Consider the following 185,734-nt stretch of genomic DNA (forward strand, 5'->3'; position numbering starts at 1 on the left):
GAAAACAACTGATTGCCTCTGAAAACTATATGAAAATAGAAAAAACCGGCCAGAAATTGGCCGGTTTCTTATTGTTGCGCTTCGAGGCAGCGCCGCTGCACCATGCGCAGACGCACAGACAGGAAGATGGCGCCGAAGGCAATGCCGATGATCAGGCCGCACCAGTAACCATACGGGCCGAGCGCGGTGAAGTTGGCGATGGCCCAGCCGGCGGGCAGGCCGATGACCCAGTACGAGATGACCGCGAGCAAGAATGTCACGTGGACATCCTTGTAGCCGCGCAGCGCTCCCTGCAGAGGAGAATCGACACTGTCGGTCAGCTGCAGGAAGACGGCGAAGACGAGGAAGACGACCAAGAGCTCCTGCACCTCCGGGCTCGATGTGTAGAGCGCTGCAATCGTCTCGCGAAACTGGACGAGCAGGATGGCCAGACTGCCCTCGAACAAGAAGGTCAAAAGCCGTCCGAGGCGGATGTAGGCGGCCGCTTCCCCGCTGCGCCCTGCACCGATCTCAAAGCCCACGAGGATGGTCAGCGTCATGCTGGCCGAGAGCGGGATCATGTAGACGAGCGTCGTGAAGTTCATGGCAGCCTGATGGGCTGCGACGACCGTCGTGCCGTAAACCGTCATGAAGAGGCCGACAGCACTGAAGATGCTCATCTCACAGAACATCGTGCTGCCGATTGGGATGCCGAGTGCGAGCGCGCGCTTCCACTCCGCAAGGTCAGGCCGCGGCAGGCTGCGGAAGACATGGTAGCTGCGGAACGGCTCAATGGTCAGGACCACGAGCACATTGATCAGGAAGTTCAGCGAGAAAGCAATGGCCGAGCCGATGCCCGCACCGATGCCGCCGAAGGCGGGGATTCCCCAGGCACCGTAGATGAAGATATAGTTGGCCAGGACGTTTATGGGTACCGTCACAAGCGTGATGATCATCGTCAGGCGCGTGCAGCCATGTGCATCGATGAGGTTGCGCAGGACACCTGCGAGGAAGATCGGCACGATGCCGACGGCAATGGCAAGGAGATAACCCGCGGCGACCTGCCTGACCTTCGGCTCCAGTGCGAGAACGTCCAGGATGGCGGGCACAAAGAAGATGCCGAGCAACAGGAAAACACCCGCCAGGCCCAACGACCAGTAAAAGCCCTGGCGCACGACAAAGTCGATGCGCTCGCGCTTGCCCGCCCCGTGGAGCTGTGCGACAATGGGCGTCAGGACCGAGATGATGCCGAGAAATGAGCCGAAGAACGGCATGAAGAGATTCGAGCCGACTGCAACGCCCGCGAGGTCCTGCTCACTGACATGGCCCGACATGACCGTGTCGAAGAAGCCCGTTGCCGTCAGGGCGATCTGCGTGACGAAGATCGGCAGCAGGACCGAGAAGAAGCGCTTTGCCTTCGTCCGATAGGACGGATAGGCCCGGTTTGTCAGACTGTCCCTCATTGCTCATCCTTGCGCAGGCAGCAGTTCTTGTATTTCTTGCCGCTGCCGCACGGGCACGGGCCATTGCGGCCGACCTTGGCCTTGTGCACCTGATTGAACGGGATGACGCGCCCCTCGCCCGTCATGGCCATGAGTTCTTCCGGCGTGTGGCCCTTGAGCTGCCAGAGGCGCGTCGCATTGTTGAGTGCGGCCAGAGGCGCGAGGATGGCCTCTGCCTTGTCCTCGTCCTGCATGAGACGAAGGTCCTCCAGGTATTCGACAGCCTCCTGCATCGTGCCGCCGTTCTGGAGCAGGATGATGATCTCACCAGTGATGTCGGCCGCTTTCATGACATCGCAGCCGTGTTCCTGCATGAAGAACTGGATAAGAGCCCGGCAGGCAGGCGTGTCCGGCGTGTAGGAATCCGCACCGGCAGCCCATGCCTCTGCGCGCGTGAGTGCGGCAAAATCGAGATCCGAGCGGCGCAGCTGCTCATCCTCGAGCGCGTCCTCATCGATCAGCGTGTAGTACTTGACGCCCTGCGGCAGCGCCACGACCGTGTTCTTCCAGCAGGAAGCGTTGAGCATGATGCCGACAAAGTCCATGAAGGAGAGCGCCTGTGCCCGCTCCGCCTCGAGGTACGAGACGACGCGCTCGAAGAGCTGCTCGTAATTGAGATAGCCGCAGGCGTAGAGGATGCCGGCCGCAAAGCGCGCCACCTCCGTGTTCAGCAGCACTCTGTCATGGAAGCCCTGCGTGTCCATCTGCCCAAAGACCGCAAGCACCTCTTCCGGCATATACCAGACGAGCTTCTCGCCCGACTTGCCGCAGGAGAGGAAGCCGAGGCCGCGCAGGTAGTCGAGGCGGTCGTCTTCATCGCTGAGCGACTCGGACTGGCCGCCATTTGCAGCAAAGTCGCGGAAGAGATCGTACTCCTCCTCCAGGAGCGACATCATCCAGCGCTCGGCAAAAGACGTGATGGCCGGGCAAAGGCGCTCAGCGAGCTCCGCCTTCTTCAGCGAGCTCACCCCCGTCACATTGAGGTTGAAGCGAATGTCGTCGAGCTCCGCCTTCGTCATCGCCGTCAGCATGGCCGTCAGCGTCCTCTCTTCTGGGAGCTTGTGGCGGTACAGCTGCTTCCTGCGCGCCTCCGCGCCCTCTTGCATCATCTGCTCCAGGCTCTCCTCCGGCTCCACAGCCGTCTGTCTCATATCGTGTTCCAAAAAAGATCCTCCTCTGTTCTCTCGATTCTCTCTGTTTTCTCTGTTCTTTCAAGCCAAAAGGACAGGGATGCCTTGAATCCCTGTCCAAAATCGTTATCCGGCCGCTGCTTTGGCAGCTGCCAGTCATCAGCCAAAGTAGTCGGCAATGCCGTCGGCGATGCCCTGCGCGGCCTTCTGGATGCCCTCTTCGCTGTTGAGCAGCTGCTCTTCCTGCGGATTCGAGATGAAGGCCACCTCGACGAGCGTCGCCGGCATGTCTGTGTGCTTGACGACGTAGAAGTTACTGCTCTGCGTGCCGCGGCTCTGCGTGCCAATCTGGTCGATGACACCCTGGCGCACCTTGTCCGCGAGGTCGCGCGAGCGCTGAGAGCCAAGCGAGTAGTAATAGCCCGTCGTGCCCTTGGCCGCGCTGCTCGAGAACGAATCCATGTGGATGGAGACGAAGATGTCGGACTTCGTGTTGTTCGCGACATCACAGCGCGCCTGCAGTTCCTCGATATCCGAGGCATTCGCGCCCTTCGGCGAGACTTCCGTATCTGTCGTGCGCGTCATGTAGACCGTCGCCCCCTCTGCCACGAGCAGGCGCCTCAGCTCATTGGCGATGCGCAGCGTCACGCTCTTCTCCATGACACCCGTCGGGCCGATAGCGCCGGAATCATTGCCGCCATGGCCAGGATCGATCGTGATCTTGCGGCCCTTGAGCCCCGTCAGGGCGGCGATGTCGGCATCCGTGTCATCTGTGATGACTGGCTGCGCATTGCTTTGATTGCTGCTGCCTGTGTCCTTGCCCGCATCCGCCGTCGGGGTGCCCGTGCCAGCAGCATCCTTGGCCGGGCCGTCGATATCTTCGCCAGCCGAAGGCTTTGCGGCCGGCTTCGACTCAGGCTTTGTTGCCGGTTTTGCTGCCGGAGCACTTGTTGTGTTCGAGCTGCTCGGAGAGTCGGACGGCTTCACCGAAGGCTGCGTCACAGGAGATGTCGTTCCCTGCGTGCTGGGCGTCGGCTTCTTCTGCACATCCGGCACAGCGATCACAGCCTTCGAGCTGTCACTCAGGTTGCCGAAATCGAGCACGACGCGGCCCGGCACCGTGCCGCCCTTCAGTGGAAATATCTTGTAGTTGCTGCTGCCGACCTTATTCTCGACGACGAGGCGCACCGTGTTCTTGTTGAACTGGCCGATGCGGATATCGTTGACAAAGCGGCTGCTCACCGAAATCTCCCGCTTGACCTTTGCAGAGAGCCAAGCTCCCTGTATGTCGACGATGACGCGGTCGGGGTTCTTCAGCGTCATCGTCGTGTAGCGGACCGGCTTGCTCGCATCGACGACGATGCGTATCTTATCCGAGCCGCTGTTGACGCGTACCGCCGTAATCTCAGCCATACCGCTCACGCGCTCGCTGAAATCAGACGCAGCCGCCGAAACGCCTGCCATCGGCAGCACCATGACAGCGATGACAGACAACAAGAACAGTATGCGCTTCATAAGATTCCTCCCCATTCCATGCACGTGCCGCGGTCCATGCGAACCGAGCGCCATGCAGACATTCTACGTTTTATTATCGCCGCTAATCCTGAAAAAATCAAGAAAATGTCTGCAGCCCCACGCAAAAAAGGAGCGATTGCTCGCTCCCCATGGATTTTGCTGCTCAAAGCATGTTCTGCAGGAATGCCTTCGTGCGCTCCTCCTTCGGATGCGCAAAGAACGATTCCGGCTCGCCCTGCTCGACGATCGTGCCGTCGGCCATGAAGATGACCTGGCTGGCTGCCTCGCGGGCAAACGCCATCTCGTGCGTGACGACGACCATCGTCATGCGCTCCTCTGCGAGCTCCCGCATCGTCTTCAAGACCTCGCCCGTGAGCTCCGGATCGAGCGCCGAGGTCGGCTCGTCGAAGAGCATGATGTCGGGCTTCATGCAGAGGGCGCGCGCAATGGCCACGCGCTGCTGCTGGCCACCCGAGAGCTGCGACGGATAGTAATCCGCGCGGTCCGCGAGGCCGACCTTCTCCAGAAGTTCCTTGGCATACGGCAAAATCTCCGCCTTCTTCATGCCCTTGACCTGGATGGGCGCCTCGATGAGATTCTCGAGCACCGTCATGTGCGGGAAGAGGTTGAACTGCTGGAAGACCATGCCCGTGTGCGAGAGGATCTCCCGCGTCTTGGCGGCATCGGCGTACTCTGCCGCGCCGTGCTCATCCGTATCGGCCAGGAACTCGCCCTCGATCTCGATGGAGCCCGAGTCAATCGTCTCGAGCTTGTTGATGCAGCGCAGGAGCGTGCTCTTGCCCGAGCCGGACGGCCCGATGATCGCGAGGACCTCGCCGCAGCGGACCTCCACATCGATGCCCTTGAGCACAGCGAGGTCGCCGAACGACTTGTGGATATCGTGCATGCGCAGCATGACCTGCGCTTCATTACTTATCGTATTTGCCATAGTAGGCCTCCAATCTCTTGAACATCCAGGTCAGGACAAACGTCATCGCGAGATAGAAGATACCGGCGATGAGGAACGGCGTCATGTCAAATTCGCGCTGCACGATCGTGCGGGCAACGCGCAGCAAGTCGTTCATCGCGAGGATGTAGATGAGCGACGTATCCTTGACGAGGTTGATCGTCTCATTCGAGACAGGCGGCAGGACGATGCGGATGACCTGCGGCAGGATGATGCGACGCATCGTCTGCGTGTAGTTCATGCCGAGCGTCTTCGCGGCCTCGTACTGCCCCTTCGGCACCGACTGGATACCCGCGCGGAAGATCTCCGCGAAGTACGCCGCGTAGTTCAGCGTGAAAGCCAAGAGGGCCGCCGCGATGTCCGGCAGGCGGATGCCGATCATAGGCAGCGCAAAGTAGACGAAGAGCAGTTGCAGCATCAGCGGCGTGCCACGCATGAGCCAGATGTAGAACTCCATGAAGGCGCTGAGCGGCCGCAGCTTCGAGAGCCTCCCCAGTGCGGCCAGCATGCCGAGCGGCAATGCGATGACCAATGTGATGAAGAAGATCTCGAGCGTGATCTCGGAGCCCTCCAACATCTGTAATATCGTATTGAGCAGATTATCCATCGTTTAATTCTCCCTTGCGGATGTTCCTTTAGTCTGGCAAAGTATTAACATATTCTCCATTGTACAAAAAAAGGCTTGACGAATCAAGCCTTTTTAGAGAGAGAGCTGTATTATTTCGTGATGTCCTTGCCGAACCACTTCTCGGAAATCTTCGCGATCGTGCCGTCGGCCTTCATCTCGTTGAGGACCTTCTGGACATCGTCGCGCAGCGCCGTGTTGTCCTTGGCGAAGGCGATGCCGAACTCGCTGACCGGGCCGACTGCGACATCGACGGCATCGATGGTGTCCGGATGCTTGCTCATGTAGTAGCGGCCGACAATCTCATCGCCGACGACGGCATCCACACGGCCATTCTCGAGGTCCATGAAGGCCGTTACGAAATCCGAGTACTTCTTGACTTCCTTGACATCCTTCTTGAAGAATTCCGTCTTGTCCATGTACTCCTCAGCCGTCGAAGCGCTCTGCGTACCGACGACCTTGCCGGCCAGGCTCTTCTCATCTGTGATGTCCGTGCGGCCCTTCTTCACGAAGATGATCTGGCGGTTGTCCATGTACGGGTCGGAGAACAGCATGTTCTCTTTGCGCTTCTCGGTGATGTCGAGGCCATTCCAGAGGACGTTGACGCGGCCGCTCTTGAGCTCTGCTTCCTTGCTCGACCAGTCGATGGCCTTAAACTCGACCTCGCGGCCCAGGCGCTTCGACGCTTCCTTTGCAAGATCGACATCGAAGCCCGTGATCTCGTTGTTCTCGTCCTTGAAGCCCATCGGCGGGAAATTGTCGTCAAGGCCGACGATGATCTTACCCTTGTCGCCGGAGCCCGAACCGCTGTCCGCTGCCTTCTGGCCGCCGCAGCCCGTCACAAAAGCAGCCGTCATGACTGCCGCCATTCCCAATGCCAGTAACTTCTTCCACTTCATATGTCATCTCTCCTCATTCAGTTCTTTATCTTGCTAAAGTGTTAACATGATGTTATTATACGGAATCCCCCTCTGCTTGTCAAGCATTTCCTGATTTTTATCGTCAATAACAGCGATTTTGAATACATGATACGTTATATTTATCTTAAAATACATGAAAACTATTGCTTATTTTCTCAACTTGACGTATGATAGGGGCAAGCAAAGGAGCTGACCGGACTCGTTCCGGTTTTGCTTTTATTCACATTTGTGAAAAAAATAACGTTGATAGTCAAATGAGCGCTCAGTTGACGATAGGTTGTCAACTTTCCCGCTCGACAACAGGAAAACCACGCGCTTCATTTGCATGATATGACTTTATGACGTCTGAGGAGGATCTATATGAAGAACATTCGCAAGATCTTGGTGCCGAACCGCGGCGAGATTGCCATCCGCATTTTCCGCGCCTGCCACGAGATGGGCATCCGCACGGTCGCGGTCTACTCGAAAGAAGATGTCCTGTCGCTGCATCGCAGCCGCGCCGATGAAGCGTATCTCGTCGGCAAGGGCAAGAAGCCAGTCGATGCCTACCTCGACATCGAGGACATCATCCGTATCTGCAAGGAGCACGATGTCGATGCCATCCATCCGGGCTACGGCTTCCTCTCCGAGAACGCACAGCTGGCCAAGCGCTGCGAGGATGAGGGCATCATCTTCATCGGCCCGAAAGTTGAGCACCTGCAGATGTTCGGCGACAAGGTCAACGCGCGCATCCAGGCAGAGCGCGCCGACATCCCGATGATCCCGGGCACGAACGGTGCCGTCAAGGATTTCGCTGAGGTCAAGGCCTTCGCTGAGCGCGTCGGCCTGCCGGTCATGATCAAGGCCATCAACGGCGGCGGCGGGCGCGGCATGCGCCGCGTCGATCGCATGGAAGACCTCAAAGAGGCGTACGATGAGGCGCGCTCGGAGGCCAAGCGTGCCTTCGGCGATGAGGATGTCTACGTCGAGAAGTGCATCCTAAACCCGAAGCACATCGAAGTGCAGATCATGGGCGATGAACACGGCAATGTCATCCACCTCAATGAGCGCGACTGCTCCATCCAGCGCCGCCACCAGAAAGTCATCGAGATGGCACCGGCATGGTCGCTGCCGAAGAAGCTGCGCCAGAATATCTGCGCTGCTGCGCTGAAGATCATGAAGAATGTCCACTACGTCAACGCCGGCACGGTCGAATTCCTCGCCGACCAGGATGAGGAGCACTTCTACTTCATCGAAGTCAACCCGCGCGTCCAGGTCGAGCACACGGTCACCGAGGCCATCACGGACATCGACATCGTCAAGACGCAGATCCTCGTCGCCGAGGGCCATGCGCTCTCCGACCCAGAGATCGGCATCAAGAGCCAAGAAGACATCCCCTGCAACGGCGTGGCCATCCAGTGCCGCATCACGACGGAGGACCCGCAGAACAACTTCATGCCGGACACCGGCAAGATCAACGACTACCGCAGCGGCGGCGGCCCTGGCATCCGCCTCGATGCCGGCACGGCCTACACGGGCGCCGTCATCACGCCGTACTACGACTCCCTGCTCGTCAAGGTCACGGCGCATGCCAACAACGCCCCGGAGACAATCTACCGCATGCTGCGCTGCCTCGATGAATTCCGCATCGGCGGCGTCAAGACGAACATCTACTTCCTCAAGAACATGCTGCTCGACAAGAACTTCCAGGCTGGCAGCTGCAACGTCAACTACATCGACCACCATCCGGACCTGCTCAACGCCCCGCAGGTCATCGATGAGCCGGCAGCCGGCCTGCTCGCCTACATCGGCGAGGTCACGGTCAACGGCTTCCACGGCAACGGCTCAAACCCGAAGCCGCGCTTCGATACGCCGGTGAAGCTCAATGCCGCTGACGAAGCCTGCCCGTCCGGCACGCGCCAGCTCCTAGAGGAGCTCGGCCCCGAGAAGTTCTCCAAGTGGATCCAGGACCAGAAGCAGGTCCTGCTGATGGACACGACGTACCGCGATGCCCATCAGTCCCTGCTCGCCACGCGCATCCGCACGCGCGACATCATGCAGGCCATCCACTACACGGCCTGCAAGGTCCCGCAGATCTACGCCTTTGAGGACTGGGGCGGCGCGACGTTCGATGTCGCCTACCGTTTCCTCGACGAGGACCCGTGGGAGCGCCTGCGCAAGATGCGCGAGGCTGCGCCGAACATCCTGTTCCAGATGTTGACGCGCGGCGCCAACACCGTCGGCTACACGAACTATCCGCCTGAAGTCGTGCGCCAGTTCCTCGCCCTCGCGGCCAAGAACGGCGTCGATGTCTTCCGCATCTTCGACTGCCTGAACCAGCTCGACCACATGACGCTGTCGATTGACGAAGTCCGCAAGCAGGGCAAACTCGCGGAGACGGCCTTCTGCTACACGGGCGATATCCTTGACGACGGCCGCCAGAAGTACACGCTGAAGTACTACACGAATCTCGCCAAGGAGATGGAAAAGGCCGGTGCCAACATCATCGCCATCAAGGATATGGCCGGCCTCCTGAAGCCAGAAGCGGCCTACACCCTGATCTCGGCCCTCAAGGATGCCGTCGACCTGCCGATTCACCTGCACAGCCACGAGGGTGGCGGCTGCACGCTCTACACCTACGCCAAGGCGGCAGAGGCCGGCGTCGACATCGTCGATGTCGCCACGAGCGCCCTCTCCAACGGCACGAGCCAGCCGTCCATGACGGCCTTCATCCAGGCGCTCTCCAACAACCCGCGCCAACCACAGATGGACATCGAGGAACTCGAGACGATTGACCGCTACTGGCAGGTCGTCCGCGCCTACTACGCGGGTGTCGACGGCAAGATGACGAGCCCGAACACGACGGTCTTCCAGCACGAGATGCCTGGCGGCCAGTACACGAACCTGCGCCAGCAGGCGAAGGGCGTCGGCCTCGGCGACAGATGGCCGGAAGTCTGCCGCATGTACGCCAAGGTCAACGAGATGTTCGGCGATGTCATCAAGGTCACGCCGTCCTCGAAAGTCGTCGGCGACATGACGCTCTTCATGGTCCAGAACAACCTGACCGAGAAAGATATCTACGAACGCGGCGAGACGATGGACTTCCCGAAATCCGTCGTCGACTTCTTCGACGGCAAGCTCGGCGTCCCCTACGGCGGCTTCCCCGAGAAGCTCCAGAAGATCATCCTCAGGGGCGAGCAGCCACACCTCGAGACGCCGCCCGCCCCGATCGACCAGGAGAAGGTCACGCAGGACATGAAGGCCCTGCGCATGCCGGAGACGGAAGAGGCGCGCTCGAGCTACTGCATCTACCCGAAGGTCTACAAGGACTACATCCAGCGCTACCATCAGTACGGCGACCTTTCCATCCTCGACACGCCGACGTACTTCTTCGGCATGAAGCCGGGCGAGGAGAGCTGGCTGCGCATCGGCGGCAAGATGGTCCTCATCCGCATGAACTACATCACGCCGCCGTCGGATGATGGCTTCCGCGAGATCCAGTTCGAGGTCAACGGCATGCCGCGCGAGATCCGCATGCGCGATAAGGCCGCTTCGGAAGGCGCGGCGATCATCCGCCAGGCCGACCCGACTGTCCCGGGCGAAGTAGCCGCTACGCTCTCTGGCTCTGTCCTGCGCCTCATCGCAGCCAAGGGCGATGTCGTCAAGAAAGGCGACCCGCTGATGGTCACGGAGGCCATGAAGATGGAGACGACGATCACCGCGCCGATTGCCGGCATCGTCAAGGAGGTCTGTGTCGCGGCAGGCAGCCGCATCACCTCCGGCGACCTCCTCGCTGTCATCGAATAAGGCAAATCGCTCTTTCATACAGGCATATCAAAAGCCCCGCACAGAAACGTGCGGGGCTTTTCGCGCACCCATTTATTCTTATATTCGTAGCAAAGATGCATCACTCGTAGCGCAGTGCCTCGATCGGGTCGAGACGCGCGGCTTTGCGCGCGGGGTAGATACCGAAAAAGAGGCCGATGCCGACGGCAAACGAGAATGACAGCAGGATCGGCGCCAGCGTGATTGTCGTCTGGACTGCCCCCGTGCTCGCGATGGCGTACGAGGCAGCGCAGCCCACGACGATGCCGATGAGGCCGCCGACGATGCCGAGCACCATCGACTCGATCATGAACTGCATCATGATGTTCTGGAACGTCGCGCCGAGCGCCTTGCGGATGCCGATCTCGCGCGTGCGCTCTGTCACCGACACCATCATGATGTTCATGATACCGATGCCGCCGACGAGCAGCGAGATGCTGGCGATGGCGCCCAAGAGAACCGTCATCATGCCCGTCGACTGATTGACCGACTCGATGATGCTGGCCGTGCTCTGCACATGGAAGTCGTCTTCCTTGTCGCCCGTCAGGCGATGGCGCTGGCGCAGGAGTGTCGTGATCTCTTCCTGCACCTGGTCGATCTTCTGCGTGTCCGCCGCCTGCAGGCTGATGGACTGCACGTAGGTGATGCCCATCATGCGCTCCTGGGCCGTCGTCAGCGGGATGTAGATGACATCGTCCTGGTCCTGGCCGAAGCCGGAACTTCCCTTCGATGCCAGGATGCCGATGACCTTGAACGGCTGGTTCTTGATGCGAATGTTCTTGCCGACCGGGTTCTCCGTGCCGAACAGGTTCTCCGCGACCGTCGCGCCGATGACAGCCACGCGCGTGCGCTTCGTCATGTCGTCCTTGCTGATGAACGAGCCGTTGCTGACAGTCAGCGAGCGGATCTGCATGAGTTCCGGCGTCACGCCCGTGACGGACGTATTCCAGTTCTGGTTGCCGTTGACGACCTGGTACGAGGAGCTGACTGTCGGCGACACGTAGCGGACATCCTTGATCTTCGACGCAATGGCCTTGGCGTCATCGTACTTGAGCGTCTGCATCGAGCCGGCCGCACCGCGCGGGCCGCCGCGGTTCGAGGAGCCCGGCATGATCGTGATGGTGTTGGCGCCGAGGCTCTCGAAGTTCGCGGTGATGCCCGTGCGCACGCCCATGCCAACGGAGACGAGCGCGATGACGGCGGCGACGCCGATGATGACGCCGAGCATCGTCAGGAGCGAGCGCATCTTGTTCGCAAGGAGCGCATGGATGGCCATGACAAAGCATTCCTTAAACAACATCCATGACCACTCCCTTCCCTTCATCGCGCGTGATCTGGCCGTCGCGCACGAGCAGCTGGCGGCTCGCGCAGGCGGCAATCTCCGGCTCGTGCGTGACGAGGATGATCGTGCGCCCCTTCTCGTGCATCGACTCGAAGATCTCCATGATCTCCTTCGTCGACTTCGTGTCGAGGTTGCCCGTCGGCTCGTCGGCCATGATGATGTGCGGGTCGTTGACGAGCGCCCGCGCGATGGCGACGCGCTGGCGCTGGCCGCCCGAGAGCTCATTTGGCAGGTGGTCGGCGCGGTCCTTGAGGCCGACGGCCTCGAGGAAGTGCATGGCGCGCTCCGTGCGCTCTCTGTGGCCGACGCCTGCGTAGATGAGCGGCAGGGCGACGTTCTCGAGCGCCGAGATGCGCGAGAGCAGGTTGAAGTTCTGGAAGACGAACCCGATTTTCTTGTTGCGCGTCCTCGCGAGGGCATCGTCATCGAGGCCGGCGACCTCCTCCCCGTCAAGCTTGTAGGAGCCCTCCGTCGGGCGGTCGAGGCAGCCGAGGATGTTCATGAGCGTCGACTTGCCCGAGCCGGACGGCCCCATCAGAGCGGCGAACTCGCCCTGGTAGATATTCGTCGTGATGCCGTTGAGCGCGGCGAGCTCCTCGCCGCCGATGTGATAGATTTTCTTGATGCCGTTGAGCTGTATTGTCGCATACCGCTCTTCTGTCTTTTTCTCTCCTGTCATCGAACCACCTCAGAACATGGGGCCGCCGCGCCTGCTGCCGGAAGAAGAGCTCGAGCTCTTCTTCTTCGCAGTGTACGTGCTGACGATGTCCTCGCCCTCCTCGAGCCCCGAGAGGATCTCGACGTACTCATCGCTGTAGATGCCCGTCGTCACATAGCGGTTCTCCTGTGAGCCGTCCGCGTTGCGCACGACGACGTACGAGCCGTTGGCATCCGTCTTGAGGACTGAGATCGGCACGGCCAGCGCATCCGGCGTGTCGGCCGTGTTGATCTCCACGCGGGCCGTCATGGCCGGCAGCAGCAGATCTTCGGGGTCATCGACATCGAGCGTGACGTAGTAGTAGATGACGCTTGCCGAAGAAGAAGAGGACGAGCTCGAACTCGAGCTGCTCGTATCCCAGGAATTGCTCGTGTCCGTCTGCGAGATCTTCGTGACGCGAGCTGTGAACGTCTTGTCGGTGTACGTGTCGACGGTGAACGTAGCCTGCTGTCCGACTTTGACATTGCCGATATCCGTCTCATCGACCTTCGCCTTGATCTGCTTGCGCGAAAGGTCGGCGATGCGCATGATGACCGTCGGGTTGTCCGACGTCGCGACAGCCATCGTGCCGACTGTCTTGGGCTCGCCGACGACGGTGCCGTCAATCGGCGCGATGATGCTCGTCTCCGATGCGTCCGACTCCGCCTGTGCGAGGGCCGAGACAGCCGTGTCGTAATTCATCTGCGCGTCCTCGAGCTGCTTCTGCGTGTCGGCGCCAATACTGTAGAGATAGCTGATGCGATCGTACTCAGCCTGCGTATTCGTGACTTTATACTGGGCCTGGTCGCGCTTGGCCTCATAATCCTTGGCGTCGAGCGTCGCGACGGTCTGGCCGGCCGTGACCTTGTCGTTCTCCTTGACGAGCACGCTCTTGAGGCGCGCCGTGATCTTGGAGCTGACCTCGACCGAGTCGACCGGCTGGATTGTGCCTGTCGCCGAGACGGTCGACTTCATGTCCATGCGGACGGCCTTCGTCGTCTCAACCGCTGCCGTCTGCTTCGCCGCCTGCTGTCCCTCGTAGTAGTGGTAGCCGCCGAAGGCGCAGCCCGCGAGGACGAGCGCTGCGATGGCGAGCTTGACTTTCCCGTTTATCTTCACTTCGTAATCTCTCCTTCTGCCAGGTCATGGATGACCTCGGCGGACGCATCGCTGGCCGCGGCTGCAGCTGCTTTCCTCTTGTCTGCCTTCTTGGCAAGCCCCTTCGTCTCTTTATCTACCCTGGCCTTGGCGTTCTCCGGCACGACGGGCTCCTGCAGCACGGCGCGCTCCGCCTGCTCAGCCGGCACCGCCGTCGCCGTCATCTTGGCCGCAGCCTCTTTCTCCCCATCCGTCAGGCCGATGCCCATGGCATTCTCGACCGTCGCCTTGTAGCGCGCGTAGTCGTACTCCGCGCTGATGTAGTTGAGGCGTGCCGTCGAGAGGGCTTCCTGTGCGTCGATGATGTCGAGCATCAGGCCCTCGCCGGCGCGGTACTTCTCGCGCGCGATGAAGTAGTCCTCCTCGGCCTGCTTGACGGCATCGCCCGTGGAGTTCAGCCGCTTCTCCGCCTCGCGCATGTTGTAGTAGGCCTGGCGCAGCGAGAGGTCGATGTCCTCCTGATCCTTCGTCAAAGTGAGCTTCGCCTTGTCGCGACTCGCTTCCGCCTGCTGGACCTTGGCGCGCGTCAGCCCGTTGTCCCAGAAGTTCCACGAGAGCGTCGCGCCCGCCGTGATGTCCGAATCAGAGCTCGTCGACGGCTTGAACGTATGCGACCAGCTCGGGCCGGCGCTCAGCGTCACGCTCGGGCCGAAGTCCGCCTTGGCCGCCTTGATGTCGTTCTCCGCCTGCTGGTACTTGTAGAGATCAATGAGGAGGTCCTTGCGATTCCGGTAGGCGTAGTCGATGCAGGCGTCCATGTCGATGTTGAACTGGTCGTAGGAGAAGTCCGACGTCAGGTTCAACGGCTCGCTGCGGTCGACGTTGAGGTAATTGCGCAGTGTGGCGAGGTTGACCTCGTAGCTGTTCTGCGCCTTGATGAGGTTCTGCGCCGCATTGCTGAGCTCGACGGACGAGCGGATGACATCGATGCGCGCCTTGGAGCCCGCCGCGTAGAGCTGGCTGACATTCGTGTAGTGGTCCTGGTACTTGTCGACCGTCTCCTGGCGCACATCGACCGTGCGGCGCGCCTCGAGCGCATCGTAATACGCCTTGATGACGTCGAGCTTGAGATTCTCGCGGCTGCGCTCCGTCGAGAGCTCCGCTGCCTTGAGGCCGAGCTCGCTGCTGTCGATTGCAGCCTCTGCCTTGCCGCTCGTGTAGATCGGGTACGATGCCGTGACGCCGATGCCATTCTCCGATTTCGTGTGGGACGAGCGGTGCAGCGTCGTATCGAGCGATTCATTTCCTGTGATCTTCAGGCCATTGTCGATCTTGGCCTGCTTGAGCGCCGCCTTTGCCACATCCTCATCCTTCTGCGTGATGCGCAGCCCCGTGTTCTGTGCAAGGGCCAGGTCGATGGCATCCTGCAGCGAGAGATCCGCGCAGGATGCCGTCGGCAGCCCGATGAGCATGGCAAAGGCGAGCAATGCGGCTCCCCTGCCGCACGATGTTCTCTTCATGTCTGTCCTCCCGTACTTCCCGATCTTATCTTTTATATCGATATCAAACAAATATAACAAATATATGGTAGAATAGAATTGCTATCATTATCCTATATATCGATTAAATGTCAATTAAGAAAGGAACTTGCCATCATGAACCCGTATCTTGACCAGGCACGCGAACTCCTCAGCCGCTTCTACGGCTACCGCGATTTCCGGCCTGCTCAGGTCCCCGTGATCGAGAGCCTGCTCGCCGGGCACGATGCGCTCGCCATCATGCCGACAGGCGCAGGCAAATCCATCTGCTTCCAGATCCCCGCGCTGATCTTCCCGGGACTCACGCTCGTCATCTCGCCACTGATCTCCCTGATGAAGGACCAGGTCGACGCGCTCGCCGAGCAGGGCATCCCCGCGACCTACATCAACAGCTCGCTCTCCCTCGCCGAATCCGACGCGCGTCTCTCTGCCATCGCCCAGGGACGCTACAAGCTCGTCTACGTCGCACCGGAGCGCCTCAGCACGAGCTACTTCCAGTACATCATCGACAAGCAGACCATCTCGATGGTCGCCGTCGACGAGGCCCACTGCCTCTCGCAGTGGGGTCACGACTTCCGGCCGAGCTACCAGGAGATCGCGCCGTTCATCGAGGCGCTGCCGTGCCGCCCGCTCGTCGCGGCCTTCACGGCGACGGCGACGCCAGAGGTGCGCGCGGACATCGTGCGCCTGCTCGGCCTGCAAGAACCGCGCGTCCACGTCACGGGCTTCGACCGGCCCAACCTCTACTTCGAGGTGCGCCGCGGCGAGAACAAGAAGGCCTTCATCGAGCGCTACCTAAAGGGTCACCCAGGTGACGCCGGCATCATCTACGCCGCGACGCGCAAGGATGTCGATGCGCTCTACAGCCTGCTCTTACGCAAGCACTTCGCCGTGGGCCGCTACCACGCGGGACTCAGTGACGAGGAGCGCGCGCGGGTGCAGGACGACTTCCTCTACGACAACTTGCAGGTCATCGTCGCGACGAACGCCTTCGGCATGGGCATCGACAAGAGCAATGTGCGCTTCGTCATCCACTACAGCATGCCCAAGAACATCGAGGCCTACTACCAGGAAGCGGGGCGCGCCGGGCGCGACGGCGAGCCAGGCGAGTGCATCCTGCTGTTCTCGCCGCAGGACACGCAGACGCAGAAGTACCTCATCGACATCTCGACCGAAGACGAGGCGCGCAAGCGCCACAACCTCGGGCGCCTGCAGAAGATGGTCGACTACTGCCACACGCCTGAGTGCCTGCGCCACTTCATCATCCAGTACTTCGGCGAGGAAGGTGCGCCATCATCGTGCGGAAATTGCAGCAACTGCAAGGCGGACCTGCAGGAGATCGACGTGACGGTCGACGCCCAGAAGGTCTTCTCCTGCGTCTACCGCATGCGCGAACGCTTCGGCCTGACACTCGTCGCCCAGGTCCTCAAAGGCTCGACCGACAAGCGCATCCTCTCGCTCCACCTCGACTCACTCTCCACCTACGGCCTCATGAAAGAGCGCAGTCTCGCTGACATCAAGCTGCTCATCCAGCGCTTCGTCGCGACGGACTACCTCGCCCTGACCGAGAGCAAGTACCCCGTCCTGACGCTGCAGCCTGCCGCCTACCCCGTCCTGCGCGGCCAGGCCAAGGTGATGCAGGCCGTGCCGAAGGAGGTCACGCGGCAGGCCGCGGCACCGGAACTCTTCGACCATCTGCGTGCGCTGCGCAAGGAGATTGCGCTGCGCGACCGCATCCCGCCCTACGTCGTCTTCTCAGACGCGACGCTCAAGGACATGTGCGCCGTCCTGCCGAAGACGCGCGAGGAGATGCTCACCGTCAAGGGCGTCGGCGAGCACAAGATGAAGAAGTACGGCGAATCATTCCTTCGCTGCATCGAAGAGCATCGTTCGAAAGACTGACCGGAAAGCGACAAGAGAAATAAAAAGCGCAATGCCACGATTGGCATTGCGCTTTTTTGATGCGATATATGAGGTGCGATGACATCACTGGAGTTTTTCCTTCAGGACTTCCTTGGCCTTCTCGAGCTGTACGTCCGTCGTCGCGCCCTCGGGCAGCTCCACTTCGACATCCGGCTCGATACCTGTGCCGTCGATGCAGCGGCCGCTCGGCGTGTAGTACTTCGCGATGGTCAGCTTGAGGCCGTCGTCATGAAGCATCGGCACGACGACCTGCACCGAGCCCTTGCCGTACGACTTCGTGCCGACGAGCGTCGCCGCGCCCGTGTCCTGCAGGGCGCCCGCGAGGATTTCCGAAGCGCTCGCGCTGTTGCCGTCAATCAAGACGACGATCGGGTACTTGCTCTCCTCGAGCTTCGACTCATGGACTTCCTTCGAGCCGTCGCGCTCGACAACCGAGACGATGGGTCCCTTCGGCACGACAAGGTTCGCAACCTCGACGCAGCTCGTGACGAGGCCGCCCGGGTTCTCGCGCAGATCGATGATGAGTCCCTTCATGCCCTGTTCAGCAAGCGATTCGTAGGCGGCCTTGAACTCCTTGCCCGTGTTCTCCGAGAACGAAGCGATGCGGATGTAGCCCATGCCGTCCTCGAGCATCGTGCCCTTGGCTGTATCGATCTTGATGGTCGCGCGCTCTATCGTGTAGTCCTTCGTCTCGTCGCCGCGCTTTATCGTCAGGACGACATCCGTGCCGACTTCGCCGCGGATATGCATCGCAACTTCCTCCGGCTGCATCTCCGAGACAGGCGTGCCGTCGACGGCCATGATCTCGTCGCCGGCCTCGAGGCCGGCGTTCTGCCCCGGCGTATCGTCGAGGACGGAGATGATCGTGACCTTGCTGTCCTTGAAGCCCATCGTCACGCCGATGCCGCCGAACTCGCCCTCCGTGTGCTCCTTGAGCTGCTCAAACTTGTCGGCATTCATGTAGATCGAGTGCGGGTCTCCGAGGGACTGCACCATGCCGGAGATGGCGCCGTCCATGAGCTTCGTCTCGTCGACATCCGACACGTAGCGCGTCTCGATGAAGCGTTTGACGCCGAGGAAGCGGACGATGTCCGCGACCTCACTGCTGTGGATGCCGAAGGCGAAGCTGAGGCCGGCAATCGTCAGGAAGGACGAGAGGACGGCCGTCACGATGACGCCGATGATGATTTTTTTCTTGCTCATGTTTACATCCTCTTAGAGATAGGAATACGGGCTGACGGGCTCGCCGTTCTGCCGCACTTCGAAATGACAGTGCGGCCCCGTGGAGTTGCCCGTCGAACCGCAGTAGGAAATGACCTGGCCCTGGCTCACGCTCTGCCCGGCACTGACCGCTAGGGACTGATTGTGCCCGTAGAGCGTCGTGATGCCGCCGCCGTGATTGATGATGACAGTGTTGCCATAGCCGGAAACCCAGCCCGCGTACTCAACCGTGCCACTCTGCGCCGCATGGATGGGCACGCCGTAATCGGCCCCGATGTCGACGCCGCTGTGGAACTTCTGCGTGCCCGTGATCGGGTGGACGCGCCAGCCGAATTCACTCGTCACGCTGCCGGACACCGGCCAGATCATCGCGCCGCTGCCCGAGGGTGCCGCACTGCCCATGCCGCGCTCCCGTATCATCTCGCCGACCTGCCGCGAGGCGCGCATGAGCTCCTCGTACTGCTGGTCGATGAGATCCTTATCGGTGCGCAGCCGCTCGATGAGCGCCTCGCGCCGCTTGACTTTCTCCTCCATGTCGGCGCGCGCGCGATGCGCCCGCTCCTCCTGCTCGGCCTGCGTCATCCGCTCCTTTGAGAGTTCGGCCTGCCGGAGCTCGATGCTGTCTTTCACCTCCTGCACGCCGTGCACGAGCGCGTAGTCCTGGCGGATGATGCGCTTCAGGAGGTCCATGCGCGTGAGGAAGTCCTGGAAGTCATGCGCGCCGAACAGCACGTCGAGATACGAGACCTGCCCGTTGATGTAGATGTCGCGCACGCGCCGACCTAGCTGCACCTGCTTCGCCTCGTAGTCCTGCTGCAGTGAGGCGAGCTCCGCCTCATTCTGCTTGAGGCGCGCGTCCGTCTCGTCGAGCTCCGCTTTGCGCGCCTCGTGCTCCTTGATGGCGGCATCGGCTGCCTCGTCGAGCACGCGCTTCTCGTCCGAGATGCTGTCGATCTTGCTCTGCAGCTCGTTGCTCTGCTTCAGCTTGGCCGCCGCCTGGCTCTCATAGCCGCCCTTGTCATCGGAAAGGGCCGCCGCCAGACTGACCGGCTCGAGCAGCAGAGAGAATGCGAGCATCAGGGATGCGGCTCTGCTGTATCGTTCCTTCATGCCATACACTCCTTCCTCATACCCGCAGGAAGCGTTTGAGCGAGATGACGGAGCCGATCGCGCCGATGACAATGCCCGCCAAGAGAATGGCCAGCGTCACATAGTTCATGAACGGGTACTGCGGCATCAGCGGGAAGAAGGCCAGTGTGCTGTAGATCTTGGCCGCCATCGCCGCGTAGAAGCTGCGCAGGGCGACGGCCGCGATACAGCCGCCGATGCAGCCGAGAACGACGCCCTCCAAGAGGAACGGCCAGCGGATGAACCAGTCCGTCGCGCCGACGTACTTCATGATGGCGATCTCCCTGCGCCGTGCAAAGACGGTCAGGCGGATCGTATTCGAGATGATGAAGAGCGTCGCGCCGCCCAGGAGTCCCATGAGGACGAAACCGAAGATACGCATGAGCCGCGTGATGTCGAAGAGGTGCTCGACGACATCCTGGCCGTACTTCGCTTCCTCCACGCCCTGCAGCGAGTCGATGGCCTCCGCCGCCGACTCGACGACAGATGGCGTCGTGACCGTCACCTCAAAGGCGTCGGGCAGCGGGTTGTCCTCTGAAAGCGCGTCGAGCAGGTACTTCTGGTCGCCGAGACGCTCCGCCAGGCGCGCCTTGGCCTCTTCGCGGTCGACATAAGTCACTGTGTCGATGCCCTGCAGCGACTCGATGTCGTAGCCGATTTGGCGCTTCTCGCGGTCCGTCAGATGGTCCTCGAGGTAGACGCTGATCTGCACCTGCGACTCGAGCATGCCGGCCAGGCGATTCATGTTGAGCACGAGGATCAGGAAGACACCGAGGACGAAGAGCGAGACGGCGACCGTGCCGATGGAGGCAAACGTCATCCAGTTGTTGCGCCGCAGCGAGTGGAATACCTCCTGGATGAAGTACTCTCCCGTCTTAAGCCTCATAGCCGTAGCCTCCTTTCGCCTCATCGCGCACGATGTGGCCGTCCTCGATGGCGATGACGCGGCGCTGCATCGTGTCGACGATGGTCTTGTCGTGCGTGGCCATCACGATGGTCGTCCCGGCGAGATTGATGCGGTTGAAGATGTCCATGATGTCCCAGCTCGTCTCCGGGTCGAGATTTCCCGTCGGCTCGTCGGCGATGACAATGGCCGGATCGTTGACGATGGCGCGGGCGATCGCGACGCGCTGCTGCTCGCCGCCTGAGAGCTGCGAGGGGAAGCAGCGGAACTTGTCGCGCAGGCCGACGACATCGAGCACGGCATTGACATTGCGCTGCATGAGGCGACGCGGCGCCTCGATGACCTGCATCGCAAAGGCGACGTTCTCGAAGACTGTCTTGTCGGGCAGCAGCCGGTAGTCCTGGAAGATGACGCCGAGGCCGCGGCGCAGGTACGGCACCTCGCTGCGCTTCATGTGGACGACGTCGCGCCCATTGACGAAGAGGCTGCCACTCGTCGGCAGCTCCTCGCGAAACAGCATCTTGATGAACGTCGACTTGCCGGCGCCGCTGGCACCGACGATGAATACGAAATCCCCCGCCTCGATATCGACGTTCACATGGTCGAGAGCCACCGCTCCATTTTCGTAGATTTTCGAGACGTCGCGCATATGGATCATGAGCTTCTCCTTCTTGTCGTGTATATCGTGGTGTGAAAAAGAGGACTCAGCGAGGAGTCCCCTTCTCTCAATGTCCTATGAGCTGCAGAGCGAGCTCTGCATTGCGTGCCGCCAGATCGCGGAGTTTGCCCAGAAGCTCTGCATTGCGCTTGCGGAACACCGCCTTGTCGTTCCACTTGCGGCGGATCTCGGCCATGAGCTCGTCAGCCGTGACGGTGTCGAGGCTGCCGACCGGCTTCTCCCCGATTGAGGAGAGGAAGCGGTCAATCTTCGGGTCATATGAGACGCCGATCATCGGCACGCCCATGACGCCGGCGAATATCAATGCGTGCAGGCGGATGGCCAGCATGAGGTCCATGTTGCCGACGAGCGAGAGGAACTCGCTCGTCGTGTACTCATCCTTGAGCACTGTGCAGGGCTCATGTGTGCGCTCCGCGATGGATTCCGCCGCATGAACATCCTCGGGGAACTGCATGGGAAGGAAGACGACGCGGGCCGAGAGCTCGCGCACGATGCGGTCCGCGACCTCCGCCATGACATCCTTGAAGCGCGTCTCGTGCTGCCAGTTGCGCACGGAGATGCCGACGACAGGTTCCGCGCCATCGGCGTGGTAGCGCCGGAAGATGGCGCGTCCTGCCTCCTTGTCGACCGGATGGATGGCAAGGACCGGGTCCGCCGTGCACTCGATCTTCGGCTTCGTGATGCCGAGCCGCGCGAGCTCTGCAAGAGAGCCCTGGTCGCGCACCGTGATGAGATCGACGCGGTTGCCGATCACGCGCATCGCAAACTCCGCGAGGCCGCCGATGATCGGGCCGATGCCCTGTGCGTAGAGCATGACCTTCTTGCGCATGATGACGGCCAGGAAGATGATGGCGAGATAGTAGTATAGGCTCCGGCGGCTCGTGACATTCTGCAGCAGGCTGCCGCCGCCGCTGATGAGCAGGTCGGCGCGCCAGAGCGCTTTGACGATAGAAGGAAGGCTGAGCCATGAGACGGATTCGACGCCATGGCGCGCACTCGTATCAGCAGGGCTTGCCGAGATCACCGTGATATGAAGTTTTGGGTCGAGATCACCGAGGACCTCCAGCATCGCGGCCAGCATCGCTTCATCGCCAGCATTCTTGGAGCCGTAGTAGCCCGATACGACAATCCTTCTCTCCATCAGTCTGCCTTACTCTCCTTTTTACCGGCCCTGGCCATGATAGCCTGCCAGAGCTCCACCAAAATCATCGCGACAGCGCCGATGCCGGCGCCGAGGACAATGCCCCCGATGCCGCGCATGAACGACATGTAGACCGGCGTGCGCATGTGCGCGAACGTCTCGACCATCGAGCCCTGCCCGATGGTCGCCACGAGTACGAGTGCGAAGAACACCATCGTCGGCCATTTGCGCAGCGCCGCCATCGCGGCGAGCATGAAGGCCGGATGGCCGATCATGAGCTCCTTCGTGCGCGGGCGCGCGTAGAAGGCCTGCTCAAGGAAAGCGCGGAAGCGCAGCTCCGTCTGCGAGACAGGCATGCCCGACGTATGGCCGCTGCGCGCGACGAAGACGACGCCGGCCACGAGCACGACGAGCATGACGAGCAACGTCTTGACCTTGACCGGCATGTCGAGGATGCGTCTGAGCTGCTCGACGACACCCTCCGTGTCATCCATGCGCCCATCGAAGATGTCGAAGCGCTGCAGGAAGGCAATGCCGACGAGGATGAGCGGCAGGACAAACGTCAGCTTGATGCCGCGGAAGATGTTGAATTCCAGGAAGTACTGGGTATCGGCGAGCGATGCCGAGAGGTACGCCGCGCCGATGTACGAGAGCGCACCCGTCACAAAGAGCGCGATGACCGCCGTCACGATGAGGCGCGGCAGCACGATGCGCTCCTTCTCTTTGTAGGCGCGCACGCGGTCGAGCTGGAAGATGACCGCGATGGCCGGGAAGACATTCGCGCTGGCGAGCGCCGCGACGACGCGGATCTTCGAGCCGTTGCCCATGAGGACCGGCACAGCCGCGAGGAGACCGAAGACGACGAAGAGGATGTACTGATAGCGCGTGCGCGCGTTGAGGCGCGGGATCACGAGCGAGAGATAGAGCACGACGGCTGCCGCGACGCCGAGCATGACGAGCGCGCGCAGGACCTTCGAGGCATCGTAGACCGCAAAGGTGCCGGCCTTGCCGATCGTATAGCCATGTGCCACGAGCTTGTCATGCGTCTCCTGGAAGTACTTCATGTTCGTTTCCATGAGGCTCATGTTCGGCGACGGCTTGTCGTAGATGCGCAACAGGTCGATGCGGATGTTGCGCTCCTCGTCCGTATTGGACCAGCGCTCGACAGCCGTGTCGATCTTGAGCTTCGGCTGCTCATCCTTCGGGATGGAGTAGAGGCGGGCGACGTGGTCGTAGCCGAGCCCCTTCGCGAGCTCCTCCATGCCATCCTGCTTGTAGAACTGCAGCTGGGTGACGGCCTCGATGAGGCCGAGGTTGATGCCGCGCGCCTTCATCTCGTCGATCGTCGTCTGCAGGGCCTTCGGCGCACCGAGCGTCTGCTGGCCGGAGAAGACGATCTCCGACACATCGAAGCCATCGAGGCGCGCGAAGACAGCCTTGACGTCGTCCGGTGTGCAGTCCTCGTAGTTGCTCGGGCGCGCGAGGACGTGGAAGCCCGCATCGTTGACGGCCTTCATCTCGTCAGTCGGCATGCCGAGGTTCATCTTGAGGAAGGAATCGTAGTGCGCCTTTACGGCGAGGACTTCCTCCCCGCCGACCTGCAGGGCCGTCACGCGGTCGCTGCCGAGGCGGCGCAAGAGATCTTCCTTGACTTCTCGATAGGTCTGTGGATCGTGACCGACGACGTAGACTTCCTTGCCGTCAATCTTGCCAGAGGCCACGAGCTGGCGCCAGGCAGGGTCCTCGAGCGTCCCAGCATGGTAACTCTCGAGGATCTTGCTGCCGTCGATTGCCGCAGCCTTGCCGTTGTCGTTGAGCTTCTTGAAGGTTGTCTCGTAGACAGCCAGCGAAGTGATGCCCGCCTCTTTCGCCTTCTCGAGCACGACGCGCTCCGGCAGTCCCTCGCGCTGCGCAAGCTCCTGCAGTCCCTCGTAATCGATGGCGAGGTCGACCTGGCGGTTCGCGCGCTCCACAGCATGGCGCTGGAAGCCGATGGCCAGTGCCGCCAGGAGGCCGATCACGATGACCAGCACGAGCCAGCGATTGTACTTGAATCCCTTCATCTAATCCACCTTATCTCAAAAACCATTATTCTTCACCAGCACGGACGATGACACTGCCCTCCTGCTGGTCCACCGAGACGACGCGCATCTTGAGCGGCAGCTGCTCCGGCTTCACGAGCGCGATGCGCCCGAGACTATCACCGAGGCGCGCCGTGCCGAAAGGCGAGTTCTGTATGTCGAACTGGTCCGTGTCGAAGTACAGCGTCCCGTCATCCGCCACGATGTGGCCGACGAGCGAGAGCTGCGCCTTGTGCCCCAAGAGGTTCGTATCAGCCGTCACGAGGACGTTGTCATCCGTGATGTGCACCTCGACATTGTCCGCTTTGTTGATCTTGCGGGCCAGCGCTTCGCGCAGGCCGTTCTCGTCAAACATGGCCGTCAGGTCGAGTGCCTCGGCCTGCTCGAGCGCGAGCCGTCCCGCCGTGAAGGAGCTCATGTCGAGCACGGCCTTGCGGCCGGAAAGCGCCATCTCGTGGACGCGCAGCTGGCCGACCTGGCCATCCTTGACCGTGACCGAGAGGCTGTCCGTCCGCCCGAGCAGCAGCATGAGCCGCGGCGAGGCGGAGAGCTCCACATCGACATGCGGCGTCGAGAACTTCTGGGAGAGCCTGCTCTCTAGGGCGCTCTCGACGACCGTCGGCAGCAAGAGCTCTCCGAGCACGATTAATATTATGAAGAACAAGCCCGTAATAGTCAAGGCTTTTCGCAATTTCATCACCTGCCAATGGAACAAGGAGTCAGAAGCACTGCTCCTGACTCCTCTGCAAACAAGACTCAGATTTCATGATTCGCTTTCGCTGCGAGGAAGGCGCGGATGAACATATCGATATCGCCATCCATGACGGCCTGGACATTGCCCGTCTCGACGTTCGTGCGGTGGTCCTTGACCATCGTGTACGGCTGGAAGACGTAGGAGCGAATCTGGCTGCCCCACTCGATCTTCTGCTGGTCGCCCTCGAGCTTCGCGAGCTCAGCTTCCTTCTTCTCCATCTCGAGCTCAAAGAGCTTCGCGCGCAGCATCTTGAGGCACTGCTCGCGGTTCTGGAGCTGGGAGCGCTCATTCTGGCACTGCACGACGATGCCCGTCGGCTCGTGCGTCATGCGGACGGCCGACGACGTTTTGTTGATGTGCTGGCCGCCAGCGCCCGACGCGCGGTACGTGTCGACGCGGACATCCGACATGTTGATGTTGACCTCGACATTGTCATCGATCTCCGGCATGATGTCGCAGGCCGCGAACGACGTGTGGCGGCGCGCCTGCGCGTCAAACGGAGAGATGCGCACGAGGCGATGGATGCCCTTCTCCGACTTGAGGAAGCCGTAGGCATTATGGCCCTTGATGAAGAGCGTTGCGCTCTTGACGCCGGCCTCATCGCCCGGCAGCAGGTCAGCCGTCTCGACCGTGAAGCCGTGGCGCTCCGCCCAGCGGCCGTACATGCGCAGGAGCATCTGCGTCCAGTCCTGTGCTTCCGTTCCGCCCGCACCAGCGTGCAGCGTCAGAATGGCATTGTTGGCATCGTACGGGCCGGAGAGCAGGACCTCAAGCTGCAGAGCCTCGAGGCCTTCAGCAACAGATGCGAGCTCCGCCTTGACGTCATCTTCCATGCTCTCATCCTGCTCTTCCATGCCCATCTCCCAGAGTGTCTGGGCATCCTCGAACTTGCTGACGAGGTTCTTGTACTTGTCGACGCTGATCTTGACGTCATTGAGTTCCTGGTTGATCTTCTGGGCCTTCTCTGCATCGTCCCAGAACGTCGGTTCACCCATCTTGTATTCGAGCTCGGCAATCTTCTCTTCCTTCGCCGGGACCTCGAGCGATTCGCCCATCTGGTCCAGCTTCGTCTTGAGTTCGCCAAGCTGCGGTTTGATATCTTCGAGCATAATATCCTTTCCTCTTCGTGATCTATATCCATCGCGATGCGCTGCATTCGCTGCATTGCATCATTCCCCTATCATTTATCGTCATTCATCTTTGCCGCAGCAGTTCTTGTACTTCTTGCCGCTGCCGCACGGGCACGGGTCGTTGCGTCCGACCTTCTTGCCGTCCTTCGTCACAGGCTTCTTCTTGACTTCAGCCGCGCTGACCTCATCACCATGCGAAGCCTGTGCGTTCTGCAGGTGATCCTGCAGCTGCGACTTCTGCTTCTTGATGATCGCTTCCATCTTGGCCTTGTCCTGCTCCGAAGCGGGAGCTTCCTGTGCAGCAGGCTGCTGTGCTGCGGCCTGCTTTGCGGTGGCTTCCTGCTGCTGCTCCGGCGTGATGATGCTCACATGGTACATCAGCGAAGCGATCTGGTCCTGGATGTCGGCTTCCATCTCCTCGAACATGTCGAGCGCCTCGATCTTGTACTCGACGAGCGGGTTGCGCTGACCGTAAGCGCGTAGGTTGATGCCGTCGCGCAGCATATCCATGTGGTCGAGGTGCTCCATCCACTTCTTGTCGACGACGCGCAGCATGACGACCTTCTCGAGCTCGCGCATGTTCTCCTCGCCAAAGAGCAGCTCGCGGTTGTGGTAGCCCTCCTCGGCGAGCTTCTCGAGGCATTCCTGGAGCTCGTCGCGGCTCATCGCCGCAAGCTCTTCCTTCTTGAGGCGGCCCTGCGGCGCGTAGATCTTCTCCGCGTCCTCGATGAGCCCATCGAGCTGCCACTCCTCCGGGTAGAGCTGCGCGTTCGCGTACTGGTCCATCTCCGCGCGGATGATGTGCTTGACCATGCCCATGATGTTCTCGCGCAGGTTCTCGCCGAAGAGGATCTTGCGGCGCTCGCCGTACATGACCTCGCGCTGCTGGTTCATGACGTCATCGTACTCGAGGACGTGCTTGCGGATGTCGAAGTTGCGCGCCTCGACCTTCTTCTGCGCGTGCTCGATAGAGTTCGTGATGAGCTTGTGCTCGATCGGTTCGTCCTCGTCCATGCCGAGCTTGTCCATGATGCCCGAGATGCGGTCCGAGGCGAAGAGCCGCAGCAGGTCATCCTCGAGCGACAGGTAGAAGCGCGAAGCGCCCGGGTCGCCCTGACGGCCGGCGCGGCCGCGCAGCTGGTTGTCGATGCGGCGTGACTCATGGCGCTCTGTGCCGATGATGAAGAGGCCGCCGAGTTCCGGCACGCCCTCGCCGAGCTTGATATCCGTACCGCGGCCTGCCATGTTCGTCGCAATCGTCACGGCGCCCTTCTGGCCGGCGCCTGCAATGATCTCGGCTTCCTTCTCGTGGAATTTCGCGTTGAGCACGTTGTGCGGGATGCCGTTCTTCTTGAGGATGGCGCTGAGCTCTTCCGACTGCGTGATCGACGTCGTGCCGATGAGTACCGGCTGCCCCTTCGCGTGCAGCGAGGTGACGGCGCGTCCTACAGCTTTGTACTTCGCGCGCTTCGTCTTGAAGATGAGGTCCGGGTAGTCCTTGCGGATGACCGGCTTGTTCGTCGGCACGACGATGACCGGCAGATTGTAGATCTTGAGGAACTCGTCTTCCTCCGTCTTGGCCGTGCCCGTCATGCCGCCGAGCTTGTCGTACATGCGGAAGTAGTTCTGGAATGTGATCGTCGCGAGCGTCTGGCTCTCGCGCTGGATCTTCACACCTTCCTTCGCCTCAATGGCCTGGTGCAGGCCGTCCGAGTAGCGGCGGCCCTCCATGAGGCGGCCCGTGAATTCATCGACGATGATGATCTCGCCGTTGCGCACGACGTAGTCGCGGTCGCGCTTCATCAGGGCCTTGGCGCGCAGCGCTGCCGTGAAGCAATGCGAGAGCTCGATGTTCTCCGGAGCGTAGAGGTTGTTGATGCCGAGGATCTTCTCGACCTTCGGGATCGTGTTGTCGGCCGGCGCGACCGTCTTCTGCTTCTCGTCGACCGTGTAGTCGATGCCTTCCTTGAGGCCGGCGACAGCCTTGGCCATGACGGCATACATGTCCGTCGACTTGGCGCCAGGGCCCGAGATAATGAGAGGCGTGCGCGCCTCGTCGATGAGGATCGAGTCGACCTCATCGACGATGGCGTAGTGGAGCTTGCGCTGGACCATCTGCTCCGGGTAGATGACCATGTTGTCGCGCAGGTAGTCGAAGCCGAACTCGTTGTTCGTGCCGAAGGTGACATCGCGGCTATACGCGAACTTGCGCTCCGGGAAGTCCATGTCGTGCACGACGAGGCCGACCGTCAGTCCGAGGTAGCGGTAGAGGCGGCCCATGTCCTCACTGTCGCGGCGGGCCAGGTAGTCGTTGACCGTGACCATGTGGACACCCTCGCCCGTCAGGGCGTTGAGGTAGACCGGCAGCGTCGCGACGAGCGTCTTGCCTTCGCCCGTGCGCATCTCAGCGATCTTGCCCTCGTGCAGGCACATGCCGCCGATGAGCTGAACGTCGAAGTGGCGCATGCCGAGCACGCGGCGCGAACCCTCGCGGACGACAGCAAAAGCTTCGGGCAGGATATCGTCAAGCGTCTCACCATTCGCGAGGCGCTCACGGAACTTGTTGGTGTATCCCGTCAGCTTGTCATCCGTGAGAGCCTGCATCTGCGGCTCCAGTGCATTAATCTTCTCGACCACCTTGCGATAGCGGGCAATCTCTTTATCGTTATTGTCACCTAAGAATCTCTTGATGAATCCCAGCAACCAAATCACTCCTTACTGCGTATAGGAACGCCTCTTGCGCGCCCAGTCCCCGATAGTTAACCTACCTTACAATATTATCAGACTGACCTTTAGAAGTCAATTTCCCCTTTGCGCCGCCGCGCCTTTGAGATGACGGAAGTTGACTGGCTCGATCTCTTCTTCCCGCAAGGCCGCCATGACGCGCGGCGAGGTGATGGCGCGCAGCTCTTCTTCAAAGTCATGCTGCCATCCGCTGTCTTCCTGCAGCACTTCATTGCAGGTGCCCGGATGCATCATGACCTCCGTCGTGCCCTGCGGCAGATGCGCGATGAGCTTGAGTAGCTCCGCCTCACTGACGGCCTCGCCCGCCACGATGCCCGCAAAGTGCTCCGTCACCGCGAGCCCCCGGCGATGCGCCTTAACGGCGGCGAGCTGTGCCAGCGTGCTGAGCCCGAGCCGTCCGACAAGCTGCCCGAGGCCGCCGAACGCACCGGCAAAGAGCGGCGTGCGCGGCGCGCGCACCGCCCCGATGCGCGCGCTTACCGCGAGGTCCAGCACGATGTCGATGATGCCGGGCAGCGTGTGCATATGCTGATGGCTGTCCACATGCGAGATGGGCACGCCCGTCGCCTCGACCTTCCGAAGCTGTGCAGCGAGTTCCCGGCGCACCTCTTCGAGGTTGACGCCGCCCTTCAGGTAGCGCCTCAAAAGCGCTGTGTGGTCGGGCAGGAAGCGGCCATCCTCTGCCACGAGCGAAGGGATCTCTGACGGCGGCAGGATGGGATTGCCGTCTACGAGCGTGAAGTGCACACCGAGCCCGAGCGCTTCGTGGCGGCGCGCGATGTCGATGGCCCCCGCAAAGGCGGCGCCGCCCGGCATGACGGTCGCCGAGCGCAGGCAGCCATGCACAAGCCCCTGCTCCACCGCCCGGTTGATCTCCGCATGGCGGCCAAAGTCGTCGGCATTGATGATGATGTATCGCAAGACAGGCACCTCTTTCTTGTACATTCGTCCTTATCTCTCTGTGAATGGCATGGAAAAAGGAGCCTGTGAACAGGCTCCTCTCGTTTCAGTCTCGCTGCATGCAATCAGTTATTCGACTCAATGAGGCCGTAATTGCCATCATTGCGGCGGTAGACAACATTGACAGCCTCTGTCTCCGAATCGCGGAAAACGAAGAAATTGTGGTTCAGGAGGTTCATCTCCATGATGGCTTCCTGGACATCCATCGGCTTGACGATGAAGTGTTTCGTCTTAACGACCTTATAGGTATCGCTCTCATCGTGTACATCCGGCAGCGGGCTCGACTTGAGCTCCTCCGTCTTAAACTGACCGGAACGCAGGCGGCGCGAGAGTTTCGTCTTCTGTTTATGGATCTGACGCTCGAGTTTCTCGACGACAAGGTCGATGGACGTGTACATATCCATCGTCGACTCCTCGCCGCGCAGCAGGATGCCACCGGGGATCGGGACAGTGACTTCTACGATGTGACGCCCCTTCGAAACGGTCAGCAGAACCTTGATGTCGCCGACGGACTCAAAGTATTTCGTGACTTTGCCAACGCGTTTCTCCACGTACTCACGCAGGGAAGGAGTGATCTCGATGTTCTTGCCTCTTACAGTGAATGTTGCCATACGACACATCCCCTTTCTTATTTCTATGCCGACGAACGGCACAAGTGATCGAGTAAAGCAGAGCGCTGGATGTTACACTTTCTTCAGATAATCCATTCATCCTGACGTCTTCTGTTTATATTGATAGTATTCGCCAAAGCCGCAGGAAACCCTTCTTCCAAATCAGGAAAATCGAATTATTTTATTGAGGATCTGGCCGCAAGGGAAGGCGAACATGCCAGGATACAAGAAAAGCCAGGTCCTTTACCGGGACCTGGCTCCTTTTCATCCGTTCTTATGCCGTCTTGATGACGTTGGCAGCCTGCGGGCCACGCGCACCTTCGACAATCTCGAACTCGACATCCTGACCCTCATTGAGCGTCTTGAACCCTTCGTCCTGGATTGCAGAGAAGTGAACGAAAACATCATCCCCGCCTTCGCGAGCGATGAAGCCGTAGCCTTTCTCAGGACTGAACCATTTTACCTTGCCAACCATAATGATTCCTCCTAGCGTAACGAAAACCTATCAGGTTGCTAAAACATCCTGACTCACTCTCGATTATACTGAGTCGCTACGAGGTTGTCAATGAGATTGTTCCCTGTTAACACAACTGTACTGGGAGAAGACTATCATCCCTCCAACTTGATGGGACGGGGTTGCCAAAGGCCATCGCACACCATAGGAATCCGAGATCAGAGGACTTTCGAGAGGAAGAGGCGCGTGCGTTCCTCCTGCGGATGCTCGAAGACTTCCTTCGGATCGCCCTGCTCGATGATGCGTCCATCATCGACGAAGAGCAGGCGGTCGCCGACTTCGCGGGCAAAGCCCATCTCGTGCGTGACGATGACCATCGTCATGCCCTCTTCGGCGAGCTTGCGCATGACGTCGAGTACCTCGCCGACCATCTCCGGGTCGAGAGCCGACGTCGGCTCATCGAACAGCATGACCTTCGGCTTCATCGCCAGAGCGCGTGCGATGGCGACGCGCTGCTGCTGGCCGCCTGAGAGCTGGCTCGGGTATGCATCCGCCTTGTCGGCCAGGCCGACGCGCGCGAGCAGCTTGCGCGCCGTGTCCTCGGCCTCCGCCTTCGTGATGTGGCGCACCTTGATTGGCGCCAGCATGATGTTGTCGAGGACCGTCATGTGCGGGAAGAGGTTGAAGCGCTGGAAGACCATGCCAACTTCCTCGCGCACCTTGTTGATGTTGGCCTCGCCGTCAAGCACGATGCCATCGACGCTGACCTTGCCGGACGTCGGCTCCTCGAGGTAGTTCATGCAGCGCAGCAGCGTGCTCTTGCCCGAACCGGACGGGCCGATGATGACGACGACTTCCTTCTCCTTGATCGTGAGGTCGATGCCCTTGAGCACCTCGACGTCGCCAAATGATTTTCTCAGATTCTCAATGTCGATCATCCGTCTTGTATCTCCTCTCCAGATATGCTACGAAGCGGGAAATCGTCAGCGTCATGGCCAGGTAGATGACCGCAACGCTGATCCAGATCTCCAGCGAACCATACGTCTTAGCGATGATCAGCTGGCCGCGGCGCGTGAGTTCCTCGAAGCCGATGACGGAGACGAGGGACGAGTCCTTCAACAGGGCGATGAACTCATTGCCGAGCGGCGGGATGACGCGCTTGAAAGCCTGCGGCACGATGATGTAGCGCATCGTCTGCACCCAGGTCATGCCGAGGGAGCGGCCGGCCTCCATCTGGCCCTTGTCAATCGACTGAATGCCAGCGCGGAAGATCTCCGCCACGTAAGCACCCGAGTTGATGCCGCAGGAGCCGATGGCCGCGACGAACGGGTCGACACGCTGGCCCGTGATGACCGGCAGCGCGAAGTAGACCAGGAAGATCTGCACGAGGAGCGGCGTGCCGCGGAAGAAATCGACGTAGATTGCCGCGAGGACGCGCAGGATCTTGATGCGCGAGATGCGCGCGATGCCGACAAAGAGGCCGATGACCACACCGAGGGCTACCGAGAGGGCTGTGATCTTGATCGTGACGCCCGCGCCCACGAGCAGGAGCGGGAAGGAATTCACGACCAAATCGAAGTTAAACTGCATTTGCTTTCACCTTACCATTGGGATTCATAATTATTCATCATCATCAATTGGAAAAACCTGTCTACTATTATATTTCCTGCCCCTGTTCCTGTCAACGGATTGTCGGTGCATTGTCAGCAGGAAAGCAAAACACCACGCCGAAAGCGTGGTGTTTCTTTATGCAGGTTCCGTGATTATTTCTGACCACCGAACCATTTTGCGTAGATCTTGTCGTACTCGCCGTTCTCTTTGAGCTTCTTGAGTGCTTCGTTGATCTTGGACTGCAGTTCCGTGTTGTCCTTCGCCATGGCGATGCCGTAATCCTCAGCCGTCAGCTTCTCTTCGAGTGCCTTGACACCCGTCTCGCCGCTCTTCGTGATGTAGTAGTCATTGACCGGGCGGTCGTTGACGACGGCATCGACACCGTTGCCCTTGAGCTCCATGAAGCAGTCAGCCGGCGTGTTGAGTTCCTTAACCTCTACGCCGCCGAGCTTCTTGACAGCCTCAGCGCTCGTCGTGCCAATCTGGACAGCGACCTTGTGGCCCTTGAGGTCCTGGAAGCTCTTGATGGCCTGCTCATCCGAGCGGACGACCATCGTCAGGCCGGACTGGTAGTACGGGTCAGAGAAGAGCACATTTTCCTTGCGCTCGTCGTTGATCGTCATGCCCGAGATGATGACATCGATGTTCTTGGCCTGCATAGCCGGGATCAGGCCATCAAAGCCGATGTTCTGGATCTCGACCTCATAGCCCATCTCCTTGCCGATGGCACGGATCAGGTCCATATCGAAGCCCTGGTATTCCTTCTGGCCTTCATCCTGGAACTCGAACGGCGCAAAGTCGATGGACGAACCGACCTTGAGCACCTTGGCACTCGAGCCGCTGCCCGACGATGCCGAGTTGCTGCCGCCGCAGCCAGCCAGTGCAAACGTCGCAAAGACGCAGGCTGCCAGAAGGACGAATAACTTCTTGAATTTCATAAAGATTCCTCTCCCTCCATAGCTTTTCAAGCTTTTCATAACTCTTCATGGATTCTTTCAGAGAATGAGGCCCGGAAATGGATCCGGGCCTCGTCGCTCTCACGCGATTCATTATACCATAATCGCGTATATCATGCCAGTCTCACGAAAAAATTTCGACCGACTGCCTCTCAGTGCTGTGCCTTTCTCTTGCTGAAGCAATCGCGGCAGTACACCGGGCGGTCGTTCTTCGGTTCGAACGGAACTTCCGTCTCTTTACCGCACTCTGCACAGACGACCTTGTACATCTGGCGCTGCTCGCCGCCCTCGCGGCTGCGGCGGCGCTTGTCGCGACAATCACGGCAGCGAGCCGGTTCGTTCTCGAAGCCCTTCTCAGCGTAGAATTCCTGTTCACCGGCGGTGAAGATGAACTCCTTGCCACATTCTTTGCACGTGAGTGTCTTGTCCTGGAAAGCCATAAGATAATCCCCTTACTGAAAAATAGAATAACGCATCAGATGTCCGGTTCCCTCAATGCAGTCAATGCAGATATACGAAGAAAATAGAACGTCTATAAGATAGTATATAGGCAAAGTCCGTAAAGTGCAAGTAATTTTTATTTCAAGAGTTTTCTGCCAGTATCGCGCAACAAAAAAGCTGGGGAATCCCAGCTTTTTGTCAGGCAGCCCTGCGGCGCAGCCGGCTCTTTCTCTGCGGACGCAGGATCCGGCAGCTGTTGAGCACAACGGCCAGGGTTGCCGTGTTGTGGATGACAGCCGCCCAGAGCGGATTGATCTTGCCAAGCGCACCGAGCAGCATGGCGCCGCTGTTGACGAGGATCGTCGCCATGAAGTTCTGCTGGACGAGATCCATCGTGCGGCGGCCGAGCTGCAGCGCCTCCATGAGGCGCGACGGATCTTCCGAGTGGATCGTGACGGCCGACGATTCCGCCGCGATATCCGTCTGGCGCCCGCCCAGCGACACGCCGACATCCGCAAAGGCCAGCGCCGGCGCATCGTTGATGCCGTCGCCGACCATCATGACCGTGCCGCGCTGCTTGAGCTTATTGACGTAGCTCGACTTGTCCTCCGGCAGGATCTCCGCATGGTACGAGTCGATATCCATGCTGCGCGCGACTTCCTGTGCCACGGCCTTGCTATCGCCCGTCAGCATGACGATCTCGTCGATGCCATAACGGCGCATCTGGTTGAGTGTCTTCTTCATCTTCGGGCGGATTGGGTCCTCAATGCCGATGACGCCGATGAGCTTCTCGTCGCGGGCGACGTAGAGGAGGTTCTTGCCGAGCAGTCCCGCATCGAGCTGCGCATCATCCGCGATGCCGTTCTCCCGCAGGAATTTCTTGCTGCCGACGCGGATGACGCCTCCCGGGAAGCCGTCAAAATCAGGGACTTCCGCCTGCATGCCGCGCGCCACGATGGTCTTGGAGCTTTTGTGGTGCGGCGTCTGCCAATCGTGCTCCTTGACGTACTTCTGGATGGCGACAGCCAGCGGGTGGACCGAGTGCAGTTCCGCCGAAGCGGCGAGCAACACCGTTTCCTTCTCCGTCACGCCGCCCGCCGTCTTGACGAAAGCGATCTGCGGCACGCCGACCGTCAGTGTGCCCGTCTTGTCGAGCACGACCGTATCCGTCTCGGCCAGGGCTTCAATGTAATTGCCGCCCTTGACCAGGATGCCGCGCTTGGCCGCAGCGCCGATGGCCGCCGAGATGGCCGTCGCCGTCGAGAGCTTGAGGCCGCAGGAGAAGTCGATGAACAGGAGGTTCAGCACACGCTGCCAGTCTCTCGTCGCGCCGTAGACGATGGCCGCACCTAGGAATGAGATTGGCACGAGAAAGTTCGCCATCTGGTCGGCGAAGTTCTGCACGGGTGCCTTGCGCGTCTGTGCCTCCTCGACGAGGTGGACGATATGCGCGAGGCTTGTATCCTTGCCCACCTTCTCGACCGCGATGACGAGCTCGCCCGCCTCAACGACGGAGCCCGCATAGACGGGCATCCCCTTGTGCTTCATGGCCGGATTCGATTCACCCGTGATCGATGACTGGTTGATGGCGGCATCGCCGCGGATAATGCGGCCGTCGATAACGATCTTCTCGCCCGTATGCGCGGCGATGATGTCGCCGGCCTTGACCTGCTCGACCGGCACCTTGCGCTCCACCTCGCCATCGACGAGCCAGACATAGCGCTGGTCGAGGGACAACAAGCCAGAGATCTGCGTGCGGGCGCGCTCGGCCGCATAGCTCGTGAGCATCTCCGCACCATTCGAGATGGCGAGCAGCGTCAGGCTCGATTCCGGCTTGCCGGCGAGCACCGAGGCGATGACGGCCGTAGCCGTCAGTGTGTCGGCATTCGGGCGGTGTTCCTTGACCATGCCCTGCACGCCGTTCTGGATGAACTTGCGCGCGATGGCGAGCACCAGCAGGCTGCGCACGACCTTCATGCTCCAGAAGAGCTGCGGCGACGTGCGCTTCAAGACCTCCATGCCGGCAAAGCTGGCTAGTGAGAAGATCGCATCACGGCGGTATCCCGCCAGGCGTTCCGAAGGCGTCACAGCGGCTTCCTGCACGCGCCGCACTGTCGCGATGGCCAGCTTCTGGATCTCGCGGATGGGCAGTGCCTCCCGATACCATATCTGGACGCGCTTATCCGCAACTGTCACCGCCCGGACCGCGCGGAACCGGCGGATCTTTGCAGCCAGCATCGCGCTCTCTTCGCGCGGCAATGCGGTCTGCAGATGAAGATAACAGCTCCCATACATCATACTGTACGCCATCCTCTCATCAACGACAGAGCCCACCAGAGCATCTGCGCTCCCGATGGGGAAGAATACGTCATGAGCACCTTGCGCAGGCCGCGCAGCGCAAAGAGCAGCGAGACGAGCGAGCTCATGTCGAACCAGCCAGCCGTGTGGCGGTTGATCCAGGCCGAGAACGCGCGGCCGGTATTGCGCACGCTGCGCGTGACCCTGCCGGCATGCGACTCATCCGGCGACGAAGCGGCCTCATCCTCCTCCAAGGCGGAAGAAGCGAAAAGGTGTTCTTTCATCCAGGCAGCCAGGCCATCGACGCGCAAATTGTCTTTCTCATCGAACTCGATGAGGATGCTGCCACTCACCGCATTGACTTTGACGCACTTGACAAAATCCATCGCCGCGAGGCGCTCTTCCAGTAGAGACGCAATCGACGGCGCGATGCGGGCCGCACGGTAGCGGCGGCGCCCCGGCAGCGTCGACACGAGCGCAAAGGACGGCGCGCCTCCAACGGCCGCCGCCTGTCGCGGCAGATTAGCTGCCCTGCCGCGACGTCCCACAGCAGGATTGTCGGATGGAGCTGCAGCGGAAGAGCCGCCGAACATCTGCCGGATGCTCTTGCCGATTGCCGCCCCCATCATGAAACCAGATACGTATGACATTAAGTTACCTCCTTGCATGCGCCATGATATATTCTTCGACCTTGCGCAGGTCGGGATTCCGCCTGAGCGTCTCCGGCTCATAGTGGATGAGGATCGAGCCTGTGACGATGCTCGTCTCCACGCGCGTGAGCTCTGGGAACGCACAAAGCTCACGCTGCACCTGGCGCTCGAGCTCCAGGTTGCCCCGGAGCTTCTGGCTGCGCAGGCGGATGCGCCCAGGCAGATATGAAGCGATCTCGACAGAACGGATGAATAGGTCCAGTTTATTCGTAGGGATCTGCAGACTTCCCATGAGATTCAAGATAGTTCCTCCCTTGACGTATGACAGAATATCATTTACAGAAAGAGACTGCCAAAAGTCTTGGCAGTCTCCCCCCTCATTCTGCAAGAAATCAGTTCTTCTTTGCCTGCTGGGCTGCGATGAGGTCCTCGAGTTCTTCTTTCTGGCGCTGGAGCTCAGCAAGAGGAATCTCGCCTGCCGGTGCAGCCGGCTGCATAGCTGCCATCTGCTGCTCGCGCTCCTGCATGAAGCGGTAGCCAAAGATGCCAGCCACAGCACCTACTGCGAGGCCAATCCAAAAGTCGGTTTTCTGGAACATCGTATCCATCCTCCTTTTCGTTTCTGATAGGCTGTGCTGCCCATCGCTGGAACAAGACAGATGTCTTGCTTTTTTATCTTATCACTAATGGGAATCATTGTCAAAGAATATAAAAATCACGCATGCCTCAGATGAAGCATGCGTGATCTTTATCCTGAATGGCTTTCTCAGCCAATCACATCTTCTTGACAGGGATTGGGCCGCGGGAGAGCGCAATGGCTCCCGTGCGGGCAATCTCGATGATGCCGTACTCCTGCAGGACCTCGCAGAGCGCGTCGATCTTGCTCTGTGCGCCTGTGAGCTCGATGACGATGTCTTCCGGCGTGACATCGACGATGTTCGCGCGGAAGATGTTGACAACGTTGATGATATCGCTGCGCGTCTCGCGCGTTGCCGCGACCTTGATGAGCACGAGCTCGCGCTCGATCGCATCCTCCTCACTGAGGTTGACGATCTTGATGACGTCGATGAGCTTGCTGAGCTGCTGGATGACCTGGTCCAGCTCGCCCTCCGACTCAACAGAGACGACGATGTTGATGCGCGTGACATCCGGCTCTTCCGTATAGCCGGCCGAGATGCTCTCGATATTGAAGGCACGCCGGCTGATGAGGCCCGACACATGCGTCAGGACGCCCGGTTTGTTGTCGACCAGCACGGCAAGCAGGTATTTCTTCATCTTTTTTCCTCCTACACCCAACTACGCGAAATCTCAGAGATAGCCGAGAACCATCTGGTCCAGGCGCTTGCCGCCCGGCACCATCGGCAGGACGTCTTCCTCCTCGGGGATGACGACATCGATGAGCACGGCGCCCTTTTCCGCCAGGATCTCCGGCAGGCGCGTCTCGAGTTCCTCTTTCTTCGTCAGGCGGTAGCCCTTGACGCCCATGGCCTCCGCGAGCTTGACGAGATCCGTCTTGCCCTTGAGCTCCGACTGCGAGTAGTGGTGGTTGTAGAAGAGGCGCTGCCACTGGCCGACCATGCCGAGGATCTCGTTGCGGATGACGACGACCTTGACGTCGATGTCGTTGTCAGCAAGCGTCGCGAATTCCTGGCAGTTCATCATGATGCTGCCGTCGCCCGTGAAGAGGACGACAGGGGAATCCGGACAGCCGATCTTGGCACCCATCGCGGCCGGCAGGCCGTAGCCCATCGTGCCCTGGCCGCCGGACGTCAGGAAGTGGCGCGGCTTGTAGACCTTGAAGAACTGTGCCGCCCACATCTGGTGCTGGCCGACATCCGTCACGCCGATTGCATCGCGGCCCATGAGGCTGCTGACCTTGCTGATGAGTGCGCCCGGCTTGATGGCATCGCCTTCCTCGCGATAGCCGAACGGATGCTTTGCCTCGAGCTCGAGCGCATGCTCGAGCCACGGAGCGAACTTAGAGGCAAAGTCATCCTCGCACGCATTGAGCTTGTCGCGCAGGAGGGGCAGCGACCAGCTGAGGTCGCCGAGCACGCTGTAGTCGGCCTTGACGTTCTTGTTGATCTCAGCGCGGTCAATCTCGAAGTGGACGACCTTCGCGTGCGGCGCGAACTCATCGACCTTGCCCGTCACACGGTCGCTGAAGCGCATGCCGATGCAGAGTAGAAGGTCGCATTCCTGAATGGCCATGTTGGCACCGTACGAGCCGTGCATGCCCGCAAAGCTCAGATAGCCCTTCTCGTCGGCCGGGATGGCGCCAAGGCCGAGCAGCGTTGTCGTGCTCGGCACACCGAGGCGGCGCACGATGTCGCGCATTGGCTCTGAGGTATCCGAGAGGATGATGCCGCCGCCCGCAAAGACGAGCGGCTTCTTGGCCGCGCGGATGGCCTCGACGACAGCGTCAATCTCGCTCTCGTCGCCGATGTTCTCACCGCTGTAGCCGCGCAGGTGCACCGCCTCCGGATACGAGTAGTCGAATTTCGTGTCAAAGACATCCTTGGCCACGTCGACGACGACCGGGCCAGGACGGCCTGTGCGGGCGATGTAGAACGCCTCCTTGAGCACGCGCGGCAGGTCCTCGACCTTCTTGACGAGATAATTGTGCTTCGTGATTGGCGTCGTGATGCCGCAAACATCGGCCTCCTGGAACGAGTCCTTGCCGATATAGGGATTCGCCACCTGTCCCGTGATGCAGACGAGCGGGACCGAATCCGTGTAAGCCGTCGAGATGCCCGTGGCGAGGTTTGTCGCACCAGGGCCGGACGTCGCAAAGACGACACCGACCTTGCCCGTCGCGCGCGCATAGCCGTCCGCCGCATGGACAGCGCCCTGCTCATGGCGCGTCAGGATGTGCGGGAATTTCATTTTATAGACAGCATCGTAGAGCGTGAGCACCGCGCCGCCGGGGTAACCGAATACGACGTCCACGCCTTCATTCTTCAGGCTCGTGAGCACAGCCTCTGCACCATTCATCAACAAGTGAAAGCCCCCTTATATCTTGAATTCAACAAATGACCAATTGAAAATGGGATTCTTTAATTATACAACAGGAGTATACAATATTACAACCGAAATAGCCAAGTTTTCTCAGAATGGAATCCCATGCCACTCAGCGATGGTCGCTGGCAAAGACGAGCGCATCGACGCGCGCAGCCCCGGCTTGGCACAGGACAGCAGCACAGCCAGAGAGCGTCGCGCCCGTCGTCAGGATGTCGTCGAGCAGCAGGATGTGCTTCCCCCGGACGTCTGCGCCTGAGGCCAGAGAGAACGCGCCCTGAAGACTCTTCCTCCGCTCCTGCCGCGCCATCTTGTAGAGTGGCTCCGTCTTGCGCGTGCGCACGAGGGCCTGCTCCATGGTGATGCCGTGTGCGCTGAGCCATTCCCCGAAAATCAGCTCGACCTGATTGAAGCCGCGCTGGCGATAGCGCGCTTCATGCAGCGGCACCGGCACAGCGACGTCGACGCCCTCAGGCAGCACGAAGCTGCTCGCCTGCAGGAACGAAGCAATGCACGGCAGGGCGCTGCGCTTCTTCCTGTACTTGAGCGCATGGATCAGGCTGCGCAGGCCGCCGCGGTAAATGCCGAGCGCCCATACCGCCCCGATGAACCGCTGCGATAGAGCGGGCAGCAGGATGGCATGAGGCTGCTGCGCCTCCTTCATGCAGGCGGGGCACCAGTCGCCGAGCTGCTCGACGTAAGCGCGGCAGACCGGGCAGCGCGGCGGGAAGAGAAAGTCCAGGACAGACTGGATAACACCCTTTCCCATCGCATCATCTCCTCATCTGCTAACCGGCAGGAATCAGTGGCCAAAGAAGCGATGCTTCGGCTTCTCGCTCTCCCAGGCCATGACGGCCTCAAGGACAGAGCCGCCGATGCAGCGCGCCTTGTCCGAGATCGTGTAGCACTCTTCCTGCCCCATCGTCGGGTGGATGTCAGCGATCTTCTGACCGGCCTCGACCTTGCTGCCATCGTAGATGGCGCCGCGCAGGACGCCGTCGATCGTCGCCTTGATCTCGACGGCCTCGCCGTCCTTGACGTGGAGCTGTCCGATGACCTCGCCCTGCTTGACCATCAGTGAGATCGTGCGCAGCATCTCGACGCGTCCGTCGGCCGGGGCAAAGACGAGATGCTCGATGTTCGGGTTCTCTCCGACCGTGCCATTGCCGTGGTCGAGGTCCTTCGAAGAATAGCCTTCGTAGATCAGGCGGCCGAGATTGTGACCGCGTCCCGTCTCCACGACGGTATCGACATCGCGGCCCGCGCAGAAGCCCGGCCCGAGCGCTATCGTGTGCTCAGCCAGGCCCTTCTCCTTGCCGTGGTTCTTGTGGGCGACGATGGCGTCGATGAGCACATCCGGCTTGAGGGCAGCCACGCACTTGGCCTCCGGATCGGCGATCATCATGATCTCCCCCTTCTTCAGTCGCTTCTGCGCATCCTCGATGCTCTTGGCCCGATAGCATTTGACGCGCTCAACCTCCGACTCACCGCGGTACATGGCATCCGAGAACGTGACCTTGCGCCGCGTCGCCGTCGGCTTCTTCTGTTCGAGGATCAGAACGCGGAATCCCGCGCGATGAAGGCAGTGCGCAATGCCGCTGCCCAGTTCGCCGCCGCCGCGGACAATGATCAGGTGTTTCATAGATGGAACCTTCTTTCCCTAAAGTCTTTCCTCTATTATACTATAAATTGACACAATCTACCTGAAATAATTTATTTTTGTCAGCCTTGTGTAAAGCATTGCAATTGTCTGACACACGTGTTATAATATAACTGTAAAGAGGAGATGGACAAGCAAACCACCGCCGAGTAGTCCTGGAGGTCGAAAGATAGAAGGTGCATGTCCTGCCGAAAAAGGCGCTCTTCAAAACCTTACACGAAAGGATGTGGATGGTTATTGAAGATTATGATGAGCAGAACTTCTCTCCATCCTGACTAGCAAGCGCACTGGTGAAGTACAAGAATATCCATAGCGCGGGGAATGCACGTAATGATGGCCAGGGGCCGCCAGTCGTGCTCGATGCCAATGGAAGTCTGGAGCGCAACGTCAGTAACTGGATTGAAGGAACGCAACCCTGGGTAACGGTAAATCATCGAGAATCCATCGAGAAGTAGTCGGTATCTCCTATGTTATCGGTAACGGACCAAGATGAACCAGATGTGCACAACGTGATTTTGAGATCACAACTGTTTCAGCTGAGCATGATGAGATATTTGCAAAGTTCCTGTTCGCGAGGGAAATTTGCTAGATGACAACAGAATATTGAAGAAGGATTACATTATTTATGGTTAACTACGTATAAAGCGGCTTACATTTACGAGAGAAATGTAAGCCGCTTTTGTTGTGCCGATTCGGTTGTATTGCCAGGATATCTGCTCAGGCACTCAAGATCGTAACGACGCCTCAAGAATCTTCATACGGGCGCACGCGCAGCGTCAGGCCGCGTTCCTCGCAGATTTTTCGGCACTTCTCGATCTCCTCCGGCCCCTCGACGTGGTCGACGATCGTCAGGACGACATTCGGCACGTAGGGCTTGCAGTGCTGCGCAAAGGTCAGCATCGCGTCGTACGACTGGACGCCGAACTTCGCGCGCGTGAGCTCGAAGTAGCGCTCAGCGTTCGACGCGTTGAGGCTGATGGAGACTGTGTCGAGGATGCCTTGGAATTCCGAAGCAAACTCGCGGCCGTTCTCCAATTCGCCGAGGCCGTTCGTGTTGAGACGCGTCGGCAGTTCCGGATGATGCTGCTTGACGTAGCGCAGGAGCTCTAAGAGCACATCAAGGCGCATCGTCGGCTCGCCGAAGCCGCAGAAGACGACCTCCTTGATGTAATCCCAGGGAACTGTATCGAGTGCGGCCTTGACCTCCTCGACCGTCGGCTCCTTGCCCTTGAACCACAGCGAGGACTGCTCGGCCATGTGCTTCATCGTGCGCAGGCAGAACGTGCAGGCGCAGTTGCAGTGGTTCGTGATGTTGATGTAAAGGTTGCGCTTGCCTTTCGGCTGCACGCGCAAGGATTCATCGAGCGGCAGGTACTTGCCGCCGGCATGCGTTGCATAGACAATCATGGAAATCCCTCCCAAAAACAAAAGAAAACGCCTCAGCGAAGCTCGGTCAGGTACTCCTCAAACGGCAGGCCGTAATTCCATGGCAAGTCGAGCTCCAGCGCATAGGCGAGACAGCGGCTGATGAAGGAAGCGGCCTTCTGGACGGCTGCCTCCAGCTCCTCGCCGCGGATCAGGCTCGCCGCAACGATGGCGGCGAAGGCATCGCCGCTGCCGCTGCGGTCGCCGCCAATCTTCGGCGCGCGCACGATGGCGATTTTGCCCTCCTCGTAGAGAAAGTTCTTGATGGTGTCACCCTCGTGGAGCCCCGTGATGACGACCTGCTTCGGTCCGCGCGCCGCTAGGGCCTCTGCCATCTCGCAAAGCTCATCGTCCGTGACAATCCCGTCCGTGGGATACGGGATGTCGAGCAGCTGGCAGGCCTCTGTGAGGTTCGGCGTGACGAGGTCCGCTACGCCGAGCAGGCTGCGCATCTTGTCGCACATCTCCTGCGTGTACGACGGGTAGAGCTTGCCGTAGTCGCCCATGACAGGGTCGACCATGACGCGCGTCCCCGCCCCCTTGAAGCGCCGGATGAAGTCGAGCACGATGGCTATCTGCTCGGCCGACCCCAGAAAGCCCGTGCAGATGCCGTCGAATGCGAGCCCATTCTTCTCCCAGCTCGCGATGTACGGCGCCATGCGCTCCGTGTAATCGTCGAGGTAATGGTCGGGAAAGCCCGTGTGGACCGAGAGGATGGCTGTCGGCAAGGGACAGGCCTGTATCTTCATGGCCGATATGAGCGGCAGTTCCACCGTGACAGAACAGCGCCCGAAGCCAGTGATGTCGTTGACGAGCGCAATTCGCTTTTGTCGTTTCATTTCTCTATCTGCGTCCTCCCCTGCCTGTTTCAGCGGTTGTCGACCTTATCCATGGCGACGAGGTCGTGCTCCATGAAGCGGTGCTCCGCCAGCCGCTCGTACTTCGTATCCGGACGGCCATAGTTGGCGTACGGGTCAATCGAGATGCCGCCGCGCGGCAGGAACTTGCCCCAGACCTCGATGTACTTCGGATCCATGAGGCGGATGAGGTCCTTCATGATGACATTGACGACGTCCTCGTGGAAATCGCCGTGGTTGCGGAAACTCACGAGGTAGAGCTTCAGCGACTTGCTCTCGACCATCCGGCGGCCCGGGATGTACGAGATATAGATGGTCGCATAGTCCGGCTGACCCGTGATGGGGCAGAGCGCCGTGAACTCCGGGCAGTTGAACTTGACCCAGTAATCATTGTCCGGATGACGGTTCTCGAACGTCTCGAGGATCTCCGGACAGTAATCGTAGTGGTATTTGACATTTTTCTTGCCGAGGAGCGTGATGTCCTCCTGGGATTTATCGCGTGACAATGAGCGTCCCTCCATATATCCATTGAATCGTAATCAGTAACGTCTGAATCTATAACTCCTATCATAGCGAATCCTAAAAAAATAATCAAGCATGCTCGTCACACCGAGCATACGCCGAGCGTACACCGAGCATACACCGAGCATACAAAGAGCCCCGCACCCAATCCGAGGATCGTGATGCGGGGCTCTCGTTGCTCAGTCTTATCAGGCTCAGTGATTGAAGATATTCTTCAGGGCCTGCTTGTTGACATCGCGGTTGAGCTGTGCGAGATACGTCGTCAGCTTGATGTTCTTCGGGCAAGCTTCGACACAGTTCTGGCTGTTGCCGCAGCTCGTGATGCCGCCCTTCTCCATCAGTGCGTTCAGGCGCTTCGGAGCGTCGAACTTTCCGAGCGGATGGAGGTTGAAAAGGTAAGCCTGTACCGTCGGAGCCGGTCCGATGAAGTCGGACTGCGGGCCGACGTTCGGGCAGGCCTCGAGGCAGCAGCCGCAGGTCATGCAGTGCGAGATCTCGTAGGCCGTCTGTGCCGTGTACGGGTTCTGGATCGGAGCATCCTTGACCTCCCACGTGCCGTCGACTTCGACCCAGCCGTGGATGCGCTTGAGGCTCTCGAACATGACGGAGCGGTCGATGAGCAGGTCGCGGATGACCGGGAACGTGCGGGCCGGCTGCAGGTGGATTGGCTGCTTGAGCGTATCAACGAGCGTGCAGCAAGCCTGGCGAGCCTTGCCGTTGATGACCATCATGCAGGCGCCGCAGACTTTCTCGAGGCAGTTGCATTCCCACGTCACTGGCGGGACTTTCTTGCCGTCGACCGTTACCGGGTTCTTCTGGATTTCCATCAGGGCAGCAACGATGTTGAGGCCCGGACGATAGTCGATCTCGAACTCCTGGTTGTACGGCTTCTCTTTCGGGCCGTCCTGGCGCTCGACGATGATTCTGACTTTTTTCTGTTCTGCCATTTCTATTTGTCCTCCCTCTTACTCTTTCTTAGCTACGGCATAGTTGCGCAGACGCGGCTTGATGAGAGAGTGCTCGAATTCACGGTAGGAAACGACCGGCTCTTCCTTCTCCTGGTCGAAGGTAACGATGGTCGTGCGCATGAACTTCTTATCGTTGCGCTCGAAGAATACGAGGTCGTCGTTGCCGTCATCCGTCGTGCCACGGCCCGTCTCAGCGTCGAAGTGGAACTTGCCGTACTTCTTCGTGAGGGCTTCCTTGAGCTGGTCGTCCATCTTATCGTAATCGGACTTCAGGACGATCTTCGCATGAGCACCGCGGCTCTCGTCACGCTGCAGAGCGGACTGCGTGATGGCCATCGCATAGATGATCATGTTGCGCAGCTGGCGGACGAACATCGCTTCCTGGTTTGCCCAAGTGCCGTGGTCCGTAACGCCGATGTTGTCCCAGCGCTTGAGGATTTCCTTGAGTTCCTTGACGCATTCTTTGAGGCCGTTGTTGTCGCGCTCGATGGAGACGTACTTGTACATGATGTCGCCGAGCTCATGATGGAGCTTATGCGCATTCTCCGTGCCGTTCATGTTGCGGATCTTGTCGAACTCTGCGACGCACTCCTGGCGGGCAGCCTCGAGCTCTTCTGCCGTCAGGGCAGAGCCGAGCTTGCCGCTGCGTGCGAGGCGCAGGGACTCTGGGCCAGAAATCGTGCCCGAGTACGTTGCCGACAGCAGCGAGTTTGCACCGAGGCGGTTTGCGCCGTGGTACTGGTAATCGCACTCGCCGGAAGCGAGGAGGCCCGGGATGTTCGTGTGATGCTCGCGATCGACCCAGATGCCGCCCATCGAGTAGTGGATCGACGGGAAGATCTCCATCGGGACCTTGCGCGGATCCTGGCCCATGAAGTCGCTGTACATCTCAAGGATGCCGCCGAGCTTGCGCTCGAGGTAATCAGCCGGGATGTGCGAGAGGTCGAGGTAGACGCGGTTCGGGTTGTGCATGCCGAGGCCCATGTGGACGACGACCTTGTAGATGGCACGCGATGCAACGTCACGCGGTACGAGGTTGCCGTATGCCGGGTACATATCCTCGAGGAAGTACCAGCGCTCTTTTTCGCCCGTCTGCGGGTTCTTGCGGTAAACCCAGACGCGGCCGCCCTCACCGCGGCAAGCCTCGGACATCAGGCGGTTCTTGTCGGAACCCGGGATAGCCGTCGGATGGATCTGGAGGAACTCCGGGTTGCCGAGCTCAGCGCCCTGCTGGTAAACAGCGGAAACAGCCGAACCGTTGCAGATCGTCGAAGCCGTGCAGCGGCCGTATACCTGGCCAGGGCCGCCCGTTGCGAGGATGACAACGTCAGCCGGGAACGAGACGATCTCATTGGAGTTCATGTTCTGCGCGACGATACCGCGGCAGATGCCCTCTTTGTTCTTGATGATCTTGATGAATTCCCAGAACTCATACTTCTTGACGCCGCCCTTTACTTCCCAACGGCGAACCTGCTCGTCGAGAGCGTAGAGGAGCTGCTGGCCCGTCGTGGAGCCAGCGAAGACCGTGCGCTTGTTCTTCTGGCCGCCGAAGTTACGGAGGTCGAGAACACCTTCAGCCGTGCGCGTGAACGGCACGCCCATGCGGTCGAACATCTTGATGAGCTTCGGTGCAGCTTCGACCATGCCCTTGACAGCGAGCTGGTCAGCGAGGAAGTCGCCGCCGTAGACCGTATCATCGAAATGCTCGTAGATCGAGTCATGCTCACCCTTCGTGTCCATGCAGGCGTTGATGCCGCCCTGTGCACAGAGGGAGTGGGAACGCTTGACCGGGCAGTAAGAGAAGAGGTCAACCTTGCCGCCGCCTTCGCAGATCTTCAGCGTAGCCATGAGGCCCGAGAGGCCGCCGCCTACGACAATAATCTTATTTTCTGGTTTCTTAGCCATTTATATTCTCCTTTTCTTACACAGCGTATCGGGGCTTACATGACAAAGTAGCTTGCCATGAACGCAATCGTGACAAGGCAGAGGAATGCGCAGAGGCACATCGAGAGAACGTTGATGACGTTCTGGATGCGCGGGCCCTTGGCGATGCCCCAGGTCATGCAGAAAGTCGTGATACCATTGCAGAAATGGAAGATAGCTGCGAACATGCCGATCGTGTAGAGCAGCGTCGTGATCGGGCTGCTCGTGAAGAGCGTATGCAGCAGCTCATACGAGATCGGCGTGCCGTTGATGGCCTTCGTGAAGATGCGCAGGTAGAACACATGCCAGATGAGGAAGATGACGAGGAACCATGCCGTCCAGCGCTGCAGAGCGAACTGCCAGTTGCGGACGTAGCCGTAGCGGCCCGGGTTGTTCTTCGCCTGAAGGGCGATGTAGATGCCGTAGATGGCATGGAAGAGGATCGGCAGTGCGACACCGAAGATCTCCAGGCCGAGGAAGATCGGATGCGGGATGAGCTCCATCATGGCCAGAGCACCGTTGAGGGACTCAGCACCGCCGAGTGCACGAGCATTCGTAATGATATGCTCGAAGAGGAAAATGCCGATTGCCAGCAGGCCGACTAACGAGTGCAGACGGCGCAGATAAAAAGTTGTATGGAACATTCTATACCTCCTGTTGATTCTTGAAAAAGAAAGGAAGCCTTCAAGCGAGCCTCCCAAAAGCTTCCCATCTTCTCTCGTTATCAGTAACCCTTCAGGGTACGATACTTCTCCTGGTTGACATCGTAAAGGTTATTGCCTTCGCAGTCGATGACAACAATAGCTGGGAAATCCTCAACGGTCAGGCGGGCAAGTGCCTCCGGGCCGAGTTCTGGGTAAGCGAGAACTTCGTACTTCTTGACGGACTTCGCGATGAGCGCTGCGGCACCGCCGACAGCAGCGAAATACGTAACGCCGTTCTTCTTCATGGAATCGACGACTTCCTTCGAACGGGAGCCCTTGCCGATCATGCCCTTGATGCCCTGCTCGAGCATCGTCGGCGTGTAGGCATCCATGCGGCCAGAAGTCGTCGGGCCGCAGGAGCCGATCGGATCACCCGGTTTTGCCGGAGTCGGTCCGAGGTAATAGACCATCTTGTTGTGCCAGTCGATCGGCAGCTTCTCGCCTTTAGCGAGTGCCTCGCACATCTTCTTGTGCGCAGCATCGCGTGCAGCGTAGATCTCGCCCGTGATGAGAACGCTGTCGCCGATCTTGAGCTTGTGGGAATCTTCTTCCGTGAACGGGGTATGGATGCGAATAGGTTCTGCCATGATTATCTCTCCTCCTGATAGTTTTGCTCAGTCTTTCGACAGATCAAAGAACGCGCTTTGCATGACGGCATGCATGGCAGCAGATCGTCACAGCGACCGGCAGGCCGGCGATGTGCGTCGGGCCCCACTCGATGTTGACACCGAGGCAGGACGTCGTGCCGCCGAGCTGCGGTCCAATACCCGTTTCATTGATGAGCTCGAGGAGATCGTCTTCGAGTTTCGCATATTCTGGCATCGGGTTATGCGAGTCGATCGAACGCGTCAGGGCAATCTTGCTCATGACAGCGGCGCGGTCCATCGTGCCGCCGATACCGATGCCGACGACCATCGGCGGGCACGGGTTCATGCTGGCATGCAGGATGATCTCCATGACAGCCTTCTTGACGCCCTCAAGGCCGTCAGCCGGTACGAGCATCTTGATGCCGCCCTTGTTCTCGGAACCGAAGCCCTTCGGCTCAACCGTGATCTTGAGCTTGTCGCCCGGAACGATCTTCGTGTAGATGACGCCCGGCGTGTTGTTCTGGGTGTTGACGCGGTTGAAGATTGGCTCTGCAACGACCGATTTTCTCAGGTAGCCTTCCGTGTAGCCCTTGGCGATACCGTCGTTGACTGCCTCTTCGAGGTCGCCGCCGACGATGTGGAGGTCCTGGCCTACCTCGAGGAAGACGATCGTCATGCCGGTATCCTGGCAGTACGGGCGATCCTCATCGCGTGCGATTTCCGCATTCTTGATAATCTGGTCGAGTACAGCCTGGCCAACCGGGGACTTCTCCGTCTCGCGGCCCTTCTTGAGGCCCTCATAGACATCTTTCGGCAGGTAATAAGCCGCCTCCTTGCACAGCTGTGCAACGGTTTCCGTGATTTGTTTTGCGTCGAGTTCTCGCAAAGTGATCCCTCCCATAAATACAACTTATCACACATCTGTGGTTCATCATAACACATTTTATAGCGGCTTTCAAGCATTTCTGAAAGCCCGCGAACCCTTGAAAAAAGCGAATCGAGTTCACTTTTTTGCCTCTCTGCGATCAGCCACAATGTGATGCTTGTCACTCAGATTTTATATTAGTGATTCGCCTTTAAAATCCTTCTTTCGCGCAAGAAAAATTTTATTTCGGGAACGATTATCGATAGGATTATGGAATTATTTACTCCATGCATGATGATGTTGCAAAAAAATCATGCAAAGCGGATCAGATGGCAGGCTGGGGCTTTGCCCTGCTCGAGCTCCATGACGAGGAAGGAACCCTGCATCGCATCGCGCGGGCGCGCGACACTGCCCGGATTGAGCACAGTGATGTGCCCCGTCGAGATCTCTGCGACATGCGTGTGGCCGTAGACGGCGATATCACAGCCCGATTCGCCGGCTGCATCGCAGAGCATCTTCGTCGTGAAGCGCACGCCGTACATGTGGCCATGCGTCAGGAAGATGCGGTGGCCGGCCGCCTCCACGACGTCGTCGTAGCGGGCACCGGGCTCCGGCCAGTCGCTGTTGCCCGCAACATAGCGGACCTTGGCCTTCCCTTCCGTCACCATGGCCAGGTACTCTGCATCCGGCGTGATGTCGCCCGCATGGAGCCAGAGCGCCACGCCCTCTGCCGCCGGATGGGAAAGCATCCGGTCGATGGCACGCGTCGAGCCATGACTGTCACTTACGATACCGATCTTCATCTCAAGCGCTCCTCCAACTCCTCGACCATCGCGCGCAGCGCCTTGCCGCGGTGACTGATCGCGTCCTTCTCCTCAAAGCTGATCTCAGCCATCGTGCGGCCCGGGTAGTCTTCGGTGTAGAAGTACGGGTCGTAACCGAATCCGTTCTCCCCCTTTGCCACCATGCGGACTGTGCCGTCGCAGCGACCCTCCGTCACGAGGCTCGTGCCATCCACATCGACGAAAGCGAGCGCGCAGCGGTAGTCAGCAGGCGACGACTCGACACCGGCTTTCCTTAGCTCTGCGAGCAATTTCTCGTTGTTCGTCGCATCGTCGGCATGGAAGCCGGCGAAGCGCGCCGAGAAGATGCCAGGCTTTCCGCCGAGCACCTCGACCTCCAGGCCGGAATCGTCGGCGAGGCAAGCGCAGCCCGTCTGCTGCTGGTAGAACGCCGCCTTGATGCGCGCGTTCTCGGCAAACGTCTTGCCGTCCTCCACGGCATCGGGCAGTGCGCCGAATTCCGCCAGGGATACGACCTCAACGGGCAGATGCGAGAGCGCCTCGCGCATCTCGCGGACCTTGCCCTTGTTCTTCGTTGCAATCACGATCTTCTTCATCTTCTCACCCTCTTTGAATCAGCCTTCCCGGCCGACGAGCCAGACGAGCTCGCCGCCGAGCACATCCTTCTGATACGAGATGAGCTCCCGGCAGCCCTTCTCACCGAGCGCCAAGAGTGCGCCGAGCTCCTCGTGCGTGAACGGACGGCCCTCGCCCGTGCCCTGTACCTCGACAAAGCGCCCTGCGCCCGTCATGACGACATTCATATCGACGATGGCCCGCGAGTCCTCCTCGTAGCAGAGGTCGAGTATCGGCTCGCCCTCGTGGCTGACGCCGACGCTGATGGCCGAGAGGAAGTCCTTGACGGGGAAGATCTTGCCCTTCTCGTAGAACGAAGCGCACGCCTCGACGAGCGCAACAAAAGCGCCCGTGATGGAGGCCGTGCGCGTGCCGCCGTCCGCCTGGATGACATCGCAGTCAATCATGATCGTGCGCTCGCCGAGTGCCTTCGTGTCGACGACGGAGCGCAGGCTTCTGCCAATCAGGCGTTCGATTTCCTGCGTGCGTCCCGACTGCTTGCCGCGCACGGCCTCGCGCTGCGTGCGCGTCTCCGTGGCACTCGGCAAGAGCGAGTACTCCGCCGCGATCCAGCCCTCGCCCGTACCGCGAAGGAAAAACGGCACGCGGTCCTCGATGGAGGCCGCGCAGATGACCTTCGTGTTGCCCATCTCGATGAGCACCGAGCCTGCCGGGTACTTCTGGAAATGACGATGTATCTCATACGGGCGCAGGGCGTCTGCCATGCGCCGATCCGTTCTTGTCATGATGAACCTTCCTCTCTTTCACATCTTGCACTGGAACAAAAAAGAGGTGCCTACCTCGAGTTTTCGCGGTACAACACCTCTCCCGCTGCCGGGCAGCGGTCTTTATTTCTGCGACTCCTGATACTGTCTGTAGTTCTTGATGATGCAGATCGGCGTCTTCTGGCTCGCATTGCCGAACGGGTTGTCGATGAGCAGCTTCGCTGCCATCTGGCCATCAACCTTGTCCGTCACGCCGACGACGCGGGAGCGCTTGAGGTCGTTGACATCCGCGATCATCGCACCGAAGCAGCCGAGACGCTGCTGGATCTTCTTGACGACCTCATTCGGGTCCTTCGGGCCGTAGACGATGCACTTGTCGAACGGCGGCATCGTGCCCGTTACATCATCGATGAGTGCCGTCTGCTCACCGCCCCACTTGTAGAAGAGGCCGCTCTGGCCGACGAGCTTGCCGAGGAAGCCAGCAAACAGCGCAAAGGCCACACGCCACTTGCCCTCGACGTCCATCAAGGACTGCATGCCGTGCGGCGATGCCAGGCTGCCGTAGTCCGGAATGAAGCGGCAGCAGAACTGCGCCACACGCGTGATCTTGAGGTCTTCCGGGCGCACGAAGCGGCCCTGCGTGATGGCGACGACACTCTCTGCCGTGCAGAGCAGGTCATCCGGGCCGATCTTGCCCTTCGTATAGCGTTCAATGCTGTCGACAATATCGTCTTTCTCGGTCAGGATGCGCGTCGGGACCGGGATCAAATCGAGTTTTGCTTCTGCCATGATAATTCCTCCCTCAGTCCTTCACGAGTTCCACACCGGCGAGCTTGGCGATCTCCTCAGCGGAGAGCGTCAGACGGACCTTCGTGTAATGCCACGGCGTGCGGCCCGTCTCCATCCAGATGACATCGAGCGGCAGGTCGACCATGTGCGAGAGCGCTTCCTTGAGCGTCATGCCCTTGCGCGGCGTCAGCTTGACCTTCGCGAAGATGTTGAGCTTGTCCTCGTGGTTCGGGTCGCCGAGCTTCTGGATCAGCACGGCCTCGAAGTAATCGTCCTCGCGCGGTTCACCCTCGCGCTCCGCCTTGCCACGTGCCTCGATGCCATCGTACTGCTCATACGGCAGCTGCGGGCGCACGAGTGCGTCCATGATGGTGGCGCACTGCTTGCCTTCATTGACAAACGTCAGTTTTTTCGAGATCACGATTGCGTCGTCCGTCTGCGATTCCACCACGAAAGGCGCATCCGTCTTGACGACAATCTTCTCCTTGCCTGCGATGCAGAGATACAACTTCGCCACGATGACCGCAGCGACGATCAGGGCAATGATTGCATATAATACCGTCACGTTGATTCCTCCTGATTCTTTCTATCCAAAAATAAAACAAAGTGATGACCGGCTCATTTCCGGCGCGATGCAGTTCCTTGTGCCTCTTTTGCCTGCATTTCCTGCCAGTCGGCCTCGTCAGCCATGGCCTGCTGGAGCTTTGCGTAGTACTTCTCCGGCAGGCGCGTGATCTTGCCGCTCTCGCGATGCGTGAAGACGTTCTGCGTGAAGCCCGTGACCATGAGCTCGCCTGTCGCCTTGTTGAAGACGCGGTACTGGAAGGCCATCTTCGCTTTGGTCAGTGCCTTCGGGCGCGTCTCGATGCAGATGTCGTCGTCAAAGCGGCCCGGCGACACATACTTGGCCCGCACTTCCGTAATCGGGAAGACATAGCCGTCCTCCATCATCTCCCCCAGCGTGATGCCGTACTTGCGCAGATATGCCACGCGTCCCGTCTCGAACCAGCGGATATAATTGGAATGATGCACGACAGCCATCGCATCCGTATCGTAAAAATTCACATGATGCTCGGTAATGATGGGCAAGAGAACCCCTCCTCCAAATCGACTTTGTGATTTCCTTTACAAACACATTCTATAGCCTAGAACAAAAGAGTGGGAAAGTCAAGATTTTCAGAGGAATATTGCCCATTCCGCTAAATCCAGTGAATTCAGTGAATCTCGTAGACGAGGTCGAGCCGCTCCATGTAGCGCGCGATGCGCGCAAGCTCTGCCGCATCCTCGACACGACGGCCGGAGTAATAGTAGTCGACCGTCTGGGGCAGATTCTCGAGCCCATGACGCGCATCGAGCTGGCGCATGAGCTCGCGCACCGTTCCCTCATTGCCGTCGACGAAGTGCATGTTCTCCGGCATGATCTCGCGCATCGTGTCCTTGAAGTAGTTGAAATGCGTGCAGCCGAGCACGAGCGCCGAGTAATCCGCAAGCGGGAAGCGGCCGAGCTCCTGCTCAAGGTACGCACGGACCGCCTCCGAGCGGAACTCCTCGCGCTCCGCGAACTCCACGAGGCGCGGCAGTGGCAGCAGGTCGACGAGATGGTCCTTATCGAAGCGATCGATGAGGATCTGCATCTTCTTGCCGTGCACCGTGATTGGCGTCGCCGCCACGAGCACGCGGTGCTCGCCGTCGAGGTCCAGCGCCTTCTTGGCCGCCGGCTCCATGCCGATGATCGGGATATCATAGCGGTGACGCATCTCGCGGACCGCCACCGACGTCGCCGTATTGCAGGCGACGACAATTGCCTTGACATCGCAGCCGACGAGAAAGTCGAACGCCTGCTGAACAAAACCCATGACCTCTTCCCTCGTCTTGACGCCATACGGCACGTTGTCCTCATCCGCGTAGAAGACGAACTGCTCATTTGGCAGCACGCGCATCGCATGGTGCAGCACCGAAAGCCCGCCAATGCCCGAATCAAAAAACGCAATTTTCATTGCCAACAGCCCCCGAATCGATTATAATAAAGATAAATAAGGTGGCACCGCCTAGCGGCAGCCCTCTATAGTAGGTTTATCTAAAAAACCGCCTACAGCGTCCAACTAGAAGGCGGGTCTTTTTATGCCTCAGTTCATTATAGCAGGTCTAGTTTCGTACTGCAATGGCGGACAGCCCGCTTCGAGTTGACAGACTTGTGCTGTTTTTGCTATAATAGGATTACTGTATATGGAGAGGTGTCCGAGTGGTTTAAGGAGCCGGTCTTGAAAACCGGTGATGCAGCAATGCACCGTGGGTTCGAATCCCACCCTCTCCGCCATATGGAGTGGTACTCAAGAGGCTGAAGAGGACGGTTTGCTAAATCGTTAGACTGGGTAACCGGTGCGGAGGTTCGAATCCTCTCCACTCCGCCACGAAGAAAAATAAGGACTGCCAGATGGCAGTCCTTTTTCTATGCCGGATAGGCCCGGGGCATCCTGCGTGTATGCATCAGATGCCAAAGTACTTCTTGGTGTTCTCGTAGCAGACATCACGGATCAGGCGGCCCAGCGCGTCCTTGTCGGACGGATAGAGCCCCTCCTCGACGAGCGAGGCGAGCACATCGCAGAGAATGCGGCGGTAGTACTCGTGGCGCGGCCAGAACAGGGCGCTGCGCGCATCCGTCGAGAAGCCGATGGCCGTGCCGATGATGCCGAGGCTCGCCATGTAGCCGAGCTGCGCGCGGATGCCGAGCGGCGTCTGGTTGATCCACCACGACGGGCCGAGCTGCAGATGGCCCTCATCCTCCGTCTGGAAGGCACCGAGGATCGAGCCGATGACGACCTGGTCCGACGGGTTCATCGAGCTCACGACGGTCTTCGGCAATGCCTCTTCGCGCGAGAGCAGGTCAAGGAGCAAGGCGAGGCCCTCGCCGTCGCTGCTCGCGCTGATGCAGTCAAAGCCTGCACCGCTGCCGAGCCCTGCCGCCATCTTGCTGTTCATATCGCGCAGGATGCCGTAGTGAAGCTGCATGACCCAACCGCGCTCCGCGTACTTCTTGCCGAGGAAGCGCAGGACAGCCGTCTGGTACTTCTCGACTTCTTCCTGCGTCGGCGCCCCCTTGCTGTTGATGACGCGGCCGACGATGTCATCGAGCTCGTACTCCTCCGCCTCGCGGTAGACAATGCGCGGGAAGGCGTGGTCAGCCGTGCGGCAGCCCATGCTGTCAAAGTAGGCGATGCGCTTCGCGAGCGCCTCGCGCACCTCCGTCATCGTCGAGATCTCGACGCCCGCCGTCTGGCCGAGGTCGTAGAGCATGTAATTGCCCCACTCCGGATTGGCGATGTCGAGCGCCGCATCGGGATGGAATACCGGCAGCACCTTCACGGGGAATCCCTGTTCCCTGATCTGGCGGTGCCACTTGAGGTTGTCTTCCGGATGGTCAGCCGTGAAGACCGCCTCGACATTGCCCTGCTCCAGGAGCGAGCGCACTGTCATCGTGCCATCTGCGAACTTCTCCGAGCAGACCGACCAGACATCGTCTGCCGTCTCTCCGCTGAGCACGTAGTGGCAGTCAAAGACGCGCTTGAGCACGAGATGGACCCACGTGTAGAGCGGATTGCCCGCCGCCCGTGCGAGCGACTCCGCGAAGTACTGGAAGCGCTCGCGCGCCGGTGCCTCGCCGCCCGTGATGAAGCGCTCCTTGACGCCATTGGCGCGCATGAGCCGCCGCGCGACGGGATTGTCGACGAGCACCTCCGTCAGATTGTGGTAGACGCGGTTCTCCGCAATGTCCCGCACGGGGATGTGCGTGTGGTAGTCGAGGATCGGCAGCTTCTCGGCATATTCGTGATACAGGTCTTCCGCAAATTCCGAGTGCAAGAGAAAATCTTCATCCATAAAACGTTTCATGATAGCCAGCCTCGCTTTCCTATATCGTTATCTTGCTAGAATAATTCGCGCTTTGCCCGAAGAATCCCTGCTGAGTGGACAGAAAAGTCGAACAAAAATTTGCATACTGCACAGCTATGACTACCATACCGTTTTCGTCCGACCTCCCATCCCATTCTATGGTATAATGGCATCAGCATCACTTCACCACAAAGAAAGAAGGTCTTTTTCCCACATGGATATCCTCTTGTTCCTGCTGCTCGGCATCGGTGTCGGCACCTTCGGCACGCTCGTCGGCATCGGCGGCGGCCTCATCTGCGTGCCGATCTTCATCCTGTTCCTGTCGGACGGCGGCGTCTACCCCTACTTCCACACGGCGGCCCAGATTGCGGGCACCTCGCTCGTCGTCGTCATGGCCAACGCCATGAGCGGCACGCTTGCCTACATCCGCCAGAAGCGTGTGCTCTTCAGCGCCGCCATCCCGTTCGCCATCGCCACGCTCCCCGGCGCCGTGCTCGGCTCGTGGATCGTCAACAAGTTCAGCACGACGATGCTTGACCTCTACTTCGGCATCTTCCTGCTGCTGATGTCCATCATCATGTACTGGAACTCCACCCATAAGCCAGTCTCCAACGCCATGGATGTGTCGGAAGACTTCCAGTACAACCGCACGCTCGGCATCATCGCCAGCCTCGGCGTCGGCTTCATCTCGAGCATCTTCGGCATCGGCGGTGGCGTCATCCACGTACCGCTGATGATCTACTTGCTCGGTTTCCCCGTCCACGTCGCGACGGCCACGAGCCACTTCGTGCTGGCCTGCTCCTCCGCCTTCGGCGTCGTCAGCCACTTCATGCTCGACCACATCATCTGGATTCCCGCCATCTGCATCTCCATCGGCGCCGCCATCGGCGCCCAGATCGGCGCCAAACTCTCCAAGAAGACAAAGTCGAAAGTCATCCTCATGCTGCTCTCGCTCGCCATGTTCGCGCTCGGCATCCGCCTGATCCTCCTCGGCAGCGCCCACTGAGTTCCACAATCTTACACCCATATACACAAAAAAGGAAGTGCTCATCAGCCCTTCCTTTTTGTTTACCATTTCTCCATAGCTTTGACCAAACCGCGCGCCTTCTCGAGGTCCATGTCCTTGAGCGTCGACGATACGACCGGCGCGCCGAAGATGGAGCAGGCGTACTCGAAGGCGTCCTGCCCGATGTGCAGCGGGAAGTCACGGCTGCTGCCGATGCTCGTGCCGGTGATGCCGGTAAGCTCGCCGATGAGGCGGTAGCCCTCCGGCGCCTTATGCGACTGGCCCAGATGGTACATGTCGAGGTAGAGGCGGTCGTAGCGCGTGCCGTCGACGCTGACAAGCTCGAAGATGTCCACCATCGCGTCGAGCACCTGGGACGTTGTCGAGCCGAGGCGGTGGAACGCCATGCGGCTCTCCGTGTCCGCCGTCAGCAGCCGTGACAGATACGTGACCTGCCCCGTCGGCCCGTTGACCGGGATAGGATTGTCCGCGCAGCGGCCAAACTCGCCCACCGCGCCCGGTAGCTCATCCGGCGTCTGCGCGCCATCGTCGAACTCCGCGAACATCATCGGCGGGTAGTCCGCATTCTGCAGCTCCACATCATTCAGGATATGGTACGAGCGCGAGAACAGCTTCATCACTGCTTTCGGCGACGGATCCGGCCCCAGAGCCTCAAACTCCTCGACTGTCGGCTTGATGCTCTTCTTCTGCTTCTTCGAGCCAGTGCCCTTCTTGCCTTTAAAAAAGAAATCCTTGATTGTCATATTATCCTCTCCTCTCTGCGCATCTCCATCATAGCAGAGAGTGATGCCCGGATCGTGTCAAAAAACATGTGAAGTTTGCGCCGTCATAGATGCTCGCCGATCCTATACCGTGGCAGGCCAAAATCCGCCGCCATCAGCTCCACCTTGCCATGCCCGATGATCTTCTGTATCAGACTGTCCTCAGTCTAACACAGGAGGGACGCTCAGAGGTCGTTTGGCAGGCGACAATCGCTCTTGCCATCTGCAGGCAGATACTGTATCATAATTCATATAAGAATCATATTTTTTAGATAATAATTTTCAAGACAAGAAAGGATGATTGACATGGAACCATGGCTTTTCTACGCACTGCTCTCCGCCGTCAGCGCGGCATTCGTCTCCATCTTCGGCAAGGTCGGCCTGCAGGGCATCGACAGCAACGTCGCGACAGCCGTGCGCGCCGTCATCATGGCGGTGTTCCTGATTGGTGTCGTCTTCGTGCAGGGTAACTTCTCGCACATGGCAGAGGTGCTGCAGGACAAGAAGGGACTGCTCTTCGTCGCCCTGAGCGGCATCGCCGGTGCAACCTCGTGGCTCTTCTACTTCCTCGCACTCAAGTACGGGCCCGTCTCCAAGGTCGCACCGATCGACAAGCTCAGCGTCGTCTTTGCCGTCATCCTGGCCGTCATCCTGTTCGGCGAGAAAGTCAGCCTTGTCCACGCCTGTGCCATCGCGATGATCGCGGCAGGCGGACTCATCCTGGCCATCTGGTGAGCAACAGCCCTTGAGATGCATCCTGAATCAACAAGGATGCCACCTCAAGGGCTTTAGTATATCACCAACGGCCAGGATAGATGCTCATCCCTGTCCCATCTGCCGAAGGACCTACATGGCCTGTGGTTTTAAAATAGGTCTTCCCATTTCCCTGGGGATCATAATTTCCTTCATCCACATAGATTGTGTGCGGATACTTAGAGTTTTTTTCTCCGTCCTTATTATAGTAGTACCCCGAATTTCTATTATAGGCAGCTTTCAGCTGATCGAAAGTCGTACCTTTATTATCCACAGCTGAATAATAAGTCACCACATAGTGACCATTGGGGTGAATCTTGACATACCAGCCATCCCCATCCTTTGTCTGGATATTGAGCTTCCTGGCTATTTCCCGTCCCTTCTCGCTGTCAGATGAGATTTCTATCTCCTGTCCCTTTTGCTGTGGATCTCCAAGTAAATCGGTCAATTTACCAAATCGTCCATCATGCAGCCTTTCTATAATCTCACTAGAAGACTGCGCAACGGACAGGCTTTCCTTCCCCAGAAGTTCTGCGGTCTGATTGAAAACAGAACGGATGGATTCCGCCAGCCCGCCTTGCCCATTGGAAGAATACAAACAAAGGCCTATGCCTGCCACCATGGCCAGTATCAGCGCATATTCAACGATTCCCTGTCCACTCTGCTTTTTCATCTGTATCACTTCCTTTGTAAAAGGTATAGCAAAAAAACAGGCAATCTGTCACGCTTGTTGGCGTCCCAGGTACTATCGCCCATCTCTGCGCCCGCCAGCTGCTCGTCACCAGGTCAGTGGACCACAACCTGGCACATCTTCATCGCCTGCAACGCATTCTCGTGGCTCTGCGGCATCACGCCAGCACAGCACGACGCGTCGACAGAGACAGGCACCTCCGGGAACGCCGCCTTGAGGATCATCGCATTCGCAACCACACAGATGTCCGTGCAGAGCCCCACAAGCTCAATCGCATCCGGCTCCAGCCCCGCGATGACCTTCGGCAGCTCCAGCGAGCCAAAGGTCGGCTTCTCCACGACAGCCGCCGCCTTCTCCACAAAAGGCTTCAGCGACGGCGCAATCTCCCAACCCTTCTCCGGCTTGATGCAGTGCGGCACCGGCAGGTTCTTCCCCTCCTGCGTCTCAAGGTAGTCCGCGCCGTGCGTGTCCTGCGTAAACACCAGCAGCGCCTCCTCCCGCTCCAACTTCTCCACCAGCCGCGGCAGCATCACCTGCGCCTCCTTCGTCCCCAGCGCTCCATCGATGAAGTCATTCTGCATATCAATCACGACAAGTACCTTGCGCATAACGACCGATCCTTTCAAAAAATCAACTTTTTCTTCATTATCGCACAAGGCAACTGTCTTGACAACGCCAAGTTGCAGATTGAATGCCGTTTATATCGCATAGGCCTATCTTATGATATAATGGAGAAATAGACAACGAACGAACCAAAAGGAGTAACTATGCTGACTTGTGTCGAGATTTGTGCAGGTGCCGGCGGGCAGGCCCTCGGGCTGGCGATGGCGGGATTTGTACATGTAGCATTAGTAGAATACGAAAAAGAATACTGCGATATCTTAAAAGAGAATCGACCAGAGTGGCCTATAATCTGCGCAGATGTCCATGATTTTGACGGCAAGCCATATCACGGCGTCGACCTGTTCGCTGGCGGCGTCCCTTGTCCGCCTTTTTCTGTTGCAGGCAAGCAACTCGGCGCTGATGATGAGCGCGACCTCTTCCCAGAGGCGCTGCGTCTCGTCCGCGAGATTGAGCCCCGAGCCATCATGCTGGAGAACGTACGTGGATTCCTTGACCCGTCATTCCGCGAATACCGCGAATACATACTGCGTTCCATCGCCCACATGGGATACGACGTGCAGATCAAGCTCCTGCAAGCGTCCGACTACGGCGTCTCACAATTGCGGCCGCGGGTTGTCATTGTCGGCATCCGCAATGACGAGCCAGGCCGTTTCACATTTTCATATCCAGCGCCTCATCCTGAACAGACACCGACAGTCGGCGCGCTCCTGCAAGACCTCATGGCAGAAGCTGGCTGGAAAGGTGCCAGGAAATGGGCAAAACAGGCAGACAAGATTGCACCTACCATCGTCGGAGGTTCCAAGAAGCATGGCGGTCCGGACCTGGGGCCTACACGTGCCCGTCGTGCCTGGGCAGAGATGCAGGTCGAAGGCAAGAGCATCGCGGACAAGGCACCTGATCCTGAATTTACCGGCATGCCACGGCTGACTCCGCGCATGATTGCCCGTATCCAGGGTTTTCCCGATACATGGGTATTCGGCAAGACCAAAACACGTGCTTGTCGCATGATTGGCAATGCATTCCCACCCCCTGTCGCAAAGGCAGTAGGAGAAAAGATAAAGGAGGCCCTCTATGCCAGTAAGCAAGGTTTTACTCTCACACGAGAGGAGTATATTTCATAAGCAACTCTTGGACACAATTCTTTCTGTCGATGCAGGTGGCATACCGTCCAACGCAGACCGGAGCAACAAGCTATCCGTACAACTCGCACAAGGAATCCACCAGAGAATCTTGCAGGAAGTTACCCTGCACGCGGACATTGCCCAGGAACAACCTACAACCTATATGAAACGCCAGAAGGCCCAGGGGCAGACAAGCGGCAGCATCTTTGAAGAGAAGACTATGGAATTCTTGCGTTCAACCTTTCCAAAACTGCAACATATCCGTCCAGGCAACTGGCATATCCTGAAACTCGGCAATAAGAACGCCATCAAGACCTCAGACTTTGCACAGTACGAGCACCTGGCCTATCTCAACGCACTAGTCAAGAGAGATTCTCATTTATCTGCCGCTCTCGGCAACGATTACATGGTAGCACCGGACATCATTGTCTATCGTGATCTCTATACAGACGAAGAGCTCAATACACCAGAAGCTATTGTCGATGACCATACAGCAAAGTCTGCCGCCATCCGTAAAATAAATGGAGGCAAGCCAATCTTGCATGCCTCCGTATCCGCAAAATGGACGATGCGAAGCGACCGTGCCCAAAACAGTCGTACCGAAGCCTTGAATCTTATCCGCAATCGCAAGGGCAGCCTTCCTCATATCGTCGTCGTCACGGGCGAGCCAACACCATCCCGCCTTGCCTCCTTAGCGCTCGGTACTGGTGACATCGACTGTCTCTACCACTTCGCACTCTACGAGCTCGTCGATACCGTCAATGAATTAGCCGCCGAGACACCAGCTGCAGAAGATACCCAACAACTCCTTCAAACCCTGATTGAAGGAAAGCGCCTCAAAGACATTTCCGATTTGCCGCTTGACCTAGGCGTTTAATGGTAAACATATAGGTACAGCCCAATAAAAGCGAGCATCCCCACTCACAGGATGCTCGCTTTCTTGTACTTTCTTATGCATTTGTCAAGGTAAAGTACGCAATCTCCGGCGGGCAGCCGAGGCGGAAGGGGAACCAGCTGCCGTTGCCGCTGTGGACGTAGCCGTAGGAATCGCCGAGTTTGACGAGGCCGCGGGTGTATTTGAATACGGGGAAGAGCGGCTGACCGAGGATGCCGAACTGGCTGCCGTGGGTGTGGCCAGTCAGGGTCAGGGCGATGCTATGGGCGGCTCCGTCGTCGATGTATTCGGGGTGATGGGCGAGCAGGATAGAGGGGACGTTTTCGGGCAGATTCTCGATGGCCTGTTGCATGTAATTCTTGCGCTGTGCCTCGAAATGGGGACGGTCCATCGGGTAGTCGACGCCGAGCATGTAGAGGTTCTTGCCGGGCACTTTGCGGCTCTCATTGATGAGGACGTTGATGCGCGTTTTGGCTAGATACTTGCGGATGGTATCGATGCCGCGGAAGTGCTCGTGATTGCCGAACGCAAACCAGATGCCGTCGGGAAATGCATCGGCGTAGCGATCGAGAATCCTGGCAGCTTCTTCGTTCTGCGTCACGTCGTCAAAGAGGTCGCCGGTGACGGTGAGCATATCGGGCTTTTGGGCGGCAATGCGGCGCAGCAGGGAATCGAGTTCGGCGACGGAAAAGAAACTGCCGAGATGGACGTCGCTGATCTGCGCGAGGCGGTACCCCTCCCCCGCTCCGAGCCCTTTGACTGGAATCGTGAAGTTGCGCTCGACAGTCGCCTCACGTTCCCAGAAGCCGCCGTAAATGCTGAGACCAGCGGCCACGGCGGGATAGACGGCTGCATGACGGAGAAGGCGCCTGCGGCTCTCGTCGACGGGCACGGCCATCATGCGGCGCCAGAAGAAGCGGACGATGACTGCTACAAGAACAAAGGCCGTGCAGATGAGCTGCGTCATGAAGCCGACGATGACCGTCTCGATGATGAGGCTCGGCCCTGATATGAGATGGTAGATGATGGCGCGGCCAATGAACCAGCCCATGCCGATGGCGTCGAACAGCAGCATGACGATGCGCACCCGACGCAATGATCTGCCGGAGAAGAGGTAGCGCGTCGTGAAGAGAAGGCAGGCGATGACGGAGACGACCATGACGATCATGATGAGTGTGAACCAGGTCAAAAGATTCCCTCCTAAATGTAACAACAAAAAGCAAATCTTGCAGAAAAAAATAGACCGGATGACCGGTCTTTGCCTCAATTGGCCTGAGGTGGGCGTGCCTCCTGGCACGGGCCTGGCTCAAGCCAAGCCACGAAGGTGAGCGGATTCGGCCTGCCGTTCCCGGTAGTACCAGCGGATGGATTTGCCGATTGCACAGCGCACGGCATCGAGCTCTCCGCGTTTCGCTAGTTTCTTGAGCTGATTGACGTCAAAGCCACTGACGGACAAGTAACTTGCAGAAAGGAAACCTCCTCGTTTCAACATCTTGCGATAGCTCGCACTGTCACGACGGTCCATTTCAATGTTCTTGATTGCCATATTCAATCCCCCCACAATGTTGGTCTTATTTACAAAGACACCTTCGGGCAAGTACATTATACCACAAAATTGTAAGCCGGGCTACACTTCCAAGATACCTTTCCATTTATTTTTGCATAAAAATACGCTATAATGAGGATGTTATCTCTGTGTATTGGTATGTTACCTTTTTGCCTTTTAGGAGGGTTACTATGCTTACTGCCTTGACGAAGGAATATCCTCTGCCGAGTGAGCTGCAGGAGCGCATCGATCTGGTGCTTGAATCCCACGACTGCGACCCGACGCAGATTGTCGGCATCCTGCTCGATGTGCAGGCACTAAACGAGCGCCACTATGTGCCGGAGACGACGGCTTACTACATCGCGGACCGCCTCAAGATGCGCGTGACGAATATCTTTGACTGCCTGAAGTTCTACAGCGAGCTCTCGCCGGTGCCGCGCGCGAAGTATCCGATCCAGGTCTGCTGTTCGCCGGCCTGCCGCGTCAATCGCGTCGATTCGCACCGCCTGATCTCGACACTCGAGCAGCTGCTCGACATCAAACTCGGCGAGACGACGTATGACGGGCGCTTCACGCTCGAGCAGGTCACCTGCATCGGCGCCTGCGACCGCGCACCGGCCGTGCGCATCAACGGGCACGTCTACGACCATCTCGACACGCAGGAAAAGATTGAAGCGCTGTTGCGCTCCCTGCCCTGAGCTGGAGGAGGTTAACACATGCAAGTACATTTTCTGACCAAGAACTTCGGCAAGTACGACACTTCGTCGATCGGTTCCTACATGAATGTCGGCGGCTTCGAGGCGCTGCGCAAGGCGGTGACGATGGACCCGGAGAAAATCACAGACCTCTTGACGAAGGTCAAGATCAAGGGGCGCGGCGGCGCGGAGTACCCGCTCGGCCGCAAGTGGTCGCAGGCGCGCGCCGTCCGCGGCGAACGCAAGGTCGTCATCTGCAATGCCGACGAGGGCGAGACGACGACGTTCAAGGACCGCGAGCTCATCTGCCACGACCCGTTCAATCTCATCGAGGCCATGATCATCGCGGCCTACGTCGTAGGCGCCTCGGACGGCTTCATCTACATGCGCGCGGAGTACGCCTGCTACCGCCCGCTGCTCCTGAACGCAATTCGCCAGGCGAAGAACTACGGCTTCCTCGGCACGAACATCCTCGGCCGCGGCTTTGACTTCGACATCCACCTCTACTCAGGCGCCGGCGCCTACGTCTGCGGCGAGGGCACCGCCCTGATCCGCTCGATTGAGGGCAAGGCGGGCCGCCCGCGCATGAAGCCGCCGTTCATCAAGGTCAGCGGCGTCTTCGCCCGCCCGACCTGCCTCAACAATGTCGAGACGCTGTCGCTCGTGCCGCACCTCTTGCTCGACGATGCGGGCGTCTACGCCTCCTGCGGCAGCGGAGAGTCGATCGGCACGAAGCTCATTAGCGTGGCGGGCAATGTCAACCGCCCGGGCGTCTTTGAGATCCCGTTCGGCACGACGGTGCGCGAGATCCTCTACGACCTCGCCGGCGGCATCCAGCACGACCGCAAGATCCAGCTGATCCAGTTTGGCGGCGCCTCGGGCAAGATTGCGGACGCTTCCATCCTCGACACGCCGTACACCTACGAGGACCTGCGCGCAGCCGGCGTCATGGTCGGCTCAGGAGGCATGCTCGTCATTGACGAGCGCACAAGCGTGCTCGATTTCCTGCGCATGAATCAGGAATTCTTCTGGGAGGAAAGCTGCGGCCAGTGCACGCCGTGCCGTGAGGGCAATCTCCACATCAAGATCATCCTCGACAAGATGGCCGCGGGGACGGCCACGCGCGAGGACATCGCCATCATGATCAAGATTGCCCGCGTCATGAGCATGTCCTCGCTCTGCGGCCTCGGCGAGACGGCACAGAACACGCTGATGTCGGCCATGAAGGTTTTCCCGGATCTCTTTGATATTGGAGGAGCGCGCGCATGAGTACGGAGACTGCAAAAATGACGAATCAAGAACAAGAGATGGTCCACCTGACCATCAACAACATCCCGCTCGCTGTGCCCAAGGGCACGAAGATCATGCAGGCGGCGCAGGAGCTCGGCATCGATATCCCGCATCTCTGCTACCACGAGGACCAGCGCATCAAGGCGCGCTGCCGCCTCTGCTCCGTCGAGGTAGTCGGCAAGCGCCGCTTGCTCGCGGCCTGCTCGACAGAGGTCTGGGAGGGCATGGAAGTCCACACGGACACGCAGATTGTACGCGACACGCAGGTCGCCATCCTGCAGCTCATGCTCGCCAATCACCACAAGGACTGCCTCTCCTGCCCGCGCAACCAGAACTGCGATCTGCAGCGCCTCTGCAGCCGCTTCAACATCCAGCACTCCTCACTGCCGTCCGTCTGCAAGGAGGAGCCGCGCATCGTGACGAATCCCGCCATCGTGCGTGACCCGTCGAAGTGCATCCGCTGCGGCCGCTGCATCCGCGCCTGCAAGGATGTGCAGGGCATCGCGGCGCTGACGTATGCGGGGCGCAGCAGCGACATCATCGTCACGACGGCCTACAACAAGCCGATGGAGACGACGGACTGCATCCTCTGCGGTCAGTGCAGCCTCGTCTGCCCGACGGGCGCGCTCGTCGAGAAAGACGATACGGAAAAAGTGCTCGACGCGCTGCAGGATCCGAAGAAGCACGTCATCGTGCAGGTCGCGCCGTCGGTACGCGTCTCCCTCGGCGATGCCTTCGGCATGGAGCCAGGCGCCATCGTGACAGGCCAGATGGTCACGGCGCTGCACCTCCTCGGCTTTGACAAGGTCTTCGACACGAACTTCGGCGCCGACCTCACGATCATGGAGGAAGGCACGGAATTCCTCGACCGCCTGCAGCATGGCGGGGTGCTGCCGATGATGACCTCGTGCTGCCCGGGCTGGGTCAGCTACGTCGAGAAGCACTACAGCGACTGCCTGCCCCATCTCTCCTCGACGAAATCGCCGATGAGCATCTTCGGCGCCGTCGCCAAGACGTACTACCCGAAAGCGGCCGGCATCGACCCCAAGGACATCGTGACGGTGTCCGTCATGCCGTGCACGGCGAAGAAGTTCGAGGCTGCGCGCCCGGAGATGGGCCGCGAGGGCCGGCAGGATGTCGACATCGTGCTGACGACGCGCGAGCTCATCAAGCTCATCAAATACGTCGGCCTCTCCTTCGGCCAGCTGCCTGAGACGGACTTCGACAGCCCGCTCGGCACGGCCTCGGGCGCCGGCGCGATTTTCGGCACGACGGGCGGCGTCATGGAGGCCGCCCTGCGCACGGTCTGCGACAAGCTGACGGGCAAGACGCTCGAGCGGCTCGACTTCCAGGAGGCGCGCGGCTTCCAGGGCATCAAGGAGTGCACGCTCGAGATTGGCGGCCATACGCTGCACATCGCAATCGCGCACACGCTCAAGAACGCGGAGATTCTCATGGAGCAGGTCCGCAAGGGCATCTCGCCCTATGACTTCATCGAGGTCATGGCCTGCCCCGGCGGCTGCATCGGCGGCGGCGGCCAGCCCGTCGGCACGACGAACGCCGTCAAGAAGAAGCGCATGCAGGCACTCTACGAGATTGACCGGAATCTGCCTGTCCGCAAGTCGCACGAGAATCCCGTTCTGCAGGTGCTCTACCGCGACTTCCTCGGCGAACCGGGCCAGGGCAAGGCACACGAACTCCTGCACACGAGCTATAATGCCGTGCCAAAAGAGTACCGATTCTGATGCGCTTCCATCCGCTTGACAGACAGGGGCCGCAGTGGTATGGTAGAGACAATATGAAACCGTTGAAGCGAGGATAACGTCAGATGAGCGCCTGCAGAGAGTCCGGGGAGCTGCGATCCGGATGGCATGCAGTCTGGCAAATGGGTCGCTGAGGGCGCACTGAACCTCTCGGGAATAGTCCGGGAGCAGTAGGCTGCGACGTCAGGCACGCGTCAGTTGCCGGGAGCATGCCTGTGCTCCGCTAAGTGCATGGCTCGTCCATGAAACAGGGTGGCACCGCGAGAATTTCGTCCCTGGCAGTATAAGAGATACTGTCAGGGATTTTTGTTTTCCTGACAGCTGAGCCGATGAACAGAAAGGAAGCTTCACCATGGAAAACGAAACCAAGAAAATCATCCTCTCCGGCATCCAGCCGACGGGCGTCTTCACGCTCGGCAACTACCTCGGCGCAGTCCGCAGCTGGAAGAAGATGCAGGAGGACTACAACTGCTACTACTTCATCGCCGACCTGCATTCCATGACCATCCACATTGACCCGCAGAAACGCCGCCAGCAGACGCGCGAGGCCTTCGCCCTGCTGCTCGCCTGCGGCATCGACACCGAGAAGAGCCTTGTCTTTGTACAGAGCCACAACAAGTGCCACGCCGAGATGGGCTGGATCATGGACTGCTGCTCGCAGTTCGGCGAGCTCTCGCGCATGACGCAGTTCAAGGACAAGTCGGCCAAGCATCCGGACAACATCAATGCCGGCCTCTTCACGTATCCGGCCCTGATGGCAGGCGACATCCTGCTCTATCAGGCGGATTACGTGCCGGTCGGCGCTGACCAGACACAGCACCTCGAGTTCACGCGCGATGTCGCCACGCGCTTCAACCACACGTACGGCGAGGTCTTCAAGCTGCCGGAGGGTTACTTCCCGAAGGCCGGCGCGCGTGTCATGAGCCTGCAGGATCCGACGAGCAAGATGAGCAAGTCGGACACGAACCCGAAGGCCACGATCTCAATCCTCGATGATGAGAAGACCATCCTCAAGAAATTCAAGAGCGCCGTCACGGACAGCGAGGCCTGCGTGCGCTTTGACCCGGATAAAAAGCCGGGCGTCAGCAACCTCATGACGATCTACTCGGCCATCACGGGCAAGACCATGGAGGAAATCGAATCCGAATTTGCCGGCAAGGGCTACGGTGATTTCAAGGCTGCCGTCGGGCAGGCCGTCGCCGATGAGCTGCGCCCAATCCGCGAGAACTTCGCGCGTCTCATTCAGGACCGCAGCTACCTCGAAGAAGAGATGAAGAAAGGTGCTGAGCGCGCGACCTACATCGCCAACAAGACGCTGACGAAGGTCAAGAAGCGCGTCGGCCTGCTGCTCGCAAAATAATCGTAATATCACACAAAAAGGCATGCCCCGGAATCCGGGGCATGCCTTTTTGTGTGTGATGTTGTTTTATAGGTGTGAGTATAGGTGCGGGATCAGCCGATCTTGAGTTTCTCCTGCGCCGAGACATGGCGGTCGAAGCCGATGTCTTTCTTACTCATGCCGAGCGCCAGGCCGATGAGCTGCTGCAGGTGAAGGATTGGGATCTCGACGGACGACTGGACAGCCTGGCGGCCTTCCGGCTCGTACATGTCGAGCTGCATCTGGCAGAGCGGGCACGGTGTGACGATGAGGTCGGCATGGGCGCGGCCGGCGCTATCGACGATCTGGCCCGTGACCGTCAGCACATCGTGCTCGGCAGCGAGCTGGGCGTGGAAACCGCAGCACTTGCGGTGCGCGTCGAACCAGACCGGCGTGCCGCCGAGACGGCGGACAAGGCGCTCCAGCGACTCTGGGTACTTGCCGTCCTCATGGCTCATGATGTCCTGCGGGCGCAGGATGTGGCAGCCGTAGTAGGCGGCGATCTTCGTGCCCTGCAGGGCGTCCGTGACCTTGCCCTCGAAGAGCTCCGGATGGTCATCGAGTACCCAGAGGAAGTGCGTGATTTCGCTCGTGCCCTTGTACTCGTACGGATGGCCGGCCTCCTTGAGGATGGCATTGACCTTGTCCTTGAGCGCCGCATCGTGGTCGAGGCGGTACTTGGCCGTGCGCAGCTGCAGCGTGCAAGTGTTGCAGACCGTCAGGATGGGCAGGCCCATGTTCTCGGCAATCGAGATATTGCGCGCATTGACAGCGAGCGCCGCGAGGTCATTGACGCCCTGCGCGTGCGAGGCGCCGCAGCACGTCCAGTTCGGGATCTCCTCCAGCTCGATGCCGAGCGCTTCGCATACCTTCTGCATGGAGGTATAGGCTTCGGCTGCAGCCCCCTTGAGGACACAGCCCGGGAAAAATGCAAATTTCATCGCTTACTCCTCCTCTTTCTCTGCCGCCTTGACGATGGCTGCGATGGTCTTGACCTCCGGATTGACCGGATGCGACTCCAGCGGGTTCATCTTGCCGACATGCATGAGGCGCAGAGCCATCGGAGCACGCAGGCCAGCCATGAAGAAGCCCTCCGACTTGATGTTGAGCTTCGACTCGTCGAGCGTGCCCGACTCCTGGATGTCGTCGTAGATTGCCTTGGCGTGGCGCGCGCCGACATTGTCGTCGAGGTGGTACTTGAACGTCGCGGCCTTGAGCTTCTCGATGGCACCGGCCGGGTCGAGATGCTTCGGGCACTTCGCCGTGCATTCCTGGCAGTTGAAGCAGCGCCAGAGGCCGGCGTCGAGGACAGCCTTGAGGTGTTCCTTCGGGTCCTTGTCGCGCGAGTCAGCCGTGATGCGCTCTGCCTTGACGAAGGCAAACGGATCGAGGAAGTCCTTCTGGTTCAGCGTGTTCTTGTTGCACTCCGAGACGCACGAGCCGCAGAGGATGCAGCCGGCGTACTTCTTGTACTTGTCGAAGTCGGCCGGCGACTGGCGGCAGCCATCTTCGGCGCTGAACTCGTCCTTCGGATGGACGACGGGCTTGACTTTCTTAATGCGCGCGTACTTCGGATCCCAGTCGACGATGAGGTCGCGGATGACGCGGAAGTTGCCGAGCGGCTCTACTGTCAGCGTCTCGGTCTGGTAGCGCGCGATGAGGTCAGCGACGAGCTTCTCGCAAGAGAGCTCGGCATTGCCGTTGACGCGCACGGCGCAAGCGCCGCAGATGCTCGAGCGGCAGGAGCATGTGAAGGAAAGGGTCGGATCCTGATGCTCCTTGATGCTGATCAAGGCCTCGAGGACCGTCATGCCCTTCGTGACCTCGACCGTGTAGTCCTGCACCCACTTGCGCCCTTCTACGAAGCGATGGATTCTCAGTGTAGCCATGATCAATACTTCCTTTCCTTCGGCTCATATTTCGTGACGACGACATCCTTGTATTCAAAGCGGTACTTGCCGTCCTCCTTGAATACGAGCGTGTGCTTGAGGAAGTTCTTGTCGTCGCGCTTCGGGAAGTCGCGGCGCGTGTGCGCTCCGCGGCTCTCCTTGCGGGCAATGGCGCCCTGGACGATGGCCTGCGAGATCTGCAGGAGGTTGCCGAGCTCGATGTACTGCTCATAGGCCGTATTGTAGATGTGCGACTGGTCGCCGACGTAGCAGTTCTTGTACTGGTCTTCGAGGACGGAGAGCTCTTTGGCGGCTGCCTCGAGGTCCGGGCCGTTGCGGAAAACGCCGGCCTTGAACCACATCGTCTTGACCATGTCGTCGCGGATTTCCGGCACCGTGCGATTGCCGTCATGCGGGCGCGAGGTGACCTCTTCGAAGGAGTCGAGCCACTTCTTGCTGTCCTTCGTCAGCTGGTCCTGGCTGCCCTCGTACTTGTGCTCCTTGGCGTAGGCTGCGGCGCCGTCGCCGGCCGTGTGGCCGAAAACGAGGACCTCCGAGAGGGAGTTGGCGCCGAGGCGGTTGGCACCGTGGACCGAGACACAGCTGCACTCGCCGGCCGTGTAGATGCCCGGCACGCGCGTCTCGCCCGTGTGGAAGTCGGCCATCTCGAGGCCACCCATCGAGTAGTGGCAGGTCGGGCTGATGAGGACCGGCTCCTTCGTGATGTCAACGCCGGCAAAGCGCTTCGCGAGGTCTGCGACCTGGCCGAGGCGCTGGTGGATGCGCTCGGGTGGGATCTTCGTGAAGTCGAGATAAACGCCGGCCGTGATACCCTCGCCGATGCCGCGGCCCTGCTCGATCTCCGTCGCGATGCCGCGGGCGACGATGTCGCGCGTCGCAAGTTCCATCTTCTCTGGCGCATACTTCTTCATGAAGCGCTCGCCGTCCTTGTTGACGAGCAGCGCGCCCTCAGCACGGCTCGACTCAGAGAGCAGGACGCCGTTGACAGAAAGGCCCGTCGGGTGGAACTGCACCATCTCAGGGTCCTTGAACGGGATGCCGACGTTCATGCCGGCGACGATGCCGTCGCCCGTCGAGCTGTACGGGTTCGACGTGCGGACCCAGTAGGCGCGGCCGTAGCCGCCCGTCGCGATGACGATGGTCTTGGCGGGGATGCCGATGATGTTGCCGCTGCGCATGTCCATGGCGACGACGCCAGCGAGCTTGTCCTTCTTCTCGCCCGCCATCGAGATCTCGAGCATCTGGCACTCGGAGATGAAGTCGATGTCGTGCGCAAGGCACTGCTCAAAGAGCGTGTGGACCATCGCGTGGCCGGCGCGGTCCTCGAAGTAAGCGGCGCGTGCATGGGCGTGGCCGCCCATCTTGCGCTGATGGAAATGGCCGTCATCCTGGCGGTTGTAGGGATAGCCCATGTAGTCCATCTCATAGATGTTCTTGCCGGCGCGCTCGACGAAGTACTCGACGGCATCCTGGTCGCAGAGGTAGTCGCCGCCCTTTATGGTATCGAAGGCATGCGACTCGAAGCTGTCGTTCGGGTCCGTGACGCCCGTGACGCCGTTCATGCCACCCTGTGCCATCGTCGAGGCCGAACGCGTCGGCACGAGCTTCGTCAGCACGGCAACCTTGAGGTCCTTGTTCTCCGCTGCAGCGAGCGCGGCGCGCATGCCGGCACCACCGCTGCCGATGATCAGAACATCGTATGTGACATCACCCTTCTGGACTTTTTCCGGTATGTTCCGGCCATTCCAGGTGAAGTACGATCCCGCTGCCAGGACGACACCGGCTGCCGCTGCGCCCTTGATGAAGGTGCGGCGCGAAATTTCCCTTGACATTGCTGTCCCCTCCCGATTGTTGACGAGTAGTGAATAGGAAGCAGGATTCCTGTTTGCTCCAGTTCCCGATAGATGATTCCATGTATGTATTGGATGTTCCTATTCTACCATTAAATACAGCTATCAAGAAAATACATTCTGCTTATAGTGTCTATTCGAGAAACCTATAGGCTGCTGTCAGTCGGCGCGCAGGAAGTCGATAAAGCGCTGTGCGGCAAGGGAGAGCTGGCGCTGCTTGCTGCAGACGGCGAGCAGCTGGCGGTCCTCCACCTCTTCCTCGAGCTCAAAGAAGAAGGCCTGCTCCTTCCAACGCCAGCTCTGCACGAGCATGTCGGTCACGAGTGTCGCGCCGAGCCCCGCCGCGCAGAGCTCTGACGCCTCGATGATGCTGTTCGCCTCAAAGATCACCTGCGGCTTTGCGCCCGAAGACTCGCAGAGCTTCTCGTAGACCTCCGCCATCTGACGCGTCGGCTGCAGGCGGATGAAGGGCTCGCCCGACATGGCGGCAAACGAGATGCGCGGGAAGCCCGGAGCCTTGTCCTCCGCATGAGCTCTCGCGAGCGGATGCGCCTTCGGCACGGCCAGCATCGTATGCTCGCGGCAGAGCGCGACAGACGTAAAGTCCGGACGAAGGGAGCTGCCGTAGAGCAGAGCGAAGTCGACGGTACCCGAGGCGACGTAGTCCTCGAGCGTACGCACGGGCGCTTCCTTGATGGCCAGCTGGATGCCCGGGTACTGGCGGTGAAAGGCGACGAGCGGATCGATGAGGAAGCAGGCTGTCCGCGTGCGCGAGCTGCCGATCGTCAAGCTGCCCGTGCGCAGCTCCGAGAGGTCTGCGACTTCCTGCACGAGCGACTGCTGGATGCGCAGGATCTCCTTCGCCTGGCGCACGTAGATGGTGCCGGCCGGCGTCAGCGCAAGCGGTGTCTGGCTGCGGTCAAAGAGACGCACGCCGAGCTCCGTCTCGACTTTCTTGATGCACTGCGAGAGCGATGGCTGCGAGATGTAGAGATGCTTAGCAGCAGCCGAGAAAGTCCCGTCTTTGGCGACCTGCAGGACGCTGCGCCATTCGTGTTCATCAATCATGATATCATCCTTCCCTATCGACCCAATCAATTCAATAAATAGAGAACATCGTGCGGATGGAGGCCGTGTCACTCGTCTTCAGCAGAGCGAGCTGCAGCAGGACGCGCGCCTTCGCGGGATTCAGCGTGTCGCTCGCGATGAAGCCATTTGCCTCGTACGATGCCTCGGCCCTCGTCACGCGGCCGGCCGCGCTGCGCGTGCTGCGCACGACGGCGATGCCCTCTGCGGCGGCCTCGGCAAGTGCCGTCTCCACGCGCTCGGGGATGCTGCCGTTGCCCATGCCCGCGTAGACGATGCCCTGACAGCCTGCCTTTTGGGCCGCCGCAACGAGGAAGCCGTCGTCGTCGGCATGCGCGTAGAGTATGGCCACGCGCGGCAGAGCGGTGACGCCTTTGACGGAAAACGCGCTATGGACCGTATGGCGGCGCAGCGGACTCCGGTAAAAGACAGGCTCGCCGTCCTGCACGCTGCCAAGCGCTCCCATCTCCGGCGAGCGGAATGTATCCAGTGACGTCGTATGCGTCTTGACGGCATCGCGAGCACTCTCAATGGTGCCATTAAGCACGATCAGGACGCCCTTGCCCGCCGCTTCATCGTCGGCGGCGACGCGCACGGCCTGCAAGAGGTTCATCGGGCCATCGGCACTCATGGCCGTCGCGGGGCGCATGGCCCCCGTCAGCACGATTGGCTTCTCGCTGTGGACCGTCAGGTGCAAGAAATATGCTGTCTCCTCCATCGTGTCTGTGCCGTGCGTGATGACGATGCCATCGACATCCTCACGCGAGAGCAGCGCATTGCAACGCGCGGCGAGGCGCAGCCAGATCACTTCCCGCATGTCCTTGCTGTCAATGGCGGCAATCTGCTCGCCTTCCACCTCTGCATAGCGGCGGATCTCCGGCACAGCCGCCAAGAGATCTGCAACGCCGATGGCACCGGCCTCATACCCTGTCGTCGCCTCTTCTGACGCTGCTCTGCCGGCAATCGTCCCGCCCGTCGCGAGGATGTAGATGTGTTTCTTGATCATGGTCTCCTGTCCTTTCTCTCTGACGCTTTCTTTATTCTGTCTTAATTATAGCGTACCTGTTACAAAAGAAAAGCTCCCACGTGCGCGCAGCACCATGGGAGCTTTTCCTGACTTCGGTGAATTTATGGGATTATTTACGTTGACTGTGGGGAACAGCAGGTCATTCCTGCGTTGCCGGCTCTTTCTCTTGCTCTTTCGTCATGCGGCTGGCGAGGTAGTTCGCGGCAAGCGAACCAGAGATGTTGTGCCAGACACTGAAGATTGCACCCGGGATTGCTGCTGCTGCGCCGAAGTGCATCATGGCGAGGGAAGTAGCGAGGCCGGAGTTCTGCATGCCGACTTCGATGGAGATGGCCTTGGCCTTGGCCATGTTCATGTGCAGGGCCTTAGCGATGCCGAAGCCGAGTGCATAGCCGAGCAGGTTGTGGAGCATGACGACGAGCATGATGAGAGCGCCCGTCTCCATGATGCGCTGCGAGCTGACCGCGACGACGCCGCCGACGATCAGGACAATAGCGACAACGGAGATCAGCGGCAGGAGCTTGACGTACTTCTGGATGAAGTTGCCGAACAGCGAGTTGACGATGATGCCGCCGACAATCGGTACGATGACGACCTTGACGATCGACATCATCATGGCCGAGAGGGAAATCTCAACCCAGGCACCGGCGAGCCACCAGGTTAAAAGCGGCGTGACGACCGGGGCGAGGATTGTCGTCGTCATCGTCATCGAGACGGACAGCGCGACGTCGCCGCGTGCCAGATACGTCATGACATTCGAAGACGTGCCGCCTGGGCAGGTACCGACGAGGATGACGCCAGCGGCGAGCTCCGGCGGAAGGTTAAAGCCCTTGGCGAGCAGCCAGGCAAGGCCCGGCATGATCGTAAACTGTGCCAGAGCACCGACGAATACGTCGCGCGGACGCTGGAATACCAGGCGGAAATCGCGCAGGCGCAACGTCGTGCCCATGCCGAACATGACGATGCCCAAGAGCATCGCGATATTCGGCGCGGCCCACTTGAACGTCCACGGCTGGAACAGGGCAATGACAGCGACAATGATGACGAAAGCCGCCATGTACTTCGATATGAAATCACTGAGTTTACCTAAGAACTTCATAAGTTCGTCCTCCTTTGAGTATTTTGTATACCGTATGATTCCTTGGTAGATTGTTTACAATCATACAACCATCACTGTCCATTGTCAATGGTTTTTATAAAAAATATCAGTCGTTTGTCCTTTGCAAATGGATTCCTATCGTTTGTTATCTTTTGAGGGATGACGTATAATAGAAGCAGATTAATCGGGAGGAAGGAATCATGGAAGATATACAGACCTGCAATACACCCTTCGATGAGACAGGCGACCTCTGCCTGACGACATTCGGCCATTCTGTGACACATCCCGGCCATACGTACGGCCCGGCCGTGCGTTCCTATTACCTGATCCACTTCATCCTTGCGGGGAAGGGGACGTTCTATGTCAACCAGCACACGTATCACCTGTGTGCCGGACAGGGCTTCCTCATTGAGCCGGATTATCAGACCATCTACAAGAGCGACCAAACGGAGCCGTGGACGTACAGCTGGGTCGCGTTCAGCGGCAGGCGCGCTGCTGAGATGGTCGCATCACTCGGCCTGAGCCAGGATGAGCCCATCTTCTCCTGCACCAAAGAGCAGGGATGGAAGCTCGCCGCCTATGTCCAGGATATGCTGCAGCACAACAGCTTTACGCAATCCGGCCGCTACTACCGCCTGGGTCTGCTGCTGCAGTTCCTGTCCATCCTCTCAGAGGCGCAGCGCGAGCTGCTCCCGCAGACAGACGGCAATGCCTACATTGCACACATGACGAAATTCATCCGCCTGCACATCGAAGAGCCCTTCACCATCCAGGACCTCGCCGATTACATGAACCTTAACCGCAGTTACATGACGACACTCTTCAAGAAACATCTCGGGATCTCCCCGCACGTCTACATCGAGAACTGCCGCATCACCAAGGCAAAGCATCTGCTCGAGACCACCACGTTTTCCATCGAATCCATCGCCTGCTCGTGCGGCTATGCCAAAAGCGACTCCTTCACGCGCGCCTTCTTGCGCAGGGTCGGCATGAGGCCAAAGGAATACCGGCAGCGCCAGCGCCGCTATCTTCCCAAAACGTAAAAGATTCCCCGACAGGATTGTCGGGGAATCTTTTCTCTGTTCATTCTCTCTCTTTTATCAATGAAGGAATCACTTCGCCTCGACGACAAACAAGCGCGACCAGAAGTCCGTGCAGTGCCTGCCCTCCTCACGGCTCTGCTCGCCAGCAGAAAAGTCCGTCGTATCGAGTCCGGCGCGCATGAGCTCGGCACCCGTAAACTGTCCCATCTCCTCGCGGTCGTCAATGCGGACCGTGTAGTCAGCCGCTTCATCGAGGCCGGCAAGCTTCATCCAAGTGTACGGCGTGCACGGGTGTGCGAGCATCTTGTAGTAGCCGACAATTGCCTGACGACGGTCATCCGAGACAACCATCCAGGCTGCGGCATTGCCCGTGAACGGGTCTTTGAGGCGGTAGAACGTGCCCTGCTGGATCAGCTTGCGGTACTTCTTCATGAAGCGGATCTGCTCGCGGACCTCATCGAGCTCCTTTGCTGAGAGCTTGCCGAGGTCGAGCTCATAGCCGAACGTGCCGAAGTAGGCCACGTCGCCGCGCAGTTTGAGGCTCGTATTGCGGAAGATCTGGTGGTTCGGCGCAATCGAGACGTGCGAGCCCATGAAGGACACCGGGTAGGCGTAACTCGTGCCGTACTGGATGCGCAGGCGCTCGCCGCCGTCGGAATCATCGCTCGTCCAGCACTGCGGCGCGTAGTAGAACATGCCCGGGTCAAAACGGCCGCCGCCCGAGGCGCAGGACTCGAACAGGATGTTCGGGAATTCGCTCGTCAGCCGCTCGTAGAGGCTGTAGACGCCGAGGATGTAACGGTGGAAAATCTCGCCCTGATGCTCAGGACCCCAGCCCGAAGAGCCGCACTCCGTGATACTGCGGTTCATGTCCCACTTGATGTAGTCGACCTTAGCCGTGCTCAGGACCTTGTAGATGGAGTCGTGAATGTAGTCGACGACTTCCGGACGCGAGAAGTCGAGCACGTACTGCTTGCGGCCATGCGAAGCGTGGCGGCCTTCCGTGTGCAGGATCCAGTCGGGATGCGCGCGGTAGAGCTCGCTGTCCTTGTTGACCATTTCGAGCTCGACCCAGAGGCCGAACTTCATGCCGAGGCCATTGATGCGCTCCGCGAGGCCCGTGATGCCGTTCGGCAGGCGATCTGTGTTCGGCCACCAGTCGCCAAGGCCGCTCGTCTCGCCGCAGCGCGTGGAGAACCAGCCGTCATCGAGGACGAAGAGTTCCACGCCGACATCGTGCGCCGTCTTGGCGATGCGCACGAGCTTCTCCTCATCGAAATCGAAGTACGTGGCCTCCCAGTTGTTGATGAGGATGGGGCGCACCTTGTCGCGCCAGACACCGCGCGCCAGGCGCGTGCGGTAGAGCTTGTGATAGTTCTGGCTCATGCCGTTGAGGCCATGATCCGACCAGACCATGACAGCCTCCGGCGTCTGGAACGAATCCTCAGGCGCAAGCTGCCAGCAAAATTCCTGCGGATGGATGCCCATCGTCACGCGCGTGACATCGAACGTATCGACCTCTGCCTGCGCGAGGAAATTGCCGCTGTAGACGAGCGAGAAGCCGATGGCCTCGCCCTGCTGCTCATCCGCCTGCGGGCGCTTGAGGATGAAGAACGGGTTGTGGACATGGCCCGACTGGCCGCGCAGGCTGCCGATGGACTGGATGCCAGGGCGCAGATGCGTCGCATTCTTCTGGCGCTCACGGCCCCACCAGCCGGAGAACTGGACGAAGTCGTAGTCCGCATCGGGAAGGTCAATGGCAAGGCTCATCGCGCGCGTGAGCGCCACGGTCTCATTGCCCCTGTTGACGAAACGGGCATTGCGGGCAATCGCATCGAAGTCGCGGAAGATCGTGTACGAGAGCACGAGCTCGACGCCCGTCTTCTCGTCGCGCAGCGTCACCAGCAGCGTATCTGCCTCCTCATCTTCCTCCACATACGTGGCAGGCAGGCCCTGCAGCTTCGGCTTGCCTGCGACAATCTCATGCGAGACGTAGCAAAAATCCGTGATATGGCTGCCGTCCGGCTGCGCAATCTCCACCGCGCCCTCGCGGAAATCCGTCGTACCGTACGACGGGTACTCCTGGCGCAGGTGCTCGCGCGAGAATCCGTACTCGTTGTCAAAGACATAGGCGCTGGTCGGACGGTAGTAATCCGTGTGGACGAAATGCCCGTAGTCGCGGTCTTCCGGCAGGCGCGCGCCGAAGTAGAGCTGGCCGAGATGGCCGTCGCGCAGGACCTTCATGATATAGCTGATCCGATCGTTATAGAGGTGGAATTGCTGATTCGTTGCGTCAAAAGAGATTCCCATCAAAAAACCCTCCTATAATTGTTTCTTAGCGTTTCTACTTGTTACGCTTTAATTATAGGAGGGTTATTCGTTTTGTACCATCCACATCTGTTAGGAATTAGCGGATTTTTGTTGTCACTTAGCCGTCAAACACTCAAAACGCTCGAGCAGCCAGACGATCAGGTCGTCTTCGGCGCGGCAGCCGGTGAAGTCGGCAAGTGCCTTGAGCTCATCGTGCGCGTTGCCCGAGGCGATGCCGATGTCGGCGGCCTCCAATAGTTCCCTGTCGTTGAGGTAGTCGCCGAGCGCGATGATCTTTGTCTGCGAAAATTCGGGCATCTGGCGGATTGCCTCGAACATCGAGCCTTTGGAGACGCCCTTGGCGACGAACTCGTGGTAATTGGCCTCTGAGTAGAAGTGATGCGAGCAGGCGGCCGTGCCGAATGCTTCTGCCTCACGCTCGAGCTCGCAAAGATCCGCGGGATCAGCGCAGACAAAGAACTTGAGCCATGGCGTCTTCCCGACGTCGGCCACCGCCGCGAGATCGCTGTGACAGTAGCGGTAGTGCTCGTGCGGCAGGCGCGGGTCATCGTTTGCAGGATTGCTGATGATGTGGCAATCATCCTGCGTGTAGACCTCGATGCAGGCTTTTGGGAAGCGCTCGAGGCAAAGCGCGGCAAAGCGCGGCCAGAGGTCAGGTTCCCCCTGTGCTGTCAAAGGCTTCGTCACAAGGACGCGCTCGTGCTGCCAGTCGTAGAGCATCGAACCGTTGAAGAAGACACTCGGTGCCGTGATGGCCACGCCGCCGAGATAGCCCGCCGCCGCTTCCGGCGTGCGGCCCGTCGCGATGCCGAAGTGGCCGCCTCCCGCGAGGAACGATTCAATCGCCTGCTTGTTCGCCTCCGACACGCAGCCGCCGTGCGGGATGATTGTGCCGTCGAGGTCGCTGATGATCATGTAGGATTCGTATGGTTTCATGAAGTTTTTTCTCTCTTTCCGGTTCATAATATTACTTGCAACGAAACCATTATACCATACATCTTTCCACGACTCACTTCGCCTTCACACTGCGGTTCGACTGGCGCCAGTGGCGAAAAAAAGCCACGCGCCCCAGGCGCGTCTGCCAGCCCAGCATCATGTGGCGCAAGGTCATCAGCGGGTGATGGAGCAGCATGCGCGGGCCGCCGTAGCGCATGACGGCCTGGATCTCCTGGCGCCGCGCCGGTGCGTAGCAGTGCACGGGGCAGACGCTGCAGAAGCTCTTGACCGCCATGCGCGGGCAGGCGGCGATGCGCGCTTCTGCATAGCGGGCCAGGGATTCGCACTGCGGGCAGAGCCCTTCTCTCCTGCCATGATGAGCCCGGCAGTAGATCGCGATGATCTCCGCCACGGTCTCTTGCTCCTGCTGCCGCTTCTTCTCAACATCCATCTTCAATGTCCATCCCCCGCTTTGCCAGTCGTCGCCTATCGTACTATCATCATATTCTGATGCAATCGTAACAAAAAAAGAGGAGCTACGCGGTGACTTTTGTTACGCGCAGCTCCCTGTGGATAAGTTGCCGATTTCCGCACAACTTATCCACAGCTCACACAGCAATTATCCACGGAATTTGTGGATAACTGCGAACCTGTCAAGGTCAGCCGTCCACTTTTCCAAGAAAAGCCTCACTCGGCCGGTCTTCTCTGGAAAAACGAGAGCACGAGGCCGATGGACGTGCCGCAAAGCGCCGGCACGACCCAGCCCATCGTCAGGCTGTAGAATGGCAGGTATGCCGTCAACAGCTGGTTGAGCAGATGGAAGTGGATGCCCGCGGCGTTGAGGCCGTCAATCAGGGCGAAAATCAGCGTGAGGTTCAGCGCCCAGCGGTAGACGCCCTTGCGCCAGCCAATCATGCGGTCGAACAGCGAGAGGATGACGAAGACGATGACGAGCGGGTAGATCGTCACGAGGAACGGCACAGCCAGCGCGATGATCTGCGTCAGGCCGACGTTCGAGACGGCGAAGCTGAAGAACGTGAAGAAGAGCAGCAGGCGCTCGTACGAGATGCGCTTCTTGAAGAGCTGGTTGAAGAACCAGGCGCCGCCTGAGAGCATGCCGCAGCTCGTCGTCAGGCAGGCCAGGATGATGATGGCCGCCAAGAGGCCGTTGCCCGCCGTGCTGAAGAAGATGCTGACGGCGCTCGCCAGCAGTTGGCCGCCGTTTGGCGAGTGGCCGAGCACCATCGTGCTCGTCGCGCCGAGATACGCGAGCGAGCCGTAGACGCAGGCCATCAGCGAAACCGTGATAAGGCCCGCAATCAGGCAGATGCGCCCGATGGCCCGGTTATCCGTCACGCCGCGCATGCGCACGGCATTGACGACGAGCGTGCCGATGGCCACTGAGGCCAAGAGGTCCATCGTCTGGTAGCCGTCCTGGAAGCCCTGCGTGAACGGCGCGTCGATGTAATTGCCCGTGGGCGGCAGGATCGTGCCCAGCGGCGAGAGGAACGCCTTTGCAAACAGCACGGCCAGCACGACGAGCAGGACAGGCGTCAGCATCTTGCCGACGCGGTCGATGAGCTTGTTGGGATTCAGCGAGAGGTAGTACGAAGCGCCGAAGAACAGAGCCGTGTAGACAGCCTGCCCAATCTTCAGCGAATCCTCCTGCAGGAATGGGCGAATGCCAATCTCAAAAGAGACGGCACCCGTGCGCGGCACGGCGAAGACCGGGCCGATGCAGAGATAGAGCACAACGAGCAGCGCCGTCGCGAACCACGGGTACATCCTGCTGTTGATGAGTTCGAGGTAGCGGCCGCCCTGCAGCGCGATGGCGGTGATGCCCAGAAGCGGCAGGCCGACGCCCGTCGTCAGGAAGCCCAGCATCGCCAGTGGCGTGCTCGTGCCTGCTGCCTGCCCGAGTGCAGGCGGGAAGATCAGGTTGCCTGCACCGAAGAAGATGGAGAACATCATGAAGCCGATGGTGAGCAGTTCGCTCTTCTTGAATGAATTCATGGATTGATTCCTTTTCCTTTTTCTTGATTTCGCTTAGCTTCTAGCCAGCGATACTTATTTTATCACAGGATGTACATCAGTGCAAGACCACGTGTCTCTTTGTAAAGGATAAAGACAAGAACTTCCACCCTGTTCATATGGTATAATAGAGGAAATACAGAGAAAAGGAAGTGTCTCCCATGGCAGAAGAAGCAGAGAACAACGACAAGAATGCCCCCGTGAGCATCAAGAGAGCCCACGGCCAGGAACAGCAGATCAAGATGGATGTCCTCGACATGGTCAACCGCGCGGAGGACCCCTTTGCCATCATCTACCACCTCGTCAAATGGCTCGGCGAGTTCTCCGGCGAGCCAAGCTATGCCAAGTACGTCGAAGACCAGATTCGCGCAGTCTACGGCCTGGCCCTGCAGCACGTCAAGCCCATGCAAGACGAGCTAGATGAGGTCGAGGCGCGCCTCAAGCGCATCGAAGACGCCTACGAGAAGCCTGAGTTCACCGAGGAAGAGCGCATCCGCATCGGCTTCGCGATCCAGCACCACAAGGAGAACATCGAGCGCCTCAAGGTCCTCATCAAGCAGGCCAAGGCCGACCACACGAAGATGGTCATCAAAAAAGACTGACCCCGTGCAGCAGAAATAAAGAGGAGACGGCTCATGAGGAATTCTCATGCGTCGTCTCCTCTTTATTTACGAGATGCGCGATGTATCAATGTGCTGTATGCGCTTTCAGTCGAGGACGTAGACCGTCACATAGCGGCGGCCGAAGTCCATGGCCTGGCCGTAGTCCTCCATGCAGAGGTCGATGCGGTCGCCGACGATGGCGCCGCCCGTGTCCGCGGCGATGGCCTCACCGTAGCCGGGGATGTAGAGCCGCGTCCCGAGCGGGATCACATCCGTATCGACGGCTGCGATGCCGTACTGGGCCGGGAGGCCCGAGGCCGTGATGCCCTCTCCACCGCCGTCCCACGGCAGATAAGCTGTCGCTTCCATCGTGTAGACTGCGCTGTAAGGTGCCATGCCATATGAAGTCTCAACTTGTTCTCTTGCTGGTTCCGGTTCGGCAATCTCCAGCGCTGCTGCGTTGTCCACCACCGATATGTCCATATTGCTGTGAATTTTCGTGTCCATGCCCGGCGATGCTGTCACATCGTCCGGATTGTAGCCCTGTTCAACGAGGGCGTCTTTTACGGTCTGAGTGCTGGTCAGGACCTCTTTTTTCTGTCCCTGATAGTCAATCGTGACAGGGACCGCTCGATAAATCGTGATGTCTGTGCTTCTGTCGTCTAATTTCTGTAACTGGTAGGAATCTTTGGCGCTGAGTTTCACGCCAGCTCGTTCGAGTATTGCTTCTGGATTTCTGTGTATCGTGCTGAGTTCAATCGTGTGTCCATCGACGTGGATCTGTACCTGATGCGCATTGTCGGGTGCGCCTGCGCGCGTGAAGCCCGAAGTCATCATGAGCATGATGACCAGCGTCATGCATACCAGGACCTTCTTTTCTGCTTTGTTGTGTAAGGAAATGAGTCGTCTTATACTCATTCAATCCCCCCTTTTTCTTTGATGGGAACCCTTTGAGAACAAGTTCAGTATAGCATAGCAAAAAGAGCAGTGTCAAACTGCATGGTTTTATTGTCCCACTTAAAGCTGAAATCAACCTGAAAAATGGGAACGAAAAAGTGGTGAGCGGCTCTTTCATCGAGCTGCTCACCACTTTTCTGTTTCATGTATTTTTCACGCTTATAGGCCGTATAACTGGACCGCATTCTCGGTCGTCTTCTCTGCCACTTCGTCGAGCGTCATGCCGCGGAGCTCTGCGACCTTCTCGGCGACGAACCGCACATACGCAGGTTCGTTCCGCTTGCCGCGCATCGGTACGGGGGCCATGTAGGGGGCGTCTGTCTCAACGAGCAGGCGTTCCATCGGCATGGCCTTGACGATCTCCGGCAGCTTGGCTGCGTTCTTAAACGTCAGCGGGCCGTCGACACCGATGTACCACCCCATCTTGATGAGCTCTCTGGCCATCTCATAGCTGCCCGAGTAGCAGTGCAGGACCCCACGGATGCCCTTGCCCTCTTTCTTGAGGATGGCGAGCGTATCGCCGTGGGCATCGCGGTCGTGGATGCAGACAGGCATGTGCAGCTCGCGCGCGAGGTCGAGCTGCCGGATGAAGATGCGGCGCTGCAAGGCGCGACGATCCTCATCCTTCTCCCAGTAATAGTCGAGGCCGATCTCGCCGATGGCAACGACCTTCGGCATGTCCGTCCAGCCCGCAAGGATATCGTCCTCGCGCGAGGTCATCTCAAAGGCCTCCTCCGGGTGGATGCCGACACCGGCGTAGAGGCCCTCATAGGACTCGGCCAGGTTGACAGCCCGCTCCGAGGACTCGAGCGTGTCGCCCATGTTGATCATGCGCGTGACGCCAACGGCTCTGGCTCTCTGCACCGTCTCCTTGACATCCGCCTGGAACTTCGCGTCATTGAGATGCGTGTGCGTGTCGACGAGTTCGATGCTCATCAGCGCACCTCGGTGCCGGCTGGCATGTTGACCTCGAGCACCTTGAGGCCCTTGCCGTCGCTGGCGGCGAGGATCATTCCCTCGGAGACGACGCCGCGGAGTTTGGCCGGCTTGAGGTTGACAACGAGCACGACGTGCTTGCCGACGAGCTCATCCGGCTGGTAGAACTTAGCGATGCCCGAGACGACCTGACGCTGCGGCTGGCCTTCGCCGAGGCTCAGCTGGAGCTTCAGGAGCTTGTCGGCCTTTGGCACCGGCTCTGCCGCCACGACTTCTGCTACGCGCAGTGCGACCTTGCCGAAGTCCTCGATACCGATCACGCCCGGCACTTCTTCTTTCTTCTCTGTTTTCTTCTGCTTGGCAGCTTTCTCCTGCTTTGCCTTCTTGGCAGGCTTCTCCGCCTCTTCCTTCTCTACCTCGATGCGCGGGAAGAGCTGCTCCGGCTCACCGACCTTGAGGCCGGCCGGCACGCCACCCCACGACTCGATATCCTCGATCTGGACGTCCTTGAAGGCCTGCGGCAGGTTGAGCTGCTTCCAGATGCGCTCCGCCGTGACTGGCATGAACGGGGAAATCAGCACGCTGATGACGCGCAGGGATTCTGCCAGGTTGTACATGACATTGGCAAGTTCCTGCTTCTTCTCCGAATCTTTGGCCAGCGCCCACGGCGTCGTCTCGTCGATGTACTTGTTGGCGCGGCTGATGAAGGCCCAGACCTTCTTGATGGTGGCCGAGAGCTGCATATCCTGCATGTTCTTCTTGAAGAAATCCACCGTCTCCTTGGCGTCAGCCTTGAGCGACTTGTCGACTTCACTCTCGCCTTCCGGTGCGAGCAGGACGCCGTCCTGGAACTTGATCGTCATGTTGAGCGTGCGGTGCAGCAGGTTGCCGAGGTCGTTCGCGAGGTCGCTGTTGATGCGCTGGATCAGGGCATCACGCGAGAAGTTGCCGTCCTGGCCGAGGTTGATCTCGCGCAGCAGGAAGTAGCGGATGGCATCGGCGCCGAACTCGTCGATCAGGCCGTTCGGATCGACGACATTGCCCTTGGACTTCGACATCTTGTCGCCGTCGACGATGAGCCAGCCGTGGCCGTAGACCTTCTTCGGCAGCGGCAGGTCGAGCGCCATGAGGATGCACGGCCAGATGATCGTATGGAAGCGCACGATCTCCTTGCCGACGAGATGCAGGTCAGCCGGCCAGTACTTCTGGAACTTCTCCGGATCGTCGAGGAAGCCGATCGGCGTCAGGTAGTTCGTCAGCGCATCAAACCAGACGTAGATGACGTGCTTCGGGTCGATGGGGACCGGGATGCCCCAGTCGAACGACGTGCGCGAGATGCAGAGGTCATCGAGACCCTGCTTGATGAAGTTGATCATCTCGTTGCGGCGCGAGACTGGCTGGATGAAGTCGGGATGATCCTCGATGTACTGCAGCACGCGGTCAGCGTACTTGCTCATCTTGAAGAAGTACGCCTCTTCCGATACTTCCTGTACCGGACGGTGGCAGTCCGGGCAGCAGCCGTTCTCGTCGAGCTGATGCTCCGTCCAGTAACTCTCGCACGGCGTGCAGTAGAGTCCCTTGTAGGAGCCCTTGTAGATATCGCCCTTCGCGTAGATGCGGTTGAAGATCTCCTGCACGACGCGCTCGTGACGCTTCTGTGTCGTGCGGATGAAGTCATCGTTGCTGATATTGAGGCGTTTCCAGAGATTCTGGAAGCCTGCGACGATCTTGTCGACGTACTCGATTGGCGTGACGCCTGCCTCTTCTGCCTTCTGCTGGATCTTCTGGCCGTGCTCGTCGGAGCCCGTCAGGAAGAAGACATCCTCGCCGATGAGGCGATGGAAACGAGCGATCGAGTCCGCGATCGTCGTGCAGTATGCATGACCGATGTGGAGCTTGGCACTCGGATAGTAGATTGGTGTCGTGATGTAGAATGGTTTCTTTTCCGTCATGAGATTTCCTCCCCGTCAGGCGCTAATGGAACGCCTGCGTAAAATTCAGTATCCTTGCGAATCTGTTGTGTCTATTATAGAACAATTTCCCGCAAATGGAAATAAGCGTGAGAATCAGCGCGGCTCACTTGAGGCATGCTTCGAAGATGAACTGGTTGGCCAGCACGTTCATGTTCGCCGAATTGATATCGGCTGCCTCGCCGAGTGCCTGCCATGCCTTGGCGTAGTCCTTCTGCCGGATGTAGGCGACGGCCTGCGCGTTCTTGGCATCGGCCGTCTGCGGCGTCAGGCGCAGCGCCTCCTGGAAGTCGGCGAGCGCTTCTTTCTCTTTCTTCTGGTCCAGGGCGATGAGGCCGCGGTTATACCAGGCCTGCATGAACTCCGGGCTGAGCTTCAGCAATGCATCGTAGCTCTTGAGCGCTGCCTTGTGGTCGCCCTCGCGCTGCTGGGTGATGGCGAGGTTGTAGTGCGCCGCCATCGAGTCCGGCTTTAGGCCTGCTGCCTGCTTGAAATCTGCCTGAGCCTCCTTGTAGGCGGCGCGGTTGAAGTAGACGATGCCGCGGTAGATGTAGGAGCCCGCCTCGTCCGGCATCTGGCGCACCTTCTTCTCGGCGGCGGCCAGCGAGGCATCAGAGCCATCCGGAGCCTGTGCCTGCTGCCAGAGGTAGAGTATCTCCTGGCCGTAGCGCGTGCCCGGCACAGCCCAGACGCCGTTGAGCCCCGTCCACTTCGTGATGTGGCCGTGGATGTCGGGGCGGTTGACGACGACATGCTTGTAGCGCGGGTCGACGATTGCACCGTGCGGCCGCTCCTGCGTGGCATAGGCCATAAGGTGCTGGATGTGGGCGCGCACGCCGAGCTGCGGCGTCGCAAAGCTCGCGCCCGGCTCGCGGTTGCCCGTCGCGCCAAGGCCGCAGAAGTTGTTCTGCTTCGGCGAGACGTCCCCGCCGTAGGCAAAGAAGCCCGTCTCCTTCAAGGCCTGGCACAGGGCGACGTCCGGCCGGATGCCCTCGCGGCCGGCCTCTTCGTAGTAGTAGCGGACAATGTCCTCGACCGAGCAGTTGAGCTTGGGCTGCGGGTTGCGCTTCTCGATGTAGTGGACCATCTGCTCCTCAGACGCCTCTGCCGCGCCCATGATCGTGATGGTATCGGCCGCGGCCTCCGCCTCGAGCATCGGTTCCTCGTAAGCCGGCGCCAAACGCCACTTGACGCTGTCCATCGCGCGGCGGTTGACCTTGCCCGCCATCTTCTCGGGGAACTGGGGGCGCCCCGGTATCGTGCGCACCGCAGCATCGGCCGCCTTCGACGAGGCAGCCGGGGCGGCCTGGGCCATCACCGGCGCGATCAGGGCCGGGATGGGATAGAGCGAGGCCCCGCAGAGCGCGGCCGCCAGCATCACACGCGAAATCTTCATAAAAACCTCCAGGATGTCAATCGAAATGTCAATGTCAATCGTGTCGAATGCTCAAGAGCATCCACCCCATTATACCATATCAAGGCAGTGCCCTCATCCCCGTCGCTTCCCTCGATATTTGCGGATAAAAAAGCTCCCCGCCGCTTATGCAGTGGAGAGCTTCTGTCATGCTTCTGTTTTGCAGGGGCCTGTCGACTCGCGCGTGATCAGGATGTTCTCGAGCGTGATGCGCTTGCTCTGGCCGCCGTGGATCATCTCGACGAGCACGGCGGCGGCGTTGCTGCCGAGCTGGAACATGTTCTGGTCCATCGTCGTGATCTGCGGGTCTACGAGCTTCGAGAGCGTGATGTTGTCGAAGCCGACGACCGAAACGTCCTGCGGCACGCGGAGGCCGAGGCGCTTGCAGGCGCGGATGGCCCCCGTCGCCATGAGGTCATTGCAGCAGAATACTGCTGTCGGAGCGAGCTCCGGCATCACCTTCATGAGCTTGATGCGCGCAGACGTCACCGTATCGATGTTGTTGCCCTCACCGATGTCGACGATGTCTTTCTCATTGAAGAGGCCCTGCTCCGCCATGAAGGCGCGGTACGCCCGCTCCTTGACCGTGTAGGAATCGGAATTCTCACCGCGGACAAAGAGGATGTGCTTGTGGCCGAGCCCTGTCAAGTACTCGAGCGCCTGCCTCGTGCCGAGTGCCTCGTCGTTGGCGACGTACGAGACGTTCGGGATGCGGTGATAGCCATTGATGAAGACGAGCGGCACACGCTTGACGATGCGGCGGTAGAACTCCTCGCGCAGCCCCTCTGTGTTCGGGCTGATGACGATGATGCCGGAGACACTGCGCGAGACGAGCGCATTGATGCACTCCATCTCGAGCTCCGGATCGTTCTGCGCGCAGTTCAGGAGCAAGGAATACCCCTGGCGCCGCATGGACTTCTCGATGCCGTCGATGACCTCTGCGAAGAACATGTTGTAGAGGCCGGGCACCACGACGCCGATCGTCGAGGAATGGCGCGTGTTGAGCTCGCGAGCCTGCACATTCGGCACGTACTGCAGTGCGTTGATGGCAGACTGGACGCGCTCACGCGTCTCCGGCTTGACCGGATAATTCCCGTTGACGACGCGCGACACTGTCGCGACCGAGACGCCAGCCTCTTTGGCGACGTCCACGATGGTGGCTTTCTTCTTCATTTCCATGGTCGTTCCCTGCTTTCTTTGGATGATGAGAGTCCTCAATCCTTAGCAGCAGTTGCAACGAAGCGGTCAAATGCCTCCATGCCCTTCGCGTCGCGCTTGTAGACGCCGGCATGCGTGAGAACTGTCTCGAATACTTTGCCTATTTCCTCCTCGAGGATGCCCGTGACATCCTGCTCCGATACCGTCGGGTACTTCTCGCGGAGCATCTTGTACCAGTCAGCATGGCTGGCAATCTCCGTCATGCCCGAGATATCCGGCGTCCCCTTGACGAGCTCCTCGCCGACGCGAGCCATCTCCTTCTTGAGGCGGGCCGGCAGCACAGCGAGACCCATGACCTCGATGAGACCGATGTTCTCTTTCTTGATGTGATGCACTTCGGCATGCGGATGGAAGAGGCCGAGCGGATGCTCTTTCGTCGTGCGGTTGTTGCGCAGCACGAGGTCGAGCTCGTAGAGATTGCCGCGGCGGCGCGCGATCGGCGTGATCGTGTTGTGCGGCGTGCCATCCGTCTCAGCGAGGATCTCGACGCTCGGGTCGCTGTACTTGCGCCATGCATCGAGAATCTTCTCGGCGAGGTCCGCGAGCTCCTCGCGGTCTTCGCCCTGCAGGCGGATCGTCGACATCGGCCATTTGACGCGGCCTACCTTGATGTCCTCAAAGCCCGGGAAGGTATAGAACTTCTCGATTGGGGCCTTGGCCATCGCGAAGGTGTAGCGGCCACCCTGATAGTGGTCGTGCGAGAGGATGGAGCCGCCGACAATCGGCAGATCTGCATTGGAACCAAGGAAGTAGTGCGGGAAGATCGTCACGAAGTCCAGGAGATTCTCGAAGCTCTTGCGCGAGACTTTCATCGGCACGTGCTTGCGGTTCAGGACAATGCAATGCTCATTATAATACGTATACGGGGAATATTGCAAGAACCAGCGGTGAGCCGAGAGGCGCAGCGGGATCAGGCGGTGCGTCTCGCGAGCCGGATGGCCCGGATGGCCGGCATAGCCTTCGTTCTCGCGGCAGAGCAGGCACTTCGGATAGCCCGAGGACGGTGCGAGCTTCGCCTTGGCGATGTCGCGCGGGTCCTTCTCCGGCTTCGAGAGGTTGATCGTGATGTCGAGATCACCGTACTCTGTCGCCGTCTTCCAGACGATGTTCTTGTCGATGCGGTCCTTGCGGATGTAGTTCGACGCGATGCTCATCTTGTAGAACTCGTCCGTCGCGGCCTTCGGACTGCGCGCGTAGTCATTCGTGAAGCGGCGCACGACTTCCGACGGGCGCGGCATGACACAGTCCATGATGCGCGTGTCGAAGAGGTCGCGATTCTCGGTCGTATTCTCGATCAGGCCCTTCTCGGCAGCGTAATCGAGCATGTTCTCGAGGATCGGCATGGCCGTCGGCAGCTTCTCGTCGACGAACTCCGGCTCAAAGGCATCGACTTTCAGGACGTCGAGCAGGCGGTTGGCCGCATAATAGTAGTCATCCTCGTTGATCAGCATGTTCTGCTTTGCAAAATTCAACAAGCGATTGATTTCCGTATTGATGGACATGATTTTCCTTCCTTTCACCTTTCGGCTCTTGCAAGACTGCCTATCTTATTTCTCGTAGCCGTTCGGGTGTTTCTGGTGCCAGGTCCAGGCCGTGCCGATGACCTGCTCGACGTTCGTATAGCGCGGCTTCCAGCCGAGGATCTTCTTGGCCTTGTCCGAGGAAGCGATGAGCTGGGCCGGGTCGCCGGCGCGGCGTGCGCCCATCTCGACCTTGATGTCCTTGCCCGTCGCCTTCTTTGCTGCCTCGATCATCTCCTTGACCGAGAAGCCCTTGCCGTTGCCGAGGTTGAAGATATTGCTCTCGCCGCCCTTGCGCAGGTACTCGAGGGCCAGCACATGAGCGTCAGCGAGATCGATGACGTGGATGTAGTCGCGCAGGCACGTGCCGTCCGGCGTCGGATAGTCATCGCCGAAGACCGTGATGTGATCGCGCTTGCCGAGCGGGACCTGCAGGATCAGTGGGATGAGGTGCGTCTCCGGGTTGTGGTCCTCGCCGATGGAGCCATCGTCGAGTGCACCGGCTGCGTTGAAGTAGCGCAGCGAGACGTAGCGGATGCCGTTCGCGCGGCTGACCCACTTCATCATCTTCTCCATCGTGCGCTTCGACTCGCCGTACGGGTTCGTCGGCTCCGTCGGATCGTCTTCCATGATCGGCACGCGCTTCGGCTCGCCGTAGACAGCAGCCGTCGACGAGAAGACGATCTTATCGACGTTGTTGCGTACCATCGCCTCGAGCAGCACCTGCATGCCGTAGACGTTGTTGTTGAAGTACTTCAAGGGTTTCTGGACGCTCTCACCGACGAGGGAGTTCGCTGCGAAGTGGATGACCGCCTCGATGTTGTTCTCCGTGAAAATCTTGTCGAGAATGGCTGCGTCGCGGATGTCGCCCTCGTAGAACTTCGCCTTCGGATTCAGGGCATCGCGATGACCCGTCTGCAGATTGTCGACGATGACAACGTCTTCGCCCTTCGCCACGAGCTGATGGACTGCATGAGAACCGATATAACCAGCGCCGCCACAAACCAGAATAGACATATGTGATCTTCTCCTTTTTTCTTTCATGATACAACAGATTGTATCCGGAAACCTTACCGACTTGTTAAGATTCTGTTATGTCAGCCCTCGATGCGGTGCGTGCCGTCCGAGATGCTGGCGACGACGAAGCTCGGCGCGTAGCCAATCTTCTCCGTGTATGCTTCGCCGACATTCTTCTTGAATGCCTCGATGGCATCGTTCTTGACGAGGCTGACCGTGGAGCCGCCGAAGCCTGCACCCGTCATGCGCGAGCCGATGACACCTTCCTGCTGCCATGCGATCTCTGCGAGCGTGTCAAGCTCCTTGCCCGTCACTTCGTAGTCGTCGCGCAGCGAGAAGTGTGACTCGTTCATCAGGCGGCCGAACTCCGTGACATCATTGTTCTCGAGTGCCTTGACGGCGTCGAGCGTGCGGTTGTTCTCGTAGACGGCATGGCGTGCGCGATGACGCTCGAGGACTTCCTCGATGTGGCCGGCAATCTGATTGAATTCGTCATTGCCGAGCTCGCCGAGTGCCTTGAGCTCCGGCTTGACTTCCTTGAGCTCGTTGAGCGCATGCTCGCACTGTGCGCGGCGGACATTGTAGGCCGAGGAAGCGAGGCTGTGCGGCTTGTTGGTGTTCGTGATGACGATGCTCGCGTCCTCAAGCGCGATCTTGCTGTAGCGATACGAGAGCGTGTTGCAGTCGAGCAGGATAGCGCAGTCCTTCTTGCCCATGCCGACAGCGAACTGGTCCATGATGCCGCAGTTGACGCCGACGAACTGGTTCTCTGCCTTCTGCGAGAGCTTGACCATCTCGATCATGTCGAGTCCGAAGCCGAATGCCTCATTGAGGATGACCGACGTCAGCACCTCGAGCGAAGCCGAAGAAGAAAGGCCAGCGCCTGCCGGCAGTGTGCCGTAGATCAGGATGTCGAAGCCGTGCGTGGCCTTGTGGCCAGCCTTCTCGAATACATCGACGACGCCCATCGGGTAGTTTGCCCAATCCTTGGCAGTGTCATAAGAGAGGCCCGTCATCGGGAACTCGATGATGCCCTTGTCTGCAAGGTTCATCGAGTAGATGCGCGTCGTCATGTCCTTGCGGTCTGCGACGACAGCGTACGTGCCGAGCGAGATGGCGCACGGGAAGACATGACCGCCATTGTAGTCCGTATGCTCGCCAATCAGATTGACGCGGCCTGGGGAGAAGTAGCTGCGCTCCGCTTCCCCGCCGAACTGCTTTGCAAATTCCTGTTTCATCGTCGCTAAGATTTCCATTTTTGTAACCCTCCATCGCCTTAGTTTGACTCTTCGTCTGCTTTGGCTCTGTGCGTCTCCGATCGATATGATTCGGTAAACGTTTTCTTATAGCCCCTAAAAGATGGCGCAAACCTGATTACCCGCCGATTTGCACCTTCTTTTTTCTTGTTGTCTCTAGTTTACCGCGTCTAAGCTGTATTGTCAAGTATTATTGTAAACGTTTTCTGGAATTGTTTCTATCAAAAAGAAAAGACCAGGTCGCAGCCTGGTCTTCCGTACAGATCCAATCGCTCTCACGAATCCGCCTGCAGCAAGGCGTTGTAGACATCGCGGCGCGCAATGCCAAGCGTCTTTGCCGCCTCGCGCATGGCGTCTTTCTTGCCGAGCCCTGCCGCCATGAGCTCGCGGCAGAGCGCGACGGGGTCCTTCTGCTGCGCCTCAGGTTCAGTCTCCTCGCCGGAGAAGCCCTCGACGATCAGGACGTACTCGCCGCGCGGCTCCTGCGCGTCGTAATAGTCTGCGAGTTCCTGCAGCGTGCCGCGGTGGAATTCCTCGAAGCGCTTCGTGAGCTCACGACCGAATGCAGCGCGGCGTGCGCCCCCGAGGACAGCTATGAGCTGGCGCAGTGTCGCGCGCAGGTGGTGTGGCGCCTCGTAGAAGATCAGCGTCTCACGGTGATCTTTGACCTCTGCTAGAACTTCCTTCTGCTTCTTAGCCGTCTTGGGCAGGAAGCCGACGAAAGTGAAACGCGTCGTGTCAAGCCCCGAGCAGATCAGGGCTGAAAGCCCCGCATTGCAGCCCGGAAGTGGCGAGACGCGGATGCCCGCCTCGATGGCGAGCATGGCGAGATGGCTCCCCGGGTCGCAGATGCCTGGCAGGCCCGCGTCGCTGACGCAGATCAGGTCGTGGCCCTGCAGTAGCCATTCCACGAGCTCCGGCCCCTTCGTGAACTTATTGTGCTCGTGATAGCTCGTGAGCTTCGTGTGGATGTCGAAATGCGTGAGAAGCTGGCGCGTGTGACGCGTGTCCTCCGCCGCAATGAGCTCGACCTCGCCGAGCATGCGCACAGCGCGGTACGTCATGTCCTCGAGATTGCCGATCGGCGTCGCGCAGAGGTAGAGGGTGCCTGCGGCAGCGCCCCGCTTCTCTTCCTGTTGTTCCTTCATTTGTTTTCTCCTGCATCCTGCATGCCGTAGATGGCAAGGATCTCCTCCGTATAGCTGCCGTCTTCCCGATGCACGATGAGCGGCGGCATGACCTTGAGCCCTCCAGGGGCCGCGCCGACAACGGCTTCGATGAGCATCATGTTCGGCGCCCGGCCCTCCTTCGGCTGCACCATGCGCAGCCGCTTGGGCTCCATCTGATTCTCGTGCATGGCCACGATGATCTCGCCGAGGCGCTCTGGCAAATGGACCATCGCGAAGCGGCCGCCGAACTTCAGCGCGTAGCGCGCAGCCCGCACGACGTCCACAAGCCGCGCCGTGAACTCATGGCGTGCGCGCGCGACGCCGCTCATCTTGTTGACCTGCCCGTGCGCCACGGGGCGGTACGGCGGATTGGCCAGCACGGTGTCGAAGGATTCGGCGGGATAGAGCGTGCGGATCTCGCGGTAGTCGCCCTGCCGGACCGAGATGCGCGCCTCGAGCTCATTCATGTAGACATTGCGCGCCGCGAGCTCCGCCATGACGGGGCTGATCTCCACGGCTTCGACGTGTGCAACCTCATCGGCGATGAGGAGCGGGATGACGCCCGTGCCCGTGCCGAGCTCCAGCACGCGCTGGCGTGAGCGGTAGTGCGGGAAATGCGCAAGGAGGACCGCGTCGAGCGAGAAACAGAATTCCCGCGTGTCCTGGATGATCTTGCGGCCACTCCTCATGAGGTCATCGAGCCGCTCGTGCTCGCGAAGCACTGCCTCTCTCATGACTTCGCATCCTGACGGGCCTGCTCCTTCGGCTGCCCGCTCTCCTGCTTCTCGCGCGGCGCTCTCGGACGGCGCGCATTGTGCGGCCGACTCTGGCGCTCAGCGCTACGGTTCTCGCGCGGGCGACGGCTGCGGCGGCTGCGCGAGCTGTGCTCTCTTGCCTGCTCGCTGCTTCCGTTGCTGCCATTACCATTGCTGCCGTTACCATTGCTGCCGTTGCGGCCGCTGCGGCTGCCGTGCTCGCGTCCCTCGCGGGGGCGGCGGCTGCCCGTGCGCTCGCGTTTCGATGGGCGGCGTTCTTCGCGCGGCTCCCGCTTGACCTCAGGCGTCTTTTGCTCCGCGCTCTCGACTTCGACTTCCTGCTCGATGACATCTTCCCACGCGGCGACAACCGTGCGGCTATTGTCGAGCAGGATGGTCGCCGTGCGCCGCTGCTGGTTGAGGGAGATGACCTTGCCTTCCCCATCCACCGTGACGACGCGGCCGCCCTGCTGCGGCGGTTGGATTTTCTTCACCTGCTTCGGGCACTGGCCGCAGTAGCAGTCGCTTTCGTATTTGAGGCAGCACATGAGGCGGCCGCAGATGCCCGAGATCTTCGTCGGGTTCAGTGAGAGATTCTGCTCCTTAGCCATGCGGATGGACACAGGCTCGAAATCCCCTAGGAAAGTCGCGCAGCAGAGCGGCCGCCCGCAGCAGCCGATGCCGCCCATCATCTTGGCCTCATCGCGCACGCCGATCTGGCGCAGCTCGATGCGCGTGCGGAAGACAGAGGCAAGGTCCTTGACGAGGTCGCGGAAGTCAATGCGACCGTCCGCCGTGAAGTAAAAGATAATCTTGTTGAGGTCGAACGTGTACTCAACCGAGACGAGTTTCATGGGAAGGCCGTGCTCGCGGATCTTCTTCTTGCAGATGACGCGCGCCTCTTTCTCATGCTTGCGGTTGTCCTCGACGCGCTGCAGGTCGTGCGCATTCGCGATGCGCTGGATGACCTTGAGCGGCGGGGCATCCGGTGCCGGCTCGATTTCCTCGGGACCCGTAACGACGCGCCCGCACTCCATGCCCCTCGCCGTCTCGACGATGACATGCTGTCCCTTGGCAATCGTGAGCTGCCCGGGGCTGAAATGATAGATCTTGCCCGCTGTCCTGAAGCGGACTCCGATGATTGTCTCCAATATGTTCCTCCTAAATATATCAAAGCGTGCGCAACGCGATATCGCGCGCACGGATCAAGAAGCCTTCCATCAGAAGGCGCAGATTGACATTGGCCTGCAGGCGCTTCTGCACCTCGCGCAGCTCTCCGAGCAGCGCGAAGACAATGTCCTCCGGATAGCGCGGCAGGAGCTCCAGGAGCTTCGCGCGGATATCCGCATGGTACAAGAGCGCGCTGCCTCCGTCCTCAGCCAGGACGAGAAGATCGCGCAGCATCATGTTGAGATACAGGAACCATTCCCGCAGCGCCTCGCGGTCGCGCGCGCCCATATCGCTGGCGAGCGACCAGACGCGCTCCATGTCGAAGGACGGCAGCTGCGTCAAGAATTCCAGCACCTCGCCGCGCAGGTGCAGGCCTTCGTGCTCGTGAAGCATCAGGGCTCGCCCGGGGCTGCCATCCGACAGAGCGGCGAGTTCCGCGGCCTCCTGCTCTGGCACGCCGCGGTCCAGCAGCACCGGCTTCATCTCCTGCGGCGTGAGCATGCCGAAGGCCATGGGCATGCAGCGCGAGAGGATTGTGTCGAGCAGGGCACTGCGCGCACTCGTGACCAAGATGAAAGTCACGGGGCCTTCCGGCTCCTCGATCGTCTTCAGCAGACTATTCTGCGCCGCTTCATTCATGCGGTCCGCCTCATCGATGAGGACGACGCGCTGCTTGGCGAGCACGGGATAGCGTGAAACCTGCGTCTGCATGGAGCGGATGGCCTCGATGCGGATCTGGGCCGCCGATTTGCCATTCTGCTCTGGCACGACTTCGAGGTAGTCGGGATGCGAGCCGAGCTGCATCGCCCGGCAGGACTCACAGTGGCCGCAGGGGCCTTCCTGCGAGTCGCAGAGTATGGCCGCAGCGAGCACATGGCCGAGCATGCGCTTGCCGATGCCGTCAGGGCCCGCAAAGAGCAGGGCATGCGGCAGGCGCCCCTCGCGCAGCATCGTGCGCAGAGATGCCTTCTGCCCCGCATGACCCGAAATCGCATCCCATCGCAGTCCCATCTCGATTGCCTCCTTCACACGCTTCTCGGCCTTCTGGTCAAGGTAGAGTCATTCTTCTCATTATATCGTCGCCACGTTTTTTTCGCAATGGCGGAGTTCAAAAGCACATGGCTTTACGCGGCTTCAATGACCGGTGGCAGCCTCACTGCTGTGCAGCTTCTCGTGCACCCTGCCGACGTAGCCGCCTGGCAGGATGTGCATGTCGACGAGGATCTCCTGTACGCGCAAGGCCGCATAGAGATTGAAGCGCACATCGGGGTCACGGAGGTCGAGCATGAGCAGCTGCTCGATCTTCTCGCAGCGGTAGCGCACCGTGTTGGCGTGGATGAAGAGGTCGGCTGCCGTTGCTGAGTAGTTGAAGTTCGTCTCCAAGAGCAGTTTGAGCGTCACTAAGAGATCCGCGTCATTCTCGCCGTCGTAGTCGAGCAGACGCCCGAGCGCCGAGCGGCAGAAGGCAAAAGCTGACTCCACGCCGCCCGAGAAGATATTGCTGATGATGCCGCAGTCCTCGTAGCAGCGGAAAAAGCCGTGCTCATGCTTCGTCCGGCCGTAGGACAGCGCCAGGCGCGCCTCCTGATAGCTCTTCTGGATCTCCGGCAGCACGTGCGGATCGCCGAGCCCGCAGTCGAGCCGGACCTGATGGCGCTTCGAGAAATCCTGCTGCCAGTCATGCAGGAGATCCTGCATGACCTTCGCATGCTCGCAGAGCGCCTGGTCGGCGATGCGGTCGACGTCCGGCATGATGACGAGGCCCCTGCCGTTCCAGGTCAAGGGGCAGAGGATGACATCTGTGTAGCGGTGCGCGAGCTGCGCGAGGCTCCCCTTGAAGTCCACCTCCATCTCCGAGACGGAGCGGTCCTCGAACTCGACGAGCATCACGCGGTACGCCTGGCTCTCATCGAGATGGATGCCGTTCCGACGCAGCAGATTCTCGAGGCGGTACTGTATGCCAGAGAACGCATCCGTCAGTATCCCCTCAATGGCACGCTGTATCTCGTTCCCGAGGTCAATCTGGCTGCGCAGGAAATACGCCAGCGCCAGGCGTGCCGGCCTGACCTTCTGAACGAGCTCATCGATGTCCTCTGCCGCCGTGCGGCTGATGAAGAGGAAGAGGCGCAACTCCTCCTGCGGCAGGCTTTCCTGCAACACGAGCAGGCGCCTGTCATGTATGTAATAATACTGTTCGTCTTGAAAAGATGGCATATGGCAGAGGATCTTGCGGATGGATTCCGCCACGGGAATCCGCTCCGGATAGAACTCCCTGCCATTCCCCGTGACCAGCAGGATTGGCTTGCTCAGAATCTTCTTTAAATATTGGCCGAGTCCGTCCGCGCCCTGAACGATACTCGTCTGCAACAGCTCATATGACTTTTGATCCAAAGTATGTTCACCCTTTTCCAAAACCTTTCCTTTCATTATAGCACAGGATTTCCTCTGAGCAGAATAGGTATCCAGCAAAAAAGCAGTGCAGCCTCGTGGACTGCACTGCTGAAAACAAGATTCATTTTTTCGTTTTGGCCTTGTCCTGATGCGGCAGATAGCGGTCAAACAGCGCAATGATGCGGTCCGATGCCGGTGTCAGGAGCATCCAGCTCAGGACGATGCTGCAGATGGAGCCGGAGCCGACGACGACATCCGTCAGCCAGTGTGCCCCCGACATGATGCGCGGCATCGAGAAGACGATGACGACGAACAGGCTCGCCGCGAAGGCCTTCTTGCCGAAATAGCGCAGCATGTAAAAGGTGAAGATCAAGAGCATCATGCCGTGGTCGCCTGGAAAGCTCGTGCTCGACCAGTCCTTGGCCGGCCAGCCCGTGAGCTCGGAGACACGCAGCACGGGCACCCCCTGCAGGGTGAAGAACTTCGTCGCGCTCGGCCGCTCAAAGCCGAGCATCATGTCGAACTGCTTCGCGATCACAGCCGTCACGAGCATCGTCAGGCCGATGCAGAGCATCCAGCGCCTGCCCTTGGCATCCTGCTGGCGGTAGTAGTGGTAGAAGATTCCCAGCATGAAGAGGAAGGCCACTGCATCGAACGGGCGCAGATTCGTGAAGGCCACCAGATAGAGCAGGGCCTGGCTCTGCCCGATCAAATGATTGAAGAAGAAAAAGACCGAGCTGTCGAGTCCATACCAGAAGCCCGTCTGCCCCGGAAGCAGCCAGCTCGCGAAGAGCAGGATACCGAAAATCGTGAAGCCCAGGACACCGAGCCATCGTTTTGTCGTCAAGAAATCATCCTTCTTTCTCGTAAAACCATCGTATCATCATGTGCCATCACTTGGCATTGCGCTTGCTGCGCACATAGCGCAGCGCGGAGAGACCGGCCTCGGCCCCCTCATGAACGGCCTTGGCCACCTGCAGCAGACCGCCCGTGCAGTCACCTGCCGCAAAGAGGCCCGGCACATTCGTCGCCTGATGCACGTCCACCTTGACATCGGCACCGTCGAGCATGGCACCGATCTTGCGCGCCAGCTCCGAGCTGCCCGCCGTGCCGATGGCGAGGAAGAGCCCGTCGAGCGGCAGCACTTCGCCGTCTGCAAAGCGCACGCGCTCGACGCGCCCCGCGCCTTCCGCGGCTGCGATCTTGCCATCGCATACTGCCACATCATCGGGCACCTCCGCCGTCAGCGGCTCGCCGTTCGTCAGCAGCGTAACCATCTCGGCATGCGGCAGCAAGACCTGTGCTTCATGCACGGCATACTCGCCCGAACCGATGACGGCGACTTTCTTGCCGCGGTAAAAAAAGGCATCGCAGATGGCGCAGTAGCTCACACCCTTGCCCTCGAATTCTGCTATCCCCGGTATCGGCAGCGTGCGGCGCGAAGCACCGGCAGCGAGAACGACGGCCGATGCCTCCCACTCGTGCTGACGGGAGGCAGCCTTGAAGCCGTCGAACGTATCGTTGAAGGAGAGCGCCAAGAGCTCCTCCTCGACGATCTCCACGCCGAGGCGTCTGGCACCTGCCGCGCCGCGGCGCAGGAGCTCCTTGCCGGAGATAGGCTCAGCAAAGCCGTAGTAATTCTCGATTTTCTCCGCCTTAGAGAGGCCGCCCGTCTCAATGCCCTTTGTCACGACCGTCACAGAGAGGCCGCCGCGCCTCGCATAGAGCGCTGCTGAGATGCCCGCAGGGCCTGCGCCAATCACCAAAAGATCTGTCTTCTCCATCGTCATCCAGGAACTTCCTTTCTTGCTTTCTTTCTTGCTTTTCTCAATCTCATTTTTCGGTTCCATCATAGTCCATCGTCCGCCATGCGGACGTTTATCCGTCCAGTATAGCAAGTGTCAGGCGCGAAGTCCGTGAGCCAGTCACAAGCGCGGCTCACTCGGCGCGGATGGCCCAGCGCAACTTCGTCGAGTGCGCGCGGCTGTTGTTGTAGCACTCCTCGCGGCTTGGCCGGATGACATCGCGCGCGATGTCCTGGTAGATGCCCTGCTGGTGGAACGCCTTGAACGCCTTCTTGACGATGCGGTCCTCGCCCGAGTGGAACGTCAGGATGGCGGCGCGCCCGCCCGGTGCCAGCGCGAACGGCAGCTTCTCCATGAACTCGTAGAGGACTTCGTACTCGTGGTTGACATCGATGCGCAGGGCCTGGAAGACGCGGGCACTGCTCTTGCGGATGACGTCGCGTCGATCAGGCTGCCTGCCGTCCGCGCCGCGCTGCAGGCGCACCTTCTCGAGAGCCGCCTCGATCACCGCGTAGAGCTCCCGCGTCGTGCGGATGGGCCGACGCTTCTCTGCGCGGACAATCTGGCGCGCGATCTCCTCGGCATACGGCTCATCGGCGTTCTCCTGCATCATGCCGACGAGCTCAGCCTGCGTCATCTCGCGCAGGCGGTCCGCTGCCGAGATGCCCGCCTGCTGGTTGAGGCGCAGGTCGAGCGGGCCGTCCGACTTGTAGGTGAAGCCGCGCTCCGGATTGTCGATCTGCATGGAGGAGACGCCGAGGTCGGCTAGCACGAAGTCAAAAGGGCCGGCCTCCTCTACTAGCTTGTCGATCTCGCAGAAGTTCATCAGGCGGCGTTCCCAGATCTCAGGTCCATAGCCCTTCGCGCGGATGCGCGCCTCCGTCTTGGCCGACTCGATCGGATCGACATCGCCGCCGTAGAGGTGCCCTCTGCCCTCGAGCTTCTCGAGCATCGCCATCGTGTGGCCGCCGTAGCCGAGCGTCGCGTCAAAGCCGCGCTCACCCGGCTTTATCGCGAGAATCGCGAGGATCTCCTCGACCATGATGGGGATGTGCGTGCCAGCCGGCGTATTCCCCTTGGCGCGCACGTGAGCGATCTCCTCCCCGTACTTCTCCGGGTTGAGCTCCTTGTATTTCTCCGCGAAGTGGCGCGGATAGCGCCCGCTGTAGTGGATGCGCCGCTTGTGCACTTTCTCCTGCTGCTTGTTTTCGTCCTGTCCTTCCATATCATCCGCCTCTCTTTCTATCTTTCTCTTTTCTCTGTCATGTGATACTATGGTCCAGTATAGCAATGACATTTCCACTCTGTCAAAGGCACGATTGCCAAAATGGTGATTTTCACTCTTGACAGGCCGCCGCAATCCATCTATAATGTATCACATATTAATCATATATGCTTTACAAGCACTTAGCCATCATCCACGATTGAATCAACGAAAGAAGGTATATCATGGCAAATCCCAATAAAGATTCCGTCGACCTCGCAAAGGACGAGGCCCTGCGCCAGCGCAAGGGTGGGCAGGCCAAGCAGATGGTCCTCTGGTTCGCCGCTCTGATCGTCGGCGCCATCCTCGGTTGGCTGCAGGTACCTGCGCTCAACGAGCTCTTCAACTTCGTAGCCACGGTCTTCACGCGCCTGTTCCAGTTCATCGCCGTGCCGACCATCGCGCTTGCCGTCATCACGACGCTCTCGGCGCTCGGCGCCAAGAAGGACACGGGCCGCATCTTCGCGCACGCCGTCACCTACACGCTGCTGACGACGATTGCCGCCGCTTCCATCGGCCTCATCCTCTACCTCTGGATTGCACCGGGTAATCTGCCGGCTGACCTCATCGGCGCCGGTACCTCGGACGTCCCGATGCAGAAGCTCGGCTCCCTCTCCTACTACGACCACTTCCTCTCGGTCATCCCGAACAACATGCTGCAGCCGTTCCTCGCCGGCAATGTCCTGTCCGTCATGCTGATTGCCGCGGCCGTCGGCCTCGCGCTCGCCTTCATGCCGAAGACGGAGAACCGCGCCGTGCTCCTCAAAGGCATCCACGGCCTGCAGGAACTCCTCTTCACGCTGATCCGCGCCCTGCTCTGGGCTCTTCCGGCTGGCATCCTCGCCTTTGCCGCACAGCTCTCCTCGCAGATTGAAGCAGGCGTCATCGTCGGTGCACTCGGCAAGTACACGCTCGTCGTACTCGGCGGCAACTTCATCCAGTTCTTCCTCGTCATCCCGCTCTTCCTGCTGGCGCGCGGCCTCAACCCGCTCTACGTCTTCCGCAAGATGGCACCCGCTATCGCGGTCGCCCTCTTCACGAAGAGCTCGGCTGGCACGCTGCCGGTCACGCTCGCTTCCGCAGAAGCGCACCTCAAAGTCAATCCGCGCGTCTCGCGCTTCGTCCTGCCGATCTGCACGACGATCAACATGAACGGCTGCGCAGCCTTCATCCTCGTCACGTCGCTGTTCGTCATGCAGAACGCCGGCTTTGACCTCTCGATCGGCACCATGATCACGTGGCTCTTCGTCGCCGTCCTCGCCGCCATCGGCAACGCCGGCGTCCCGATGGGCTGCTACTTCCTGACGCTCTCGCTCATGAGCTCCCTCGGCGCACCGCTCGGCCTCATGGGTGTCATCTTGCCGATCTACACGATCATCGACATGATCGAGACGGCCGAGAACGTCTGGTCCGACTCCGCCGTCTGCGCGATGACCGACCACGACCTCCAGGGCAAGATCGAAGATTCCCGCGGCGAAGCCGTCGAGGCCTGAGCCCGTAAAAAAAGTCCCATCCATCAGATACTGCTATCTGATGGATGGGATTTTTTCATTTTTCATGCACGCATATCAGCGCGCCTTGAAGAGCCCCGGATTTCCCTCGGGCATCAGCGTCAGGATGAAGTCGCCGGCAGCGTACGGTGCGAGCTCGTAGGCGCTGTAGTAGACGCGGATACCGCCTCCGGGCAACATGATCCAGACCGTGGACTGATCCCAGTCGAGGTACGGGTAGATGGACTCAAGTTGCGCGTCGATCGTGCGCCGGAATGTCTCATCTTCGCGCCCCGGATACTGCGCGCGAAACGCCGCCGCCACAGCCGTCAGGAAGGCCCTTCGGCTCGTGACGATATCGCGAAGCGCGATGGGCTCGCCCGTCCGGAGATCCAAATTCCAGCTCTGATAGGCGTGATTCGGATGCGCGCCGCCCGTATAGGACTCCGTGCGCGTGCAGAAACTCAGCACCGCATCGTCGACGCGTCCCCAGCCCGCGATGGCATGGCCCATGTAATACGGCGCATACATCTGGATGCCGTTCTCCTCGGTGAAGTGCACGGCATTCCTGAGCATCTTCTCGTCGCCTGCCCAGCGCGTGCGCTCCGCATCATTCCAGCGCGCTAGCGACCGGCGCAGCGCATGGCTTGCCCCAGGCTTTGCGGCCAGTTCAAGGTATTTGCCTGTGTGGAGCTCCCTGCCCTGATAGTCCCTGAGTGCCACATTGTGCTGGCGCACTGTCACGAGAGCATTCCCAGCAACCTCTTGGATATGCTCCTGCCTCTCGGCCGCTGCCGATGCTGCCTCAGCGGCCTGCAAGCAATCTGGCACAGCGCTGACCGCCGAGATCACGCTGCCCGCACCGACAAGCAAGGCGATGGCCAGCGTGCGACCAAGTTTTTCCCCCATATCTTTCATGATAATCACCTCTTCTCAACATACATACTTCCTTACTGAGTAATTCGCGCTACTGACAAAAAACTCCTGCCGGCCCCGCAAATGCGGAGCGGCAGGAGTTTTTTGTCAGTAGCGCTGGCGATCCTTGAGCGCGCGCTCGATCTCGCGCTTGGCGGCCTTCTCGTGGAGGTCCTGGCGCTTGTCGTAGTTGTGCTTACCGGAGGCCAGTGCAATCTCCATCTTGGCCCGGCCGTGCTTGAAGTAAATCTTGAGCGGCACGAGCGTGAAGCCCTTCTCGCGGGTCTTAGCGAAGAGCTTCACGATCTCGGCCTTGTGCATCAGGAGCTTCCTGCGGCGCAGGGGATCGTGGTTGAAGATATTGCCCTGGTCGTACGGGCTGATGTGGAGATTCTCGACGAAGAGCTCGCCATCCTGGATGCTCGCATAGCTGTCCTTGAGGTTGGCGCGGCCTGCGCGCAGGGACTTCACTTCTGTTCCCTGCAGCGCGATGCCGGCTTCGTATGTCTCGTGTATGAAGTAATCATGGCGTGCCTTGCGGTTCTCGCAGACCGTCTTGATACCTGCATTCTTTCTTCCCATTTATCTCACCTGAGTGGTTTCATTGGTCTTATTTATTGGACGTCGTGCCGCCCTCTGTCTTGCGGTGCGGGCGCGGGCGGTGCTTCGGGGCGGCCTTCGCCTTCTCGGCGCGCGCCTCCTCGCGCAGCTTGCGCTCATGGTATCCCGGCGGGTCCGGCCAGACGGCGCTGTTGAGGCCCGTCACCGTGACGCGATGGTAGTCGCGCTCCCCGCGGCCGTTCTCGCGGTCACGGCGCTCCTGGCGGTTACCGGAACGCTCCCTGCCCTTGCCGTGATCGCGCTCGCGTTTCTCACGCTTCTCGCGCGGGGCGCGGCCATGGTCCGGGCGCGAGAGCTTCTCGCCCGAGGCGCCGCGGTTCTTCTTGCCGTGGCTGCGCTTCTTCTTCGGCTTCTCCTCGCCCTCTGCTGCTGGCAAATCCGCGATGATGTCGTCGACGGGACGGCGTGCCGGACGCTTCTTGACCTCCTGGCGGCCGCCCTTGTCCGCCTTGCCGTTCTTGTCGTTCTTATCGACCTTGTCGGTCTTCGCCGGCTTCGGCCCCTTATTGCGGCCGCCGCGCACGGCATTCCTCATCGCGAGCGGGTCATAGGCGCCGTTGTCCTTGAGCACGAAGTCGAGATTGCGCTCTTCGACATTCGCGCGCACGAGCAGGACTTCGACCTCATCGCCGAGGCGGTACGCCTTATTCGTGCGCTCGCCGACCATCGCGAACTGCTCTTCGCGGTACTCGTAGTAATCGTTGACCATCGTCGAGACGTGGACGAGTCCCTCGACGCCATTGTCGAGCTCGACAAAGATGCCGAAAGCCGTGACACCGCTGATGATGCCGGTGAACTCCTCGCCGACGAACTGCGCCATGTACTCGATCTTCTTCATGTCCGTCGTCTCGCGCTCCGCTTCGATCGCGATGCGCTCGCGCTCCGAAGCGTGATCGGCGATCTCCGGCAGCATCGTGCGAAGCTTCGCCTGGCGCTCAGCCGGGATGCTGCCCGTCGCGAACGTCTCGCGCAGCAGGCGGTGCACGATGAGATCCGGATAGCGGCGAATCGGCGAGGTGAAGTGCGTGTAGTAACGCGCGGCCAAGCCGAAGTGGCCGAGGCTCATGTCGCTGTAGCGCGCCTGCTGCATCGAGCGCAGGGCCACCGTGCTGATGATGCGCTCCTCCGGCTTGCCCTTGACCTTCTCGAGCACCTGCTGGACGTCCATCGGCTTGATGTCACCCGTCTCCGACTGGTGGACGAAGAGGCCGAAGGCGCCGAGCAGGCTGTTGAGGCGCTCGATCTTCTCATCCGACGGCTGCTCGTGCACGCGGTACATGAACGGCTGCTGCTTCGTGTCCATGTGACGCGCCACCGTCTCATTGGCGATCAGCATGCACTCCTCGATGATGGACTCCGCCAGCGAGCCCTCGCGCTTGATGAGCGCGACGGGATGGCCCTTGTCGTCGAGCTTGACCTTGACCTCCGGCACATCGAAATCAATGGAGCCGCGGCGATGCCGCTTGGCCTTGAGAACATGGCGCAGTGCTTCAAGCGTCTCGAGCATCTCGCGGATGTCCTGGTTGTCCGAGAGGAACGGCTCTGCCTTGTCGACGAGGACCTTGTTGACAATGTTGTAGGTCAGACGGCGGTAGACGTGGATGACAGTCGGCACGATCTCGTAGCTCGTGACCTCGCCCTCCGGCGAGATCTGCATCTCACAGGCCATCGCGAGGCGGTCGACGCCGGCGTTGAGGCTGCAGATGCCATTGCTGAGCTCCTTCGGCAGCATCGGGATGACGCGGTCGACGAGATAGACACTCGTGCCGCGCTCGCGTGCCTCGCGGTCGAGCGGCTGATTCTCACGCACATACCAGCTGACATCGGCGATGTAGACGCCGAGGAAGAAGGAACCGTCCGGATTGCGGCGCGCAAAGACGCCGTCATCGAGGTCCTTCGAATCCTCGCCATCGACCGTGACGATCGGCAGGTCGCGGCGGTCGCGGCGGCCTCTGTACTCCTCCGGCGAGGGCTCCTGCTCCACGTTATCGGCTGCCTCCTGCACGTCCTCGGGGAACGTCTCCGAGAGGTCGTACTGGCGCATGACCGAAAGAACGTCGACGCCCGGGTCGCCGACCTTGCCGAGCACCTCGATGACCTTGCCCTCCGCATTGCGGCGGCGGTCCGGCCACTTCGTGATCTCGACGACGACCTTGCTGCCCGTCTTCGCGCCGCGGAAGGCCTTCTTGGGCACGAAAATATCCTGGCTGAGCTTCGTGTTGTCCGGCGTCACGAAGCCGAACGTCTTGCTGCTCTCGAAGGTGCCGACGATCTTCTCGTTCGCGCGCTCGAGGATGCGGATGATCTCGCCCTCGCGCGAGCGCCCTTCCTCCTGAGCTGGTGTCACGCGGGCGACGACGCGGTCGCCGTGCATGGCTGTATTGAGGTCTGCGCCCGGCACGAAGACATCCGTCTCCTCTTCGGAATCGCGCACATCCGGGATGATGAAGCCAAAGCCCTTGGCCGTCATCGAGAGGCGGCCGACGACGAGGTGCATGCGGCTCGGGATGCCGTAGAGGTCGCTGCGATTCTTGATGATCGCGCCCTCTTTTTCCAATTCTTCAAGCGCTGCATCGAACTGTACGAGGTCCTCCGGCGTCAGCTGCATCCCGTCGGCCAGCTCCTCGGCCGGCAGCGGGCGGTACGCCTCTTCATGCATGTACGCTAAAATTCGTTCTTTTAAATCCATACTCTTTTCTCCAACAATCTGTCTATCCGTTTCTTCTCATCAGGTCTTTGCCTGTTCTATCGATCCGCTTCTGCCCCGCCGCCGGCAAGCGCCCCGATAAAAGCGGCCGACTCCGAGAATACGATATCCCTCTCTTCGCCGAGCGGTATCAGGTGGCCCGACGATTTGAGCCAGACGAGCCTCTTCTGCGCGCTGCCCAGATTCTCCCGGATGTAGATGGCGCTCTCCGCATCCGCCGTCCTGTCGTTGAGGCTGTGCAGGATGAGCGCCGGGAGCTTGAGGCCCGGCAGGGCCGCCTTCGTGCGCTCGATGAGCGCGAGCATCTCGTAGACGCCCTCGAGGGGCATGAAGCGGTACGTGTGGTTGACGGCAGGCGGCACATCCCTGAGGCGCCGTCTCGCCTTGGGGACGAACTTGCCGCGGCAGAGCTCGCGCGGCGGCAGCTGTGCGATGCCGCGCTCTTCTGCGATGTAGATGGGCGCCGCCATCGAGATGACGCCGGCGAGGCCCGTATCCCTGCCAGATTTCTCGGCTGCCAGCAGCAGGGCGAGCAGGCCGCCCATCGAATGACCAGCCACGACGATGCGCTCGCACGAGCCCCTGAGCATGGCATAGCCGTCGCGGACTGAATCGAGCCAGTCCTCCGCCGTCATGCGGCTCATGTCCTCGACTGTCGTACCGTGGCCAGCCAGCCGCACGCCGAGGACGGTGCAACCCCGCTGCTGCAAGTACTCCCCCATCATCGAGAGCTCCGCTGGCAGCCCCGTAAAGCCATGGACGAGCAGGACTCCCGTGCTGCCTCCCGGGAGGAAAAAGGGCTCTGCCCCTTCCATGATCATGGCAAGCACCCCCTATGCAAGAAAATTTCCCCTGCCGGAGAGCAGGGGATGATCATCATCATATCAGTTCGTCATACGTGCAATCACGATGGTGATGACCGCAAACAGAATGGCGAAGACGACCGTCACGCGAGCGAGCAACGCGTCCATGCCGCGCGCCTTGCTCGAGAAGACGGTATCCGCACCGCCGCCCATGCCGCCCATGCCGGCGGATTTGGCTTCCTGTCCGAGGATCGATGCAATCAGGATGATGCAGACAATCGCATCGAGTATCATTAAAATGGTAAGCAAAAGATTGGCCCCCTTAAAAATGCGGAATAAATTACTCCTTTATCATACCATACAATGCATTCCCTCCGCAATAAAAATGGCTGAAACCTTTGCTACACAGAGGTTCCAGCCATCTTCATGCTTGTCGTTGTGCGTCCGTTACTGCATCGTATGCCTCATTCCCTTCCCCGCAGCGTTCAGTTGCCCCGCATCTCTGACGAGTTCTCGCTTTTCTGGCGGGAGAGAGGAATGCCATTATAGCACTTACTTGAATATTTTGCGGAAAAATAAACGGTCTTGTCATCTGCTTCAGCCACGACATACGCGCCATGTACCATGTACATGTAATCATCGCTGCAATGGCGACTGCCACCTGGCTTCGGCGTCATCGTATCCAGCCAACCCATAGATACTCCTCCTTTTATTTATTCCAATTCTTTCTTTATTGTATCACATTGTAACAGTATTCTCAATCGTTTTGTAGAATTTTTTTAAGCTGTACAGCCTATCTCTCCGTAGCGGACACAAAAGGCCACCGGCTCTGCCGGTGGCCTCTTCTCGGTCAACGAGATAGACCAGGATATGCGCTATCCTGCAATCAGATCTTGTAGACGCGGATCATGTTCGTGTTGTTGCCGACGCTCGTCTTGCTCTGGAGCTTGATGCCGGACGTGATGATCGTCGTGTCGCCGCGCTTCACGAAGCCGTCCTTGACAGCTGCGGAAACAGCGTTCGCAATCATCTCGTCGACGTCCTTCCACTGCGTGCCGAGGATCGGGTATACGCCCCAACGGAGGTTGAGCTGGCGGACGACCTTCTCATGCGGCGTGTAGGCAACGATAGCTGCTTTCGGACGGTAACGGGATACGATCTTCGTCGTGTAGCCGCTGTCGGTCGGCGTGATGATAGCCGGGACATCGAGCTCGTAAGCCATCTGTACCGTAGCATGTGCGACGGCGCGCGTGCGGCTCTGGCTGTGCTCGAAGCCGCGCTCAACGAAGAGATTCTTGTACTCGAGGGATTCCTCGATGCGGCAAGCGATGCGGTTCATCGTGGAAACAGCCTCGACCGGGTAATCGCCGGAAGCCGTCTCGCCGGAGAGCATGATGGCATCCGTACCATCGAGGATAGCGTTGCCGACATCGGAGACCTCAGCGCGCGTCGGGCGCGGGTTGCGCTCCATGGAGTCGAGCATCTGCGTAGCGACGATGACCGGCTTGCCAGCCTTGTTGCACTTGCGGATGATCTCTTTCTGGATCAGCGGAACGTCCTCGGCCGGAACCTCAACGCCGAGGTCACCGCGAGCGACCATGATGCCGTCGGAGACTTCGAGAATCGCATCGAAGTTCTTGACGCCTTCGAGGTTCTCGATCTTCGGCATGATCTCCATGTGGCCATTGTGCTCCTCGATGAGCTTGCGGATGGCCAGGACGTCCTCCGGACGCTGGATAAAGGAAGCAGCGACGAAATCGAGGTCCTGCTCGCAGCCGAAGATGATGTCCTTCGCATCCTGCTCCGAGATCGGCGGCAGGCCGAGGGATACGCCCGGAGCAGCGACGCGCTTCTTCGTGCTCATCTTGCCGCTGTTCTGGATCGTCGTGATGATGTCCTTGCCGCGGATCTCATCGACCTTGAGTGCTACGAGGCCATCAGAGAGGAGCAGCGTGTCACCCGGCTTGACTTCCGTGTAGAGTCCTTTGTGGTTGACGGAGACATGCGTCTCATCGCCCGGGATGTCCTCATACGTCAGCGTGAACTGATTGCCCTTCTCGAGCATGACCTTGCCGTCCTTGAACTCGCCGAGGCGCATCTCCGGTCCCTTCGTATCGAGAATCAGGGAAATGACCTTGCCGGCCTTCTTGGCAGCCTCGCGCACCATGTTGATGCGGTTGAGGTGCTCTGCGTGGTCACCATGGGAGAAGTTAAAGCGTGCACAGTTCATGCCGTTTGCAATCAGTGCATCGACTACGCCCGGTCTCTCCGTAGCAGGACCCTGCGTGCAGATAATTTTCGTCTTCTTTAACATGTGATAATCCCCACCTATTCTTTTAGTACCCTACTATCTATTCAGACAGATGCCGCCGCGCACCGAACCGCTGCAGCATCATGTCTCGGCCTGTTTCAAAGGGGTTTTCTTGCCCCTGTCTATCCTTATTCTACACTGTTTAACGGCATAAGTAAAACCATTTCCCTCAAAAACTCCTAAAATAAATTTATTCTGAAAAGTCTCTGTCATAATCAAAATTTATTGCTTGTGTTTGCCGCCCTTTGCGCCGACTTCCGTATCAATCCGAAAGAAAAGCGAAGCTGGCCCGCGCGTCCTCACACAAAAAACTGCCGCAGGATGCGGCAGTTCTGAGAGAAGAGACTACTCAGCCTCTCGGGTTCTTCTTGATGTAGTCGAGGATGAAATCTGCTACATCCTCGAGCGCCATGTTCGAGGTGTTGATCATGAGGTCGTAGTGCTCTGGAGCACCCCAGGTCTGGCCCGTGTAGAACTCATAATACTGCTTGCGGCGTTTCTCTTCCTTGTTGAGCTGGTCAAGCGTCGCCCCATTGTAGTCCGTCTTGGCGCGCTGTGCGCGGAAGTCATCATCTGCATAGATGAAGAACGAATAGCAATTCGGCTTGTCCTTGAGGATGTAATCTGCACAGCGGCCGAGGAAGACAGCGCTCTCCTTCTCCGCCACGCCGAGGATGACCTTGGCCTGCTCGATGTACATGCGGTTATGGCGCGCTACGCGCTCATAGCCGTAATCGCCGAGGTTGCCGAGGCAGTTCGACGGCGTGTTGTACGAAAGTTCGACGGCTTCCTTCGGGTCCATGCCCTCCTCGATGTTGTCGGCAGCCATCTCGACGATCTTCTTGTCGTAACGGCGCACGCCGAGTTTCTTGGCCAGGATTTTCGAGACCTCACGGCCGCCGCTGCCGAACTGGCGCGAAATCGTGATCAGCATATGTTTTTCCATGTTTCAATTCCTCCATAAATCGTTATTCAAAAGTAAACATAAGGATTTCCATTGATTTCTCACTTGCAGTATACTACAACCGCACTAAAATTTCCACTGACTTCTGTCCAAAAGAAAAGGCCCGCCAGCCCTCACGGGCGACGGACCAAAGAAACGATTCTTGGAACAGAGAACAACAGTACAAGTAAAAGGGGAAATGAATTTTCAAGGAGTGGGAAAGAGTAGTCGGGAAATCAGGCGTAGAATGCCGGTTTCTCCTTGGCCGGAGTGATCGTCTCGACCTTGCCGCTCGTCTGAGCGCGTACCAGGGCATCTGCCGTGATAGCTGCGAGATAGCCGTCCCAAGCGTTCGGGCCGCCGATGACGCCTTCAGCTGCCTCGTTGACCCAGTTCTGGACCTCTTCGTCATAGGCGCCGTAGAAGCGGACGAAGCAGTCCGTATCGATCGTCTGCGAGATCTGTGCGTTCTTGCGGTACGTCGGATAGAGCGGCTGCGGCATCTCGATGACGCCATCTTCGCAGACGACCTGGCAGTTGATGTCATAACCGAACTTGCAGTTGACGAAGACTTCGTCCTCGACGACAATGCCGCTCTTCGTCTGCAGGATCATGAGCTGCGGATCAGCGAGTTCCGTGTGCGCATACTTCGTGACCTTCGGCATGATGACCTGTGCCGAGACGAAATCGTCGTTGACGAGCCAATGCGTTACATCGATCTCATGGATGGCCGTATCATGGACAGCCATGGCCGTCGTATAGCTGTCCGGTACTTCCGGATTGCGGTGCGTGCAGTGCAGCAGCAGCGGCGAGCCGTACTCACCGGAATCGAGGGCAGCCTTGACCTCGTTGTAGCCCTTGTCGTAGCGGCGCATGAAGCCGAGCTGGATCAGGTGTTTGCCGGATTTGACTTCTGCATCGATGACTTCGAGGCAATCCTCAGCCGTCGTGCAAAGCGGTTTCTCGCAGAAGATGCGCTTGCCAGCCTTGATGGCCATGAGCAGTGCTTCTTTGTGGGCAAAGCCCGGCGTGACGATGAAGACGGCATCGACGGCCGGATCGTTGATGAGGTCGGCTTCGCTCTTGTACTTCTTGCAGTTCGGGCCGGCGATAGCAGCACCCTTCTCGACGAGTGCGTCCACCATATCCGCAACGGCGACAACCTCTGCACCCTGCGTGCGATTCGTCAGACGATCAATGTGGCTTCTGCCCATACCACCGCAACCAATGACACCTACATGTAACATGATGATTCCTCCTCATATATCTTAAAAATGATACTTCTGAATGACTCAGTGACTCAACGACACAGCTCAGAAATTGCGCTTGATGACCGCTTCGGACTTCTCCTTGCCGATGCGATAGACATCTTCCGGGTCCATCTTGTAGTATTCCGGACGGAAGAGCTCGAGCGAGACGACATCTTCCTGCCAGCCGATCTTCTTGAGCGTCTGGAAGATAGCGTCGAGGTCGATGCAGCCATCGCCAGGCCAGACGCGGTCCTCATCGAGCAGCGAGCCGATCGGGAAGTCCTCCGTATCGTTGAGGTGAACGATGAAGATCTTCTTGCCATCTGCCTTGGCGAGGTCTTCGAGCTTCGAGCCCATGCCATGGAAGTGGAAGCAGTCGAGCGTGATGCCGACGTTGTCCATGTCGACGTCCTCGATGACCGACCAAGCTTCACCGAACGTGTTGATGGAAGCAGCCGGATGGCCGATGAACTCGACCGAGATGCGCATGCCGTATTCTGCGGCGATCTCGCCCATCTCCTTGAGGCACTTGACAGCCGACTTGTGGATTTCCTGGCGCGTGACCTTCTTGAGGTCGACCGTCGGCACCGTGATGATCGTCTTGCAGCCAATCTTCTTGCCCCACTCGCACATCTGGCGCAACTCCTGCAGGACTTTCTGGTAATCCTCCGGCGTGCGGTTGTTGAAGAAGCAGAGCGTATTGAAGGCCAGCGGCTTTACCTTGTGGCTCTTGAACCAAGCGGCGAGTTCATCGATCGTGTGGTTCTTGAGGTAGTTCGGGATGCCGTCCATCGTGCGCGGCTCGATCATGTCGTAGCCGTATTTCTCGCAAAGCTCGAGATCCTTTTCAAGACTGGATTTTTCCAGGCAGGTTGCCTGATTCATGCTGAGTTTCATCGCATTCATGCTCCTTTTCTTTATTCTTCAGGATGTTTTCCTCTCACTTGATGGTTTTAGTATACCTCTGTTTTCAGAATATTACTTTCTCGTTCCTGCTCCCTTTCGCCAAAAAAATAACGTGCAAGTCCGATGACTTGCACGTTTCTGCAAAAACGCTCCTGAAGACTAGCTGTTGAGGTGCGGAACCAGTTTATTGAGGTTCTTGAACTGGCGCTCTCCAACTTTGTATTTGCGGTAACTCTGTGGCGACATTCCTGCAAAGCGCTTGAACTGATTGTTGAAGTAGCTGATGTTGTCGTAGCCCACGCGCACGCTGACCTCCGTGATGGAGAGGTCCGTCGTGATCAGCAAGGTCTGTGCCTGGCCGATGCGCCGCCGGATGATGTACTGGATGGGCGGGAATCCGAAGATCTTCTTGAACTGATGCGCAAAGCCCGAGACACTCATATGCGAGCGCTCTGCCAGCTTCTCCACCGTCAGCTCTTCCGTGAAATGACAGTCGATGTAGTCCTTGCAGTCAATCAGCAGACGTTCCTTCTCCTTGGACGGCGGCTGCTTTTCCCGCGGCAGCTGGTAGAGGATGATCTCGACGAGTGCGCGCAGGACTGCCTGCGTGATCTCATCATTCTTCGGCAGATTGCGATCCACTTCTATATAAAGGAGACGGAACAGAGACTCGATCTCCTCCGACAACTCGCCCGCATGAAGGCGCGGCGAGATGCCCCGCTCGATGAGCACGCCTTCGCTCTGTCCGGGCAGGGAGATCCCCGTCACGCCGCAGTTGTAGAACCACAGGCCCTCCTGCGGGTCCGCGCTCTCATCGTGGAATTTTCCCTGATTGTAGACGAGGATATCCCCCTTCTGCACCTCGTAGAGGCGCCGTCCGATCCGGATGTTGCCGCGTCCGCCGCATATATACTGGAGCTCGAGATTGTTCTCATGACAGTGGACCGCCGTCGGGGTCAAGGTCTCCTTGCTGTCGTTGAAGCTCACGTAGACGAGGCGCATGCCCTCCCACGAGAGATGCGGCTCGAGGATATTCTTATTCTGCTTGTAGTAAACGACACCCATTTTTCCCACCTGCTGTCACGTATCTTAATCTTTATTTATATCTTACCATAGTATTTCTCGATTCGACTTGACATATCCTGCAATAAAAAGCACCCCCTACCCGCCGCCGGAGCGGGGAAAGGGGGGTGCTGTACACGCAATGGATTCAGATGGAACGATCAAGCTTTCTCTTCGCAGTGAACGCTCTTCTCACCGTGATGGCGGAAGTCATGCTCGATCTGCTCGAGCGTGCGGCCACGCGTCTCCGGCACGAACTTGTAGACGAAGGCGAGGCCGAGAAGGCCGATGGCCGCAAAGATGAAGAACGTAGCCGAGAGGCCGAACGAGTAGAGCAGCGACGGGAAGGCCGAGCCGATGCAGAAGTTCGTCAGCCAGAGGCAGAGGACGGCGCAGCCCATGCCCATACCGCGGATGCGCAGCGGGAAGAGCTCCGAGAGCAGCAGCCAGGTGACCGGGGAAAGGAAACCCTGCTGGAAGAACAGGAAGGTGACGGTCAGCGAAAGGACGACGAACGGCAGGATCTCGGTGCCGGCGAGCAGATTCGAGAGAACGCCGATCGCGCAGAGGCAGGCCATCGTGCCGATCTGGCCCGTCATGATGAGCGGACGACGGCCGTGACGCGTCATGAGCCACATGCCAAAGATCGTGGCAGCAACGGAGATCGTGCCGTTGGCGATGTTGCCGATCAGTGCGGCTTCCGTCGAGAAGCCGGCCTGCGTCAAGATCTGCGTGCCGTAATACATGATGGAGTTGACGCCAGAAATCTGCTGGCAGATGGAGACGCCCATGCCGATGAAGACGATGCGGCGGATCCAAGGCGTTGCCAGGTCTTTGTAACCAGCCTTGTCGAGATGCTTCTCCGAATCGATGCTGTCCTGGATCTCGTTGAGCTCTGCGATGGCCATGCGCTCATCGCGGATCTTCTTGAGTACCTGCATCGCATCGCTGACACGGCCCTGCAGCAGCAGCCAGCGCGGGCTCTCCGGCATCACGAGCATGCCGAACCAGAGCACGACAGCCGGGATGGATGCGAGTGCGAGCATGTAGCGCCAGATGTGGCCGACCTCGCCGAACGTGACGCCGAGGATAGCGTTGAGGATGAAGGCGAGCAGCTGGCCCGTGACGATCATGAGCTCATTCTGGGTGACCATGCGGCCGCGCCTGTCGGCCGGTGCCATCTCTGCCAGGTAGGCAGGTACCGTGACCGAAGCACCACCGACTGCCAGGCCGAGGACGAAGCGGCAGGCGATGAGGATGCCAGCCGTCGGTGACAGCGAGCAGCCGATGGCTGCGAAGAAGAAGATGACTGCCAGGCAAAGCAGCATCTTGCGGCGTCCCTCAGCATCCGAAAGACGGCCGCCGAAGAACGAACCGATGGCCGCACCGAAGAGCAGGCCACTGGCCACGAAGCCCTCCACTGCCGGAGTCAGGTTCAACTGATCCGGACGGGCCATGAAGGCAAGGGCGCCGTTGATGACGCCGGTGTCATAACCGAAGAGCAAGCCACCGAACGTCGAGACGACTGTGACACGCTTGAGGTATTTGCGATGAGATGATTCCGCCATGTTACATTTCTCCTCTCAAATTATGTTAGCCGTTCCCACCTCGCAGGAACATCGCTCTTTTTCTTGACAAGTCATATTATAAATGAATTATCAGAAAAATACTTCATTGTTTCTGTCTCGTTTCGTCTTAGAAAACGTTATCTTTCATTGCCTTTTGTATTATTCTGCACGGATATCTGCTGGAATCAAGCGGCCAGTCGATTCTCCTTCAAAAATACACAAAAGCTTGCTAGACTATAGAAAAGACATTGCAGAAAGAAGGTTGTTCCATGGCATTCATCTCGACAAAGTACCGCCCCGTCTTCACAGGCGAGGCCATGCCCCGGCTCACGACGCTCTACCGCGCAGAGACGCTGTACACCTCGATGCCGCGCACGATGCACCGCCATGAGGATGTCGCGGAATTCATCCTGATCACAGAGGGCAGCGGCATCCATATCATCGACGGGCAGCGCTACTACACGCAGAAGGGCGACCTGCTGCTGATCGGTCAGGGCGTCGTGCACGATGAGTCCTCCCCCGCGAATCGCAATCTCTCCATCTACTCTGGAGCCATCCGCAATCTGAGACTGCCTGAGCTGCCCGCCGGGCAGTTCTTGGCGCAGGACGTGCTTCCCGTCCAGAAGACCGAGGAGCTCTTTCCCGCCTTCTGCCATCTGCTCGAGCTCATGTACCGCGGCGCACAGGGCAAGGGCTGCCACCCCGAAGAGAGCATCAATCACCTGCTCTGTGCCCTGCTGCTCCTGACCATGGAAGTGACGAGCCGCAGCATCGTGCTGCCGCCCGAGGAACACAATCTCATGGACGCCGTGCGCAGCCGCCTCGATGCATCGTACGACGAGACCATCACGCTTGCAGCACTCGCCGGAGAATTCCACATCAGCAGCTTCCACCTCGCCCATGCCTTCAAGGCCGCCTACGGCTATGCGCCGCTCCAGTACATCACGCGCCGCCGCATCGGTGAAGCACAGACCCTACTCATCGACACGGCACTGCCCATCACGGAGATCGCCATCCGCACGGGCTACAACAGCTCCAGCTATTTCAACAAGGCCTTCCACAAGATCACCGGCATGTCTCCGCGCGACTACCGCAAGGCATATCGCAAGATATGAGGGCATGCACAAAAAAACCGCTCGAATGAGCGGTTCTTTTTGTTGGGGATATGGCACTTTTATCAGTATTTGACCCAGACAGCACCCTTCTTGGCCGATTCCACGCACTTCTCGACCCACTTGACGCCTTCGGCACCAGCATGGACATCCGGATACCAGAAGTCAGCCTTCTCACCTTTATTGGCCTTCTCCATGGCGATGGCAAAGCGGCGGTAGAGGTTCGACCACGCATCGAAGAGGCCTTCCGTGTGGCCGCCGCTGATGCGGTCCTCCGCACGAGCCGAAGGATAGAGGTAAGCGCCGCCGCGCTCGAGGATGCGGACCGGCTCGCCCTCGATCTCGTACGTCAGCTGGTTTGGGCGCTCGTCGTACCACTCGACAGAAGCCTTCGAGCCGACGATGCGGACTTTCTGGCCGTGCAGGGCGCCGCAGTTGATGGCCGAAGCCCAGCACGTCGCCTGCGCGCCGCCCTTGAGGTTCATGATGACAAACGCGTTGTCTTCAAGCTTGCGCGTCGGGATGAAGGACTTCGTCGTGCACATGAGGCTCTCGATCTCGAAATCAGGAACCATCGTCTCAGCGAGGAAGAGAGGATGCGTGCCGACATCGCCGAGCACGAAGGACGGGCCAGCCTTAGCGGGGTCCATGCGCCAGCGCGCCGCAGCATTCGTCTCTTCGACTGCCGTATTGTAGGCACCGAACGGGAACTGCATCTTGATGAGGCGGATCTCGCCGAGGTCGCCGTGCAGGACCATCTGGCGGGCCTGCTCGATGAGCTGATGGCCGGAATAGCCGTACGTCACACCGACGACGAGCCCTTTGCTGTCAGCCAGATGGACGAGTTCCTCTGCCTGCTCCGTCGTGAAGCAGAGCGGCTTCTCACAGACGGCATGAAAACCGGCTTCGAGCACAGCCTTGCAGACCGCATAATGAAGGCCATTCGGCACGGCAATCGTCACAGCTTCAATGCGGTCCTCAGGGCTGCGCTTTGCCTCTTCCATGAGCATCGTCTTGTAATCCGGGTAGCAGCGTTCCGGCGCTACGCCGAGCTGAATGCCGAAGTCCTTGCCGCGCTCCGGATTGATATCGAAAGCGCCTGCCACGAGTTCAAACGAACGATCGCGCAGGGCGGCGCTCCTGTGGATATAGCCGATCTGGCTGCCGCGGCCGCCGCCGACCATAGCCCAGCGAATCGGGTGATCGAGTACTTTTTCACCATTGATCATGATAAACGCTCCTTTGTCTGAATAAACTCTTGAAATCCATCCCAAAATTCATGATGCCGGCCAGTATCTATAGTTGTCAGGATCATGCGCAGGCCGGCCTGCGTCATCCATCCGATTGGCTCATTCAAAGCCAAGACTGTGCAGGTAGTCGCAGCTGGCCTTGACATCGCGCAGGCTCGTCGCGACGTTGCGCGGATCGCGCTCCTGCTCGACGGTGATGTAGCCATTGTAGTGAATCTCTTCGGTCAACACTTTGTAGATGGCAGGATAGTCGAGCATGCCCGTGCCAATCGGGCACATCGAACCCTTGCCGCAGCCCTCGAAGAAGCGGATGTGCTCCGAAAGGACCTCGTTGTAGACCTTCTCGTCGATATCCTTGAAGTGGATGTAGTCGAGACGGTCTGCGTACTTGCGCAGCCAGGTGACCGGATCCATGCCAGAATACCGCAGATGGCCCGTATCGAGGCAGAGACCTGCAATTTCCTTCGGGATATCGCGTGCGAGCTTGTCGATCTCATCGGCAAATTCGATGTAACCGCCAGCATGCGGATGAACGACGGCCCGGACGCCCCACGAAGCCGCCTTTTCGGCGATGCCCTTGATGTGGCTCATCATGCGGTTCCAGTCTTCATCGCTGAGGCGCGGCGCCCTGTCGCTGTGTCCAGCATTGTAGTCGCGCTCATCGTGGCCCCAGTCCATGACTGTCAGATATGGCGCCGGATAACGCTGCCCCGGCTCCGTCGGCAGCTTGGGCAGTTTCGTGATGATGCCGCAGATATCGTCGACCTGATGAAGGACGTTCTCGTAGTTTCCTTCATCCAACAGGTCATCGAAGATCGTGCCCGCCACGATGCCGATGTTGTTCTTCGCGAGCTCTTCGCTCACGACGTCGATGTCGAGCGGCAGATAGCCGTACGGGCCAAGCTCGATGGCCTTGTAGCCTGCCTGCCCTGCTTCGTAGAGCACCTTCTGCCAAGGTGGCAGATACGGATTCTTGACATCGTCGACGCCCCAGCAGCACGGTGCGCCTGTGATATGGATTGCCATGGATAAATCCTCCCTTTCTTTCCCTGTCGTGTCCCCGGTCGTCTGTTTGACCTTGCACTGTCATTATACGGCGAAACGCCGCCAAATAATTCCACCATGTTGCCTTTGTTGTGGGCAAAAAACTGCCGACTCAGCGCCAAAATAGCACAATCTTGTCTTCTCTCTTATTATCTATCGCTATTGTTTTGACGCGAAAATTTCTTTCAAAAAAATTTTCAAGGTGAAACTTGCACAATCCTGCTGTAGAACTCCGCCTTGTCGAGCGCTCCCCTCCCATAGTTGTACAATCCTGCTAAAACCGCGCCATTACTAGCGTTACGGTGTAGTCGGAACATTCTTGACAACTCGTTTCAGCCATGGTATTTTGTAAGCACAGCAAGAAAACAGCGCAGACCTCCCGCGAGGCTGTGCGGGTCATCCATATTACTTTATCGTGTTTGATGAACTGGAGGGTTTACCATGAAAATCGCATTCGATGTTGATGTACTGTCCAAACAGATGAGCATCAATGACCTCGTCCACCAGGTTGCTGACTGGGGTTACAAATACATTGAGCAGTCCCCGCATCCGCGGATCAATCCCTTCTACAAGCATCCGCTCTTCTCCAAAGAATGTGAAGAGGAATACCGCAAGGCTCTCAAGGAGACGGGCGTCGAGATCTCATCCTTTATCTGCGTCTACCGCTGGTCCGGCCCGACTGAGGAGCAGCGCAAGATGGCCGTCGCCAACTGGAAAAAGATGATTGAGATTGCCGTCAACATGGGTGTCCCCGTCATCAACACGGAGCTCTCCGGCGATCCGAACCAGCAGGAGATCTGCAACGGCATGTGGTTCCGCTCCATGGAAGAGCTGCTGCCGATCATCGAGCGCGAGGGCCTGCGCGTCGAGATCCAGTCGCATCCGTACGATTTCTGCGAACTCAACGATGAGGCCTGCGACATGGTCAAGTCCTTCCGCTCCAAGAACCTCGGCTACGTCTACTCCTCCCCGCACGGCTTCTTCTACGATCAGGGCAAGGGCGATGTACGCCATATGCTCAAGTACGCCGGCGACGAACTCACGCACGTCCTGTTCGCCGATACGTTCAACCAGACGCTCGACTGCCGCTACATCCTCAACCCGCCTTCTCTGAATCAGCGCGGACGCGAGGACGTCAGTGTCCACCAGCACCTCAACCTCGGCATGGGCGATGTCGACTTCGACGGCATCTTCGAGACACTGCGCGAGATGGATTTCGCCAACAAGCAGCTCAAGCCGGACGCTCCGAAAGTCGGCGGCGACAACATCGCCTGCGTCTCCATCTTCGGCTTCCCCGAGAAGATGAACGAGTGGGCTCCAGCAGCACGCGAGCGCATCGAGAATGAACTGCTGAAGAAGTAATAAGGAGGAATTATAAATGGCAAAGACAGAAGATGTGGCATTCGCAATCATCTCGGCGGCCGGTGACGGTCGCGCGAAGGTCGCAGAAGCACTCAAGCAGGCCCGCCGCGGGAACTTCGGTGAGGCAGAGGAATGCCTCAAGGATGCCGACGAGCATCTCCTGAAGGCGCACAAACTCCAGACAGAGGAATTGCTGCAAAAAGAAGCCAGCGGCGAACTCCAGGGTCCGTTCAACGTCCTGATCTCTCATGCACAGGATTACGTCATGACGGGCATGGCCATGAAAGAGATGGCTGTGGAGATCGTCAACCTCTACACGCAGCTGCGCGCCAAGTAATCCCATCTCAGATCTCAGTACAGCGGCATATTCACCCCCGAGAACAAAGCGGACAGGAATTCATCCTGTCCGCTTTTTCTGTACCTCCCCGCCAGAAAGCAGGAATGTCCAGTTTTTACAGCGAATCATTTCAAAGAACACGATAAGACAAGGCTTTGCGGGTTTCACATTTTGCTAGATTGTGAAGGAATTTCTCCAGAAAAACAGGTATGATAGAGTCATCGTTGAGACGTAATCTTTTCTGTGCACCCAGAAGGAGTGTAGCATGATGACATCCCCGCTCATTCTCTATCAGAAGCTCATTGCCGAGGTAAAAAGCAACAGCCAGACCGGTCTTTCCTCCTCTCTGCTGAAGCGTGGTGCGTTCTTTTCCGCAGCAATCAGCTGCATGGCCTGCTCGACCAGTCTGCTGCGCCTGAGCCTTTTCGGCAACGATCCATATTCCTGCATGAACCTCGGCTACAGCCTGCTGACAGGGCTGAGCTTCGGCAGCTGCGTATCGATCTTCAACGTCCTGCTGCTCATCCCGATGCTGACCTGTGGCCGTCGCTACCTGCGCATCGGCACATTCTTATACCTCATCCTGCTGGGGTCCGTATCCGACTTCAGCTACAGCATCTTTGCCCCTGTCCTCGCAGTCCCGGCCAGTGATCTCGCTGCCCGCATCATCCTGTTGCTGAGCGGCATGGCCGTCTCCTGCTTCGGTGTCTCGCTCTACATGTGCCTGAACTTCGGCATGGGACCATACGACGCCTTCAGCTGCATCATCGACGATATGACGCACGGACGCCTGCCCTTCCGCTATGCGCGCATCCTGCTCGACAGCACAGCCGTCATCATCGGCTTCCTGCTCGGCAGTCTCGTGGGCATCGGCACTGTCGTCATGGCACTGGGCATGGGACCTTTGATCAATTTCTTCAACAAGCACATCAACATCCCCATCCTGCGCCGCAACGGCCTCTATTAAGCCCGCCCCCTCCGCTCCCTTGCCCTTTCATGTTTGCATGGGAGCTTTTTTTGCAAGATCAAGACTCTGACAGACCAGAAAGGAGGAAAACATGCCCGTCTCCATCGACATCGATCAGCAGGAAGCATCCCCCTTCCAGCAGGAACCACGCCTCATCGGCTTCTATCATTGGAACCGCAGCGTCCGCACGATGCATCAGCACGAGAACTGCATTGAACTCAACTTCATGCTTTCCGGCAACGGCACGCACATCGTCGGCAACGAGATATGCCATACGCAGCCCGGCGATATCATCGTCTACGACAGTAAAATCATGCACGATGAAAGTCTGATGCTTGATTCACTCACGGATGCCTGCTGCATCGCCGTCACAGGACTCCAGCGCCCCGGCGCGCGCCCCAATGCGCTGCTTCCGCCCGGCACCCATCCCTGCATTCCCTGCCAGTCCATCGCCGAAGAACTCCGCACCCTCTATCACATCATTGAACACAGCCTCGCCAAGCCGCACGGATATCCCGCAGCAAATGCAGCAGCCCAGACCATCGTCCATCTTGTATGGCAACAGATCTCGAAGCGGGCCGTCAAAGCTGCTGAGCCAGAAAACCTCTTGGTTGAACACGCCCGCTCGTACATCGAAGAGCATTATGCCGAAGACCTCTCCATCCGCGACATTGCCCAGCATTTCCACGCCAGCCGCGACTACATCTCCCATGCGTTCAAGCACACGACCAACTACGCCCCGCTTCAATACCTGCGCCGCTGGCGCATCGGCAAAGCCCAGACCCTGCTCATCGATACTGACCTGCCCCTGACCGAGATTGCCCTGCGCGTCGGCTTCGATGACCCCAACTACTTCAGCCGCGTCTTCCGCCAGATCATCGGCATGCCGCCAGGCACATTCCGCCGCGCCTGGCGAGCCGCCCAACAGGGCAGGCCAGCAGATTCGCGCGCCAAATAAAAAAGACTGCTTCATGCGAAGCAGTCTTTTTTTGACATCATGTTGCAGCGGTCAAATCCTATGCCGCTTGTACTGGCAGTAGCCGATCCAGAGCACGAGCAGCCAGATTGGCAGGAACAGCACGGCGAGCTGCATGTCGGGGATCTGGGCCATGAAGAAGATGACGCCGGCCAGGAAAATCAGTGCGAGATAGTTCGCCCACGGGTAGAGGATGGCGTGAAATTTCGTCTCCTTATGGTGCAGGCTGCAGTAACGGCGGAACTTCAGGTGTGTGACACAGATGACCACCCAACTGATGACAGCGGCGCACGTCGCAATCATCATGAGGTACATGAAGACATGGCCCTGCAGGAAGTAGTTGAGCGCGACGACGATGAGCGTGATGCCCGACGAGACGAGAATGCCGCGCACGGGCACGCCGCGCGGCGAGAGCTTGCGGAAGAACGAAGGGGCCTCGCCCGTGCCCGCCAAGCCGTAGAGCATGCGGCTGTTGCTGTAGATGGCCGAGTTGTAGACTGAGATGGCTGCCGTCAGCACGACAAAGTTCAGGATGTGCGCGGCGGCCGGGATGCCGACGTTGTTGAAGATCTGGACGAACGGACTCGCCTCCATGCCGACCTTGTTCCACGGCCAGAGGGCCATGAGAACGATCATCGTGCCGACATAGAAGATCAGGATGCGCCAGATGACCTGATTGATGGCACGCGGGATCGTGTGGTCCGGATCTTCGGCCTCACCGGCCGTGATGCCGATGAGCTCGATGCCGCCGAATGAGAACATGACGACAGCAATCGAGAGCGCGAGCCCCCAGAGGCCGTTCGGCAGGAAGCCACCGTTTTCCCAGATATTGCTGAAGTTATCGGGGAACGGCTGGCCGTTCGTGAAGATCAGGCCGAGACCCAAGAGGATCATGCTGACGATGGCCGCGATCTTGATGAGTGCCATCCAGAACTCTGCCTCGCCGTATGCCTTGACATTGACGAGGTTCAGCGCTGTGATGGCCACGAGACAGACGAGTGAAGAAATCCACTGCGGCAGGTCGGGAAACCAGAAGTTCATGTAGATGCCGACAGCCGTGAGCTCTGCCATCGAGACGAGCACGTAGTTAAACCAATAATTCCACCCCGAGAGGAAGCCCGGGAAGCGTCCCCAGTACTTCGTCGCGTAGTGGCTGAAGGAGCCCGACACCGGCTCATCGACGGCCATCTCGCCGAGCATGCGCATGATCAGGAAAATCACGATGCCGCCGATCAGGTACGAGAGCATCACCGCAGGCCCCGCGAGCGCGATGGTCGAGGCAGAGCCGTAAAAGAGACCTGTGCCAATCGCGCCGCCGAGCGCGATCATCTGCAGATGGCGGTTCTTGAGCCCCCGCTTCATCTCTGTATTCTCATGTTCCATATATTCATCTCCTAACAAAAATATGCCTTCATTATACCATCATGCAGGCCAGATGCACAGGTTTACACCGAGAAAAGCGAAAAGCGAAGCCCGGCTGGACTTCGCTTTTCATCTGCAAGAAAAATCACTTGCGGCGGTAGACGATATTGCTGCGCATGAGGTACTCGAACGGCAGGCTCAGGCAGTGCACGAGACGCGTGAACGGGAAGAGGATGGCCGTCATCATCCACATGAACATGTGGAACTGGAAGATGGCGGGGACATCCTTCATGAGGCTGACGTCCGGCGAGAGCATGAGCACGGAGCGGAACCACGGCGAGATGCTCTCGCGGTAATCAAAGCCGGCCGAGATGTTTGAGAGTGTGCCCGCGGTGCCCGAGAGGATGGTCAGGAGCAGTACGAGATAGAGCAGCTTGTCCATCGAGCTCGTGTTGACCTTCATGCGGCTCGTGCCGAAGAAGCGGCGCTTCATGAGCCAGAGGAAACCGCCGAGGAACAGGACGGCAGCCGGGATGCCGCCCGCGAGCGAAATCATGTGATATGTCGCTTCATCCGTCCCCGCTGCCTCCGTGACGAACTTCGGCACGAGGATGCCGATGAAATGGCCGCCAAAGGCCATCAGGAGGCCGAGGTGGAAGACGGGGTTCGCCCACTTGAGGCTCTTCTTGGCGAGAAACTCACTGGACTTCGTCGTCCAGCCCCGCTCAAAGACGGTGTAGCGGACGATCGTGCCGCCGACGAAGATCGTCAGGGCAATGTACGGCAGGACGCCGTAGAAGAATGTATTCATGGCTTAACCTCCAATCCTGCCGTTTCTGTCAAGACGATGTCGAGCAAGAAGGCATGCGGCAGCTTTGCTTCGATGAAGCGCGTGCGCAGGAGCTCGACGCGCGGGCGGATAGATCCGAGGACCTTGCCCGCCTGCTCTGGCGGCAGGGCGGCCGAGAGCTCCAGAAGAGCCGGCAGGTAATCCGGCAGCTGGTTTGGCATGTCGAGGCCGTTTGCGAGGAAGAGCTCCTTGTAGTGGTGCATCTCCTGCGACTGCTTGCCGAAATCCGTGCGCTCCTGCGTCGTCAGATAAAGATTCGTGTTCTGCGAGAAGTCGAAGGACCGCACGTAGAGGTCCTCGTACTCCTTCGCCCCCGTCTCTTCGACGAAATCGAGGAAATCGCCGAAGACTGAAGAGGCCTGAGCATTCTCGATCTCGCGCTGGGCCTTGCGGCAATCCTCTAGGTCTGCCCACCAGGCAGCATCGGGATACTCGAAGAGATGGGCTGCGAGCAGCAGTACTTTCTGGTAATCCTTCATTTCAGCTGCATCAGCCATATCAGCACCCCCCACCCGGGCAGGTGTAGAGGCCGCCGCCCTGCTCCTTGCGCATCTCGGCGTGGCTCTTTCCCTGTATGCCCGCCGGGATGTTGAAGCGGTCCTTGTACTTGGCGATGCCGAGCAGGCGGAACATCTTCTCGTAGACCTCCGGCGCGAACTCGAGGCGAGAAGGCAGGTCGTCGCCCGTCGTCTTGGCGCGCATGACGGCGCGCATGTCCAAGAGGCGCTGCAGGGTGCGCGTCATGACAGACGTGTTGCCCGCAGCGAGGATCTCAGCGAGGTACGCAATGGGGATGCGCATCTCATCGGCTTCCGGCAGGTAGCAGTTTGCCTCCATGCGGCGCGTGATTGGCGAGAGAGGCGGCACGTACCAGACCATCGGCAGCGTGCGGAACTCCGGATGGAGCGGCAGGCCGAGCTGCCATTCCTTGACGATCTTGTAGACGGGCGACTCCTGAGCCGCCTTAATCCACGCTTCCGAGATGCCCTCTCTGCGCGCAGCCTCGATGACCTCGGGGTCATTGGGGTCGGCGATGACATCGAGCACCTGGTGGTAGATCTCGCCCTTATCGCGCGTCGAAGCGGCGGCGACGACCTTGTCCATGTCATAGAGCAGGACGCCCATGTAGCGCAGGCGTCCGACGCACGTGTCGGAGCAGACGGTCGGCAGGCCGTTCTCAAGGCGCGGGAAGCAGAAGATGCACTTCTCGGCCTTGTTCGTCTTCCAATTGAAGTAGACCTTCTTGTAGGGGCAGGCCGGCACGCAGTGGCGCCAGCCGCGGCAGCCATCCTGCGAGACGAGTACGACGCCGTCCTCCTCGCGCTTGTAGATGGCACCCGACGGGCACGCGGCGACACAGGCCGGATTCAGGCAGTGGTTGCAGACGCGCGGCAGGTACTTCATGAAGAGGTCGTGGAACTCGAGCGTGATGTCCTCCGAGATCTTCTTGAGGTTGACGTCCTGGCGGGCCGACTCGCCGTTGGCGAGGTCGTCCTCCCAGTTCGGGCCCCACTTGATCTCCATGCGCTCACCCGTGATGAGCGAGCGCGGGCGGGCAATCGGCTGATGGTTGCGGCGCTTGGAGTGGATGAGCGTCTCGTAGTCGTACGTCCACGGCTCGTAGTAATCGTCCATCTCCGGCTGGTCCGGATGATAGAAGAGCTTCAGCAGGCGCTCCGGCTTCGAGCCGGTGCGCAGCGAGAGCTTGCCATCCTTGCCGAGCTTCCAGCCGCCCTTCCACTTCTCCTGGTCTTCCCAGTTCTTCGGATAGCCGATGCCCGGCTTCGTCTCGACATTGTTGAAATACATGTATTCCGCGCCTTCGCGGTTGGTCCAGACATTCTTGCAAGTGATGGAGCACGTATGGCAGCCAATGCACTTATCAAGATTCATGACCATGGAAATCTGTGCTTTAATCTTCAAGCCAGTCAACCTCCCCCTGCATCTTGCGCGCGACAACGTACATGTCGCGCTGGTTGCCCGTCGGGCCGTAGTAGTTGAAGCCATAGCTGAGCTGGCCATAGCCGCCGATCATGTGCGTCGGCTTCATGTGGATGCGCGTCGGCGTGTTGTGCGTGCCGCTGCGCGTGCCCGTGATCTTCGAGGCCGGCACATTGATGTGGCGGTCCTGGGCATGGTGCATGAATACCGTGCCCTGCGGGATGCGCGGCGAGACGGCCACGCGGGACGTCACGACGCCGTTGTGGTTGTAGAGCTCGATCCAGTCGTTGTCGCGCACGCCGATCTCCTTGGCATCCTTCTCACTCATCCAGACCGTCTGGCCGCCGCGGAACAGCGTCAAGAGCTGCTGGCTGTCGAAGTACATCGAATGCGTCGACCACTTGTTGTGCGGCGTCAGGTACTTGAGCGTGATCTCCTTCGTGCCGCCCAAGAGATTCTTGATGGGGCGGTAGTCGAGGATCGGCTTGAAGGTCGCCATGGCCTCGCCGTACTCGCGCATCATCTCGTGGTCGAGATAGAAGGACTGGCGGCCCGTGACGGTGCGGAACGGCACGAGCTCCTCGATGTTCGTCGTGAATGGCGTGTAGCGGCGCCCCTGGTTGCTGCCCGTGAACGTCGGCGATGTGATCGTCTCCTTCGGCTGCGCAGCGATCTCATCGAACGTGAAGCGCTCGTTCTCGCGGTCCTTGGCCAGATGCTCGAGGCCCTTGAGGCCCGTCTTCTCGTTGAGGCTCTTGAAGGCCTTGACGGCCACCTTGCCGTTCGTCGTCGTCGAGAGGCCCATGACGGCCTCGACGGCCTGGCGTGCGTCGTAGATGGACGGCATGCCGTACGAGACAAAGTCCTTGTTCTCGATGACGCCATTGCGCGTGCGAATCTCCTCGTACTCATCGGAGGAATCCCACGTCATCGTCAGCGATCCCATCTTCTTGGAGACATTCGGTCCGAGCGCGATCCACTTCTCATACGTCTTCGTGTAGTCGCGCTTGACCGGCACGAGATTCGGCATCGTCTTGCCCGGGATGGGCTCGCACTCGCCCTTGCTCCAGTCGCGCACGAGGCCCTCAGGCTGAGCCGTCTCGCCCTCGCTGTCGTGGCCGATCGGCACGGCGACGAGGTCTTCATACGGCTTGAGCTCGGCTTCCTTGGCGACCTTCGAGACGGCCTCTGCGAGCGTGCGGAAGACATCCCAGTCGCTCTTAGCTTCCCAGAGCGGATCGACAGCGGCCTGGAACGGATGGACAAACGGATGCATGTCCGTCGAAGAGATATCGTCCTTCTCGTACCACGTGGCCGTCGGCAGCACGACATCGGAGTAGAGTGCCGTGCCCGCCATGCGGAAGTCGATGTCGATGAGCAGGTCGAGCTTGCCCTCGGCAGCGCCGCCCGGCTTCTGGAGCTCCTCCTGCTCGCGCCACTTGATCTCCGTCGGGCGCGTCGGGCCCTCTTCCTCGGCAAAGACCGTGTGCTCCGTGCCGAGCAGGTACTTGTTGAAGAAGTCGTTGCCCTTGGCAGACGAGCCGAGCAGGTTCGCCGTCCAGACGAAGAGGTTGCGCGGGAAGTTCTCCGGAGCATCCGGGTCCTCTGCCGCGAACTGCAGGCTCTTGTCCTTGAGGGAACGCACGACGTACTTCTTGAGGTCCTCGCCCTTCGCCTTCGCTTCGTCCGTCAGCTGCTGGCCGCCCTTGTTGAACGTCGGGTAAGACGGCAGCCAGCCGAGGCGAGCGGCCATGACGTTGTAGTCGGCCGCATGGCGGTAGCGCGGGCTCGTCAGTGGCGAGACGAGATCCTTCATGTCGACCTCGTCGCTGCGCCACTGGTCCGTCGCGAAGTAGTAGAACGACGTCGAGTTCTGCAGGCGCGGCGGTGCCTGCCAGTCCGTGGCCGTCATGATGCGCGCCCAGCCCTCTGCCGGACGCAGCTTCTCCTGGCCGACGTAATGAGCCCAGCCGCCGCCATTGCGGCCCTCCGAGCCCGTGAAGAGCAGGAGATTGAGGATCGTGCGGTAGACGACGTCGGCGTGGAACCAGTGGTTGATGCCGCCGCCCATGATGACCATCGTCTTGCCCTGCGTCTTGATGGCATTGTCGGCGAATTCGCGGGCCGTGTGGATGCAAGTCTCAGCCGGGACGCCCGTGTACTTCTCCTGCCATTTCGGCGTGTACGGCACATCCTCGTCGTACGAGGAAGCGCACGCGCCGCCGAGGCCGCGGTCGACGGCGTAGTTGGCGAGCGTCAGGTCGTAGACCGTCGTGACGAGGATCTCGCCCGCCTTCGTCTTGACGCGCTTGGCCGGCACCATGCGGCGGATGACGCGCTCCTCGCGCTCATTGCCGAAGTACGGGAACTCGACCTCGACGACCTCGTCGAACTGGCCGAAGACCGAGAGCTGCGGCACGATCTTCGCGCCCGTATCGCGGTCTTCCTCGCGCAGGTTCCACTTCTTCTCGTTGTCCCAGCGGTCGCCCATCGTGCCGTTCGGCACGACGAGCTTGCCCGTGAGCTCGTCGATGACATAGTGCTTGAACTCCGCGTGCTTGTCCGTGCGACCCATGTCCTTGCCGTTGAGGAAACGGCCCGACTCGTAGCTGCCATCGGCACGCTTCTGAAGCTGCACGAGGAACGGGAAGTCCGTGTAATGGCGCGTGTATTCCGTGAAGAACTCGGCCGGCTCACCCCAGTAGTACTCGTTGAGGATAACATGGCCCATCGCCATGGCAAAGGCCGCATCGCTGCCGACCTTCAGCGAGATCCACGTGTCTGCTACAGCCGTCGACTCCGCGTAGTCCGGCGCAATCGAGACGACCTTCGTGCCCTTGTAGCGCGCTTCTACCAAGAAGTGGGCATCCGGCGTGCGCGTCAGCGGCACGTTCGAGCCCCAGGTCATGATGTAGCCGGCATTGAACCAGTCCGAGGACTCCGGCACATCCGTCTGGTCGCCCCAGACCTGCGGGCTTGCAGGCGGCAGGTCGGCATACCAGTCGTAGAACGACAGCGAAGCGCCGCCCATGAGCTGCATGAAGCGCGCGCCGGCCGCGTACGACAGCATGGACTTCGCCGGGATGACGGCGAAGGCGAAGTTGCGGTCCGGGCCGTACTTCATCGCCGTGTGCAGAAGCGACGAGGCGACGAGTTCCGATACTTCATCCCAGCTCGAGCGCACGAAGCCACCCTTGCCGCGCGCTTCCTTATAGCGCTTCGTCTTGGCGGGATCATTGGCGATGCTCTGCCAGGCTTCAAGAGCCGTCTTGTGCTCCTTGCGCGCCTCGCGCCAGAGCGCAGCGAGCTCGCCGCGCAGATACGGATACTTGATGCGGTGCGGATTGTAGAGATACCACGAGAACGTCGCTCCGCGCGGGCAGCCGCGCGGCTCGAAGTCCGGCATGTCCGGGCTCGTCTCCGGATAATTGTGCTCCTGGTTCTCCCAGGCCACGAGCCCGTTCTTGACATAGATGTTCCAGCAGCACGAGCCCGTGCAGTTGACACCGTGCGTCGAGTGAACGCACTTGTCAAAAGACCAACGGTCGCGATAGGTGTCTTCCCATTCACGGCCGCCTTCAAAGAGCTGCTGATGTCCCGTCGCCGATTTCTCAACCGGGATGAGATGCTTCCATTTTGTAAAGATATTGCTCACGTCATCACCCTCCTGTTGTATCTCATTTTATCCGATTTTATCTCCCACTCATGTGATAAACATCACGGCCGCCGTCTTTTGCGCAAAAAAAATCTGCCGAGGCGCATTTCGCGTCTCAGCAGTATGGATTCAGCTCATTCAATGTTGCAGATTTCCCTGCCACAATTCTCACACTGGATGGCTTCTTTGAGGTAGTCGATGTCCTTGATGAAGATCAGATGGCCGCGGTACTCGATGATGTCGCTCTTGCGAAGCTCGCTGAGCATGCGGTTGAGGCTCTCGCGCGCCGTCGCCGAGTAGTTGGCCAGCTCTTGGTTCGTCAGCGGCACCGATATGAGGATGCCGCCATCCATCTCCTTGCCGTAGCTGTTGGCCAGGCGGATGAGCGTCGAGTAGAGCGCGCCCTTCTTGCCGTAGAGCAGGAGGTCGCGGAACTTCGAGTGCTGCTTGCGCATGTGTGCGCCCATGATCTTGAGCAGGCTGACGGCAAGTGCCGGCTTCTTCTCGAGGTAGCTCTGCAGCACGGGGAACTCGATCGCGTAGACCTCCGCGGCGCTCTGCGCCACGGCGTTGAAGATGTAGACCGGCTCCTTCTCGTAAAGCGGCAGCTCGCCGATGATGCTGCCGCGCGAGGCGAGGCGCAGCGAGAGCACGCGCCCCGACATCGCGTACTTCGTGATGAAGATCTGGCCCGAGCGCACGATGTAGAAGTAGCGCGCCATATCCCCTTCGTGGAAGAGATATTCGCCGTCGTGCAGCATGACGACCTTGCCCGGTATCTCATAGAAATGGCGCACGAGCGACTCCATCTGGTCCTGCTGCTTCGTCTTCCGTTCTTCCATAGATCGATTCCCCTTTTCTATCTCAGATAAATCCCTTATCGTTATTGATTCGCGACACGGATGGTGTATTCCTGTTCAGGATACGGGAAAGTTTTTACCTGCGCCGTGATATTTGTTACATATAGCGTGATTTTTTTACAGATTATTTGAGGTATCTCCTCTATAATGTGACAAAGAGTTTATCGTTCCTTATTGCTTAGCAAGGTTTCATACCAAATTCAACGAAAAGGAGAGTCAACGTATGGCAGAATCAGCTGTGACAAAAAAATTGGGGGCAAATCCCACGCGCAAGGAGATCCTAGCGAACTGGACCCCGGAGGATCCCGTCTTCTGGAAGAAGTTCGGCGAGAGGATCGCGAAGCAGAACCTCTACACCTCGACATGGGCCCTCGTGCTCTCCTTCGTCGTCTGGACGCTCTGGGCGACGATTGCCGCCAAGCTCAACATGGCCGGCTTCCACTTCTCCGATGAACAGCTCTTCACGCTCGCTGCACTGCCGGGTCTCGTCGGCGCGACGGGCCGCCTCTTCTACACGTACCTGCCGGGCCTCATCGGCGGCCGCAATTCGGCCTTCATCACGACGGCCCTGCTGCTCTTCCCGCTCTTCGGCCTCGGGCGCGCGCTGCAGGATCCGACGACGTCTTACGACACGTTCGTCCTGCTCGTCTCCTTCATCGGCATCGCCGGCGCAAACTTCTCCGCCTCGATGGCCAACATCGGCTTCTTCTTCCCGAAGGCGCATAAAGGCCTTGCGCTCGGCATCAACGCCGGCATCGGCAACCTCGGCGTCTCGCTGATCTACCTGACGGCGCCTCTGCTGCTCGGCTGGAACCTCTCTTCGTTCTTCGGCCCCGGCGTCGAGACGCCAAGCGGCATGATGTACGTGCAGAACGTCTGCTACTTCTGGACGGTGCCGACAGCCCTGACGCTCGTGCTCATCTGGATGTTCATGGACAATCTGCCGCTGCCGAAGCAGAGCCCGAAGAGCATGCTCTCGATCTTCGGCAATAAGCACACCTGGCTCATGTGCTGGATCTACACCTGCGGCTTCGGCTCCTTCATCGGCTTCTCCGCCGCACTCGGCCTGCTCGTCTCGAAGGAATTCCCGGAAGTCTCCTTCTCGATGGCCGCCTTCCTCGGACCGTTCATCGGCGCCGGCATCCGCCCGGTCGGCGGCTGGCTCGCCGACCGCCTCAACAGCGGCTCCAAAGTCACGCTCGTCTCGCTCTTCATCATGCTCGCTGCGAGCATCGTCGTGCTCTTCGGCATCCAGACGCACGCCTTCGCGCTGTTCTTCGGCGCGTTCCTGCTGCTCTTCCTGACGACGGGCTTCATCAACGGCGCTTCGTTCCGCATGATCCCCTACATCTTCGACAACCCGTTCCACGCCTCGCTCGTCACGGGCTTCACGGCAGCGATTGCCGCCTACGGCGCTTTCCTGATCCCGAAGATCTTCGGCTGGTCGTACACCAACTTCCAGAGCGTCACACCGGCCTTCTACATCATCATCGCCTTCACGGTGCTGACGATCCTCATCACGTACGTCTTCTACGCGAGAAAGGGCTCCGGCATCAAGTGCTGATACACGGATATCGCGATAAAAGTCAGGCTGTCTGCTGATAACGGATAGCCTGACTTCTGCATTTTATGGTAAAATTCTAGACAGCGAATACGCAATGAGAAAGGATGATCTTTTATGGCATACGAGAACGGACTCACACATTTTGACGAGAGCGGACAGGCCATCATGGTCGACGTCAGCGAGAAGAAGGAGACAAGCCGCACGGCCATCGCCTCGGGGCGCATCCGCGTGAACAAGGCGGTCTACGAGGCCATCGAGCAGGGCACGGCCAAGAAGGGCGATGTACTCGGCACGGCCCGCATCGCCGGCATCATGGCGGCCAAGAACACGAGCTCTGTCATCCCGCTCTGCCACCCGCTGCCGATTGCGAAGTGCAGCGTCGACTTCACGATGCTGCCCGAAGAATGCGCCGTCGAGGCGCGCGCCACGGTCAAGGTCACGGGACAGACGGGTGTCGAGATGGAAGCGCTGCACTCCGTCAGCGTCGCACTCCTGACCATCTACGACATGTGCAAGGCGCTCGACAAGGGCATGGAGATTGAGTCCATCCACCTCGACAAGAAGACGGGCGGCAAGAGCGGCACCTACCTGCGCAAAAATATCACAGAGAAGTGACCAACCCAACAAATGGGGGGATTCTTCCAACAAGATTGGCTTGCCCTTTCATTCGAAACGTACTACCATATAAAGCAGATGGATTGAATGAGCTGTAAGGTCAGCTCCCCCCTCATCCATCTCCCCTTATATTTTTCCCTCATTCGAGTCAGCATGCGATGTGCAGGCTCTTTTTTTTTGCGTTTTACAATTTTATTTTTTATTTTTTGCCGCGCGCCGCTTCTCCTGCTGGCTTGCCAGAAAGAGCTTGCGATAATCGGCCGGGCCGATGCCGTACATGCGGCGAAAGATCCGACTCAGCGACTCGCCCTTCTCGTAGCCGCAGGACTCCGCGATGCTCGCGACTGAGAGATGCGTGCTCTCGAGCAGGTACTTGGCCCGCGTCATGCGACAGGTCTGGATGTACTTCTGCAGCGTCATGCCCGTCTTGCTGCGGAACAGGCTGCTGAGGTAGCTGCGGTTGAGGCCCATCGTCGCGGCGATGTCCGCCGTGCTCATGTGTTCGTGCAGGTGATGGCGCACATACGTCATGGCATCTGCAGCGTACGAATTGCCGCGCTCTATCGACCGGTGGTCCTGACGCTCTTCACTGAGGATGGCGATAAAGCGGTAGAGTGTGCTCATGCGATAGTAATGGTCCGTCAAAGTCAGCTGGCGGTGCTCCAGCATGTCGTGGAGGCAGCGGATGAGCCGCTCCCCCTGATGGCACGAGAAGATGGGGTTCGCCTGATTGAGCCCGATGTCATGCATGAGATGCTTCATCTCCTCACCAGATGCACCGACCCAGATGTACCTCCAGGGCTCATCACCATCCGTCTCATAGCGCGTCTCGTAGTCAGGCGCGATGAAGAAGCCCTGCCCCGCCTGCAGGTGGTATGCCATGCCGTTGACAAAGAATCTGCCGCATCCCTTCGTGACGTAGTGCAGCACATAATACGGCCGCACCTTGGGGCCGCAGCTCCCGCCCGGCAGCATCTCCTCTTCGCCGATGGTCGTCAGGTAGAGACGGGCCTCGTGTTCCGTCGGCATCTCCGTGAATTTTATCTTGTCCATTTCCTATCATCTCTAACGTACTTACATTCGATACTTTCTTTTTATTCTATCATAACCAGTCAAATATGCAAAAATAAGAAAGCCAGCTCGCTTCCGAGCTGGCTTTCCCATATGTGATAGGAGTTGTATCCGAGGTATCGCCGTAAGGATCAGAGGCTGCCCTTCATGATGGCGTTCGTCTTCTCGATGCACTGATGTGCCTTGTCGATGGAGAGGCCGAGCGTGCGCATGATCTTGTCCGGATTGTGGAAGCCCATGCCATTTTCAGCGGCGACCCAATCCCAGTACCACTGCGCTTCGCGGACGAGCTGACGCGGCTCTTCGAGCTGTTCATCCGTCGCACCGGCATCCATGGCGGCCTTGATGGTCTTGTGGGCCTGTGCAACCGTCTTGCCAGCGATGCGCTGGAGCTTGAAGGTGTTGTCGCCGATCGTCTGGACGCGCGCCTTGAGCGTCTCAGCGCTCTCGTCGTGGCACTTGAGGCACGACTCTTCCGTCGTCTTCAGCGGGTTCGTCATCCAATGCGAGGTGTACTTCTGGCCGTTCTCTCTCATGTACGGCATATGGCAGTCGACACAGGTGACACCGGCGTCAGCGTGGACGCTCGTCGCCCAAGTCTCGAAGTCCGGATGCTGTGCCTTGAGCATCGGGGCCTTGGAATCTGCATGGATCCAGTCCTGCTTGAAGGCACCAGCCTGACCGGACTGATAGAACTCATACTCCGACTCCGCATCGAGCCCGTTGTCAAACGGATGGTTGACGCGGCCGTCTTCCTTCGTGAAGTAGTACTCATTGTGGCACTGTGCGCAGACGTAAGCGCGCTTGTCGTTGTGCGAAGCGTTGTTGACATCGATGCCGCGGCGGGCCATCGAGTCGATGAAGCCCTGCTGGTAGACGCGCAACTCCATCGTCTCCGGATCGTGGCACGTCGAGCAGCCAAACCACTGGTCGTCCTCAATGGGTGCCATGACTTCGTCGATCGGCTTCGAGGCGTAATCCCAGCCGCTCTGCTTGTAGTAGACATCGTACATGTACGAGCTCTTGCAGGTGATGCAGTTGCCCTTCTGGCCGGGCAGGCGCTTCGTGTTCTTGAAGTCCTCGCCTGCGTACGTGTGACCGCGGTCATCATCATACTGGAGCGCAAACTTGTAGCCCTTGAAGTTCTCGACCATCTCCGGCTGTTCCGTCAGGTGCGAGTTCTCCGCCTGGGCACCGCCGTACCCCGTCGGCGACGGCGAAGTGTCATTGTTCTTCATGAACGAATTGTACTCGAGCGGATAAGCTTCCTTATAGGCTTCCTTGCCGAGCTGTTTGTCCTGGGGAATCTTAGCGAGCTTGACACTCGTGTCGTTCGGTGCCGCGACGATGCGGACGACGACAAAGCCAAAGAATACAACGCAGACAGCTATGATTCCCGCCAATATCTTCTGTAGCTTACTCAACTTTTATCCCCCCTTCGAGATGGTTCGAGCCATGTGCGATACTGCTGTGGCATTTGAGGCAGTCGCCGCCAGTATCCATACTGACACCGACGTCAGCGTGGACACTCCCCATCGTCGTCTGATGGCAGCGCAGGCAGTTGTCGTTAACCGTCTGTCTGCCCTCAGACGAGATCTTTATGTTCGCCGGATAGTCGCGCAGCACTTCATGATACGTGTCGATCATGCCCGTGCGCCCCTTCTCGAACATGTAGTGCACAGCATTGTCGTGTGGCAGGTGGCAGTCCGTGCATTCCAGCGCACGATGCGAAGACATCGCAAAGGTTGCCGCCTCTCCTTTCATCGCATGGCACGACCCGCAGAAGGCCGGCGATCCCGAGAAGGCCATGGCCGCTGAGCCGATGCCGCAGACCGCCACGCCGATGACGAAGCCGCCCGCCAGGCAGGCCAGCGTGTGTTTCTGAAACAATTCCTTGAACTCCACTCTGCTCCCCCTCCTCTCTTCCTGCTTTCTTACTCTGCCTTATTTGCACTCATTATATCATGATGAGAAAAAGCAAGGCGTTGCCCGAGCAACGCCTTGCTAAATATTGTTTATTTTTCTATAACTCACTTTGATGAATGCATGGCGCGCATGGCCAAGAAGCAACCGAGCGAGGCGGCGATGGCACCGATCCAGAGCAGGTAGATGAAGGGCTTCGTGCTGACGGAGGCCGTCACGGCAATCTGCGCTTCTTCCTCAGCCGACGGCAGGATCTCGAGGCGCGCCTGCGAGTCGTTGCCGGAGATGCCCGTCAGGCGGATGCGCTTCTGGCCGCCGAAGACGGGAACAGGCGTCGAGGTGCCGCCGTCGCGTGTCGCGATGATGGTCGGCTGTGCGTGCTCGACCGTCTCACCGTCCGTCACGGCAATCGTGGCCGTCACGAGCATCGTGCCGTCCGGCTGGTTCTCCATCGTGACGTCGTCATAGCGGTAGGCGAAGATGTCGCCCATCTCCATGCGGCCGCGCTTGAGGAGGAGCTCCATGCGGCCCGTGTCCTTCGGCGGTGTCGGCGCGATGTAGATATCGCCCGTGAGCGTGTGGGCGATGGCCGGTTCGCGCGCGGCATCCTCGCCATTCTTGTGGAGCTTCGTCATGGCGCGCGCCTCGCTGCCGTCGACGCGGTAGCAGTAGTACTTCATCGTGCCATCCTCGGCGAAGGCCTGGCCCTCATACGTGACCGTGTGGTCGGCGATCTCTGCGCTCGCGCCGGTCTTGAACTCCTGCGAGAGCGACTGGCTGGCACCGCCAGAGAGCACCATCGCGAAGAGCGCGAGTGCCACGCCGCCGTGCGCAATCACCGCGCCAAAGCGCAGCAGATGGCTGCGCCAGCTGATGAGCGTCTCGCCGAGGAGCAGAATGGAGACAGCTGCGAGCACAAGCAGCCCCGGGGAGCGCACGCCTGCGAGAAACGCAAGTGCAAAGCCCAGCACGGCCAGTACGGCAGGCACGACCTTGCCCTGCGGCTCCGCCGGCTTCCCGTAGCGCAGGCAGGAGCCGACGGCCATGACGAGGCACATAGCGATGGCCAGCGGCATGGTCGTACGCACATAGAAGTCCGTATCGACGGCGGCCGGCTTGCCGATGAGCTGCGTGAAGAGCGGCATCGACATGCCGATGAAGATGATGGCGGCGATGAAGACGAGCACGAGAGCGCCCAGGAGCAGGCAGAACTCACGGCTCGCATAGTCTTCGTAGACCTTGCCCTGCGGCAGCTTGCCCGCCTTGAGCGCGAGCAGCACGAGGCCGCCGATGAGCACGATGGCATTGACGACGGCCAGCGTCATGCCGATGCTCGTGCCGCTGAACGAGTGGACCGAGAAATCGCCGAGGATGCCGCTGCGCGTCAGGAACGTGCCGTAGATGACGAGCGCGAACGTGAAGATGACAGAAAGGTGCAGAACGGACAGCGCCGCAGGCCGCCTTTTGGCGACGTGCAGTACGTGGACAAACGCCCCCGCGAGCAGCCACGGCACGAGCGAGGAGTTCTCGACGGGGTCCCAGCCCCAGTAGCCGCCCCAGCCGAGCACCTTGTAGGCCCAGTAGCCGCCGATGAAGACGCCGGCGCCGAGGAAGCCCCAGGCGAGCAGCGCCCAGCGGCGCGCCGATTCCAACCAATTTCCCTTTGCCTCATCCTTGAGCAGAGCGCCCATCGCATAGGCAAACGGCACGGCCAAGAGCGCGTAGCCGATGAAGATGATCGGCGGGTGCACGGCCATCCACGGGTCCTGCAGCAGAGGATTGAGGCCGACGCCGTCCTGCACGGCCGTCGCCGAGGCCACGAAGGGGCTCTTGGCCAGCACGAGGATGACGAGCAGCGACTCGAGGGCGGAGTAGACCGTGAGCCCCGCCGCCGTCATGCGCTCCCTGCCGCAGAGGTACAGCGAGGCCAGCGCGTGGATGAGCAGCCAAAGGAGCAGCGACCCCTGCTGCCCGGCCCAGAAGGCCGAGATCTTGTACATGAGCGGCAGTTCTCTCGACGAGTAGCTCGCCACATAGGCGATCTCGAAGTGGTCGCCGAGGATCATCGCCCAGAGATAGATAGAGGCGACGACAGCTGCCAGGCACGCGCCCAAGAGCGACCACCGGCCCCAGCGCCGAGCCCTGTCCTGCTCCTCCTCGACCTTCATTGCATAGCCGTAGGCCATCGCGGCCAACAAGGCGAAAAACAGAGATGTTGCCAGAGATATTGTTCCAATCATACGATAAATCCCCCATGGATTGCATTCAGGTTGCATCGAAATTGCCTGCAGGCCGCTTCACTTCTGCTGCTCGTACTTCGACGGGCACTTGATGAGGAGCTTGTCCGAGGAGAATGCCTCGCCCTGCATCTTGCCGATGGCGACGATGTGATGCGCCTCGTCGAACTGGTCGGGCTTCGTGCCGTGGTAGTGCACGAGCAGTTCCTCGCCCGTCTCCTCGTCCTGCAGTGTGAAGACGAAGTCGTTGCCCTCCATGTGCGGAGCCGGTGCATCCTTGGCCAGCAATCCCTTGACCTGGACACTCGAAGATGTAGCCGCCTTCGCCTCCTTGATGCCGACGTACGGCGTGACCGAATCGGCAAAGCTCCAGCCGGCGTAGCCGACGAATGCCAGCAATAGCGCGACGAGCAGGATCTTGCGTTTCATGATGATGCACCTCTTTCAGATTTCACGCGATGACAGAGCAGGGCTATGTAGATGAGCGTCATATCCAGCAATGACGCCAGCAGCACGCGCAGCATGACGGGGTCCATGTCGATGGAGCCGCTGCCGTTGAGGACGGGAGCGGGATGCAGCGAGAAGTAGAACCGCGGGATGATGAAGACGAGGAACGGGACGGTCAGGAACGAGAACAGCGCGTAGATGGCCGAGACGCGCGCGCGGCGCCGCTCGTCCGCGATCACCGAGCGCAGCGTCAGGTATGCCGCGTAGATGAGCAACAGCACGAAGATCGTCGTCTGCCGCGGGTCCCAGTTCCAGTACGCGCCCCAGGTCAGCTTCGAGAAGACGGCGCCGCTGAGCGTCGCGAATACGACGAAGATAATCCCGAGACGCGCGGACACCGCGCTGATGGCGTCGAAGCGCTCTGCCGGCCGCCGCAGGTAGCGCAGAGCATACCAAGCGCTGACGAGAAAGGCGAGCACCGCAACCCAAGCCACGGGGATGTGAAAGAACGCGATGCGCACGAGGTTGCCGAGCCCTTCGGCCGGCGGCACGAGGAAGAACACGGCATACAGAAGGCCTGCCGTCAGCAGCAGGATGAGGGCCCAGAGCCCCTTCTCACACGACTTCATCCAATCAACTCCTTATCGTATATCCGCATGTCAGTCCTCATACCAGAGGAAGTCAAAAAGCAAAGATGCGGCAATCGTCATAATCGCGTCATAGAGGAACATGCCGACGAGGTACGAGCCATTCACATCGCCCGTGAAGCAGCCCGCCGTCAGCACGATGGCCGGCAGCAGGATTGGCAGCAGCACCGGCAGCATCAGGATGGAGAGCAGGCCGTTCTGCGCCCTGGCACCGGCCATCAGCGCCGAGAGCAGCGTGCCCGCCATCGCCATGCCGTACGTCCCGGACAGCAGTGTCAGGAGGAGCAGGCCCCAGGCAAAGACCGCGACATCCATAAGCACGAGGTAGACGGGCACGATGAGCAGCGAGAGCGCAAACAGCAGGACTGCCATGAAGAGCCCCTTGCCGAAGAGGACAGCCTGCGAGCTGCCGTAGACCGAAAGCGCCATCAGCGTCCCCGCCTGCTCCTCATCGGCAAAGCCGCGGCCCGCGCCTGAGAGCAGCGAGAAGAACAGGATGACCCAGAGCATGGCGGCCGCAAGGCGCGGCGAGAGCACATCGCCCTGCATCAGCAGGCTCACGCACGAGAGCGTCGTCAGCGCGAACATCAGGACGACGAGCCACGACGAGCGCGAGCGCAGAGAGATGCGCGCCTCCTTGCGGAAGACCGCCTCAACGGCCCGATAGAGAGATGCATGCATCGGCCTCCGCCTCCTCTTCTCTGTCATTCGTCGCGAGCAGCACGAGCTTGCCCCCATCAGCTGCGAGGCGTGCCTCCCGGCGCACCATCGAGCGGCCCACAGCATCGAGATTGGCACCAGGCTCATCGAGTAGCCAGACATCCGCCTCGGACGCCAGGAGGATCGCGAAATGCAGCCGCTTCTTCATACCCGTCGAGAACTGCTCGACCATCTTGCCATCCACCGCCCCCGGCGCGAGCCCCACGCGCTCCAAGAGCTGCTCGTAGAGCGCGTCCGAGAGGGCCTCTGCGCGGCGAAAGCTCAGGAAGAAATCGAGGTTCTCTCGCGCCGTGAGCTTCGGGTAGGCGTGGAATTCCGGCGTGACGATAGCGAGCCTCGACCGGTACGACGCCTTGCATAGTTCCTGCTCACCGTCCCGGGCCACGATTTTCCCCGCGTCCGGCAGCAAGAGCTTCGCCGCCATCTTCAGGAGCGTCGACTTGCCGCTGCCGTTCGCCCCCGTCACCGCCGTGACCGTGCCGCCCGCAAGCGTGGCCGAAAGGCCTTCGATGACCGTCCGGCCGCCGAAGCGCTTCGTCACATCCGAGAATGTCAGGCTGACCATACACTCACCTCTCCTCGCGAAGCCGCGCCTCGTCGAGCTTCATCCAGTCCGGGCCGCATTCAAGGAGCCCCTTCTCCTTCATCAGGCCGATCTCGCGCGTCAGGGCGCTCCTGTTGCACTCGAGCTCCTTGGCGAGCTGCACGCGGCCCGGCACCTTGACGCAGTCTGCCTGCTGGCGGCTCATCTGCTGCAGCAGGTAGAGGATCAGCCGCTCGCGCAGCGTCTTCTGCGAGAGCACCTCGAGCTTCTGCATCATCAGCACGTTCTTGCGGCAGAAGGCCACGAGCAGGTTGCGCATGACGATGCCGTGGATGCGGCCGAGCCTCGGCCCGGCCACGATGAGCGCCGTGTAGGGCACCCAGAGCACGAGGACATCCGAGACGGCCTCGATGGCCGTCGGGTTCGCGTACTCGGGCAGGATGGCCGTCGTCGAGCCGAACAGCGCCCCGCGGCCCAACCGGTGCCCGACCGACTCATTGCCGAAGCGGTCCTCCGCAATGACGAGCGCTTCGCCCTCCGCGATGATGCCGATGCGGCTGTTCGCCTCGTACGCCTTGAGGATGCGCATCTCCTTGCCGTAGCGCTTGACCTTGGCCCCCGTCGCCTGGATGAACTGGTCCACCTCGTCGGCCTTGAGCCCCTCGAAGAGAGGCAACTCCTGCAAGTCCAGATCGTAGATTCCCATCCCTCTCCCTCCTGAATGTTCTTGATTCCCTCTAAATTATATAAATCATTTCATTTATCTGTATTATAGCAATGAGAAGCGCATAGTGATGTTGCAAGAGCAACATCACTATGTCAAAAACAATACAATGCCGAAAAAAATCAGCAACATCGATACGCAAAAAGAGCTGCCGTATGGCAGCTCTCTGCAGGTGTATGGTGTATATGGATTTGAGAGAATGCTAGGAAATGTCGGGGTGGCTATCAGCCGATCATCGTCTTGATGTCGTCCTCGACCGTCGTGATGCCGCCGATGCCGAAGTTCTCGACGAGAACCTTGGCGACATTCGGGGAGAGGAAAGCCGGCAGCGTCGGTCCAAGGTGGATGTTCTTGACGCCGAGGTGCAGCAGGGCCAGCAGGACGATGACGGCCTTTTGCTCGTACCAAGCGATGTTGAAGACGAGCGGCAGCTTGTTGATATCATCGAGGCCGAAGACTTCCTTGAGCTTGAGCGCGATGAGGGCGAGACTGTAGGAGTCGTTGCACTGGCCGGCATCGAGGACGCGCGGGATGCCGCCGATGTCGCCGAGGTCCATCTTGATGTACTTGTACTTCGCGCAGCCAGCCGTCAGGATGACCGTATCCTTCGGCAGAGCCTTGGCGAACTCTGCGTAGTACTCGCGGCTCTTCATGCGGCCATCGCAGCCAGCCATGACGACGAACTTCTTGATGGCACCGCTCTTGACGGCCTCGACAACCTTGTCGGCCACGGCGAAGACCTGCTCGTGTGCGAAACCGCCGACAATCTGGCCCTTCTCGAGCTCCTTCGGAGCCTGGCACTTCTTGGCCATCTCAATGACAGCGCTGAAGTCCTTCGTGCCGTCAGCCTTTGCCTCGATGTGCGGGCAGCCCGGGAAGCCGACAGCGCCCGTCGTGAAGATGCGGTCCTTGTAGGAATCCTTCGGCGGAACGAGGCAGTTCGTCGTCAGGACGACAGGGCCGTTGAACGCTTCGAACTCTTCCTTCTGCTTCCACCAAGCATTGCCGTAGTTGCCGACGAAGTGCTTGTAGTGCTTGAACTTCGGATAGTAGTGAGCCGGCAGCATCTCGCCGTGCGTGTAGACGTCGACGCCCGTGCCTTCCGTCTGCTCAAGCAGCATCTCGAGGTCGCGCAGATCATGGCCCGAGATCAGGATGCCCGGGTTCTGGCGCACGCCGAGGTCAACCTTCGTGACTTCTGGATTACCGTAAGCCTGCGTGTTCGCCGTATCGAGCAGAGCCATGCCGTCGACGCCGAACTTGCCCGTCTCGAGTGCGAGAGCCGTCAGCTGCTCAGCCGTCTGGCCGTCGTCGAGCAGGCGCGCGAGTGCCGACTGGATGAATGCATCGATGGCCTCGTTCTCCTGATTGAGGACGTTGGCGTGCTTGACATAGGCAGCGAGGCCCTTGAGGCCGTACGTCGTGAGCTCGCGCAGGCTGCGGACATCCTCGTTCTCCGTGGCGAGGACGCCGACCTTCTTGGCCTTCTCGTCAAAGCCGTCGCGGCCGTCGCTGTAGAGCGCTGCTTCCGGCAGGTTCTCACGGCTCGTGAGCGCTGCGAGGCACTCAGCCTTGACCTTCAGCGTCGTCTCGATGGCCTCGATGATGGCCTCGCGGTCGAAGTTCGCGTTCGTGATCGTGATGAAGAGGTTCTTCGTCACGAGGTGGTTGACCTCGCGAGCAACCTGCTTGCCCTCAGCGCGCAGGCGCGTCGTGACAGCGGAGAGGCCTTTCGTCACGTAGATGAGCAGGTCCTGCATCGCTGCGACTTCCGGCTTCTTGCCGCAGACGCCTACCTGCGTGCAGCCCTTGCAGCCAGCCGTTTCCTGACACTGAAAGCAAAACATCTTATTTTCCATGATCAACTCTCCTTATATCAAACACACATTGGTTTTTCGTTTCATTGACCTTATCATAGCAGAAGTCCTGCGCCCTTTTCTGTAACGATTGTTACAATACAAAAATCCCATCCCACTTGTGAGCAGGATGGGATATCGATGACAGGATGGTGCGATTGGTGAGAGTCGAACTCACGACCTGCCGCTTAGGAGGCGGATGCTCTATCCAACTGAGCTACAACCGCATAGTACCTTTATTGTAGCAGAGGTGCCGGAATTATGCAAGACATGCCGCCTCAGTCGCCGCCGCCCTGCTCGACCTTGTGGATGTCCTCCTTCGAGGCGTTCGCGAGGTCGGCGTACTGGAAGGCCTGATTGCTCGGCAGGTCGAGGATGAAGCGGTCTGTCTTGTTGAGCGTCGCCGTGCCGCGCACCATGTCGACATCGAAGACGTGGCCGCCCAAGGTGCGCGCCGCATTGATGAAGTGGAAGTGCCAGCCCGGCGTGTTGACGCCGTCCATGAACGGCGGGAAGTAGAAGCAGACGAGCGAGCCCTCGATGTTCTCGAAGGCAAAGCGGCGCTCATCCGTCTCGAGCACTTTGGCAAACGGCTTGTAGGGCTCGTGCTGATAGAGCTCCGTGCGCGCCGCCACGCGGTTGAAATAGCCGTCGATGCGCACGACGTACATGCTGTTCGGGCCGAGCAGCTCGATGCTGTCATCGAGCGCCTCGCGCAGGGCCTCGGCCGTCGTCATCGCGCCGAACTTGATCGTATGGCCTTCCTCAAGGTAGGCGATACTCGCAAAAGGCGTCGTGTCGAGCGGCTGCGCCTCAAGGACCGAGCCGTCCGCGAGGATGCGGTAGCAGTGACCATCGATGACGATGAGCTCGCCCGCAACGGCGTGAAACGTGCCGATGCCCGTGTCACCGTGCTTCAGCAGGTCTTCGATGTAGAGGCAGCCGTAGTAGTTGCCGAGGATCAGCGATTGCAGTGTCGAGATCTGGTAGACGGGCTCGCGCTTTTCCTTGATGCCGCTGACATCGCGCGGGCGCAGAGAATGTTGTGTCATAAAGATTCCTCACAATACAGAAGTCCAATCAAATGGCAGGATTGGGTATAATTTTTTTTGATTCAGTAAAATTGTTTGCAATTTGTTTTCATTATAGCACAACCTGGCACAGACATGCTATGCGTCGCGTCCACAGGATAAAGATTCCATCAAAAAAGGCTCACAGTCGCCTGTGAGCCGCAAAGGTCCCAATAATCAGCCCTTGATGGCACCGAGGACATCCTCTGCCGTCAGGTTATTCTGTTCCATGTACTCGACAAGCACCTTGTAGTCCTGCTGCGCTTTCTTTGCCTTTACTTCTTCAAGCTGAGCCTTCAGGCCTTTGAGCTCTTCCTGCTTCTTCGCAATCTTTTCCTGCAGGGTTGCAATCTTTTCCTCATAATTTGCTTTTCTTGCCATAATAGAAGCTCTCCTTCCGAAAAATAAGTGAAAATTCCTTTTCTTATTATACGTCAAAGATATGCATTTTCTCAAGAAAAAATTTTATTCCTTTTTCCGCTTCCAGATATTCTGCTTGATGTCGGGAATATCTTCGTTTTTGACTTCATTCCATTTCTGCGCCTGCCGCAGGCAGAACCAGGCTCCACCGAAGCCGATGAGCAGCAGGATTGCCCCTGCGATGAAGTTTCCCTTCGTCAGCAGATAGAAGCCGCCGAAAGCCAGGAAGCCAAAGAAAATCGTATTCCACGACTGGATCATGACATTGAACCACTTCGTGATTCCCCGCATATGAACCCCTCCTATTCCACGAAAAACTCTCTTTATATTATAGCGGATTTCCTTTATTCCTGCACGTAAATCTGCAACGGAATCTCGATAGAACCGCCTTGAGACGATTGCCAAGAAAGCACTTCCTGCTGTAAAATAAATAAAAGATACATCATCGGATTCGATATAATGGAGGAATCATTACCATGAAGAAAATAAAGCGTTCTTATCTCGCTCTGGCCATCGGATTTGCCCTGGCATTCACAGCGCCACAGGCAGCATCTGCTGCTGGCGCCGCCTGCGGGACGGTCACGGGCGCAGTCTACACGCACGGCTCTGAGCGCGGCATGAAGATTGCGTCCTCTCCTGATGCATCGGCCGGTGGCATCAGCTGGGACCTCGCAGCCCCCAAGAACAAGTTCCACGACAAGCAGGCCGATATCTGGCTGATCGGCAAGGATTTCAACTACGATGCGCTCAGCTCGCAGGAAATCGATGACTGGTACCGCTTCGGCAAGATTCCCAAGGATGCGCCGGTCTATCACACGGAGACGGATAAGAAGACCGGCAAGTACAAGTTCGAAGGCATCCCCGAGGGCCAGTACTTCCTCGTCATCCTCGACAGCTACGGCCGTGACGCCGCGCAGAACCTCACGGAGCTCGACGACAAGCAGCAGCTCCAGAAGAAGCTGCCCAACTGGGATGCCTTCGAGCTCTTCAACGTCGGACCGCGCAGCTGCCTCGTGCAGATGGTCACCGTCAAGCGCGGCGAGACCGTCAACATCAAGCCCGGCACCATCGGCTAAAATTTCCCGGCGATTGTATACATTTTTGCTATGTTTTCCGCAATTGATATGGTATAATAGCCCTGCGCTCTTCAAAGCGCAATAATCTAGAACAGAACAATCGTGGAGGAATACGAATACATTGAAGAAAAGATTGTTTCGTTTCTTTGCATCTTTCATCTCCATCCCATTCCTCGTTTGCGGCCTCAGCCTGCAGTTCACAGTATCAAGTGTGCAGGCGAGGCCGCTCCTGCGCGTGGGGATACACCATGTCGGCACGGACATCACACAGGATGCAACCGGCAATTTCTACGGCATGGAGACGGACTTCATGCAGGCGCTCGGCAGCTATGCAGGGCGCGAGGTCGTCTTCGTGCCGGGCACCTGGGAGGAGTGCCAGGATCGCCTGGAGCGCGGCGAGATCGATGTCATCTCCGGCATCGTCAAGACGCCGCAGCGCGAGCAGACCATGCGCTTCTCGCGCCTGATGATGGGGCGCGCCAATGACAGCAGAGACGTCCATGGCACGCTGCTGCCGCACCGCGTCAACCAGCTCTATTTCGCCGTGCGGCGGGATGATGAGGCGCTGATGCAGGAACTCGACCTCGCGGCCGACCAGCTCATCGGCAACCGACCGTACTTCGTCAGCCATCTCTACCAGCTCTACTACGGCCAGCGCGGCTCCGCAGAGCTCCGGCTGACCGAGAGGGAACAGCGCTTCCTCAAGAGCCACCCCGTCATCTCAGCCGTCGTCGTCGCGCGCGAAGCTCCCTTCGCCTACGTCGACAAAGAGGGCAATCTGCAGGGCACGATGAAGAAGCTCGCCGACCGGCTCGAGAGGGATCTCGGCATCAAGCTCGCGCTCGTCATCGAGCAGGATTATGCAGCCGCACAGGAAGACCTCGACAAGGGCCGGGCACAGATCCTTCTCAATGCCGAATGGGACGCCAGCTGGGCCGCCGCCCACAACACGGACCTCTCTGCCGCCTACCTGACATCCTATTACACGACCGTCACGCGGCGCAACGGTGCGCCAAGGGCCCCGCGCATCGCCTGTCTCCAAAAGCGCCTGACAGACCGCGTCCTACTGGAGCGCTACGAGGCGAACCAGATCCATTACTACGCCACGGCAGAGGAGTGCCTGCGTGCCGTCAGCAACGGTCAGGCAGACATCGCCTTCCTGCGGCAGGAGTCCGCGCAGTACAACATCTGGCAGGGAGATTTCCCGGATCTCGTCACAGACGGCATCGTCACCTCCTCGCAGGACATCGCCATCGGCATCTCCGACCAGATGGAGCCGGAGCTGCTCTCCATCCTCGACAAGGAGATCCGCTTCATCGGGCCGAACGGCATTTTCGACTATGCGTCCTTCTACGACCAGGGCCTCGACAAGCGCCGGAGCATCCAGTCTCTCTTCTATGCCTACCCGCAGTACTTCATCACAGGCCTGCTGCTCCTGTTCTTCATCCTGCTGCTGCTGACCTGGCGCCAGTCCCAGATGCGCCGCAGCCACCTGAAGCAGATGCAGCACATCATCGACACGGACCGCTACACGGGACTGTACAACCGGAGCTGGTTCAAGTACGAAGCCAGCAAATACCTCAAAGGACACGAAGCTCAGGGCCATTTCGCCATCGTCGAGATCGGCATCAGCCGCCGCGACATCCTCGTCGAGACGTACGGGCAGGATGTCATCGTGGAACTGTTGCGCCGCATGGAGGCGACGCTTCAGAAGACAGAATGGGCTAAGCTGCCTGCCGTGCACACGAGCACCGGCAGAGTCTTCTTCCTGCTTCACATGGACGCGTTCGACGACAGGACGCAGCTCACGACAGCCCTTACACACCTGATGCATCTGAATGAATACATCAGCATCGGCCATCTGGTCGTACACATCGCGTTCCACATCGGCATCTGCCCGCTCAAACCGGGCCTCTCTGTCGCCGACGCCATGAACCACGCCAACCTCGCCCTGCACGAAGCGAATCCCATCTGCTTCTACAACGCGGAAATGCAGCAGAAAGCCGAGTTCCAGAGCCGCATCGAGAGCCTGCAGCAGGGCGCTCTTTCCCGCAAGGAGTTCGAGGTCTGGTACCAGCCGAAATACGACCTCGCGACGAGAAAGTGCATCGGCGCCGAGGCGCTCGTGCGCTGGCGCAGCCGCGAGCTCGGCTTCCTGATGCCGGGCCAGTTCATCCCGCGCTTCGAGAGCAACGGCTTCATCACACAGCTCGACTTCTATATGCTGACCCACGTCATGGAGACGGTGAAAGAGCGCCGCACCACCGGCCTGCCCATCGTGCCCGTATCCGTCAACCAGTCGCGCCTGCACATGCAGGAGAAGAATTACCTCGCCTACATGCAGCGCCTCAAGACGTACTACGGCGCAGAGGACATCGAGCTCGAACTCACCGAGACAGCCTTTGACTTCGACACGCCTGAGATGCGCGAGCACGCGCTCCACGTCATGCACGAGTTGCACGAGATGGGCTTCCGCCTGTCCATCGATGACTTCGGCAGCGGCTACTCCGATCTCACGATCCTCAATGCCATCCCGCTCGATGTCATGAAAATCGACCGCTCGCTGCTGCTCGCCGCGAACGGTGCCAAGCGCATGCAGGCCGTCCTCGCGCGCATGATCGACCTCGGCCACGCACTCGGCATGACCGTCATCTGTGAGGGAATCGAGACCCGCGAGCAGGAAGAGATGCTGCGCAGCTACGGCTGCGATCACGGCCAGGGCTACCTCTACGGCAAGCCCATGCCCGAGGCAGAATTCAGCAGCTTCTTGGAGCAGCACATCTGAAGCGCGCAGCAGGCTACACAAAAAAAGACCTGAGACAGCGATGTCCCAGGTCTTTTTATTCGCTTGTATCCAACAGAGATCGATTCAGTCTTCTGCGGCCCCCGCTGCCTGCCGCATGGCACAGCTATTCTCCTCGGCATCCTTCTCCGGGTCAAATGCCTTGATGGCCTTGGCCTGCTGCATCTTGTCCTGGCAGAGGACGAGCTCGACGCGGCTGCCGAGCAGGCGCTTAGCCTGGCGGAAGGCCAGGCGGAAATCCCTGCTCCACGACAGCATGACGTAAGAAGAAGCGAGGTCACTGTGCGCCGCATTGACGAGCTCACCGACCGATGGGCAGTTGCTCTCGCCTCCGCTGACGATGATGTGGACGCCAGCCTCCTGCAGCTCGCGCGCCTGCACCTTGTTCTCGGCGACAGCGAGCAGGGCGACGCGCATCAGGGCGCCGTGCGCATTGAGCACGTGCACTTCGCTCATGTTCGTGATGTGGAGGTTCTTGATGGGGCCCCAGCCGATGGCCTGCTCCACAACCTTGCCGACGTGGTCCGTGTGCAGGTGGACCTCGATGCCCTTCTCGTGGCGCTCGACGAGCGCAAAGCTCGAGTATTCGCGCAGGTGACGCTCAAACTCCGGCACGTCGACGCGCGTGTTGCAGACCGTGAAGCGCACGCAGTACGGGCGCACGAGATCCTGACGCGGATCAGGCAGGCCCGGCTGCCCGGCCTCAAGGCCAAGCGAGAGGCTGATGGTCGGCGAGACGAAATTGCCGTCGAGGCCCTTGAGGCAGCCCGTCAGGAATGTAAACATGATGCGCGCACCGGCATCCTCCTGTCCGATCTGCGTCAAGGCCTGTTTGCCCGCCTCGATGGCCGCCTGCAGGATCTCCGAGATTGGCAGGTTGGCACGCACAGCGTGGTAAGCGCCCTTGGCCACGGCCTTGGCCACCGTGATGATCGGCTGCTCCGGCTGCTCCGGCACCGCGCGCTGCGCGTAGAGGATGCCGTACTGGAACGCCTTGCCGAACTCCGACGACGTCGCATTGTACTTGCCCGAGAGCCCCTTGCCGAGCCCGCGGAACATCTGCGCGAGCACGACGCCCGCGCTGCCGCGCGCGCCAAAGACAGCAGCCGTCGCGATGCGGCGGGCCAGCCCGCCGATGCTGTCGTCCTTCGTATGCGAGAGCGGCATGACGGCCGCCCCCATCGTGCGCAGGATGTGCGTGCCCGGCATGTGCCCGGCGCCCTTGAGCGCATTGATCTCCTCATACTCCAGCAGGAACTCGCTGTACGCACCCGATACCATGCGCTTGAAGTCACTGCCCGTGATTACCTCTCTATTTCCTGTCATGTTCATCACACCCGTTTCTTTTTGCTGCCTTGGCCTTGCCAAAACAGGAATGCTACTTTCTATTATAATTCGCGGCGAGAAAGAAAACACCTCTATTTTCACGAAAATATCCGATATCTTTCAAAAAAAGACGGAAAACTCACCTGTCGAAAGAAAAAATCACCGAAAGCGAAAATTTCTCTTGCCATCAGAGAGAAAAACAGCTATCATAGATATATGTGTCAAAATCACATAATTCACGTGAAATGAATCCATCCAGCATCAACCCATTGCATGGATTTCACTGAAGGAACACATACCTCGGAGGTGAAAATCAAATGGCAGTACCAAAGCGCAAGACTTCCAAGGCCCGCCGCGACCAGCGCCGCGCCAACTGGAAGCTCACGGCTCCCGGCTACGTTGCCTGCCCGCAGTGCCACGAGCCGAAGATGCCGCATCACGTTTGCCCGGAATGCGGTTACTACGATGGCAAGGAAGTCGTCAAGGCAGCAGAATAAGGCAGCAAAAAGAACCAGATCATCCCTACGGACGGTCTGGTTCTTTTTATGCCCTGATGCGGGCAACGAAAAAGCCCTTGCAGACTGCAAGGGCTGATTTGCAAATGGCAGAGAGGGTGGGATTCGAACCCACGGTGGCTATTAACCACACTTGATTTCGAGTCAAGCACCTTCGACCACTCGGACACCTCTCCGTGTTCCTCTACGTTCGTTGAAGAACATAAAGTATGATATCACACATTCCCGCAAATGTAAAGCACTTTTTTCAAATGGCAGTCGCTCTCAACTCTTTTCTGGAATCATCCATAAAGAATAACGATTACTCGTTGACAAAACACTAAATAACAGGTAGAATGATCTTACAAATATTTATTATCCATTACTGTACCCTAAAAACAGCTTGACGGGACAGGAATAGAAAGAGATAGGTGATGATATGCTGACTTCTGCTGAATTGACCAGTCGTCTGCGCGAAGCCGGTTTCAAGGTAACGCCGCAGCGCCTTGCCGTCTACAACATGCTTTCCCACACGAAAGCACACCCCAATGCCGATACGATCTACAAAGAACTCCAGCCGCTCTACCCGACGATGAGCCTGGCCACCGTCTACAAAGCGCTCGCCATCCTCTGCGACCTCGGGCTCGCACAGGAACTCAACGTCGGCGAGGAAGCCTTCCGCTACGATGCCGACACGAGCCACCACCCGCATATCCGCTGCACGTGCTGCGGCCGCGTCGACGACGTCCCGGCACTCAACACCGAGGGCGTCTACGAGCAGGTCAAGGACGAGACGGGCTATGCGCTCTCCGACCACCAGCTCTACTTCTTCGGCGTCTGCCCGGAATGCCAGGAAAAGAAAGCCCATGCCGTCCACTGACAACCAATACCTCTTCCCTTCATCAAAAAAGCTGACACATGGTGTCAGCTTTTTTGATGCATATATGGGATTTGAAAGAGAAAGCAATTCAGGCCTGCACGGCGCTCTTGCGACGCTTGAGCTGCAGGAGCAGGATGACGACGAACAGCGCAAAGCCTGCGATGTCCGTCAGGAAGCCTGGCTTGATCATCATGAGGCCACCCGCGATGAGCACGAGGCGCTCCACCGTGCTGCAGTCATCGGCCAGGTAGCCGATGAGGGCCGACGAGAGCGCAACCATGCCGATGAGGGCCGTCAAGGTCGTCAGCAGCAGGTCAAGGGCCGTGCCCTCAATCATCAGCAGCACCGGCGACAGGACGAACATGTACGGGATGATGAAGGCCGCTATGGCAAGCTTCGAGGCGTTGATGCCTGTCCTCAGGGGATTGCCGCCAGAGATGCCTGACCCTGCGAAGGCCGCCAGCGCGACAGGCGGCGTGACATCGGCGATGATGCCGAAGTAGAAGACGAACATGTGCGCACAGAGCACCGGCACGCCCATCTGCACGAGCGCCGGAGCGGCGATTGTCGAGGTTATGACGTAGTTGGCCGTCGTCGGCACGCCCATGCCGAGGATGATGGCCGTGATCATCGTGAAGAACATCGTCGGCAGCAGCAGGCCGCCCGAGAGGTCCAGGAGTCCAGAGGCCAGCTTGAGTCCGACACCCGTCTTCGTCACGACGCCGATGATGATGCCGGCCGAGGCGCAGGCGACGAGGACCGAGAGCACGTTGCGCGCGCCGCGGTCGAGGCCGCGGACGATCTCGATCGGCTTCATGCGCGTCGACTTGCGCAGGGCTGAGCAGAGGATGGACAGCACAATGGCAACGAGCGCTGCGCGCATCGGCGTGTAGCCAGAGACGAGCAGATAGACGATGACGATGAGCGGCAAGGCCAGATGGCCGCGCTCACGGAGGATCGTGCCGATCTTCGGCAGCTGGCTGCGCGGGATGCCCTTGAGGTTGCCGCGCTTCGCCTCGAAGTGGACGCCGAGCCAAATGCCCGCGAAGTAGAGGAAGGCCGGCACGATGGCCGCCTTGACGATATCGATGTAGGGAACGCCGACGAACTCAGCCATGAGGAAGGCCGCAGCGCCCATGACCGGCGGCATGAGCTGGCCGCCCGTCGAGGCAGCCGCCTCAACGGCTCCGGCGAAATCCTTGTGGTAGCCGAGTTTCTTCATCATCGGGATGGTCAGGGAACCCGTGCCGACGACGTTGGCGACGGAGCTGCCGGAAACTGTGCCCATGAGGCCGGACGACAGCACGGCGACTTTCGCCGGGCCGCCGCTGGCCCAGCCGGCGATGGCATTGGCGAGGTCGATGAAGAACTTGCCGAGACCCGTCGACTCCAGGTAAGCGCCGAACAGGATGAACAGGAAGATGAACGTCGACGAGACGCCGAGCGGGATGCCGAAGATGCCCTCTGTCGTGAAGTAGAGGTGGCCGACGAGCTGCTCGATCGTCAGCCCGCGGTGCGCGAGGACGCCCGGCATGTAGGGACCGGCAAAGGCGTAGATCAGGAAGGCCAGCACGACGCAGACCATCGGCAGGCCGACGATGCGGCGCGTCGCCTCGATGACGAGCAGGATGCCCAGCAGGCCGACGATGAGGTCAATGCCCGAGACAGTGCCCGAGCGCAGCACGAGATGCTGATACTCCATCACGATGTAGGCAGGCGTCGCGGCGCCGAGAACGGCGAGCAGCACATCGAAGGGATGCACCTTGTAGCGCGACCACGACTTGCGCGTCGGATACAGCAGGTAGACGAGCGCCAGGCCGAAGCCCAGATGGACGGCTCGCTGCAGTTGCGCGTCGAGCACGCCGAACGTCGCCGTGTAGAGCTGGAAGACGGAGAACGTGATGGCAATGGCCGAGACGATTTTCGCCATGACGCCCTTGTACATCATCGTGTCGGATTCTTTGTCGTATTTCTTTAAGATGTCATCTGCGGATTTTGGATCCAGCTTTTCAGTCATAAAAAACATCCTTTCTGCTTCTCTGCTTCCCTATTCTCGGGAAGGAAAAGTATTCAGCAGCCGAGCAGAGCCCGGTAAAATGGCACAATGGAGAGATCGATGCGCGTGCCGGGCGCATACCGTTCATAGAGGCGGTACTCCCGCCCATTGACCGTCAGCGTGAGTTTCGTGCCCACCCCCGTCCGCAGGGAGAGCGTCCGGAAGTGACGGTCCATGTGATCGAAGATGTAATAATCCCCTTCCTCGCGGAAGTCTCCTTCCTCCGCGAGGAACGGCAGCCCCACGCCGAAGGACTGGTACTTCGTCGAGAGCAAATTGAAGCCATCCTTCTCATCGTTGATCTCGAGATTCTCGAGCACCGGTGTTTTCTGCACCGAATGGATGAAGTGGATGGAAAAGGGCAGTCCCGCCCTCGCCTCGACCATCACCACACGCTCCCCCTGCGCCCGCACGACGAAGCACGGCGTCAGGAATACGGAGAGCACAGCGATGATTGAGCCGAGCACGGTCAGCCACAGACAGATTGGATAACGACGCATAAGACCACCAGACAAAATCAAAAAGGCCTCCTCCATCGCACACCGCACATGCATGAGCTGACGAAAGAGGCCTTTCCTTATATTATATTACGCTTTTACTCGATTACTCTTTGAAGAACTTCTCAGCACCGGCGTTCATCGGCAGAGACATGCCCTTGAGGGCCGTGTCCTTCGTGATGAGCTTGCCGACGGAATGAGCGGCCTGCAGGCGGTCGAGGTTCGTGAAGATGGCCTTCGCGATGTCGTAGCCCATCTTGTCGTCTACCTTGTCCGTCGCGACAAGCATGGCCATGACGGAGATAGTCGGGACGTCCTCGTCGAAGCCAGCATACGTGCCAGCCGGGATCGTCGTCTTCGTGTAGAACGGATACTTCGCGATCAGGGCCTCAGCCTTGTCGGCATCGATTGGCAGCAGGCGTACCTTGTTCTGAGATGCGATATCCTGTACGGACGAGGTCGGATAACCGGCCGTCAGGAAGGCTGCATCGACGTTGCCATCCTTGAGGGCGCTGGCGCCTTCTGCGAAGGACAGGTACTGGACATCGATGTCGTTGTAGGTGATGCCGTAGGCCTCGAGGATCTGGCGGGCATTCGCCTCAGCACCGGATCCGGCTGCACCGACGGCTACGCGCTTGCCCTTGAGCTCCTTGATGCTCTTGATGCCCGACTTGTCGAGCGTGACGAACTGGCACGTCTCCGGATAGAGCGAAGCGATGCCGCGGATGTTGTCGACCTTCTTGTCCTGGAACATCTCCGTTCCATTGACGGCATAGTAGGTGATATCGTTCTGGACGATGGCCAGGTCGACGGAATTGTCCTTGAGCATGTTGATGTTCGCGACCGTCGCACCAGTCGACTGTGCACTCGCATTCATGCCCGGGATTTCCTTGTTGAGGATCTCCGCCATCGCACCGCCGATCGGATAATACGTACCGGCCGTGCCGCCCGTCGCGATGTTGAGGAATTTCTTCTGGCTGCTCTCACTACCACAGCCGGCCAGGAGCGCTGCTGTCATAACCGCTATGAGTCCCACGGTCAGCATTTTGGTCAAGGAATGAAACTTCATATTGAACGCCTCCCACTTTATGCAAAACAAATCATATCATGTATAAAATTATAACATGGTACATATACACTGACAAGACAAAATTCGTCATTTATCTAAAAATCTGTAATGTATATGTGTATACAAGAAACAAAAAGAGTCTTCCCTTCTTGTGGGAAGACTCTTCGTTGAGTCATATCTATCGTATCGAAGTTCAGCCGATGCGGGCCGTGTGGATGATCTCGTAACCCTTTGCCTTGATCTTCTCGGAGATCTCATCGACGTTCGGGATGTTGCCACGCACGACGATCTCGTACTTGCCGTAAGGCTGACGGCAGGTCACGAGGCTGTCGATGGACAGACCGCACTCCGTGAAGATGCCGGCGATATCGTAGACGACGCCGACCTTGTTGTCGACGAGCAGTGTCAGGCGCGTCTTACCCTCCTGCAGGCCCATGACATCGACGAACGTCTTGAAGATATCCGTCTCCGTGATGACGCCGACGACGGCGCCGACGCTCGAGACGACCGGCAAGCCGCCGATCTTGTTGTTGTACATGATGAGCGCCGCTTCCTCGATCGTCGCATCCTCATTGACGGAGATGACCTCCTTGCTCATGATGTCCCTGATCTTGAGCTTGGCGAGCAATGAGCGCGCCTCGTAGCGCGAGAGCGTCGTCGCGGGCGACGGTGCCACGCGCATGATGTCCTTGTCGGACAGGAACCCGACGAGCTTGCCGTTCTCGACGACCGGCAAGCGGCGAAAATGGCCCTTCTTCATGGCGGAGGCCGCCTCATCGACCGGTGTGTCCGGCGTGACGGTCACTGGGTTCTTGGCCATGCGATTTGCTACAAACATTCAGAATCCCCCTCTGCAATTTTCTTGATAAGGATACATTCGCCGCAGAGCTTTGAGTTCCTGCTATGCAGCGAAGGCAAATACAAGGGATAAAGCGTCTCAGCCGCCAAGGTATGCCTTGCGGACATCCTCGCTGGCCGCGAGATCCTGTGCCTTGCCGGAGAGCGTGATGCGCCCCGTCTCGAGGACATAGGCGCGATTTGCGATGGAGAGCGCCATGTTGGCGTTCTGCTCGACGAGCAAGACCGTCGTGCCGCTCTTGTTGATGTCGACGATGATGTTGAAGATCTCCTTGATGAGCAGCGGCGCGAGGCCCATCGAGGGCTCGTCGAGCAGCAGGAGCTTCGGACGACTCATGAGGGCACGGCCCATGGCGAGCATCTGCTGTTCGCCGCCAGAGAGCGTGCCGGCCGACTGGTTCTTGCGCTCCTCGAGGCGCGGGAAGAGCTCAAAGACGTGTTTGAGGTCCTGCTGGATGCCAGCCTTGTCCTTGCGCACGAAGGCGCCGAGGTCGAGGTTCTCCATGACCGTCATCTCCGCGAAGACGCGGCGGCCTTCCGGCACCTGCGAGATGCCCTTCTTGACGATCTCATGGGCGCGGACACCGGCGATGCTCTGCCCCAGGAAGGTGATGCTGCCCGTCTTTGGCTTCAGGAGGCCTGAGATCGTGCGCAGCGTCGTCGACTTGCCGGCACCGTTGGCACCGATGAGCGTGACGATCTCGCCTTCATTGACTTCGAGGCTGATGCCCTTGAGCGCATGGATGGCGCCGTAGTAGACGTCTATATTATCGATTTTCAGCATGGGTTCTGCCATATACATACCTGCTTTCCATACATCTGATTCTGATCATTCGCCGCCGAGATATGCCCGGATGACCTCCGGGTTCTTCTTGATCTCGTCCGGCGTTCCTTGCGCGATGATCTCACCGTATTCCAGCACGTAGATGCGCTCGCAGATGCCCATGACGAGGCTCATGTCGTGCTCGATCAGGAGGATTGTCAGGCCGAACTCCTGCCGGATCCAGCGGATCATGTCCATGAGCTCCTTCGTCTCCTGCGGGTTCATGCCGGCAGCCGGCTCGTCGAGCAGCAGGAGCTTCGGCTTCGCCGCGAGGGCTCGCGCGATCTCCAGACGGCGCTGTGCGCCGTACGGCAGGTTCTTGGCCACCTCATCCGCCTTGTCATCGAGGTGGAAGATCTTCAAGAGACTGTGCGCCTCTTTCTCGATGGCCTCCTCTTCCTTGAAGTAACGGCCGATGCGGAAGACGGACTCCAAGATGCCGTACTTGACATGGTAGTGGAAGGCGATCTTGACGTTCTCGAGGACCGTGAGCTCTGAGAACAGGCGGATGTTCTGGAACGTGCGCGCGATGCCGCGCTGCGTGACCTGGTACGGCTTGAGGCCGACGATGCTCTCGCCCTCAAACGTGATCGTGCCCGTCGTCGGCTGATAGACGCCCGTCAGCATGTTGAAGGCCGTCGTCTTGCCGGCACCGTTCGGGCCGATGAGACCGACGAGTTCCCCGCGGTCCAGATGGATGTTAAAATCCGTGACGGCCTTGAGGCCGCCGAATACCTCCGAGACATTCTCGGTGCGTAAAAGCTCACTCATGAGGCGTCTCCCCTTTCTTGAAAATGCGGCGGAAAATGCCCATATTCGTGATCTCCATGTAGCCGAAGAGGCCCTGCGGACGGTAGAACATCAAGAGGATCAGCGCGATGGCGTAGATGATCATGCGGAACTCCGGCCAGCTTGCGAGCGCGGCCGAGATGAAGGTGACGACGAAGGCGCCGGCAATCGAGCCCGTGATCGAGCCGAGGCCGCCCATGACGACCATGATCAGGTAGTTGAACGTCTGCATGAAGGTGAAGGACGCCGGGCTGATGAGGTAGAAGCAGTGCGCGAAGAGGCCGCCTGCCACACCGGCAAACGCTGCGCCAATCGTGAAGGCCATGACTTTGTACTTCGTCGTGTTGACGCCCATGGACTCCGCCGCGATCTCATTCTCGCGGATGGCCAGGCAGGCGCGGCCATGATTCGAATTGACAAAGTTCTTGATGAAGAACAGCGTGAACAGCATGATGAAGAAGACCCAGGCAAATGTCGTGTGATGCGGGATGCCCTTGAAGCCAGCTGCACCGCCGACGTACTGGATGTTCATGATGACGATGCGGATGATCTCGCCGAGGCCCAGCGTCGCGATGGCGAGGTAGTCGCCGCGCAGGCGCAGCGTCGGGATGCCGACGAGGAAGCCCAAAAAACCGGCCGCGATGCCGCCCGCAATCAGCGCGACGGCGAACGGCATGTGGAAGTTGGCCGTCAGCACGACGCCGACATAGGCGCCGACTGCCATGAACCCGGCATGGCCGAGCGAGAACTGGCCCGTGTAGCCATTGATGAGGTTGAGGCTCGCGGCCAGGATGATGTTGATGCCGATGATTAGGAGGTTGAGCTGCCAGAAGGAACTCAGGACGCGCTCCGTGATCAGGACCTGCAGGACTGCAAACAGGACAACCGAGAAGGCGAGCATGATGCAGTCATTCTTGCGTAAGTATTTCATATGCTCCCCTCCTTAGACCTTTTCCTTCGTGTTCTTGCCAAAGATACCGGCCGGCCGCACGAGCAACACGAGGATCAAGATGGCAAAGGCAGCCGCATCGCGGAACGTCGACGAGATGAAGCCCGAGACGAGCGCCTCGACGACGCCGAGGATCAGGCCGCCGACCACAGCGCCCGGCAGGATGCCGATGCCGCCGAGGACGGCTGCGACGAAGGCCTTGAGGCCCGGCATGATGCCCATGAGCGGATCGATCGAGTTGTAGTAGATGCCGACGAGCACACCGGCGACAGCGGCGAGTGCCGAGCCGATGCCGAACGTGATCGAGATGATGCGGTCCGAATTGATGCCCATGAGTTCCGCCGTCTCCGTGTCAAAGGAGGCAGCGCGCATCGCCTTGCCCGTCTTCGTCTTCTGGACGATATACGTCAGGATGACCATGAGCACGGCCGTGATGCCGAGGATCAGCATCTGCTGGCCGTTGATGACGATGCCGCCGACCGTGACGGCCACGTCACCGAACATCGCCGGGAACGTGCGCGGCGTCGGCGAGACGAAGTACATCGTCGTGTACTCGAGGAAGAACGAGACGCCGATGGCCGTGATGAGCACCGAGATGCGCGGCGCATGGCGCAGCGGCTTGTAGGCGAGACGCTCGACGAGCATGCCCAAGAATCCTGTGACGACGAGCGAGATGAGCAGTGCCGGCACGACAGACAGGTGTGCCTGCGTGATGGCGAAGAAACCGATGTATGCGCCCACCATGTAGATATCGCCATGGGCGAAGTTGATGAGCTTGATGATGCCGTAGATCATCGTATAGCCTAGCGCGATCAGTGCGTAGATACTGCCGAGCGAGATGCCATTGATGAGCTGCTGCAAGACTTGATGCCAGACTTCCATAGAGAGCTCCTTCCATATAGTAAGAGGCCGCATCCCTGCGGCCCCTTCTCTTCTAGCCTATTGTGTACGCTTCTTACTCTTCCGGCATGATCTTCGCGACCATCACGCGATCGCCATCCTTGTTCTGCAGGATGACGGCCTGCTTGATCGGATTGTGGTTCTTGTCCATCGTGATCGTGCCAGTACCGACCTTGAGATCCTTCGTCTCTTCGAGAGCCTTCTGGATCTTCTCCGGGTCTGCGCTGCCTGCGCGCTTGATGGCATCAGCAAGCATCTTGCCGGCATCATAGCCGAGAGCTGCGAAGACGTTCGGCATATGGCCGTACTTCTTCTGGAATGCTTCGACGAACGGCTTTACCGATTCGTCCTTGTCGGAGTAATGCGTGCTGAAGTACGTGTTGTTGAGCGCTTCTGCACCGGCGATATCCGTGACCTTCGAATCATCCCAGCCGTCCGTGCCGAGGATCGGGGCCGTGATGCCGAGCTCGCGGGCCTGCTTGACGATCTTGCCGACTTCTTCATAGTAAGCCGGGACGAAGATGACATCGGCATTAGCCGTCTTGAGCTTCGTCAGCGTTGCCTTGAAGTCCTGGTCCTTGGCGAGGAAGGCTTCTTCCATGAGGACCTTGCCGCCGGCTGCCTCGAACTTCTCCTTGAAGACCTTGCCGAGGCTCTTCGAGTAATCCGTGCTGTTGTCGACGTAGATGACAGCCGTCTTAGCCTTGAGGTTCTCGGAAGCAAACTTCGCCATGACCGTGCCCTGCTGCGGATCGATGAAGCAGCTGCGGAAGACGAACGGCTTGACCTTGCCGTTCTCTACCGTGACGTCCGGGCTCGTGGCATCCGGTGCGATGATGGGGACCTTGTTGTCCGTAGCGACCTGCGACTCAGCAATGACGTTCGCCGTGACAGCCGGGCCGACGAGGACGGATACCTTATCATCCGAGATCAGCTTCGTTGCCGCATTGACGGCCTCTGATGCCTCGGATTTATTGTCGGCCGTGACCAGCGTGATTTTCTTGCCATCGACGCCGCCCGCATCGTTGATCTCATCGATTGCGAGCTTGAGGCCGTCGAGCGTTGCTGCACCGTAGTTGGCAACATTGCCCGTCATCTCGAAGTTCGCACCGACCTTGATCTCGTTGCTGTCAGCCTGGCTGCCGCAGCCTGCGAGTACGCCGCCCATGAGCATCGTGCCCATGAGGACGCTGGCGAGTTTCAGACCTTTCTTGCCGAAATTCATATGAATTCCTCCCTTTTCTCTCCCTAGCAATGTTTGATTGCGATGAACTTATTATAGTTTACACAGTTACAATAGTCAACACTTTTGTGCAAAGAAAAGGAACAAAAACTTGAATTTTGTTTTTCTAAAGGGGACTTTTCTTCCATTCACTCAGGTTTTGTACCATTGAGATGGAATTTCCGGCCAAAACGTTCACACAAGAAAGGTATTGTTTACAGTCTCTGTGTATACAAAAAGAGCGCAGCCAAAGCTGCGCTCTTCCCGAGTCTTAATCGCGTATGTAAATCTCGATGTCCTGGCGGCCGAAGGCCAGCGCCTCGGCTCTTGAGTCGAAGGCCACATCGATGCGGTGGCCGCGGATGGCGCCGCCAACGTCTTCGGCCACGGCCTCGCCGTAGCCCGGGATGTAGACGTGCGTACCGAGCGGGATAATGCTCGGGTCGACGGCGATGATGCCGTGGCGCACATGGGTGCCGAGCGCCGTGTAGGCGGAGTTGCCCGGGTCATCGGCACTGTAGGCCGTCGCATTGACGTACATGACCGTGCCGTCGCTCTCATCCGATGACGGCTGGTATTCCTGGCCGCCAGAGAGCACGGAGTACGTGCCATTGCCGCAGACGCCGTCATCATCGAGCCCATTCGCCTTCTGGAAAGACTTGATGGCCGCGACAGTCTGATTGCCACAGATGCCGTCCGCCGCGCCGGTCAGCCAGCCCTGCTCGATGAGCAGCGTCTGCACCTGCCGCACGGCAGGGCCACGGGAGCCCTGCCGGACGAGGATATTTGAAGCCATTGCCTCCGTTGTGCCGAAGAGCAGGAGAAAGGAGGCCAGAAGAAATACTACAACGCATTGATTTCGCAAACGCACGCACCTCTCTCAAAAGCATCTGTCAAGCTGGATAATCTATACCGCTTATTGTACCACATCGCGCAAGACCCGGTCAAAACAAGACTCACTTGACCAGGCGCAGAGGCGGCGTCCCCTGCGCTCCCCCGCGGCCTTCCCGGATGACGTCCTTGCGGGCGTCCTGCCGCTCATCGTGCTGCAGCTGGAAGCCGTGGCGACAGATGTTCAGCAAGATGCCCATGGACGCCATCGTGACGAGCAGCGAAGAGCCGCCGTAACTGATGAAGGGCAGCGGTACGCCGACGACTGGGAAGGTTCCGCTGACCATGAAGAGGTTGCCGAGGGCCTGGCCGACGACGAGCAGCATGATGCCAATCGTCAGGACCTGACCGTAGATGTCGCGCGCCCGCGCCGAGATGTAGTAGCAGCAGATTGCCAGCATGAAGAACAGGGCGATGACGAGCAGGACGCCGAGGTAGCCGTGCTCCTGCGCGAAGATCGCGAAGGCGAAGTCGGTGTGGGCCTCCGGCAGGTACTCATACTTGCTGACGCCCTCGCCGAGGCCCATGCCCCAGAGGCCGCCCGAGCCGATCGTCGACATCGACTGCACGGCCTGGTAGCCGACGCCCTGCGCGTCACTCCACGGGTCGTACGTCGTCTTCACGCGCAGCAGGCGGTACGGCTGCCAGACGATCAGGCCGACGATGCCCGCTATCCCCGTGAAGAACAGCACCTTCACCTGTTTCCAGGGGATGCCGACGAGGAAGGCCATGAGGAACGGCACACCGAAGACGATGCAGGCCGTCCCCATGTCCGGCTCAAGTTCGACGAGCGCCGCCATGAAGAAGATGACCCAGTACGGCGGCGCCTTGAGCAGGTCGATCTTCTTCTCGCGCTTCATCATCATCGTCAGGAAGCGCGAGGCGATCAGGATGCCCGTGAGCTTGGCAAACTCTGCCGGCTGCACGCTGAAGCCAGCGAACGAGAGCCAGCGCCGCGCGCCGTTGACGACCGTGCCCATGACCAGCACGAGGATCAGAGCGAGGACCGTGGCAATGAGAAGCCACTTCGTGATGCTCTGCCAGCGGTGGTAGTTGATGCGGCTGCAGGCGAAGCAGACGAAGATGCCCAGGACGAGCCAGACGGCATGGCGGATGAGAAAGTAATACGGATTGTTGTAACTCGTCGTCGCGAGGACGAAGCTCGAGCTGAATACGTTGATGGTCCCCAGCAGGAGCAGGACAGCCATGATGACGATGACTGGTTCTGATTCGTTGCGCCACGGCGTCTTCCGGATCAGCATCGAAATGCCCCCTTCATCCCTTACTCGAAAATGACTTCACAGCGGTTGATCTTCTCGCCGAAGCCGCTGAACTTGCGCTCATACTCCGTCATGATGTTGTCCGGGCGGTTCTCGGCGTGCAGGTCGTACGAGACATCCTCGACCTTGAGGCCCGCCTCCGCAAACTGCTCGAGCGAGAAATCGAAGAGCGGGCGATTGTCCGTCTTGAAGTGGAGCTCGCCCGGCTTCTTCAAGAGGCGGCGGTACTTCTCGAGGAAGCCGACGTGAGTGAGGCGGCGCTTCGCATGGCGCTTCTTCGGCCACGGGTCGCAGAAGTTGATGTAGAAGCGGTCGACTTCGCCCTCGCCGAAGATGTCCTCGATGTGGTTGATGTCAAAGACAAGCAGGCGCACATTCTTGAGCTCTTTCTCCGCGATCTTCTTGGCCGCCGAATAGAGCACATCCTGCTGCATCTCGATGCCGATGTAGTTGATGTCCGGGTGGAGCTCAGCCAGCTGGCTGATGAAGTCGCCCTTGCCCGTGCCGAGCTCGACATGAAGAGGCGCCTGGCGGCCAAAGATTTCCGCCCACTTGCCCTTCTTCTCCTCGCCGATCTCCTGGTCACGGCTCACGACAAAATCATCGAATTCGTGGATGGCTTCATCCACCCACGGCTTTCTTCTTAAACGCACGATATATCTCCTTTGTCCTATTTATCTTATTTCTTCTCGAGGTTGTACTTCTTGAGGTAGCGGTAGAGTGTCACGCGGCTGACATTGAGGAGGTTCGCGAGGCGGCTGACATTGCCGCCAGCGGCCTGCCATGCCTTGACGAAGACCTCTTTGTCTTCCTTCCACTTGTTGTCCGGCTTGACATCGCCCATGAGGCTGATGTTCTCCGGTGCAATCGTGTCTTTCGGCGTGTTGAAGAAGGCATATTCAAGCACGCTCTGCAGCTGCTTGATGTTGCCCGGCCAGTCGTAATGCTTGAGAAGCTCATCCGTCTCAGGCAGGATGCGCTTCGGCTTCATCTGATGCTGCTCCGCGAGCTCCGCGACGATGTGATCCGCCAGCTTCGGGATGTCCTCGCGACGGCTGCGCAGAGGCGGTACGCGCACGACGCTCTTCGAGACGATGTCATAGAGCTCCGGCGCGAAGAGGCCGCGCTCCGTCAGGCGCTTGAGGTCGCTGTCGCAGGCGGCGATGATGCGCACGTCGATGTCGCGCTCGACCGTCTCGCCGATGCGGTGCGTCTTGCCTTCCTTGAGTGCTTTCGCCAGCGCGACGGCAATCGAGCGCGGCATCTTCTCGATCTCATCGAGAAAGAGCGTGCCGCCCGAGGCGAGTTCCAGGCGGCCCTGGTGGCTCGCATCCGGCCCCATGACGGTGCCGAAGAGCTCCTGCTCCAGGATCTCAGGCGTCGCATCGCCGCAGCGCAGCGTGATGAGCGGGCCCGCCGCGCGCGGGCTCGCCTGATGGATGCCGTGCGCCATGCGCTGCTTGCCCGTGCCGGCCTCGCCCTGGATCAGCACGTGGTGCTTGTTCTTGGCCACGCGGGCGGCCTTCGCGCGGACGCTCGCAAACGTCGTGCCTTCGCCAACCATCGAGTTGAGGCTGTACTTCGCCGTGTAGCCCGCAGCATGCGCGACGAGCGTGCGCAGGTCCTCGATGGGCATCGAGACGACGACGACCGACTCGACGGCGCGATCGGCATCTCGCTCCAGCGGCACGACCGTCGTGATGTCCTCATACGTCTTCTTCGGCGTGATCCACGTGACTTCTTTATTGTACGAAGGCACGCCGTTGAAGCCCTTGTAGATCGGCGTGTGCTGATAGTTCATGATGACATCGTTGAGGTTCGACGTGTACTTCTTGTCATCCGGCCGCTTGGCGCCGATGCCCTCAAGGCGCGTGTGGCCGAGCTTATTGGCATAGGCGACCTCGCCTCCCGGCATGACGTGATAGACCGCAAACGGTGTCGCGTCGAGGATTGCCTCCTCGGCCTTGATGCGGACCGATTCCGCGAGATGTGCCTCGAGCGCGTTCTTCATCGTCAAGAGCAGCGCGATGATGGCATCCTGCGGCATCGGCACCTGCTCCATCGAGACGAGCGTGATGATGTACTGGAACTCTCCATTGACCTTGATGGGCGCCGAGCAGGCATCGCCGAGCTGGCATTCCTTGACCCACATCTCCGGGCCGAACATCCAGAACGGCGTCTGATGCGCATAAGCCACGCTGATGCTCGACGTGCCGACATCCTCGACGCCGACGCGCACGCCCTCGATCTCGCCCGGCGTCATCTGATAGAACGGCAGCGAATAGCTCTTGAGCACGCGGCATTCCGAATCGATGAGCAGCAGCGACAGATTGTACTCCTGGAAGAATTCGCGGATGTCCTCGCTGATACCGCTGAGGTAGTCGATCGCATCCTGGTTCTTCGCCTGGAGCGCGGCAAACTCCTCCTTTGGCAGTTTGCGCGACACATCCATCTTCTCCGTGCCGATGCCGAGCTCCCGGCTCTTCATCCACGACTCCGCCACCCACGGATGGACATTCGGGTCGAGTATCCCCTCTTCTACGAACTTGCGATAATAGCCCTCGAGCTTCTCCCTGCTGCGATGTTCCCTTATCACGTCAATCCCCCCTAAACATAGAATTTCTCTTATTATGTGATGTACTGCAATGTACCGATTGATGGTTGATATCGATACCTTTACAAGGTTACAATCTTCCACAAAGCAATAAGACTGCACCTTATATTTTAACAATCATCCTTCTCGCCTGCAATTCTTTTTGCAAAAAAGTTTACAAAACGGTATAATATGGCAGAGAATATATGTAAATCACAAAGGCAGGGAATCTCCATGGCAAATCAGTATAAGAAACTGCAGAAGAAGCTCTACGAGAAGAACAAACCCGACGACAAGAAGAAAGAGCCGAAGGTCGGCAAGGACTATCCGATCCTGATCCTCATCGGACTGACCATCTTCGTCTGCTTCCTCGGCTGGGGGAATTTTGATAACATGAACCGCGCGATGTACGTCCTGCTGACGGTCTCCCTGATCCTGACGTACGTGCGCCGCCACGCCAAACTCTCCGAGACGAGAGCCATCTACGTCGAACGCGCCAGCGCCGCGAGCATCGGCCTCGCGATTGCGCTGTTCTTCATCGTCCTCTACTACCAGTTCTTCGGTTGAACCCAAAAAGAAAAAGCTCTGACAATGTCAGAGCTCTTTTTTTATCACGATCTTGCCGATTGACTCAGAGGACGGCCGTGACCTCTACCTCGCAGAGTGCGCCGGCTGGCAGGTCCTTGACCGCCACGCAGCTCCTGGCCGGCTTGGAGATGAAATGCTTGGCGTAGACTTCGTTGAAGGCCTTGAAATCCGCGATCTCCGCGAGGAAGCACGTCGTCTTGACGACGTGGCTCATGTCCGTGCCGGCTTCCTTGAGCACGGCCTCGACATTGCGGCAGCACTGCTCGGCCTGCCCCTCGATCGTCGTGGCGACGATCTTGCCCTCTGCCGGATTGATGGCAATCTGGCCCGAGCAGTAGAGCACACCATTTGCCTCGATGGCCTGGCTGTACGGGCCGACAGCTGCCGGCGCCTGATCCGTGTGAATGACTTTCATGGTGATTCCTCCTCATGGTGAACTACAATCTGTCTCTATTCTACATCATGAGGCGCCGCGTTACAAGTTTACAATCGCGACAGGCAGGATCACTCGCAGCAGCTCGTCTTCATGCGCGGGATGACGATGTGGCCGCGCTCGATTTCCTTGCGGTGGCAGTGCGGGCACTCGTTCTCAATGATGCCCGTGTAGCCGCAGACCGGGTCGCGGTCGACCGGATGGTTGATCGAGAAGTAGCCCATGTCGGCGTCGTGCATGGCGCGGACAACAGCCTCGAAAGCCTTGACATTCTTCGACGGATCGCCGTCCATCTCGATGTAGGCAATGTGGCCGGCATTCTCGAGCGCATGGTACGGCGCCTCGATGCGGATCTTGTCGATGGCCTTGATCGGGTAGTAGACCGGCACGTGGCTGGAGTTCGTCATGTACTCGCGGTCCGTGACACCCGGGATGATGCCGTACTTCTTGCGGTTCGCGCGCTGGAACTGGCCCGCCGTCGACTCAGCCGGCGTGCCGAACGTCGACCAGTTGCGGTGCTCTTCCTCCGTGTAGGCATCCGTGCGCTCGCGCAGGTGACCGACAATCTTGAGGCCGAGCTCCTGCGCCTCCTCGCTCTCGCCGTGATGCTTGCCGACGAGCGCCTTGAGGCACTCCGCGAGGCCGCAGAAGCCGATGGAGTACGAAGCGTGCTTGAGGACTTCCTTGATGGAATCCGTCGGCTTGAGCTTCTCGCTGTCCATCCAGACGCCCTGCCCCATGAGGAACGGGTAGTTGTAGACGTGCTTCTGCTCGATGATCGCGAGGCGCGAGAGCAGGTAGTCGTGGCTGAGTTCAATGTAGTGGTCGTAGAGCTCCCAGAACTTCTTGAGGTCGCCCTTGGCCTCGAGCGCGAGCTTCGGCAGGTTGATCGTCGTGAACGAGAAGTTGCCGCGGCTGCCCGACTCCTCCGGGCCGTTGACATTGCTCATGACGCGCGTGCGGCAGCCCATCGTCGCGACGACGCTGTTGTAGTCGCCTGGCTTGTAGTACTGCAGATTGTACGGCGCGTCGATGTTGACGAAGTTCGGGAACAGCCGCTTGGCGCTGACCTTGCACGCCTTGAGGAAGAGGTCGTAGTTCGCATCGCCGGGGTTGTAGTTGACGCCCGCCTTGAGCTGGAAGACCGAGATCGGGAAGATCGGCGTCTCGCCGTAGCCGAGGCCAGCCCAGATGGCGTTGAGGACCTCGCTGATGACGAGGCGGCCCTCAGGCGACGTGTCCATGCCGTAGTTGATGGACGAGAACGGCACCTGTGCGCCAGCGCGGCTGTGCAGCGTATTGAAGTTGTGGATGAGTGCCTCCATCGCCTGATGCGTCTCCTCGACAACGTCGGCGCAGGCCAGGTGATAGATGTTGACCGCATCGACGACGACATCCGTCGTCGGCTTGTGGTACTCATCCGCAAGCGTTGCCTCGAGTGCTGCGACGAGCGTGTCCATGCTCTCCTTGGCCTTCGGATCGTCATCGCTTTCCGTGAAGTGACAGTGCTCCATGGAAAGGTGTTCCTTGAATACGGCCTTGAAGGCGCCGTAATCGCGGAACGGATCCATGCCGAAGCGATAAATCAGAGCCTTGTGTGCCTCATCGAAGATGGCCTTGCGGAAGGACTTGCGCACGCCCTCTGCCATCGCGTAGTCAAAGGCATTGATGCTCTGGCCGCCGAACATGTCATTCTGGTTCGACTGGATGGCGATGCAGGCAAGCGACGCATAGGCGCGGATCGAGTTCGGCTCGCGCAAAAAGCCGTGGCCCGTCGAGAAGCCGCCGTGGAAGAGCTTCAAGAGGTCGATCTGGCAGCAGTTGAACGTGATCAGCGAGAAGTCCTTGTCGTGGATGTGGATGTAGTTCTCGCGGTCTGCCTCAGCGTACTCCTCGTCGAGCACGTAATTGTCGACGAAGTGCTTCGCGCCCTCGGCGCCGAGCTTGAGCATGATGCCCATCGAGGCATCCGTATTGATGTTCGCATTGTCGCGCTTGAGGTCCGAGTCGACCGAGTCCGCAAAGAAGATGTCGCGGTACGACTCCATGAGGTGCTTCTGCGCCGCGCGGCGCTCCGCATGCTTCTGGCGGTAGGTGATGTACTTCTTCGCGATGTCGTAGAAGTCGTACTTCATGAGCTCCTGCTCGACGATATCCTGGATCTCCTCGACGCTGACGTTGTCGCGGTCCTTGATGTCCCATTCGACCTGGCTCGTCACCTCGTCGATGTCCTTTTCCGACATCGTGTTGCCGCCGTCGGAATTGGCACCGGCGATGGCGTGGTAGATCTTTTCGCGATTATATGGCACGGTGTGGCCAGAACGTTTCGTTACAGTCTTCAGATTCATATGGTTCGTGCGCCGCGAGCTTTCGGCTCATCTTGTGCAGCGCCTCTGCGCCTCCCCTATATATAGTGTTCCGTTTCTTGATGACAGGTATATATTGTATCAGAGAAGCGCCCCTCTGGCAATCACGAAAATCACGCGGACAGACGGAAAACCACTCTCTGATGCTTCTTCCTGCAGATTCCAGCACCGTTTACAGCGCATTCTCAAATTGACGAACGACACGATTTCAGGTAAAATATAGCGGGATTTTTCGACAATCAAGGAACGACTCAATCCGCTATATAGACGGCTGCCCCAGGCAGCCTGGAACCGAGGTAATCGCATGCAACTTTCTACCGAGAGACAGGACCGTCTCATCCGCTGGCTGACGGCATCGGGCATCTACTACATCTGCCTGATCGCCTTCTACATCGACATCGGACAGGACATGGGCGCGGAGTACTTCATCCCCGTCTTCCTGCCCGTCATGCTCGCGCTCGTGCTCGTGCAGTACGGCACGCGCGTTCCGCTCTTCTCGTGGGCTACCCTGCCGAACCTCTTCACAGGGCTCGCCTGGTGCAGCGCCTTCCCGCTGCTCTACACCTGGACGTACCACCAGGACTGGTACATGTCGAAGATCTGCTTCGACTTCCTCGTCGGCACCTCGCTCTTCCTCTTGCTCACCGCGCTTGAAGGAGCGCTCTTCCGGCTCGGGCACGAGAAGATCATCGCCTTCTTCATGGCGCTACTGAATCTCTTCGGCATCGTCATCCCCTTCATCCAGTACGCCTACTACTTCATCGTCTGGCACTGCCTCTCGCCCGCCTCGCTGATGGCGCTCTACCTGACGAACTGGCGCGAGAGCATCGACTTCATCGAGTCGAACGTCGGCGTCGTCCCCGCCTGCTTCATCATCGCGGGGCTCGCGCTCTTCCTCTACGCCTGCTGGCGCGGCCACATGGCCTTTGCGCGCCGCCTCGAGCAGGAAGACTCGACGGCAGGCCGCATGGGCGCGCTCGCACTGCTCGTCATCGGCTCGCTCGTCTCACTCTGGTGGTACGTGCCGCAGACCTCGATTGCCGACCTCTGGAACGACGTCGACACCTACGTCAAGCAGACGCAGACCTACAGCCTCAACTACGAGGAGCGCTTTGCCAGCCTCTCCATCGAGGGAACACAGACACTCGCAGCAAAATCGCCCGGCACGGTCATCGTCGTCATCGGCGAATCAGCCTCGCGCAACTACATGAAGGCCTTCACCAATGACTACGCCTACGACGACACGCCGTGGCAGAGCCAGCAGAAAGCAAATCCTGACTTCCTCTTCTTCCAGAACGCCTACTCCTCGTGGTCGCAGACCGTGCCGGTCCTGCAACGCGCCCTAACGGAGCAGAGCCAGTACAACGACAAGGAGTTCTTCAACTCGGCCTCCATCCTCGACGTCGCCAAGAAGTCGGGCTACGACACCTACTGGTTCAGCAACCAGGGACGCTACGGCCAGTACGACAGCGCCATCACGCTCGTCGCCAAGACGGCCGACCACGCAGAGTGGACCGACGACTCCTACAACTTCTCCGACAAGTACGACGAGACCCTCTTGCCGTACCTGACGCAGGTCGATCCCAACAAGAACAACTTCATCGTCCTGCACATCATGGGCAGCCACATCTACTACAACAACCGCTATCCGGAGAGCTTCAACAAGTTCCAGGGCGAAGAGGGCAGTTCGACAATGACGTCAGAAGCATCGTACGCAAACAGCATACTCTACACCGACTACATCCTCTCGCAGGTCTTCGACTACGCCAAGAAGAACCTCAACCTGCAGGCGATGGTCTACTTCTCCGACCACGGCGAGAACCTGACGATCTCCCACAACCCGGACGTCTTCAGCTTCGACATGGTCCGCATCCCGATGTGGATCTACCTCTCGCCTTCGTACCAGTCGGCCCTGCCGGGACGCACCGCCGCCCTCAGGAGCCACGAGAGCCGCTACTTCACGAATGACATGCTCTACGATACGATCTGCGGCCTCCTCAACGCCCCGTCGGAGCGCTACGACCCCGGCCAGGACTTCACGAGCACGTCTTACCGCTTCAACCGCGACAACTTGACGACCATGCTCGGCCAGTACAAACTCTCCACCGACCCGGACGGCAATCCGGAACAGTGATATACCGACAAGAACAGGCCCTGCCGCAATGCGACAGGGCCTGTTTATGTCAAAAAACCGCCCTTTTAGGACGTTTTTTTGCGTATCGCAGAAAAGCGAGTATACTTTAAATTAAGACAAGATATTCGAAAGGATGTGACTCCATGCTGCATATCGCCATCTGTGATGATCAGCCGGACCAGATTCAATCCATCCGACGCTCATCTGAGACGTATTTCCAAAATAAACACGACACGGTGTCCTATGAAACATTTGACAAATCTTTCTCCTTTGTCGATGCGATCGAACAGGGCGCTGTCTTTGACATTGTCCTGCTCGACGTCTGCATGCCGGGAATCCTCGGCACGGAGGTCGCCCGCGAGCTGCGCAAATACAACCGCGCCACGGAGATCATCTTCCTGACGACGAGCGATGAGTTCGCTGTGGATGCCTTTGCGGTCAAGGCCACGGACTACCTGCTGAAGCCCTTCACGCAGAGCCAGTTCAACAAGGCGATGGACCGGGCCATCTCGTTCATCCGCCAGCGCAACAGCGCCAAGGTCGTGCTGCGGCTCGTGGGCGGCGGCATCTGCATCGAGGAAATCGCGCAGATTCTCTACTTTGAGAGCAACGGCCACATCCTGCAGGTCCACCTGGCAGACGGCACGGTTCTCGAGACGCGCAAGTCCGGCCAGGAGATGAAGGATGCGCTCGACAAGATCGCGCCGGGACAATTCGCCTCGCCGAACAAGGGCTACATCGTCAATCTCGCCGCCGTCCACATGATCAAGTCGGACTACGTGGAGATTGCCGGGCAGGAACTCCCGCTTGGCAAGCGCAAGTATCGGGATTTTCAGGAACTCTATTTCCAATTCATGTTCACGGCAAAGCAGATGTGACCCCCTCATGACGATGCGCGGAGCGGTATCTGGATGTAGGTCGTGAACCAGCCTTCTTTCTGCTGGCAGAAGACGGTGGCGTCGTACTTGTCGCGGAAGCGGGCCAAGGACTTCATGCCGAGGCCATGGCCCTTGACATGCGTCACGGGCAGGTCTTCCTCGTCGAACTCGACCGCCTTGTCAAAGCGGTTCTTGACGAGGAGGTTGATGACGCCGTTCTGGCACATCGTCATGACGACGATTTGGCGCGCCGATGGCGGCTGCTTCTGGCTCGCGATCAGGGCATTCTCTACGAGGTTCGAGAGCACGATGGAGAGGTCACTGCTGCAGAAGAGCTCTTCCGGCAGGTCGATGGTGGCCGTCACGGGGATGGAGAGCTCCTTGGCGCGTGCAAAGTAGACCGTCAGAGCCGCGTTGATCAGGGTGTTCTTGCAGTACTGCGGCAGCTTCGTGCGGCCGAACTGCGCGCCGAGCGACTCGATGTACGCCAGCGCCCCCTCGCGGTCGCGATGGCGCACGAGCGCAATCAGTTGGTCGATGTGCTGCCGCTGCTTCTCGTAGAGAACAGCCATGCGCTGCCGTGACTCCTCTGACAGTTTCACATAATGAGCCGTTGACACGAGCTGCTGCTGCAGCTCGTGTTCTTTTTCGAAGACCCGCAGGTCCCGATAGACCTCGCTCTGGCCGCTGCGGAGGGCGGCCATGAGCAGGAAGATGACGATGAGCAGCATGAGACGGGGCAGCAACAACTCGAAGACCTTCTCCTGCGAGTCGATGAGGCTCAGGTAGAGCGACTCGACGGCGAGCAGCACGGGGATCAGCGTGATGATGCGCCAGTAGCGTCGCGTCGAAGCCACCTCAAAGTGGCGGAAGGTATCGGTGAAGAAGCGCACGAGCAGCGGGAAGAGCAGCAGCGACAGCGCGCCGTAGAGCAGGATCTGCTCGAAGTAGAGGCTCGGCAGCAGCTTGTCCGGGAAGAGGAGCAGCAGGATGGCGCGCGTGACCGTGTAGATGATGCCCGAGAACAGGATGCGGAAGGCCGCGATGAAGATATGGCCCGCCCAGAAGCGGCGCGTGAAGCAGAAGGCCAGCGCGAACTGGGGAATCCAGACGAGGTAGCCGAGCAGCCAGTAGGCGATCTGGCGCGACGGGAAGACAGCTAAAGAGACAATCACCGTGATAAGGCCCGTCTCCAATACGACGAGCAGGCACCAGACGAGGGCGAGCTGCTTTTGCTGCGCGACGGTCAGGAAGCGGCGGAACGGCAAGATCTGCAAGAGCGCGAAGGGCTGCAGGATCAGGACGTAGACCGCGGTGATGCCCACTGTCATCATGTCAAAGCTCATCGTCTCTCCACCTCCTTCCTCATGGCCATCAGCTGCCGCTCAGCCTCATCGCAGTGGCCGCTCTCGATGAGCTCGGCCAGCATGCGCAGCTGATGGCGGCTGTCGTGGCGCATGATGGCGAGCTTCTGCTGCTCCTTTTGCATGGTATCCGCATAGTCGTGAATCTCGCGGAGCTGCTCCTGTATCGCCATACTGCGCTCCTTCGCACGGAGCATGATGCAGACCTGGCGGTAGCCGCTGCGCACCGAGAGGACGAGGACAATCCCGATGATGACAAGGATTATCCGGCTCACCAGCATGTAGAGGTGGATATCCGACAAGTCCTGGATCTGCTGGAGCAAGGTGGCATAGCCCATGCTCCCCTGATAATAGGTGAGGAGCAGCGGCACAAAGCCGAGGTACTTCCAGAAAGCAGCCGTCGGCTTCCCTCTCAGCAGTTGCTCTCGCGTGAAGAGCTTGCCGAGCAGCCATATCATCCCCGGGAAGCTCAGTAGCAGCAGGCCGAGGTAGCATAAGAAGTACAGGCTGGCAAAGTAGGTCGTCTGCATCCAGATCTGCTTCAGGAGCAGGACTGTCACCGTGTGGAGGAAGACCGCGTAGATGCCCTGTATCCCGAGCACGAAGAAATGGCGGAACCAAAACGGGCGTATCGTGAACACCAGCAAAAAGAAGTGCGGCCAGTAGCAGATGAAGTAGAGCTTGTGGAAGGCACTTCCCGCCATCGGCGCCAACCCCGACGCGAAGAGCGCCGTGACGAGCAGGAACTCGATCGCGAAGATGATGAGATGGCCGACGATGAGGATATGCTGCTCGCGCGGCGTCGCGATGACCCGGAACGGATAGTAGCGCAGATAGGCCATCGGCAGGAGTGAGAAGCAAAACAAGAATACGGTGAGCAAAAAGATCCCCCTATCGCAAATTATTCCAAGTCAGGACCGCCAGAGCGGTCTGTCAGCCCTGCTCGACGCCGCTGCCGTCGAAATGCGGCACGAATTTTGTATCGGCCGTGCGGCCCTGCTGCACGTAGCAGTGCGTGATGCCGAGCGTTAGGGCGTGGTCGACGACCGACTGATACTCAAACGTCGTCAGGCGGCGGTTCATGCCCTTGTGCTCTGCCGCCCGGTACATTGGCGTGTACTGGTTCATCAGGGAAATCTGCACCGTATCGCCGAATGTCTTGTAGATCCAGTCGAGAACGCGCATGCTCTCGTGGCGGTGGCCCGGCAGCACGAGATGGCGGATGATGACGCCCTTCTTGAGCTGGCCGTCCGGCGCAAACTGCAGCGGGCCGACCTCATCGTACATGCGCAGGATGGCCTTTGTCGCGACGGCGAAGTAATCGGGCGCGAGCGAGTACTCGCGCGCACTCGCCTCGTCGGCGTACTTCAGGTCCGGCAGGAAGATGTCGACCTGGCCGCGCAGCGCCTCGATCGTCTCCTCTGTCTCATAGGCACCGGAGTTGTAGACGACGGGCAGGTGGAAGCCCTGCTCCCTGGCCATCTCGAGTGCATGCAGGATCTCCGGCACGTAATGCGTCGGCGTCACGAGGTCGAGCGTCGCCGCACCGCGCGCCTGCTGCTCGAGGAAAATCGCCGCGAGCCGCTCATCCGTGACTTCATAGCCGAAGCCCTCATGCGAGATCTCGTGATTCTGACAGAAGCAGCAGCGCAGGTTGCAGTACGAGAAGAATACCGTGCCCGCACCGCGCCCATCGGCGCCTGTGAGACATGGCTCCTCCCACCTGTGCAGCGAGACGAGCGCGATGCGCGCCTTCGCCCCTGCCCCGCAGAAGCCCGCCCGCTGCGTGCGGTCGACGCCGCAGCGGCGCGGGCAGAGCTGGCAGTCTTTCAGTGAAATCATCGTTTTTTCTCCCTTCATCGGCTCAGCGGCGCCCCTCAAGCTTCGTCTCATCGAGAATGGCACCGTACTTCGGGCGCCACCACGAGACGCTGCGGACGCCGTTGATGTAGTCCTCCATCGCCTGCTGGTCGAGCACCGGCTCCGTGCCGTCGACAGACTCCGGCACGAGCGGCACGGTGTCTGCCTTGCCGATGGCATGGCGCGTGATGAAGAAGCCGTAGTTGACGCCCTGACGGTTCGTGCGCGTCAGGCTCGAGCCGACAGCCATGTACGAGAAGCCCTTCGGCGCGATGAGCTCGTAGATGGTCGGCATGATGTCAATCTGGCTACCGGCCGCATCCGGGAGCAGCGTGCCCTTGTGGATGCCCTTGCCCGTGATGATGAACGGGATGCCGTAGCGCTCGTACATCGTCGGCGTCTTGTCGATGTTGTAGCGGTCACCGTGATCGCCGACGATGACGATGAGGCTGTCCGGGCACTTTGCCTTGACCGCCTGGACGAACTTCGCGAGCTCGCGGTCGGCATACCAGTAGTGGCCGAGTTCCTTGAGGAGCTCTTCGTCCTGCTGATGGTCTTCAGGAAGCGCCTCGCGCACCGCCTCCTTGTCGAATCCCTTGGCCGCAAGGTCAAGGTCGTACGGCGAGTGGTTCGAAGCGTTCAAGAGCACATTGAAGCTCGGCGTCGCAGGGTCGAGGCCATCGAGCACCTTCTCGTAGAGGACTTCGTCCTCACAGCCCCAGACGCTGCCCGGCACATCGCCGAAGTCGCCGCGGCTGTAGAAGTGCTCGAAGCCCTGCGCCTGCGTGAAAGCGCCGATGCGCTCCCAGGTCGACGGCCCCGCGTACCAGAAGTTCGTCTCGTAGCCGAGTTTCTCCATCTGCGGCGCACTGGCCGTCGGATACGGCGCGTCAAACGACTCCGGCATCGTCGTCAGATAAAGATTGGCGTCCGCAAAGCCCGTCACGACACCCGTGACGGCCGAAACGGTGCTCGCGCCATTCGGCAGGAACGTCGGACAGTAGTCCGTGTCATCCTCGGCGATGAGGCTGCGCATGCCGTGCGAGATGGGGATATCCTTGTACTTGTCGAGCAGCGGCCAGTTGGCAAAGCTCTCCGACAGGATGACAATGACCTGTGTCGGCCGCTCGATCTGCGGCCCCTGTGCCTCTTTCGTCAGGTAGACATCAAGGTCATCCGTATCGGCCGGCTTGCCCGAGAGCTTGGCCGCCAGGTTGCGGATGTCCTCCGTCGTGAAGTCGAGGCCATTGCAGGCGAGCATGCGCTCATTGAGGTTGTAGGCGCGGTAGATGGCCTGCACATTGTCGAGGATGGCCTCATTGAGGAAGTCGTCCTTCGTGACGCCGGCATTCTCCCAGTTGACGGACGTCTGCCATCCCAGGCTGCCGCCGAAAATGCCGAGCAGTACGACAATGTATGTCAGATAGAGAAAGGCCAGCCGTCCGAGCCAGCGCACGAATGCGGGCAGGCGCATGCCGTCCGTGCAGTTCTCGAGCCACGCGCAGGAAAGCAGCGCGCGCAGCCCGCGCCAAAGGACGCAGGCGAGCAGCAGGGCTCCCGCCAGACGCACCGGCAGGTAGTACTGCTGCACCATCGTGATGAAGAGCGCGTAGATGTCGTCGTTAGCTCCCGTGAAGAGCATCTGGTTGAAATTCGCGTGGAACTGGCGGTAAAACGGGAAGCTCGCGACAAAGAGAATGGAGAGCGCCGAGAGCAGCACGCCGTTCAAGGCGAGCACGAGCCGTCTTCCCCAGCGCGGCTTCCAGAAATGAAGCAGCAGCCCCGGAACAAAGCTCACGAGCGTCAGGGCACCGGCCGTCTGCATCGAGAGGCGGAAGCCGCGCCAGAGCGCGAGGAAGATATCATGAGCCCCTGTGCCCGGGCCCATGTACGGAGCCATCCAGGCGATGAAAAACCCCCGAAAAAGGGAAAGGACTGCGAGGTAAAACGCAAATACCTTCAGTCCTTCCAGGATGCCCGTATATAGAGTTTTCCAATTCAACCGTGACAGCCATGCGGGCATAGAGATCATCATGGCAGGATGATCTCCACGCCGTACGAATCCGCCGCAGCGCGGATGTCCGCCGCCGGCTCCGAATCGGTGATGAGACCCGAGAGCGTGTCGAGCGTCGTGTAGTTGTAGTTGCCGTCCGTGCTGAGCTTGCGCGCCTCTGCGACGACGTATGCCTTCTTGCTGTGGCGGATGATGGCTGCCTTGTTGATGCCATCATCGATATCGTACGTCGAGACGCTGTTCTCCTTGACATCGACGCCGACTGCACCGACGAAGGCGATGTCCGGCTTGAGGCGCGAGATGAAGTCGAGCGTCATACCGCCCCAGAAGCCGTCGCGGCTCTTGTTGATCTTGCCGCCAGCGAAGACGACGCGGATCTTCGGGTTGCGCGCGAGCACAACGAGGATATCAATCATGTTCGTGACGACCGTGACCTCGAGCTCCATCTTGACGAGGAGCTCCGCGATGGCGAGGTTGCTCATCGAGATGTCGAGGAAGACCATGTCCTTCTCGTGGATGAGTTTGACCGCTGCCTGCGCGATGCGCTGCTTCGCCTCGACATCCGTATTGCGGTGTTTGCTGACCTCGACCATGTGGCTGTTCTCGCGGATGCGGACCGCACCGCCGTACGTGCGCTTGAGCTTGCCCTTCTTCTCGAGGGCGCCGAGATCCTTGCGGATGCAGTCTTCCGTGACCTTGAACTTCTCACTGAGGTCGCGCACGCGGACCTTGCCGTCACGTGCCAGCATGCTCAGGATGATGTCTTGACGTTCTTCCAAAAACATATTAACCACTCCTATGAAACACTTGCTTTTATTGTTTGTTCTTGTTGTACGATTATTGTACTAGATAAGAGAAAAATTATCAAGCCTTTCTGCAAAAAACTCTCATATCTCATCACAAACATGGAAGATTATGCAGGATTTTGGCTGTTTTGTCCACATGAAGTCGACTCATCGGTCGGGATGCTCGGCGGCCAGGCCCTGAAGGGCCGCCGTATCATCGGCATCCGTCAGCACAAAGAGCGCATCGCCTGACTGCAGGCGGAGTTCGTCGCGCGGCGCGAGCTCCTGCGGGCCGCGGCGCACATTGACGAGCACGCAGCCAGACGGCCAGCCGGCCTGTGCGACGACAGCGCCATCGAGGGCCGACTTGACGCCGACTGACACCTCGAGGAGGATGCGGCGGTGGCGGATGCGGCGCGCGATCTTATCGCGCACGGCCAGGCTTTTAGAGAGCAGCATGTCGTAAACCGGCTCCCCGCCCGTGAGGTCCGAGACGAGGTAGGCCGTCATCGAGACGATGATCAGCGCGAGCATGTGCTCGAAGGACCCCGTCATCTCCATGATCAGGACACTGCCCGTGATTGGCGACTTGACGACAGCCGAGAAGTACGCCGCCATGCCGAAGACGATGCAGTTGACGGCGAAGAGCTCCGGCATCCAATGGAAGAAGATCGCGATCTTGGCGAAGACAGCGCCGCCAACCGAACCGAGTACGAGCATCGGCAGGAAGATGCCGCCCGGCACGCCCGAGCCAAAGCATATCATCGTGAAGAGGAACTTTGCCAAGAGCAGCAGAGCGAGAAAGGCCAGCGTGTAGTCCGTCACGACGAGCGAATCGACGAGGCGACTGCCACCGCCGAGGATCTCTGGCAGCAAGAAGCCCAGGACGCCTGCGCAGAAGAGCGGCACGAGAGGACGGTAGCGCGCCGGCATCTTCTTGTAGAAGTCCTGTGAGCGCGTGAGCATCGGGTTGAACGCGAGGCCCAAGAGGCCGACGAAGGCGCCGAGCACGATGAGCAGGATGTACATGTGTCCCGTATCGATGACCGGCACGACGCCCATGTGGAAGACAGGCTGCATGCCGAAGAAGTACTGCGTGACCGTCGTCGCCGTGACGGCCGCCGAGATAGCGCCCATGAGCACGAAGGCTGAGAAGTTCTTGGTGAGCTCCTCCAGACAGAAGATCACACCGGCCAGCGGCGCGTTGAAGGCAGCCGCGAGGCCCGCACCTGCGCCGGCCGTCAGCAGGTAATGGCTCTCTGCGTACGAGCGGTGCGTGAGACGGCCGAGGCCCTGGCCGAGACAGGCGCCGAGCTGGACGCTCGGGCCCTCACGGCCGAGCGACATGCCCGCGCCGATGCCGAGCACGGCACCTATGAACTTCAGGATGAGCACGCGCGCCCAGTTCATGTCCATCTCGCCGAGCAGGATGCCCTTGATCTGCGGGATGCCTGACCCTGAGGTCATGCCGTCCCTGCGCACGATGCGGTAGAGGACCCAGCCACAGATGGCCAGCAGCAGGAACCACACGGGAATCCAGGCGATGTGCTCCGGCAGCCAGCGGTAGAGCACGGGCAGGTATTCCTCCGACAGCTCCAGCAGATAGCGGAACAATGCGATAACCATGCCCGTGGCAATGCCGATGATATTGCCTTCAATGAAGAGGCGCAGTTTGAAATGACGTGGATCTGTCATCATGGTCATGGCACTCTCGATGCGCCTATGCATGATGTTCCCCCTTTCCATACGGGATACTCAACAAAAAAAGTGCTGTACCGAGGTACAGCACTTCATCATCTTATTCTGCAGTAAACGGCAGCAGTGCGATACTGCGTGCGCGTTTGATTGCAACCGTCACCTGACGCTGATGCTTAGCGCAGTTGCCGGAGATACGACGCGGTAAAATCTTGCCGCGCTCCGTAACGAAGCGGCGCAGTTTTGCAACGTCTTTATAGTCGATATGATCGACCTTGTCTACGCAGAACGAGCAGACCTTTCTGCGAGGTCTTCTGCCTCTGTCACGTCTCATCAAAGTAATTCCCCTCCAGTCTTAAAATGGGATTTCTTCATCAGGGATAGACGGACCAAACGAGCCAGCATCAGTCGGTTTGGACTGCGGCGGCTGCTGCGGTGCCGGAGCACCACCGAAACCACCCTCGTGCGAAGCCGAGTTTCTCGAATCGAGGAACTCGATCTCATCTGCTACGATTTCGGTCACATAACGCTTCGAACCGTCCTGTGCCTCGTAGTTCCTGACCTGGATGCGGCCTTCCACCGAGATGCGGCGGCCTTTGATCAGGTTGTTACCACAGATCTCAGCAAGCTTGCGCCAGGTCACAATGGGAATGAAATCCGCCGTTGGCTGGCCATCATTGGCATCTCTGCGAGCGAAACGGCGGTCAACAGCCAGTGTGAATGTGCATACAGCCACACCAGACTGCGTATAACGGACCTCAGGATCACGAGTCAGACGTCCAATCAGTATTGCCTTGTTCATGAGGTATGCCTCCCTGACACCCATATGGTGTAGTACATCTTAAAGAAATTGAAGACTTCTACAAGTCTCTCGCTCACTCCTCGTCGGATTTGACGATCATGTGCTTGAGGATCTCGTCCGTAATCTTCATGACGCGGTCGCACTCAGCAACGCATGCCGGCTCACACGTAACGTTGAACAGGCAGTAGAAACCTTCCGTGCAGTCCTTGATCTCATAAGCAAGACGCTTCTTGCCCCAGCGATCTTCTTTATCGATAGTACCACCGTTGTTCTGGATCAGGTTGCTGAACTTCTCGATGACAGCGTTCGTTGCATCCTCTTCCATCGGTTTCACGATAAATATGACTTCGTACTTTCTCACGAAATCACCTCCCTCTTTGGTCTTTGGCTCCCCCACTACGAGGAGCAGAGTTACATCTTCGCATTTCAGCGACTAAATTAGTATACCACGAGCTGCGCTCGAATGCAAGCATTATTCAAGTGCCATCGCATTCAGGCTCCGCCGGGGTGTGAGGCCTTCCCGCTGTCCTGATGACAGCGCGCGAGCTTCTCGGCAGCCGTCGTATTGCCTCCGCGCAGCGCGAGCACGACACCGACTGCGATCAGCGTGAAGCCGATCCAGAAGTAGAGCGTGACTGGCTCAGCGAGCAGCAGCCAGCCGAGGAACGTCCCGACGGTCGGCTGGAAGAACATGAAGAGACCGCCAAGCGAGGCATCCATATAGAGGAGCCCCTTGTTCCAGAGACAGAAACCGGCCGTCGTCGAGATGAAGCCGAGGTAGAGCACCGAGCCCCAGACGGACGGCGCTGACATCGCCGCGTAATCCGCAGAAGTCAGCAGCCAGTAAAGGCCGTACGGCGTCAGCGTCAAGAAGGCGATGAGCACGCTGTAGAACGTCACCGTGATGACGGGATACTCCGAAAGGAATTTCAAGAGGACCGACATGAAGGCCCATGTGACGGCTGCCACGAACAGCGAGAGTCCTCCGAGCGGATTAATCTCAAAGTTATCCGGATCCAGGACGATGAATAGAACGCCGATCGTGGCGAGAACGACGGAGATGATCCGCCCTGCCGTGAGTTTTTCATGGAGAAGGACATAGCCGAAGACGACCATGAACGCGGGCGTGGCAGCCGTGATGACCGAGCCCGTCTGCGCGGAAGTCATCATCGTACCCGTCTCCTGCGTCACGATGGAGAGCACTTGGCCGGAAAGAGCGGACAAGAGCAGCAGCTTGCAATCCTTCTTGTCGATATGCCAGGACGAATGCGTGATGACCATCAGGATGGTCAGGGCCAGCAGCGCCGTCCCGTAGCGCATCCAGACAAGCGGCACCGGCGGGATGACAAAGATTGCGAGCCGCACGGCGATGAACATGCCGCCCCAGATGCTCCCGGCCAGGGACAAGAGACACGATCCAATGACGAGATTACGCACAATACCCTCCTGATTCCCGAGGCCCCATTGCCTCATGCAAAGTATAACACAAGCCCCTCGATTTACAAGCCCTTCCAAACATGCTAGGATTAATGTGATAACGTAATTTATCGATCCGATATCTAGAAAGAAGTGACCACATGGACGCTATGAATCTGCGGTTGATCTTCGTGTTGACCGACCTCATCGCGCCGCTGGCCGTCGGCTACTACCTGCACCAGCGCCATCTCGTCTCTGACGAGTCCATCAACAAGCTCATCCGCTTCAACGTCGTCTGCATCTACACCATCCTCGCCCTGCTGAGTTTCTGGGTCCTGCCGATCTCGTGGAACCTGCTGATCGTCCTGCTCTTCGGCTTCCTGCTGATCCTCGTGCCAGGCGCCATCGGCAGCCTGCTCTTCGCCAGGCATTATGCGAGCTGGCTCGACCGCGGCGCCTACGTCGCGAGTGCCATGCTCTCGAACATCGGCACGCTCGGTGGCGTCTGCGCCTTCATCCTCTATGCCGAGCAGGGCTTCGCCTACACGCAGATCATCGGCACGTGCCAGAACATCATGCTCGTGCTCGTCATCTTCCCGATGGCCCAGTACTGCTACATAAAGCAGACGCACGCCATCCGCAAGACGAACCGCTTCAAGAGCTTCTGCGAGATGTTCTTCTCGCTCAATCAGATGAGCCTGCTCGGCATCGCGGTGGGGCTCTTGTTCAACGCCTTCGGCATCGCTCGCCCGGCCGTGCTCGGCACCATCTTCCAGGGACTCGTCCACATCGCCGCCTGGATTGCCATGCTGCCCGTCGGCTTCCTCATTGACTTTGGGCAAGTGCGCCGCTACGAGCGCCAAGTGCGCTCCTTGACCGCCCTGCGCTTCGTGATCACGCCGGCCATCTTCGGCGTGCTAATTTACCTCTTCGTCAGCGACCCCGTTGTACAGGGCACCCTGCTGATCTGCGCCTTCTGCCCGACGGCCATCAACGCCGTGCTGACCGCGCGCCTCTACCACCTGACGACCGACCTCTCCGTCGCCTCCTTCGTCATCACGACGGCGGCCTTCCTGCCCGTCATCTTCCCCGCGCTCTTCTTCCTGCTGCGCTGAGAAGCGCGCAACAAAAAGCCATCTCCAAGCCGCATGGACTCGGAGATGGCTTTTCTTTCTTTGTGTTTACTCTGCGTCAACGCTTTCCTGCGCGTTTTTTCTCTTCTTATGGCGGATGTAGAGGGCGCCGATGACGATGGCGGCGACCACGACGAAGACAATGCTCGCCTCATGGCCGATCTGCGTGAGGACCTTCCAGCTCTCGCCGAGCATCATGCCGGCGTAGAGGATCAGGGCCGTCCAAGGCAGTGCGCCCGCAAACGTCAGGATGAGGAAGCGCTTCATGTCGACATGCGCAAAGCCTGCCGGCAGCGAGATGAACGTGCGCACGACCGGCAGCATGCGGCTGAAGAAGACAGCCTTGAGGCCGTACTTGTCGAACCAGTTCTGCGCGACATCGACATGCGACTTCTTGATGAAGAAGTAATGGCCGTAGCGGTCGACGAAACTGCGTCCGCCGTAATGGCCGACGAGATAGGCAAAGATCGAGCCGAGCATGCCGCCGACCATGCCCGCCGTCAGGGCGCCTGCAAATGTCAGCTGCCCCGAGAAGATCAGATAACCCGCAAAGCCGAGGATGAGCTCACTGGGAATCGGGATGCAGGCATTCTCCGCAGCCATGAGGATGGCAATCGCGAAGTACCCCCACGAGGCAATGAACTCCAAGAACATCGTCGAAAACTGTTCCATGTTTGCAAGTCTTCCTTTCTTTTTATCGATATCTCAAACTACACTCATTATACATCACAATCTGGAAAATACAAGGAAAACGGTCACGCGAACACGCCCTGGAACGCGCTCTGCAGCAGGCCCAACACACCGAAGAATAGGAAGATCCCAGCCGACAGGTAGCGCATCTTCCTGGCCGGCAATTTACGGTGCAGGAAAGCCCCCGCAAGGATGCCGAGACTGTCAGCGAGCACCATGCCGACCACAGCTCCCAAGAGGACCATTGGCCAAGAATCGTACTGCGCTGCCATCGTCATCGCCGCGAACTGCGTCTTGTCGCCCATCTCACCGACGATGAACGTCATGGCGACCGTCAGCAGCGGACCGAAGCGCGACGTTGCCGCCTCCTCTTCTTCCTCATCGTCACCGCGCAGCGTCCAGACGCCAAAGCCGATGAACAAGCAGGATGCGATGACCGTCATGAGATGGACCGGGATGAGCTGTCCTGCCAGAGAGCCCACAGCTACAGCCAGCGAATGCACGAGGAAGATGCCGATCGTCATGCCGGCAAAGACAGATTGCCAGCGGTACTTGGCCGTGAACGCCATGACAATGAGCTGCGTCTTATCCCCAAGCTCTGCCAGGAAGACCACGAGAAACGAAGCGAGAAGGGCCTCCATTGAATACCTCCGATATATACATACGAAAAAAGCCCGCATAGCGGGCATGATGTCAAGTGGTGCCTCAGAGCGGAATCGAACCACTGACACGGGGATTTTCAGTCCCCTGCTCTACCGACTGAGCTACCGAGGCAAGATGGCGACCCGAATGGGACTTGAACCCATGACCTCCGCCGTGACAGGGCGGCATTCTAACCAACTAAACTACCGGGCCATAATAAGGATTGATGCACATCGTGGATCATCATGAATTGGTGGCTCACCCGGGATTCGAACCCGGGACACCCTGATTAAAAGTCAGGTGCTCTGCCAACTGAGCTAGTGAACCAAACGTGAGCGTCAAAATTCACTGCTGCAATTAAACTATATATCCTGATGTGTCACTCACAGGTCATTATTATACAGAGATTCTCCTGGCCTGTCAAGCACTGGCAAAAAGATTTTTCATCTTTTTCATCTCCTTGCCGTGCAAAAAAGGGCTCCGCCTCAGCGGAGCCCCTGCCTAACCGGCAACTTCCTATCCTCCCAGTCCGTCTCCAGACAAGTACTTTCGGCCTCTGAATGCTTAACTACTGTGTTCGGTATGGGAACAGGTGGAACCATTCAGGCATCATCACCGGATATTCTATTTGAATGATTGCACATTCAAAACTATACAGAAGAAACTACTCTGCGAACACTCCAGTTCTCTAGTTAAGCCCTCGACATATTAGTAGTAGTCAGCTTCATGCCTTGCGGCACTCCCACATCTACCCTATCAACCTTGTCTTCTTCAAGGTGTCTTACTAGCTTGTGCTATGAGATACTTCATCTCGGGACGGGCTTCACGCTTAGATGCTTTCAGC

General features: G+C 59.2%; 170 protein-coding genes, 7 tRNA genes and 2 rRNA genes. 30 read left to right on the forward strand and 149 right to left on the reverse strand.

Going from position 1 to position 185,734, the window contains the following annotated elements; genetic code table 11:
* Positions 1–68: 68 nt before the first annotated feature.
* The 6 genes from T518_RS01340 to T518_RS01365 form a co-directional block, all read right to left on the reverse strand.
* Entirely contained in the window at positions 69–1,442 is a 1,374-nt protein-coding gene (locus T518_RS01340) for an MATE family efflux transporter (protein WP_051652129.1), read from the reverse strand.
* Positions 1,439–2,644, reverse strand: coding sequence for a YecA family protein (locus tag T518_RS01345; protein WP_248617131.1), 1,206 nt, complete (start codon positions 2,642–2,644; stop codon positions 1,439–1,441). Before T518_RS01345 ends, T518_RS01340 begins: the two co-directional genes overlap by 4 nt.
* Positions 2,645–2,770: 126 nt before the next feature.
* Positions 2,771–4,126, reverse strand: coding sequence for an N-acetylmuramoyl-L-alanine amidase (locus T518_RS01350; protein ID WP_036374011.1), 1,356 nt, complete (start codon positions 4,124–4,126; stop codon positions 2,771–2,773).
* A gap of 163 nt (positions 4,127–4,289) precedes the next feature.
* The gene (locus T518_RS01355; RefSeq protein ID WP_036374014.1) at positions 4,290–5,075 is read right to left on the reverse strand and encodes an amino acid ABC transporter ATP-binding protein; all 786 of its coding nucleotides are present in this window, start codon (positions 5,073–5,075) and stop codon (positions 4,290–4,292) included.
* Positions 5,056–5,700, reverse strand: coding sequence for an amino acid ABC transporter permease (locus T518_RS01360; RefSeq protein WP_036374016.1), 645 nt, complete (start codon positions 5,698–5,700; stop codon positions 5,056–5,058). The genes T518_RS01355 and T518_RS01360 overlap by 20 nt, the downstream gene beginning before the upstream one ends.
* Before the next feature lie 110 nt (positions 5,701–5,810).
* Positions 5,811–6,617: an amino acid ABC transporter substrate-binding protein gene (locus T518_RS01365; protein ID WP_036374020.1), complete on the reverse strand. Its 807-nt coding sequence runs from the start codon at positions 6,615–6,617 to the stop codon at positions 5,811–5,813.
* A gap of 381 nt (positions 6,618–6,998) precedes the next feature.
* Here T518_RS01365 and T518_RS01370 point away from each other — a divergent pair, with 381 nt between their 5' ends.
* A complete protein-coding gene (locus tag T518_RS01370; RefSeq protein WP_036374023.1) occupies positions 6,999–10,424 on the forward strand; it encodes a pyruvate carboxylase in 3,426 nt (1,141 codons plus the stop codon).
* Between the two features lie 100 nt (positions 10,425–10,524).
* Here T518_RS01370 and T518_RS01375 read toward each other — a convergent pair whose 3' ends face one another.
* From T518_RS01375 to T518_RS01390, 4 genes are read right to left on the reverse strand one after another with little or no spacing between them, the layout of a single operon-like run.
* Positions 10,525–11,742 carry an ABC transporter permease gene (locus T518_RS01375; protein WP_036374026.1) on the reverse strand — a complete coding sequence of 406 codons (1,218 nt, stop codon included), beginning with the start codon at positions 11,740–11,742 and terminating at the stop codon, positions 10,525–10,527.
* Positions 11,732–12,463: an ABC transporter ATP-binding protein gene (locus tag T518_RS01380; RefSeq protein ID WP_036374029.1), complete on the reverse strand. Its 732-nt coding sequence runs from the start codon at positions 12,461–12,463 to the stop codon at positions 11,732–11,734. Before T518_RS01380 ends, T518_RS01375 begins: the two co-directional genes overlap by 11 nt.
* A 9-nt stretch (positions 12,464–12,472) precedes the next feature.
* The gene (locus tag T518_RS01385) at positions 12,473–13,594 is read right to left on the reverse strand and encodes an efflux RND transporter periplasmic adaptor subunit (protein WP_391510234.1); all 1,122 of its coding nucleotides are present in this window, start codon (positions 13,592–13,594) and stop codon (positions 12,473–12,475) included.
* Positions 13,595–13,596: 2 nt separating this feature from the next.
* Positions 13,597–15,099, reverse strand: coding sequence for a TolC family protein (locus tag T518_RS01390; RefSeq protein WP_036374034.1), 1,503 nt, complete (start codon positions 15,097–15,099; stop codon positions 13,597–13,599).
* A gap of 135 nt (positions 15,100–15,234) precedes the next feature.
* On the opposite strand from T518_RS01390, the gene recQ reads away from it, so the two are divergent.
* Positions 15,235–17,019, forward strand: a complete 1,785-nt coding sequence (gene recQ / locus T518_RS01395; RefSeq protein WP_036374038.1) for a DNA helicase RecQ — start codon at positions 15,235–15,237, stop codon at positions 17,017–17,019.
* Positions 17,020–17,103: 84 nt separating this feature from the next.
* Here the strand turns inward: recQ and T518_RS01400 are convergent, their stop codons facing one another.
* The 39 genes from T518_RS01400 to murI all read right to left on the reverse strand — a co-directional run bounded on the left by T518_RS01400 (position 17,104) and on the right by murI (position 54,262).
* Positions 17,104–18,243 (reverse strand): S41 family peptidase, encoded by a 1,140-nt coding sequence (locus tag T518_RS01400; protein WP_036374041.1) that lies wholly within the window; start codon positions 18,241–18,243, stop codon positions 17,104–17,106.
* A 12-nt stretch (positions 18,244–18,255) separates the two neighbouring features.
* Positions 18,256–19,371 carry a murein hydrolase activator EnvC family protein gene (locus T518_RS01405; protein ID WP_036374043.1) on the reverse strand — a complete coding sequence of 372 codons (1,116 nt, stop codon included), beginning with the start codon at positions 19,369–19,371 and terminating at the stop codon, positions 18,256–18,258.
* Between the two features lie 16 nt (positions 19,372–19,387).
* The gene (ftsX, locus tag T518_RS01410; protein WP_036374045.1) at positions 19,388–20,275 is read right to left on the reverse strand and encodes a permease-like cell division protein FtsX; all 888 of its coding nucleotides are present in this window, start codon (positions 20,273–20,275) and stop codon (positions 19,388–19,390) included.
* A complete protein-coding gene (ftsE, locus tag T518_RS01415; protein ID WP_036374047.1) occupies positions 20,265–20,951 on the reverse strand; it encodes a cell division ATP-binding protein FtsE in 687 nt (228 codons plus the stop codon). Before ftsE ends, ftsX begins: the two co-directional genes overlap by 11 nt.
* A 67-nt stretch (positions 20,952–21,018) precedes the next feature.
* Positions 21,019–22,113, reverse strand: coding sequence for a polysaccharide pyruvyl transferase CsaB (gene csaB, locus T518_RS01420; RefSeq protein WP_036374050.1), 1,095 nt, complete (start codon positions 22,111–22,113; stop codon positions 21,019–21,021).
* Positions 22,113–24,176 carry a DUF5693 family protein gene (locus T518_RS12085; protein ID WP_036374053.1) on the reverse strand — a complete coding sequence of 688 codons (2,064 nt, stop codon included), beginning with the start codon at positions 24,174–24,176 and terminating at the stop codon, positions 22,113–22,115. Before T518_RS12085 ends, csaB begins: the two co-directional genes overlap by 1 nt.
* Before the next feature lie 25 nt (positions 24,177–24,201).
* A complete protein-coding gene (locus tag T518_RS01430) occupies positions 24,202–24,873 on the reverse strand; it encodes an LmeA family phospholipid-binding protein (RefSeq protein ID WP_162177183.1) in 672 nt (223 codons plus the stop codon).
* 77 nt (positions 24,874–24,950) lie between these two features.
* On the reverse strand, positions 24,951–26,057 hold the full coding sequence (prfB, locus tag T518_RS01435) for a peptide chain release factor 2 (RefSeq protein ID WP_036374059.1): 1,107 nt from the start codon (positions 26,055–26,057) through the stop codon (positions 24,951–24,953).
* 81 nt (positions 26,058–26,138) lie between these two features.
* On the reverse strand, positions 26,139–28,781 hold the full coding sequence (gene secA, locus T518_RS01440; protein ID WP_211248162.1) for a preprotein translocase subunit SecA: 2,643 nt from the start codon (positions 28,779–28,781) through the stop codon (positions 26,139–26,141).
* A gap of 96 nt (positions 28,782–28,877) precedes the next feature.
* Complete coding sequence (locus T518_RS01445) at positions 28,878–29,744, reverse strand: ChbG/HpnK family deacetylase (protein WP_036374479.1); 867 nt, start codon at positions 29,742–29,744, stop codon at positions 28,878–28,880.
* 104 nt (positions 29,745–29,848) lie between these two features.
* Entirely contained in the window at positions 29,849–30,394 is a 546-nt protein-coding gene (hpf, locus tag T518_RS01450; protein WP_036374065.1) for a ribosome hibernation-promoting factor, HPF/YfiA family, read from the reverse strand.
* Positions 30,395–30,668: 274 nt separating this feature from the next.
* Entirely contained in the window at positions 30,669–30,869 is a 201-nt protein-coding gene (locus T518_RS01455) for a cold shock domain-containing protein (protein WP_005841449.1), read from the reverse strand.
* A gap of 197 nt (positions 30,870–31,066) precedes the next feature.
* Positions 31,067–31,786: an amino acid ABC transporter ATP-binding protein gene (locus T518_RS01460; protein WP_036374071.1), complete on the reverse strand. Its 720-nt coding sequence runs from the start codon at positions 31,784–31,786 to the stop codon at positions 31,067–31,069.
* On the reverse strand, positions 31,773–32,438 hold the full coding sequence (locus T518_RS01465) for an amino acid ABC transporter permease (RefSeq protein ID WP_036374074.1): 666 nt from the start codon (positions 32,436–32,438) through the stop codon (positions 31,773–31,775). Before T518_RS01465 ends, T518_RS01460 begins: the two co-directional genes overlap by 14 nt.
* Before the next feature lie 173 nt (positions 32,439–32,611).
* Complete coding sequence (locus T518_RS01470; RefSeq protein ID WP_036374077.1) at positions 32,612–33,397, reverse strand: basic amino acid ABC transporter substrate-binding protein; 786 nt, start codon at positions 33,395–33,397, stop codon at positions 32,612–32,614.
* Positions 33,398–33,567: 170 nt separating this feature from the next.
* Positions 33,568–33,855 (reverse strand): zinc-ribbon domain containing protein, encoded by a 288-nt coding sequence (locus T518_RS01475; RefSeq protein WP_036374080.1) that lies wholly within the window; start codon positions 33,853–33,855, stop codon positions 33,568–33,570.
* Between the two features lie 199 nt (positions 33,856–34,054).
* Positions 34,055–36,154, reverse strand: coding sequence for a heavy metal translocating P-type ATPase (locus T518_RS01480; protein WP_036374083.1), 2,100 nt, complete (start codon positions 36,152–36,154; stop codon positions 34,055–34,057).
* Entirely contained in the window at positions 36,151–36,804 is a 654-nt protein-coding gene (locus T518_RS01485; RefSeq protein WP_036374086.1) for an HMA2 domain-containing protein, read from the reverse strand. Before T518_RS01485 ends, T518_RS01480 begins: the two co-directional genes overlap by 4 nt.
* Positions 36,805–36,808: 4 nt before the next feature.
* Positions 36,809–37,096, reverse strand: a complete 288-nt coding sequence (locus T518_RS01490; protein WP_404810287.1) for an HMA2 domain-containing protein — start codon at positions 37,094–37,096, stop codon at positions 36,809–36,811.
* Between the two features lie 100 nt (positions 37,097–37,196).
* A complete protein-coding gene (locus T518_RS01495; protein ID WP_036374092.1) occupies positions 37,197–37,403 on the reverse strand; it encodes a hypothetical protein in 207 nt (68 codons plus the stop codon).
* 175 nt (positions 37,404–37,578) lie between these two features.
* The gene (ilvN, locus tag T518_RS01500) at positions 37,579–38,079 is read right to left on the reverse strand and encodes an acetolactate synthase small subunit (protein WP_036374094.1); all 501 of its coding nucleotides are present in this window, start codon (positions 38,077–38,079) and stop codon (positions 37,579–37,581) included.
* Between the two features lie 33 nt (positions 38,080–38,112).
* The gene (ilvB, locus tag T518_RS01505) at positions 38,113–39,798 is read right to left on the reverse strand and encodes a biosynthetic-type acetolactate synthase large subunit (RefSeq protein WP_036374097.1); all 1,686 of its coding nucleotides are present in this window, start codon (positions 39,796–39,798) and stop codon (positions 38,113–38,115) included.
* A 136-nt stretch (positions 39,799–39,934) separates the two neighbouring features.
* Positions 39,935–40,591, reverse strand: coding sequence for a ComF family protein (locus tag T518_RS01510; protein WP_051652130.1), 657 nt, complete (start codon positions 40,589–40,591; stop codon positions 39,935–39,937).
* A 33-nt stretch (positions 40,592–40,624) separates the two neighbouring features.
* Positions 40,625–41,464 carry a selenium-dependent molybdenum cofactor biosynthesis protein YqeB gene (gene yqeB / locus T518_RS01515; RefSeq protein ID WP_036374099.1) on the reverse strand — a complete coding sequence of 280 codons (840 nt, stop codon included), beginning with the start codon at positions 41,462–41,464 and terminating at the stop codon, positions 40,625–40,627.
* A gap of 762 nt (positions 41,465–42,226) precedes the next feature.
* Positions 42,227–42,889 (reverse strand): TatD family nuclease-associated radical SAM protein, encoded by a 663-nt coding sequence (locus T518_RS01520; RefSeq protein ID WP_036374102.1) that lies wholly within the window; start codon positions 42,887–42,889, stop codon positions 42,227–42,229.
* A gap of 32 nt (positions 42,890–42,921) precedes the next feature.
* Positions 42,922–43,746, reverse strand: coding sequence for a pyridoxamine kinase (locus tag T518_RS01525; protein ID WP_036374103.1), 825 nt, complete (start codon positions 43,744–43,746; stop codon positions 42,922–42,924).
* A gap of 29 nt (positions 43,747–43,775) precedes the next feature.
* Positions 43,776–44,270 (reverse strand): preQ(1) synthase, encoded by a 495-nt coding sequence (gene queF, locus T518_RS01530; RefSeq protein WP_036374105.1) that lies wholly within the window; start codon positions 44,268–44,270, stop codon positions 43,776–43,778.
* A gap of 210 nt (positions 44,271–44,480) precedes the next feature.
* The gene (sdhB, locus tag T518_RS01535) at positions 44,481–45,233 is read right to left on the reverse strand and encodes a succinate dehydrogenase iron-sulfur subunit (protein WP_005841427.1); all 753 of its coding nucleotides are present in this window, start codon (positions 45,231–45,233) and stop codon (positions 44,481–44,483) included.
* A gap of 18 nt (positions 45,234–45,251) precedes the next feature.
* Complete coding sequence (gene sdhA / locus T518_RS01540; protein WP_036374108.1) at positions 45,252–47,159, reverse strand: succinate dehydrogenase flavoprotein subunit; 1,908 nt, start codon at positions 47,157–47,159, stop codon at positions 45,252–45,254.
* Between the two features lie 35 nt (positions 47,160–47,194).
* Positions 47,195–47,821 carry a succinate dehydrogenase/fumarate reductase transmembrane subunit gene (locus tag T518_RS01545; protein WP_036374111.1) on the reverse strand — a complete coding sequence of 209 codons (627 nt, stop codon included), beginning with the start codon at positions 47,819–47,821 and terminating at the stop codon, positions 47,195–47,197.
* 80 nt (positions 47,822–47,901) lie between these two features.
* A complete protein-coding gene (locus T518_RS01550; protein ID WP_036374114.1) occupies positions 47,902–48,468 on the reverse strand; it encodes a Fe-S-containing hydro-lyase in 567 nt (188 codons plus the stop codon).
* Positions 48,469–48,511: 43 nt separating this feature from the next.
* The gene (locus T518_RS01555; RefSeq protein ID WP_036374117.1) at positions 48,512–49,354 is read right to left on the reverse strand and encodes a fumarate hydratase; all 843 of its coding nucleotides are present in this window, start codon (positions 49,352–49,354) and stop codon (positions 48,512–48,514) included.
* 290 nt (positions 49,355–49,644) lie between these two features.
* Positions 49,645–50,136, reverse strand: coding sequence for a YfcE family phosphodiesterase (locus tag T518_RS01560; protein WP_036374120.1), 492 nt, complete (start codon positions 50,134–50,136; stop codon positions 49,645–49,647).
* Positions 50,133–50,732 (reverse strand): XTP/dITP diphosphatase, encoded by a 600-nt coding sequence (locus tag T518_RS01565; protein WP_036374122.1) that lies wholly within the window; start codon positions 50,730–50,732, stop codon positions 50,133–50,135. The genes T518_RS01560 and T518_RS01565 overlap by 4 nt, the downstream gene beginning before the upstream one ends.
* Positions 50,733–50,750: 18 nt before the next feature.
* Positions 50,751–51,497, reverse strand: a complete 747-nt coding sequence (gene rph, locus T518_RS01570) for a ribonuclease PH (protein WP_036374125.1) — start codon at positions 51,495–51,497, stop codon at positions 50,751–50,753.
* A gap of 102 nt (positions 51,498–51,599) precedes the next feature.
* A complete protein-coding gene (locus tag T518_RS01575) occupies positions 51,600–52,265 on the reverse strand; it encodes a F420-0--gamma-glutamyl ligase (RefSeq protein ID WP_036374127.1) in 666 nt (221 codons plus the stop codon).
* Positions 52,266–52,278: 13 nt separating this feature from the next.
* On the reverse strand, positions 52,279–52,830 hold the full coding sequence (locus tag T518_RS01580; protein ID WP_081828378.1) for a hypothetical protein: 552 nt from the start codon (positions 52,828–52,830) through the stop codon (positions 52,279–52,281).
* A 53-nt stretch (positions 52,831–52,883) separates the two neighbouring features.
* Positions 52,884–53,354: an acyl-CoA thioesterase gene (locus T518_RS01585; RefSeq protein WP_051652131.1), complete on the reverse strand. Its 471-nt coding sequence runs from the start codon at positions 53,352–53,354 to the stop codon at positions 52,884–52,886.
* Positions 53,355–53,479: 125 nt separating this feature from the next.
* Positions 53,480–54,262, reverse strand: a complete 783-nt coding sequence (gene murI / locus T518_RS01590; protein ID WP_036374131.1) for a glutamate racemase — start codon at positions 54,260–54,262, stop codon at positions 53,480–53,482.
* Positions 54,263–54,493: 231 nt separating this feature from the next.
* Here murI and T518_RS01595 point away from each other — a divergent pair.
* Together T518_RS01595 and T518_RS01600 are read left to right on the forward strand one after the other, a co-directional pair.
* Positions 54,494–54,582: transfer RNA gene (locus T518_RS01595), tRNA-Ser, on the forward strand.
* A 3-nt stretch (positions 54,583–54,585) separates the two neighbouring features.
* A tRNA-Ser gene (locus tag T518_RS01600) sits at positions 54,586–54,676 on the forward strand.
* 76 nt (positions 54,677–54,752) lie between these two features.
* On the opposite strand, the gene uxaC is transcribed toward T518_RS01600, so the two are convergent.
* A complete protein-coding gene (uxaC, locus tag T518_RS01605; protein WP_248617132.1) occupies positions 54,753–56,141 on the reverse strand; it encodes a glucuronate isomerase in 1,389 nt (462 codons plus the stop codon).
* A 226-nt stretch (positions 56,142–56,367) separates the two neighbouring features.
* On the opposite strand from uxaC, the gene T518_RS01610 reads away from it, so the two are divergent.
* On the forward strand, positions 56,368–57,159 hold the full coding sequence (locus T518_RS01610; RefSeq protein WP_036374136.1) for a sulfite exporter TauE/SafE family protein: 792 nt from the start codon (positions 56,368–56,370) through the stop codon (positions 57,157–57,159).
* A gap of 62 nt (positions 57,160–57,221) precedes the next feature.
* Here T518_RS01610 and T518_RS11315 read toward each other — a convergent pair whose 3' ends face one another.
* Positions 57,222–57,923, reverse strand: a complete 702-nt coding sequence (locus T518_RS11315; RefSeq protein ID WP_051652132.1) for a hypothetical protein — start codon at positions 57,921–57,923, stop codon at positions 57,222–57,224.
* Between the two features lie 324 nt (positions 57,924–58,247).
* Here T518_RS11315 and T518_RS01625 point away from each other — a divergent pair, with 324 nt between their 5' ends.
* A complete protein-coding gene (locus T518_RS01625) occupies positions 58,248–58,676 on the forward strand; it encodes an EamA family transporter (RefSeq protein WP_036374141.1) in 429 nt (142 codons plus the stop codon).
* 61 nt (positions 58,677–58,737) lie between these two features.
* Here the strand turns inward: T518_RS01625 and T518_RS01630 are convergent, their stop codons facing one another.
* Both T518_RS01630 and T518_RS01635 read right to left on the reverse strand, forming a co-directional pair.
* The gene (locus tag T518_RS01630) at positions 58,738–59,367 is read right to left on the reverse strand and encodes a Flp family type IVb pilin (RefSeq protein WP_036374144.1); all 630 of its coding nucleotides are present in this window, start codon (positions 59,365–59,367) and stop codon (positions 58,738–58,740) included.
* Positions 59,368–59,480: 113 nt separating this feature from the next.
* Positions 59,481–59,993: a cysteine hydrolase family protein gene (locus tag T518_RS01635; RefSeq protein ID WP_036374146.1), complete on the reverse strand. Its 513-nt coding sequence runs from the start codon at positions 59,991–59,993 to the stop codon at positions 59,481–59,483.
* Positions 59,994–60,152: 159 nt separating this feature from the next.
* Here T518_RS01635 and T518_RS01640 point away from each other — a divergent pair, with 159 nt between their 5' ends.
* A complete protein-coding gene (locus T518_RS01640) occupies positions 60,153–61,130 on the forward strand; it encodes a DNA cytosine methyltransferase (RefSeq protein ID WP_036374489.1) in 978 nt (325 codons plus the stop codon).
* 7 nt (positions 61,131–61,137) lie between these two features.
* On the forward strand, positions 61,138–62,007 hold the full coding sequence (locus tag T518_RS01645) for an NgoMIV family type II restriction endonuclease (RefSeq protein WP_211248163.1): 870 nt from the start codon (positions 61,138–61,140) through the stop codon (positions 62,005–62,007).
* Between the two features lie 73 nt (positions 62,008–62,080).
* Here the strand turns inward: T518_RS01645 and T518_RS01650 are convergent, their stop codons facing one another.
* On the reverse strand, positions 62,081–63,214 hold the full coding sequence (locus tag T518_RS01650; RefSeq protein ID WP_244881825.1) for a metallophosphoesterase: 1,134 nt from the start codon (positions 63,212–63,214) through the stop codon (positions 62,081–62,083).
* Between the two features lie 117 nt (positions 63,215–63,331).
* Positions 63,332–63,571: a hypothetical protein gene (locus tag T518_RS01655; protein ID WP_005841398.1), complete on the reverse strand. Its 240-nt coding sequence runs from the start codon at positions 63,569–63,571 to the stop codon at positions 63,332–63,334.
* 191 nt (positions 63,572–63,762) lie between these two features.
* On the opposite strand from T518_RS01655, the gene T518_RS01660 reads away from it, so the two are divergent.
* The 4 genes from T518_RS01660 to trpS all read left to right on the forward strand — a co-directional run bounded on the left by T518_RS01660 (position 63,763) and on the right by trpS (position 68,679).
* Complete coding sequence (locus T518_RS01660; RefSeq protein WP_036374152.1) at positions 63,763–64,269, forward strand: NADH-quinone oxidoreductase subunit NuoE family protein; 507 nt, start codon at positions 63,763–63,765, stop codon at positions 64,267–64,269.
* 18 nt (positions 64,270–64,287) lie between these two features.
* Positions 64,288–65,535: a complex I 51 kDa subunit family protein gene (locus tag T518_RS01665; protein ID WP_036374156.1), complete on the forward strand. Its 1,248-nt coding sequence runs from the start codon at positions 64,288–64,290 to the stop codon at positions 65,533–65,535.
* Positions 65,532–67,301 carry an NADH-dependent [FeFe] hydrogenase, group A6 gene (locus tag T518_RS01670; protein WP_172674693.1) on the forward strand — a complete coding sequence of 590 codons (1,770 nt, stop codon included), beginning with the start codon at positions 65,532–65,534 and terminating at the stop codon, positions 67,299–67,301. Before T518_RS01665 ends, T518_RS01670 begins: the two co-directional genes overlap by 4 nt.
* A gap of 370 nt (positions 67,302–67,671) precedes the next feature.
* Positions 67,672–68,679, forward strand: coding sequence for a tryptophan--tRNA ligase (trpS, locus tag T518_RS01675; RefSeq protein WP_036374157.1), 1,008 nt, complete (start codon positions 67,672–67,674; stop codon positions 68,677–68,679).
* Positions 68,680–68,771: 92 nt separating this feature from the next.
* Here trpS and T518_RS01680 read toward each other — a convergent pair whose 3' ends face one another.
* From T518_RS01680 to T518_RS01705, 6 genes are all read right to left on the reverse strand, one after another.
* Positions 68,772–69,638, reverse strand: coding sequence for a CoB--CoM heterodisulfide reductase iron-sulfur subunit B family protein (locus T518_RS01680; protein WP_036374160.1), 867 nt, complete (start codon positions 69,636–69,638; stop codon positions 68,772–68,774).
* 3 nt (positions 69,639–69,641) lie between these two features.
* Positions 69,642–70,586, reverse strand: a complete 945-nt coding sequence (locus tag T518_RS01685) for a succinate dehydrogenase/fumarate reductase iron-sulfur subunit (RefSeq protein WP_303696180.1) — start codon at positions 70,584–70,586, stop codon at positions 69,642–69,644.
* Positions 70,587–70,588: 2 nt separating this feature from the next.
* On the reverse strand, positions 70,589–72,439 hold the full coding sequence (locus tag T518_RS01690; protein WP_036374163.1) for an FAD-dependent oxidoreductase: 1,851 nt from the start codon (positions 72,437–72,439) through the stop codon (positions 70,589–70,591).
* A gap of 177 nt (positions 72,440–72,616) precedes the next feature.
* Complete coding sequence (locus T518_RS01695; RefSeq protein WP_036374165.1) at positions 72,617–73,525, reverse strand: LysR family transcriptional regulator; 909 nt, start codon at positions 73,523–73,525, stop codon at positions 72,617–72,619.
* A 31-nt stretch (positions 73,526–73,556) separates the two neighbouring features.
* Positions 73,557–74,549 carry an asparaginase gene (locus tag T518_RS01700; RefSeq protein WP_303696184.1) on the reverse strand — a complete coding sequence of 331 codons (993 nt, stop codon included), beginning with the start codon at positions 74,547–74,549 and terminating at the stop codon, positions 73,557–73,559.
* A 160-nt stretch (positions 74,550–74,709) separates the two neighbouring features.
* Positions 74,710–75,669, reverse strand: a complete 960-nt coding sequence (locus T518_RS01705; protein WP_036374168.1) for a bile acid:sodium symporter family protein — start codon at positions 75,667–75,669, stop codon at positions 74,710–74,712.
* Positions 75,670–75,869: 200 nt separating this feature from the next.
* On the opposite strand from T518_RS01705, the gene T518_RS01710 reads away from it, so the two are divergent.
* Entirely contained in the window at positions 75,870–76,712 is an 843-nt protein-coding gene (locus T518_RS01710) for an AraC family transcriptional regulator (protein WP_036374170.1), read from the forward strand.
* 69 nt (positions 76,713–76,781) lie between these two features.
* On the opposite strand, the gene T518_RS01715 is transcribed toward T518_RS01710, so the two are convergent.
* From T518_RS01715 to brnQ, 4 genes are all read right to left on the reverse strand, one after another.
* A complete protein-coding gene (locus T518_RS01715) occupies positions 76,782–79,022 on the reverse strand; it encodes an alpha-galactosidase (RefSeq protein WP_036374172.1) in 2,241 nt (746 codons plus the stop codon).
* A gap of 114 nt (positions 79,023–79,136) precedes the next feature.
* Positions 79,137–79,979 carry an HAD hydrolase family protein gene (locus T518_RS01720; protein ID WP_036374174.1) on the reverse strand — a complete coding sequence of 281 codons (843 nt, stop codon included), beginning with the start codon at positions 79,977–79,979 and terminating at the stop codon, positions 79,137–79,139.
* 73 nt (positions 79,980–80,052) lie between these two features.
* A complete protein-coding gene (locus tag T518_RS01725; RefSeq protein ID WP_036374504.1) occupies positions 80,053–80,430 on the reverse strand; it encodes a nitrous oxide-stimulated promoter family protein in 378 nt (125 codons plus the stop codon).
* A 236-nt stretch (positions 80,431–80,666) separates the two neighbouring features.
* Positions 80,667–81,992, reverse strand: coding sequence for a branched-chain amino acid transport system II carrier protein (brnQ, locus tag T518_RS01730; protein WP_036374177.1), 1,326 nt, complete (start codon positions 81,990–81,992; stop codon positions 80,667–80,669).
* A 179-nt stretch (positions 81,993–82,171) separates the two neighbouring features.
* On the opposite strand from brnQ, the gene T518_RS01735 reads away from it, so the two are divergent.
* Positions 82,172–82,612 (forward strand): hypothetical protein, encoded by a 441-nt coding sequence (locus T518_RS01735; RefSeq protein WP_051652133.1) that lies wholly within the window; start codon positions 82,172–82,174, stop codon positions 82,610–82,612.
* A gap of 105 nt (positions 82,613–82,717) precedes the next feature.
* Here the strand turns inward: T518_RS01735 and T518_RS01740 are convergent, their stop codons facing one another.
* The 16 genes from T518_RS01740 to rsmH all read right to left on the reverse strand — a co-directional run bounded on the left by T518_RS01740 (position 82,718) and on the right by rsmH (position 101,415).
* On the reverse strand, positions 82,718–83,530 hold the full coding sequence (locus T518_RS01740; protein WP_036374180.1) for a G5 and 3D domain-containing protein: 813 nt from the start codon (positions 83,528–83,530) through the stop codon (positions 82,718–82,720).
* Between the two features lie 198 nt (positions 83,531–83,728).
* Entirely contained in the window at positions 83,729–84,505 is a 777-nt protein-coding gene (locus T518_RS01750) for a TatD family hydrolase (protein WP_036374185.1), read from the reverse strand.
* On the reverse strand, positions 84,505–86,457 hold the full coding sequence (gene metG / locus T518_RS01755) for a methionine--tRNA ligase (RefSeq protein ID WP_036374188.1): 1,953 nt from the start codon (positions 86,455–86,457) through the stop codon (positions 84,505–84,507). Before metG ends, T518_RS01750 begins: the two co-directional genes overlap by 1 nt.
* A gap of 124 nt (positions 86,458–86,581) precedes the next feature.
* Complete coding sequence (locus tag T518_RS01760; RefSeq protein ID WP_036374190.1) at positions 86,582–87,871, reverse strand: glucosaminidase domain-containing protein; 1,290 nt, start codon at positions 87,869–87,871, stop codon at positions 86,582–86,584.
* A gap of 165 nt (positions 87,872–88,036) precedes the next feature.
* Positions 88,037–89,068 carry a LacI family DNA-binding transcriptional regulator gene (locus T518_RS01765; RefSeq protein WP_036374193.1) on the reverse strand — a complete coding sequence of 344 codons (1,032 nt, stop codon included), beginning with the start codon at positions 89,066–89,068 and terminating at the stop codon, positions 88,037–88,039.
* A gap of 35 nt (positions 89,069–89,103) precedes the next feature.
* On the reverse strand, positions 89,104–90,609 hold the full coding sequence (gene galT, locus T518_RS01770) for a UDP-glucose--hexose-1-phosphate uridylyltransferase (protein ID WP_036374196.1): 1,506 nt from the start codon (positions 90,607–90,609) through the stop codon (positions 89,104–89,106).
* 45 nt (positions 90,610–90,654) lie between these two features.
* Entirely contained in the window at positions 90,655–91,644 is a 990-nt protein-coding gene (galE, locus tag T518_RS01775) for a UDP-glucose 4-epimerase GalE (RefSeq protein ID WP_036374199.1), read from the reverse strand.
* An 80-nt stretch (positions 91,645–91,724) separates the two neighbouring features.
* Positions 91,725–92,900: a galactokinase gene (locus T518_RS01780; protein WP_036374202.1), complete on the reverse strand. Its 1,176-nt coding sequence runs from the start codon at positions 92,898–92,900 to the stop codon at positions 91,725–91,727.
* A 275-nt stretch (positions 92,901–93,175) separates the two neighbouring features.
* A complete protein-coding gene (gene rsmI, locus T518_RS01785; protein WP_036374205.1) occupies positions 93,176–94,048 on the reverse strand; it encodes a 16S rRNA (cytidine(1402)-2'-O)-methyltransferase in 873 nt (290 codons plus the stop codon).
* The gene (locus T518_RS01790) at positions 94,045–94,803 is read right to left on the reverse strand and encodes a tRNA1(Val) (adenine(37)-N6)-methyltransferase (RefSeq protein ID WP_036374207.1); all 759 of its coding nucleotides are present in this window, start codon (positions 94,801–94,803) and stop codon (positions 94,045–94,047) included. The genes rsmI and T518_RS01790 overlap by 4 nt, the downstream gene beginning before the upstream one ends.
* On the reverse strand, positions 94,800–95,975 hold the full coding sequence (locus T518_RS01795) for a PSP1 domain-containing protein (RefSeq protein WP_036374210.1): 1,176 nt from the start codon (positions 95,973–95,975) through the stop codon (positions 94,800–94,802). The genes T518_RS01790 and T518_RS01795 overlap by 4 nt, the downstream gene beginning before the upstream one ends.
* A gap of 19 nt (positions 95,976–95,994) precedes the next feature.
* Entirely contained in the window at positions 95,995–97,005 is a 1,011-nt protein-coding gene (gene holB, locus T518_RS01800) for a DNA polymerase III subunit delta' (protein ID WP_051652147.1), read from the reverse strand.
* Between the two features lie 123 nt (positions 97,006–97,128).
* The gene (locus T518_RS01805; RefSeq protein WP_036374212.1) at positions 97,129–98,385 is read right to left on the reverse strand and encodes a PucR family transcriptional regulator; all 1,257 of its coding nucleotides are present in this window, start codon (positions 98,383–98,385) and stop codon (positions 97,129–97,131) included.
* Between the two features lie 121 nt (positions 98,386–98,506).
* A complete protein-coding gene (locus tag T518_RS01810; protein ID WP_248617133.1) occupies positions 98,507–99,232 on the reverse strand; it encodes a phosphatase PAP2 family protein in 726 nt (241 codons plus the stop codon).
* 46 nt (positions 99,233–99,278) lie between these two features.
* Complete coding sequence (locus T518_RS01815; RefSeq protein WP_081828380.1) at positions 99,279–100,175, reverse strand: NAD(P)/FAD-dependent oxidoreductase; 897 nt, start codon at positions 100,173–100,175, stop codon at positions 99,279–99,281.
* A 148-nt stretch (positions 100,176–100,323) separates the two neighbouring features.
* Positions 100,324–101,415, reverse strand: coding sequence for a 16S rRNA (cytosine(1402)-N(4))-methyltransferase RsmH (rsmH, locus tag T518_RS01820; protein WP_036374214.1), 1,092 nt, complete (start codon positions 101,413–101,415; stop codon positions 100,324–100,326).
* Between the two features lie 224 nt (positions 101,416–101,639).
* On the opposite strand from rsmH, the gene T518_RS01825 reads away from it, so the two are divergent.
* Positions 101,640–102,947, forward strand: a complete 1,308-nt coding sequence (locus T518_RS01825; protein ID WP_036374217.1) for a dicarboxylate/amino acid:cation symporter — start codon at positions 101,640–101,642, stop codon at positions 102,945–102,947.
* 75 nt (positions 102,948–103,022) lie between these two features.
* On the opposite strand, the gene T518_RS11320 is transcribed toward T518_RS01825, so the two are convergent.
* The 12 genes from T518_RS11320 to T518_RS01885 all read right to left on the reverse strand — a co-directional run bounded on the left by T518_RS11320 (position 103,023) and on the right by T518_RS01885 (position 116,030).
* Complete coding sequence (locus tag T518_RS11320) at positions 103,023–103,862, reverse strand: RsiV family protein (RefSeq protein WP_051652134.1); 840 nt, start codon at positions 103,860–103,862, stop codon at positions 103,023–103,025.
* A 105-nt stretch (positions 103,863–103,967) separates the two neighbouring features.
* Complete coding sequence (gene smpB, locus T518_RS01835; RefSeq protein ID WP_036374220.1) at positions 103,968–104,441, reverse strand: SsrA-binding protein SmpB; 474 nt, start codon at positions 104,439–104,441, stop codon at positions 103,968–103,970.
* 28 nt (positions 104,442–104,469) lie between these two features.
* Positions 104,470–107,169, reverse strand: a complete 2,700-nt coding sequence (rnr, locus tag T518_RS01840; RefSeq protein ID WP_036374222.1) for a ribonuclease R — start codon at positions 107,167–107,169, stop codon at positions 104,470–104,472.
* Positions 107,170–107,225: 56 nt separating this feature from the next.
* Positions 107,226–108,008 (reverse strand): alpha/beta hydrolase, encoded by a 783-nt coding sequence (locus tag T518_RS01845; protein WP_036374224.1) that lies wholly within the window; start codon positions 108,006–108,008, stop codon positions 107,226–107,228.
* A gap of 63 nt (positions 108,009–108,071) precedes the next feature.
* Positions 108,072–108,284: a preprotein translocase subunit SecG gene (secG, locus tag T518_RS01850; RefSeq protein WP_005841344.1), complete on the reverse strand. Its 213-nt coding sequence runs from the start codon at positions 108,282–108,284 to the stop codon at positions 108,072–108,074.
* Positions 108,285–108,475: 191 nt separating this feature from the next.
* Positions 108,476–108,685, reverse strand: a complete 210-nt coding sequence (locus T518_RS01855) for a hypothetical protein (RefSeq protein ID WP_036374228.1) — start codon at positions 108,683–108,685, stop codon at positions 108,476–108,478.
* A gap of 191 nt (positions 108,686–108,876) precedes the next feature.
* Positions 108,877–110,304: a pyruvate kinase gene (gene pyk, locus T518_RS01860; protein ID WP_036374230.1), complete on the reverse strand. Its 1,428-nt coding sequence runs from the start codon at positions 110,302–110,304 to the stop codon at positions 108,877–108,879.
* Positions 110,305–110,650: 346 nt separating this feature from the next.
* The gene (locus T518_RS01865) at positions 110,651–111,247 is read right to left on the reverse strand and encodes a cytidylate kinase-like family protein (RefSeq protein ID WP_036374234.1); all 597 of its coding nucleotides are present in this window, start codon (positions 111,245–111,247) and stop codon (positions 110,651–110,653) included.
* Positions 111,248–111,480: 233 nt separating this feature from the next.
* The gene (locus tag T518_RS01870) at positions 111,481–112,491 is read right to left on the reverse strand and encodes a Gfo/Idh/MocA family protein (protein WP_036374237.1); all 1,011 of its coding nucleotides are present in this window, start codon (positions 112,489–112,491) and stop codon (positions 111,481–111,483) included.
* Positions 112,492–112,557: 66 nt separating this feature from the next.
* The gene (locus T518_RS01875) at positions 112,558–113,379 is read right to left on the reverse strand and encodes a sugar phosphate isomerase/epimerase family protein (RefSeq protein ID WP_428829224.1); all 822 of its coding nucleotides are present in this window, start codon (positions 113,377–113,379) and stop codon (positions 112,558–112,560) included.
* Between the two features lie 180 nt (positions 113,380–113,559).
* A complete protein-coding gene (locus T518_RS01880; protein WP_051652135.1) occupies positions 113,560–114,465 on the reverse strand; it encodes an AraC family transcriptional regulator in 906 nt (301 codons plus the stop codon).
* A gap of 158 nt (positions 114,466–114,623) precedes the next feature.
* Positions 114,624–116,030, reverse strand: coding sequence for a sugar porter family MFS transporter (locus T518_RS01885; protein WP_036374240.1), 1,407 nt, complete (start codon positions 116,028–116,030; stop codon positions 114,624–114,626).
* A 269-nt stretch (positions 116,031–116,299) separates the two neighbouring features.
* Between T518_RS01885 and T518_RS01890 the strand changes: the two genes are divergently transcribed.
* Positions 116,300–117,145, forward strand: a complete 846-nt coding sequence (locus T518_RS01890; protein WP_036374242.1) for a helix-turn-helix transcriptional regulator — start codon at positions 116,300–116,302, stop codon at positions 117,143–117,145.
* 62 nt (positions 117,146–117,207) lie between these two features.
* On the opposite strand, the gene T518_RS01895 is transcribed toward T518_RS01890, so the two are convergent.
* Positions 117,208–118,371, reverse strand: coding sequence for a Gfo/Idh/MocA family protein (locus T518_RS01895; RefSeq protein WP_036374246.1), 1,164 nt, complete (start codon positions 118,369–118,371; stop codon positions 117,208–117,210).
* Between the two features lie 120 nt (positions 118,372–118,491).
* The gene (locus T518_RS01900; RefSeq protein WP_036374249.1) at positions 118,492–119,418 is read right to left on the reverse strand and encodes a TIM barrel protein; all 927 of its coding nucleotides are present in this window, start codon (positions 119,416–119,418) and stop codon (positions 118,492–118,494) included.
* A gap of 459 nt (positions 119,419–119,877) precedes the next feature.
* On the opposite strand from T518_RS01900, the gene T518_RS01905 reads away from it, so the two are divergent.
* From T518_RS01905 to T518_RS01920, 4 genes are all read left to right on the forward strand, one after another.
* The gene (locus T518_RS01905) at positions 119,878–120,798 is read left to right on the forward strand and encodes a sugar phosphate isomerase/epimerase family protein (protein ID WP_036374251.1); all 921 of its coding nucleotides are present in this window, start codon (positions 119,878–119,880) and stop codon (positions 120,796–120,798) included.
* Positions 120,799–120,814: 16 nt separating this feature from the next.
* Complete coding sequence (locus T518_RS01910) at positions 120,815–121,135, forward strand: PTS sugar transporter subunit IIA (RefSeq protein ID WP_036374255.1); 321 nt, start codon at positions 120,815–120,817, stop codon at positions 121,133–121,135.
* Positions 121,136–121,400: 265 nt separating this feature from the next.
* Entirely contained in the window at positions 121,401–122,102 is a 702-nt protein-coding gene (locus T518_RS01915; protein ID WP_051652136.1) for a YczE/YyaS/YitT family protein, read from the forward strand.
* A gap of 91 nt (positions 122,103–122,193) precedes the next feature.
* Positions 122,194–123,060 (forward strand): helix-turn-helix transcriptional regulator, encoded by an 867-nt coding sequence (locus T518_RS01920; protein WP_036374258.1) that lies wholly within the window; start codon positions 122,194–122,196, stop codon positions 123,058–123,060.
* A 51-nt stretch (positions 123,061–123,111) separates the two neighbouring features.
* On the opposite strand, the gene T518_RS01925 is transcribed toward T518_RS01920, so the two are convergent.
* From T518_RS01925 to T518_RS01950, 6 genes are all read right to left on the reverse strand, one after another.
* Positions 123,112–124,461 (reverse strand): amino acid permease, encoded by a 1,350-nt coding sequence (locus T518_RS01925; protein WP_036374262.1) that lies wholly within the window; start codon positions 124,459–124,461, stop codon positions 123,112–123,114.
* 124 nt (positions 124,462–124,585) lie between these two features.
* Entirely contained in the window at positions 124,586–125,251 is a 666-nt protein-coding gene (gene narI, locus T518_RS01930; protein ID WP_036374266.1) for a respiratory nitrate reductase subunit gamma, read from the reverse strand.
* Positions 125,248–125,787: a nitrate reductase molybdenum cofactor assembly chaperone gene (gene narJ / locus T518_RS01935; RefSeq protein WP_244881890.1), complete on the reverse strand. Its 540-nt coding sequence runs from the start codon at positions 125,785–125,787 to the stop codon at positions 125,248–125,250. The genes narI and narJ overlap by 4 nt, the downstream gene beginning before the upstream one ends.
* Before the next feature lies 1 nt (position 125,788).
* A complete protein-coding gene (gene narH / locus T518_RS01940) occupies positions 125,789–127,213 on the reverse strand; it encodes a nitrate reductase subunit beta (RefSeq protein WP_036374269.1) in 1,425 nt (474 codons plus the stop codon).
* Positions 127,203–130,886: a nitrate reductase subunit alpha gene (locus tag T518_RS01945; protein WP_036374272.1), complete on the reverse strand. Its 3,684-nt coding sequence runs from the start codon at positions 130,884–130,886 to the stop codon at positions 127,203–127,205. The genes narH and T518_RS01945 overlap by 11 nt, the downstream gene beginning before the upstream one ends.
* A gap of 134 nt (positions 130,887–131,020) precedes the next feature.
* On the reverse strand, positions 131,021–131,728 hold the full coding sequence (locus T518_RS01950) for a Crp/Fnr family transcriptional regulator (RefSeq protein ID WP_081828381.1): 708 nt from the start codon (positions 131,726–131,728) through the stop codon (positions 131,021–131,023).
* Between the two features lie 241 nt (positions 131,729–131,969).
* Here T518_RS01950 and T518_RS01955 point away from each other — a divergent pair, with 241 nt between their 5' ends.
* Both T518_RS01955 and moaC read left to right on the forward strand, forming a co-directional pair.
* Positions 131,970–133,310, forward strand: coding sequence for an MFS transporter (locus tag T518_RS01955; RefSeq protein ID WP_036374275.1), 1,341 nt, complete (start codon positions 131,970–131,972; stop codon positions 133,308–133,310).
* A 114-nt stretch (positions 133,311–133,424) separates the two neighbouring features.
* Positions 133,425–133,925 carry a cyclic pyranopterin monophosphate synthase MoaC gene (gene moaC, locus T518_RS01960; protein WP_036374278.1) on the forward strand — a complete coding sequence of 167 codons (501 nt, stop codon included), beginning with the start codon at positions 133,425–133,427 and terminating at the stop codon, positions 133,923–133,925.
* A 192-nt stretch (positions 133,926–134,117) separates the two neighbouring features.
* On the opposite strand, the gene T518_RS01965 is transcribed toward moaC, so the two are convergent.
* The 14 genes from T518_RS01965 to T518_RS02030 form a co-directional block, all read right to left on the reverse strand.
* Complete coding sequence (locus T518_RS01965; RefSeq protein WP_036374281.1) at positions 134,118–134,978, reverse strand: AraC family transcriptional regulator; 861 nt, start codon at positions 134,976–134,978, stop codon at positions 134,118–134,120.
* A gap of 149 nt (positions 134,979–135,127) precedes the next feature.
* The gene (locus T518_RS01970) at positions 135,128–136,420 is read right to left on the reverse strand and encodes an ammonia-forming cytochrome c nitrite reductase subunit c552 (RefSeq protein ID WP_036374284.1); all 1,293 of its coding nucleotides are present in this window, start codon (positions 136,418–136,420) and stop codon (positions 135,128–135,130) included.
* Positions 136,413–136,901 (reverse strand): cytochrome c3 family protein, encoded by a 489-nt coding sequence (locus T518_RS01975; protein WP_036374287.1) that lies wholly within the window; start codon positions 136,899–136,901, stop codon positions 136,413–136,415. Before T518_RS01975 ends, T518_RS01970 begins: the two co-directional genes overlap by 8 nt.
* A gap of 125 nt (positions 136,902–137,026) precedes the next feature.
* Positions 137,027–139,159 (reverse strand): heme lyase CcmF/NrfE family subunit, encoded by a 2,133-nt coding sequence (locus T518_RS01980; RefSeq protein WP_036374290.1) that lies wholly within the window; start codon positions 139,157–139,159, stop codon positions 137,027–137,029.
* Between the two features lie 57 nt (positions 139,160–139,216).
* The gene (locus T518_RS01985) at positions 139,217–139,585 is read right to left on the reverse strand and encodes a cytochrome c maturation protein CcmE domain-containing protein (protein WP_036374293.1); all 369 of its coding nucleotides are present in this window, start codon (positions 139,583–139,585) and stop codon (positions 139,217–139,219) included.
* Positions 139,582–140,232, reverse strand: coding sequence for a cytochrome c biogenesis protein (locus T518_RS01990; protein WP_036374296.1), 651 nt, complete (start codon positions 140,230–140,232; stop codon positions 139,582–139,584). The genes T518_RS01985 and T518_RS01990 overlap by 4 nt, the downstream gene beginning before the upstream one ends.
* A gap of 30 nt (positions 140,233–140,262) precedes the next feature.
* Positions 140,263–140,931: a heme exporter protein CcmB gene (locus T518_RS01995; protein WP_036374298.1), complete on the reverse strand. Its 669-nt coding sequence runs from the start codon at positions 140,929–140,931 to the stop codon at positions 140,263–140,265.
* Positions 140,903–141,535, reverse strand: coding sequence for an ABC transporter ATP-binding protein (locus tag T518_RS02000; RefSeq protein WP_036374300.1), 633 nt, complete (start codon positions 141,533–141,535; stop codon positions 140,903–140,905). Before T518_RS02000 ends, T518_RS01995 begins: the two co-directional genes overlap by 29 nt.
* 4 nt (positions 141,536–141,539) lie before the next feature.
* Positions 141,540–142,220 (reverse strand): Crp/Fnr family transcriptional regulator, encoded by a 681-nt coding sequence (locus T518_RS02005; RefSeq protein ID WP_036374303.1) that lies wholly within the window; start codon positions 142,218–142,220, stop codon positions 141,540–141,542.
* 242 nt (positions 142,221–142,462) lie between these two features.
* Positions 142,463–144,097 carry a hydroxylamine reductase gene (gene hcp / locus T518_RS02010; RefSeq protein ID WP_036374305.1) on the reverse strand — a complete coding sequence of 545 codons (1,635 nt, stop codon included), beginning with the start codon at positions 144,095–144,097 and terminating at the stop codon, positions 142,463–142,465.
* Positions 144,098–144,244: 147 nt separating this feature from the next.
* Positions 144,245–144,321: transfer RNA gene (locus T518_RS02015), tRNA-Arg, on the reverse strand.
* 51 nt (positions 144,322–144,372) lie between these two features.
* Positions 144,373–145,146 (reverse strand): acetolactate decarboxylase, encoded by a 774-nt coding sequence (budA, locus tag T518_RS02020; RefSeq protein ID WP_051652137.1) that lies wholly within the window; start codon positions 145,144–145,146, stop codon positions 144,373–144,375.
* A gap of 195 nt (positions 145,147–145,341) precedes the next feature.
* Positions 145,342–145,545: a protein kinase gene (locus T518_RS02025; protein ID WP_036374308.1), complete on the reverse strand. Its 204-nt coding sequence runs from the start codon at positions 145,543–145,545 to the stop codon at positions 145,342–145,344.
* Between the two features lie 84 nt (positions 145,546–145,629).
* Positions 145,630–145,875 carry a hypothetical protein gene (locus tag T518_RS02030; RefSeq protein WP_036374311.1) on the reverse strand — a complete coding sequence of 82 codons (246 nt, stop codon included), beginning with the start codon at positions 145,873–145,875 and terminating at the stop codon, positions 145,630–145,632.
* A 185-nt stretch (positions 145,876–146,060) separates the two neighbouring features.
* Between T518_RS02030 and T518_RS02035 the strand changes: the two genes are divergently transcribed.
* The gene (locus T518_RS02035) at positions 146,061–146,660 is read left to right on the forward strand and encodes a hypothetical protein (protein WP_036374314.1); all 600 of its coding nucleotides are present in this window, start codon (positions 146,061–146,063) and stop codon (positions 146,658–146,660) included.
* 121 nt (positions 146,661–146,781) lie between these two features.
* Positions 146,782–149,445 carry an EAL domain-containing protein gene (locus T518_RS02040; RefSeq protein WP_155948030.1) on the forward strand — a complete coding sequence of 888 codons (2,664 nt, stop codon included), beginning with the start codon at positions 146,782–146,784 and terminating at the stop codon, positions 149,443–149,445.
* Between the two features lie 84 nt (positions 149,446–149,529).
* Here the strand turns inward: T518_RS02040 and T518_RS02045 are convergent, their stop codons facing one another.
* The gene (locus T518_RS02045) at positions 149,530–150,789 is read right to left on the reverse strand and encodes a DAK2 domain-containing protein (RefSeq protein WP_036374536.1); all 1,260 of its coding nucleotides are present in this window, start codon (positions 150,787–150,789) and stop codon (positions 149,530–149,532) included.
* 317 nt (positions 150,790–151,106) lie between these two features.
* Here T518_RS02045 and rpmF point away from each other — a divergent pair, with 317 nt between their 5' ends.
* On the forward strand, positions 151,107–151,286 hold the full coding sequence (gene rpmF, locus T518_RS02050; protein ID WP_036374320.1) for a 50S ribosomal protein L32: 180 nt from the start codon (positions 151,107–151,109) through the stop codon (positions 151,284–151,286).
* Between the two features lie 105 nt (positions 151,287–151,391).
* Here rpmF and T518_RS02055 read toward each other — a convergent pair.
* Positions 151,392–151,480: transfer RNA gene (locus T518_RS02055), tRNA-Ser, on the reverse strand.
* 242 nt (positions 151,481–151,722) lie between these two features.
* Between T518_RS02055 and perR the strand changes: the two genes are divergently transcribed.
* Positions 151,723–152,163, forward strand: coding sequence for a transcriptional regulator PerR (perR, locus tag T518_RS02060; protein WP_036374322.1), 441 nt, complete (start codon positions 151,723–151,725; stop codon positions 152,161–152,163).
* Between the two features lie 88 nt (positions 152,164–152,251).
* Here the strand turns inward: perR and T518_RS02065 are convergent, their stop codons facing one another.
* The 13 genes from T518_RS02065 to T518_RS02125 all read right to left on the reverse strand — a co-directional run bounded on the left by T518_RS02065 (position 152,252) and on the right by T518_RS02125 (position 166,093).
* Entirely contained in the window at positions 152,252–154,189 is a 1,938-nt protein-coding gene (locus tag T518_RS02065) for a TRAP transporter permease (RefSeq protein WP_391510238.1), read from the reverse strand.
* Positions 154,190–154,233: 44 nt separating this feature from the next.
* Positions 154,234–154,719 carry a DUF1850 domain-containing protein gene (locus T518_RS02070; RefSeq protein ID WP_036374325.1) on the reverse strand — a complete coding sequence of 162 codons (486 nt, stop codon included), beginning with the start codon at positions 154,717–154,719 and terminating at the stop codon, positions 154,234–154,236.
* A 103-nt stretch (positions 154,720–154,822) separates the two neighbouring features.
* On the reverse strand, positions 154,823–155,785 hold the full coding sequence (locus T518_RS02075; RefSeq protein WP_036374327.1) for a TAXI family TRAP transporter solute-binding subunit: 963 nt from the start codon (positions 155,783–155,785) through the stop codon (positions 154,823–154,825).
* Positions 155,786–155,978: 193 nt separating this feature from the next.
* Positions 155,979–156,623 carry a CBS domain-containing protein gene (locus T518_RS02080; protein ID WP_036374329.1) on the reverse strand — a complete coding sequence of 215 codons (645 nt, stop codon included), beginning with the start codon at positions 156,621–156,623 and terminating at the stop codon, positions 155,979–155,981.
* Positions 156,624–156,722: 99 nt separating this feature from the next.
* Positions 156,723–157,427, reverse strand: a complete 705-nt coding sequence (locus T518_RS02085) for an ABC transporter ATP-binding protein (RefSeq protein WP_081828385.1) — start codon at positions 157,425–157,427, stop codon at positions 156,723–156,725.
* A 45-nt stretch (positions 157,428–157,472) separates the two neighbouring features.
* Complete coding sequence (locus T518_RS02090) at positions 157,473–158,237, reverse strand: ABC transporter ATP-binding protein (RefSeq protein ID WP_036374332.1); 765 nt, start codon at positions 158,235–158,237, stop codon at positions 157,473–157,475.
* Entirely contained in the window at positions 158,230–159,186 is a 957-nt protein-coding gene (locus tag T518_RS02095) for a branched-chain amino acid ABC transporter permease (RefSeq protein ID WP_036374334.1), read from the reverse strand. Before T518_RS02095 ends, T518_RS02090 begins: the two co-directional genes overlap by 8 nt.
* Before the next feature lie 12 nt (positions 159,187–159,198).
* On the reverse strand, positions 159,199–160,086 hold the full coding sequence (locus T518_RS02100; RefSeq protein ID WP_036374336.1) for a branched-chain amino acid ABC transporter permease: 888 nt from the start codon (positions 160,084–160,086) through the stop codon (positions 159,199–159,201).
* Positions 160,087–160,159: 73 nt separating this feature from the next.
* On the reverse strand, positions 160,160–161,329 hold the full coding sequence (locus T518_RS02105; protein ID WP_036374338.1) for an ABC transporter substrate-binding protein: 1,170 nt from the start codon (positions 161,327–161,329) through the stop codon (positions 160,160–160,162).
* Positions 161,330–161,597: 268 nt separating this feature from the next.
* Positions 161,598–162,122 carry a 3D domain-containing protein gene (locus tag T518_RS02110; RefSeq protein ID WP_081828382.1) on the reverse strand — a complete coding sequence of 175 codons (525 nt, stop codon included), beginning with the start codon at positions 162,120–162,122 and terminating at the stop codon, positions 161,598–161,600.
* A gap of 160 nt (positions 162,123–162,282) precedes the next feature.
* Entirely contained in the window at positions 162,283–163,479 is a 1,197-nt protein-coding gene (gene ftsW / locus T518_RS02115; protein WP_036374339.1) for a putative lipid II flippase FtsW, read from the reverse strand.
* Positions 163,480–163,499: 20 nt separating this feature from the next.
* Positions 163,500–164,150, reverse strand: coding sequence for a tRNA (guanosine(46)-N7)-methyltransferase TrmB (gene trmB, locus T518_RS02120; RefSeq protein WP_036374341.1), 651 nt, complete (start codon positions 164,148–164,150; stop codon positions 163,500–163,502).
* Between the two features lie 26 nt (positions 164,151–164,176).
* The gene (locus T518_RS02125) at positions 164,177–166,093 is read right to left on the reverse strand and encodes a sigma 54-interacting transcriptional regulator (protein ID WP_036374343.1); all 1,917 of its coding nucleotides are present in this window, start codon (positions 166,091–166,093) and stop codon (positions 164,177–164,179) included.
* A gap of 231 nt (positions 166,094–166,324) precedes the next feature.
* Between T518_RS02125 and T518_RS02130 the strand changes: the two genes are divergently transcribed.
* Positions 166,325–166,657: a hypothetical protein gene (locus T518_RS02130; protein ID WP_036374344.1), complete on the forward strand. Its 333-nt coding sequence runs from the start codon at positions 166,325–166,327 to the stop codon at positions 166,655–166,657.
* Between the two features lie 64 nt (positions 166,658–166,721).
* On the opposite strand, the gene T518_RS02135 is transcribed toward T518_RS02130, so the two are convergent.
* Positions 166,722–167,093 (reverse strand): Rid family detoxifying hydrolase, encoded by a 372-nt coding sequence (locus tag T518_RS02135; protein WP_036374346.1) that lies wholly within the window; start codon positions 167,091–167,093, stop codon positions 166,722–166,724.
* Positions 167,094–167,182: 89 nt separating this feature from the next.
* Positions 167,183–169,459, reverse strand: coding sequence for an anaerobic ribonucleoside triphosphate reductase (locus tag T518_RS02140; RefSeq protein WP_036374348.1), 2,277 nt, complete (start codon positions 169,457–169,459; stop codon positions 167,183–167,185).
* Positions 169,460–169,781: 322 nt separating this feature from the next.
* On the opposite strand from T518_RS02140, the gene T518_RS02145 reads away from it, so the two are divergent.
* Complete coding sequence (locus T518_RS02145) at positions 169,782–171,611, forward strand: phosphoethanolamine transferase (protein ID WP_036374350.1); 1,830 nt, start codon at positions 169,782–169,784, stop codon at positions 171,609–171,611.
* A gap of 143 nt (positions 171,612–171,754) precedes the next feature.
* Complete coding sequence (locus T518_RS02150; protein WP_036374352.1) at positions 171,755–172,489, forward strand: LytR/AlgR family response regulator transcription factor; 735 nt, start codon at positions 171,755–171,757, stop codon at positions 172,487–172,489.
* Positions 172,490–172,494: 5 nt separating this feature from the next.
* Here T518_RS02150 and T518_RS02155 read toward each other — a convergent pair whose 3' ends face one another.
* The 10 genes from T518_RS02155 to T518_RS02195 form a co-directional block, all read right to left on the reverse strand.
* Entirely contained in the window at positions 172,495–173,835 is a 1,341-nt protein-coding gene (locus tag T518_RS02155) for a GHKL domain-containing protein (protein ID WP_248617135.1), read from the reverse strand.
* Positions 173,832–174,719, reverse strand: coding sequence for a hypothetical protein (locus T518_RS02160; RefSeq protein ID WP_162177185.1), 888 nt, complete (start codon positions 174,717–174,719; stop codon positions 173,832–173,834). Before T518_RS02160 ends, T518_RS02155 begins: the two co-directional genes overlap by 4 nt.
* A 67-nt stretch (positions 174,720–174,786) precedes the next feature.
* A complete protein-coding gene (locus T518_RS02165) occupies positions 174,787–175,695 on the reverse strand; it encodes a radical SAM protein (RefSeq protein ID WP_211248164.1) in 909 nt (302 codons plus the stop codon).
* A gap of 22 nt (positions 175,696–175,717) precedes the next feature.
* The gene (locus T518_RS02170; RefSeq protein ID WP_415949320.1) at positions 175,718–177,613 is read right to left on the reverse strand and encodes an LTA synthase family protein; all 1,896 of its coding nucleotides are present in this window, start codon (positions 177,611–177,613) and stop codon (positions 175,718–175,720) included.
* Between the two features lie 131 nt (positions 177,614–177,744).
* Entirely contained in the window at positions 177,745–178,512 is a 768-nt protein-coding gene (locus T518_RS02175) for a DeoR/GlpR family DNA-binding transcription regulator (protein ID WP_036374355.1), read from the reverse strand.
* Between the two features lie 168 nt (positions 178,513–178,680).
* On the reverse strand, positions 178,681–180,240 hold the full coding sequence (locus T518_RS02180; RefSeq protein ID WP_036374358.1) for a ClC family H(+)/Cl(-) exchange transporter: 1,560 nt from the start codon (positions 180,238–180,240) through the stop codon (positions 178,681–178,683).
* A 70-nt stretch (positions 180,241–180,310) separates the two neighbouring features.
* Positions 180,311–180,541: a 30S ribosomal protein S18 gene (rpsR, locus tag T518_RS11520; protein ID WP_072003558.1), complete on the reverse strand. Its 231-nt coding sequence runs from the start codon at positions 180,539–180,541 to the stop codon at positions 180,311–180,313.
* Positions 180,542–180,562: 21 nt separating this feature from the next.
* Complete coding sequence (locus T518_RS02185; protein ID WP_036374550.1) at positions 180,563–181,009, reverse strand: single-stranded DNA-binding protein; 447 nt, start codon at positions 181,007–181,009, stop codon at positions 180,563–180,565.
* Between the two features lie 73 nt (positions 181,010–181,082).
* Entirely contained in the window at positions 181,083–181,370 is a 288-nt protein-coding gene (gene rpsF / locus T518_RS02190; protein ID WP_036374361.1) for a 30S ribosomal protein S6, read from the reverse strand.
* Positions 181,371–181,501: 131 nt separating this feature from the next.
* Positions 181,502–182,446, reverse strand: coding sequence for a DMT family transporter (locus tag T518_RS02195; RefSeq protein ID WP_051652138.1), 945 nt, complete (start codon positions 182,444–182,446; stop codon positions 181,502–181,504).
* Positions 182,447–182,586: 140 nt separating this feature from the next.
* On the opposite strand from T518_RS02195, the gene T518_RS02200 reads away from it, so the two are divergent.
* Positions 182,587–183,540, forward strand: a complete 954-nt coding sequence (locus tag T518_RS02200) for an AEC family transporter (RefSeq protein ID WP_036374364.1) — start codon at positions 182,587–182,589, stop codon at positions 183,538–183,540.
* 66 nt (positions 183,541–183,606) lie between these two features.
* Here T518_RS02200 and T518_RS02205 read toward each other — a convergent pair whose 3' ends face one another.
* The 7 genes from T518_RS02205 to T518_RS02235 form a co-directional block, all read right to left on the reverse strand.
* Positions 183,607–184,230, reverse strand: coding sequence for a DedA family protein (locus T518_RS02205; protein WP_036374366.1), 624 nt, complete (start codon positions 184,228–184,230; stop codon positions 183,607–183,609).
* Between the two features lie 83 nt (positions 184,231–184,313).
* On the reverse strand, positions 184,314–184,889 hold the full coding sequence (locus T518_RS02210; RefSeq protein WP_036374368.1) for a TMEM165/GDT1 family protein: 576 nt from the start codon (positions 184,887–184,889) through the stop codon (positions 184,314–184,316).
* 57 nt (positions 184,890–184,946) lie between these two features.
* A tRNA-Phe gene (locus T518_RS02215) sits at positions 184,947–185,022 on the reverse strand.
* A 4-nt stretch (positions 185,023–185,026) separates the two neighbouring features.
* Positions 185,027–185,103, reverse strand: a tRNA-Asp gene (locus T518_RS02220).
* A gap of 38 nt (positions 185,104–185,141) precedes the next feature.
* Positions 185,142–185,217: transfer RNA gene (locus tag T518_RS02225), tRNA-Lys, on the reverse strand.
* A gap of 176 nt (positions 185,218–185,393) precedes the next feature.
* A 5S ribosomal RNA gene (gene rrf, locus T518_RS02230) occupies positions 185,394–185,510 on the reverse strand.
* A 68-nt stretch (positions 185,511–185,578) separates the two neighbouring features.
* Positions 185,579–185,734 (reverse strand): 23S ribosomal RNA (locus tag T518_RS02235); the annotation flags it as partial.

The organism is Mitsuokella jalaludinii DSM 13811 (assembly GCF_000702905.1).
Taxonomy (GTDB): domain Bacteria; phylum Bacillota; class Negativicutes; order Selenomonadales; family Selenomonadaceae; genus Mitsuokella; species Mitsuokella jalaludinii.

Excerpts from the sequence above, each read along its gene's own strand:
- T518_RS01340 (WP_051652129.1), bottom strand. The coding sequence starts at position 1,442 with ATGAGGGACAGTCTGACAAACCGGGCCTATCCGTCCTATCGGACGAAG.
- T518_RS01350 (WP_036374011.1), bottom strand. The coding sequence starts at position 4,126 with ATGAAGCGCATACTGTTCTTGTTGTCTGTCATCGCTGTCATGGTGCTG.
- T518_RS01355 (WP_036374014.1), bottom strand. The coding sequence starts at position 5,075 with ATGGCAAATACGATAAGTAATGAAGCGCAGGTCATGCTGCGCATGCAC.
- T518_RS01360 (WP_036374016.1), bottom strand. The coding sequence starts at position 5,700 with ATGGATAATCTGCTCAATACGATATTACAGATGTTGGAGGGCTCCGAG.
- T518_RS01365 (WP_036374020.1), bottom strand. The coding sequence starts at position 6,617 with ATGAAGTGGAAGAAGTTACTGGCATTGGGAATGGCGGCAGTCATGACG.
- T518_RS01370 (WP_036374023.1), top strand. The coding sequence starts at position 6,999 with ATGAAGAACATTCGCAAGATCTTGGTGCCGAACCGCGGCGAGATTGCC.
- T518_RS01375 (WP_036374026.1), bottom strand. The coding sequence starts at position 11,742 with ATGTTGTTTAAGGAATGCTTTGTCATGGCCATCCATGCGCTCCTTGCG.
- T518_RS01380 (WP_036374029.1), bottom strand. The coding sequence starts at position 12,463 with ATGACAGGAGAGAAAAAGACAGAAGAGCGGTATGCGACAATACAGCTC.
- T518_RS01390 (WP_036374034.1), bottom strand. The coding sequence starts at position 15,099 with ATGAAGAGAACATCGTGCGGCAGGGGAGCCGCATTGCTCGCCTTTGCC.
- recQ (WP_036374038.1), top strand. The coding sequence starts at position 15,235 with ATGAACCCGTATCTTGACCAGGCACGCGAACTCCTCAGCCGCTTCTAC.
- T518_RS01400 (WP_036374041.1), bottom strand. The coding sequence starts at position 18,243 with ATGAGCAAGAAAAAAATCATCATCGGCGTCATCGTGACGGCCGTCCTC.
- T518_RS01405 (WP_036374043.1), bottom strand. The coding sequence starts at position 19,371 with ATGAAGGAACGATACAGCAGAGCCGCATCCCTGATGCTCGCATTCTCT.
- ftsX (WP_036374045.1), bottom strand. The coding sequence starts at position 20,275 with ATGAGGCTTAAGACGGGAGAGTACTTCATCCAGGAGGTATTCCACTCG.
- ftsE (WP_036374047.1), bottom strand. The coding sequence starts at position 20,951 with ATGATCCATATGCGCGACGTCTCGAAAATCTACGAAAATGGAGCGGTG.
- csaB (WP_036374050.1), bottom strand. The coding sequence starts at position 22,113 with ATGGAGAGAAGGATTGTCGTATCGGGCTACTACGGCTCCAAGAATGCT.
- T518_RS12085 (WP_036374053.1), bottom strand. The coding sequence starts at position 24,176 with ATGAAGGGATTCAAGTACAATCGCTGGCTCGTGCTGGTCATCGTGATC.
- prfB (WP_036374059.1), bottom strand. The coding sequence starts at position 26,057 with ATGCTCGAAGATATCAAACCGCAGCTTGGCGAACTCAAGACGAAGCTG.
- hpf (WP_036374065.1), bottom strand. The coding sequence starts at position 30,394 with ATGGCAACATTCACTGTAAGAGGCAAGAACATCGAGATCACTCCTTCC.
- T518_RS01455 (WP_005841449.1), bottom strand. The coding sequence starts at position 30,869 with ATGGTTGGCAAGGTAAAATGGTTCAGTCCTGAGAAAGGCTACGGCTTC.
- T518_RS01460 (WP_036374071.1), bottom strand. The coding sequence starts at position 31,786 with ATGATCGACATTGAGAATCTGAGAAAATCATTTGGCGACGTCGAGGTG.
- T518_RS01465 (WP_036374074.1), bottom strand. The coding sequence starts at position 32,438 with ATGCAGTTTAACTTCGATTTGGTCGTGAATTCCTTCCCGCTCCTGCTC.
- T518_RS01470 (WP_036374077.1), bottom strand. The coding sequence starts at position 33,397 with ATGAAATTCAAGAAGTTATTCGTCCTTCTGGCAGCCTGCGTCTTTGCG.
- T518_RS01475 (WP_036374080.1), bottom strand. The coding sequence starts at position 33,855 with ATGGCTTTCCAGGACAAGACACTCACGTGCAAAGAATGTGGCAAGGAG.
- T518_RS01480 (WP_036374083.1), bottom strand. The coding sequence starts at position 36,154 with ATGATGTATGGGAGCTGTTATCTTCATCTGCAGACCGCATTGCCGCGC.
- T518_RS01485 (WP_036374086.1), bottom strand. The coding sequence starts at position 36,804 with ATGTCATACGTATCTGGTTTCATGATGGGGGCGGCAATCGGCAAGAGC.
- T518_RS01490 (WP_404810287.1), bottom strand. The coding sequence starts at position 37,096 with ATGGGAAGTCTGCAGATCCCTACGAATAAACTGGACCTATTCATCCGT.
- T518_RS01495 (WP_036374092.1), bottom strand. The coding sequence starts at position 37,403 with ATGTTCCAGAAAACCGACTTTTGGATTGGCCTCGCAGTAGGTGCTGTG.
- ilvN (WP_036374094.1), bottom strand. The coding sequence starts at position 38,079 with ATGAAGAAATACCTGCTTGCCGTGCTGGTCGACAACAAACCGGGCGTC.
- ilvB (WP_036374097.1), bottom strand. The coding sequence starts at position 39,798 with ATGAATGGTGCAGAGGCTGTGCTCACGAGCCTGAAGAATGAAGGCGTG.
- T518_RS01510 (WP_051652130.1), bottom strand. The coding sequence starts at position 40,591 with ATGGGAAAGGGTGTTATCCAGTCTGTCCTGGACTTTCTCTTCCCGCCG.
- yqeB (WP_036374099.1), bottom strand. The coding sequence starts at position 41,464 with ATGAAACACCTGATCATTGTCCGCGGCGGCGGCGAACTGGGCAGCGGC.
- T518_RS01520 (WP_036374102.1), bottom strand. The coding sequence starts at position 42,889 with ATGATTGTCTATGCAACGCATGCCGGCGGCAAGTACCTGCCGCTCGAT.
- T518_RS01525 (WP_036374103.1), bottom strand. The coding sequence starts at position 43,746 with ATGAAACGACAAAAGCGAATTGCGCTCGTCAACGACATCACTGGCTTC.
- sdhB (WP_005841427.1), bottom strand. The coding sequence starts at position 45,233 with ATGGCAGAACAGAAAAAAGTCAGAATCATCGTCGAGCGCCAGGACGGC.
- sdhA (WP_036374108.1), bottom strand. The coding sequence starts at position 47,159 with ATGGCTAAGAAACCAGAAAATAAGATTATTGTCGTAGGCGGCGGCCTC.
- T518_RS01545 (WP_036374111.1), bottom strand. The coding sequence starts at position 47,821 with ATGTTCCATACAACTTTTTATCTGCGCCGTCTGCACTCGTTAGTCGGC.
- T518_RS01550 (WP_036374114.1), bottom strand. The coding sequence starts at position 48,468 with ATGGCAGAACCTATTCGCATCCATACCCCGTTCACGGAAGAAGATTCC.
- T518_RS01560 (WP_036374120.1), bottom strand. The coding sequence starts at position 50,136 with ATGAAGATCGGTATCGTAAGTGACAGTCATGGCTCGACGCGTGCCATC.
- T518_RS01565 (WP_036374122.1), bottom strand. The coding sequence starts at position 50,732 with ATGAAGAAGATCGTGATTGCAACGAAGAACAAGGGCAAGGTCCGCGAG.
- rph (WP_036374125.1), bottom strand. The coding sequence starts at position 51,497 with ATGACAAGAACGGATCGGCGCATGGCAGACGCCCTGCGCCCGTATGAG.
- T518_RS01575 (WP_036374127.1), bottom strand. The coding sequence starts at position 52,265 with ATGGCAGAAGCAAAACTCGATTTGATCCCGGTCCCGACGCGCATCCTG.
- murI (WP_036374131.1), bottom strand. The coding sequence starts at position 54,262 with ATGAAAATTGCGTTTTTTGATTCGGGCATTGGCGGGCTTTCGGTGCTG.
- uxaC (WP_248617132.1), bottom strand. The coding sequence starts at position 56,141 with ATGGATGAAGATTTTCTCTTGCACTCGGAATTTGCGGAAGACCTGTAT.
- T518_RS01610 (WP_036374136.1), top strand. The coding sequence starts at position 56,368 with ATGGATATCCTCTTGTTCCTGCTGCTCGGCATCGGTGTCGGCACCTTC.
- T518_RS11315 (WP_051652132.1), bottom strand. The coding sequence starts at position 57,923 with ATGACAATCAAGGATTTCTTTTTTAAAGGCAAGAAGGGCACTGGCTCG.
- T518_RS01625 (WP_036374141.1), top strand. The coding sequence starts at position 58,248 with ATGGAACCATGGCTTTTCTACGCACTGCTCTCCGCCGTCAGCGCGGCA.
- T518_RS01630 (WP_036374144.1), bottom strand. The coding sequence starts at position 59,367 with ATGAAAAAGCAGAGTGGACAGGGAATCGTTGAATATGCGCTGATACTG.
- T518_RS01635 (WP_036374146.1), bottom strand. The coding sequence starts at position 59,993 with ATGCGCAAGGTACTTGTCGTGATTGATATGCAGAATGACTTCATCGAT.
- T518_RS01640 (WP_036374489.1), top strand. The coding sequence starts at position 60,153 with ATGCTGACTTGTGTCGAGATTTGTGCAGGTGCCGGCGGGCAGGCCCTC.
- T518_RS01655 (WP_005841398.1), bottom strand. The coding sequence starts at position 63,571 with ATGGCAATCAAGAACATTGAAATGGACCGTCGTGACAGTGCGAGCTAT.
- T518_RS01660 (WP_036374152.1), top strand. The coding sequence starts at position 63,763 with ATGCTTACTGCCTTGACGAAGGAATATCCTCTGCCGAGTGAGCTGCAG.
- T518_RS01665 (WP_036374156.1), top strand. The coding sequence starts at position 64,288 with ATGCAAGTACATTTTCTGACCAAGAACTTCGGCAAGTACGACACTTCG.
- T518_RS01670 (WP_172674693.1), top strand. The coding sequence starts at position 65,532 with ATGAGTACGGAGACTGCAAAAATGACGAATCAAGAACAAGAGATGGTC.
- trpS (WP_036374157.1), top strand. The coding sequence starts at position 67,672 with ATGGAAAACGAAACCAAGAAAATCATCCTCTCCGGCATCCAGCCGACG.
- T518_RS01680 (WP_036374160.1), bottom strand. The coding sequence starts at position 69,638 with ATGAAATTTGCATTTTTCCCGGGCTGTGTCCTCAAGGGGGCTGCAGCC.
- T518_RS01685 (WP_303696180.1), bottom strand. The coding sequence starts at position 70,586 with ATGGCTACACTGAGAATCCATCGCTTCGTAGAAGGGCGCAAGTGGGTG.
- T518_RS01690 (WP_036374163.1), bottom strand. The coding sequence starts at position 72,439 with ATGTCAAGGGAAATTTCGCGCCGCACCTTCATCAAGGGCGCAGCGGCA.
- T518_RS01695 (WP_036374165.1), bottom strand. The coding sequence starts at position 73,525 with ATGATTGATGAACACGAATGGCGCAGCGTCCTGCAGGTCGCCAAAGAC.
- T518_RS01700 (WP_303696184.1), bottom strand. The coding sequence starts at position 74,549 with ATGATCAAGAAACACATCTACATCCTCGCGACGGGCGGGACGATTGCC.
- T518_RS01705 (WP_036374168.1), bottom strand. The coding sequence starts at position 75,669 with ATGAAGTTCTTAGGTAAACTCAGTGATTTCATATCGAAGTACATGGCG.
- T518_RS01710 (WP_036374170.1), top strand. The coding sequence starts at position 75,870 with ATGGAAGATATACAGACCTGCAATACACCCTTCGATGAGACAGGCGAC.
- T518_RS01715 (WP_036374172.1), bottom strand. The coding sequence starts at position 79,022 with ATGGGAATCTCTTTTGACGCAACGAATCAGCAATTCCACCTCTATAAC.
- T518_RS01720 (WP_036374174.1), bottom strand. The coding sequence starts at position 79,979 with ATGAAACCATACGAATCCTACATGATCATCAGCGACCTCGACGGCACA.
- T518_RS01725 (WP_036374504.1), bottom strand. The coding sequence starts at position 80,430 with ATGGATGTTGAGAAGAAGCGGCAGCAGGAGCAAGAGACCGTGGCGGAG.
- brnQ (WP_036374177.1), bottom strand. The coding sequence starts at position 81,992 with ATGAATTCATTCAAGAAGAGCGAACTGCTCACCATCGGCTTCATGATG.
- T518_RS01735 (WP_051652133.1), top strand. The coding sequence starts at position 82,172 with ATGGCAGAAGAAGCAGAGAACAACGACAAGAATGCCCCCGTGAGCATC.
- T518_RS01740 (WP_036374180.1), bottom strand. The coding sequence starts at position 83,530 with ATGAGTATAAGACGACTCATTTCCTTACACAACAAAGCAGAAAAGAAG.
- T518_RS01750 (WP_036374185.1), bottom strand. The coding sequence starts at position 84,505 with ATGAGCATCGAACTCGTCGACACGCACACGCATCTCAATGACGCGAAG.
- metG (WP_036374188.1), bottom strand. The coding sequence starts at position 86,457 with ATGACGGAAAAGAAACCATTCTACATCACGACACCAATCTACTATCCG.
- T518_RS01760 (WP_036374190.1), bottom strand. The coding sequence starts at position 87,871 with ATGAAGATTTCGCGTGTGATGCTGGCGGCCGCGCTCTGCGGGGCCTCG.
- T518_RS01765 (WP_036374193.1), bottom strand. The coding sequence starts at position 89,068 with ATGGAAATGAAGAAGAAAGCCACCATCGTGGACGTCGCCAAAGAGGCT.
- galT (WP_036374196.1), bottom strand. The coding sequence starts at position 90,609 with ATGTCCATCAATACGGAAATCAATCGCTTGTTGAATTTTGCAAAGCAG.
- galE (WP_036374199.1), bottom strand. The coding sequence starts at position 91,644 with ATGTCTATTCTGGTTTGTGGCGGCGCTGGTTATATCGGTTCTCATGCA.
- T518_RS01780 (WP_036374202.1), bottom strand. The coding sequence starts at position 92,900 with ATGGAAATCTTAGCGACGATGAAACAGGAATTTGCAAAGCAGTTCGGC.
- rsmI (WP_036374205.1), bottom strand. The coding sequence starts at position 94,048 with ATGAAGGAACAACAGGAAGAGAAGCGGGGCGCTGCCGCAGGCACCCTC.
- T518_RS01790 (WP_036374207.1), bottom strand. The coding sequence starts at position 94,803 with ATGAGAGAGGCAGTGCTTCGCGAGCACGAGCGGCTCGATGACCTCATG.
- holB (WP_051652147.1), bottom strand. The coding sequence starts at position 97,005 with ATGGGACTGCGATGGGATGCGATTTCGGGTCATGCGGGGCAGAAGGCA.
- T518_RS01815 (WP_081828380.1), bottom strand. The coding sequence starts at position 100,175 with ATGACGATGGAGAAGACAGATCTTTTGGTGATTGGCGCAGGCCCTGCG.
- rsmH (WP_036374214.1), bottom strand. The coding sequence starts at position 101,415 with ATGGAAGGACAGGACGAAAACAAGCAGCAGGAGAAAGTGCACAAGCGG.
- T518_RS01825 (WP_036374217.1), top strand. The coding sequence starts at position 101,640 with ATGGCAAATCCCAATAAAGATTCCGTCGACCTCGCAAAGGACGAGGCC.
- T518_RS11320 (WP_051652134.1), bottom strand. The coding sequence starts at position 103,862 with ATGAAAGATATGGGGGAAAAACTTGGTCGCACGCTGGCCATCGCCTTG.
- smpB (WP_036374220.1), bottom strand. The coding sequence starts at position 104,441 with ATGGGAAGAAAGAATGCAGGTATCAAGACGGTCTGCGAGAACCGCAAG.
- rnr (WP_036374222.1), bottom strand. The coding sequence starts at position 107,169 with ATGGATTTAAAAGAACGAATTTTAGCGTACATGCATGAAGAGGCGTAC.
- T518_RS01845 (WP_036374224.1), bottom strand. The coding sequence starts at position 108,008 with ATGATCATGGAAGGGGCAGAGCCCTTTTTCCTCCCGGGAGGCAGCACG.
- secG (WP_005841344.1), bottom strand. The coding sequence starts at position 108,284 with ATGATACTCGATGCGATTGTCTGCATCATCCTGATTGCATCGATCCTC.
- T518_RS01855 (WP_036374228.1), bottom strand. The coding sequence starts at position 108,685 with ATGGGTTGGCTGGATACGATGACGCCGAAGCCAGGTGGCAGTCGCCAT.
- pyk (WP_036374230.1), bottom strand. The coding sequence starts at position 110,304 with ATGTTAAAGAAGACGAAAATTATCTGCACGCAGGGTCCTGCTACGGAG.
- T518_RS01865 (WP_036374234.1), bottom strand. The coding sequence starts at position 111,247 with ATGGAAAAACATATGCTGATCACGATTTCGCGCCAGTTCGGCAGCGGC.
- T518_RS01870 (WP_036374237.1), bottom strand. The coding sequence starts at position 112,491 with ATGTTACATGTAGGTGTCATTGGTTGCGGTGGTATGGGCAGAAGCCAC.
- T518_RS01875 (WP_428829224.1), bottom strand. The coding sequence starts at position 113,379 with ATGAATCAGGCAACCTGCCTGGAAAAATCCAGTCTTGAAAAGGATCTC.
- T518_RS01880 (WP_051652135.1), bottom strand. The coding sequence starts at position 114,465 with ATGGGTGTCGTTTACTACAAGCAGAATAAGAATATCCTCGAGCCGCAT.
- T518_RS01885 (WP_036374240.1), bottom strand. The coding sequence starts at position 116,030 with ATGGCGGAATCATCTCATCGCAAATACCTCAAGCGTGTCACAGTCGTC.
- T518_RS01890 (WP_036374242.1), top strand. The coding sequence starts at position 116,300 with ATGGCATTCATCTCGACAAAGTACCGCCCCGTCTTCACAGGCGAGGCC.
- T518_RS01895 (WP_036374246.1), bottom strand. The coding sequence starts at position 118,371 with ATGATCAATGGTGAAAAAGTACTCGATCACCCGATTCGCTGGGCTATG.
- T518_RS01900 (WP_036374249.1), bottom strand. The coding sequence starts at position 119,418 with ATGGCAATCCATATCACAGGCGCACCGTGCTGCTGGGGCGTCGACGAT.
- T518_RS01905 (WP_036374251.1), top strand. The coding sequence starts at position 119,878 with ATGAAAATCGCATTCGATGTTGATGTACTGTCCAAACAGATGAGCATC.
- T518_RS01910 (WP_036374255.1), top strand. The coding sequence starts at position 120,815 with ATGGCAAAGACAGAAGATGTGGCATTCGCAATCATCTCGGCGGCCGGT.
- T518_RS01915 (WP_051652136.1), top strand. The coding sequence starts at position 121,401 with ATGATGACATCCCCGCTCATTCTCTATCAGAAGCTCATTGCCGAGGTA.
- T518_RS01920 (WP_036374258.1), top strand. The coding sequence starts at position 122,194 with ATGCCCGTCTCCATCGACATCGATCAGCAGGAAGCATCCCCCTTCCAG.
- T518_RS01925 (WP_036374262.1), bottom strand. The coding sequence starts at position 124,461 with ATGGAACATGAGAATACAGAGATGAAGCGGGGGCTCAAGAACCGCCAT.
- narI (WP_036374266.1), bottom strand. The coding sequence starts at position 125,251 with ATGAATACATTCTTCTACGGCGTCCTGCCGTACATTGCCCTGACGATC.
- narJ (WP_244881890.1), bottom strand. The coding sequence starts at position 125,787 with ATGGCTGATGCAGCTGAAATGAAGGATTACCAGAAAGTACTGCTGCTC.
- T518_RS01950 (WP_081828381.1), bottom strand. The coding sequence starts at position 131,728 with ATGGAAGAACGGAAGACGAAGCAGCAGGACCAGATGGAGTCGCTCGTG.
- T518_RS01955 (WP_036374275.1), top strand. The coding sequence starts at position 131,970 with ATGGCAGAATCAGCTGTGACAAAAAAATTGGGGGCAAATCCCACGCGC.
- moaC (WP_036374278.1), top strand. The coding sequence starts at position 133,425 with ATGGCATACGAGAACGGACTCACACATTTTGACGAGAGCGGACAGGCC.
- T518_RS01965 (WP_036374281.1), bottom strand. The coding sequence starts at position 134,978 with ATGGACAAGATAAAATTCACGGAGATGCCGACGGAACACGAGGCCCGT.
- T518_RS01980 (WP_036374290.1), bottom strand. The coding sequence starts at position 139,159 with ATGATTGGAACAATATCTCTGGCAACATCTCTGTTTTTCGCCTTGTTG.
- T518_RS01985 (WP_036374293.1), bottom strand. The coding sequence starts at position 139,585 with ATGAAACGCAAGATCCTGCTCGTCGCGCTATTGCTGGCATTCGTCGGC.
- T518_RS01990 (WP_036374296.1), bottom strand. The coding sequence starts at position 140,232 with ATGAAGTCGTGTGAGAAGGGGCTCTGGGCCCTCATCCTGCTGCTGACG.
- T518_RS01995 (WP_036374298.1), bottom strand. The coding sequence starts at position 140,931 with ATGCATGCATCTCTCTATCGGGCCGTTGAGGCGGTCTTCCGCAAGGAG.
- T518_RS02000 (WP_036374300.1), bottom strand. The coding sequence starts at position 141,535 with ATGGTCAGCCTGACATTCTCGGATGTGACGAAGCGCTTCGGCGGCCGG.
- T518_RS02005 (WP_036374303.1), bottom strand. The coding sequence starts at position 142,220 with ATGGGAATCTACGATCTGGACTTGCAGGAGTTGCCTCTCTTCGAGGGG.
- hcp (WP_036374305.1), bottom strand. The coding sequence starts at position 144,097 with ATGGAAAATAAGATGTTTTGCTTTCAGTGTCAGGAAACGGCTGGCTGC.
- budA (WP_051652137.1), bottom strand. The coding sequence starts at position 145,146 with ATGACACAACATTCTCTGCGCCCGCGCGATGTCAGCGGCATCAAGGAA.
- T518_RS02025 (WP_036374308.1), bottom strand. The coding sequence starts at position 145,545 with ATGGCAAGAAAAGCAAATTATGAGGAAAAGATTGCAACCCTGCAGGAA.
- T518_RS02030 (WP_036374311.1), bottom strand. The coding sequence starts at position 145,875 with ATGCGGGGAATCACGAAGTGGTTCAATGTCATGATCCAGTCGTGGAAT.
- T518_RS02035 (WP_036374314.1), top strand. The coding sequence starts at position 146,061 with ATGAAGAAAATAAAGCGTTCTTATCTCGCTCTGGCCATCGGATTTGCC.
- T518_RS02045 (WP_036374536.1), bottom strand. The coding sequence starts at position 150,789 with ATGACAGGAAATAGAGAGGTAATCACGGGCAGTGACTTCAAGCGCATG.
- rpmF (WP_036374320.1), top strand. The coding sequence starts at position 151,107 with ATGGCAGTACCAAAGCGCAAGACTTCCAAGGCCCGCCGCGACCAGCGC.
- perR (WP_036374322.1), top strand. The coding sequence starts at position 151,723 with ATGCTGACTTCTGCTGAATTGACCAGTCGTCTGCGCGAAGCCGGTTTC.
- T518_RS02065 (WP_391510238.1), bottom strand. The coding sequence starts at position 154,189 with ATGTTTTTTATGACTGAAAAGCTGGATCCAAAATCCGCAGATGACATC.
- T518_RS02070 (WP_036374325.1), bottom strand. The coding sequence starts at position 154,719 with ATGCGTCGTTATCCAATCTGTCTGTGGCTGACCGTGCTCGGCTCAATC.
- T518_RS02075 (WP_036374327.1), bottom strand. The coding sequence starts at position 155,785 with ATGAAGTTTCATTCCTTGACCAAAATGCTGACCGTGGGACTCATAGCG.
- T518_RS02080 (WP_036374329.1), bottom strand. The coding sequence starts at position 156,623 with ATGTTTGTAGCAAATCGCATGGCCAAGAACCCAGTGACCGTCACGCCG.
- T518_RS02085 (WP_081828385.1), bottom strand. The coding sequence starts at position 157,427 with ATGCTGAAAATCGATAATATAGACGTCTACTACGGCGCCATCCATGCG.
- T518_RS02090 (WP_036374332.1), bottom strand. The coding sequence starts at position 158,237 with ATGAGTGAGCTTTTACGCACCGAGAATGTCTCGGAGGTATTCGGCGGC.
- T518_RS02095 (WP_036374334.1), bottom strand. The coding sequence starts at position 159,186 with ATGAAATACTTACGCAAGAATGACTGCATCATGCTCGCCTTCTCGGTT.
- T518_RS02100 (WP_036374336.1), bottom strand. The coding sequence starts at position 160,086 with ATGGAAGTCTGGCATCAAGTCTTGCAGCAGCTCATCAATGGCATCTCG.
- T518_RS02105 (WP_036374338.1), bottom strand. The coding sequence starts at position 161,329 with ATGAATTTCGGCAAGAAAGGTCTGAAACTCGCCAGCGTCCTCATGGGC.
- T518_RS02110 (WP_081828382.1), bottom strand. The coding sequence starts at position 162,122 with ATGGCTTCAAATATCCTCGTCCGGCAGGGCTCCCGTGGCCCTGCCGTG.
- ftsW (WP_036374339.1), bottom strand. The coding sequence starts at position 163,479 with ATGCTGATCCGGAAGACGCCGTGGCGCAACGAATCAGAACCAGTCATC.
- T518_RS02130 (WP_036374344.1), top strand. The coding sequence starts at position 166,325 with ATGGCAAATCAGTATAAGAAACTGCAGAAGAAGCTCTACGAGAAGAAC.
- T518_RS02135 (WP_036374346.1), bottom strand. The coding sequence starts at position 167,093 with ATGAAAGTCATTCACACGGATCAGGCGCCGGCAGCTGTCGGCCCGTAC.
- T518_RS02140 (WP_036374348.1), bottom strand. The coding sequence starts at position 169,459 with ATGAATCTGAAGACTGTAACGAAACGTTCTGGCCACACCGTGCCATAT.
- T518_RS02145 (WP_036374350.1), top strand. The coding sequence starts at position 169,782 with ATGCAACTTTCTACCGAGAGACAGGACCGTCTCATCCGCTGGCTGACG.
- T518_RS02150 (WP_036374352.1), top strand. The coding sequence starts at position 171,755 with ATGCTGCATATCGCCATCTGTGATGATCAGCCGGACCAGATTCAATCC.
- T518_RS02155 (WP_248617135.1), bottom strand. The coding sequence starts at position 173,835 with ATGAGCTTTGACATGATGACAGTGGGCATCACCGCGGTCTACGTCCTG.
- T518_RS02165 (WP_211248164.1), bottom strand. The coding sequence starts at position 175,695 with ATGATTTCACTGAAAGACTGCCAGCTCTGCCCGCGCCGCTGCGGCGTC.
- T518_RS02170 (WP_415949320.1), bottom strand. The coding sequence starts at position 177,613 with ATGGCTCCGTACATGGGCCCGGGCACAGGGGCTCATGATATCTTCCTC.
- T518_RS02175 (WP_036374355.1), bottom strand. The coding sequence starts at position 178,512 with ATGTTTTTGGAAGAACGTCAAGACATCATCCTGAGCATGCTGGCACGT.
- T518_RS02180 (WP_036374358.1), bottom strand. The coding sequence starts at position 180,240 with ATGCATAGGCGCATCGAGAGTGCCATGACCATGATGACAGATCCACGT.
- rpsR (WP_072003558.1), bottom strand. The coding sequence starts at position 180,541 with ATGAGACGTGACAGAGGCAGAAGACCTCGCAGAAAGGTCTGCTCGTTC.
- T518_RS02185 (WP_036374550.1), bottom strand. The coding sequence starts at position 181,009 with ATGAACAAGGCAATACTGATTGGACGTCTGACTCGTGATCCTGAGGTC.
- T518_RS02200 (WP_036374364.1), top strand. The coding sequence starts at position 182,587 with ATGGACGCTATGAATCTGCGGTTGATCTTCGTGTTGACCGACCTCATC.
- T518_RS02205 (WP_036374366.1), bottom strand. The coding sequence starts at position 184,230 with ATGGAACAGTTTTCGACGATGTTCTTGGAGTTCATTGCCTCGTGGGGG.
- T518_RS02210 (WP_036374368.1), bottom strand. The coding sequence starts at position 184,889 with ATGGAGGCCCTTCTCGCTTCGTTTCTCGTGGTCTTCCTGGCAGAGCTT.